Source organism: Solidesulfovibrio carbinolicus (assembly GCF_004135975.1).
Classification (GTDB): domain Bacteria; phylum Desulfobacterota; class Desulfovibrionia; order Desulfovibrionales; family Desulfovibrionaceae; genus Solidesulfovibrio; species Solidesulfovibrio carbinolicus.
This window is the reverse complement of record NZ_CP026538.1, coordinates 790,102-1,020,227: the sequence shown is the minus strand read 5'-3', so window position 1 is coordinate 1,020,227 and position 230,126 is coordinate 790,102. Positions and strand designations below refer to the sequence as shown.

The window sequence follows — 230,126 nt, the reverse complement described above, 5'->3', positions numbered from 1 at the left end:
ATCTGGCCGCCGCCTGCGGGGCGCGGGCGACCATCCTCACCCATGGCGACGCCGCCCTGCGCCGCTTCGACGCCGACCTCGTGGCCCGGCTGGTGGCCGCCACCGAAGCCATGGGCATCGCCGTACGCTTAAACTCCCCGGTGGCGCGCATCGACCAGGAGTCCCAGGGACTTTGCGTGAGCGGCCCGGGCTTCTCCCTGGCCGCCGACATGGCGGTCAACGCCGCCGGCCGGCCGCCCCAACTGGCCGGCCTTGGCCTCGAAGCGGCCGGCGTGGCCGCCACCAGGGCCGGAATCACGGTCAACGACCAGCTGCAAAGCGTCACCAACCCCGACGTCCATGCCGCCGGCGACTGCCTGGACGCGCCCTATGCCCTGACCCCCACGGCCGATCTGGAAAGCCGGGTCGTGGCCGCCAATCTCCTGGGCACGCCCACGGCCATCGACCGCACGGGCACGCCAAGCGCCCTTTTCACCCAGCCGCCGCTCGCCATGTGCGGGCTGACCGAAGCCGACTGCCAGGCGCGTGGCCTGGCCTACGTGAAAAAGGAATACGACCTGGCCGACAGCTTCCCCTGGCAACGTCTGGGCGAGACCGTGGGCTGGTCCAAAACGCTGGTGTCGCCGGATGACGACCGCATCCTCGGCGCGCATATCCTGGGACATGCCGCCGAGGAATTGATAAACGTCGTGGCCCTGGCCATGCGCCAGAACCTTCCGGCCTCGGCCCTGCGCCAAGGCATCTGGACCTATCCGACCTGCGGCTATTATTTGCGGTATATGTTCTGAGGAGGAAGAGAAGATCGGGGCGCTGCCCCGAACCCCGCCGGGGGGCCTAAGGCCCCCGGCCCCCCCATCCTGTATGGAGCGGCGCGTCAGCGGGCGACGGTGACGCCGGCGAGTTTTTCGAAGTGGCGGATGATGCTGCCGTGGTCGTCCTCGCCGCAGCCGTCGGCCATCATGGCCTGCATCACTTCCATCACTGCGGCGGTAAAGGGCAGCGGCACATGCAGCTCATGGGCCGTGTTCATGACGTTGTTCAAATCCTTGGCGTGCAGCTTGATGCGAAAGCCGGGATCGAACTTGCGGTCCATGACCAGCGGCGCCTTGGCGTCCAGCACCGTGCTGCCGGCCAGCCCGCCGCGAATGGCCTGATAGACGAGATCCGGCTCCACCCCGGCCTTGGCCGCCAGGACCAGGGCCTCGGACATGGCCGCGATATTAAGCGCCACCACGATCTGGTTGGCCAGCTTGGCCACGTTGCCGGCCCCGACCTCGCCCACCCGCGTCACGGACCCGGCCATGGCCGACAGCACGGGCTTGACCGCCTCGAAATCCGCCGCCTCGCCGCCAACCATCACCGACAACGTGCCGTCAATGGCCTTGGGTTCGCCGCCGCTGACCGGCGCGTCGAGAAACCGCACGCCCTTTGCGGCCAGCTCGGCCGCCACTTCCCGGCTGGTCAGCGGCGCAATCGAGCTCATGTCCACGACGTACGTGCCGGGCTTGGCCCCACAGATGACGCCGGCCTCGCCCAGGATCACCTCGCGCACCTGCGGCGAATCCGGCACCATGGTGATGACCAGCTCGCTGGCCTCGGCCACGGCGGCCGGCGACGGAGCGTAGACTGCGCCATGGGTTGTCACCGCTTCGACGTTGGCGGCGGTACGGCTGAAAACCGTGACCTCGTAGCCGGCCTGCAGCAAATTACGGCACATGGGCTTGCCCATGATGCCAAGGCCGATAAATCCGATCTTTTTCATTTGTTTCTCCAGTACGGCCGTTGGGAAGCCGGGACGGCCATGGGCCTGCAGCCCCACGGCCGACGCCGCCTCCCGGATGATTACCCGACGCGAACGGCGGGCGTTACAGCGAATAGCCCATGTCCTTGATCCAGCCCAGGGACGACAGCGTGTCCGGCGCGGGCACGTACTCCAGGCCCACGTAGCCGTCGTAGCCCAGGCGGTCGAGCTCGGAAAAGATAAAAGGAAAATTGATCTCGCCCGTACCCGGCTGATGCCGCCCCGGGTTGTCGGCGATCTGCACGTGGCCGATGCGCTTGATGTTGGCGGAAAGCGTCGCGGCAATCTCCCCTTCCTGGCGCTGGGCGTGGTAGACGTCGTACTGCATGGACACGTTCTCCCGGCCGATGGCGTCCAAAAGGGCCATGACCTGGCTCGTGCGGCAGACCACGAAATCCGGGATGTCGTAGCGGTTGATGGCCTCGACCACCAGTTCCATGTCGTCGCGGCGCAGCACGTCGGCGGCATAGACCACATTGGCGGCCAGCATGTCGAAGGCGTCGGCCTCGGTCTGGCCCGCCACCAGCTTGCCGGCCAGGCAGTTGAGCCGGGTCACGCCCAGCTTTCGGGCATAGTCCACGGCCCTATGCACGCCGTCGCGAAACTCCTCCACCCGCGCGGGGTCGGCGGCAATGCCCCGATCCCCGGCGGCCCAGTCGCCGCTGGGCAGATTAAAAAGCACCTGGGTCAGGTTGTTGACGTCCAAATGCCAGCGCAAATCCTTGGCCTCGTAGTCATAAGGAAACAGGTACTCTACCTGCCTGAACCCGGCCTTGGCCGCGGCGGCAAAGCGGTCCAGAAACGGCAGTTCGGTGAAAAGCATCGACAAATTGGCGGCAAAACGCGGCATGGCGGCTCCTTGCGGTGTTGCGATGGGATTTTGCCTCCGGCGGCCAGGAGAGGCTCTGCCTCTCCTGGACCTCTCCGCCGGGGGGCTCAGCCCCCCGGACCCCCGACATGGGGTTGCGGGGCGGCGGCGGGACGGCGACAGGTCAGGACGCTTCCTGGGCGGGCTGGTCGCCGAAGGTCGCCGGATCGAAACACGGCGCGCCGGACAGGAAGCAGGCCACCATGGCGTCCATGCTGGCGTCGCTGACCATGAGCATGTCCGTCTGGCGGGTGAATTGCAAAAGCCGCCCCATATGCCCGAGCTGCTCGGCGATGACCTCCCGGGAAAACTTCTGGAAACGCCCCGACACCCGGTCGGACACGGATTCCACGGCAAACCCCAGCGCCGTCAGGATGCGGCCGATGGCCGTGGCCCGCCGGGCGCGCTTGACGTCGTCGGCCGCGCCGCCGGAAAACGAAAACGTGATGTAGTTCTTGTTGACCGTATGCCCGCAGTAACAGTCGAGCACACCGTAGTGGTAGCCCACCCGGGAACTGAAATTGAGGTATTTGTCGGAAATAATCGCGTAGGATTTCTCGCCGAAACGGTCGGCCCCGGCCTTGGGCTGGGCAATGAGCTGCTCGGACATGACCGAGAGAAACCCGCCCAGGTTGACGGGCCGCAGCGCCTTGGCCTGCTCGCTGAGCACCAGTCCCGTCAACAGCGCGGCAAAGGGCTTGGAAGCGATGTCCTGCGGACGCACCCGCGTTTTGTCCGCCGCCTCGGGCTGAATGCCGCCGCCCAGGTCGATGATGTGCAGATCCAGGCCGGTGGTGGCGTCGAGGACGTACGTGCCCCCGCCCTGGCCGGCCACGAGGTCGCTGACGGCGAACATGCAGCCGTAAGACCACTCGTGCAGAAGCCGCGTGACGTCATGCAGGCTCGTGCAGGACTCCGGACGGAACTCCGGGGCCTTGGGATTGAGCAGTGTGAGCGGCACGACGCGCCTGGCCGCCTCGGCCAAAATGGCGTGGACTTGCGTGCCGGCCATAAACGCCGGGGCCTCGGCGGCCGCATCGAGCAGGCTCTCCACCCGCCCCCGGTAGATGCGGCAGCCCGAGGCGTCCACGGTGACGATCTCGCCGTCCGCAAGCATCTTGGTGGCCTGGCCAAGCCCCAGGAGCGTGGGCACGCCGAACTCCCGCGACAGCGAGGCCATATGGCCGGTGACGCTGCCGTGGTCGGCCACGATGGCCGCCGCCCGTTTCATGGCCACCATGAACCCCGGCGAGCTGTGGGGAGCCACCAGCACCCCGCCGTCCGGGAAGTCGTCCAGATCCTCGTCGCGGGCCACCAGCCGCACCGGCCCGCAGGCCGCGCCGACGCAGGCCGTCTGGCCGCCGGAAAGCGCCACCTCATAGCCCGGAACCGGCGGCGCGGCCTCGGCCCCGGCCTCGGTGAGGGCGGTGAGTTGCCGCGATTGCAGCACACAAAGCGCCCCGTCCTCGGCCAGCGCCCACTCCATGTCCTGGGGCAGGCCGAAATGGCGCTCCAGGGCCATGCCCCAGCCGGCCAGGGTATGGGCCTGCTCCGGGGTCAGACAGGGCTGGCGGCGCAACGCCTCGGCCACGGGCACGTCGGTGAGGCCGCCGGTCGGCGATGCCACCAGCATTCGGGGCTTGTCGGCGATGTCGGTGGCCGTCGGCTCCAGGCTGCGGCGGTCCAGGCGGTAGGCGTCGGGGGTGATGACCCCGTCCACGGCGTAGGGGCCAAGGCCCCAGACGGCGTTGATGAGCAGTTCGTCGCGGCCCGGAGCCTCGGGCAGCCGGGTGTAGAGCACGCCGGCGGCCTTGGAAGGAATAAGGGCCAGACAGGCGGCGGCCATGGCCACGTCGTCGTCGGGAATGCCCTTGAGCAGCCGGTAGGACATGGCCCGGGGCGTAAAAAGGCTGGCCAGGACGAATTTATAGGAGGCGGCCAAACGGTCCCGGGAGACGTTTAACATGGTGAGGTACTGGCCGGCGAAGGAGAGCTCGCCGTCCTCGCCGATGGCGCTGGAACGCACGGCCAGCCGCATTCCCGGGCCGAGGGTTTCTTCCAGCCGGGCGGCGGCGGCGTCGATTTCCCGGGCCACGGCCTGGGGCAGGGGGGCGCGCAGAATGGCGGCCTGGATGTCCTCGGCGGCGGCGGCCATGGAGGCCGGATCGTCCGGGGCGATGCCCAGGCGGATGCTGGCGATGGTTTCGTAGAGGCCGGCTTCCTCGAAAAAGGCCTGGAAGGCGGCGGTGGTGACGGCAAAGCCCGGCGGCACGGGCAGCCCGACCCGGCCGGCGATTTCGCCCAGGTTGGCGCATTTGCCCCCGGCCTGGTCCACCATCTCGGCGGTGATCTCGCCCAGGTCGAGGACGAGGCGGCCGCGCGCCGGGTTGACCCGGGTCTCGATGAGCCCCTTGATTTCGGCCGAAAGCCGCTCCACCAGGGCGATCAACACCGGCTGGGGCCGGCCCGAGAGGCCCTCGTAGCTCTTGATCATGCGGATGGCGTGGAAGATGGCCCGGCTGGTGCGCGAGCGGATAAAGGCCATGCCGAACACCGTGCGCCCGCGCAGCATCTCCTCGATTTCCGAGCAGATTTTGAGCAGCTCGGTGTTGGATTCGAGCAGCGACTGGAACCGGTTGTATTTTTCCCGGAACACCGCCGCCGACTGGTCGCGGTCAACCGGGACTTTGCGCCGGGTGAAGCTGGCGGCCAGGTTTTTCAGCCCGGCAAGGACCGTGCCCATGGGCGTTCTCCGGCAGCGACCGGGGATCATGCCCGGCGCGGGTTGCGGCGCTTTGGCTTTTGCGCCCGGCGGCCTTCCCGGCTATACGAGAGGTTACCGCCCACAGGCGGACCCCCGGGAGGCAGCCATGGAAGCCAATTACGCCATCATCGCCATTGTCATCGCCTTGTCCCTGGTCATCGGCGTCTACATCGGCGGCAAGCTGCGCCGCAAACGCTAACGCCCCACAACCCACGGAAATACCCTTTCCCCATGCAGGGAGGGGCCGGGAGGGGGTTACCCCCTCCCGGCCGCCGGAGGCATCACCCGTCTCCCGCCACCCTGAATCTCCAGCCCCAAAGCCTCGGCCAGCCGGTCGAGAATCACGGCGGCGGCGGTGAAATCGTAGCGGTCCACGGCCTCGCCCAGTTCGGCCAGTTGCGGCGGCGCGACCCGGCCAATAAACGCCTCGCGCACCACGGCCATGTCCTCGTCGGCCCGGATGTTGCCCTCGGCCAGATGTCCGGCCAGACGCCGCAGCGCCGGAGCCAGCCCGGCTGGGTTTGTTCCAGCCGGATGGGGCGTCCGGACCTCATGGCCGGCGGGTTCCCGGCCGTCCATGAGGCCTTGGAGAATGGCCAAAAGCTCGCCCTGCTCGAACACCTTGTGCAGGCAGGCGTCCATGCCGGCCTCCAGACAGCGCGCCGCCTCGTCCTTGCAGTCGTGGGAGGTCAAGGCCACGATGGGCACGCCCGGGGCGCACGGCGGAGCGACGCTGGCGGCCAGCAGCCGGCGGATGGTGCGGGCGGCGGTGGGGCCGTCCATCTCGGGCATCTCGATGTCCATGAGGATGAGGTCGAAGGGCCGTCCGTCGGGCTTTTGGCCAAACAGCCGGCGGCAGGCGTCCTTGCCGTTTTCGGCCGTGACCACCTCATGGCCGCCGCTGCGCAGGATCTGGGAAAAAATCGCCCGGTTAAGCTTGGCGTCGTCCACCAGCAGCACCCGCCAGCAGGGGCCAAGGGAACAAGCCGGCTCGGCTTCCCTGGGCGGGGCCAGGGTGGCGGCGCTGGCCACGGCCGCCTCCAGGCTTCGGGTGAAAGCGCGCAGGACGCCCGGGCCGGGCCGGCCGCCCACGGCCAGCACGGTTTCCAGCTCCCGGGCGGCTTCGGCCAGGGGCAAGGCGGCCAGGGTGCCGGCCACGCCCTTGACGGTATGAGCCAGCCGCCGGGCCGCCTCCAACTCCCCGTCGGCGACAAGCCCTTCCAGGGCGGCGGCGGCGGCGGCGTAGTCCCGGACGAACTCGGCGGCCACGCTGGCCAGCAGACGTTCGTTGCCGCCAAGCCTGCGGCGGGCGGCGGCGAGGTCCATGCCCTCGGCCACGGGAGTTCCAGCCGTGCCGTCGGCAGGGGCGGCCACCACAAGGCTGGCGGTAACGGCGGCGCGACCACGCACGGCGGCGGCGGCCGGGGCGATCCACTGGCCCAGGGAGGCCAGAAGCCGGTCCACCTCCAGGGGCTTGGTCAGATAGTCGTTCATGCCGGCTTCCAGGCAGCGTTCGCGGTCCTCGGCCAGGGCATGGGCGGTCAAGGCCACAATGGGCAGCTCGGCCGTGCCGGGAAGCTGGCGGATGGCCCGGGTGGCGGCCAGGCCGTCCATGACCGGCATCTGCACGTCCATAAGCACGACGTCGTAGAGCGACGACCGGACCATTTCCACGGCTTCCCGGCCGTTTAGGGCCACGTCCACGGCCGCGCCCAGGGTCTCCAGGGTTTCCCGGGCCACCTGTTGGTTGATGGCGTTGTCCTCGACCAAAAGCACCAACGTCCCGGACAGGGGACGCATGGCCGGCGAGGCGGCCTCCCGGGGGCGTGGGGCTGGTTTTGGCGCAGCCGGGGCCGTTCGCTCGCGGCCGGCCTCGGCCGCCCGGGCGAAGGGCACGACAAACCGAAACCGGGTTCCCTGCCCGGCCAGGCTCTCCACTTCGAGCACCCCGCCAAGCAGGGCCACGCCCCGGCTGGCCAGGGCCAGCCCCAGGCCGGTGCCGCCGTAGGGCCGCGACAAGGAGCCGTCGGCCTGGGTGAAGGAGTCGAACATTTCCGGGACGGCGGCCTTGTCCATGCCGATGCCGGTGTCGGTGACGGCAAAGGCGACGAGGGCCTTCTGCGCGTCGCCGCCGTCCAGATCGGCCTCCAGGCGCAGGCCGCCGCGTTCGGTGAATTTGACGGCGTTGCCGGCCAGATGCCCGAGCACGGCTTCCAGGCGGGCGCTGTCGCCGACCAGGACGGCCGGCACGGCCGGGTCCAGACGCACGGCCAGGGTCAGGCCTTTTTCCCGGGCCGCCTCGGCGATGCGCCCGGCCACCCGTTCCAGGGCCTCGGCCGGCTTGAAGGGCGCGATAGTAAGATCGGCCTGGCCTTTTTCCAAACGCGAAAAATCGGTGATGTCGTCCACCACCTCCAAAAGTCCCCGGGCGGCCTGGGCGATCTTCACCAGATAATCGGCCAGTTTAGCGTCGGCAGCCAAGGGCTTGGCCAAATTGGACAGGCCGATGATGGCCGAAAGAGGGGTGCGCATTTCATGGGTCATGCGGGCCATGAAATCGGCCTTGGCCTGGCTGCCGGCCTGGGCTTCGGCCCGCAAGCGCTCGATAATGCCCCCGGCTTCGGCCAGGGTCAGGCGCAAGCGGTCCCGTTCGGCGACGACATCTGCCACAGGGGCCTCGGGGGCCTTTGCGCGCGACTGCTCCATGTATGCTCCGACGACAGAAACGGGCGGTCGCAACAGCCCGGCTCGTTTCTCTATATTCGCTGTTTCTCGCCGGTTTGCGCTGATACGTCAAGGCCGGCGGCCGGCGTTGGACATCGCGCCCGTTTGCCGCTACACCCGGAAAAATCGGAGGCTTCATGGATCTGCCCACGCCGACCCTCGCCCTCTTTGCCGTGGTCGCCGCCGCCGTCGTGGCCGGCGCGGCCGTGGACGTGGCCACCCGCCGCATCCCCAACCGGATCACTTTCCCGGCCGCCGTGCTCATCCTGGGCATTCAGGCCTGGTTTCACGGCCTTTCGGGTCTTGGCGACAGCCTGCTCGGCCTGGCCGGGGCATTGATCATCTTCCTCATCCCCTACGCGTTTCGGGTGCTTGGCGCGGGCGACGTGAAGCTTCTGGCCGTGGTCGGGGCCGGCCTTGGCCCCTCGGCTCTGGTCAGTCTGGCGCTTTTCACCAGTCTGGCCGGCGGCGTGCAGATTGCCTTATGGCTGGCGGCCATGCGTCTGTCCCACGGCCGCATCCAGCCCGGCAAGCGGCTGTGCTACGGCCCGGCCATCGCCGCCGGAGCCCTGGCCGCCATGGCCCTGCCCTTAAACGGCCAGCCCTATCTTTCCATCGCCTTCCCCCAATTCTAGGCCGGGGATTGTGAGCCGTCCGGGTTTGGCCTAAGGATGGTCCCAGACCCCATCCCACGTCGGAGGCCAGCCGCCATGTCCCGCCCGCCCCATTCCGCAAGCCACATAAGCCGCCGCGCCGTCCTGGCCGGGGCGGCCTATGCGCTGGCCTTGGCCGGGGCCATGTGGCTCGTGGCCGCCAGCTGCCTCACGCCCGAGCGTGGCTCCCGGCTGTTCGACCAGGGGCATTACGCCGAGGCGTTGCCGCTGCTGGAAGCCGCCGCCGGGCGCGGCTCGGTGGCCGCCTCGCGCCGGCTGGGCACGCTTTTGGCCGCCGGCCGGCAAACGCCCCGCGACGAGGCCCGCTCGCTCACCCTTTTCACCTACGCCGCCGGCAAGGGCGACGTGGCCGCCATGGTCGCGGCCGGCGACCTGACCCGAAGCCTCAGCCACGACGATGCGGCCGCCGCCGGCCTCTACGAAAAAGCCGTGGCCCGGGGCGACGTCAAGGCCATGGCCCGCCTTGGCGTCATGCGGGCCTCCGGGGCCGGCGGTCCCATGGACGTCGATGCGGCCCTGACCCTCCTTGGCCGGGCAGCCGCAGCCGGCGATCCCCAGGCCGCCACGGCCCTGGGCCAGACTCTGCTGGCCCTGTCCGAGGCCGGCGACCGGCGCGGCGGCACGCCGGCCGAGGCGGCGGCCTGGTTCGAGAAAGCGGCGGCCGCCGGCGAGGCCGAGGCGCTCACCCGGCTGGCCGAGCTGTGCGCCGACGGCCGGGGCGTGCCGGCCGATCCGGCCAAGGCGGCGGCCCTGCGACGCAAAGCGGCTGAGCTTGGCCACGCCCCGGCCGCCTACGATCTGGGGCTTATGTATCTGTCCGGCCAGGGCGTGACGGCCTATCCCCTGGAGGCGGCACGGCTTTTCGAGCGCGCGGCCCAGGCCGGCCACGTGCCGGCCATGCTCCAGCTCGGCGACATGTACTTTGCCGGAGAAGGCGTCTTTCGCGACAAAACCCGGGCCGTGGCCCTTTACGACGCCGCCGCCGAGGCCGACGACCGGGCGGCTGGCGTGGCTTGCCGCGTCTTTGCCGCCGGCCCGCAGGAGCGACGCGACGCGGCCCGGGCGGCCCGTTTCTGTGCCAAGGCGGCAGCGGCCGGCGACGGCGCTTCAGCCACCCTGCTTGGCCTTGGCATGGTGCGCGGCCGGCTGCCGGGCGATCCGTCCGCCGGGGCGGCGCTTTTATCCCAGGCCGCCTGGGCCGGCCAGCCCCAGGCCATGTACGCCATGGCCCTGCTCCACCTGTCCGGCCAGGGCGTGTCCGGCAATCCGGCCGAAGCCTTCCGCTGGTGCGCCAAGGCGGCCGAGGCCGGCGTGCCCGAAGCCAAGGGCCTGCTCGCCGCCCTGTCCGAAGAGGAATTTCCCAGCGCCGCCAATCTGGCCAAGGCCGTGACCTACTACCGCGAAGCGGCCAATGCCGGCGACCTGGAAGCCGGATTCGCCCTGGGATCGCTGCTCTCCAAGGGGCTGGCCGGGGAACCGGATTTCGCCGAGGCGCGCAAATGGTACAAACAGGCCGCCGCCCAAGGCGACGCCAGGGCCCAGTTCAACCTGGGGCTCATGTACCTGACGGGCAAAGGCGGGCCGGCAAACGACGCCGAAGCCCTGCGCTGGATGCTCGAAGCAGCCAAGGGCGGCGACGCCCACGCCCGCAGCAACGTGGCCACCATGACCCTGACCGGCCGGGGCACGCCGTCCGATCCCCAGGAAGCCTTCCGCTGGTACCGTCTGGCCGCCGGCCAGGGCTACGCCCAGGCCCAGGCCATGCTGGCCGGGTTTTACTACGAAGGCCGGGTGGTGCCGCGCGATTTCGAAAGCGCGCTTGTCTGGCTGACGCTGGCCAGCCGCGCCCCGGGCGGCGACGCCCTGCTCCAGCGGGCGGCCCGGGCCAAGGCCGTGCTCGAAAAACGCCTCACCCCGGACCAACTCGAACGCGTGGCCGCGAGGCTGGCCGCGTTCAAGCCGGCCCCCTTCGATCCCGAAGCGGAAAAAGACGTGCTGGCGGCCATCAAATTCCTGCCGCCAAGCGCCCGCGGCCCAGGCTACCCCACGGCCACGGCCCAGGCCGGCGCGCCGCCGCCGCAATTGACGCCGGCTGATCCGAAGGCGTTGTTTTAGGAGAGAAAGGCGGAAGATGCCTTGGCGGCCGGGGGCCTGAGGCCCCCGGACCCCCAAATTGTTGGACGGGGGTTAGGGGACGGGAACGGCGTTTAGGACGGCGGCGATGACCGCGTCGGGCGTGAGGCCCTCGGCCAAGCCCTCGTAGGTGAGCAGGATGCGGTGGCGCATGACGTCGGCCGCCATGGCCTTGACGTCGGCCGGACCGGCGAAATCCCGGCCGGACAACAGGGCCAGCGCCCGGGCCGTGCGGGCCAGGGCAATGGACGCCCGGGGAGAGGCGCCGTAGGCCACCTTGTCGGCGAATTCGGGCAGCCCGGCCCCGGCCGGATCGCGCGTGGCCGCGACCACGGCCACGATATATTCCGTCAGCCGGGCATCCAACCGCACCCGGCCGCACAGCCGCGACAAGGCCAGCACCCCGGCTCCGTCCAGGACCGGACCAGGCTCGGGTTCCTCCTCCAGACAGGCCCGGCGCACGATCTCCGCCTCTTCCCCGGCCCCGGGATAGCCCAGGGTCAGATGCAGCAAAAACCGGTCGGCCATGGCCTCGGGCAAGGGATACGTCCCTTCCTGCTCAATGGGATTTTGCGTGGCCAAAACCAGAAACGGGCGCGGCAGATCGAAGGTTTCGCCGCCGATGGTCACCTTGCCCTCGGCCATGGCGTCCAAAAGCGCCGACTGCACCTTGGCCGGCGCGCGGTTGATCTCGTCGGCCAGCACGATGTTGGCGAATATCGGCCCCTTGCGCACGGTAAAAGTGCCCGTGGCCGGTTGGTAGACCTCGGCGCCCCGGATGTCGGCGGGCAACAGATCGGGCGTGAACTGCACCCGGCTGTACGCGGCCGTGACCACCCGGGCCAGGGTCGTCACGGCCAGGGTCTTGGCCAGCCCCGGCACGCCTTCGAGAAGCACATGGCCCCGACACAATAGCCCGACCAGAAGCCGCTCGATGAGCGCCTCGCGGCCAACCAGCACCTTTCCCATCTCGGCGCGCAAGGCCTGGGCGACGCGCGCCGCCCCGGCCGTTTCCTCGGCAGTCAGCATGGCAACCCCTCCGCCAAGCGGTATGCCCGCCCCGGGCGCGCCCGGCAAGGGGGGTTATTTCAAATCCATGACCAGGGGCGCGGCAGAGACCGGTTCCCCCGGCCGGGCCACGGCCACGGGCGGCGGCGCGCAGGCCGCCGCGTCCGGCACGGCCAGCACGCAGCCAACCGGCAGCCGTTTGGCGTCCAGACCGGGATTGGCCCTCTCCAACACCTCCAGCGGGATGCCGAAGCGCTCGGCAATGACCGCCGGACAGTCGCCCGGCGCAACCACGTACTTGCGCCCGGCCGCCTCCTCGTCAGGCAGCAGGGCCGGGCCGGCCTTGGCCCCGGTCGGGTTTTCCGCTGTGGCCGGCGCGGCCGGGGCAGGTCCGGGAGCCGTCTTGGCGGACGGCGCGGGAACGGACGTGGACGGCGCGGCAAGCTCCGCCGCGTCGGGAATGACGATGGCGTCGCCGACCATGATGCGGCAGGGATCAAGGCCGGGATTGCGGGCCAGAATGGCGGCCAGGGTCACATGATAGCGTTTGGCCAGGGCGGCGGGATGATCGCCGGGCCGGGCCTGATGGACGGTTTCGCCGGCCAGGGCCGGCAGAGCCTGAACCAGAAGGCAAAGCGCCAAGAGGATACGCCAGGGCATGGCAGGCCTCCGGTTTAAGGGGAGGGATGCTATCCGCCTATCAGGCGGCCGGCAATTTGACAATCCGGCCGGGCTTTGGGATAGCCAGGACATCCAAGACCGCTTTTTTCGGAGGTTCCCTCATGTCGATACGCCGCTTTGCCGCGCCCGTGGCCCTGGCCGCCCTGCTCGCCGTGCTGCCCGGCTGCGGCTCCATGAAGTTTTCCTCGTCCGAACCGGCCGCCGACCCCGCCGCCGGCAACGCCGCCGCCGGCAACGCCGCGTTCGAGAAAAAGGATTACGCCGCCGCCTGCCGCGAACTGTCCCAGGCCGGGCCCTCGGCCGGAGCCGAAACCCTGGCCCGGGGCGGCACGGCCTGCGCCAAGGACGGCCAGGACAAGGCCGAGGTGGCCTTCCGCGCCGCCCTGGCCGCCAGCCCCACCTCCGCACCGGCCATGGAAGGGCTTGGCATGACGCTTTTGGCCGGCGGCGACGCCGCCCGCGCCCGCGACATGCTCGAAGCCGCCGCCAAGGCCGGCGGCAAGGACCCCCGGGCCGCCGTGGCCCTGGGCGACGCCTCGCTGCTGACGGGCCAGTGCGACAAGGCCCAGGCCGCCTACCAGGAAGCGCTGCGCCGCGAGGCCGGCAACGCCCAGGCCCGGTCGCGCCTGGAAGGCGTGCGGCTCGTGTGCGGCGCCAAACGCGCCGCCCCGGCCGCGTCCTCCGCTCCCGCCGCCGCGTCCAGCCCGTCCTACAGCGGCTCCAACCTGTCCGCCCCCAGCCAGCCCAGCGCGCCGGCCGGCGCCAAAGACCCGGCCAAGCCCGCCAAACCCGCGCCCAAGACCATCGATTTGAACGATATTTGAGGCAAAAGAGGCCTCCGGCGGCCGGCGGCCTGAGGCCCCCGGCCCCCCCAATTGGTCTGCGACCTCCGCTCCTTTTCCCCAGGGGCCTTCCTGTTTGGAGAGCGCTTTTTCGTCAAGCGGAGCTTGGCGAAAAAGCGCTCTCCAAGTAGGGAGGGTCCGGGAGGGGGTTACCCCCTCCCGGCCGCCGGAGGCACTCTTCCCCCCTGCTATGACGGCAACGGCTCGGCGTTGGGGCGGGTTGCAGGCGAGGTCGGGGCTGCGGGCGACGCGGCGGCCGGCGGCAGCTCCACCACGAAGCTTGTGCCGTGGGGAGTGCGCCCTTCGGCCCGGATGGAGCCGTCGTAGCGTTCCACGATGTGTTTGCAGATGGCCAGCCCCAGGCCCGAGCCCCGGACCTTTTCCGGCCGGGTGTCGCCCCGGCGGGCTTGATAGAATTTGTCGAAAATGCGTTCCCGGTCCTTTTCGTCGATGCCCGGGCCGGTGTCGTCCACCCGCAGTTCCAGCCGCCCCGAGGGCAGCTGGCGCGCGCCCAGCGTCACCACCCCTTCCCGGGTGTGGCGCGCGGCGTTGGTGAGCAGGTTGACCAGCACCTGCACCAGCCGGTCCGGGTCCAGGCGCAGGGGCGGCAAGGGGCCGACCACGTCCACCACCAGGGCCAGACGTTCGTTTTGCTCGAACTCGCCGCCCACGGCCTCGGCGGCCAGCCGCAGCACCTCGCCCGGGTCCACGTCGCGGTCGTTCCAGGGCAGCCGGCCGGATTCGATGCGCGAAAGATCGAGAAAATCGTTGACCAGCCGGGTGAGCCGTTCGCCTTCGTTTTCGATGATGCGCAGGTTATCGGCAATCCGCGTCCCTTTGCGGCGAAGCTTCTCGCTCACATCGGAAAACGGCATGAATTCCTTGAGAAAATCCCGGCGTACGAGCTTGGCGAAGCCCAACACCGAGGTCAGGGGTGTGCGCAGATCGTGGGTGACCGTGGCCAGGAAACCGGATTTGAGGGCATCGAGTTCGACGAGGCGGTTGTTCGCTTCGGCCAGTTCCTCGGTCTGACGGGCCAGCACGTCGGTGCGTTCGCTCACCCGCCGTTCCAGGTCGCGGTTGAGGGATTTGAGGCGGGCGACGGCCATGTTGCGTTCGGTGACGTCGGTTAAAAGCGTCAGCATGAGCGTCTCCTGGCAGGACAGGACCAGGGGCGCGCAGGTCATGGCGAAATATCGGCCGTCCAAGGGGCTTTGGATCTCCATGGCCGCCACTCGGCCGGCCAGGACCTCGTCGGCCGGGCACCAGGGGCAGGGTTCGCCCCGGCCGTGCAGGGCGGCATGGCAGGTCATGCCGGCCGGATCGGCCCCGGCCCGGTGCGTCAGGGGGGCGTTGCCGCGCACCACCCGCCGCCGGCTGTCGCAGACCACGACCAGACCGGAAAAACCGCTTAGAAACGTGCGTTTCCAGGCCAGATTTTCCTGGGAGCGACAAGAAGCCTCGTCACGTTCGGCCAGCAGGGTGAGGACCGTATCGATGCCGGCGGCGGCCAGTCCCGGCAGCAGGCGTAGGCCCTCGGACGGAGCCGCGAACCCGGCGTCGGCCACAAACACGGCCGCAGCCGCCACGCCGTGAAGCAGCGTCAGCAGTTCCGGCAACGGTTCGGGGCCGTCCTGGCCAAAAAGCGGGATGATGAGCACATCCGCCGCAGCGGCGGAAAGGACGTCGGGCAAGAACGCGGGCAAGACCGCGCGACAGACCCGGCCGGGCCGGCCGAGGGCGGCGGCCAGGGCGGCGGCGTCCCGGTCCGGCCCGCCGGCCACGAGCAGCCTCGCGCCGCTCATGGGCGCGTCCGCCCGGGCGGACAGCCGCGAACCAGCGGCTCGCATGGCAGGGCGATTACGGGCACGGCGCTTGCTCCGTTCGGGTTCGAAAACCACCAAACCCTTGGCCAACTGGGGAAGAAATACCATAGGGTGGTTACGGACACAACCGTTGCCCCTGGGAATGGTCCCGCCTGGGGGCTTCCCATTCGGGCGCGTCGGCGTTAGGAAGCCCGTCTTCGCGTCAAGGAGCATCCCGTCCCCATGATCAGCTTTTCCGACATTGCCGGCCGCCTCGGCCGTTTCGCCAGACGTTTCGGCTTGCGCCACGCCCTGCGCACGGCCGTGGCCGTGGTGGCCACCCAACTGCTTGTCGCCTTTCTCGCCCTGCCCCAGGGCTACTGGGCCGTGGTCACGGCCGTCATCGTCATGCAGGCCAATCTCGGCGGCTCCATCCGGGCCGCCTGGACCCGGCTGGCCGGCACGGCCGTGGGCGCGGCCTTGGGCGCGGCGGCCTCCCACTTCGGCGGCCAGACCGTGACCGCCGCCGGCCTTGCCGTCTTCGCCACCCTGGCCGTGTGCGCCGCCATCCCCAAACTGCGGGAAAGCTCGCGCGTGGCCGGCATCACCGCCGTTATCGTCATTTTGGCCGGCCATCCCGACATGCCGGCCCTGGAACTGGGCTTCGACCGGTTCCTGGAAATCGCCGTGGGCATCGTCACGGCGCTGGTGACCTCGGTGGTCGTGTTCCCCTCCCGGGCCAGCCGGGCGCTGTCCCATGGCCTGGCCAAGCTCTTCGAGGACGTGGCCTCTCTTTTCGCCGTGGTGGTGGAAGGCCGCATCCGCGAGGACTACCCCGAACGCCATGTGTTCGCCTTAAAGGACCGAATCCTGCGCACCCTGGCCCGCTGCCGGGAACTGCGCCTGGAAGCCGACGCCGAAAGCCGCGACCGGGGCGAAAGCGCCCTGCGGGCCATGCTGCTTTTTCGCGGCGAACGGCTCTTCGAACACGTGCTGGGCATGGACCACGTGGCCGCCGAATGGCGCGGCAAGGGGCTGCACCGCCATTTGCCCGAGGAAATGGCCGATCTGGAACACGCCGGAGCCGAGGTGCTGACGAAGCTCGCCGCCCACCTGCGCGGCGACGCGCCCCTGCCCGACGTGGACGCCCTGGACGCCGCCGTGGCCAAGGCCCGGGATAAACTCGCCGACATGCGCCGCGACCGCGCCCCGGCCGCCTACGATTTAAGCGAAGTCATGCACTTCTTCAGCTTCATGCACGGCATGCTCGCCTGCGCCGCCGACGCCCGCGAAACCGTCGCCCGCATCCGGGCCATGGAATAAGCGAAAGGCAGTGCCGGCGGCCGGGAGGGGGTAACCCCCTCCCGGACCCTCCCTGGTTGGGGGGCGCTTTTCCCTTCAGGCAAGGCCTGAAGGGAAAAGCGCCCCCCAACCAGGGAGAATCCAAGAAAGAATAAACGCGCACCGCAGACCAATTGGGGGGTCCGGGGGCCTCAGGCCCCCGGCCGCCGGAGCATCTTCCACTTTCTCTTCTCCTCTCTCCCCTCCACCTCGCATCAGTAGACGACGCCCGCCTGCCCGGTTAAGAGTGTCGCCGTGACGTCGGCGGCTGGGGCCGCTGTTGACCGCTTTCCAAGGAGATTTCGCCATGCTGCTTATTGACGGCAAGAAAGTCGCGGCCGAATTGCGCCAGCGCGTGAAAAACGACGTGGACGCCCTGGTGCGCCAGCATGGGCGGCCGCCGCATCTGGCCGTCATCCTGGTTGGCGAGGACCCGGCTTCCCAGATTTACGTCCGCTACAAGGAAAAGGCCTGCGAGGAAGTGGGCTTCGTGTCCCGCATCTGGCGGCTCGACGGCGGCATCACCCAGTGCGCCCTGGAGAAGCTCATCACCGAGCTTTCCAGCAGCGAGGACATCGACGGCATCCTGCTCCAGCTGCCCCTGCCCAAGGGCTTGGACGCCCAGCGCTGCCTGGCCCTGGTCGATCCCAAGAAAGACGTGGACGGCTTCCATCCCGAAAACGTCGGCCGGCTGTCCATCGGGCTGCCCTGCCTCAAGCCGTGCACGCCATACGGTGTCATCAAGCTTCTGGAATATTACGGTCTTTCCCCGGCCGGCAAGCGGGCGGTGGTCATCGGGCGCAGCAACATCGTGGGCAAGCCCATGGCCATGCTGCTTTCGGCCGCTTCGCCTTTCGGCAACGCCACGGTGACGGTGTGCCATTCGCGCACGCCGGATCTGGCCGCCGTGGTGCGTGAGGCCGATTTCATCGTGCCGGCCATCGGCAAACCGAAACTCATCACCCGCGACATGGTCAAGCCCGGCGCAGTCATCGTGGACGTGGGCATGAACCGCCTGCCTGACGGCAAGCTTTGCGGCGATGTGGACTACGACAACCTCACCGACGTGGCCTCGGCCATGACGCCGGTGCCCGGCGGCGTCGGCCCCATGACCATCGCCACGCTCATGAGCAACACCGTGGAGGCCTACCGCTGGCGTCGCCAGCCCCCGGATTGCCCGATCTAGGCCCCAAGGGCGCGCGTGATATACCACCGGCCGTCCATCCCCCCTTTCAGGGAGGGTCCGGGAGGGGGTTACCCCCTCCCGGCCGCCGGAGGCATTCTTCTCTTCCTCCTTGGCCTCTCCGCCCCAGACCCTCGCGCCGCGTCCACGAGAAGCAACAGCGTAAAACCAGTAATTTTTCTTAAAAAATACTCTCGTATTTTTTAAGGGACGCGCCGCCATGCTGTCACTCGCCTCGATACCGCATTTCGCCAGAAACGCCCGCAGATTCCGGGAAATCGCCGGGGTGCTGGCGCGTTACGGTCTGGCCGAGTTTCTGGCCGCCACGGACCCGGCGTTTTTAAAAGACCTGCTGGTCAGCCCGTCGGGGGCCAGTCTGGCGACGCTGAAGCGTGAGGAACGGCTGCGGCTGGCCCTGACCGAGCTTGGGGGCACGGCCATCAAGCTTGGCCAGATACTCAGCACCCGGGCCGACCTCGTGGGGCCGGAGGTGGCGGCGGAACTGTCCAGGCTGCGGGCCGACACCGAACCCGATGCGCCCGAGGCGGTGGAGCGCACGATCCGCGAGGCGCTGGGCGCGCCGGTGGAAGAACTCTTCGAGGGTTTTGATCCCGTGCCCATGGCCAGCGCCTCCATCGGCCAGGTGCATCGGGCCAGGCTGCCGGACGGCACGGCGGTGGTGGTCAAGGTGCGCCATGCCGGCATCGAGGAGCGGGTACGGGCCGATCTCGACATCCTCATGGGCCTGGCCGAGCTGGCCGAGCGGGGGGTGGTGGAGCTGCGGCTCTATCAGCCCCTGGCCGTGGCCGCCGAGATGCGCCGCACCATCCTTCGCGAACTCGATTTCGTACGCGAGGAGCGCAACCTGCGCCATTTCGCGGCCAATTTCGCTTCCGAGCCGGGCGTGGCCTTTCCGCGCCCCTATCCCGAGCGCTGCGCCCGGGAAGTGCTGACCATGGAAGAACTGGTCGGGGAGCCGCTGTCGCGTCTGGCCGGGGAGCTTTCGCCCGAGGCCGCGGCCCGGCGCACGGCCATGGCGAAGCTTGCCGCCGACGTGTTCCTGGAGATGATTTTCCGCGACAACTTCTTCCATGCCGATCCACACCCCGGCAATCTGCTGGTGCTGCCCGGCGACAGGCTGGGCATCCTGGACTGCGGCATGGTCGGGCGCATCGACGAGCGCACCCGCCGGGCCATGGAGGACGCGCTGTTGGCCGTGGCCGAGGGCGACGCCGAGGGGCTCACCGAACAGGTCATGCGCATCGGGCGGCTGCCGCCGGGCCTGGACCGGGCGGCGCTTCGGGCCGACATCGAGGATTTCGTGGCCGATTACGCCAGCCAGGAGCTCGGCGCGTTCGACCTGGGCGGGGCCATGGGCGACGTGGCCGCCATCGTGCGCCGCCACGGCATCCTGCTGCCGCCGGTGGTGGCCCATCTCATCAAGGTTTTCGTGGTGCTCGAAGGCGCGTCGCGAACCCTCTCCCCGGGCTTTTCGCTTATCGACGTCATCGCGCCCTACGCCGGCAAGATCATCGCCCGCCGGCTTTCGCCCGGGGCGCTTTTCACCCGCGCCCGGCGCAGCTGGCGCGACTGGAACGCCCTGGTCGAGAGCTTCCCCCGCGACGCCGCCGAGATCCTGCGCCGCGCCCGCGAGGGCCGGCTCGACGTGCACCTCGTCCACCGGGGCCTGGACGCCACCATAAACCGCCTCGTCTACGGCATCGTCACGGCGGCGCTGTTTCTCGGCTCCTGCCAGGTGCTGGCCAGCCGGGTGCCGCCGCTGGTCTTCGACATCTCGCTCTTCGGGGCGCTGGGCTGCGCCGCCGCCGTGCTGCTGGGCCTACGGCTCCTTCGCGCCGTCAAACGCTCCGGCGAACTTGGCCCCGACTCCTGACAACCACCAGCCGCAAAGGACCTGCCGTGCGCGCCATTTTGCTTGAGACCACCGATCCGGCCGTGAATCTCGCCACCGAGGAGTGGCTGCTCAAAAACGCCACTACCGACGTGTTCATGCTGTGGCGCAACGCCCCGGCCGTCATTGTCGGGCGCAACCAAAACACCCGCGCCCAGATCGACGAAGCCTTCGTGCGGGAGCGGGGCATCCCGGTGGTGCGCCGTTTAAGCGGCGGCGGCGCGGTCTTCCATGATCTGGGCAACGTCAATTTCACGTTTATCAGCCTCGGCGGCGGAGCCATGGACTTTAGGGGCTTCACCGCCCCGATTCTGGCGGCGGTGGCGGCCCTGGGCGTAGCGTGCGCTTTCGAGGGCCGAAACGACCTGACCATCGAGGGCCAAAAATTCTCCGGCAACGCCCAGCACGTCTGGCGCGACCGGGTGCTGCACCACGGCACGCTGCTCTTTGACGCCGACGTCTCCCATCTGGCCGGAGCGCTTCGGGTCGATCCCGAAAAATACCGCGACAAGGCCGTCAAAAGCGTGGCCAAGCGCGTCACCAACATCGCCGCCCACCTGCCCGCACCCATGGCCGTGACCGACTTCATGGGCCACGTCATGGGGCATGTCTGCCCGGGCGCGGCCCCGGGCGACTTGGCGCTGGCCCCGGACGAGGCCGCCGGCGCGGCCTCCCTGGCCGAGAGCCGCTACCGGACCTACGACTGGAATTTCGGGGCCTCGCCGGCCTACGGCTTCACCCGGACGCGCCGCACGCCCGGCGGGCTCATCGAGGCCCATCTGGACGTCAAAGGCGGCGTCATCCTTGCGGCGCGGCTTCTGGGCGACTATTTCGGCCGGCGCGACGTGGCCGAGCTGGAAGCGGCGCTGGCCGGCTGCCGCCACGACCGCGACGCCCTGGCCGAGTGCTTGGGCGGGGTGGAGCTGGGCGAGTATCTGCTGGGCGTGGGCGTGGAGGAGTTGGTGGAGTGTTTGTTTTAGGGGACGGAGAGAGGGGAAAGAGGGAAGAAGGAAGAATGCCTCCGGCGGCTGGGGGCCTGATGCCCCCAGACCCCCCAAATGGGAAAAGGATAAAGGGGGTTGCGGGGCCGGTCAGGCGTCTTGCGCGAGCGGGGACGCAGCCCCAGGCGTAGCGTCGCCGACAGCTGCCGTGGCCGCCTGGCGGCGGGCCGCCTTGGCCAGCTTGGCCGCGATGAGAAAACCGGGATTGATGGCCAGACAGCGCTCGGCCGCCTCCACCGCGCCGTCGTACTCCTCCAACTCGTAGAGCACCCGGCCGAGATTAAACAGCAGGTTTTCGTCGTTTTCGCTGACGGCCAGGGCTTTCTCGTAATACGACTTGGCCAGGGCCAACAGCCCGGCCTTGCGCATCCGGATGCCGAATTCGTTGAAAAGAAACTTGTTTTCCGGGCCAAAGGCCAGCTCGATGCCCATGATCTTGTCGAAGATGTCGCGGGCGTCGTCGAGCTTGCCGCCGGACAGATAGGCGTTGCCCAGGCCGAAGATGGCGCGCAGGTTCTCGGCGTCGTAGGCCAGGGCTTTCTGAAAGGATTCCTCGGCCCGCTCCAGCCGGCCGGCCTCCAGGTGCTTCTCGCCGCGATCCAGCTCGGCCTGCATGGCTTCCATGCGCGGCTTGACCAGATTGTAGTACATGAGCGGCTCGGGTTTGAACTTCTGGAGGAATTCCTCATCGCTCACCGGCGTGACCTCGCCGCTGGGCACGCTGTTGCCGTTTAAGGCCTGGATGCTGATGCCCGCCTCGGGCGTTTTTTCGGCGTAATAGTAAAGCACCCGCTCGCCTTCGCGGGTCGTGCCGCTAAAGCCCATTTTATAGGTTTCGCGTACCGACACGGCCACGGCGAAACGCTCGGCCCCGATTTTTCCCGTCATGGCGTCGTACAGCCCTCCCTGACGTTGGCGCGCCGGACGCGTGCCCGAGCACATAGGGACAGGATAGTGCATTTCACGACTGAAAGCATCCTCTTTTCGTCGGAATAAACACCCTCAAGACGGGTTTGGAACAACGCAAACCGGAAAAATTTCAGGATGTAAGGGGAAAAAGGAACAATTTTTCTTGCCAGCCATTGACCGGTTCGGTATCGTTTTCCATGTTCGCTCAAACCCGTGACGACTTCGCGTGTGGTGCGTGACCGTCCTCCCCGTGTTTGCGCGGCGAGACTCTAACGGAGTCTGGAATACGAGTGCGCAACGCCTGCCATATCTTCCTTCGCCGTCCCGACGGACAGGCGCACTCCAACTGTCAGGCCTTCACGGCCCAAGGGCCGATGGGTTTGTCCCGGGGAGGAGCGTAGCCGGCGGGTAGCCCTCCTCCGTCCACGCTTCGCGTTCGCTGACGTCAACCGTTTTGGGAGTCCGTGTCTCATGTCCAAAAACATCTATGTTGGCAACCTGCCCTTCCGCACCACCGAGGAAAGCGTCCGTGACCTGTTTGGCCGTTACGGCCCCGTCCAGTCCGTCAAACTGATTTCCGACCGCGAGACCGGCAAACCGCGCGGCTTCGGATTCGTGGAGATGGACGACGACGCCGCCGCTGACGAAGCCATCCGGGCCCTGGACGGCGCCGAGTTCGAAGGCCGTAGCCTCAAGGTCAACGAGGCCAAGCCCCGCGCTCCGCGTCCCCCCCGCCGCCCGGCCTGGTAAACGCCCGGCGCAACATCTTTCCTCCCGGGACCGGCTCGTCCGGCCCCGGGAGTTTTATTGTCCACTCCCGGCTGGCCCTGTTGTTGCTCGCCTGCCCCCATCCCCCAGGAGGCAACCATGCGCGTCAAATATCTGATCATCGGAGCCGGCCCCACGGGCCTTGGCGCGGCCAACCGCCTGGCCGAACTCGGCGAAAACGATTTTCTCGTCCTGGAACGCCATCCCTATCCCGGCGGCCTGGCCGCCAGCTTCACCGACGCCGCCGGCTACACCTGGGACGTGGGCGGACACGTCGTTTTCTCCCACTACAAAGCCTTCGACAAGCTCCTCGACGAACTGCTTGGCGACGAGGTCCTGCGCCACCAGCGCGAATCCTGGATTCGCCTGGCCGGAACCTTCGTTCCCTACCCCTTCCAGAACAACATCCGCCGACTGCCCCCGGACCTCGTCTGGGAATGCGTCGAAGGGCTGCTGGCCGCCGGCCGCGACGCCGCCGCCGGGGTCCACCCCGATGCGCCGGCCAACTTCCGGGAGTGGATCGACCGGGTGTTCGGCCCGGGCATCGCGCGCCTTTTTATGGTCCCCTACAATTTCAAGGTCTGGGCCCATCCGGCCACGGCCATGTCCCACCGCTGGATCGGCGAGCGCGTCTCGGTGGTGGACGCCGGACGGGTGGTCAAAAACATCATCTACGGCGCCGACGACGTGGCCTGGGGCCCCAACAACACCTTCAGCTTTCCCCTGCGCGGCGGCACGGGCGAGATCTTTCGCCGTCTGGCCGCCCGCTTTGCCGACCGGCTACGCCTGGGCGAGGCCTGCCGCCGGGTCGATGCGGCCGAAAAGACCGTGCTCACCGCCTCCGGCGACATCATCCTCTACGACCATCTGCTGACCACCGGCCCCCTGGACCGTTTCGTCGCCGACCAGCTGGAAGGGGCCAGCCCGGCCATGATCGAGGCGGCCGGACGGCTCAAGCACAGCGGCTCGGTCATCCACGGCCTGGGCTTTGCCGGCGCGCCCCCGGACCCGCGCTGCTGGATGTATTTCCCGGAAGCCGACTGCCCGTTTTATCGGGTCACCAATTTCCACAACTATTCGCCCTTAAACACCCCCGACCCCGACGGCATGATCCCGCGCAGCCGGGCGTTCATGACCGAGACCAGCTTTTCCGCCCACAAGCCGGCCGACTTCGCCGGCCTGGAGCGGGCCACCGTGGACGGCTTGGTCGCCACAACGCTTTTGGCCCCGGCCGACGTCGCCGGCCAGAACGCCTCCTGGGAAATGCGGGTGGACTACGCCTACCCCATCCCCTGCCTGGAGCGCGACGCCGCCCTGGCCGTGCTCCAGCCGGCCCTGGAGCGCCTGGGCATCCAGTCCCGGGGACGCTTCGGCGGCTGGAAATACGAGGTCGGCAACATGGACCACTCCATCATGCAGGGCATCGAGTGGGCCCAGCGGCACGTCCTGGGACAACCGGAAACCGTCTACGCGCTTTAACAACCTGCCTCCGACGCGTCGGCCAGCCGAGGGCGCAGGCGTTTCCTCGCGCCATATCCCGTCCGACCGCCGGCCGGTTGACGTCGCCGGCCCGATCTGAAACACCTTCGCGGGCGGGCGCGTCCCGCCTGAAGGAGATGCCATGACCGCCACCGCCACAAGCGGCTGCCCCGTTTTCGCCGGCCGCCGCGACCGCTTGCGCGCCGCCCTGGCCGCCATGGGCCACGACGCCCTGCTCGTGTCCCACGCCGCCAACCGTTTCTATTTAAGCGGCTTCGAACTCCACGACCCCCAGTGCAACGAGAGCGCCGGCTATGTCGTTGTCACGGCCGACGGCGACGACTATCTCTTCACCGACGCCCGCTACCGCGACGCCGCCCTGCGCCTGTGGCCGGAAAAAAACCTCTGCATCTACGGGGCCGGGCGCTACGCCGCCATCGCCGATTTCCTCAAGGCCCGAGGGGTGACGCGCCTGGGGTTCGAGCCGGCCGGCCTGTCCTTCGACGTCCACGGCCGGCTGTCCGCGCTTCTGCCCCTAACGCCCGTGGCCCTGGCCGTGGAGCCGCTGCGCCTGCGCAAGGACGCCGCCGAGATCGCCCGGATGCGCCGCTCGGCCGCCATCAACCACGGCGTCATGGCCAGCCTGCCGGACATTCTCCTGCCCGGGCGCACCGAGGCCCAGGCCGCCTGGGAGATCGAAAAACGCTTCCGCGAGCTCGGGGCCTCCGAACTGGCCTTTGCCCCCATCGTGGCCGTTGACGCCAACGCCGCCCTGCCCCACGCCATTCCCGGGGAGACCGTCATCGCCGACGGCTGCCTGGTCCTGGTGGACGTGGGCGGCCGGGCCGACGACTACTGCTCGGACCAGACCCGCACCGTCTGGGTGGGAAGCAAGCCCCCGGCGCGCTTCACCGAGATGCTCGCCCGCGTCCAGGCCGCCCAGGCCGCCGTGCTGGAGCGCATCGGCCCGGGCATGGCCTGCCGCGAGGCCTACGCCCTGGCCCGGGAGGTCTTTGCCCGGGAAGGCGTGGCCGAACGCTTCACCCATTCCCTGGGCCACGGCATCGGCCTGGAGACCCACGAAGGCCCAAGCCTCAACCCCTCGGCCGAGAGCGTGCTGGAACCGGGCATGGTCGTCACCGTGGAGCCGGGCCTGTACTATCCCGAATGGGGCGGCGCGCGTTGGGAACACATGGCCCTTATCACCGAAACCGGACGCGACATCCTGTGAGCCGGCGCAGAAGGCCGCCCCGGCGGCGTCGCCATCCCGTGCCGACCGGTTCGGCCCGGCTGTATGTGCGCCTGGCCTCGGCCAACGTGTCGCTGTTGACGTTTTTTCTCCAGGCCGAGGACAATCTGGCCCTGCCCACGGTGGTGGACCGGTTCGCCGCCGTGGTGCGCCTGATCTACAGCCCGGACGAGGCCGGCCGGGTGGAAACGTTTTTGCGCGACTTCACCGCCGTCTGCCCCGAAACGGTCGTGTGTCTGCGGCCTTGACACGCCTTTCCCCCTTGCGCTTTTCCGCCCAACGGCTATCTTCCTTAAGCTAGAGATTGCACACTTACGGCCCCTGTCCCCGGATACGCCATGGAACCAGCCACCGCCCCCCTCGCCTGCTGCTTGTCGACGACAATCGCGACAATCTGACCCTGATCCGCCTCTACCTGGAAAGCGACCACTATAGCATCGACGAGGCCGAAAACGGGGACGAGGCCGTGGCACGTTTCGCCGCCGCGCCCTACGATCTGATCCTCATGGATCTGGAAATGCCCGTGGTGGACGGCTACGAAGCCACCCGGCGCATCCGGGAACTGGAACGGCAGCGCGGGGCAGGTCCCACGCCCATTTTGGCGCTGACCGCCCACGCCCTGGATGAGCACCGGCTGCGCTGCCAGCAGGCCGGATTCACCGATTTTCTGGCCAAGCCCGTACGCAAGGCGGCCGTGCTGCGCACCCTGCTCCACTATCTCGGGCCGGAAGGCGAGTCCGCCGAACCGACCACGCCCCGGCCCCACGACGCCGACGCCCCAAACCCTGGCCGACTGGCCGCCCTGCTGCCCCTCTTTTTCGACCTGGCCAGCCAGACCCTGGACGCGGCCCACGCCGCCCTGGACCAGGGCGACCTGGATCAGGCCCGCCGCCAGGGCCACAAGCTCAAGGGGTCGGCCGGCTCTTACGGCTTCCCCGAACTGGCCAAGGCCGCCGCCGCCCTGGAACGAGCGGCCGACGCCGGCAACACCAACGCCGCCGCCGCCGCCCGGGACTGGGCCGCCGCCCTTTTGGCCAAGGCCCGCCTGGACTGGCCGGTGTAAGCGAAGGGAAAGAGGAAGATATGCCTCCGGCGGCCGGGGGCCTGAGGCCCCCGGACCCCCCATATGGAGGAAAGGTTTCAAGGGGGACGGCGAGGATGCGTGCGCAGCCGGTTGGGGAGCCAAAGAGGCTTTGGGCAGAGCTTGACGGAAAACACCATTGCTCCGGCGAAACGGGAAGACGCCCTACATGGCAGTCGAGGAAGCCCGAGGACAGGCCTGGGACAAAAAACGGGCGGCGCGTGGAAAAAAAAACGATCAGTCGGCGGCGGGGCCGATAAGGGCGGTCACCTTATCCAGCAGGGTGGCTTCGCCAAAGGGTTTTTCGAGCACCGCGTCGGCCCCGAAAATGGTGGCGTGGCCCAGCAAATCCATGCCGATCTTGGCCGAACCGCCGGAAATGGCCATCACCCGGCAGGTCTGGCAGTGGCCCCGCAACACCTGCAACACTTCCAGCCCGTCCATCTCCGGCATGAAGATGTCGAGAATCACCAGATCCACCGGCTGCCCGTCCAGGGCGGCCATGGCCCGCTTGCCGTCGGCCGCCTCAATGACGGCATAACCGGCGCTCTCCAGATAGAGCCGGATCAGGGCACGAATGCTGGGATCGTCGTCCACGACCAATACGGATTTCACGTCTGCCTCCGCAGCGGTTGACGCGGCGTTATCGCGGGAATCGTCACAGTGTAGGTTATAGGAGGGTTGGCCCGGGGCGTCAAGAAAAGACGCCCCGGACCCTGAAGCCAGACGTCGGACGACGGTCCAGGCTGCCGTCCGGGCGGCGCATTGGCCAAGCCCGAATCAGGCGAAGTCGTACATGTCCAGCAGCTTGCCGTCGCGGCCAATCAGCAGGGGATCGACCATGCTCTTGCCCCGGGATTCGCCGGTCTCCATGCTCATGACCCGGCCGTCGTAGCGCATCCCGGTGACCACGGCTTCCTCGCAGTAGAGGTCGGAAAACCGCTCCACTTCGATGACCAGCTTGTCGGCGTCAAAGGTTCCGTCGAAATCGGCCAGAGTGAACAGCATCTCGCCCTTGTCCACGGCCCCGAGCACGGCCAGCACCTCGTCGTCGCCAAGGCCTTCCAGGAAGCCGTCGAGCCGGGGCCGCTGCTCGGCCACGGCCAGCCCCAGGGCCGAGGTTTCGCGCTGGCCGGCGGCGTCGCGCACGGAGAGCGAAAGTCCGTGCAGGCTGGCTCCGGTGCGGTGGTGGAACTTGGGGGTCGACAGCCAGCCGCGCCAGGGAAAGCCCACGTCGTCGGCGTACTTGATGGCCAGGCGCTCATCGAAATAGAGCACGCCCTTGAAGCAGTTGCCGGCGAAATAGGGGGTGTTGTTCTTGCCCCAGCAGTGGCGGTAGATTTTCTGGACAAAGGCGCGGGACAGCGAGGATACGACGATCTGATCGATGTCGCCCTGGGTCGCGATTTCAAGGGTCATGGCGGCAGGTCTCCCGGTTGTGCGTCAGACTTCACGGCCGACCTTACCGCGCCGGCCGGCTTTGGGCAAGACGGCCGGCCAACGGACGGGCTCGAAAAGGAGAGCCTACAGCCGAAAAAACGCCCGGGCGTTGTCGCCGGTGGTTTGCCACAGCTCGGCCGGCTCCAGGCCCAGCAGCCCGGCCACGCGCACGGCCGTGAAGGCCAGCAGGGCCGGTTCGTTGCGCTTGCCGCGCCAGGGCTCGGGCGCGAGATAGGGGGCGTCGGTTTCCAGCAAAAGCCGCGAGGGGTCGCAGCCGGCCACGGCCTCGGCCAGAGCCGTGTTCTTGGCGTAGGTCACCGGTCCGGGCACGGAGAGATGAAAGCCGCGCCGGGATATCTCGGCGGCCAGGGCGGCGTCGCCGCCGAAGCAGTGCCAGACCAGCGGCCGGCCGGCAAAGCCCAGGTCGTCGAGGATGGCCAGGGTGTCGGCGGCGGCGTCGCGGCTGTGAACGGCCACGGGCAGGTCGAGCTGCCGGGCCAGGGCCAGCTGGTCGCGAAAAAGCGCCTTTTGAACTTCGGCCGTGCCGGCGTCCCAGTAGTAGTCCAGGCCGATCTCGCCCACGGCCCTCAGGCCCGCATCAGCCCGGAAGGCCGTTTCCATGGCGGCCACGTCCCCGGGCGCGGCCTTGGCCGCGTCGCAAGGATGGATGCCGAGCAGGAAAAAGACCTCGCCCCGGCCGGCGAACAGCTCCCGCCCGGCGGCGTGGGCGGCCGGCCCCAGGAACACGTGGCCGACTTGGGCCACTCCGGCCGCCGCCGCCCGGTCGAGCACCGCCCCCATGGCCTCGGGCGTGGCCATGGCCCGATCCTCGCCCGCGCCGTCGAGATGGGCATGGCTGTCCACCCCGACCCGCGGCAGCCCCAGGCTCGACGGGTCCGGCCGCTCGGTTTTCCTTTTTGCCATCGCTCTATACTCCTTGAAAAAAGTCGGCGCGTTGACGCCGCCCGGCCGGACACGTAGGACGGTTGCGCCTTGCCGTCACAAAAACGCCACAGGAGCCCCGCCCTTGATCCAGGGACCCCTTGCCTTCATCAGCAGCGCCACCGGCTTGTCCGCGTCCGCCGTTGACGTGGGGGCGCGCCTCGCCCTTGGGCTGGCGATTTTCGCGGCCGTGTCCCTGGCCCTGTCCCTGCTCGCCCGCCGGGGGGCCATTAGCCGTCCCTTGGGGGGCCTCGTCAAGTGGCTGTGCGGCCTGGGGCTTGTCTGGGGTCTGGCCGCCACCCTGCCGCCGGCCGACGCCGCCGCCGGGGACAAGGCCGTGTCCCTGGCCAGCCTGGTCGCCTTGTGGATGGTGGCCCGCTATGCCGTGGACTTCTTTTTCCAGAAGTTTTCCCCGAGCCGGGGCGACGTGCGGCCCACGCGCCATATCCTCCAGGACCTGAGCAAATTCCTCATCCTGGCCGTGCTGGCCGGCTGGGGGCTGCGCGACATCCTGGACATCCAGCTCGGGCCGCTTTTAACCTCCTCGGCCATCCTCACCGCCGTCATCGGCCTGTCCATGCAGGACACCATCGGCAGTCTGTTTTCGGGCCTGCTGCTGCAGATCGAAAAGCCTTTCAGCGAAGGCGACTGGATCAAGGTGGGCGACGTGGAGGGGCAGGTGACGGAAGTCACCTGGCGCTACACCAAGGTGGTGACCATCGAGGCCAACGCCGTGCTTCTCCCCAATAACCTCGTGGCCAAGGAACGGCTGGTCAACTATGACCGGCCGGCCTCCCACCTGCGCCAGATCGTCAACGTGCCGGCTCCGGTCCACGCGCCGCCCGTGGCCGTGCGTTCGGCCATCCTGGCCGCCCTGCGCCGGGCCGAGGGGGTGCTGGCCGACCCGGCCCCGGCGGCGCGGCTCATGGACATCCAGGGCGACCGCATCGTCTACGCCGCCGTCTATTACATCGCCGCCTTCAACAGCCGGCTGGCCGTGGCCGATGCCGTGCTGGCGGCCATCTGGTACCAGTTCATGGAACAGGGCGTGAGCCTGCCTCCGCCTGGCCGGCGCATCGTCATGGCCGAGGAATCGGCCCAGGCCGGGGCCACGCCCGAGCAGCTCGCCTCCCTGGCCGGGGTGGCGCTTCTGGCCGGCCTGGGCCAGGCCGACCTTGATCTGCTGGTGCGGGCCTCGACCCGGCGGACCTTCGCCCCGGGCCAGGTGATCATGGCCAAGGGCGAGACCGGCAGCACCATGAACGTCATTTTGTCCGGCCTCACGGCCGTGACCGTGGGCGACCGGGAGGTGGCCCGGCTGGGGGCCGGCCAGATCGTCGGCGAGATGGCCCTTTTGACCGGCGAACCGCGGCAGGCCGACGTGCGCGCCGTGGAACCCACCGAGTGTCTGGTGGTTGACCGCGAAGGCTTCCGGCTGGTGCTGTCGCGCCACCCGGCCGTGGTCGAGCGGGTGCGGGCCATCTTCGAGGCCCGGGCCGCCGCCAACCACGCCGCTTCCAAACCCGATGCCCAGGCCGAGGCCTTAAGCCTTTTTGCCCGGTTCAGGAGTCTTTTCACATGACCGAAGTCCGTCCCGTCCACGGTCGCCCCTTGGCCGCCGCCGCCGCCCTGGCCTTTTCCGGCGCGGCCCTTGTCCTGCTCGTCGGCCGCGAGGCCCTGGCCGCCGCCCCCCTGGCTGCCGTCACCGCCGTTGCCGCCGCAACCCTGCTCGTTCTGGCAGCCCTTGGCGCGCGTCTGATCCGGCCGTACCTTTCCAACAACCCTCCGGCTTCACTGACGGCTCCGGCCATGGGGGCCATGGCCGTGTGCCTGCCGACGGCTCTTTTGGCCGAACGGCTGACGACATTCCTGGCCGGCGGACTGGCCGGGCTGGGGCTGGCTGCGGGGCTGACGGGCCTGGTCGGCGGCGCGGGACTGGCCGTGGCCCGGGCCGCCGGAAGGGAAGCCGGGGTCTCGCCGGGCCGACTCCTGTGGGCCATGGCCGGCGGCGCTGCGGCCGGGGCGCTTTTCGTGCCGCTTATTGCCGTGCCCAAGCTGTCGCCCTTAAACGCCTGCCTCGACGTCGGCATCGGCTGCGCCGCCGTGGGCATCATCTGCGCCTCGGCCGCGCCTCACGGCAAGCGTTCCCTGGAAACCTGGCTGTCGGTGCTGGCGCTGGTCTTCGTGCTGTTGCTGCCGCTGTCGAGCCTCATCGACGCCCGCAGCAGCGCCTGGTGCGACCCGGCCGCCGCTCCCGTGGCCGCCAAGCCGGCCCCGTAAGCACGCCCTACCCTCACCCCGCAACCGCAATCCCCTTAAAACTGTTTTTCATTCGGGGGGTCTGGGGGCCTCAGGCCCCCAGCCGCCGGAGGCATCTTCCTCTTTCTCTCTCCTTCCCTCATCTCTCCCCTCACCCCCGTCCACTCCCGATACGCCCCGGGCGGCACGCCCAGGCGGCGTTTGCATTGGCGGGTGAAGTGGCTTTGGTCGCAAAACCCGGCGTTTAGGGCGGCCTGGGCCAGCCCCTCGCCGGCGGCGGCTTGCCCTACCCCGTGGGCCACCCGCCGGGCGAGCAGGTATTGGCCCACGGCCATGCCGGTTTCGCGCACGAAAAGGCGCTGCAGGTAGGTCGGGCCGACCCCGGCCAGGGCGGCCAGGGAGGCCAGGTCATGGGGTACTGCGGGATCGGCCTCAATGGCCGCCCGGACCAGGGCCACGGCCGGATGACGGGGCTTTGGGGGGCCGGGGCGCAGCCGCAGGACATGGGCCAGAGCGCAAAGGGCCTCCAGGGCCGTGTCGGCGTCCTGGCCCAGGGCTTCGGCCAGGGCCAGCAGCCGGGCCGAGGCCTCGGCGTCGCGCCAGGGCCGCACCCAGTCCTCGGGCGCGGCGTCGGTCCGGCCGACCTCGGCCAGCAGTGGCGGGGCCACGGTCACGACGACATAGCTGTGGCCGTTCCGGGACAGGGGCGCGCAGCTGTGGCGCACACCGTCGGGCACGATAAAGCCCTCCCCGGCCTCAAGGCGCAGCTTTCCGCCGCCACAGCGCAGTTCGCGACCGCCCTCCAGGAGCAGCCCGACAATCACCGCGCCGTGGGCATGGGGGGCGATTTCAGCGGCCACGTCCCAGCCCTTAACGACGGCAAGGCCCGGCAGGTCGGGGCGGCGGAGCACATCGAGTCGGGGCGCTTGGGACATGGCCGCTTCCTTGGAAACCAGCGTTACAGCAAGGCCGGGAAAAATTTGGCGAGCAAGCACAAGCCCTGGTCGCCGGCTGTGACGGCGTGGGGCGTGCCCCGGGGGATGACGGCCGTGACGCCCGGCGCGTAGTCGGTTTGCCGGCCGGCCAGATCGGCCGTGCCCGATCCGCAGACGACCTCGTGAAGCTCCCATTGCCTGTCATGGACATGGCCGGCCAGGCTGGCCCCAGGGTCCAGACGCACGATGTGGCAACTGAGCCGGCCTTCGGTGTCGGCGGCGGTGACCAGATGGCGCAGACGCACGCCGGCAAAGGCCGGATGGTCCTGCCAGGGCAGGGCTTCGGCGTCGCGGACGTTGGTCAGGGTATGGACGGCGCGGCCCTTGGTCAGGATGGAAGCAGCAGTGTCTTGCATGGCGGTTCACTCCGTTTTTTCGGGTGATGCCGGAAAACCCCGCGACCATCTTGGACGATCCTGCCCCAAAGGCCAAGCGATCCCTTTACGGGCCGGGTTCGGGCTGATACAAGTTAAGTACTTTTTTTCACAATCCACGTCCGAGGCTTCCATGCAGATCGCCGACATCATGCGCACCACGGTCATCAAGGTACGGCCCGAAGCGCCGGTCGGGCACGTGCTCATCTGGTACGGCGGCATGAACAACACCTTTCGCAACACGTACGTAGTGGACCACTGCGACCGGTTGCTCGGGGTGGTGACCATCCACAGGTTTCTCTCGCTTATCGTCTCGCCCGAGGTGTCGTCCCAGGCCCGGGCCGGCCATCTCGACGGCCGGGAGGCGCTTTTGGACGCGCTGCGCCGCAACATGGCCGCCAGTTCGGACACGCCGGTGGGCGAACTCATGGACACCGACTATCCTTTTGCCCATCCCGAGGATCTCTTCGTCATGGCCGGGGAACTCATTGTGGAGCGCGGCATTCCGGCCGTGCCGGTCATCGATCCCAACGGGGTGCTGATGGGCGAGATCAGCCGGCGCATGATTTTGCAATTTCTGGTGAAAAATCTTTAGGCTCGCGCTCCCAAGCAAGACGAGAGCATTGCTGGGACAACACAAGGCTTCACGCTGTTGCCTGCCAATCGCCCAGGCGCGTTTGGCGGACGCGACACGAGACCCGGCCAAAAAGCAGGCCCCTGCCCGGAAACCGGGAAGGGGCCTGAAGGACTCGCCTGTTCCCAATCCGTCGCCCGGCAGGCGCGGAGGGCGGCAAGGCCGGCGCGTCGAGACGCCGGTTCGCCAAACTACTTCACGGCGTCCTTGAGGGTCTTGCCCGGGGTGAAGCGCACGGCCTTGGAAGCGGGGATGTCGATGGGGTTGCCGGTACGGGGGTCGCGCCCGGTGCGCGCCGCCCGCTCCGACACCTTGAAGGTGCCAAAACCCGTCAGGGTCAGGGCCTCGCCGCCGACCAGGGACTCTTGGATGGCGCCCAGAACGGCGTCGAGGACCTTGCCGGCCTCGGCCTTGGTGGCAATGCCGGCATTGGCCTGGATCTTGGCGATGATGTCTGTTTTAGCCATGTGCGTGCGATCTCCTTATCGTTGGGAACCGCCCGGTTTTCCCAGGGGCGGCGAGCCGCCCGCGAAAACCCCGCGGCCATTTCCCGAAATGGTACCTTCCTATAGCGAAATCGCCCGCCTTAGGCCACTATTTTCACCTTCTTCTCCCACAGGCGCATATCCTTCATCTTTTTGCGGCGTTCCCGCTGCAAGCCCTTGCACACCAAGGGCATGGTCTTCTTGTAGCCGTGCTTGACCTTGTACTCCTCGGGGGTAAGCCCGTGGGTGGCCAGATGCTTGCGGGTGATCACCTTGAAGGATTTGCCGCACTCCAGGCAGGTGATGGATTTCTCTTTGACCGCCTTTTTAGGCTCCATCTCCACGGCGTCCTCGTCGTTCTGGGGGCACAGGCCGAGACTGATTTCGAGGATGCCGGCGGCCAACCGGCGCACCATGGAGGAAATCTCCTCATCGCTCATGCTGCGCACCGAGGCCTGGGCTTTGACGATCTCCAGGGCGCTCTTCACATGGTCTTCCATGGTTTCTCCTTGTAGTGAAATCGGCATGACGCCAGACATTGCATAGAGTTTCTTCGCCCTGTCAACGGAAATGACGATTGTTTCTATTTTGAAGCATTGATAACCCTCCTGAAAACCTTCTTCTAGGCCTTGCCATACGGTCTATTACATTTTTGAAATATTCCGAACTTCTGCCAACTCCCTTTTTCTATGCACCCAGGCCGTTCCCAAACGCCTCTGACCACCCCTGCGGCTCCTTCTTCCCAAGGCCAGGCGAAACACCAAAAAAGCCGGGACGCCTGTTCGCGTCCCGGCTTGTTCGCCCTGCGTCCGGCCAACCGGCCGGTCTGCCGATTAGCCGGCCTGAATCTCGATCTTGCGAGGCTGGGCCTTTTCCTGGCGGGGCAGATGCAGTTCCAGCACGCCGTCACGCAGCGACGCCTTGATGCGTTCCTTGTCCACGATGTGCGACACGGTGAAGCTGCGGAAGTATTCGCCGCCGCCGAACTCCACATGGCCAAGCTTCTGGCCCTCGGCCAGGGCGTATTCGGCCTTGCCCGAAACCTTGAGCTCGTCCTCGTTGAGGTCGATGACGAGGTGCTCCTTGGACACGCCGGGCATGTCCAGATAGATGTAGAAGCCGTCTTCCTTTTCGATGATGTCCGTGGCCGGCTTGACCCTGGGCAGCCGGCGTTCTTCTGCCTTGGCGACGGTATCGGCCATGGCTTCGTCCTCCTTTGCCGGGGGGCTCCCGGGTTAGACCGTCACGATGCTGATCTTTTTGGGTTTGCTCTCGTCCGACTTGGGCAGCACGACTTCGAGCAGGCCGTCGCGCATGGTGGCCGTGACCTTGTCGCGACTGACCCCGCCCGAAATGTTGACCACCCGCTGGAACACGCCGGTGGGGCGTTCCTGCCGGTAATACTTGCCGCGCTCCGCCTTGCGCTCGCCCTTGATGACCAGACTGGAGTCGGTCAGCGTCAGGTCGAGGTCGGCAATGGCCATGCCCGGAATCTCGCACCGGACGTAGAGGTTCTCGTCGTCCTCGCCGATGTTGACGGGCGGATAGGCCGTGCCGCGCTGACTAATGGCCATGGAAGGCCAAAGCGTCTCGAAAAGCCGGTCAAACGGGGTCGTTGCGCCATAAAAAGGGCTTAAATCAATGACCATGGGTGCTCCTCCTGACATTTGGACACTTCTGAGCGAAAAATAAGCCAATGACCGGCACTGTCAATGGCTGACGGACAACACATGCGGCCTTGACAGTCCGCCCGGCCGGCTTATCTGTTTTCCCGACAGATTTCCCGAGGATGCGACAGCGCGCGGCTGTGCCCGAACAGACGGAGCCGGCCGCTTTTGCCGCTTCCCACGACATCACGGAGAAAGGAGACCGCCCATGTCCGCCAGCCACGGCGAAACCCATGAATTTCGCGCCGAGATCCGCAAGCTCCTCGATATCATCACCCACTCCATCTACACCAATCGCGAGATTTTTCTGCGCGAACTGGTGTCCAACGCTTCCGACGCCCTGGACAAGCTGCGCTTCGAGCAAAGCCGGGGCAGGGCTGTGGTCGATCCCGACGAGGCGCTCGAAATCCGCATCACCGCCGACAAGGACGCCGGCCGCCTGACCATCGCCGACACCGGCTGCGGCATGACCCGCGACGAACTTGTCGACCACCTCGGCACCATCGCCAAATCCGGCACCGAGGCTTTCATGAAGTCGGTGTCCGAAAACAAGGACGCCGCCTCCAACCTGATCGGCCGGTTCGGCGTGGGCTTTTATTCCGTGTTCATGGTGGCCGACCAGGTGGTGGTCACCTCCCGCTCGGCCGCCCCGGAGGCCGCCCCGGCCCGCTGGATCTCCGACGGCTCGGGCAGCTTCACCATCGAGGACGTGGACGGCGAGGTTTCGCGCGGCACGGTGATTGAGATCACCCTCAAGGAAGAGGCCAAGGAATACGCCGACCCGGCCCGCATCAAGGACGTGCTGCGCAAGCACTCCAATTTCATCGCCTTCCCCATTCTCTTGGACGGCGAGAAGACCAACACCACCCCGGCCCTGTGGCGCGAATCCAAGTTCTCGGTGACCCCGGAGCAGTACAAGGAATTCTACCAGTTCCTCACCTACGATTCCGACGACCCCCTGGCCACCATCCACGTCAGCGTGGACGCGCCGGTGCAGTTCACGGCTTTGCTCTTTATCCCCAAGCACGGCCTGGGCCCCATGCCCATGCGCGATCAGCTCCACCACGGGCTGGACCTGTACGTGCGCCGGGTGCTCATCTCCAAGGAAACCAAAGAGCTCATCCCGGAATTTCTGGGCTTCGTGCGCGGCGTGGTGGACACCGAGGACCTGCCGCTCAACATCTCCCGCGAGACGCTTCAGGAAAACGTGGTCCTGCGCAAGATCCAGTCCGTGCTGGTCAAGCAGATTTTGGACAAGCTCAAGGCCATGGCCAAGGAAGACCCCGAGAAGTACAACGCCTTTTTCGCCGCCCACGGCCAAGGCTTCAAGCTCGGCTACGGCGACTACGCCCACCGCGAGGCCTTTGCCGAGCTGGTGCGCTTCGACTCCTCGGCGCTGGCGGCCAAGGACGGCGACGACGAGGAGGCCGAAAAGGTCCGGCTCACCTCGCTGGCCGATTACGTCACCCGGGCCAGGGACGGCCAGAAGGCCATCTACTATCTGTCCGGCCCGTCCCGGGCGGCGCTCGACCTCAATCCGCACCTGGAAGTCTTCCGGGCCAAGGGCCTGGAAGTGCTCTACCTCTATGAGCCCATCGACGAATTCATCATGGATTCCATCGGCACGTTCAAGGACTTGAAGCTCAAGTCGGCGGAGCTGGCCGACGCGGCCGAACTGGACCCCTTCGAGGGCCAGCCAGCCGAGAACAAGGCCCCGGAACTGACCCCGGAAGAGTCCGGCTCCCTGGACGATTTCCTGAAGGCCATCAAGGACCTGCTCGGCGAGCGCATCACCGACGTGCGCCTGTCCACCCGCCTGACCCAGAGCCCCTCGTGTCTGGTCTCGCCCGACGAACACATGACCTCGAGCATGCAGAAGATCATCCGGCTCATGAGCAAGGACGCCACGCCTCCCAAGAAGGCGCTGGAGCTCAACCGCGACCATGCGCTCATCCGCAATCTGCTTTCCATCTACCGCCGCGACGCCGCCGATCCCTTCATCGGCAAGGCCGTCGAGCAGCTCTACGACTCGGCCCTGCTGCTGGACGGCTACCTGTCCGACCCGCACCAGATGGTGGCCCGCATCAACGATCTGCTGGCCGACGCCAGCGCCCTGCACGCCAAATAGGCGGGCACTCGCCAAAACCACGTCAACGGGCCGGGGAGCGATCCCCGGCCCGCTTTGTTTCCTGTCCCGGACGACGCACTGGACAAGGATTCATTCTTCCCTTGCGCGGCGCATGTGGTGTAGGCTGGGATTCCATCCCTGTCGTCACGGGATCTGGAGCAACGGCATCCATACAGACGTCCCGGCCGCGAGGCGGTTGATGGATCGGATGCGGAAACGCGCGGGGCAGCCATGTTCCAACACATCACCATCGGCGACGCGGCCATCCCCCTGGCCCGGCTGTTCGCGGCCATGCCCGTGGCCATGGCCCTGATCGACCGTGAGGGCCGTCATGTGGCCCTGAACCAAGCCTTGGCTTCCATCAGCGGCCTGAAGGCGGAACAGCTCATCGGCCGTCGGGTGGCCGAGCTGAGCCCGGAAAGCGGGGAAAACATCCAAAACGATTTTCGCCGCATCGACGCCGGCCTCGACGTCCCGGACCACGAGATCACCATCGAAGACCGCGTGTTTTACGTGTCGGTCAAGCCGCTATTTGATGGCGACGGCCAGGCCATCGCCATCATGGTGGCCCTGACCGACATCACCCGCCACAAGGAAACCGAGGGCCAACTGGCCAAGGCCAACGCGCGGCTGGAAGCCATGGCCGCCATGGACTACCTGACGCGCCTGGGCAACCGGCGTGTCTTCGACGAGGCTTTGGCCGCCGCCGTGCGGCAGGGGCGCGAGTCGTCCAAGCCCGCTTCCCTCATCCTGTTCGACGTGGACCACTTCAAGCGTTTCAATGACGCCTACGGCCACATCGCCGGCGACGGATGCCTGCGCCGCATCGCTGAGGCAACCCGGGAGGTCGGCTGCCGCCAGGGCGTGGAGGCCTACCGCTACGGCGGCGAGGAGTTCGCCGTGGTGCTGCCGGGCCGGTCCAGCCGCGACGCCGCCGCCCTGGCCCAGAACCTGTGCGACGCGGTATGGGACTTGGGCATCCCCCACGAGGCCAGCCCGTTTTGCCGGGTCACGGTGAGCCTGGGCGCTTCGGGCTACGACCGCTGGCCGGACGAGCGCCGCGACCTGGACGCCCGGCTCCTGCGCGCCGCCGACAAGGCCCTCTATTTAGCCAAGGCCTCGGGCCGAAACACCGTGGCCGTGGCCGCCGTGGAAACCGGAGCCGGAGCCGCCGAAGGCTCCTCCGTCCTGGTGACGCAGCCCTGATCCCCCGGGGGGCTGTGGATGCCGATGTCGATGCCGCTCTCCGGGCTGACCCGCCGGCTTTGCCCATGGCGGCCGGGCGCGAAACCGCCGGTCCGCCTATCTTGGCCGAGAGGCCCAATGTTCTGGCCTGTCACGCCTGGCCGACAACCATGACGACGGATCGTTTCCGTTGTCCCCGGCCAAGCCTTCGCGCCTTCCCAGCCCGGGCGTTCTCCCTGGACGCGCCGTCCATGAAACCGTAGTTGATCAGCCATGGAAACCCTTGCCGCTCTATTCGCCCTGCTCGCCGGTCTCGACGCCGCCCTGATCCAGGCCGTGGCCGACCACGGCGACCTTGTCTACGCCCTGATCTGGCTGACCATCTATGCCGAAACGGCCTTTGTGGTGACGGTGTTTTTGCCGGGGGGAACGCTGGTTTTCGCGGCCGCCGCCCTGGCCGCCCGGGGGACGCTTGACGTCTGGCCGGTGGCCCTGGGCTGCTACGCCGCCGCGACGCTGGGCGACATGACCAACTTCGCCATCGGCCGGGCCTTGCGCCGAGGAACCGCCCGGGGAGCCGGCGGGGGACTCGCCGGGACGCTTCGCAAACGCCTGTTGCCGCAGCAGCAGCTGGAAGCGGCCCGCCGGGCCTTTGCCCGGCACGGCGCGGCCACGGTGTTGCTGTCGCGGTTCGTGCCCATCCTGCGGGCGGCTTTTCCCATGGCCGTAGCCATGGCCGGGATGTCCTGGAAACGGTTTGGTTGGCTCAACGCCCTGGGCAAGATCGTCTGGGCGCTGGTCTTTGTGGGCGGCGGCTACGGGCTGGGGGCCATCCCCTGGTTCGCCCGCCATTTCGGCGCGGTGGTGGTGGCGGCGGCGCTTTTTCCCTTACTCATCGCCGCAGCACGCCACTTGCTCATGCATCTGCTGGACCGGCGCGGCCGGCCAGAGAACCAATCCAGCCCCAAAACCCCGTAAAACCTTTCTCCATGCAAGGGGTCCGGGGGGCTTAGCCCCCCGGCCGCCGGAGGCCTCTTCTCTTCCTCTCTTCCCCTCTGCCCCTCTGCCCTCCCCTCACAAAAACAGCAGCAACGACAAGGCCATGACGGCCATGCCGGCGACCAAGCCGAAGATGCTGTGGTGGTGTTCGCCGTATTCCTCGGCCGCCGGCAGCAGCTGGTCCAGGGAAATGAACACCATGATGCCGGCCACGGCGGCCATGAGGATGCCGAAGGTGGCGGGGGTGAAAAAGGGCATAAGGAGCAGGTAGCCGACCAGCGCCCCCACCGGTTCGGACAGGCCGGACAGGAAGGAATAGAGAAAGGCTTTTTTGCGGTTGCCGGTGGCGTAGTAGAGCGGAATGGAGACGGCTATGCCTTCGGGGATGTTGTGAATGGCGATGGCCACGGCGATGGCCAGCCCGAGTTTGGGATCGGCCAGGGCGGCGGTGAAGGTGGCCAGCCCTTCGGGGAAATTGTGGATGGCGATGGCCAGGGCGGCGAAGATGCCGGTGCGGCGCAGCTTGGCGAAGTCGTGGGCCTCGTTTTTGGGAAGTGTGGCCTCGCCGGCGTCCATCTCTTCGATGGAGTGCATTTCGTGGGGGTTTTCGTAGTCCGGCACGAACTTGTCGATGAGGGCGATAAAGGCGATGCCGCCGAAAAAGGCGGCCGCCGCCGCCCAGGAACCGCCGGCCTCGCCCAGAGCCTCGGTCAGGGAATGGCGGGCCTCGGCGAAGATCTCCACAAAGGACACGTAGACCATCACGCCGGCGGAAAAACCGAGCACGACGGACAGGAACTTGGTGTTGGTTTGGCGAGCCACGAAGGCCAGGGCCGAACCCAGGCCCGTGGCCAGGCCGGCGAAAAGGGTCAGGCCGAAGGCGTACCAGACGGCTGAGGCGGTGATGTCCATGGGGTGTCGGTCCTTGGCGCGCCGTTAGAAGAGGTAGCCGTAGGTGGAGGCCAGCTTGTCGGTGCGGCCCAGCAGCGCCTCGGCCGTCTGGTCCACGCCGGAAGCGTCCACGATGCCGGCCTCGGAGGCCAGGAAGTACTTGAGCGCCCCCTCGCGGGAGGAAAAGAGCCACGAGACCGAATAGATGGAACACAGATTGGGCCGGCCCGGGAACTCTTCCTTGGTCTTCAGCACGATGACCAGCTTTTTTTCGTCCTTGTTGGTGGGCGTCATGAGGGAGGAACGGCCCAGCAGCTCCTTGAGGCGGTAGGCCAGGCGCGCCCCCACCGGATCGGCGTCGTCGTGGTCCACGGCCACGGGCGTTTTTTTGACCGCCGCCTCGTCGCCCTTTTTGGCGGCCGGCTCCGGGGCCGGCGCGGCCTGGGCCGGGGCCGGTTTGGGCTTGGCGTCCTGGGCGGAAGATGGGCCGGGCGTTTGGGCCAGGGCCAGGGACGCGGACAGGATCAGCAGGCAAAATGCCGCAACAGCGGCGCGGCAAAGGGCGGGCATGGCGCACTCCTTGAGTTCGACATTTCACGTTCTTGCCCATCCCATACAAAGCCGCGCCTGCCGAGGCAAGCCGCCGGCTCCGAAGCGGCCCCGCCAAGGGACCGGCCTTCCCGACTTTTTGCGCAAAATGCTCCGCCTAGAGACCCCAAAACGACGTTTTTGCGGATTTGCGCACGAAAGTCGCCCGAACCACACCGATAAAAGACGCAACCACCCCCGCAATGCTTCGCGACTGCATCTTCTTCGGCCGAACAAAAAGTTAAAAATAAAAATAGTTATCATGACCTAATTGCCAAAAACCCGCCTCGCCGGTATGGAAGTGGCCCAATAGCCGAAGATTCGTTGCCCCATAGCAGCCTGGAGGTTCCATGCGCCTTGCATCCTTGACGATTCTCCTTCTTGCCGCCCTGTCCGTCACTCTGCCGGCCCAGGCCGCCGACCCCATCCGCATCGGCGCGGTGGTCTCCGCCACCGGCCCGGCCTCGTTTTTGGGCGAACCCGAGAAAAACACCCTGCAGATGCAGGCCGACGCCATTAACGCCGCCGGCGGTCTGCTCGGCCGGCCGGTGGAAGTCATTATCCTCGACGACGAGACCGACGTGAACAAGGGCGTGCTGGCCGTGGACAGGCTGCTCAAAAAGGAAAACGTCGTGGCCGTGGTCGGCCCCACGGTTTCCGGCAACTCCCTGGCCGTGGCCCCCAAGGTCGAGGCCGCCAAGACGCCCATGGTGTCCATGGCCGCTGCCGAAAAGATCGTCAAGCCGGTCAACCCCTTCGTCTTCAAGACCGCCCAGTCCGACCGGCTGGCCGTGGCCCGCATCCTGGCCCACGCCAAGAAGCAGGGTTACAAAAAGCTCGCCATCCTCACCGTGTCCGACGGCTACGGCCAGGCCGGGCGCGAGGTGCTGAAAGAACTGATCCCGGCCGGCGGCTTCGAACTCGTCGGCGACGAGGTCTACGGCCCCAAGGACACGGACATGACCGCCCAGCTGACCAAGCTCAAGGGAACCAGCCCCGACGCCGTCATCTGCTGGGGCACCAACCCCGGCCCGGCCGTGGTGGCCAAAAACCGTGTCCAGCTCGGCATCGCCACCCCGCTCTACATGAGCCACGGCGTGGCCTCCAAGAAATTCATCGAACTGGCCGGCGACGCGGCCGAAGGCCTGCTCTTGCCGGCCGGCAAGCTCACCGTGGCCGGCCAGCTGCCCGACGGCGATCCCCAGAAAGCGCCCCTGGCCGCCTACGCCAAGGCCTACGAGGACCGCTTCAAGACCCCGGCTTCGGCCTTTGGCGGCTACGCCTACGACGGCCTCATGCTCGTGGCCGAAGCCATCAAGGCCGGCGGCGACGCCAGCCCGGCCGGCATCCGGGCCACCCTGGAAAAGATCAACGGCTTCCCCGGCATCACCGGCGTGTTCCGCTTCTCGCCCGAGGACCACAACGGCCTTGACGAAACCGCCTTTGTCATGGTCACCATCGCCGGCGGCGATTTCAAGCTGCTGGCCGACTAGACCGTCATACAGCAGGCTTTCCCGGTTTCCTTCCCGCCCGATTCCGTCTACAAGGACGGAACGCGAATCGACACAGCCGACGCCGCCGCGCCGTAGGGAATTCCCTGCGGCGCGGCAGCGCGCTTGAAGGAGCGAACCATGCGAGTCAAAGCGATCCTCACCGCCCTATGCGCCCTGTGCGCCGCGACCTGCGCCTTTGCCGCCGAACCCGTGCGCCTGGGCGCGGTGCTGTCCGTCACCGGCCCGGCCTCGTTTCTCGGCGAACCCGAGAAAAACACCATCCTCATGGAAGTCGATAAAATTAACGCCGCCGGCGGCGTGCTCGGCCGGCCGGTGGAAGTGGTCATCCTCGACGACGAGACCGACGTCAACAAGGCCGTGCTGGCCGTGGATCGCCTGATCAAGAAGGAAAACGTGGCCGCCATCCTCGGCCCCACCACCTCGGGCAATTCGCTGGCCGTCATGGGCAAGGCCGCCGCCGCCAAAATCCCGCTCATCTCCTGCTCGGCCGCCGAGAAGATCACCAAGCCGGTGAGTCCGTATATTTTCAAGGTCGCCCCGTCCGACCGCCTGGCCGTGGCCCGCATCCTCACCCACGCCAAGGCCAAGGGCTACAAAAAGCTCGCCATCCTCACCGTGTCCGACGGCTTCGGCCAGGCCGGCCGCGAGGTGCTGAAAGAACTCGTCCCGGCCGAGGGCTTCGAGCTGGTGGCCGACGAGGTTTTTGGTCCCAAGGACACGGACATGACCGCCCAGCTGACCAAGATCCAGGGCGCGTCCCCGGACGCCGTCATCTGCTGGGGCACCAACCCCGGACCGGCCGTTGTCGCCAAGAACCGCGTCCAGCTCGGCATCAAGACCCCGCTGTACATGAGCCACGGCGTGGCCTCCAAGAAGTTCATCGAGCTGGCCGGCGAGGCCGCCGAGGGCCTGCTGCTGCCGGCCGGCAAGATCACCGCCGCCGACAAGCTGCCCGACACGGACAAAGAAAAGGCCCTGCTCGTGGGCTACGCCAAGGCCTATGACGAGCGCTTCAAGGCCCCGGTATCCACCTTTGGCGGGCATGGCTACGATTCGCTGCATCTGGCCGTCAAAGCCATCGCCAACGCCGGCTCCGACAAACCCGAGGCCATCCGCGACGCCCTGGAGAAGATCCAAAACTTCCCCGGCATCGGCGGCATTTTCAGCTTCACCCCCGAGGACCATGCCGGTCTTGGCCCCGACGCCTTCATCATGCTCGGCATCGACAAGGGCGACTGGGTTATTGTCGGTCAGTAACGATGTTTGCCGGCGCGCCCCAATACCTCGTTTCCGGACTCACCCAGGGGGCCGCCTATGGCCTGATCGGGCTCGGGTTTACGATGATCTTCAACACCACCGGCATCATCAACTTCGCCCAGGGCGAGTTCGTGATGCTCGGCGGAATGCTCTCGGTGTGTTTGCTGGGGGTGGGGCTGCCCCTGCCCCTGGCCATCGTGCTGGCCTGTCTGGCCACGGCCGCCATCGGCGGCCTCATGGAACGCCTGGCCATCCGGCCCATCGCCGGCGCGCCGGCCATTAACGCCGTCATCATCACCATCGGCGTCTCCATCCTGCTGCGCGGCGGGGCCATGCTGGCCTTTGGCAAGGACACCCACGCCCTGCCGGCCTTTAGCGGCACGGCCCCCATCCTGGCCCTGGGCGCGGCCATCCAGCCCCAGAGCCTGTGGGTGCTGGCCGTGACCCTGGCCCTGCTCGCGGCGCTCAAGCTCTTTTTCACCGCCACCATCCAGGGCAAGGCCATGCTGGCCTGCTCCTGCCAGAAAAAGGCCGCCAGCTTAGTGGGCATCTCCGTGGCCCGCATGGCGCTCCTCTCCTTTGCCATAAGCGGACTCATCGGGGCCACGGCCGGGGCCATCCTGGCCCCCATCACCATGACCGCCTATGACGTCGGCATGATGCTTGGCCTCAAGGGCTTTGCCGCCTGCATCCTGGGCGGCCTGGGCAATCCCTTTGGCGCGGCCGCCGGCGGGCTGGTGCTGGGCGTGCTCGAATCCTTTGGCGCGGGCTACATCGCCTCGGGCTACAAGGACGCGTTCGCCTTCGTGGTGTTGCTGCTGCTCCTTTTCGTGCGGCCTTCGGGACTTTTCGGCAAGGCCGGCGTGGAGCGCGTATGAAGCTGCCCGTCCTTGGCCAAAACGCCGCCCAGGCGGCCCTTTTCCTGTTGCTGCTCCTGGCCCTGCCCTACACGCTGCCCAACGAATACTACTTGAGCATCTGCATCCTGGGGGCGCTTAACGCCGTCATCGCCGTGGGCCTCAATCTCCTTATGGGGTATGCCGGCCAGGTGTCCCTGGGCCACGCCGCCTTTTATGGCCTGGGGGCCTACGCCACGGCCATCGCCACCTCCCGCTTCGGCCTGCCCATCCCGGCCGGCATGGCCATCGGCGTGTCCCTGGCCACCGTCGTGGCCTGGATCGTGGCCGCGCCAACCCTCAAGCTCAAGGGCCATTACCTGGCCATGGCCACCCTGGGCTTTGGCATCATCGTCTCCATCGTCTTCAACGAAGCCGTGGACGCCACCGGCGGCCCGTCGGGCTATGTCGGCATCCCGCGTCTGGCGCTTTTCGGCTACGAATTCACCTCCGACCACAGCTACTACAACCTCATGGCCGTGGTGCTGACCTTTGTGGTGCTGCTCTCGCTTAACCTCATGAAATCCCGCACCGGCCGGGCGCTTCGGGCCTTGCACGTGTCTGAGAAAGCGGCCGCGAGCCTGGGCGTGGACATCGCCGCCCACAAACGCTTCGTCTTTGTCCTGTCCGCCGCCCTGGCCGGACTGGCCGGCGTGCTCTACGCCCACTACTTAAGCTTCATCGCCCCTGCCTCGTTTGGTTTCGGCTTTTCCGTGCAGCTTGTGGTCATGGTGGTGCTCGGCGGCATGGCCAGCGTCTGGGGCTCGGTTGCCGGCGCGCTCTTTTTGACCGCCCTGCCCGAGGCGCTGCGGGAATTCGAGGACATCGACATCCTTGTTTACGGAGCCATTTTGGTGCTCACCATCATGTTTTTGCCCGACGGCCTGGCCGGGGGCCTGTCGCGCCTGACCAGACGGCTTCGCCGCAAGGCAGGCGCGTCATGACCGCCGCCCTGCTGGACGTTACGGCCGCCACCGTCCGTTTCGGCGGCATCCATGCCCTCACCGACGCCGACTTCGCCATCGCCCCGGGCACGGTGACGGCACTGATTGGCCCCAACGGCGCGGGCAAGACCACGCTTCTAAACGCCATCACCGGCATGGTGCCCCTGACCTCCGGCGCGGTGCTGCTCGGCGGAGCCGACATCTCGGGCCTGCCGCCCCACAAGCGGGCCGAAGCCGGCGTGGTGCGCACCTTCCAGAACCTCGAAGTCTTCACCTCCATGTCGGTGCTGGAAAACGTCATGGCCGGCCGGCATGCGCTCACGCGCTATTCCGTGGCCGCAAGCCTGTTGCGCACGCCCGGTTTCCGCCGGGCCGAGCGGGAATGCCGGGAGGCGGCCCTGGACTGCCTGGAGTTCGTCGGGCTGGCCGACCTCGCCAACGCCCCGGCCGGGGATCTGCCCTACGGCAAGCAGCGGCTGCTGGAAATGGCCCGGGCCTTGGCCGCCTCGCCCAAGCTCCTGCTTCTCGACGAACCGGCCGCCGGGCTCAATTCCAAGGAAACCGCCGAACTGGGCGTCCTCATCCGGGCCATCCGCGACCGCCGCGGCGTGGCCGTGGGCCTGGTCGAACACGACATGGAGCTGGTCATGAGCGTGAGCGACTATGTGACGGTGCTGCATTTCGGCCATCCCCTGGCCGCCGGCACGCCCGAGGAAATCCAGGCCAATCCCGAAGTCATCAAGGCCTACCTCGGCGAGGACGACTAGCGTCACCCCTGAAAAATACGATAGTATTTTTTTAGAAATTACTGGTTTCATCGCATTCCCCGCGAACAACGCACACGCTTTTCGCGGACGCGACAGGAAAACGACCCCCTGTCCTGGGCCATCCCCAGGCAGGACACCATACCCCATATCGGGGGTCCGGGGGCCTGAGGCCCCCGGCGGAGAGGTCCAGGAGAGGCAGCGCCTCTCCTGGCCGCCGGAGGCACTCTTCCTATGCTGACCCTGCGTAACGTTGATATTCACTATGGCCGGGTGCACGCCGTGCGTCGGGTGTCCTTGCACGTGGCCTCGGGCGAGATCGTCGCCCTTATCGGGGCCAACGGCGCGGGCAAAACCACGCTGCTCTCCGCCATTTCCGGCGTCGAGCGCGTCTCGGGCGGCGAGATCGAATTCGACGGCAAGCGCATCGAGGCTGAAAAACCCGAGCGCATCGTGCGCCTGGGCCTGTCCCATGTGCCCGAGCGCCGGCTCGTCTTTGGCCCCTTGTCCGTGGCCGACAATCTGCTTTTAGGGGCCTACACCAAGTTTCGCCACCGCGAGGTGGCCGCCGACCTTGACGAAATCTACGCCATGTTTCCGGTGTTGCGCGAACGCCGCGACCAGCAGGCCGCCGCCCTGTCCGGCGGCGAACAGCAGATGCTGGCCATCGGCCGCGCGCTCATGGCCCGGCCGCGCTGCCTGCTCCTGGACGAACCCGGCATGGGGCTGGCCCCGCAAGTCTGCAAGGAAATCTTCCGCCACGTCTCCACCCTGCGCCGCGACAAAGGGCTGACCGTGCTGCTCGTCGAGCAAAACGCCAAAAGCGCCCTGGCCGTGGCCGACCGGGGCTACGTCCTCGAAACCGGCCGCGTGCTGCTCTCCGGCACCTCCGAGGAGCTGCTCGCCAACCACGACGTCCGCCGCGCCTACCTTGGGCGCGAGAAGGATAATTAGAGAGATTAAGAGAAGATGCCTCCGGCGGCCGGGGGGCTAAGCCCCCCGGACCCCCTGAATGGGGGGTAAAGGGAGGCGAGGGATCGAGAACGTAACGGGGGCTATTGCCATGCGCGAGTGTTTTGAGCCGAAATTCGAGACCATGGACCGCAAGGATCTGGCCCAGCTTCAGCTGGAGCGGCTCCAGGAGACCCTTGCCCGCGTCGCCAGAAACGTGCCGCTCTACCGCAAACGCTTCGCCGAACAGGGCATCGATCCCGAAAGTTTCGCCGATCTGGCCGACGTGCGCCGACTGCCCTTTACCACCAAAGCCGACCTGCGCGAAGCCTACCCCTACGGGCTTTTCGCCGTGCCCTTGCGCGACGTGGTGCGCCTGCACGCCTCGTCGGGCACCTCGGGCAAGCCCGTGGTCGCCGGCTATACCCGAAACGACGTCCGGGCCTGGTCGCGCCTGGTCGCCCGGGTGATGGTGGCCGCCGGCGTCTCCCGCGACGACATCGTGCAGATCGCCCTTGGTTACGGGCTTTTCACCGGCGGCATGGGCTTCCACTACGGGGCCGAAACCGTGGGCGCGGCCGTCATCCCGGCCTCCAGCGGCGGCACCCGCCGCCAGGTCACCATCATGCAGGACTACCGCACCTCGGTTTTCGTGGCCACCCCAAGCTACGCCCTGCATGTGGCCGAGACGTTGGCCGCCATGGACGTCAACGTCAACGCCCTGTCCCTGCGCTACGGCCTGTTCGGGGCCGAGACCTGGACCGAGGCCATGCGCGAGGCCATTGAGGATCGCCTGAAGCTCACGGCCACGGACAACTATGGCTTAAGCGAAATCATGGGGCCGGGCGTGGCCGGCGAATGCCTGGAAAAAGCCGGCATGCACGTCAGCGAAGACTACTTCCTCATCGAGATCATCGACCCGGCCACGGGCGAACCCCTTGCCGACGGCGAGGAAGGGGAGCTCGTCATCACCACCCTGGCCAAGGAAGCCTTCCCCATGATCCGCTACCGCACCGGCGACCTCACCCGGATCATCCCCGAACCCTGCCCGTGCGGCCGCACCATGCGCCGCATCGGCCGCATCCTCGGGCGCTGCGACGACATGCTTATTATTAGAGGCGTCAACGTCTTCCCGTCCCGAGTGGAGTCGCTGCTGCTGGAAGTGGAAGGGGTCACGCCCAACTACCGCATCGTGCTCGACCGCAAGGGCGCGCTGGACGAGGCGCTGGTGGAGGTGGAACCCGCCGAGGAGCTGCTTTTCGACCGGGTGGGCGAGCATCAGGCGCTTTTGGACAAGCTGGAGCGCCGGCTGGGTTCGGAGCTTGGCGTGGGGTTCGGGGTGCGGCTGGTGGAACCGGGCAGCCTGGCCCGGGGCGAGGAAGGCAAGACCATCCGCGTGGCCGATCGCCGGGGGCTGACGCCGGCCAAGTAGACGGTCCCGTTCCTGCACTGCGCCGAGGGGACAGCCAAACCCTATTGAAAAAACGGCCCGGGAATCCGACGATTCCCGGGCCGTTTGTCGTTTTTGGCAAAAGCGGCGGGTGTTTTTCCGGCCACCGCCTGGGCATGGCCGGCCGGCTAGTGTCGCGTCCGCGAAAAGCGCATATGGTATTTTGTAGTCAACGAGCTAAAACCATTTGTTTTTCTTAAAAAATACTATCGCTTTTTTTCAAGGGATGCGACACTACCGGCCGAGGGTGATTTCGCCGGTCTTTTTGAGCTTTCGCAAGAGCTTGTCGTCAGTCGCGGCCAGGCGCGGCGCATCAGCCACGAAATTGGCCAGGATCATGCCGCAAAACTTCTCGCCCCGGTAGACTTCCACCCGGTAGACGAGGCCGGCCTTGTCCACGGAAAATTCCTTTTTCAGCTCCCCCCGGCCGATGACCGTATCGGCTTCGTCGGTCAGGCCCGGCTTGGAAAAGCCGATGACGTTGACCCGGTAGTCCGCGCCCTTGCCCACGGAAAAGCCCTGCCGCACGTCCACCACCCGGCCGAAGGGCACCTCCCGGCGCGCGCCGTCGATGTCCATGGGCACGGCGGCCAGGCTCGCGTCAAACTCCACGAACTGCGGGTCGAGTTCGGTGACGTTGGTGTTGCCGAAATACACCTTGAGGCTTTTGTCGGCAGAAACCAGGGCCAGGATGGGGCTGGACGGCCGGTACTCCACGGCGCTGTCCTTTTTGAGGGGAATAAAGCGCAGCCGCTCCCGGGCGTTTCGCAGATCGAGAAACACCTTGTCGCCAAAAAACGACACAGCCATGTTTTGTTGCAGGGCCTCGGCCACCTGCGGCGCGCCCAGTTCGAAGGTGCGTTCGAAATCCAGGCCAAAGGACTTGAAAAACGACTCGATGACCCGCAGATGGTAATACGACCGCATGGGCGGCGGCAGATTCTTGCTGCCTTCGATGCCAAAGGCCGGCTTGCCCTGGCCGATGGCGAAATAGGTCAGCGTCTTGGCCATTTCCTTGGCCGTCTCGCTGCTTAAGTCCTTGGTGTGGGTGTTTTTGACGTGGTAGGCATGCAACGGCTCGTAGAGATGTTCGTTGGCAGCGGCCACGGCCCGGCCGGCCAGCTCCAGGAGATTGCCGAAGCGCGGCGCGGCGGCGCTGTCCTGGTCGATGATGACCGACTGGCCCCAGCGCAGGGGATTTTGCCATTCGCTGACCACGGTCGGGCTGTAGTAGCCCCAGCCGTCGTGCAGATGCAGTACCGCATCGACCTTCTCGTCGCGGATGATGGCCTTGATCTTCTGTACGGCGGCGTATTCCGGGTCGCCCGGATCAAGGTCGGCGAACTTGCGGTTCATGTCGCCGTACACGCCGCGCGAACTGCGGATGATGCTTAAGAAATTGAGGTTGGGCACCACCCAGACCGCGCCGGAATTGATCTTATAATGGGAAACCAGCAGGGCCGCCGCCGAAAACCCGCCTGGCTCGTCGCCCTGGATGCCGCCGATGACCAGGATGGTCGGTCCGGGGCGGCCGGAGTCGAGCTTGTGCAGGGTAAAGTCGAGGTTGCCGCAGGGCGCGGCCGTGGCGGCGAAAAGTAGGACAAGCAGAGCCGTGAGCAAACGCATGGGACCTCGGCGCGGCGCGGTTAGAAGTGGCAGGACGGGGCCAGCCTATGCCAATCCAGCCCAAAAGTCACCTTGCCCACGCGCCGTGCCGGACGGGCTGCCCAGCACGCCCAGCACGCCCGACACGACGGCAAACGGCTGCCGCGACGCCCCGGCTGCCTTGCGGACCATCACCGCCCGCCGCTTTCGCGGACAGCTCTGCACAGCTGTCCCGGACACGGCCCTGCCCCGAGCCGCGCCTCCTGTCCCGGCACGCCGTGCAGGCGACACGCCCCGGCGCGCATGCCCTATGGCCAGTTTGCCGTCACACGGCCAAGCCGTCGCGAGCTTCCCGTCACTGGCTTTCCATAAAGTCACAAGCCGCTAATTTTACAGTAGATTATTTTTTTGCAAAGCCTCTTCCCAGGTCCGCTGGTTCCTGTATAGTTCCGCTGTCTCACCTTTTAAAGCTGGCTTTTTTGTCGCTTAAAAATCCCAAAAAACAGGACGTACCGATGACCAATCGCCGATTGTGGCTCATTGACGCTGGCTACATGTACCGGGGGCAATCCTATTTCAGTAGGGAATATAGTATTGACTATGTCAAACTGCGCAACAAACTGGAAGCCGAAACCCCCATCTGGCGCGCCTATTATCTCAATTCCATCCCCCATCCCACCCCGGAATCCCAGATCGCCTTCTACAACTGGATGCGCTCCGCCCCGCCCCAGGGACCGAAAATCATCACCAAGCTCTACGAACTGCGCACCAGCGAAATCAACGAACTCTACTGCGAGCAGTGCCGCCGCAAGGTGCCCGTCACCTGCCCCAACGACCGGGCCCACCGTTTGAGCCGCGAACAGCAAAAGGGCGTCGATGTGGGCCTGGCCACCCTGGCGCTGACCCATATCGAGAACTACGACACGCTCATTCTCTCTTCCGGCGACAGCGACCTCCTCGACGCCGTGGAGTACATCACCGAGAAAAACAAGCGCTTTGAGCTGCTCGTCTTTAAAAACGGCGTCTCCACCGACCTCCAGTGCCGGGCCGACCGCATCTGGTGGATCGACGAGTTTGCCCACGAAGTGGCCCGCGAAGCCCGGGTCATGTCCTAGTGGCGCGTCCGCGAAAAGCGCATAAGGCATTGCGTAGACAAGACATGAGAACCAGAGGTTTTTCTTCTAAATACTACCGTATTTGTTAAGGAACGCTACAGCCGCCCCGCTTCGGGCCTGCCAGTTTTGACGCCATGCGGCCGGGACAAATGTTCCGGCCGTTTGTTTTTCGGCCTTCGCCGGGTTGGTCAATAGCCCTCGGCGTTCAGGCTTTCCCGGTCCGAGCACCTGGGTGTCAGGCTGCCTGAGAGACGTGTTCCTTCCCGGCTCGCCCGGAACCTGGATAAGACGGCAGGCTGCGCCTCCCTCCCCTCGCGTCGGCGCAACCTGCCGTCGGCGCTTTTTTCGCCCGAAACCATGACCAAGAGCATATTTGATTACAGCATGTTACATCTAGTGTAGCCAACTGTCGCTTCACGAAATAGGCGAATTACAATCCCGTATTACACAATATGGGCTAATTATTCGCCAGAAAGCCCCCAGCTTCCTGGCCTCCGCTGATGTCTCGCCAGTAACCATCTAAAATAACAAACTTCTCATTTTCGGCACGGTTCCTGCCTCTGGCGCATCCAAGAGCACCGCCATGCCGCCAAAACCACGCCATCCCTTTCCCACGCCGCCCTGCCGGGTATGTCTGGCCTGCCACGGTCCCAGGCTCGCCACCCTGCTGGAGACGGCATCCACGTTTTGCTGCTTTGCCCTGGGCACGGACGGCGTGGCCGCCCTGGTCTCCTGGCCCATGCCGCCGGGCGGGCTGCCGGCTCTGGCCACCCTGCTCGCCGCCGCCGACGTCGGCCATCTGGTCTGCGGCGGGGCCACCTGCTGCTGCCTGGCCCCCTTTGCCCGGCGCGGCATCACCGTGTCCGCCTGGATAAACGGCGACGTGACCGACGTGCTGGCCGCCATCGCGCATAACCGCCTCGACGCCCTGCTCGCCCCTGGCGCTCGCCCGGGCCGGATCGCCTCCGGCCCGGGCCGTCCGGGCCGACCGGGCCGACGGGACAACCTGACGGAGTTGCTTCGCCATGAATGAACAAGGCCTTCGCGACCTCAACGAAGAAATCGGCGGCAAGCCCAAAGCCACCGGCCTGGACCAGGTCCGATCCGTCATTGTCGTGCTCTCGGGCAAGGGCGGCGTGGGCAAGTCCACCGTGGCCGCCAATCTGGCCGCCGGATTGGCCATGGAGGGCCTGCGCACGGGATTGCTCGACGTGGACGTCCACGGCCCGAGCATCCCGCGCCTGCTCAAGCTCACCGGTTTCAAGCCCGGCATGTCCGCGCGCGGCATGTTGCCCGTGGAGTGGCACTGGAACCTCGGCGTCATGTCCATCGGCCTGCTTCTGCCCAGCCGCGACGACGCCGTCATCTGGCGCGGGCCGGCCAAGGCCGGGGTCATCGCCCAGCTGGCCGAGCAGGTTGACTGGGGCACGCGCGACGTGCTGGTGGTTGACTGCCCCCCGGGCACCGGGGACGAACCCCTGTCCGTGCTCCAGATTTTCGGCCAAAAGGCCCTGGGACTCATCGTCACCTCGCCCCAGGACGTGGCCGTGGACGACGTGCGCCGCTCCATCACCTTCTGCCGCCAGCTCGGCAACCCCATCCTCGGCATTGTCGAAAACTTGAGCGGGTTTGTCTGCCCGGACTGCGGCGCGACCCACCATATCTTCAGCACCGGCGGCGGCGAGCGCCTGGCCGAAGAAGCCGGCGTGCCGTTTTTGGGCCGGCTGCCCATCGACCCGGAAGTGGCCCGCTCCGGCGACGACGGCGACGTCTACCTAGCCGTGGCCGGCCAGGGACCGGCGGCCGCCGCCTTTAAGCCCATCCTGGCCGCCGCCGTCCAGGCCGTGGGACCGGCCGCCGCCCCGCAGGCCAAGGACGCCCAGGAGGCCGCCCATGCCGGCTAGCCCCGACAAGGACACCCTCGACATGCTGCTCGACGTCTTCGAGCAGGAGCAGCGCGACGACCTCATCGCCCGCTTCGGCGAAAAAGGCTTTGCCGTCTGGCGCGACGCGCCAAACCGGGCGCGCCTGGAAGCGCCGACCACTTTCGGCACGGTCAAGGGCTCCTGCGGCGACACCATCACCATCGCCCTGCTCGTTTCCGGCGAGCGCGTCACGGCCACCGACTTCGACACCGACGGCTGCGCCTCAAGCCTCATCGCCGCCGCCACCGCCGCGTCCCTGGCCGTGGGCAAGACCCTGGACGAAGCCGTGGACATTGATGAAGCGGCCGTGGTCGCGGCTGTCGGCCGGTTTCCCGACGACGACCGCCACTGCGCCTATCTGGCCGCCGCCGCCGTGCGCGAGGCCGTCCACCGCTGGATGATCGCCGGCGGCGCGTTGGCTGCGGCCCAGAGCCAGGAAACCGGCCAAAACGCCCAGGCCTGAACCATGGAGAACAATATGCACACCATCATCGCCGTCAGCAGCGAAGGCCCCACCCTGGCCGACGCCGTGGACCCGCGCTTCGGCCGGGCCGCCGGCTTCGTCCTCGTGGACCCCGCCGGCAACGTCACCTATCTCGACAACGGCTCCTCCCAGGCCATGGCCCACGGGGCCGGGCTGGAAGCCGCCCGCCGCCTGGCCGACGCCGGAGCCTCCGTCGTGCTCTCGGGCGTGGTCGGCCCCAAGGCCGCCGCCGCCCTCAAGGCCGCCGGGCTGACGGCCGTCGAAGGCTTCGACGGCCGCACCGTGGGCGAAGCCGTGGCCGCCTACCGCGCCGGCCAGGCGGGCTAAGGCCGTGAAAGCAACGAACATGCTGCCCCCATGGCCAAAGGACCGGCCATGGTCATAACGCGTGCCGGGAAAAAAGGCCTGCGTCTGGCCATTGCCAGCGGCAAGGGCGGCACAGGCAAGACCACCGTCACGGCCGCCCTGGCCAGCATCTGGAGCCAGGCCCTGTGCCGGCCGGTGTTGGCCGTGGACTGCGACGTCGAGGAACCCAACCTCCACCTGTTTTTGCGCCCGGTCATCCGCCGGGCCGAGACGGCCAAGCTCGAAGTCCCCATGGTGGCCGAGGCCGCCCTGTGCGCCGACTGCGGGGCCTGCCGGGAGCTATGCCAGTTCGGCGCGGTCACGGTCATGGCCGGCAAGCCGCTGGTTTTCCCAGAGATGTGCCACGGCTGCGGGGGCTGTCTGGCCGTGTGCCCCACTGGCGCGCTGGTCGCCGGCTCCCGCGAGCTTGGCCGCATTGAGGAAGGCGCCACCGAGACGGCCGGTTATCTGGCCGGGCGGCTGCGCATCGGCGAGGCCCAAAGCCCGCCGCTCATTCGCGCTGTGTTGGCCCGGCTGGCCCGGATCGCCGAGCCAGCCGCCGACGTGCTCATCGACGCCCCGCCCGGGGTGAGCTGCCCGGCCGTGACCACCGTGTCCGGGGCCGACGCCGTGCTGCTGGTGGCCGAACCCACGCCCTTTGGCATCCACGATTTCGAACTGGCCGTGGAGGCGTTCACGCCGCTGGGCAAACCCATGGCCGTGGCCATCAACCGCTCCGGACCGGGTACGCCCGAACTGCTGGCCCTGTGCCGGGGGCACAACCTGCCCGTTCTGGCCGAGATCGCCAACGACCGCGTCGTGGCCGAAACCTACGCCCGGGGCGGCCTGCTCCACGAAGCCGGAGCCCACTACCGGGCCGCGTGCTTCGCCCTGGCTCGATCCCTGGCCGAGCTGCCCCAAACCGCCCGGGAGGCCGCCCATGCCTGAGATCGTGGTCTTAAGCGGCAAGGGAGGGGCCGGCAAAACGTCCGTGACGGCCGCCTTTGCCGCCATGAGCCGCAATGCCGTCCTGTGCGACCTCGACGTGGACGCCCCGGACCTGCACATCCTGCTGGCCCCGCGTAATTCCCGGCGCGAACCCTTCGTGGCCGGCCATCTGGCCGCCATCGACCCGGCGCGCTGCGACGGCTGCGGCGAATGCGCCGCCCGCTGCCGCTACGGGGCCGTGTCCGCCGCCGATCGGGACCGGTTCGTCATAAACCCGGCCCACTGCGAAGGCTGCAAGGTCTGCGTCGTTCTGTGCCCACGCCAGGCCATCCTGTTCACCCCCCGCACCTGCGGCGTCTCGGCCGTGTCCGACACCCGCTTTGGCCCCTTTGTCCACGCCAGGCTCGATCCCGGCGCGGAGAATTCCGGCCGCCTGGTCGCCCTGCTGCGCCAAAAGGCCAAGGCCCTGGCCAAGGAGCAAGGCCGCGACCTCATCCTGGCCGACGGCGCGCCGGGCATTGCCTGCCCCGTAGTCAGTTCCATCACCGGCGCGAGCCTGGCCGTGCTGGTCACCGAGCCCACGCCCTCGGGCAGCCACGACCTCGGCCGGGTGGCCACGCTTTGCGACCACTTCAAGCTGCCAACGGCCGTGCTCCTCAACAAGGCCGACCTCAACGCCGACGAGGCCGCCCGCATCGAGGACGCCTGCCGCGACGCCGGCCGGCCCATCGTCGGCCGGCTGCCCTACAGCCCGGACGTGACCGCCGCCATGGCCGCCCGGCAAACGCTCCCGGAATACGGCGGCCCCTTGGCCGAAGCCCTGGCCGAAGCCTGGGCCAATGTCCTTAATCTGGCCGCCGCCCCCAAACCCCAACGAAACCCCTTCTAACCCAAAGGAACAGCCCTCATGGAAACCATCCGCCTCGCCATCCCCTCCGCCGCCCCCGGCGGCCTCGACTGCGAACTCGGCGCGCATTTCGGCCACTGCGACTGCTACACCGTGGTGGACGTGGCCGACGGCCGCGTGGCCGCCGTCAATACCCTGCCCAATGTCCCCCACGTCCACGGCGGCTGCATGGCCCCGGTGGAGCATCTGGCCGGCCATGGCGTGGGCGCCCTGGTCGCTGGCGGCATGGGGCTGCGGCCGCTCATGGGCTTTGCCCAGGTCGGCATCACCGTCTACCACGGGGGCACGGCCGCCTCGGTGGGCCAGGCCGTGGAAGCCTTCCTGGCCGGCTCGCTCACCCCCTTTAGCCGCAACCAAACCTGCGGCGGCGGTTGCGAGAATTAGGAATGCCTCCGGCGGCCAGGAGAGGCGCTGCCTCTCCTGGACCTCTCCGCCGGGGGCCTTAGGCCCCCGGACCCCCAAAATGGTGTATGGGAAGGCATGTTACAGCGTCGGCGGGTGCGTGGAAAAACACGGCCGGCGGCTGTTCCTGGAGAAAAAAATGCCGATTTATGAGATTGTTTGCGACGCTTGTTCCTATGCCGGCGAAACCATCGCGCCGGGGGCCACCGATACGCCGACCTGCCCCGTCTGCGGCGCGCCGGCCCGAAAGCTCATGGCGGCCACCAGCAGCCTGACCGGCAAGGCCGGTCCGTCCCTGCCCGGTCCTTCGGATCACGGCTGCTGCGGCTCACGGCCCGGCCAGGCCAGCGGTTGCGCCGGTCCCGGCTCCTGCTGCGGCAAGGCGGGAGCATGATGCGCCATATCTGCGTGGCTTCCGCCGATCCCGAGACCCTGGCCCCGTTCATCGCCGCCCTTGCCCAGGCCGGCTGCGCCGTGGACTGCCTGCCCACGGCCGCCGCCACTGCCTCGGCCGTGCGGGAGAAAGCCCCGGACCTGTGCGTGGTCGACAGCGACCTGCCCGACAGCGACGCCTTTGCCCTGGTGGCCGCACTGCTGGAGATCGACGCCCGGGTCACCTCGGCCGTGATCTCGTCCCTGTCCGACGAAGCCTTTCACGACATCGGCGAGGGCCTGGGCATCCTCCTGCGCCTGCCCCCGGCCCCGGGACCGGCCGAAGCCGCCCGACTGCTGGCGGCCCTGGACGCCATCGGCTAGGGCCGCGTCACTTAATAATACGAGCGTATTGGTTAAGATCACTTTATGGCCTTAGCCTGTCGTCCACGAAAATCGCATGCGTTTCCGTGGACGCGACACTCGGGCCGCCAGCCGCCAAAGGACGTTGCCATGGCCGTGTTGCGCATCCTCGTGGACAATCAAAGCGCCCGGGCCGACATGCCTTTCGAGCACGGCTGGTCGGTCTGGGTGGAGCTTGGCCGCCAACAGGCTTGGTTATGGGACGCCGGCCAAACCGAATTGTTCGCCCAAAACGCCGGGGTTCTGGGCATCGACCCGACCCGGGCCATCGGCGTGGCCCTGAGCCACGGCCATCATGACCATGCCGGCGGACTGCCGACGCTGCTGTCCCTGGGCTACGCCGGCCCGGTTGTCGGCCATCCGGGCATATTGACCCGACGCTACAGCCGGCGCGGCGGCACGACCTTCCGCTCCGTGGGCATGGGCGACGGCCGGCTGCCCGACCCCCTGCCCGGCTTCGTCCCGGAAACCGGCGTCCGCGTCCTGGCCCCGGGCCTGACCTTCGTCGCCGGCATCCCGCGCCGGCCCGGCAATTACCAGGCCACGGAGCACCTGTTTCGCGACACGGCCGGCCAGCAGCCCGACGCCGTGCCCGACGACGCCTGCCTGGTCATCGAGGGTAAAAAAGGGCCGGCGGTGCTGCTGGGCTGCTGCCATGCCGGCCTGGCCAACACCCTGGCCCATGTGCGCCAGGTCCTTGAACTCGACACCATTGCGACCGTGATTGGCGGCCTGCATTTGGCCGGAGCGCCGCAAGAGGCCGTGGCCGAAACGGCCGCCGCCCTGGCGACGGCCGGCGTCAGCGCCGTCCACCCCGGCCACTGCACCGGGCAGGACGCCCTCAAGGCCCTGGCCGACCGGTTTCCCGGCAGGCTCGCCCCCACGGGCTGCGGTCAAAGCCTGACCGTCTAGCTTCGGGCCCTGGAAACGCCCGAGGCTTTCAAGCGCAAGCAGCATACGAGGCAAACGCGGACGTTGGCAGGGCGAGAGGCTCCATGCCCGCCCCAACCCTGAAAGCGGTCCCGGCAAACGGGCCAAGGAGACGACAGATGGCCGGTTTCATGATGCTTGTTAAACTGCTGACCGGCGCGGCCGCCGGGGGCGCCGGCATGGGCTCGGGTCTGGGACGCATGGCCGGGCAGGGCCTGGCCAAGGGACTTATGGGTTCGGCCGCCCGAGGGCTTGCCGGCGGCAAAGGCGGCATGGGCGGCGGCAAAGGACGCGGCCAGAGCGGCGGACAAGGCGGCGGACAGGGCCGTTGCGGTTGCGGCCAGGGCGGCGGACAAGGGGAGACCAGCGAACAGCTGGTGAAGATTGTGGAGCTGGTGGCCAAACGCCTGGCCGAACGCAACGCCGGCCAAAGCGCGCCGGCCCTGGCGGCCGAGGAACAACCCGCCCTGGAAACGTCCCCACCCACGACCTTGAGCCTGCAGGCCGCCCAGCCCGAGAACGTCGTCGAGACCATCGAAGTGCGGGCCGTGGCCATGGCCGCCTATGCCTGCCGGATGTGCGGCCGACGCATTTCCGTGGCCGCCGACGATCCCATTGCCGATCCCCGTTGCCCCCAGTGCGGCGGCCCCATGGACGCGGCCCCCGAGGCGTAAACATGAACACGCCGGGAGGGGGTTCCCTCCCGGCGTGTTGCACGAAATCCGTTCCATCCTCTTCTCGACTTTTCCCATGCCCATTCCCAGGGCCGACGACGGCGGCGGTCAACCCGCCGGCCGGGAGACGGCCGCGTCCCGTTTTTCCCCGGGAGGCCTAGGGCACGATCCAGGCTTCGATAAACGGCCGGGCCTTGTCGGCCGGGGCCGGACGGCTGGGCTGGGACAGACGGTCGGCGTTGACCGCCAGCATGTCCACGTAGGGCGCGGGATTGGTCAGTTGCGGGGCCAGCCCGGCGGCGCGCAGGTATTCGCGGCCCATGAAGGCCATGCCCCAGGGGCTGGGATGGATGCCTTCGGGCATGATGGCCTCGCCGCCAAGCGCCGCGGTCAAGGCGGCCTTGAAGGCGTCCATGCGCGGGCGCAGGTCGAGCAGCGTCACCTTGCCCTTGCTGTTCGGCAAGGCGGCCAGCTTGGCGGCGGCGGCGCGCAGGGCCTGGTTATGGCTGCGCTTTCCCTCGGGAACCTTCGAGGGGAAAAGCGCCTCGAAACGAAACGCCTCGGCCGGCACGCCCATGATGGAGCCGTCCGGGATGGCGTCGAACATGTCGCACAGGATGACGGCGGCCCCGACGTTTTCCAGCACCGCCCGGCCAAGGGCCAGCCAGTTGGCTTCGTAGACGTCAGGGTCCTGGCCGTGGAAACCGGCGTCTTCGAGGATGACCACATCGCCGTCGCGAATGACGCCGTCCTTGGCCAGCGCGGCCAGTTTGGCGGCCCGGGCTTCCACTTCCTTGGGAAAAGGCTGCCCCAGCGCCCCGCCGTAGGCGGCGACCAGCCGGGCGGCGGGCACGGTGTCGCCGCCGTCGGGCGTGTCGAGCAGGCCGGCGGCCGCGAACTGGAAATTCATGGACGAGGCCAGGGAATGCATGGGCCACAGCGGATCGCTCCCCTTGCCCTTGATTTTTTCCTGGTCGCGCATGAGGTCGGCCATGGCCGAGACCATGTAGGCCTGATCGTTGGCGTTTTCCTTGATGGCTGAGAAATCGACCTCGGTGAGGTTGCACAGCATGACCACCGAGTCGCCGAAGATAAAAACCACTTGGCCATAGGCGTCGCGGTTGGCGGCGATTTGCTGAAACACCGGATCGGGTGGAAATTCCTCGGCCCGGCCGCTGGCCGTCCCCAACAACAGGGCGGCCAGCCCCAGCAGGAGAAGGCGCGGCAAAGATCGGATGGACTGGAGCATGGGGCACCCCCCCTAGCGCAGACGGCTTTTGAAAAAGTTGTGCAACGCCAGATCCAACCGGGCAAAAAACCACCCGCCGACCGCCACCGCGCCCAAACCCAAAAACGCCCGGGCATTATCCAGGGGCCAGCCCAGGGTGTAGACCATGATGGAAAAGACCGCCGAAAGGATGACGGCGTGGATCAAATAATAGGCATAGGCATAGTCGCCGAAATTGGACACGGCGATGAAGAAGGGATGGCGCACATAGTCTTCAAGCTTGACCACGGCGAACAGGGTCGCCGCCGTGCACAGGCTCCAGGGGCCGATTTCGCTTAGGGACTTGATGACGCCCAGGGGCCGGTTCCAGCCCCAGGCCACGGTAAAGACGGAGCAGGCCACGAGAATGCCCACGGCCAGGGCCGGATGCATCGGGCCGGTACGCTTTTGCAGATAATAGACCAGGGCGCCGGTGATGAAATAGAGGTTGTAGCCGGCGAAAAGCACCGTGCGCCAGGTGTTGAAGACATAGCCCTCGCGCAGGCCGAAAGCCAGATAGGCGACGATCACGGCCAAGCCCCATATAACGAGGAAAGCCGGGAAATAGCGTCGCAGCCGGGGCGTGGCAAAGGGCGCGATGACGATATAATAGACGATCTCATAAATGAGGGTCCACTCCACCCGAAGCGGCAGATCGGCCGGCCCCACCGGCAGCAGGGAGGCGGCGGCGAAAAGCTCCTTGCCGGGCAGCTTGCCCCACAGGAGATAGCCGACAATGACCGATATGGCCACGCCGCACCAGTAAGTCGGATAGACGCGCAACAACCGCCGAGGCAGAAAGTTGCGGTAGCCGATGTCGATGAGGAAGGCCATGATGAAGCCGGAGATGCTGAAAAACGGCAAGGCAACAGCCATAAACGCGTCTGGGACCAGGTTGAAAAAGGTGTCCGTCTGCCCGCCATAAATGAAGAGATACGCCCTCACATGCAGATAGAGGACCATGGACATGAAAACAATGCGGAGAATCTGAATGGAATAGTAGCGCATGCCGGTTCTGTTATCTCCCAGTGCGAGGTAAAGGGGCGAGCCAGGGCACGACGTGGAGGCGTCCCGGCACGATGCTATCCGTAAGGGCTTTTTTGCGAGAAGGCCACTAAAATCAACTCTGGCAAGCCGCTTGGCGGTCGGGGCCGTGGCGCGCCGGAGAGCCGGCCAGGGCCGACCCAAGGATGCGGCGCACAGGGAGACGTCGCGCGTTGGCGCGGGAAGGATACGCCGGCCAGGCGAAAATGGGCGGGCAGGGTCAGGACGCAACGCCCTGCGTGGGCCGCGCGGCGTTACGGCCAGCGACGTCATGCCCCTCAACCTCGCAACGTCGTGCGCGCATTCGCCGCAAGCGCAAGCTCGGCGAATCTCGTGTCGCGTCCCTTTAAAAAATACGACCGTATTGCGGACGCGACACTAGACGCCTTCGGCCCGGGCGGCGGCGTCGCGGGCTTCCTCGTGGCGGCCCTGGGCGGCCAGGGCCCGGGACAGCTCCACCCAGAATTCCCGGCGTTCGGGCCGCAGGGCCACGGCCTGCCGGGCCATGGCCTCGGCAATGGCCGGGTCCTCGCCCTCGGTCAGGTAGACCCGGGCCATGAGCTGCAAGGCAAAGGCGTCCTTGGGATCGCGCAAAAGGGCCTGATGCAGGTGTTCCCGGGCCTCGTCGAGCTGGCCGCGAGCAAATGCCAGCCGGGCCAGATGGCGCAGGGTCGGGGCGGCCGGGCCGCCAGCGGCCAAGGCCCGGCGGTAATATTTGAGGGCCTCGGCAAAACGTCGGTTCTCCTCGGCCATGCGGCCCAGGCGCAGCAGACTCGACACATGGGCCGGGTCAGCCCGCAGGCACTTCTGAAACGCGGCCCGGGCGGCGGCGGCCTCGCCCTGGCGCATCAGCACGCAGCCAAGGTTATACAGGGCCATGGCGTTTTTGGGTTCGCCCCGGATGACCCCCTCGAATTCGGCCCGGGCCTGGGGCAGCCGGCCCAGCCGGGCCAGGCAGATGCCCAGCGAATTGCGGGCCAGGGCGTTTTTTTCGTCAGCGAGTAAGGCCTGCTTGTATTCTTCCATGGCGGCGTAGACGTCGCCGATGGCGAAATGGCGGTCGCCGCTGACGGTGAGCGACAGGGAGTCGAACACGGCCAGACGCGGGCCGGTCGGCAACAACAGGGCATGGTCCAGGGCCTTGCGGCAGTTCTCGGCCACATCGCTTCGGGCATGGTCCAGGCAGGGATGGCCGGCCACGCCCACGGCGGCGTCGAGCTCCAGCTCGGCCCGCAGGGCCGCCAGGAGCCGGCCGGCCGGTTCGGCCAGGGCGGCGGGGTCGATCCCGGGCACGAAAAAGACCAGTTTGGAAGCGCTAAAGCGCCCGCCTACGGCCTCGTGGCCAAACACCCGGCGGCACAGCCCGGCCGCTTCGGCCATGTCTGCCTCGGCCGGCCGGCCGGCCCGACGCCTGGCCGGCGGATCGGCCAATTGTACGAGAACTTGCGAAAAAACGGGATTTTTCTCCCGTGCCTGGGCGATGGCGCGTTGAAAATCACGGAAGGGATACAGGCCCGAGGCCGGATCGCGCCGGGGCGCGCCGGTGGCGGCGGCATCGCCGCCCTCCTCGGCCTCGGGAATAAGGGCCAGTCGGTCGCCGGGCTCCAGGGGCAGATGAGGGTCGGCCAGATGGAGGACCTCGGCAAAGGCCATGTCCTCCACCACCTCGGCCAGGACGATCTCGCCCTTGACCGCCGCCGGGCTGCGGCCGCTGAGGCGTCCGCCGTCAGCCCCGCGCACGTCCACCTCGCGCTCCAGGCGCGGCGACCAGACCAGAAACCGCTGGCCCGGCTCGGCGTCCACCCAGCGGCCAAGGCTCACGGCCGCCCGGGCGAGCGGCAGGGTTTCGAGCACCACCCCGCCCTCGGCCAGGATGCGGCTGTAGGCCATGGCCTGGTCGCGGCCCAGGTCCTTGGCCACGGCCAGACCCTTTTTGGCCTTGTGGACAAGCAGCCTGGCCTGCTCGGCCGGCGAGGCCGCGAACTGGCCGCCGCGCACGTCCTGGGGATAGCTCACGCAGCCGGCGCTGGCGGTCAGCGACAGCGATTCGCCCGTGGCCGGAATGGGAAACGGCGTGCGCCCCAGTTCGGCCAGCAAGGCCTCGGCCGCTTCCCGGCAGCGCGCGGCCGAAGCACCCGGCAAAAAGACCGCGAAAAGATCGTCGTGGAGCCGGGCGGCCAGCCCGCCTTCCGGCGTAGCCCCGGTCACGGCCGCCCCGGCCCGGGCCAGCACGTCCTCGGCCATGAGAAACCCGTACCGGCCGGCCACCCGGCTGAACCGGTCGAGGTCGGCCACGATGAGGCCGAAACCGCCCCGGCAGGCGGACAGGGGCAAATCGCCCAGACTGTCGCCGCCAGGCAGGATGCGCTGCTGCACGGCCTCGATCTCCCGGGAAAGCGTCGCCAACAGCGCCTCCCCGGTGGCCAGCCCGGTGACCGGGTCGGACGCGGCGGCCAGACGCAGGTGCAACTGGTCGAGCGCCATGGCGGCGATGCGGGGGAGCAGGGATAAAAGCGCCCGCCGCCCGCCAAGGCTGGCCCCACGGGCCACGAAGACGCCCAGCAGCCGGCCGTCCTCGGCCAGGGGGATCATGATCTTGCGCTCGGTCGGCAAATGCGCCGCCAGCCCCAGGTCCGGCCCGAAGGCCTCGGCCAGGGCGTCGCCGGGCTTGGGAAAATAGAGGCTGTGGGTTTTAAAGGCCAGAAACCGGGAGAACACGTCGCGCAGGGCGTGCTCGTGGGCGATAAGCTCTCGTTGGGTCAAGGCAGGCGCGGCCATGGCGTTCTCCCGTATATGAAATAGGCCGGCCACCTGTAGCGCCCCCGGCCCGGGAAAACAAGGCCGGCCGGCCCCTTGACGGCAGCCGCCGGGCGCGGCATCCCCAAGGGCGGGCCAAACCCGCCAAGCGCCACCGGAGGCTTCCCATGGATATTCTCGCCTTTCCCCTCGGTCCCCTGGAAACCAACTGCTATCTGGCCATGGCCGGCACGGCCGCCCTGGCCGTGGACCCGGGCGGCAATCCCGGCGTCGTTCTAAACGAGATCGAACAACGCGGCCTGACCCTCGAAGCCATCTGCCTGACCCACCTGCACTGCGACCACCTCTACGGCGTGGCCGCCCTGGCAAGGGCCACCGGGGCCAAGGTCTGGGCCGGGGCCGAGGACGCCATGCTCATGGAAACCGAACTGGGCCGGGGCGGGCTTATGGGCCTGCCCATGGTCGACGGCTTCGACTGGGCGCCGGTTGCGCCCGGCGAGGCGACCATCGCCGGGGAGCCCTGCCGGGTGCTGGCCACCCCGGGCCATTCCCCGGGCAGCCGGTCGTTTTATTTCCCCGGAGCCGGGGCGGTTTTCGTCGGCGACCTGCTCTTTTACCGCTCCATTGGCCGCACCGACTTTGCCGGCGGCGACTACGACGTGCTCATCAAGTCCGTGGTCACCGAGATCTTTGCCCTGCCCGAAAAGACCCTGGTCTACCCCGGCCACGGCCCGGCCACCACGGTCGGCGACGAAAAGCGCCACAACCCGTTTTTCTCGGAGTTCGCCCGGTGACGGCCGGACCGCCGGTGGTCTTTCTGTGCGGCCCCCGGGCCGGCGGCAATTCCGACGCCGCCGGCCGGGCCTTTGCCGCCGGTCTGGCCCGGGCCGGGTACGCGCCCCGGATTATCGCCCTGCGCGACCACGCCTTCGCCCCCTGCCGGGGCTGCGGGGCCTGCGCCGGGCCGGGCCATCGCTGCGTTCTGGACCGGCCCGGCGACGCCGCAGCCGGGCTGTTCGCCGCCCTGGACGCCGCGCCCGTGGCCGCCTTTGCCGCGCCCATCTACTTTTACCATGTGCCGGCGCTGTTTAAAGCCTTCATCGACCGGGCCCAGCGCCGCTATGAGGTCCGGCAGGCCCAGGGCGCGGGCGAGGTCCCGGACCGGCTGGCCTATCCCCTGCTTGTGGCCGGCCGGCCGCGCGGCGAGCGGCTTTTCGAGGGCGCGCTTCTTACGCTCAAATACTTCCTGTGGCCCTTTGGCTTTCTGCCCGGCCCGGCCACCCTGCTGCGGGGCCTGGACGCCCCGGGCGATCTGGCCGGCGACGCCCAGGCCCTGGCCGCCATCGAGGCCGCCGGCGAAGCGGCCGGCGAAGCAGCGGCCGTTTTCCTGGGCGACCAGCCGTGACCGACGGGACCGGCCCGTTGCCCGGCCTGGCCGCCCTGCTGCGTCGCTTCGGCCGGTGTCTCCTGGCCGCCTGCGACCGCTGCCAGGCCTGCCAGGGGCTGTTGCCCGCCCACACCGCCCTGCCCCTGTGCCCGGCCTGCCGGGACCGCCTGGCCCCGCGCCTGGGCGGATTTTGCCCGCGCTGCGGGGCCATGGGCCAGGACGCCGACGCCGCGCCCGGACTGTGCCTGGACTGCCGGCAGGGCGGCCGGCCCTGGGACGGGTTCGCCTTCCACGGCCGCTACGAGGGGCTCCTGCGCCAACTCGTGCTGGGGTTCAAATTCCACGGCCGCCTGGGCCAGGGCCGGCTGCTGGCCGGTTTCCTGGCCGTTGCCTGGCGGCGGGCCGCCGCCAGCAATGGTCCAGGCAGCCCGGACGCGACGCCCGACCTCCTCGTGCCCACGCCCCTGCATCCCCGCCGCCTGGCCTGGCGCGGCTTCAACCAGAGCCTGGAGCTGGCCCGGCTGCTTGGCCGGGAAATCGGCGCGCCGCTGGCTCCCCAGGCCCTGGTCCGCCTGCGCGACACCGTGCCCCAAAGCTCGCTGCCGGGCCGGGAGCGGCGCACCAACCTGACCGGCGCCTTCGCCGCCGACCCGGCCCAGGTGGCCGGACGCCGCGTGCTGCTCATCGACGACGTCATGACCACCGGAGCAACGGTGGAAACCGCCGCCCAGGCCCTGCGCCGGGCCGGCGCGGTGCGGGTGGACGTGGCCGTGGCGGCGCGGTGAGGGGTAAGGGAAAGAAGAAGAATGCCTCCGGCGGCCGGGGGGATAATCCCCCCGGTCCCCCTGAAGGGAAGGCTTAAACCAGGTCCGCCGGCAGGGTCAGGGGCAGGCGCACCCTGAAGATCGTGCCGTCCTCGCGGGTGGAGACAAAATCCGCCCGGCCGCCCAGGTAGCGCTCGGTCAAGAGCTTGATGGAGTAGGTGCCAAGGCCCCGGCCCACGCCCTTGGTGGAAAACGAGCGGCTAAATATCCGCATCTGCACGCTGCGGGGAATGACCCCGGCGTTTTGCACGGAAAATTCCACGGCGTCAGCCAGGGCGCGGCTGCCCAGACGGATCTCGCCGCCGGCCGGCGTGGCCTCCAGGGCGTTTTTCACCATGTTGCCGACCACCCGCCGCAACAGCACCGGGTCGGAATGGAACACCACCTCGGAACAGGCGTTTTCCACCACGATGCGCCGGTCCCGGGCCTGCTCGCCGCCCTGGAAGGTGGCCGCCACCACGTCGAGAATGTCGTCGCTGCGAAGCGGCGTGCAATTGGTCTCCAGCTCGTTGGTTTCGGCGGCCAGCAGCTGTTTTTGGTAGATGATCTCGTCGGTGAGCTGGGACACGGCCCGGTGGATCAGCCTGGCGTCGGACTGCAACTCTTCCGGAACCTCCTCGGCCAGAAACTCCAAAAGCCCCTGAACGCCGCCCACGGTGTTGAGCATGTCGTGAAAAAACAGGCGCTCCAGGGTGCGGCGGCGCTTTTCGTGGCTCACGTCGTTGATGGAAAAGATGAGGTAGGGTTCGGCGTCGAGGTGGACCGAGGCCGAGGAAACGCGCAGGTCCAGCGCCTCAATGCCCGAGCCGGTGTCGCGGTTGATGGCGCACTCCTGGACGTTGTCCGTGCCGGCCAGGCCAAGCAGTATGGAACGCACCGCGCCGCAGTGGGCGCAAAATTCGCTGGTGCCGCAGCCGCCCGGATGCTCGTCGGCGTGGACGCAGCGAAAGGCCTCGCCCGGCCGCTTGCCCAGGGCCTCCCGGATGTCGGCGATGCCCAGCACGTCGGCGAACTTGCGGTTGCCGTGCACCACCTGGCGCTGGCGGTTGAGCACCATGGCGATGATGGGCATGGCGTTTAAGACCAGAGGGATGGCGTGCTGGGACAGCACCGCGAACTGCCGGTCGATATCTTCCGGGCAGGCCCGCTCGGACGGCGCGAAGCAGGTGGGGTCTTTGGCATCAGCCATGGGACGGCTCCTGACGATGGGACGGTGGGACTGGTGCGCCCTGCATCATTCAGAAGTCCGACCCGAATGTAAAGCCCCAAGCGGTGCGGGGCCGCCCCGGCCCCGAATGCATCAGGAACTGTCGGTGGTCGTGGCCTGGCTGGCCACGAGATAGCCGATGAGCGCCGAGTTGAGGATGCTTCCCGGCGTGCCGTTGGCGGCGGCCGTGGCCGAGCCGGCGGCAAAGGCCGAGGTCGGCGTGGTCGAAACGGTGGGCGCGGTGACGCCCGAGGTGTCCAGCCCAAGCGAGGCCATGAGGGTCTTCATGGAGTCGGTGAGGCTGGCCGCCTGGGCATTGAGGGCGTTGGCTCCGCTGGTGATGGCCGACATCCAGGCGGCCGAGGCGTTGGAGGCCATCTTGGCGGCGCTGGCAAGCATGGATTTGATATTGGCGGCAGCATTGGAGATATTGGTCTTCTGTGCGGCCAGGGTGTCCGAAGCCAGACTGTCGAGGGTGGTCGAGGTGGCTGTGGGCAAGGTCAGCCCGGACAGTTCGCTGTAAAGGCCCTCCAGGGCCTCCTGGCGTTCCGTTTCCGTGGTCGCCCCGGCCAGGGCCGTATTGTAATTGGTATAGGCGTCGAAATACTGGAACTGCACGCTCGACTGAACCTCTTCCGGCACAAGGCTCTTCATGGTCGCGTTAAAGCTCGCCTGGGCCTCGGCGATGTCCTTGCTGCGCGTGGCTGAGGAACTGGCGTTGGCCTGGGCGGAACTCAGCTTGGCGCTGGCCAGGCTGTACTGGTAGGCCCAATTGACGACGTCGTTGGTGGCGGCTGATGTGGCCATGGGGAAGCCTCCGGGCGGCAAGTTCGGCCCTTCTCCACCGGGAGAGGACCCTTTGTCCCTTCATTGAGCAATTCCCCTGCCATCCGATTTATTCTCACAAGGCCTTAATATCTCTCGTGAAGTCTCTTTTGGCTGGCGGCAGATTTTGCCGGCCGTCCGGCCGGTCGGCCGCCGGCGTCACCGAGTCTCCACACGGCCGACACGCCGCTTTCAAATGTCCCGGGCAAAAGGCGACCATGCGGTTCCCGGGAGCGTCCCGGGAAACTCCACCAACCGACGCCAACGGAGCGACGCCATGGGACATCTCGACGTGGACCGGATCAGTGAAGTGCTGCGCGACATGCTGGAAACCCTCAAAGGCAAGTCCCGGGACTCCCTGGGACTCATGGCCCGGGAAGAAACGGCCTGCCCCGACGCCGTGGACCGGGCGGCGGCCGAGTCCGACCGCCACATGGCGCTGATCATGGGCGAGCGCGACCGCCAGCTCATCAGCGAAATCCATGAAGCCCTGGCCCGGGTCAAGGACGGGGAATACGGCATCTGCCAGGAGTGCGGCGAGGAGATCGGCCTGGCCCGGCTTCGCGTCCAGCCCACGGCCACCCTGTGCGTCCACTGCAAGTCGCTGCTCGAAGACATGGGCCGGCCCTACATGCAGGGCGGGCGGGCCGACTCCGCGTTTCTCGAAGAATAGGCCGGCCTTTGCCGGCCGCTTCATTTCCGGCCGGGGAGCGTAAGGCGGGCCAGCCCGCCGCCGTCCGGGCCGCGTTCCAAGGTGAGCGCGCCGCCCATCTCTTCGGCCCGCCGCCGGGCGATGGTCAGCCCCATGCCCACGCCCACGGCCTTGGTGGTGAAAAAGGGGTCAAAAGCGTAGGGCAGCACGTCGTCGGCCGGCCCGGGGCCGTTGTCGGCAACCGTCAGCCTTACGTTTTCGCCCTGGCGGGCGCAGGCCAGGGTCACCCGCGCCCCGCCTTGCGGGGCGGCTTCCAGGGCATTGGCGCATAGCGCCGCCAGAATGGCGGTCAGCATGGCCGCGTCGGCCCGGACGTGCCCATCCGGCCCGTCCAGGCCCGCCGTTTCCAGCCGGCCCGCGCCGCCCGTAGCCGCCAGGGCCTCGGCAAAGGCCTGGTCGGCCAGCCCGGCCAGGTCGCACGGGGCCATGACCGGCTCCTCCCGCCGGGCATAGTCCGCAACCGCCCGCACCACGGCTTCCAGCCGCCTGGCCCCGTCCAGGATCATGGACAACGCCTCGGCCTCGGGATCGCCCTCCCCTTTGCCACGCAACAGCCGGCCCGTGAAGCCGCCGATGACCATGAGCGGATTACGGATCTGGTGGGCCACGGCCAGGGAAAACCGGATCAGTCCCTCGATGCGTTCCTTCTGGGCGGCCTGGACGCCAAGGAGCCGGTCGCGGTCGCGTTCGTGGAGACGGTAGATTTCAGTGACGTCGGTGATCTCGATGAGGATGCCGAAGATTTTCTCGTTTTCAAGCAGAAGCGACCCCGACAGGCGATAGCGCCGCAACTGGCCGTCGGGATGGGTGTAGGCGATGGACAGCGGCTCGGGCTTTTGGCCGTGCTTGATGGCCGCGGCCAGGAACCGGGCCAGTTGCCGGGGCGCGTCGGCCCGGGCAATGAGGGCGGCCGAACGGGCCGGATCGGCCAGTTCGCGGCGGCTGACCCCGAGCAGCCGGCAGGCGGCTTCGTTGGCGGCGTAGACCAGCCCCCGGATGTTGCAGATGACCACGCCGGCCGAGAAACTCTCCAGGAGGTCGTGGAAATAGGTCGAGTGGGCAAAGGTGAGCATGGCGGCCCCGGCTGGCAAGGGTGGAACGTGCCCCCACCATGGCCCGGCGGCGTTACGGCCGTATGACGCGTCCCCACCGACGCTTTTGTCGCCCGCAGCCACGCTTTTGTCGGCCCGGTTCACCCTGGCGGCGACAACAGACCGACAATCTTGACAAAACAAAATGGACCGGTATTTGCTATTTCCCGGGCATGGACACCATCGACACCCGCTACGGTCCCCTGCCCATCGAAGGCCTCGTGGAACGCCGCCCGGACGGCGGCGCGCGCGCGGCCTTTCTCGCCGCCCCGGCCTCCCTGGCCACCTCCCTCGGCCGACTCGTGCCCCAGCACACCATCGACGACGCCCGGCGCATGACCAAGCCGCCCGTCACCTTCCACGACAACGGCCATCTCCGAAGCCTGCCGCTGGAAACCCGCACCGTGGTGGAAACCCCGGCCGGGCCGCTGCCGGCGGAACTGGTCACCTTCCATGACAACGGGGCCGTGGCCCGGGTGTTCCCCCTAAACGGCAAGCTCTCCGGCTACTGGACCGAGGCCGACGAGGCCGGGCTGGCCGAAGTCATTCCCCTGGCCACGCCCGTGGGGAGGCTTAGCGCCAAATGGCTGGCCGTAGCCTTCGACCCCGAGGGCCGCCTGCGAAGCCTGACCCTGTGGCCCGGCGAGGAACTGCTCGTGCCCACCCCCTGCGGCCAGTTGCCCGTTCGCCTGGGGCTCAGTTTCCATCCAGGCGGTGCCTTGCGTTCTGTCGAACCGGCCCGGCCCGTGGAAGCGCCGACCCCGGTCGGCCCGGTCTGGGCCTTTGATCCCGACGCCGTGGGCATCGCTGGCGACGACAACTCCCTGGCCTTCACCCCGGACGGGGAAACCGCCCGTCTGGCCACGGTGCGCACGGCCGTGGCGGTGCGCCTGCCCGACGGCTCGCGCCGTGAGCTCGCCCCCAAGGTGCGCGACAGCATCTGCGGCGACGGCGACCACGAACTCACCCCCCTGGTCCTGACCTTCTCCCCGGACGCCGTGACCGCCGCCCACGGCTGCGCCAAACCCTTCGCGGTCATTGCCAAAGCCGGCGCCCTCTTCACGGCCCGGCCCTTTGTCTCGGCCTTTGCCGTGTCCTTTGTTCCTAAACAATGTTCCATGTAGACCGGTTTTCCTTGACGAGACCCCCTTTGCGACTGATATAAGAGACCATCAAGAACCGACGCTCCCGGTCGCCGCTGTTGGACGGCCGGGCTGGCGCGCTGGCCCTTGCTTCCATCCGGGCGTGCACGGCCCCTTGCCGTCACGCCGTGGAGTGCAGTCGGGCCTGACACAGTGTCCGGCCAAAATGCCGCGACACGTAACAAGGAGGTCTTTCGTGGGTCGTACCGCATGTGTCTTGCTGGCTGTTTTTGCTTTGCTTTTTGCAAGCGTGGAGCTGGGCCTGGCCAAACGGCTGGGCGGCGGCGGTTCCATGGGCAACCGGCAGTCCTTCAGCACGTCCACCACCCCCCGGCCCGATGCGGGTTCCCCTTCAGGCAGTTTTTCCTCGCAGCAGGCCCGACCCAATCCCACGGCGGCCGCTCCCGGCGGCGGCATGTTCTCGCGCCCGGGCCTCGGCGGGATGCTCGGCGGCTTGCTTGTCGGCGGCCTGGTCGGCTCCATGCTTTTTGGCGGCGGCCATGGCTGGGGCGGTCCCAGCCTGATCGACATGCTGCTGATCGGCGGCGGGTTGTTCCTGCTTTTCCGGTTCATGCGCTCGCGCCGCGCGGCCACCGCCCAGGGGCCGGACTACGGCCAGCCCATGTCCCGCACTTACGAAGCCGAACCCCAGGCCCAGGCCAAGCAAGCGGCGGCCGGCGGCTGGAGCAACCTCGGCGCGGCGGACCAGCCGGCCGCGCCCGCCGGATCGGACCTGCCGCCGGGCTTTGACGCCGCCGACTTCCTGGCCGGAGCCAAGGCCCTGTTTGCCCGGATGCAGCAGTCCTGGAGCAAGCGCGATCTGGCCGACATCGAGGCCTTTGCCACCCCGGCGTTCATGGCCGACGTGCGCAAGCAGGCCGCCGAGGACCCGACTCCGTCGCCCACCGACGTGCTTCTGGTTGACGCCAAGCTCCTGGAAGTGCGCAGCCAAAACGGCGCAACCATCGCCTCGGCCTACTTCGACGTGCTCATGCGCGAAGACCCCAAGGCCGGGCAGCCCGAACAGGTGCGCGAAGTCTGGCACTTCACGCGCAAGGAAACCGTGCCCGGCGACGCCTGGAAGCTCGACGCCATCCAGCAACTGGACGCTTAGCCTTCCGGAGCCGTCCCCGGCTCAAGCCACCCTCCTCTTGTCCCGGACAAGCCGGCGGGCCGCCCTGGACGAAACCCGCCCCTGCGTCTTGCCAGACGCCAAACGGCCCGGCCCTCATCAGGAGGGCCGGGCCGTTTGCCATCGGCGGATTCACGAGAAAACACAATGGACGGCCATGTTTCCCCCTGGGCCAAGGCGTCCCCGGGAGCGCCTGCCCTCCGGCCTGCCCTTCCAGCTCTCTAGGCAATCCTGTTTTGGCCCTTTTCCCAAGCCTCCATGACCCGGCCGATGGCCTGCTTGAGGGTGTCGTATTCCAGGGGCTTGACCAGGCATTCGTTCATGCCGGCGGCCAGGAAATCATCGCATTGGCTGTTCATGGAATAGGCCGTGGTCGCCACAATGGGCATATCCGGCCGGCCGCCCCAGCCTTCCCGGACGGCCTTGGCCACTTCCACCCCGTTCATGACCGGCATCTGCACATCGAGCAGCACGATGTCGAAGGGCTGGGCGTCAAGCAGGAGCAGCGCCTCGCGGCCATTTTGCGCCACCGTGACCTGATGTCCAAGCTTGTTCAACATGCCGACGGCGACCATGCGGTTGATGGCGTCGTCCTCCGCCAGCAGGATGCGATACCGCCGGGGCGGGGCGCCCTCGGCTGTGGCGAGGGGAGGGCTGGTTTCCTTGGAAACCGGGCGGGTCACCGGCACGCTGAGATAGACAGTCGTGCCCTCGCCCTCGGCCGATTCCAGGCATATGGCCCCGCCCATGAGGCAGACCAGCCGGTTGACGATGGAAAGCCCCAGCCCGGTCCCGGCATATTGCTTCTTGTACGAGCTGTCGCCCTGGGTGAACGGTTGGAATATCTCGGGCATAAGCTCCGCCGAGATGCCCTTGCCCGTGTCGGTTATGGTCGCCGCCAGCGTCGCCCTGTCGGGGAAGACCGGCGAGCGGGCGTAGGTGAGGGTTAGCCGGACCTCGCCGTCTTGGGTGAACTTCACGGCGTTGCCGACGAGATTGAACAGCACTTGGCGGATTTTCGGGGCGTCGCCCGTCACCAGCTCGGGCACGCCGTCGTCTGCGGAAAAGTGCATCGTCACGTTCTTGGCCTTGGCCATCCCTTGGAAAAGCAACACCGGCTCCTGCAGCAATTCGACGGGCGAAAACGGCTCCTGGACCATGACCGTGCGCCCGGCTTCAATGCGGGAAATATCCAGAATATTGTTGAGGAGCTGCAAGAGGCGTTCGGAGCTGTCGTAAGCGAGCTTGATGAAGTCGTTGCGTTCTTTTTCGCAGCCCGTCAGCTTCAGGAGTTGGAGCATGCCCATGACGCCGTTGAGGGGCGTGCGGATTTCGTGGCTCATGTTGGCCAAGAATTCGCTCTTGGCCCTGGCGGCGGCCTCCGCCGCCTCCTTGGCGCTGGCCAGGGCGGCCGTGGCCTTGACCCGTTCGGTGACGTTCTCGTGGGCCACCACGGCCCGGGCCGGCCCCTGCCCGGGAAAACGCGTGACGCGCACCTGGAACCACCGCTTCTCGGTGGGCGAGTGGCAGGGATACTCCAGGCTGAAAAACGGCAACCGGCCGGCCAGGACCTCACGGATGGCCTGGGCGATCCGCCCGGCCGTGTCGGCCTCGTCGCCGGTCGCCCCTTGGCAGGCGAGGAAATAGTTGGCGCCCTCGCTCACCGCGCCCGGCGTGCAGGAGGCGTGGTCGGCAAAGGCGCGCCAGGCGGAGTTGACGGCCAGGATGTCCCCGGCCTCGTCCACGATGGCGATGTGGGCGGAAAGTCCGTCGAGGGTGCCCCGGGCGAAGCGCTCGGATTCCATCAGGGCTTCCTCAGCCTTGCGGCGGGCCGAGATATCGCTGACGGCGAGAAAAAGCTGGGGCACCGGCTCCGGTTTTTCCCGACCGGCCGGCTGTTCATGGACGCAGGCCTCCAGCAGCACGGGTTTGTCGATGCCCCCGTGGACATGCAGGACCGTCTCCACCTTCTTGCCCTCGGGGCTTTTGAAAAGCGCCCGGTAGCGGGCCACGAAAACGGGCAACGCCTGCGGGGCGAGGCACTCGAAAAACGGCCGTCCCACGGGTTTGCGGCCCTTCCAGCCGATCATGTCCAGAAACGTGTGGTTGACTTCCTGGATCATCGCGTCCTTGTCCAGGACCACGTAGCCGACCGGGGCCTTGTGGAAGAGGATGGAGAAACGCTCCAGGGCCAGGGCCAGTTCCAGCTGGGAACGCTGGAGTTCCTCGTTTTGAAGCTCCAGTTCGATCTGGTGGACCTGGAGTTCATGGATGACGGCCTGGTTCTCTTCCGGGGAAAGCGTCTGGCCGGCGATGCCGTGCTTTTGCAGCAACTGTTCGGCGCGTTCCCGGAGTCCCTGGGCGGCGGGAAGTTTGTCGGAAGTCATCTGACGTTACCCCTGTGCGGTATAGGCGGTTTCCGGGCGGTTTGGGCGTTGGGCCGTCGCGCGAGCCGTTTCAGGGCTGTTTGTCCTGGCTGTCCGGCTTGGCCGGGGCTGATGCTTGGGGCGTTTCGACGGCGGCCGCCGCGTCGCCTGGGAGCGCGCCCCCCCTGCCCAGGCGTTCCTCGGCGGCTTTCAGCACGGTGATGTTTTCGTGCACCAACAGCACCCTTCGGCCCTTGGGCGTGTCAAAGGGCTGGATGCGGACCAGAAACCAGCGTTGCCGGCCTTCCTCATGGCAGGGGTACTCGATCGCCGCAGGCTCGTCGCGGCCGTCCAGGGCCGCCCGCACGGCCTGGGCCGTACGCAGCGCTTCCTCGTGGCACGGGGGGGTGGCCGCCTCGCAGATACGCAGATAATTGGCTCCCACAGCGTCGGCCGGCAGGCGCAGGCCGTTGTCGCGGCCAAAGGTCCGCCAGGCCGCGTTGACGTATTCGATCACGCCGTCCTGGTCCAAAATGACCAGGTGGGCCGGCAGGGCGTCGATGACGCTGCGCAGATAGGTCTGAGACAGGCGCAGGGCGTCGCGGACGGTGACGAGGTCGGTGACGTCGAGCACCATGCCCATGGAGATCGTGGCTTGTCCGGCTTCGTTGCGCGTCTCCACGGATTTCTCCTGGACGATGCGCACCTCGCCTCCCGGCCGCACGATGCGGTGGACGACCTCGTAGGGGACGCCGTCCCGCAGGGCGCGCTGGTAGGTCTTATCGACGGTTTCCCGGTCCTCGGGGTGCACCAGTTCCATGAAGGTCTCGTAGGTAGGAGAGAACGTCTCCGGATCGGTGCCGAAAATGCGGTGGACTTCGGCCGACCAATCCAGGCGTCTGGTCCCAAGGTCCAGCTGCCAACTGCCGACGCGGGCCATTTCCTGGGTCTTGATCAGGAGTTCCTGATGCATGGCCAGGGCGTCCCGGCTTTGCTTGAGCGGTCCGGTGTCCATGAAGGTGATGAGCATCCCGGACGAGGTCGAGGACCCGATGGCGTAAGGCAGCACGCGCATGAGGTAGCATTCGCCTTCAAGGGTGCAGGCTTCCTGGGACACGGGTTGCCCTTGACGCTCCACCTGGTGCAGCGCCTCCATGACGTCCACCCCGTGCAGCCGGTGGGTCAGATGGGAGATGGGGCGCCCGACGTCGCTTTGCAGGATGCGGAAGATGTTGGCTGCAGCCGGGGTGAATTTCCGAATTTCCAGATTCTCGTCCAGAAACACCGTGGCGATCTGGGTGGCGGAGATGAGGTTGTCCAGGTCGTTGGTCATCTCGGTGAGTTCCAATATCTTGTTTTGGTACTCCGCGTTGACCGTGTGCAGTTCCTCGTTGACCGACTGGAGCTCCTCGTTGGTGCTTTGCAGCTCCTCGTTGCTGGCCAGGAGCTCCTCATTGGTGGCCTGGAGTTCCTCGTTGGAGGTTTCCAGCTCCTCGATGGTGGCCTGCAGGTTTTCCTTGGTGAATTGGAGGTCCTGTTCCAGATCGAGAATACGCTGTTCGGCTTCGCGGCTGATGTCGAGTACCTGGGCCGCGCCGGGCTGGGCTTCCGACTTGCTGGGCGCGGACTCCTGGAGGATGACCGCGGCCAGCGGCAACTGCCCTTTTTTCTCGGCCAGGGGCCGGATGCGCATGACGATGGTCCTGACCCCGTCGCGGGCAGGAAGGCGGATGTTGGCGTAGCTGATTTCCTGGCCCGAATGGAAGACCTTCTGCAGGCCCGTGGCCAGGGGGATGGCCAGCTCTTTGACCGCCATGCGGGTGATGTCGTTGCTCTGCTTGCCCGACGGCAGGCGCAGGAGCCCCTCGGATTCGCCCACCAGATGCAACAGCTCGTGGTGTTCGTTGACCACGGCCACCAGGGGCACGTAATCCCCGGCCAGGGATTGGAGGAGCCTGTCCTGGATGCGTTCCTCCTCGCGCTGGCCCAGGGCGTACTCGTTGCGGAAAAACCGCGAGGCGTACTGACGCGAAAGTCGGTCCCCCGTGCCTTGGAACAGCGGTTTTTCAACGGGGTGACGACGTTTGCCGCGCGAGCGGAAAATCTTGAACCGGTGATGCAGGGGTTCGAAGTACTCCCCCATTTCCCCCGGCGTCTCGCTGGTGCCAAGCAGCAGCAGGCCCTGGGGATTGAGGGAGAAATTCATGAACTCCAAGACCTTTTGCTGCAGCACCGGCTGCAGGTAGATGAGCATGTTGCGGCAGCTCAGCATATCGATGTTGGTGAAGGGCGGGTCCTTGGTCAGGTTGTGCTGGGCAAACACCACCATCTCCCGGAGATGGCGATTCACCTGATAGTGGTCGTCGCGGCGCACAAAATGCTTGGCCAACATGCCCGGCGGCAGGTCGGCGGCGATGGATTCGGCGTAAAGGCCGTTGCCCGCATGGAGGATGGCGTCCCGGTCGATGTCGGTGGCGAAGATTTTCACCGAAAGCGGCCGGTCCAGGCGCTCGATGCACTCCAGAGCCAGGATGCCCAGGGTGTAGGCCTCTTCCCCGGTGGAACAGCCCGCCACCCAGAAACGGACCTCGCGCTGTTCGCTGGCCTTGAGCAGGGCGGGCAGATAGACGTTGCCGAGCTCCGTGAAGACGTCGCGGTCGCGAAAGAAGCTGGTCACGCCGATGAGCAGTTCCCGGTACAGGGTCGTGACCTCGCCCGGGCTCGACTCCAGCAGGCGGACATATTCGCGCAGGTTGGCGGTCTGGCAGACGGTGATGCGCCGTTCGATGCGCCGCAGCACGGTGCTGGGCTTGTAGTAGGTGAAGTCCACCTTGGTCTGCTCGCGCAGCAAGGCGAAGATGCGGGTCAGGCCGTCCTCGTCGGACAGCAGGGCCTGGGGATGGCCGGGGGCGGAGGTGAAGGGGTGTTTGGCGAAGGAGATGAGCTTGCCGGGCATGGCGTCGGCGGCAAGGATCATGTCGGCCAGCCCCGTGGCGATGGCGGCGCGGGGCATGCCGTCGAACTTGGCCGAATCCTCGCTTTGCACCATGATCATGCCGCCGGCCTCCTTGATGGCCCGGATGCCGCGAACCCCGTCGCTGCCAGTGCCCGAGAGGATGATGCCGATGGCCTTGTCCCCCTGGTCCTCGGCCAGGGAACGGAAGAAGATGTCGATGGGCAAATTGATGCCCTTGGCGTGGTCGATGTCGCTTAAAAGGAGTTTGCCGTGGAAGATGGTGAGCTGCTTCCTGGGCGGAATGAGGTAGACGGTGTTGGCCGTAACGGCCATGCCTTCCTCGGCGCGGCGCACGTTCATGGCCGTGCGCTTGGACAGCAACTCCACCATGAGGCTTTTATAATCCGGTGAAAGATGCTGGATGACGATAAACGCCATATCGCTGTCCACCGCCATTTGGGAAAAAAACGCGTCCAGGGCTTCGAGCCCGCCGGCAGATGCGCCTATCCCTACGTAATACTTTGGTTCTCTGTCAGCGGTATCCATAAACTCCCCAGCGTACATCGCGTTGCAAAACGGCCGGCCACAACGCCGCGTACGCGGCCCTGGCCTGCCGGCCGCCTGTCACGGCTCGGCCACTGTCTCCAATATACTTTGAAGCCAGCGACATGCAAGCGCAGGCCACCACGAGAACGGCCCAAGGCAAGCCGTTCTACAAATAATGTACCGCCGTATTGGTTTGTCATGCCCGAAAAATATTAGACTCAATAACTGTTGCATTTTTTCAATAAACGACGCCTGCCCGCGCGACATCGCCAGCCGCGCCGCGGACAACAGCGCTGCCGATCTCCGCCAACGCCCGCACCTGGCCTTGCACCAACGGCAGAAACCAGCTGTCCGTGGTCACCTGCAATTTCGTCTTCACAGAAGGCATCGCCTTGACCCTCCGGCCGTCGTGGACGGCGGCTACCCCTGCGTCACGAGCCCGGCCGCGTCTGGGCCTCCACGAAGAGTTGGAACACCACCAGACACAGACTCATGGACACCGGACCGTAAATCAGCCCCAGGGGGCCAAAGAGCAACACGCCGCCGACGATGGCCACGAAAATCAGCAGCAGCGGCAACTGCGCGCCCTCGCGGATGAAAAACGGACGCACCAAGTTGTCCACCGTGCTCACCACCACAAGCCACCACAGCGTCAAAAAAATCGCCTTGCCCATCGCGCCAAGGGACAACAAATAGACAATGGCCGGCACATGAATAAGCGTCGTGCCCACCACCGGGATCAACGACGCCAGCAAGGCCACGAAGCCCCAGAACAAGGGATCGATGCCCACCAGCCACAAGCCGAGCATGGTGGCCAGTCCCTGGGACAACCCGGCGGCCGCGCCGCCGACCAGAATCGAACGGGTCACGGTCTTGAGCCGTTCCGTGAGCTCCTGCTCCTGGCTGCGCCGCAACGGCGACAACAGCCGCAAGCCCCGCACCACCTGGTCGGCCTGGGCCAGGAAATAAAACAAAAACAGCACCAGCATCACCGTCTGGGCGGCAAAGCCGGCCATCTGGCCGGCCAACCCGCGCCCCATGGCCAACAGTTGCCGCCCGGCCGCGCCGGCCGCGCCAAGCAGGCTGCCCTTGAGGCCCTGGGAATCAATGGGAATCATGTCCAGCAGCCCCTGCACCCAGTCGGGCAGGGCCACGGCCTGGAGCCGGTCCAGGAGATTGGCCACGCCCCCCTCGCTCCACCACTGCACGCCCTCGACCAGCAGCGCCCCGGCCTTGCTGGTCAAGACGGCCGCCAGGACGGCCGCGGGCAAAACGATGAAAACCAGGGTGGCCGCCGTCAACAGGGCCGCGGTCAGATAGCGGGAACCCTTGAGCGCGGCCTCCATGCGCCGCCGTAGCGGCGAAAGCAAAATCGCCAGGATGGCGGCCAGGATGACGGCATGGCGAAACGGCCATAAAAGCCCTCCCACCGTGGCCACCGCCGCCAGAAAAACCAGCAGCAAAAATGGGCGGTAATACCGCGCATGAAGCGGGCCGTGCTCGTCGCCGTCCGCATCAGCCGGGTCGGCCGGCAACGCCGGCTGCGGTCGCTCCGCAACGGCGGGCGAGGGGGAAAGGCGTTCGTCTTGTTTGGGCATAATCCTCTTCCTGGTTGCCGTGTCCGCCGCTGCGGGCGTCTTCAGGATGTTTCCAGTTCCAGGTCGAAATCCGTCAAGATGGACGCGTCGCCCAGGGGCTTGCCTCGGACGTAATTGTAGACGTTGCGCGCATGGACGTTTTGCATAAACATGGGCCGGGTCTCGATCTGGGCCACCGGAGCCTTGTCGTAGATGGCCGGATGGTCCACCCAGAAAACCGTATGCGGCGGGCGGTTGCGTTCAAGCAGGCTCACGAAGGCGTTGGTGGCGTCAAAAAAGTCGTAGATCGTGCCGTCCTTGTATTGCAGGCCGTTGGGGAAGTTGATGTAGAGTTCGCCCTGGGGCAGGCGGCCGCCGGCCTCCAGGTCCGTCACGACCTTGTGCAGCCGGGCCACGAAGTGGCGTGACAGGGCGTCGTCGTTGTCCAGGCGCGTGGTCAAAAGCCACGGCGCGTCCGGGAAGGCCTCGGCCACGGCCTGGCGCGCCCGGGGCAGGACCGTTTCGAACGCGCCGCAGTAGACCGGCCGGAAGTTGGCGTAGCCTTCCAAAGCGGCGATCAGCCGGCGAAACGGCGGCGGCGTGGCCTCGTCAAAGAGCACGAACCACAGAAAATCCTGGCAGGTCTGCCCCCGCACCGAGGGCAGGCAGAAACGGCGGAAAAGCTCGAAACGCTCGACCAGCCAGGTGGAGCCGAGGCGGAAATCGTAGGCGATCGCGTTGATGTGCACGTTAAAGCGCGTGATGATGGCATGGGCAAAGGGCATGACGGCTCCTTGGGGCGGCCTGGCCGCCTGGCCAAGGCGATGATGCCCGCCGCCGCAAGCGGCGTCAAACAGCGCCGGCCGCCCCCTCAAACGCCCTTGTCGCCAAACGTCCCGGCCGCGGTTTTGCACAGGTCTGTCCTGCCCAGACAACGCATCATCGGTTTCGATTGGCCGCCGCAAGAGTTCCTTGGCCTCCTCGGTGCGGGTTTCGGTTTTCCTGCACCCTACAGCGTTCGTCCGTTGACAGGACTCCCTGGTTTTGAAAATACAGGTGAACCATTTCGATGCAGATGATCATTTTCAGACCGTGTTCACCTACAACTGAAGAAGCTTTCAAACCGCAGAAAACTCGGGGAGACGCCATGCACTTGCTGAAAAAAATCTGTCTATTGCTGTCACTGTTTCTGCTTGTTGGCTGCGGAAAATCCATGCAACAAGCTCGCGACCTGGCGGCTCCCAACATGTATCAGGATGCGACTTACGAAAATGCGGCCCAAGCAGGGCCGAGCGTCATTGTCGTCGGCGGCACGCTCACCTCCAAGACCTACGAGTTCCTATCCCAGATAAAGGCGGACAATTTGCGGGAGTACGGCGAACTGGAACTGGGCAAGGCAAACTTCAAAGTCATGGAGAAAAACTCGCTTTCCAATATTTACCAGGAAATTTCCATTGCCGCCAACCTCGGCGACGGCTCCGTGGCCAAACGCTTCAGCAAGCACAAGATCACCCCGCCCCAGTGGTTCGTGGTCTTCGACATCGCCGACGTCTCGGCCCAGACGCTGAATTTCAGCTACACCGACAAGAATTCGGCCATGTTCGCCGGCGCGCTCATGGGCAGTTTCCTGGGCAGCGCCTCGCTTGGCCAGGGCGTCATCGGCTCCATCAACAACGCCAAGGAGCAACGCGCCTGGAACGTCACCCTGCGCTACCGCATCCTCGACGGCGTGTCCGGGCGGCAGCTCCACGAAGGCCAGTTCACCGAACAAGCCACCATCAACCGCGAACTGACCGGGTTTCTCGGCGTGGACGCGGCCCAGGCCGGCGGCCTGACCCTGGGCACCGTGACCCAGCGCCTGGTGCAAAGAGCCGTGGCCGACATCGACAAGCAGCACAAGCTCGCCGCCGCCGCCGAGCCCGAGCCCTCGCCCAAGGCCAAGGGCGGCAAACCGGCCAAGCCCGAACGCGCCGGCAAACGCGCCGCCGTCGAGGACGCGCCCGCCCCGGCCGCGCCCGAGGTGGCCTGCGCCCAGCAGGCCGTGGGCGGCTTCGTGTGCCAGATGCCGGTGGCCTGGTCCACGGGCGCGCCGCCCCGGGCCGTGGAAGTGGCCGTGGCCGAGAAACCGGAACTGGGCCGGCTCCTGGAAGCCAGCAAACGCAACGGCGGCAAGCAGGGCTTTATCGACTCCGTGGTGGCCTTTGACATCCTGCGCACGGCCGGCCCCCTGGTCACCCTGACCGAACCGCAGTCCCCCCTGTCGGGCATGGGTAAGACCCTGGCCCTGACCGGCGAGGGCGTCGAAGGGCGCATTTTCGTGCTGCAAGGGGCGGCAGGCAAATTTTCGGCCGACAAGCTGGCCGAGGCCATCCTCGGGCACATGCGCAACGCCGTGGTCGTGGAACCCCTGGGCGTTGAGGCCGTGGCCGCCAAGGACGGCCAGCGCAATATCGGAGTCTTCAAATACATCAAGGTGGAGCGGCGCAAGGAACTCCAGGAAAAGCCCGATTACGACCGCGACAAAAAGGACGAGTACAAGATCACCTCGATCCCCCACTACCACAACATGGCCATGGCCGTGGTCCCCAAGGGCAACGATCTGCTGCTCGTCATCGTCATCGCGCCTGAGGAGAAATTCCTGCCCCACCTCGAAGGCGTCAAAAAGCTCGTGGCCTCGGCGGCGTAAGGCTGGCAGAGAAAGACATGCCGGCGGCCGGGGGGGGCCGCCGGCCCCCCTGATCGGGGAGCGGCGTTTTGCCGGCGGCAGGGAAGACCCTGCCGCCGGCAAAACGCCGCTCCCAAGTCAAGGGTTCAGGAAGGATGTCGGGGCGATCGGACCAATCCGATAAAGGTTTTGCCAAAAAAAGGGGGGAGGTCCTCCCCACAAACGCGTATGCTCAAAAATCTCACTATCGTCCTGTTTCGCCCGAAATTCTCCGAAAACGTCGGAGCCGCCGCCCGAGCCTGCGCCAACATGGGCGTGGGCCGGCTCGTGCTGGTCGATCCCCCGGCGTTTGACCTGGAGCGCGCCAAGCCCATGGCCACCAGCAAGGGCGGGCTGGTGCTGGAAAGAATGGAAATATGCGGCACATTGGCCGAGGCCGTGGCCGGGGCCGAAGCCGTCTACGGCACAACAGCCAGGCTCGGCGGCTGGCGCAAAAGCGTGCTGACGCCGGGCCAGGCCGCCGGCGGCGCGGTCAAAACGCTGCAAGGCGGCGGCGGCGTGGCCGTGGTTTTCGGCCCCGAGGACGCCGGCCTGTCCAACCAGGAAACCCAGCTGTGCTCCCGGCTGGTCAACATCCCCACCGCCGACGAGGCCACGTCGCTGAACCTGGCCCAGGCCGTGCTCGTGGTGTGCTACGAGATCTTCAAGGCGTCCAAGGGATTGGAAGAAGAGGTCGATCAGCCTTCGCCGTCCCGGGCAGCCACCCATGCCGAACGCGAGTCGCTTTTCGCGGCCCTGCGCGAATCCCTGCTGGCCATCGATTTTTTGAAGGCCGACAACCCGGACTACTGGATGCTGCCGGTACGCCGCTTCATCGACCGGGTGGGCCTTAAACGCCACGAGTTCAACCTGCTCATGGGCGTGTGCCGCCAGATCAAATGGGCCCTGGGGCCGGGCCGGGACAAGCCCCGGGCCGACTGACGCCGGCCCCATGGACAGGGGCCGGGCAAATCCGTATCAGGGCGGATATGCCCATGAAAAGCATTCTGGTTGCCGTCTGGCTGCTGCTGGCCGTCCCGGCCGGGGCTTTTGCCGCCGTCCCGGCGGTTTCCGGCGACTCCGACCAATCCTGGAGTCTGGTCCTCGAAGCCCTGGACCGCCAGGACAAGATCGTGCGCGGCCGGCTGGCCGCCTTCAACGCCCGCCGGGCCGCCGAGGCCGCCAGCTTCGCGGCCGAGCAGGAACGCCTCCTGCGCGACCGGGCTAGGCTCGCCCTGTGGCAGGCCACGGCCACGGACCCCTGGGAGATACGGACCGTGCTGGCCGGCATCGCCCGCCTGCGCCAGGACGTTGACCACCTGGCCCAACGGCCCCAGCAAACCTGGGCCTCCCTGGAACAGAACGTCGCCCTGCTCGAATCGTATCGCGGCAAGCTGGCCGAAATCACCCGCCACGAAATCCCCGAGCGTTTTCGCGACGCCCTGGCCCCGATCCAGGAATCCATCGCCGAGCTCAGTCAGCAAGTCCTCGCCCTGCGCGACGGCCTGGCCGCCGAAACCGCCCCCCTGCGCGACCTGAGCGAGCAGCTCGACGCCGCCGAAAACGAACTTCAGACCGCCCTGGCCCCGGCCTGGAAGACCTATTACACCGACGCCAACCCGACGATTTTTTCCTCCTCCTATCCGCGCTACGTCGAAGAGGATGTGGAGGACTGGAAGCTCTGGGCCGGCCTGTGTCTGGAGCTTCTGGACACCCCGGGGATGCCGGCCGCGCTCCTGCACGGCGCGGCCATGGGCCTTTTGGCCGCCGTCCTGGTGTTCGGCGCGTTTCTGGCCGTGCGGCGCTACGCCGGCCAGCACGGCTTGTCGGCCACGGGCCGGCAGTATGTGACCCGGGGCGGGGCCTGCGCCGCCGGCGGGGCGTTTTTCATGGTGCTGGCCCAGTATGCGCCGTTTTTCCTTTTCACCCAGCTTATTTCCGTGGGCGAGATCCTCTACGCCGCCGCCTTGGTCTGCCTCTCGCGTCTGGCCCTGCGCGACCGGGACCTGCGCCGGCCGGCCGTGTTGTGGCCCACCTGGCGGCTTTTCGCCCTGGGGCTGATGCTGGAGGCCGGCCGCTACCCCGAGACCCTCACCGGCCCGATCATGGCCGTGGTGCTGCTTCTCTCCGCCCGGGCCTTCTGGCGGCGCTGCCGGGATACGCCCAAGGACATGCCCCTGGAACGGGCCATTCCCCGCATCCTGGCCCTGGCCCTGCCGCCCCTGGCCGTCTGCTCCCTGCTGGGTCTGCCCCAGACGGCCATCCTGTGCGCCTCGGGGCTTTTCTACGTGGCCCTGGCCCTGCGCAGCGCCGCCCTGCTGACCCGGTTTCTCGGCATCCTGGAAATGCGCCACAGCCATGGCCGGCCGCCCATCTATCTCGGCATTCTCACCGGCGCGGGCTTTCCCTTCTTTTTCATGGCCAGCCTGTTTTTGTTCCTGTGGCTGCTCTCCAACCAGTACGGCGGCGAAAACGTGTTCCTGGAAGTCCTCAACACCGAGGCCCGGATCGAATCCGTGGGCATCAGCCTGCAAAAGCTCGTGCTGTTGCTGCTGGGCTTCTACGTGGCCCGGGCCGCCATCGCCCTGTCGGCGGCCTTTGTCGCCGAAATCGCCGGCCGGCGGCGGGCCGTGGAGCGCGGGGCCAAGGCCACGCTTTTGACCATCAACACGTATCTGTGGTGGGGACTCTATCTCGTCTTCGCCCTGTCGGTGCTGGGGCTGTCGCTGACCAGCATCGCCGTGGTGGCCGGCGGCCTGTCGGTGGGCATCGGCTTTGGCCTGCAAACCACGGTCAACAACTTCGTCAGCGGCCTGATCCTGCTCTTTGGCCGTTCCATCCAGGCCGGAGACACCATCCAGATCGGCGAGGGCGAGGGCGTGGTCAAGGAGGTCAACATCCGCAACACCGAGGTGCTCACCCGGGAAAACGCCACGGTGTTCGTGCCCAATTCCGAGCTGGTGTCCGGGCGCATCGTCAACTGGAGCCACAAGGACCCGACCGTGCGCCGCGACGTCAACATCGGCGTGGCCTACGGCTCGGACACGGACAAAGTGCGCGAGCTGCTTCTGGCCGCCGCCGGGCAGTGTCCGGCCGTGCTGCAAAATCCCCCGCCCGCCGTGCTCCACTGGGACTTCGGGGCCAGCACCCTGGACTTCAAGCTGCGGGTCTGGCTGGCCGACGTCAACAGCGCCGTCAGCTCCCTGTCCACGATCCGCACGGCCATCGACCGGCTGTTCCGGGAAGCCGGCATCGAGATCGCCTTTCCCCAGGCCGACCTGCATCTGCGCACGGCCCCGGCCCTGGAGAATCTCGCCGCGCCCCACTTCGCCGAGACCGCCCGGCTGCTGGCCGCCGTAAACGAGCGCTTAAGCGCCCTGGAACAACGCCTGGCCGGCCGCCCGGCCCGGACGGGCGACGAACCCGACAAAGGAACCACGCCATGACCCAAGACGAAGCCCCCCAGCCGGCCAAGGTCTATTTCGCCGACCTGCGCGCCCGGGCCGCCGGCCGCAACCGCACCGCCAAGATCCAGAAACTCTTCGAGGCCGCCGGCTTTGGCGACGTGGTCCAGAAAGGCGACCTCACGGCCATAAAGCTCCACTTCGGCGAGCGCGGCTGCGACACCCACATCAGCCCCACCTACGCCCGGGCCGTGGTGGAGCTGGTCAAGGCCCAAGGCGGGCGGCCCTTTGTCACCGACACCAACACCCTCTATTCCGGCAGCCGCCACAACGCCGTGGACCATCTGCTCACGGCCGTGGAACACGGCTTCGACTACGCCGTGCTCGGCGCGCCGGTCATCATCGCCGACGGCCTGGACAGCACCAACGTCCTGGAAGTGCCCATTAGCGGCAAGCATTTCCAGAAGGTCAAGATCGCCGGCGACATCGTGCGGGCCGACTCCCTGCTGGTTCTGTCCCACTTCAAGGGCCACGAGCTGGCCGGATTTGGCGGCGCGGTCAAAAACCTGGCCATGGGCTGCGCCCCCCGGGCCGGCAAGCAGGACCAGCATTGCGTACGGTTTGTGGTGGAACCCAAGAAGTGCATCGGCTGCGCCGAGTGCGTGGCCGTCTGCCCGGTGGGCGCAGCCGCAATGAAAGGGAAAAAGGCGGTCATCGACAAGGCGGCCTGCATCGGCTGCGGCGAATGCCTGACCGTGTGCCCCAAAAAGGCCATGAGCATCGACTGGGGCACCGAGATCGTGCCCTTCATGGAGCGCATGGTGGAATACGCCCTGGGCGCGGTGACCGGCAAAACCGGCCGGGTGGGCTATGTCAACTTCCTGGTCAACGTCACCCCGGACTGCGACTGCGTGCCCTGGTCCGACGCGCCCATAGTGCCGGACATCGGCTTTCTGGCCTCGTCCGATCCGGTGGCCCTGGACAAGGCCTGCCTGGATCTGGTCAACGAGCAGGCGGCCTGTCCCGAGTGCAAGCTCGAACACGGCATCCACTCGGGCGAGGACAAGTTCACCGCCCTGTGGCAGTGGACGCGCGGCGACATGACCTTTGTCCACGGCGCGGCCGTGGGCCTGGGCCGGCCGGAATACGAACTGGTGCGCGTCTAGTGTGGCGTTCCTGACAAAATACGATAGTATTTGCTAAGAAAAAGATCATAATTTGAGCACATTGCCGACGGAATGCCCTCTGCGCTTTCGTGGACGCGACACCAGCCTCGCGGCGTTTGCAGGATGCGGCGGGTTACTTCAAGAAAAAGGGCGTGCCCGGACGCACTGGCAAGCGGACTGCAAAACAAACGGAGCCGACGGTCTCAGCCGAAGGCTCCGTTTCGTTTATATGAAGCTCGAAGGTCTTGCAGGACTATTTTATTGCTCGGCGCTTCAAGCGCCCCATCGAGGATGGCGTAGCCGATGCCGGCGTCGGTGAGCTTTTGCAACCGGACCTGGCGGTATTCGGCCACGGTCCTGTCGCCGGGAAACGCGTCGCTCCAGGCCTGGCCAAAAGGCAATGGCGTGATCGCGTCCATGAAAATCACGACGCGAATCCCGTCCACCCTCCAGATCGCCTCCTGAAGTTCGTTGGCTGTCATGCACCTTCCTCTCGGAAGGAGATATACATAAACTGATCTACCGTATCAATGGAATTTTTCCCCACGAAACGCCGACGACAAGAACACCTTATTTTTTGATCTGCCGGCTGGATTTGATGCAGCCGCCCGTGGCCGAGGCCACTTTGCGCTGCATGTCCTCGGGCATGGCCCCATGGGTCAGGATGTGGCTGACGGTCTGGGAATTGAGCAAGGCGGACGTCTGCTGGGCGGCGCAGCGGCAAATGGCCGCCACCTGGGCCTTGGAATAGCCCTGCCGCGTGAACTCCGCCTCTTTTTTGAGACAGTCCTGTTCGATGCTGCCCTGCATGGCCCGGCGCATTTCCGGGGTCACGGCCACCCCGCCGGCCGCCCGGGCCGGCTCGGCCTGAGACGCCGTCAACAGGGCCAACGCCGCCGCCAGCATCATGGCGCGCGTCTTCATGCCCGCTCCTCCTCTCGCGTTCCTCCTGGCGTCCACGGGCGGCGGAACCGCCCCGGAGCCGGGAACGGCCCCGCCGCCCGACTTCGGACGGGCGACGGGGCGCGGCCGCTACTTGCTCATGTTGGGATGGTGGACGTCGCCGTCCATCTCGATGGTGTGGCAGACGTCGCAGCGCTTGCCCGAGGCCACCACCCCGGGCGCGCCCACATATTGCATAGGCGCTATGTTGTTGACGTCAAGCCCGTAGTCGTTGACCGCGACATAGGTCGCATGGGGCGGTCCGTGGCAGGCGGCGCAGGGGATGTTGCCGGTGTCCTCGGTGCGGTTGCGGAAAAGCCCGGCCGCGTCCTTGGTCCAGGTGTTAAAGGCCGAGGCGTCCTTGGCCGGACGGGTGAAGTCCTTGTGGCAGGTCAGGCAATCGGGCAGCTGGGTCCAGGCGGCCCGGGGCTGGACAGCGGCGCTTGTCGCCACGAGCCTTGGGGCCAGGGGGGCCAGCAGGCGCGACGCGGCGGCCTTGCCGGCGGCTTTTTCGAAGTTCAGAAGCGAGATGGCGTGGTCTTCCATATAGCCGTGGCAACGCGGGCAGCCGATGCCGGCGGCGGCATGGTTGTCGCGCTGGGCCTGGGTGACGCCGGTCGGCGCGGTCGGATGGCAGCGGTTGCAGGCCTCCTCGCCAAGCCCGGTCATGTACGACGCGTGAAAGCCGTGGACAGCGGCGGACAAGGACAGCAGCTCCTTGCGTCCGGCCAGGCCGGCGGCGCCCGGTCCGGCGTCGGGATGGCAGCCGAAGCAGGCCACGGGAGAGCCTGAGGCGGCCTGGGCGGCCAGGGTGGTGCCGTTTCGCTTGTCGTGGACGGCCAGGATCGCTGCGGCCGTGGGCTTGGCGACGCCGGTTTCGCCCCCCTCGCGCCAGTCCCCGCCATGGCAGGTCTTGCAGCCCATTTCCGTGGACACGGCCAGGGGGACCTTGGTTTCGGCCACGGTCGCGCCCGAGGCGTCGGCGGCCGTCACCGTGAAGACCGGATAGGGGTTCACCTTGCCCGAGGCCCCGTAGGGCGAGACCGGGATGCCGGCGGCGGCGAAAAGCTTGCCCGAAGCGGCCAGGGTCCCGTCCGGGGACAGGCCCGTGACCGAGACATTGGGCGCGAGTTCCTTGCCCACAAGCGCCTTGGCGTATTTCCAAAAGTCCAGCCGGCCGGCCGGGTCCTTGGCTCCGTCCGGGGCGGCGTAGCGCACGGTCAGGCCCTCGGTGGCCGCTTCCGGCAGCACGTCGCGCTTGACCACCACGGCTCGCAAGCCATTGCCCGGCACGGCCAGGGAAAACGAGCCGTCGCAGCCGGCCATGGCCACCACGCCGAGTTCGCCAACGGCCAGCACCAGGTGGGTGGCCTTTTCCGGGTCAAAGGCCGGGATGGCCACCTCGGCCGGGGTCACCTCGGCCGGCGTGTCCTTGGCCGGGGGCATCTTATTGATGTCCTGGGCGATGTAGGCAGCCAGGGCGGCCCGCTCGGCCGGGCTGCCGAGGAATGGCGGCATGTGGGTGAACAGCTTGCCCTGGCCCGTGAGGTAGGCTTCCAGGCCCACGGCCCCCACATGGCGGGTGAACTTGCGGATGTCGCGCACCGGCCCGTCGATGCTGTGGCAGCTCAGGCACTGAAGCGTATAGAGGTCCGCGCCGGCGGCGAGCGTGTTGTCCGGGGTGGCCTCATGGGCCCCGGCCCACTTGGCCCGGGGCAGGATGGGCGCTTCGTAGGGCGCGGCCTGGCTCGGGCGAATGTCCGTGGACCAGAGCATCCCTTCGATGAGCCAGGGCTTGCGGGCGGCCTCGCGCATGGTTTCGAAGGCCCCGACGATGCCAAGCCCGACCAGCAGCAGACACACGGCCAACACCCGGCGAAGGGCCAGCGGCAGCCGGGAAACCAGGGCCAACGAGCCCACGGCCACGGCCAGCAGCATGGCCGGCCAGGCGGCCCGGTAGGCGGCCATCTCGCTGGCCCGGCGCAGGAAGAAGTCGCGCACGGACTCGGGCAGCACGTCGACGTACCACCAGCCGGACACCAGCAGCACCGGCGCGGCGGCCACGGCCCAGCGGCTTGAGGCCCGCAGCATGGTCTCCCGGGCCTCCTCGTCGCCGATGCCCAGGGCCGTGGCAAAGCCGAACAGTCCGGCCAGCATCAACCCCAAAGCGAAACGCAGCACCAAAGACGGCCAGAAGGTCGGATTGAAAAAGCCGTCCCAGAAATCGCGGGTGGCCGGCCAGTCGCCCGGGGTGAGCATGAAGCCGATAATGCCGTTAATGGTGAACAGCGACAGGAAGGCAAAGGCGAAATAGAGCCAGCCGACCAGCATGTGGCGCTTGGGGTCCAGCCGGTCATAGCCGTAGTAGTAAATCAGAAGCGCCCCGATCTCGCCGGCGAAAAAGGCCCATTCGGCCGCCCAGCCCCAGGCGAAGGAACGCACCAGGATAAGCGTGGCCTGGGGGGAGAGTAGCGAGATCGTCAGCCAAATGCCGACCCCGGACAGGCCGCCGAAAACCATGGTGAGCAGCAGGAAAAACCGGGTGTGGCGATGCAGGTAGGTCAGCAGCGGCCGCGAGCCGGTCCGCCGGGCCATGGCTTCGGTGAGGACCAGAAACAGCCCGCCGCCCACGGCGAAATGGGCCACGTACACATGCAACACGGCGATAAGAATGATCCAGAAGCCGCCGCCGAAGGCTCCGAGTTGCCAGACGGGAAAATCCATGTCCTAACCCCTTTTGGCCGTGCGGCGGTAGGCGGCCACGGCCCAGACGGTCGCCACGGCCGCAACCGCCGTGCTCCCGACGAAAAAGACGAACGGCCCGACCTGAAAATCCATGGGCAAGGCGGCCGGATCAAACTGCGGAGCCAGATAGCCCAGCCGCGCCACCGACCGCACCACCGCCATGCAGACCACGGCCAGGGCCGTGAAAAAAGCCGCCCGGCCGGGCCGGCCCCGAAAGGCGGCCAAAAGCGCCGCCGTTGCCAGCCCCAGCCCGGCCACAAAGGCCAGGGAGCCGCCGGTATGCAGCCCGAAAAACCGCTCCATCACCGGACGCGGCAGGGAAAGCAGATACCACAGTCCGACGGGAATCTGGGCCAGGGTCGCGCCGATAAACCAGCGCAGGCCCGTGCGGCTGCGCTCGCCGGCGCCGGCGTCGGCCGCCTTGCGCGAAAAAAGCGCCACATAAAGCCCGCCCACGGCCAGGGAAGCGGCCAGAAAATGCAGCCAGCGCGGCAGGAAGGTAGGATCAGAAAGCGCCGTCACCAGGCCGGCCGGGGCGGTGAAATAGCCCGTCCACAGGTCCGGCCGCACGGCCAGGGTCGAGACGTTGACCAAAATGAGGCTGGCCCCCAGCAGCAGCCCGGCCGAGGCGGCCGGCAACAGCCCCGCCCCCGGCGCGCCGGCCCGGGGCTGGTAGACGTAGAGCAGGGCGTAGGCGATCATGACGACCATGAAAAGCGACAGCCAGGGCACGGCCGAGACGATGGCGGCGGTATAGAGGTAGTGGCCGTAGAGCACCGAGGCAAAAAGCAAGGGCGGCACGGCCAGGTTGACGCCGATGGCCACGGCCGACGGCAGGCGCTTGGCCAGCCCCACGGCCGTCTCGCGGCCTGCCCCGGGGGCGAAAAGGGTCAGCAGCGTACCGCCCAGGGCCACGTTGACCACCAGGATGTGCGCGGCGAACGTCAGTACGAGCAGCGCCTCGAAAAGGCCCCACGGGCCGGGGATGGCCTCGCCCGGGGCCAGGGTCATGACTGGGGACATGGAAACGTCTCTCCCTTCCCGGCCAGGGTGGCGCGGAAGCTTTCGCAGGCCTTGCGGCGGCCCATTCTCCAGAGTTCCCCCGTTCTATACGAAAATATGGGAGCCATCACAACGAAAAAGGCTCGCAACCACACTCCACGACACGTTCGGGCCTGCCGCCAAGCTCGACCGCCAAGCTCGACCGCCAAGCGGCATTGGCCTCGACCGACGTCGCGGCCCGGACGTTCGGCCAAGGGCCAGCCAGCCCCGAGCGGCCGTCGCCGCAGCCCCCTGCCCCGCCCCTCGACGCGCCGGCCGCGCCGTGCTAGGGCCAGCGCAAAAAAGGGGAGTGCCTACCCTGGTTTTTCCCTTTTCCCGCCCGGCCCTTTGCCCTTGGACGGTCCAAGGCCATTTCCCCTTTAACCGGGCGGGTTTTTACGCCAGAAAACGGGAAGCTTCCCGTCACCATAGGCGGCAGGCCGGCAAGGCCGCCCCAAAGGACGACACCCCCATGGAAAAACGCGAGAACATGGCCCTGCAAGTGACCAAGGAAATCGTGGTCAAGTTCGTCGAGACCGGCCGCATCTCGCCCGGCAACTTCACCGAACACTTCGGCCCCATCTATGAGGAAGTGCTGCGGGTGATCAGCCGCAACGAAACGGCCGGGGAGACGCGCGAAAAAGTGCGGGTCATCGCCAAAGGCGGACAGGACAATGGCTGAGTTGCCCGTTCCCGGGGACAACCGCCGGGTGGCCGGCATGTTCGGCCGGGTGGCCGGCCGCTACGACCTGCTCAACCACCTGCTCTCGGCGGGCCTGGACATCGCCTGGCGTCGGGCCATGGTCCGGGCGCTTCTGGCCCCGGGACTGCCGCCTGGCCCCATCCTCGACCTGGCCGCCGGGACGCTGGACGTCTCCATCGCCATCGCCCGCCGAAGCGACCGCCCCATCCTCGCCGCCGACGTCTGCGAACCCATGCTGCGGGCGGGCCTGGGCAAGCTCGACACAGCCCTTGGCCGGCGCATCCACCCCACCGTGGCCGACGGCCGCGTGCTGCCGCTGCCCGATGCCTCGGTGGCCGGGGCCACCATCGCCTTTGGCATCCGCAACATCCGCCCGCGCCCCGAAGCCCTGGCCGAACTGGCCCGGGTCATCCGGCCCGGCGGCCGGCTGGCCATCCTCGAATTCGGCACCGGCAAACGCCGCATGTGGGGGGGACTCTACAATTTCTACCTGCGCAACATCCTGCCGCGCATCGGCAAACTCATCTCCGGCGACGACGAGGCCTACCGCTATCTGGCCGCCACCATCAGCGAATTCCCCGAGGAATCCGTGCTGGCCGAAGAAATGCGTCAGGCCGGCTTCGCCTCCGTGGACTACCGCGCCATGGCCGGCGGCATCGTGTTTTTACATGCTGGCGTGAAAGCGTAGAGGGAGAGGAAGAGAAGAATGCCTCCGGCGGCCGGGAGGGGGTAACCCCCTCCCGGACCCTCCCTGACTGGGGGGCGCTTTTTTGTCAGGCGAAGCCTGACAAAAAAGCGCCCCCCAAACAGTGATGAGCCAGGGAAACAACAACGCTCACCGCAGACCATATGGGGGGTCCGGGGGCCTCAGGCCCCCGGCCGCCGGAGGCATCTTCCCTCTTCCCGCTGTTCTATCCCCCGGTGCCACGCAAAAAGAACAACAGCGCCAGGCCGGACAGGATGGCGGTGAAGCCCAGTCCCCGCAGTTCGCTGGGTTTGCGTTCGGACAGGGCGCGCAGCACGGTGGGCATTTTTTCGGCGGCCAGGAAGTACGGCAGCCCTTCCAGGATGAAGGCGAGGCCAAGGCCGGTGAGGAAGAGTTTCCAGTCGAATTCCATCCGCCAAAGCTACGTTTTCGGCCGCGACATGTAAAGCCGTGCGTCTTGCCGGTTTCGGCGCTTTGCGCTATCGCGGCATTCGGCCCGTTGGGCCCTTCCCTAAAAAGGAGCAACCCCATTGATCAGTTTTGAGGATATTCGCGCCAAAAAGGCCCCGGTGGCCGTTATCGGCCTTGGGTATGTCGGCCTGCCCCTGGCCGTGTCCCTGGCCCGCCATTTCGAGGTGGTCGGTTTCGACGTCAAGGCCGCCCGGGTGGCCGAGCTGCTGTCCGGCCAAGACAGCACCCTGGAAGTCTCGCCCGAGGAAATGGCCGAGGTCAGCCTGCGCTACACCTGCGATCCGGCCGATCTGACCGCCTGCAAGGTGTTCATCGTGGCCGTGCCCACGCCCATTAACGCCAACCGCGTGCCCGACCTCGGGCCCCTGGTCGGCGCGTCGCGGCTTTTGGGCCAGCACATCGGCGAAGGGTCCATCGTGGTCTACGAGTCCACGGTCTACCCGGGACTGACCGAGGAAGTCTGCGTGCCGCTTTTGGAAAAGGGTTCGGGACTGGCCTGCGGCAAGGACTTTTTCGTGGGCTATTCGCCTGAGCGCATCAACCCCGGCGACAAGGTCCATACGCTTTCCACCGTGGTCAAGGTCGTGGCCGGCCAGACCCCGGAAGTGACCGATCTGCTGGCCGACCTGTACGGCGCGGTAGTCACGGCCGGCATCCACAAGGCCCCGTCCATCAAGGTGGCCGAGGCGGCCAAGGTCATCGAGAACACCCAGCGCGACATCAACATCGCGCTGATGAACGAGCTGTCGCTTATCTGCGAGCGCCTGGACATCGACACCGTTGACGTGCTTCGCGCCGCCGAAACCAAATGGAACTTCCTGCCGTTTCGCCCGGGACTGGTGGGCGGGCACTGCATCGGCGTCGATCCCTACTACCTGCTTTACAAGGCCCAGAGCCTCAACCTGCACCCCCAAGTGATTCCGGCCGGCCGGCGCATCAACGACTCCATGGGCAAGCACATCGCCGAAGTCGCCATCAAGATGCTCATCCGCTCCGAGTGCCGGGCCAGCTGCGCCCGCATCGGCGTGCTGGGGCTCACCTTCAAGGAAAACGTGCCCGATCTGCGCAACACCAAGGTCGTGGACATCATCCGTGAGCTTGGCGATTTCCGGATGCACGTCCTGGTTCACGACCCCATGGCCTCTTCCGAGGAAGCCCACGAGGAATACGGCCTGACCCTGGTCGGCCAGGAAGAGCTGCGCGATCTTGATGCGCTGATCATCGCCGTCAACCACGACGCCTTCAAGGCGTTGTCCCTCGAAGAGTTGGCGACCTGGTTTCGGCCCACGGTCACGCCCATCCTCATCGACGTCAAGGGCATCCACGAGCGCGCCGCAGCCGAGGCGGCCGGCTTCCGCTACTGGCGGCTGTAGGCCCCATGCCCGCATCCGTTTCGCCCCCCGGACCGCCGCGCGCCCCGGCCCCAGGCCGGGACCGCCACGGCGGTCCGGGGGGCGTTTCCCGTTTCCGGGCCGCGCCGGTGCTCCTGGCCCTGGCCACGGCCAAGGAATACCGCGCCGCGCTGTCGCCCCTGGGCGCGCCGGCCCCGCCCCTGCCCGGCCGCGCGACTCCCTGGCGTCGCGGCGGCCGGGATTTTCTCGTGCTGGTCACGGGCGTGGGCCCGGTGGCCGCGGCCATGGCCGTGGGCCGGGCCATTGGCGAGGCTCGGGGCGAACTGGCCGGGGTGGTCAACCTCGGCATCTGCGGCAGCTTTGACCTGGCCATGGCCCCCCTGGGGGCCGTGACGGCCACAACCGCCGCCATCTTTCCCGAATACGGTCTGCGCCGCGACGAAGAGGTCGATGCCCGGGGCATCGCCTTTCCCCAGGCCGTCATCGACGGCTGCGACGTGTACGACCGCCTGGCCCTCGACCCGGCCGGGGCCGCCACGGCCATGGGCCTGCCCCTGCCGGAGGGCGTCGTGACCGGGGCCGGCCTCACCGTGGCCGGGGTCACGGCCTCGTCGGCCCGGGAGGCCGCCCTGCGCGCCGCCTACGCGCCCCTCACCGAGGCCATGGAAGGCTTTGGCGCGGCCCTGGCCGCCGCGTCCGCCGGCCTGCCCTTTCTGGAGCTGCGAAGCGTGTCCAACCGCGTGGGCGCGCGCCCGCCAGACGGATGGGACCTGCCCGGAGCCTTCGCCGCCCTGGGCCGGACCGTTGCCATCCTCCTTGGCTAGTGTCGCGTCCCTGAAAAGTGCTTACGGCCTTTCTCGGACAACAGACTAACCCATTATTTTTCATAAAAATACTGTCATATTTTTACGGGAGGCACCGCGAGGCCGCCATGGACGCCGTCAGTTTCGCCATTTCCCCCTGCCCCAACGACGTGGTCATCTTCGGGGCCGTCATCCTCGGCCGGGCCGGGCTGCCCGACCGACGGGCGACCTTTGCCTTTGAGGACGTGGAGACCTTAAACGAGGCCGCCCTGGCCGGAACCTACGACGTGGTCAAGGTCTCCGCCGCCATGGCCGCGCCCCTGGCCGGCGACTACGACGTGCTGCCCTCGGGCGCGGCCTTCGGCTTCGGGGCCGGCCCCAAGCTCGTGACCGCCAAGGGGTTTGCCGGCCGGCCGAGGACCGTGGCCGTGCCCGGGCTTCGCACCACCGCCGCCACGCTGTTGCGGGCCGCCCTGGCCGAGGACCGTCCCGAACTGCCCGTGCCCGACGCCGCCTTCGTCCCGGTGCGCTACGACGCCGTCGTGGAGGCCGTGGCCGCCGGCCGGGCCGAGGCCGGGCTTCTCATCCACGAAACCGCCCTGGCCGCCGCCGGCCACGGCCTTGCCGTCGCCCTGGACCTCGGCGTCTGGTGGCAGGGGCAGATGCCCGACGTGCCGGTGCCCTTGGGCGTCATCCTGGCCAACAAACGCTTGGGGCGCGAGCGCGTGGCGGCCCTGGGCGCGCTGCTTCGCCAAAGCCTGCTTGCGGCCCGGAAAGAACCGGGCCTGGTCGCGCCCTTGGTGCGCCTTTTTGCCCGGGAAATCGACCAGCAGGTCATCGACGCCCACATCAAGGCCTATGTGGGGGAGCTCAGCCTGGACATGGGCGAGCTTGGCCGGGCCGCCCTGGCCCGTCTGGCCGGGCTGGCGAGTCGCACAAACAGGGCGTCGTGACGCCATTTCCCGGCCGCGACCCCCTTGCCAGCCCCGAAGGAATGCTGTTAAACCCCGGCGGATGAGCGATATCGCGGACATTGTCAGTCGGGAAGTCCCGGCCATCAACCGGTACCTGGAAAGCGCCACCGAGACGCTCAACCCCATGGTCCAGCCGGTCGTGCGCCATGTGTTGCTGGCCGGAGGCAAGCGCCTGCGTCCGCTGCTCACCATCCTTACCGCCCGGGCCATGGGCTATCGGGGCGACGACGTCTACCCGTTGGCCTGTTCCCTGGAGTTTCTCCACTCGGCCACCCTGCTGCACGACGACATCGTGGACGGCGCGAAACTGCGCCGGGGCCGCGAATCGGCCCATGTCCGGTTCGGCTCCACCCACACCATCCTGGCCGGCGACGTGCTGCTGGCCCTGGCCAACCGCCTGGTCGCCGAATACGACAATCCCGAGCTGACGAAACTCCTTTCCGAAGCCCTGCTCCAGACCGCCACCGGCGAGATCCTCGAAATCGCCCACCTGCGCGACGTCGATCTGCCGCTTTCCACCTATTTTTCCATCATCACCGGCAAGACCGCCTACCTGATCCAGGCCTCGTGCCAGTGCGGCGCGGTGCTGGCCGGCGCTTCGCCGGCGTTGATCCAGGCCGCCGCCGACCTCGGCCACCACATCGGCATCGCCTTCCAGCTCGTGGACGACGCCCTGGACTACACCTCCCCGGCCACGGTTTCGGGCAAGCCCACGGGCGGCGACCTCAAGGAAGGCAAGGTCACCCTGCCGCTTCTGCTCTACCTCCAGGGCCTGCCCTTCGAGGAACGACGCCGGCTGGCCGAGGACTTCCGCCAGGACCAGCTGTCGGCCGAGGACATCGAATATTTGCGCGGCAACGTCGTTGCCGGCGGACACGCCGAGAGGACCCGGGAAATGGCCGGCGAATACCTGGCCAAGGCCCAGGCCGCCCTGGCCAAGTTCCCGCCTTCCCCCGAAGCCGAACTGATCGGCGACGTCCTGGCCCCCATGCTCGCCCGGGACAAATAGGACCGCGTCCGCCGGCCTGTCCGCTCACCTTTGACCTCATAACGGAAGGAACGCCATGCTCAGTCGCGTCGCCGTGGGCCTGCGCCCAAGCGTCCGGGACGTGGTCGGCCAGCGCGTGGCCGGCAAGATCCAAAGCGAACTCCACCTGCCGGTCAGCGCCGTCTCCATCGTCAAGATTTTCACCATCGACGGCCTGGACCCCAGCGCCGTCGAGGCCGTCATCGCCGCTGGCGTGCTCCACGATCCCGTGGTCCAGACCGCCTCGGCCGCGCCCATCACCCCCGCCGTCCCGGCCGACTGGGTCATCGAGGTGAGCTTTCGCCCCGGCGTCACGGACAACGAAGCCCGCACGGCCAAGGAAGCCATCGCCCTGGCCCTGGGCCTGGACGAGGCCGGCCGCAAGGGACTTTCCGTCTACACCGGCGTGCAATACCACATCGCCGGACTGGCCGACCGGGCCGCCGCCGAACACGTGGCCCTGGATCTGCTGGCCAACGACCTGCTCCAGCGCCATGAGGTCAAATCCGCCGCCGAGTGGACCGCCGAACCGGGCTTTACGGCCCGCACGGCCAAGGTCACGGGCAAGGCCGACTCCACCGTGGAAGTGCCTGACCTGTTCAACATGACCGAGGAGCAGATGCTGGCCCTTGGCCGCGAGCGCACCCTGGCCCTGTCCCTGGACGAGTGGTGGGCCATCCGCGCCTATTTCGGCCTGCCCGGCTTCAAGGTCCGCCGCGTGTCCTGGGGACTCATCCACAATCCCACCGATGTGGAACTGGAATGCCTGGCCCAGACCTGGTCCGAGCACTGCAAGCACAAGATCTTTAGCGCCGACATCACCTACATCGACAACGAGACCGGCCGGACCGAAGCCATTTCGAGCCTGTACAAGAGCTACATCCAGCGTTCCACCGCCGACATCCGGGCGGCCCTGGGCGAAAACGACTTCTGCCTGTCCGTTTTTTCCGACAATGCCGGCGTGGTCAAATTCACCGACGACCTCAATTTGTGCATCAAGGTGGAGACCCACAACAGCCCCTCGGCCCTGGACCCCTACGGCGGCGCGCTCACCGGCATCGTCGGCGTCAACCGCGACCCCATGGGCACCGGCATCGGGGCCAATCTCCTGTGCAACACCGACGTCTTCTGCTTCGCCTCGCCCTTCCACGAGGGTACATTGCCCCCGCGCCTGCTCCATCCCCGCCGGGTGCTCGAAGGCGTGCGCGAGGGCGTGGAGCACGGCGGTAACAAGTCCGGCGTGCCCACGGTCAACGGCTCCATCGTCTTTGACGAGCGCTTCCTGGGCAAGCCGCTGGTCTTTTGCGGCACCGTCGGCATGTTGCCAGCGACCATCAACGGCAAGCCCAGCCACGTCAAAAAGGCCCTGCCCGGCGACTACATCGTCATGGTCGGCGGCCGCATCGGCAAGGACGGCATCCACGGCGCGACGTTTTCTTCCGAGGAACTCCACGAAGGCTCCCCGGCCACGGCCGTGCAGATCGGCGACCCCATCACCCAGCGCCGCATGTACGACTGCCTCATGCGCGCCCGGGACATGGGCCTTTATAACGCCATCACCGACAACGGGGCCGGCGGTTTGTCGAGTTCCGTGGGCGAAATGGCCCAGGACGCCGGCGGCTGCGAACTCTATCTCGACCGCGCCCCGCTCAAGTACGACGGCCTGGTTCCCTGGGAGATATTTACCTCCGAGGCCCAGGAACGCATGACCCTGGCCGTGCCGCCCGACAAGTTCGCCGACTTCATGCGGCTGGCCAAGGAAATGGGCGTCGAGGCCACGGAACTGGGCAACTTCACCAATTCCGGCTACCTGCGCGTCTACTACGGCCAGCGCACGGTGGCCTACATCGACATGGACTTTCTCCACGGCGGCACGCCGCGCATGGCGCTTAAAGCCGAATGGACACGTCCGGTCATCGCCCGCACCGAGCCGAAGCTGCCGGCCGAGGGCCACGGCGCGCTGCTCAAGCGGATGCTGGGGCGCCTCAATATCTGCAGCAAGGAATACGTGGTTCGCCAGTACGATCATGAGGTCAAGGGCGGCTCGGCCGTCAAGCCCATGGTCGGCGTACGCCGCGACGGCCCGTCCGACGCGGGCGTGCTGCGGCCGGTGCTGTCGCGCCCCGAGGGCGTGGCCCTGTCCCACGGCATCTGCCCGCGCTATTCCGACATCGACGCCTACTGGATGATGGCCGCGGCCATTGACGAGGCCGTGCGCGGGGCCGTGGCCGTCGGGGCCGACCCCGACCGGCTGGCCGGCGTGGACAACTTCTGCTGGTGCGATCCCGTCGAGTCCGAAAAGACCCCGGACGGCCGCTACAAGCTGGCCCAGCTGGTGCGGGCCAACAAGGCCCTGGCCCACTTCTGCCGGGCGTTTAGAACGCCCTGCGTGTCGGGCAAGGACTCCATGAAAAACGACTATTCCGGCGGCGGGGCCAAGATCTCCATTCCACCCACGGTGCTGTTCTCCGTCATGGGCTTCGTGCCTGACGTGAGCCGGGTGGTCACCTCCGACTTCAAGAACGCCGGCGATCTCGTCTATGTGCTGGGGGCGACCCTGGCCGAGTTGGGCGCTTCGGAGCTGGCCGGCGAGCTGGGATTTACTTCCCCCGACGTGCCGCAGGTCGAGGCCGTCTCGGCCCGGCGGCGCTACAAGACGCTGCACGACGCTATGATGACGGGTCTGGTCTCGGCCTGCCACGACTGCTCCGACGGCGGTCTGGCCGTGGCTCTGGCCGAAATGGCCATCGGCGGCCGGCTCGGGGCCGATCTTGATTGCGACGCCGCCCCGGGCGCGCGTGGCCTGACCGACCTGGAACTGCTCTACAGCGAATCCGCCAGCCGTCTGGTGGTCACCGTCGCGCCGGAAAACCAGGCCGCTTTCGAGGCCCTGTTCGCCGGCCAGCCTTGCGGACTGCTCGGGACCGTCACGAGCGCCCCGGAGCTGACCCTTCGCCGGGGCAAGGCCGTCCTTTGCGCCGAACCGGCCGAGGAGCTGGCCCGAGCCTTCAAGGCCACCCTGGACTGGTAGCCGGTCCCCATCCCTCTCATCACACGCCAAACGCCGGGAGAGCGGCTCTCCCGGCGTTTTTTCGTGGTCCGCCTAACATCATCCCGCCACCCGGGGACTTGCCACGCCAACGGCGGCCGGCGATCGCGCACAATCCGCCGCCAACCGCATTTGGTCTTTATGCCAACAAACACGATTCCCCGCCGGCCAAAGACTTCCCCGCCATTCTGAAAACCGTATTGCCTCTTTGCTGTTCATCTGTTATCTTAATCGGTAATCTTCCCACCTCAACACGAGGAGACCGCAATGGTCCGTTGGCGTGCCTGGACTCTGGCATTGCTCACGGCGGGTCTATGCGCCTGCCCAATCGGAACTGCAACGTTTGTCCCTCTCGCCGCCGCCCAGGCCCAGGCGACTTATGTCGGTTCCAAAGCCTGCATGGCCTGCCATCCCAAGGAATACGAGTCTTACTCCAAGTATTCCAAAAAAGCCCATTCCTCCCAGTCGGTCAAGATCATGGCCCCCAAGCTCACGCCCGAGGAATTAAACGGCTGCTTCGCCTGCCATGCCACAGGCTACGGCCAGCCCGGCGGTTTTGTGAGCTTCGAAAAAACCCCGGAACTGGCCGACGCCGGCTGCGAGGTCTGCCACGGCCCGGGTTCGGCCCATGCCGATTCCGGCGGTGACCCGGGGCTGATCCGGGCCAAGCTGGCCATGAGCGAGTGCGAGCGCTGCCACAACGCCGAGCGGGTGCGCTCGTTTAATTTCAAGCCCATGCTGTTCGCCGGGGCGCACTGATCCGGCCGGGCAGGCCCGCCAGGGCCGTCGCAACCGTTCCCGCCCCATCCCGCCGCCGGCCGCCGCCGGCCGGGACGCCACACAAGGAGTCCGGCAATGTTCGACGTGGTATCGCGCTCCCTGGGCCTTAAGGTGTTGCTCCTCGTCTCCGGTCTGACCATCGCCGCCTTTGCCGGCCTGTTTCTGGCCAACGCCCACTGGCAGCGCCAGGGGACCGTGGACATGATCGACCGTTCGGCCCGCAAGACCAGCGACATGCTGCGCATGGCCATCGAAGAGCCCATGCGCCTGGGCAAGAACGCCGAAACCGCCGCCCAATTCGCCAAGACCGCCAGCGCCCACGCCGACATCCGGGCCTTTCTCACCGATTATAAGGGCAACGTGACCTACGCAACCGACACGGCCGCCGCGCGCCAGGACATGGACCGCCTGGCCCCCGACGCCTCGGTGGCGGCCATGGTCAAAAAGGCCCTGACCGGCGACTACCATGGCGGCGAGATCATTCCCTGGGCCGGCAAGCCTTCCTTCGTGGCGGTAAGCTCCATCAAGAACGAACCCGCCTGCCACCACTGCCACGGCGCGTCCAAGCCCATCCTCGGGGCCATGGTGGTGGTCCAGGACGTCAGCCCGGAAATGGCCCGCCTAGCCGGCGACCAGTGGAAGGCGGCCGGTGTCTCCCTGGCCGGGCTGGTCTCCCTGCTGGCCGCCCTGCTCCTTTTCATTAAATTCGCCGTGGTCACCCGGGTCAAGCACATCGCCGGCCTGTCCTCGCAAATCGCCGCCGGCTCCCTGGACCTGACCTTCGCCGATCCGGGCAAGGACGAAATCGCCGCCCTGGCCGCCAATCTCTCGGCCATGGTCGGTTCCATGAAGGACCAGCTCGAATACAACCGGGGCATCTTAAACGGCGTCATCATTCCCATCTTCGTGGCTGACCGGGAGCGCCGCTTCGAGTTCGTCAACGCGCCGCTCACCGGCATCCTCGGCAAGGACGCCTCGGCCATGCTCGGCAACCCCGTCACCGACAGCTTCATGCGCGAGGACGGCCGTTCGGGCTGCGCCGCCGTGCTGGAAACCGGGGAATGCTCCAGCGGGTTCACCCGGTTTACCCGCTCCGACGGCCGGGCGTTTCCCCTGCACTACGAAATCTCGCCCCTCAAAAACGCCTCGGGCGCGGTGGTGGGCGTCATCGGCGTGCTTATTGACCTCACCCAGGAGGAGCGCGACAAGGACCACATCAAGGCCCAGCGCGAAAAGCTCCTGACCGTGGCCGACGAGGTCACCTCCGTCGCCCGGGAGCTGTCCGACGCCTCGGACGTCTTAAGCGCCCGCATGGAGGAGCTGACCACGGGCGTGGCCAATACCGCCCGGGAAACCGAGCGCGTGGCCACGGCCATGGAGGAGATGAACGCCACGGTCATGGAAGTGGCGAAAAACGCCGGCGACACGGCCCGGGCCTCGGACGAGGCCAGCCGTGAGGCCTCGGCCGGCGGGCGCGAAGTGGAGCAGACCGTGGAGGAAACCCGCAAGGTCTCCCGGCGCACAGCCGATCTGGCCGCCTCCCTGGGGCAGCTCGAAACCCGGGCGGAGAACATCGGCCAGGTGCTCTCGGTCATCGGCGACATCGCCGACCAGACCAATCTGCTGGCCTTGAATGCCGCCATCGAGGCGGCCCGGGCCGGCGACGCCGGACGCGGTTTTGCCGTGGTGGCCGACGAGGTCAGAAAGCTCGCCGAAAAGACCATGCACGCCACCACCGAGGTGGCCGCCGCCGTGGGCGAGATCCAGACCAGCACCCGGCAGGCCGTCTCGGGCATGGACGAAACCAAGGCCCGGGTGGAGCGCACCGCCGACATGGCCGAAGGCTCCGGCGCGGTGCTCGGGCGCATCGTGAACCAGGCCGGACGCATCGCCGACATGGTGCGCAACATCGCCACCGCCTCGGAACAGCAGTCGGCCACCAGCGAAGAAGTTTCCACCAGCGTGGCCCACATCAACGAACTTTCCCAGGACCTCACCAGCCGCATCGCCGAAGCCGGCGAGCGCATCCGCGAAGTCCGCTCCATGGCCAACCATCTGGCCAAACTGGTGGAACAGTTCCGGGAGGGCTAGGCCGCGCCGCGTCCACCAAGAGGATCATATTTTCAGGAAACACCGCGCCTTGCATCGGTTGTCCCCCAAACGGCTCCGCGCCTTGCCAGGACGCGGCACGAAGACAGGGACGGCGCGAGACAATATCCATGCCGTCAAAAGGCTGTCCTCCGGGCCGGCCGGCCTTGACAATTTGGGGTAAACTAAAGGATAGACTTGTCCGTGCGTGACCGCTATTTTCGGTCGCGCGTCCTGTCGGCAAGGCCGATTCCGTGACGCGATTCCGTGGCGTTTGGCCCCAAGGCTTCAGTCGCGCCGCCGGAAACATGACCTTGTTGCCGCTCAGGCAAGGGCGCCTTCACGGCGGACCCGGCGCTGAGGGCAAATAAGGATCGCCAAGCCGGCCAACCTCAATGACGGAGAACGAACATCATGGATAAATACGAGTGCACCATCTGCGGTTACGTGTATGATCCCGCCGCCGGCGACCCCGACAACGGCGTGGCCCCCGGCACCAAGTTCGAAGACGTCTCCGAAGACTGGGTCTGCCCGGTCTGCGGCGCGCCCAAAAGCGAATTCAACAAAGCCTAACACGCCCTGCGCCGCTGTTTTGAATGCGGCGATTCGAGGATGTACATGCGACCTGTCGCCATCTGTGAAGGCGTCTACTGGGTCGGAGCCGTCGATTGGGAATGCCGTGACTTCCACGGCTACATGACGGCCCCCACCGGGACGACCTACAACGCCTTTTTGGTCAAGGACGAGAAAATCGCCCTGTTTGATTCGGTCAAGGCCGGCCATGGCAATGAAATGCTCTGCCGCCTGGCCCATCTGGTCAAACCCGAGGACGTCGATTACCTCATCGTCAACCACGTGGAAATGGACCACTCGGGCGAGCTGCCCGAACTGGTGGCCCGCACCAAGCCGGAAAAAATCTTCACCTCGCCCATGGGCGAACGGGCGCTCAAGGCCCACTTCGACTGCGCCGACTGGCCCATCGAAGTGGTGAAGACCGGCTCCACGATCTCGCTTGGCAAGCGTACCCTGCAGTTCCTGGAAACCCGGATGCTCCACTGGCCCGACAACATGGCCACGTTCATCCCCGAAGACGGCGTGCTCATTTCCTCCGACGCCTTCGGCCAGAACTGGGCCACCTCCGAGCGTTTCGCCGACGAAGTGGACAAGCATCTGCTCCAAAAACAGCTCGACCGCTACTTCGCCAACATCGTCCTGCCCTTTAGCCCCATCGCCCAAAAGACCATCGAGACCATCGAGTCCATGGGCCTTAAGATCAACGCCATCTGCCCGGACCACGGCCTGATGTTCCGCACCCCCGAAGACGTCGCCTGGGTCGTCTCGCGCTACAAGGAACTGGCCGCCCAGAAGCAGAAGAAAAAGGCCGTGCTGGTCTTCGACACCATGTGGCACTCCACCGAGCGCATGGCCCACGCCATCGCCACCGGGCTGGCCGAGCACGGCGTGGCGTTCAAGCTCATGAACCTCCACGCCTTTGACCATTCCGACGTCATGGAAGAGGTCTGGGACGCGGCGGCGGTGTTCGTGGGGTCGGCCACCCACAACAACGGCATGTTGCCCAAGGTGGCGGACATGCTGACCTACATGAAGGGCCTCAAGCCCAAGGGCAAGATTGGCGCGGCCTTTGGCTCCTACGGCTGGAGCGGCGAAGCGGTGAAAGACATCGCCGGCTGGCTGGGCGAAATGGGCATGGAAATGCCCGTCGATCCCGTACGCCTGCTCTTCGTGCCCACCCACGAGCAGCTCGCCGTCTGCGTGGAAATGGGCCGCACCATCGGCAAGATGATCAACGAGCGCGTGGGCGAATAGCGCACGCTGGCGTTTCAAGAGAAATGGAAGGGGCCGTCCTATTGGGGCGGCCCCTTTTTTTGTTGCGAGATAGCGAATGATTGAAGCACCCTGCCTTAAAAAACAAAAAAATACATATTATATATCGACTACAAATCTCGTTTTTGTTATAAATACATTCCTAAATATTCGCAGGCAGAATTAAAAAAACCAACACGGCAGAGATCTGCCAACCACCCAAGGGAGAACAATAAATGCCTATTTTCCCAAGAAGCTCAGGGAAACGCTACATTCCAATGTTAAAAACGAAAGAGGGCGAACTGAAAAGCCTATATCACCTAACTACTCAGCAAAAAAACTTGATTACCCCGTTGCTAGAACTACACAGCAACGACAAGATAAAAGACAACACCACACTTCAGCAATATTGTACAAAAATCAGTCAATCCTGGCCAGGACATCAGCCGCTCTACTTTGACGGTAATAGTGTTGCATTCTTCACAAACACTAACATTGGTCCATCTCCAAGCCTAACATTATTTTCTCAACTTATTCATGCAGGCCTATCCATCATCCCCGTCACTGACCCTTGTCGACCCATCGAATATCAAACAGCTATATCAACTATCGTACAAAATCAAGGGAATGGAATATGCCTTAGAATTCCCGCAATCCTGCTTAACAATAGGGCTCAAGTAATCAGCGACATTCAAACCACACTAAGTTCTATAAGCGTTCAAACAACAGCCACAGACATACTTATCGATCTCGGCGACATACATCCTGCATCACCTAATGCCGTCTCAATGCATATCCCCTGGCTCATAACCGAAATAAATGCACTAAACGCTGCAGCCCCATGGAGGGAAATCATCCTGGCTGGCTCTTCATTCCCACAAATCATACCAGGAAACCCACAAACCCTCTCCAGAATAGACAGAATAGAGTGGATTATATGGGACAACCTACGTGTCTCACCACAATTACAAAGAGTACCTAACTTCTCAGACTACACCTGCCTCCCTGCGACCCCACTCCCTCCAGCACCATATATGGCGCCAGCTCCAAAAATTCGCTACACAGCAGACACCTATTGGCTAGTTGCAAAAGGTCAGTCTGTGAAGCAAGCTCCACCTACACAGTATTACAGACTCTCACAGATAGTCAGTGGACTACCTGAATTTTGCGGACCTCAATTCTCATTTGGCGATGACTACATATCACAGAGAGCATCGCAAGCACCGCCAAGCACTGGCTATTTCACACAATGGCTCACTGCAGACGTAAACCACCACATAGCCTACATAATAGCCCAAATATAGACCTATATTTGAGCTAAAATTTGTAAATTTTCAACACCGCGGGGAGTGACAAAAGACGACTCTTCGTCTCGCCACTCCCCGCGATTTTTTATCGCCTGCCGGACGAGCCAACATAATTCATTCAGTTTTATTTCTCTGGCCAAAATCTCCCAAAGAACATTCCGAGGCTTAGCTCTCAACCCTTTCGACAAAGAATGGGCCTCAAGGATAAGAAGCGCCTCTCGACGCCAGAGCAGTTGTGCAACAGAAAGTGGATCTAGAGAAGGATTATGACATGAGCGCCGCTCCCACTTTAAAATAGGCGTGTTGTTTTTGCTGCATGTAACGACAATTACCCCCCACCATCTTGGCAGCAAAGATCGCGCAGCATCAAGATGCGACTCTCCAACCACAAGAGTAGAAAAATCAAGGACTTTAGAATACAAACATACTTGCGAGGGGAGTCGAGACAAATTATCTTGATCGCTTTTAATTTCAAAACCATGGAGTGCACCATTAACGACAGCAACATCTACACGCGTTAAACCAGTGCATAACCCGAACTCATCAAAAACACGAGTCCTCGGGTCTGCGTGAAATTTACGAAGCACTTTTGCATGTAAAGTTTGTCTAATTTCTCTGTCCCGCACTGTCCCCACCCTTTTCTCTATTTTGTCGATAGTCATTAAAACTGAGCGAGGGAAGTGGCAAGCTCCAGAATGAACGATAATTATAATATTCTATACACAATAGCAACTTTATATAATTTATCCAACAATACCGGTAGATAGCAAATCAAGCCAAAACCATCCCCGCCCTTGCCCGCCGCCGGCCCCGGCGCTACAAATGCCCGTCGCCACCCACGGCGACCATCCGCACCCGCAAAGGAGCCGCCATGATCGTTTCCGAAGGCCGCCTCGGCCGCGTGTTCGTGCTGCGACTGGGCGACGGCGACCGACTGCCCGACGCCATCGAGGATTTCGCCCGCACCCGGGGCGTCGAAGCCGCCCTCGTCGCCGCCCTGGGCGGCCTGGAAAACGGCCGCCTCGTCACCGGCCCCGAAGACGGCCGCACCATGCCGCCCACCGCCATGCTCACCGCCATCGACGCCGTCCACGAAGCCGCCGCCGTCGGCACCCTCTTCCCCGGCCCGGACGGCACCCCGCGTCTGCACATGCACGCTGCCCTGGGCCGCGCCGGCGAAACCAAAACCGGCTGCGTGCGCCCCGGCCTCGATGTCTGGAAAATCTTCGAAGTCGTGGTCATCGAAATCACCGGCACCGACCTCGCCCGCGCCAAAGACCCCGAAACCGGCTTCGAACTGCTCGGCCGCAAACGGGGCTAAGGGAAAGAGAAGTAAGAGGAAGAGGCCTCCGGCGGCCGGGGGCCTCAGGCCCCCGGACCCCCCGATTGAAAAGTAGTAAAGGGGGTGCTTTGGCGAGTCTGTATGCAAAGGCTCGAAGCGCCCAGGAGAAAAAAATGCGCCTTGCCGCCTGCTGCGCCGCCCTGGCCCTGATGCTCACCGCGTCGCTGTTCGTCCTCTCACGGGCCATGCCCGCCGAAGCCTTCACCGCCTACAGCCAGGAACTCGCCGTCAATCCCCAAAGCTGCATCGGCTGCGGCTGCCCGGCCTGCCCGAGCTGCAGTTGCGTGCGGTGTGGATAATAAGCGAAGATATAAAGAAAAAGATGCCTCCGGCGGCTGGGGGCCTGAGGCCCCCAGCCCCCCCGTATGGAGACAACGGGGAAAGGGGGATTATTCGCCGCCGGGGGAGGTGGCGGCGGCTTCGACGGCAGGCATATCGGCCGAGGCGGACGCCTCAAGGGGACGGTCGGTCAGGATTTCCAGGCTCGGGCCGTGCTCCCGGCCGGGCCGCAACACGTAAACGCGCCGCGCCTCCAGGGCGAACAGATCGACCGGATGATGGCTGATGTAGAGCACCTGGATGCCCAGCCGGTCGGCAATGGCCGCCACCAGCCGCACAAAGCCCGGCACAAGGTCCGGCCGTAGCCAGCAGTCCTGCTCGTCCAGCACCAGAAACGGCCGATGCTCGTCCGGATCGAGCTGGGACAGCGCGATAAGCCGCAGCCCCACGGACAGGATGTTGCACACCGACCCGCCCTGCCCGGTCAAAATGTCCTCGGCCTGGCCGTCCTGCTCCATCTCGAATTCAATGGACAGCTTGCCCTTATTGAGCGACCGCCGGGCCTTGACCGTGCGGTTCTGGCCAAGAATCTCGCGCACGGCATGGGTGAGTTCGGTTTCGATCTCATCGAGCACCTGGCCGAAAAGCTCCTGGGTCAGCTCCTCCAGCCGCGCCGCCGCCTTGGGGGCGAGGTCGAGAAAGCCCTCGACGTCGAGCTGCTCCCGCCGCGCCTGCCCATGGGCCGCGACAATGGCCGCCGCCTGGCCGGACAGCCGGTCCAGCCGGCGCGTCAGCTCCCGGCGCTCGGCGGCCAGGGCGCCGATATCGGCGGTCGGGCCGTCCTCAGCCATTGCCGCCAAAATCCCGCTCCACGGCCTCAAGCTCGCGCCGCACCCCGGCCACATGCTCGCGGTACTCGGCCACCAGCCGGGCGTTGGCCGCCCGTTTCTCTTCCAAAAGCCGCGTGAGCTCCCCCGGATCGGCCGTGCCGTACTCGGCTGCGGCCTTGGCTTCCAGCTCGGCCAACTGATTTTGCAGGTGACTTAAGTCCTGTTCGGCGCGCACCTTGGCGTCGCGCAGGCGCTCGTATTCGCCCTTAAGCCCGGCCAATTCGTTTTGCAGTCGGGCGTCGGCGTCATGGGTGGGGGCGGGGGCGCTCCCCCGACGATCAAGAGGCGTCGCCATGATCGGTGACCTCGCGGTACAGCTCCCAGACAAGGGCCGTCTCGGGATGCTCGGGGTTGAGGTTGGCGGATAAAAAGTCCTTGAGTCCCGCCCCTTCCCGGGTGCGCTTCCAGGCCAGCCGGGCCAGGCCCTCCAGGAAGTTCGAGCGGACCTCGGCCGGGCCGGCCGCCTCCTCGGGCGGCAGCTCCTGGTCCGGGAAAACCTCGGCAAAGGGCCGGTGCGGGATGGGCCATTTTTCCAGATCGTCCAGCCCCGGCCGCCAGATGGCGGCCTCGGGAATGCGCGCCATGGAACGGCGGGAGAACTTCAGCCGCGTGACGTTGCCGGGGTTGGCCCAGCGCGTGCCCCCGGCGGCCACCGTCGGCTGGGGCCGATGGATGTGGCCGTTAATGAGCCAATCCAGGCCGGGGATCTCCCGAATCTTGATCTGCTTTTCCTCGAAATCCGGGAACCCGACGTTGTGGTGGGTGAGCCACACGCTGGTCTCGTCCGGTTCCTTGGCAACAGACGTCGGCAGGGGCGAACCGTCGGGCGAGGCCCCGACCACAGCCTTGCCCGTGGGCGTGTCCAGGCGCAGGAAAAGCCCGGGTTCGTCGAGCACGTCGCACACGCCGGCCGCCCGCAGCACGGCCAGGGAGGTGTCGGCCGTGAACCGGGCCTGGTATTTGTCGTGGTTGCCGACCAGCACGTAGGGATGGTGGCCGCGAAAAAGCTCGATGAGCGCCACCATGACGACGTTGGGATTCTCGCGCGGCCAGTGAAAAAGATCGCCGAGAACGACCGGAACCAAGTCGCTGGCGGCGGCCTGCTCCAGACAGGCGGCCAGCTTGGCCAAAACGTCGTCCATGTAGGAATCCAGCCGCTGCATGGGCGGCGTGGCGGCCACATGGGGATCGGGGATGCAAAAAAGCCCCCGGCAGCGGCGCACGGGCAGGCTCACGACGCGCCTCCGTCGTCCCCGGCCGCGTCATGGACGTGGCCGCCGGCGAAAAAGGCCTCGGCCGTCAGCGACGCCCCGCACAGGGGGCAGGCCCCCAGGGCAACCAGCCGGTCGGCGGCCCGGGCGGAAAAGGCGGTCAGCGCACCCTGCCGGTCGGCCAGCTCGGCCTGTTTGGCGGCGAGCGTTTGGCGTGCGGCCAGCAGGCTGGCGGCGGTCCGCCCCAGCCCGGACAGCGCGGCCGCGTCGGTGGTTTCCGGCGGCGGCAGGATGCGGGCCAGGGTTTCGCCCCGGCGGGCCAGGGCGGCGGCCCGGCCGCGCAGCGCGGCCACGGCGGCGGCCAGCCGGGCCAGCTCGTCCGTGGCCGCCGGCGACGGCGGTTCGGCCAGCGTTTCAAGCGCCCGCCGCCGGCCGGTCACCCGGGCCAGGGCCGGCAGGCAGGCGGCCAGACGCCCGGCCAGCTCGGCCAGGGCGGCCGTGTCGGCCGTCTGGGGCGGCGCGGCCAGCCCGGCCAGGGCGGCGGCCCGGCGGGTCTGCCGGCCAAGGGCCAAACGCCCCTCGGCCACGGCCCGGGCCAGCCCGGCCAGTTCCGCCGTGGGCGCCAGGGGCAACGGCGCGCCAAGCGGCGACAGCGCGGCCACCCGGGCGGCGAACCGGGCCACGGCCCGGCCAAGGGTCTGCTGCCGGGCAACCGTCTCGGCCAGGGGGGCGGCGGCGGCCAGGGCCGGCGGCGGCGACAGCCGGGACAGCCGCCGGGCGCGCTCGCCAAGGACGGCCGCCCGCCCGGCCAGACGCTCCCGTTCGGCCAGAATTCCGGCCAGCCGGTCGGCCTCGGCCTGGCCGGCGGCCAGGGCCGCTTCCAGCTCGGCGGCCCGGTCCAGGGCCAGTTCGATGGCCGGCAGCGGGGAAAGTTTATCAAGCGCCAGGGCGTGGCCGCCAAGCGCCTTGTCCAGGCGCTTTTTCTCGGCTTTCTTTTGGGTAGTGCGTTTGGACAGGGCGGCCTGCATGGCGATGAGGTGAGCGGCTTCCGAGGCGGCGGCGAAAAAGGCGGCCAGCTTCGGCCCGGACTTGTCCGAGAGCAGAAAGACCGGCTCGCGCTGGTTGCCCAGGTGCACGTCCACGGTCTCGCCGCCGTCCACGGCCACCGGCCCCAGGCGAAGGAGCTTGCGCACGTCCTCGGGCACGACCCCACGCCCCATCTTGGCGTAGGTTTCCGGTTCCTCGGCTCCGGGTCGGCGCACTTCGTACAGGGCGTACTTGGGCCGGCGCACCCAGGCGATGACCGTGCCGTCGGCAAGTTCCGCCTCGACCCGGGCCTCGGCCGCGCCGTGGCGGATGCAGTGCTTGGGCGGCGGATTTTCGGTCAGACAGCGCAGGGCCTCCACCACCGCCGACTTGCCGGAGTTGTTGGGGCCGGTGAGCGCCGTCAGCCCCGGCGGCAGGTCGATGACCGTGCGGCCGTGGGCCATGAAATCCACAAGCGTCAGCCGGCGGATCACGCCTCGCCCGCTCCCGGCTCGGCCGTGCCCAGGGAGGACCCCAGGTCGTCGTTGACGGCCTGGCGCTTGACGTCGATGACCGAATCGAGCTTTCGCAGCCGTTCGATGGTGCGGTAAAGGTGGCTGGCGTCGCGCACCTCGATGCGGAAAACCAGGGCCGTGGTGCCGTCCACATTGGAGTGGATGGCCCCGGAGTCGATGTTGACGCCTTCGTCGGCCAGAATGTTGGAGATCTTGCCCAATACGCCCTTCTGGTTCTTGGCCAGGATGGACAGGCCGGCCGGATAGGGCTGCTCTTTTTCGCCCTCCCAGTTCACCTGCATGAGGCGTTCGGACTCCAGGTTGCGCACGTTGGGGCAATCGTGTGTGTGCACCACCACCCCGCGTCCGCGCGAAATGTAGCCCACGATGGCGTCGCCGGGCACCGGGTTGCAGCACTGGGCCAGACGCACCAGCACGTTGTCCACGCCCTGGATGCGCACGCCCTCGCCGGGCTTGCCCTTGGGGCCGGCCCCGGTTTCCGGCGCGGCGTGGGCCTCGGCCTTGGCTTGGGCGGCTTCGGCCTCCTCGCCCTCGCGCTTGGGCATGAGCCGGCCGATGATCTTTTTGGGCGTGATGCGCGAATAGCCCACGGCCGAAAGAATGTCGTCCACCCCGACCAGGGACATGTCGTGGGCCAGGGCCAGCAACGAGCCGTCTTTTATGGCCTTGTTGATGTTGACGCCGTCTTTTCGGCCCTGCTTTTCGAGCATCTCCCGGCCAAGGACGATGGAGCGCTCGCGCTCCTCGGTGCGGATGAAGTGCTTGACCCGGGTGCGGGCCTTGGCCGTCTTGACGAACTTGAGCCAGTCACGGTTGGGCCGGCGGTTCTTGTCGGTGATGATCTCGACGGTGTCGCCGTTTTTGAGCGGCGTCTCCAGGGGCACGAGCTTGCCGTTGACCTTGGCTCCGGCGCAGTGCTCGCCCACGGCCGTGTGGATGAGGAAGGCCAGATCCACGGCCGTGGCCCCTTCGGGCAGTTCCTTGACGTCGCCCTTGGGCGTGAAGACGTAGACCTCGTCCTGGAACAGGTCGAAACGCAGGTTGGTGACGAACTCCCGGGAGTCCTTGAGCTCGCGCTGCCAGTCCATGATCTGGCGCAGCCACTGGAAGCGCTCCACGTCCTTGGGGTTGAATTTCCCCCGCTCGCGCTCCTTGTACTTCCAGTGGGCGGCAACGCCCTCCTCGGCCAGCCGGTGCATCTCCTCGGTGCGGATCTGGATCTCGATGCGCTCGCCCCCAGGGCCCACCACCGTGGTGTGCAGGCTCTGGTACATATTGGCCTTGGGCATGGAGATGTAGTCCTTGAAGCGCCCCGGCACGGGCTTCCACAAGGAGTGGACCAGCCCCAGCACGTGGTAGCACTCGCGGATGGTCTCCACGATGACCCGGAAAGCGACCAGATCGTGGACCTGGTCGATGGTCAGCCCCTGGACGCGCATCTTGTTGTGCACGCTCCACAGGTGCTTGCGCCGCCCCACGATGCGGGCCTTGATGTTGTTGGGGCCAAGCAGCTCGTTTAAGTGGCCGATGACCCGTTCGATGAAGGTCTCGTCCACGGTGTGGTGGGTGGCCACCCCTTCCACGAGCTGGGCGTAGATGTCGGGCTTGAGATAGCGGAAACTCCAGTCCTCCAGCTCGGTCTTGATGCGGTGCAGCCCCAGACGGTTGGCCAGGGGCGCGTAGATGTCCATGGTCTCCTGGGCGATAAGCGCCTGCTTGTGGGGCTTTTGGAACTCCAGGGTACGCATGTTGTGCAGCCGGTCGGCCAGCTTGACCAGGACCACCCGGATGTCCTCGGCCATGGCCAGGATCATCTTGCGGATGTTTTCGGCCTGGGCCTCTTCCTTGGTCTCGAAGGGGATGAGGCTTATTTTGGTGACCCCGTCCACGATGTCGGCCACTTCCTCGCCAAAAAGCTCTTCGATCTCGTCCACGGTGGCCTTGGTGTCTTCCACGGTGTCGTGGAGCAGGCCCGAGGCGATGGAGGCGGCGTCCAGGCGCATGTCGGCCAGGATGCCGGCGGCTTCCAGGGGATGGGACAGGTAGGGTTCGCCGGACAGGCGCACCTGTCCGGCGTGGGCGGCGGCGGAAAAGACGTAGGCCTTGGTGATGATCGCCTGTTCTTGTTCATTCAAGTAGGCGCTGGTCTTGTCGAGTATTTCGTTGATGCGGATCATGCTGGTTGCGGCCTCGCGCGCGGGCGGCGGTGATGACGGGTGATGTCGGGCGCGCCGGCGTCGCCGCCGCGCCCGGAAGAACTACTGTTCCAGACGAAAGGTCTGCTTGTCGCGGGGAATCCACCACTTGGTGAAGTTGTAGCTGATGCCGGCCGGGGCCGGAACCACGCCCTGAATGCGGGCGGTGAGGATGGGCAGGCTGTAGGGCGTGTAGAGGAACATGTAGGGCTGGTCGTCGTGGAGGATCTTTTGGAAGGCGTCATAGGCCTTCTTGCGCTCGGCCTGGTCCAGGGTGCGCCGGCCGCGTTCCAGGAGCGCATCGACTTCGGGATTCTTGTAGCCGATGAAGTTGAGTCCCCCGGGCACGGCGCTGCTGGAGTGCCAGACGCTGTAATTGTCCGGGTCCTGGGCGATGGACCAGGCCAGCACGACGGCGTCGAAATTGCCCTTGTCCACGAATTCCTTGAGAAACGAGGCCCATTCCACGGTGCGGATGCCGACCTTTATGCCGATGGCTCCCAGTTCGCTTTGCAGGATGGTGGCGGCCTTGATGCGCTGTTCGTTGCCCTGGTTGGTGAGGATGGTGAAGGAAAAGGGCCGCCCCGTAACGTCTTCCAGCACGCCGTCGCCGTTGCGGTCGCTCCAGCCGGCCTCGGCCAGAAGCGCCTTGGCCTTGGCCGGGTCGTAGGCGTAGTCGGTGATGGTGGTGTCGTAGACCCAGGAACCGGGCTTGTAGGGGCCGATGGTGGGCACGCCAAGGCCGAGCAGCGCGCCCTTGATGATGCTTTCCTTGTTGACGGCCTGGGCCAGGGCCCGACGCACCCGGGCATCGGTGAAATACGGGCTTTTAAGGTTGTAGGCCAGATAGGTGTAGCCAAAGGACAGATACTTGTACTTGCGCCAGTCGGCGTCCCAGGCCTGCCCCGTGGTCTGGTAGAGGTACTGCTGGGGGGTCAGGCCCATCATGTCCAGGTTGCCGGCCTTGAGCTCCAGAAACATGGTCGAGGTGTCCGGGATGATGCGGTAGACCACCTGATCGATGTTGGGCCGGCCTTCGAAGTAGTCGGGATTGTAGCGCAGGGTCAGGCTCTTGCCCGGCTCCCACTTGTCCAGGATGTAGGGGCCGCAGCCGATGGGCTCCCGGGCGTACTTGGTGGTCATCATGTCCTGGCCGGACAGCACGTGCTTGGGCAGGATGGAGCCGGCCCAGGTGACCAGCGCCCGGGCAAAGGGCTCGTTGTAGCGGACTTCGAAGGAGTACTTTCCGGTGACCGTGAAGCTCGAAATGACCTTGTAGTCCTCGGCATAGGCCGTGGGCGTTTTGGGGTCGATCATGAGCTTGTAGGTGAATTCCACATCCTCGGCCGTGACTTCCACGCCGTCGGTCCAGCGGATGCCCGGGCGCAGCCAGAACTTGAGGAGCTTGCCGTCCTCGGCGACCTCATAGCGCTCGGCGGCGAAGCATTCGAGCTGGATGTCCTTGTCGTAGCGCAACGGCGACACGTAGAGCAGATCGGCCACCTCGTGGGAGGCCGAATCGGAGGATAGGTAGGGGATGAGGTTGGACGGCTCGCCGATGGTGGCCATGACGATGCGCCCGCCGGTCTCGGGCTGGCCGACCGGCGCGGCCGGGGGCTGAGGCGCGGTGGTCTGGGCCGGAGCCGAGGCCGGCGTGGCCGCCTTGTCTTCCGGCTTGGACGGGCCGTCACAGCCGCAAAGCAGGAGCAATCCCAGGACCAGGACGAAAAATGCCGCGTGCGCCGGACGCATAGTTCTCCTTTTTGCTTGCTACGACCGCCCAAAACACCGTATTGGTGCGGATGCGCAAGGCCTCGTGCACCTAATGCATATACGGAGCCACCCAAAAACAAAAGCGCTTTTTCCCGCGCCCCACGATCCTGCCCGGCCCTTGGGGCGTCGGCAACATTTCCGTTCCAAAACGGTCTGAAATCGGGTAATCGGCCCGAACCCGTCCGCCCCGCGCCGGCCTGCACGGCAGCCGACGCGAGATGCGGCGCGGCAAGTCGCACCAAGGAGTCCAAGGCCCATGGCCAACGGAAACGACGAAACCAAAATCAAAGCGTTGCTCGGGGAATTCGTTCGCGAAACCGTCCCCGAGTATATCCTGGACGGCGCCCACGCCATCGTGGCCGGCGGCGGCATCCAAAAGCTCACCGTCAACCGCCACGACCACTTCTGGGATGTGGAAGGCCAGGTCCAAGGCGACGATTTCCAGGTCTACGCCTCGGAACTTTCGGTCAACCTGCGTGAAGGCAACATCAACTTTTTCTGCAACTGCCCGGATTCCTTCTCCGGCGTATGTCGCCATGTCGGGGCCACGGCGCTCAAATGCCTGCGTACCCTGGACGAGGCCTCCGGCGACGGCGAGACGTCCGACAGCGCCGCCCACGCCTCACGCGGGGAATGGCGGCAGACCTTCCGCACCTATTTCTCCACCGAGCCCGAGCCCGAACCCGGCCGCCACTACCTCATCTTCCGCTTCCACCCCGAGCCCGGCCGGCTCCAGGTGGCCTTTTTCCGGGCCAGGCAAAACAAGTCCGGCATCTCCCAGGTGCATTCCGAAATCACCCTGGAGCAGATCATCAAAAACCCGGACTGGTCCGAGCTGTCCCCCACCCTGCCGGTGGTGGCCGAAATGCTCGAGCACCACCTCGACTACGCCGGCCACCGGGTGGAAATTCCGCCCGGGCTTCTGGCCTGGTTTTTCTGGGCCATCGGCAAGGAATACTACCTCTACTGGCGCGACACCGAACAGCCCGTGCGCATCGAGTCCAAGACCATGCGCCTGCAGCTCGCCCCCAGGCTCCAGGAAGACGGCCTGTCCTTTGACATCCTGCTTGGCAGCCCGGGCAAGTCGCCCTTTTCCATCCTCGGCCAGGAGGTCTATTTCTACGGCCAGATGCCCATCTGGGTGTGCTGGAAAAACGCCTTCTATCCGGTCCAGACCGGCCTGCCGCCCCAGCTCGTGTCGGACATGACGCAAAACCCGCCCTTTATCCCCACCGCCGACGTGTCGGAATTCCTCGACCGGGTGTGGACCCATCTGCCCATGACCGACCTGTACGGCCAGGAAGAGTTCCTGGTCAAAATGCAGCCGTTTTTCGTGCCGGCCAACTTCGATCCCAAGATCTTCCTCGACGAGGAAGGCAGCCTGCTGACCCTGCAAATCCAAAACGTTTACCAGACCGAGCACGGCGAGATCACGGTCCCCGGCCCCAACCCCGATCTCATGACCGCCTCGTATCTCCACGACGGCAAATCCTATCTCATCGCCCGCGACTGCGACCAGGAGCAGGCGCTTATCTCCATGCTGGCGGAAATGCGCTTCCAGGCCCGCAACAACGCCAACTGGTTCCTGGAGACCGAGGAAGCCATCGTCTTTTTGCTCGACGCCTACCCCAAGCTCATCGAGAAGTACCGGGTCTTTGGCGAAAAAAACCTGACCCGCTACAAGGTGCGCCTGTCCACCCCGGTCATCGTGGCCGAGGTGGAGTCCAAGGAAGAGGAGAAGTGGTTCAACCTCGACTTGCAGGTGCAGTACGACGACCAGCGGGTGCCCATCGAGAAGATCTGGAAGGCCTGGACCCAGGGCAAGCGCTATGTCCAGCTCAAGGACGGCTCCTATACGAGCCTGCCCGAATCGTGGCTGGAAAAGCTCGCCCACAAGCTGCGGGCCCTGGGCTACGACACGGACAAGCCGCCCCAGACCAAGTTCAAGCAGTTCGAGGCTCCGGTCCTGGACAAGCTCCTGGAAGACATGCCCGAGGCCCGCACCGACTCGTTTTGGAACAACCTGCGCCAAAAGATCCACAGTTTCCGCGAGATCGTCCAGGTGCGGCCGCCCAAGGGCCTAAACGCCACCTTGCGCCCCTATCAGGTCCAGGGGCTTTCCTACCTCAATTTCCTGCGCGAATACGGTTTCGGCGGCATCCTGGCCGACGAAATGGGCCTGGGCAAGACCGTCCAGACCCTGTCGTTTATCCAGCACAACGTCGAACGCGGGGCCATTGGCCCCAACCTCATCGTCGTGCCGACCTCGGTTTTGCCCAACTGGGAGCGCGAAGCCCAGAAATTCGTGCCCGACCTCAAACAACTCATCATCTACGGGGCGCGGCGCGAAAACATGTTTAAGCGCATCGCCGAATCCGACCTCGTCATCACCACCTACGCGCTCCTGCGCCGGGACCTCGACGAGCTGCTCAAGTACGAATTCGCCTCCATCATTTTGGACGAAGCCCAAAACATCAAAAACCCCAATACCATCACCGCCCGGGCCGTGCGGCGTCTGGCCGGCAAGACCCGCCTTTGCCTGTCCGGCACGCCCATCGAGAACAACCTCTTCGAGCTGTGGTCGCTGTTCGAGTTCCTTATGCCGGGCTTCCTCGGCGGCCAGAACGCCTTCCAGCGCGGCATCGTCAAGCCCATCAAGGACGGCGACGAGGAGACGCTGGATTACCTGCGCGGCCGGGTCAAACCCTTCATCCTGCGGCGCACCAAGAACGAGGTGGCCAAGGATCTGCCGCCCAAGGTGGAAAACACCTACTACTGCAACCTCCTCGACGAGCAGCTGGAGCTTTACGCTGCCCTGGCCAAAAAGCTCAAGGAACAGGTGCTGGCCACCGTTGATGAAAAGGGCATGGCCAAGTCGCAGATGTCGATTCTCGACGCGCTGCTGAAGCTGCGCCAGATTTGCTGCCACCCGCGCCTGCTCAAGCTCGACCTGCCCGGCGTCAACACCAATCTGCCCTCGGGCAAGTTCGACGCCTTCAAGGATCTCATCACGGACTGCATCGAGGAAGGCCACAAGGTGCTGGTCTTTTCCCAGTTCGTGCAGATGCTCCACATCATCCGCTCCTGGATGAGCATCAGCCAGATGCCGTTTTGCTACCTCGACGGCTCCAGCAAGGACCGCTTCGATCAGGTGGACAAGTTCAATCAGACCGAAGACATCAAGGTGTTCCTCATTTCCCTCAAGGCCGGCGGCACGGGGCTAAACCTCACCAGCGCCGACTACGTCATCCACTACGACCCGTGGTGGAACCCGGCCGTGGAGAACCAGGCCACCGACCGTACCCACCGCATCGGCCAGTTGCGGCAGGTCTTCTCCTACAAGCTCATCTGCCAGAACACGGTGGAAGAAAAGATCCTCAAGCTCCAGGAACAGAAACGGGATGTGGCCGAGGCCGTCATCCCCGGCCAGGACGCCTTCAAGTCCCTCACGCGTACCGACCTGGAATCGCTGTTCGACGTCTAGCTCGGCGAGAGTTGCATACAAAGTAACCGATAAAAGGGGGGGCCGGCGTGCCCCCCCCTTTTCGTGTCTTTTGGACTGACGACCGCGATGGTTGCCGGCCAAGGCGACTTCCCATAGGCTTTCCCGATCAAACAGCCAGCAATCGAGAACCCCATCCGATGCAATCCGTATTTCCCGCCGTCTCACCCGAGGACCGAGTCCGCATCCGCCAGGCCGTCCTCGCCAAATACGAACAGGTGGCCGTCACCGCCCAGGGCCAGTTCCGTTACCCCGTGGGCAGCCAAGGCTTGGCCGGCCTGGGTTACGATGCGGCCCTGACGGCACAGCTGCCGGTCGAAGTCCTGGCCGGCTTCGTCGGCGTGGGCAATCCCCTGGCTGCCGGAAGACCCGAACCCGGGGAACGGATTCTCGACATCGGCTGCGGTGCCGGGGTCGATGCGCTGCTCGCCGCCCTCCCGGCCGGGCCGGAGGGTTTTGTGGCCGGCCTGGAATATTCCCCGGCCCTGGCCCGACGGGCCGAGGCCAACCGGTCTCGCGCCGGCCTGGGCAACGTCGCCTTTTGCCTGGGATCGGCCGAAGCCCTCCCCTACGGCGACGCCGCTTTCGATCTGGCGCTCTCCAATGGCGTGTTCAATCTGGTGGTGGATAAGCAAACGGCCCTGGCTGAAGCCTTCCGGGTCCTGCGCCCGGGCGGGCGGCTGGCCGTGTCCGACCAGATCCGCCTGGGGCCGCCGCCCCAAGACCATGCGGCCATGGTCGCCTCCTGGTTCACCTGACAGGGGGGCGCTGTGTCGCAAACGGCGTTTGCGGTTCTTCTTCGGCAAAGCGGCTTTACCGACGTGGCCTGCCTGGGCCCCTCGGGCTACGCCAGTTCGCCGGCCACCATGGGCATGACGTTTCTGGCGCGAAAACCCGCTCCCTCCCGTTGCATTCCGGCTCCGCTCGGGTAGTATGGTTCCGTGGCCCCAGGCCGCGCCCACATCCCCAACCCCGAAGGAGTCCGTCATGCTTATGCGCCGTGCCCTGCTCGTCCTTGTTGCGTTGCTGCTGGCCGTCCCGGCCGTTTCCGCCCAGGCCCAGAGCCAGGGCATCCCGCAACTCGTCGGCACCTGGGAAGCCGCCGGCTTCGCCCTGCACGACACGAAAAACGGCTTCGTCACCGGTGACAAACAGTCCGCCACCCTGGTCGTCAAGGAACAACACGGCCGGGTGTTTTCCGGCGAGGTCAGCTGGACCGGCAAGGTCACGGGCAAGGACACCTTCTCCGGCGTCATCGACAAGAACGGCGAGGAATTCTACTTCGTCGGCCACAAGGACGCCCTGCGCCTGGGCAAGCTCGAAGGCCCCGACGCCATGGTTTTCTATTATCTGTCCTCGGGCGGCGACAACCCCCGGGCCGGCTACGTGGAGTATAAGCGCAAGCAAAAGTAGAAAGAGGCGGGGAGGAAAAGAGGCCCCCAGCCCCCCATCCGAAGAAAGGGGTTAAGGGGGCCGGCGTCCAGCCGCTGCAATTCGGCGATGGCGTCGCGGGCGGCCCAGGCGGCGTCGGACACGGCAACCACCTCGGAACCTAGCTCAAAACGGCGTAGCCGATGAGCACGGCCACGAGGCTGGCCGCCCGCAGGGCCTGGTTGTGGACGATGAGCCGGGCCGCGACCTTGGGCTTGAAGATGCCGGCATAGTAGGGAAACTGGTGGCGAAAGGCCCGCATGGGCGTGGACAGGATGTTGCCGACCAAAAGGGCCAGCACCACTTGGCGATGGTCGAGGTCGCCGGCCCCGAGCATGGCGCCGGCGGCGGCCAGCCCGGCCGAGGTCTCGGCCGCGATCTGAAACACCACGATGCTGACCGCCTGGGGCGTCATCCAGGACAGAAAGCCCAGATGGGCGGCCAAAAAACGCTCCATGGCCTCAAAGGCCCCCCACACGGCCAGATAATGAAAAAGCACGTAAACCGGCACGGTAAAAAGCACCATGGAACGCAGCCGGCGCTTGAAGCGTTTCCAGGCCTTGGCCAGGGCTTTTTTCCAGGAAAAGGCGTCGTCGGTTAGATGGCAGACCACACAGCCGTCGGGCAGCGGCGGCAGGACGAGCCGGCCGTAGACGAGGATGGCGGCCGAGCGGGCCACGGCGGCAGCGAGCGTCAGGCCGACGTAGGTCGCGGCGGCGCGTGGGCCGATAAAGGGCACGGTGATGAAAAACATTTGCGGCAAATGCAGGAAATAGGTGGGCAGGCTGTTGAAAAGGTTGGCCAGAACCAGTTCGCGGTCGGTGAGCTTGCCCTGGCCGTAAGCTTCGGCCAAAAGCGAATTGGCGGCCACGCCCGAGAAAAAGGCCATGGAAAAGCTTGCGCCGATGACGTCCTTGAGATGGCCGACGCGGATTATGGGCGCGGCCAGCCTTGCCAGGAACCGGGTCCAGTTGAGGGCCTCGATGAGGTTGGCGACAAAAAGCCCCAGAGCCAGGGAACCGAGCAAACGCAGGAGCGGCCAGCCAAGGGCCTGCCAGATGTGGGCGATATCCATGGGACGTGAGGTATAGTCCGGCCGGGGCGGTTTGGGAAGCGGGCTGGCGCAACAGGGCTTTTTTGTCGGCAAGGCGACTTTTTTCCCGGATTGGAAAGATGTCGCTTGACAGAACCGGCCCATGGGCATAGAGACATTCTTCCCGTGTGGGCCGTTAACTCAGTCGGTAGAGTATCTGCCTTTTAAGCAGAGAGTCGCTGGTTCGAGCCCAGCACGGCCCACCAGCCTCGCATTAGGTCCCCATCGTCTAGTGGCCTAGGACGGCGGCCTCTCACGCCGCTAACAGGGGTTCAAATCCCCTTGGGGACGCCAAGCTAATTCAAGGGCTTACAGCTAAAACGGCTGTAGGCCCTTTTTCTTACCCAACACTATTCCCAACACGTGACGCCGTTTTTGGCGGCTTCCCATCGATGACCGGCTTGCGGCCGCCGAGAAACGTGCGGGCCATGTAAAAAGAGGTGGCGTCCAGGCCGTGGGGTTCGCTGCCCACCATGCAGCTCCTCATCGAAGCGCTACGCATAAGCCAGCCAATTTTCATCGGCAAACACAAAGAAGCCCATTTATAAACATGTAAAAATACCTACCGACGCCATCGCCCAGCACCTCGAACCTGCCGAGGACAGCACGCAACATAAAGCTTTAACATACTGATTTTAAGTATCATATTTACATATCCGTGTAATTTTCCAGTATAATAAGCTCCTTCCACTGAACATCGGTTTTTTTTATCAAAACAGCCCATATTTCTCTTGACGAAATAAACCCACAGAGGAATATAGGGCCAGCGAAAAATGGTCTGGCAATCACTTGGCACTACGCCCTTGAGACCAGAATTACCTCTATAAAATATGTACAAATGGAATAATTTTCCCTAAATTCACTAGAAAACCGCAGAGACATTTCTCATTGCCCAAATTCCGATGCAGCTTGCTGACTGTCAGAACATTTGTCTTATCGCAGAATTGCGGACGCCATGGCCGAAGCACATCCTCTTGTTAACGGATGGAAAGTTTCCTGGCCCTCATGATTGCTTCGTGTTCTGAGTTCTCCACTTCTTCGTCCTGGGGCAACAATTCTCTTCCGGCTTTTGCGTGATCAGGGCGAGTTCCCTGTGACGACAATCCAAAATGGAGGGTGTCATGCGAGAGTTTAAGAGCCTGATGCCGATGGAGGCGTCGGAAGATCAGGATGCCGAGATCCTTGGCGTGGAGCCTGTGGTGACGCTAGAGGAGACACAGGGAAAAATCATCATCAGCTACAAGTTCCCCGGATTTTTCCTGACAGAACAGCCCCCGGACGCCGGGGTGGGACTCTCGTTTGTGGGAATCGACATCGCCAAGGCGGGCTACCTGGCCGAAAGCGGCAAACCCCTGCTGCCGTCGTTTGGGCGTTACGTACAAATCCCTTATGACTGCGACTACACGGTCACGACTGCTGCCGACGATCCCGTCGCATTCGAGGATGTGCTCGTGTTTCCGTCACAAAACAGAGCCACGGACTCGCCAAGCCAGGAACCGGAGTTCGAATTTGAAGCCGGTTTCTACAGCCAGGATCAGTGGTATCCATCGGAACTCGTACAGGTTGACGGCCCTTACGAGATGGACGCGTACAACACGCTGCTCGTTCACGTACGGCCGGTGCAGCATAATGCCGCGCTAAAACGCCTGCGGGCTCATGCGAAGATCACGGTGACCATCTCTCTCACGCCCAACGAGGCGCGTACGACTCCCGAGTCCAGCATCCAAGCGGCAGACAGCCGGGAGGCTTTCGGGAACCTGCTGCTCAATCCCAGGCGCTACGCCGAGGCCAGCCCCAGGGAGGGCGAACCCCTTGCTCCTGACCAAACACGGGCCGTAGGGCCGGAACTGCTGCTCGTCCATCCCAAGTCCCTGGCGGCGGCTGCAGCCAAGCTGGCCCTGTGGAAGCAGAAACTGGGATTACGCGTGGAGACGGCGGCCATGGAGACAATCGGCGGGACCGCAAGCGCGCTCAAGGCCGCTTTGCGCCAACGTCGAGGGCAAAGACAGGCGCGGCTGCGTTACGTCCTGCTTCTTGGCGACGTGGACGCGATCCCCGTGGAAACCATCCCGGCCTCCGCGTTCGGGCCAAATGCCACCGACTATTACTATGCGACTTCCCGCGACGCCGCCGGTCCAGGCGAACTCGTTTTCCCCTGGCTGGCCATCGGCCGGATTCCCGTATCCTCGCCGACAACGGCCGATGTCGTGGTCCGACAAATTATCGAATACGAGAGCGCCCCCCCTGCGGACGACGACTATTACCGGCGCATGACGTTCGCCGCGTACTTCCAGGATAAGAATTATGACGGGAGAACCGAGCGCAACTACGTCAAAACGCTAGAGACAATTCGTGACCATCTGTTGCCATTGGGCTTTGACATTCAACGAGTCTACGTATCCGATCATCCAACTCCACGGTTTTACAACGACGGCACGCCAGTCCCGCCGGATGTCCAGGCGGCCATGCTTTCACAAGGCGCCGCGACCAAAATGCTCATCGACAAGGCCAACAGCGGTCAATTGATCATGGCCCATCGTGATCACGGCATGCAAAACGGCTGGCATCAACCGGCGTTTACCACTGCGGAATTGAACTCCGTTACGAGCACAAAGCCATCGCTGTTTTATAGCGTGAACTGCTTGACAGGCCAGTTCTGCATGCCCGGCACCCAGCAATGCTTTGCGGAAAAGGTGCTGACCATGCCCGGGACCGCGCCTTCGCTCATCGCCGCCACCGAAGTGTCCAATACTTGGCTCAACGACGCCCTGATGCGGGCGCTTTTCGACGCGCTCTGGGCCGGGGTGATTCCCACCTTCCCGGGATCGACGGCCAGCTATCCAATTTACGGCCACCGCCTCGGCGACATCCTCAACTACGCCAAATCCTACCTGCCCCTTTGTTCGAGCGGCTCCAAGGACGAGATCAAGGACCATTTCGAGATCTATCACGTGGTTGGCGACCCCACCCTGGCCCTTTGGACCAAGCCGCCCCGTGACCTCAGCATCGATCTCGCGGTGAACGGCCAAGACCTGTACGTCACCTTGTCCGACTGTCCCACGGGGGCCGTGGTCACGCTGTGGCGTGACGATGATCTGGTTTTACGCCTTGAACCGCAATCCACGCAGTTCAAGGTTTCACTCAAGAGTTTTGGGGAAGCCTTGGACGCACTCAAGGCGCGCCGCCTGTCCGTGTGTGTTTTCGCGCCGGAGTATCGGTTCGTGCAGCAACCCCTGTCCTTGGTGTGACACGGCGACGCGGTCTTGGGGGCGCGCCTGTCCGTTTGCTTCAAGACGGCGATGGGCATCGCAATCGGGGTATAAACCATCAGCTTGCGAGGTAGGCCATGCTCAAGGTCACGGTGGACATTTTTTCAGGTTGTCCGAACCCCACGTGGATTGTGGACAACGACAAATCCCGCGAGGTATTGGATGCCGTCGCGGCCAATCCCGGCGCAGTCGCCGACATTGGCGCAGGCTTTTCCGGTCTTGGCTATCGCGGCATTCTCGTGGAACAATTGCAGGATCACTCAGCCCCGGGCTACGACATGCCCTCCATCTTCAAGGTCGCGTCAGGGGGCGCGGTCGATGAGGCGAACGGCGCGGACTTGGCCATGCGCCTGCTGGCAACAGCGCCCTCGGACAAGGCTGACCAGCCCTCACCGCTTGATGAGGAACTCAAAAAGTATATCGTTGATCGGCTCTCCGCGTTGCCTGACCTGGTCACGCCTCTTGATGCTCAATGCATTACGCTGGACGATCCGCTGATGGAGGTCGTTACCGCTGACGTCTCCTGCCAGATCGAATTCAGTGCCTTCAATCCAAACTTCTGGAACCAGGATCCTGGCGTGCTTCGAAGCAACAATTGCTACAATTACGCCACCAACCGCAAGACAGGCACCTTTGCCCAGCCCGGCCGGGCCTCCGGTCGCTACCCTACCCCGCTCACTTGCGATGGCGTGGTTGGCGGCGCGCTGTCAGACGGAGCACATCGACGCTTCAACTGTTTCCCGGACACGGAAAAACCCCGCTACATCATTGCCATGGTCATCTGGCCTGGGCGAGATTACCACTGGTACCGCAAACACTCCGAGGGGTTCTGGGGCCATAAGCCCGGATCGACGCCAGCGAAGAATACCGACAACAGTCAACGGGTCATCCTAGACCCGGAAAAATGCGACCGGGGAGCGTACACCCAGTTTTGCGGTTACCTTTACACGTGCAAGAGCATGCGGGTCAGCTGAACGTCTCAGAGAAGCCGGCCAACCGTATCGCCGGTTTCGAGAGGACTGTCTCCAAACCTGATAGGTCGTTATGCGCGTAGAGCTGGATATCTTCAGCGGCAGGCCCAATCCCGCATGGCCGCTTGACGCGAAGCAGGCCAGGGCCTTGTTGCTTCTGCTGCGCGACCCGCCTTCCCCTCCTCCGGAACCACGAGGAGGGGAAGGCCTGGGGTATCGCGGGCTGCTTGTGACCACCCAGCCTGACCAGGATGCTGTCGAGGGATCCCTGACAATCCGCGACGGCTGGGTGGTTCTCACAGGGCCTCAAGGTTCCTGGGGATACCGCGACGACGATCGGACGATTGAACGGTGGTTGCTGGAAACCGGGAGACCGTGGCTGGATGCGGACCTGCTCAAGGAAGCTCTGACCGCCGTCGGCGGTTGCGGTTCACCTCCTCCATGAGGCCGGTGCGGCGTCCGCAGCCGCCCCCCCCGAGGCGACCTCGCCGCCAAGGAGGCCCCCAGATCGCGCCCCCGGAACTCCGTCAGCGTTTTTAATAACAAATCAGCATAGTTCGTCTATCCTCGGCAAAATACCTTCTGCGCTTTTTAGGGACGCGACACTAGCCATGGGCACGGCGAAACGCCAACCGGGTCGCGGGCACGTAGCGTCCCAGAAACACCGACCGGCCCAAGGCAAAGAGCAAAAAGGCGAACAGCAGGCCGTGGTTGTCGAAAAGCGGCGTCAGACAGACTTGGGCCACGACATAGAAGGCCAAGGCCTGGAGCATGGAGTTGCGCACCGGCGCGGTCTGCATGGAGCCGGAGAAGATGCCGTAAAAGACCAGCCCCACGCTGGCGCAAAACGGGAACACCGTCATCCAGTGGGCAAAATCCCTGCCCGCCTCCAACACTTCCGGGATGGAGGTAAAAAGCCGGAACACGCCGTCCCAGGTCAGCCCGTAGGCCACGGACACCAGGATGGAGCCGTACAGGCACCACTGCCAGGACAGCGACACGCAACGGTCAAACAGCGCCGGGTCCTTTTTCCCCACGGCCTTGCCGGCCACCACGCTGGACGCGTTGGCCAGGCCGTCGAAGAAGTAGGCCATGAGATACTGGATCTGCAGGATGATGGCGTTGCCGGCCAGGATGTCCTTGCCGTAGCTCGCCCCCTTGGCCACGAACATGTTGGTGACGACGAGCAGACACAGGGTGCGGATAAACAGGTCGCCGTTGACCCGCACGATTTCGGCCACGACCTGCCGGTTGAAGAGTTCGCCCCAGGGCACTTCATCCAGCCGGACGGCGAAGTGCCGCCAGATGAGCCACACGCCCAGGGCCACGGCCCCGGTCTGGGCCAGCAGCGTGGCGGCGGCCACCCCGGGCACGCCCCAGCCAAAGCCCAGGACAAACAGCACCGACAACACGATGTTCAGGGCGTTGGTGGATATTTGCAGGACAAGGGAAGCCCGCAGCTTGATCTGGCCCATGAGCCAGCCCAGCATGACGTAGTTGGCGAGCACGCACGGCGCGCCCCAGACCAGGATGGAGAAATAGGTTTCCACCAGCCTGGCCACGTCCGGTTCGGGCCGCATGAAATACAGGGAAAAGGCCAGGATGGGCTTTTGCAGGAGGATGATGGCCGTCCCCACGGCCAGGGCGATGGCCAGGGGGCGCATAAGCGCCAGCAGGCACAGCTTGCGGTCGGCCGCGCCCAGGGCCTGGGAGGACATGCCGGTGGTGCTCACCCGCAAGAATCCGAACAGCCAGTAGATGGTGTTGAAGATGACCACGCCGATGGACACGCCGCCGATGTAGGCCGGGTCCGGCAGCCGGCCCATGACGCCCATGTCCACGGCCCCGAGCAGGGGCGTGGTGATGGTGGCCAGGATAAAGGGCACGGCAATGGACAGATAGGCTTTATGGGTCATGGAACCCTCCGCAAGGCTCATGATGAGCCCAAGGCCGGGCCTTGGGCGAAGAAAGAAATGCTAGGCCAAAACGGCGGCGATGAGCTGTCTGGAATAGCAGTCCTTGACGTTGACCAGGTCGGCCAGGGAATCGACCTGCTCGACCACCCGGCCGTCGTTGAAAAACAGGATGCGGTCACACAGGTGGGTGACGGCGGCCAGATCGTGGGAGATGAAGAGGTAGGACAGGCCGCTTTGTTCCTTGAGGGTTTTAAGCAGCTCCAACACCTGGAACTGCACCGAGACGTCCAGGGAGCTGACGGCCTCGTCGAGCAGCACCAGGGCCGGCTTGGCGGCCAGGGCCCGGGCGATGCACACCCGCTGGAGTTCGCCGCCGCTGAGTTCAAAGGACTTGCGGCCAAGGTAATCGCCAGGCAGGCGCACCTGGGCCAGCAGGGCTTTCAAGTAGGACACGTCCCCGGCCAGCTTGGTGCCGCGCAGCGGCTCGGCCAGAATGTCGCGCACCGGAAAACGCGGGTTGACCGAGGTGTTGTAGTCCTGAAAGACGATGCTCACCACGCCGCCAAGGCCCGTCCTGGCCCGGCCCCGGCCGAAAAGCCCGGCCGTGTCCATATGATAGATGTCTTCGCCCATAAGGCGCGCCAGACCGCGCTGGGGCCGCAGCGTGCCGGTGATGACCCGGCCCAGGGTGCTCTTGCCGCTGCCCGAAGCGCCGATAAGCCCCAGGCACTCGCCCTGGCGCATGTGAAAGGTCACGCCCTTGAGGATGGGTTTATACCCGGCGCGCCAGAACGTGCCTTTCTTTTTGAAGCTCAGGTGGACGTTTTCAACCTGCAACACGGCAGCACCCCCTTTCCCGGTCCAGACCGGCGCGTCGGCCGGCGTATGCCAGAAAACGGCTGGTCAGGGCGTTTCGGGTTTCGATGAGATAGCGGGCATGGTCGCTTTGGGGGGTATTGAATACGGCATCGGCCGGCCCGTATTCCACCTGCCGGCCCTGGTGCATGACCAGGGCCGTGTCCACGAGCATCCGCATGGCGCCGAGGTCGTGGGAGATGAAGATGAGGCTGGTGCGGCCGGACTCCCGGATGCGCACGAGCTCCTTCATGATCTCGAACTGCGTTACGCTGTCCAGGGCCGTGGTCGGCTCGTCGGCAATGATCAGCGCCGGCTGCAGGGCCAGGGTCAGCCCGATCATCACCCGCTGCAACATGCCGCCGCTCAACTGGTGGGGATACAGCGTGAGGATGTGGCCGGGATCCTGGATGCGCATGGCGGCCAGAGCGTCCCGGGCGATCTCCAGGGCGGCCTGCCGGCCGGTCCCCAGATGGAACCGGAAGGTTTCGGCCATCTGGTCGCCCACGGGACACAGCGGATCAAAGGAGGTCAGGGGGTGCTGCATGATCATGGCGATTTCCCGGCCGCACAGCGCCCGCATGGCCTTTGGCGGCAGGGAGAGCAGCTCCCGGCCCTGGAACTCGGCCCGGCCCGAAACCGCGAAGCCCTCGCCCAAAAGGCCCATGAGCGCCCGGCAGGTGACGCTCTTGCCGCTGCCGCTCTCGCCCAGGATGCCCATGGCCCCGCCGCGCTCCAGGCTGAAATCCACGCCGGAAACCAGGGGCCGCGCGCCTTGTTTCGTCTTCAGGGCCACGTCCAGGCCGCGTACCGTCAAAAGCGCGCTCATCGGCCGCTCCCTTTGATTTCCAGGGCGTCGCGCAGGCTGTCGCCCAGCATGTTGAAGGCCGCCACCAGGGTGAGCACGGCCAATCCCGGGGCCAGCATCTGGCCGGGGTGGGCGACGATGACCTGGCGCGCCTCGTTGAGCATGGCCCCCCACTCCGGGGCCGGGGCCTGCACGCCAAGCCCCAGAAAGGACAGGGTGGAGATGTTGAGGATGACCCAGCCCGTGTCCAGGGAGGCCAGGACCACGATTTCCGGCAGCACGGCCGGCAGCATGTGGCGCGACAGGATGAACCATGAACCGCTGCCGGTGGTGCGGGAGAAGACCACATAGTTGCGGTTGCGGTAGCCAAGCACCGAGCCCCGGATCATGCGGGCGTAAAAGGCCCACTTGATGAGGATGTTGGCGATGATCACGTTTTCCATGCCCACGCCCAGCATCCCGACCACGGCCAGGATCATGACCTGGCTTGGGAAAGACAGCATGACGTCGCAAAAGCGCATGAGCGCCTCGTCGATCATCCCCCCGGCCGAGCCGGACACAAGTCCGTAGGCCGCGCCCAACGTGATGGTGGCGGCCATGGTGAGCAGGGACAGCAAAATGGTGGGCTTGATGCCGTAGATCAGACGCGAGAACACACAGCGCCCCTGCTGATCCGTACCCAGGGGATAGTTCCAGGACATGGATTTGAACTTGTACAGGATATTGCCGGCCAGGGGGTCGTGGGGCGCGACATAGGGGGCGAAAAGCCCGGCCAGGACGGTGAGGCCGATGACGGCCAGACAGAGCAGGGCCACCCTGTCCTCCAACAGATTGCGCAGCATGTTACCGTTCCGCCTGTCGCCGTGGATCGATCATGGCGCTTATGATGTCCACGAGGAGGTTGCACACGATGAAAAGCACCCCCATCATGAGCACATAGGCCTGGATGACGGGATAGTCGCGGTTGAAGATGGCCGAGACGCATAGCCGCCCCACTCCGGGCCAGGCAAAGATGTTTTCCACCACGAAACTGCCGGCGATGAGCTGGGGCACGCTCATGCCCAGGGCCGTCACGCTTGATTGCAGGGAGTTTTTGAGCACATGGCGGACCACGGCCGCTTCGGGCAGGCCGCGCGCCCGGGCGTAGAGGACAAAAGGCTCCTGCATGACGGCCAGCATGGTGTTGCGGATAAGGCGCACATAGGTCGAAATGTAGGTCATGGACAGGGTGAAGGCCGGCAGCAGATAGGACCGCCAGCCCTCGTCGCCGCCGGTGGGCAGCAGATCGAAATGCACGGCGAAAAGCCAGATGGCCAAAAAGGCCACCCAATAGTTGGGCATGGCCGTGCCGAAAAAGACCAGGGTCCGCACCAGCCGGTCAAACAGCGAGTCCCGGGTCATGGCGCTGGCCACGGCCAGCGGGATGCTTGCGCCCACGACAAAAAGCAGGGACACGCCGGCCAGGGCCAAAGTGGCCGGCAGGCAGCGGCCAAGCTCCCCGGCCACGGTGCGGTGGTGGTTGGTGTAGGAGTGGCCGAAATCCAGGCGCAGGCTGTTGCCGAGCCAACGAACATAGCGCTCCCAGAAAGGCTGATCGAGCCCCAGCTCCTTGCGATGGAGCTCGATCAGTTCCTGCGACGGGATGATCTCGTTGACCCGCAGCGCCACCTCGGCCGGATCGGCAGGGATGAGCGTCACCAGGACGAAGGCCAGAAACGAGACGCCCAGGAGCAAGGGCACGGCGGCCAGCAGTCGCGAGAGAACATACCGTCGCATGATGCTAAAACGCCATCTTTTCCAAGGGGATCTCGAACTGGGACGGATTGAAGGTCACGTTCTTGAGGTCCTTGGTGAAAACGGCCCGGTTGCGCTGGTAGGTCAAGGGCAGATAGACGGCCTCGTCATGCAGCGTCGTCAGCAGCCATGTGAACATCTCCTGGCGCTTGGCCGGGTCGGTGCTGACGAGGATGGCCCGGATGGTTTCGTCGATTTTCTGCTTGTCCGGCAGGCCGAGCTGGGCCTTGTAGTCGCCGTAGACGACGCGCACCATGCCGCCGATGAACGACTGGGGATCATACGGCGTTCCCCAGGAGATGTTGTGGACGATGTCGAAGTCGCCGGCCTTCATGCGGTCGCGGTAGGCCTGCTCTTCCTCGCCGTGGAGATTGAGCTGCACGCCGGATTTGAGGAACTCCGCCTGGAGATACTCGGAGATGTCTTTTTCCGTGACGCTGTTGCTGTTGTAGTAGAGTTCCAGCGCCAGGGGCTTGCCGTCCTTTTCGCGGGGTTTGCCCGGGGCGGGCTGTTTCCAGCCAGCGGCGTCCAGCAGCGCGTCGGCCTTGGCGTGGCTGAAGGCGTAGGGGGTCAGGCCCACGTTGCAGTACGGGACGGTGGGAGCCAGCACAAAATCGGCCGGGCTTTCGATGCCGTTGAAAATGCCTTCCGACACGGCCTTGCGGTCGGTGAGGTGCTGCAGGGCCTGGCGCACCCGCTTGTCGCCGAGGTTGGGGCGCGAGGAGTTGATGAGGATGTTGCGGGTGGAAAGCGGCTTGGACAGGGCCGTGCCGAATTCCTTGCTCGTTTCCATCTGGCGCATGGTTTCGGCGTCGAGCAGGTTGGTGCCGTAGATCAGGTCGATCTCGCCTTTTTTGAGCGCCAGCAGCCGGGCCTGGTTGTCCGGGATGACCCGGGCCTTGAGGGTTTTGATGGCCGGCTTTTTGCCCCAGTACTTGTCGTTGGCCGTAAAGGTGGCCACCTGATCGACTTTGTTGTCGCTAAGGACGTAAGGGCCGGTGCCGACGTAGCTCGTCACGCCGTCCTTGGTGGAGCCGTCCTTCATGGACTTGGGCGAAATGAAGCGGAAGGGCCGCGTAACGCCGATTTCGATGAGGAAAGGATAGTACGGCTCCTTGAGGGTGATGCGCAGGGTGTGGTCGTCGACGGCCTCGACCTTGTCCATGAGCTTGATCATCTCCAGCCACGTGTGGCGCTCGCCATTGGCCAGGATGGCGTCGAAGTTGAGCTTGGCCGCCTTGGCGTCAAACTTCTCGCCGTCGGAGAAGAGCACGTCCTTGCGCAGGAAAAAGGTGTAGACCTTGCCGTCGTCGGACACGGTCCAACCCTCGGCCAGCCAGGGTTCGACGCCCTTTTCGGTGTTGATGACCAGGGATTCGAAAATGAGGTTCTGGGCGAAGATCTCGCCGGAATACAGGTGCGGATTGAGATTGCGGATGTCGCGGTAGTTGGCCACGACCAGCTCGCGGTCAGCCGCCTTGGCCTGGGCCGCCTGGGCGCTGCCTGCGCCACAACACAGCGCCATTCCTATAAAAGCCGCACAAAACCGACGCGTCCAACGCATGACGTCTCCTTGGGGTTAGTGTTGATATTGATTCTGGATTTCGCTATCATTTCTGTAATCCAGGGTTCATTACCAGCCGCCCCGGACGCGGGCAACAGCCTCCGCCGCAACGCAGCGTTTCACAAAGGACAGGCATGGATTACAACGATCTGTTTTACTTCACGATCATTGTCGAGGAGCAAGGGTTTAGCGCGGCCGAGCGCCGGCTTGGGGTATCAAAATCCACGCTGAGCCGACGCATCGCGGCCCTGGAACAACAAGTGGGCGTCCCCCTGCTCCATCGCAATTCCCGCCGGCTGGCCCTGACCCGGGCCGGGACGCAGTTCTTCGAGCACTGCAAGTCCATCGAGCGCGACATCCGCGAGGCCGTGTCGTCCCTGGCCGCCCTGCGGGAAAAGCCGTCGGGCCATGTGCGGGTGAGCGGCCGCACGCTTATTGCCCAGTATTATCTGTCGGTGACCCTGGCCAAGTTCATCGCCGCCCATCCGCAGGTCCGGGTGGAGCTTTTGGCCACCGACAGCGACCTGCATCCGGTGGACGCCCAGATCGACGTGGCCGTGACCACCCGGCCCATGGACGCCCTGCCCCAGGATGTCGTCGTGCGCCGGCTGGTGGAAGACGTCTACAGCCTCGTGGCCAGCCCGGCCTATATCGAGCGCTGCGGCCAGCCCCGGACTCCCGAGGAGCTTGGACGCTTCCAGACCATCGGCGAAGGCGGCGACGCGGCCGGCCGGCCCCAGGTCTGGGAGCTGTCGTGCGGCGACGGCCTGGACCGCCTGGCCCGGCACGAACCGGCCTTTTTATGCAACGATCTGCGGGCGCGCTACCACGCCGCCGTCCACGGGGCGGGCATCGCTCTTTTGCCGTCGGGCTTTTTGCGCGACGCCTTCCATTTCGGCTGGCTGCAGCCCGTGCTGCCGGACTGGCGGGGGCCTGCGGAAACCGTTTACGCCATCTTCCCGTCGAGCAAGGGCATGTTGCCGTCGGTGCGGGCGCTCATCGACTATCTGGGCGACAACCTGCCCGCCGTCATGGGGCTTTGCCGGACCCTGCCGGGCCGGGCCGCCTGAGGTTTTTGTCCTCCCGGCCAACACCCCACCTTCCCTTGGGGCCGCGGCGTCGCAAAAAAGGCCGGAGCCTTGCGGCCCCGGCCTTTGGCCGGCAACAGCTTCGGATGTTTAGAACTTGTAGGTCAGGCCGAAGGCCACCTTCCACGAATCGCCGTCGCGGGACTTGCTGGCCAGCCGGCTGCCCCAGACGCTCTCCTGGAATTCGCCGTGGGCCCAGCCGGTCTCGACCACGGCGGCCAGGTTTTCGTAGATCATGTACTTGTGGTCGAAGTTGACGGCCAGGATGTACTCGTTTTGGGTCAGGTCGCGGCCCATGACGAAGTAGGGGTTGGAGCCGAGCAGGGCATTGAGGTTGCGGATGGCCGAGGGGGCGTTGGTGCCGCGCACGTAGGTGAAGGTCAGGCGGTGGGTCAGCTTCTCAATGAAGGTGACGTTGTTGAGCGATGCCCCAAAGCCCCAGTTGCCGATGGGGGACACGCCCATGTTCGATTCCTTGCCGAGCATCTGGGAATCGTCGAACAGGAACGTGTTGCCCGCGCCCCAGTTGGGGGAGAGGGTCGGCATGCGCTCGGAGCCGTTGGCCGTGGAGCCGTCCTCGCCGGTGGACCACCAGCCAAAGAGCTGGGGCGTGAGCACGTCCCAGCCGGTGTACTCCACGCCGGCGTCGATGAACCAGCCGCTGCGCTTGCTTTTCTTGCGGTCGGACATGGCCCCGGCGCCGTAGATCACGTCAGCGTAGAACTTCACCGGGTCCAGGACGGTGATTTCAAAGGCGCCGCCGGCCCACCAGTAGGCGTTCTGGTCGTTTTTCCACATGGAAGGCGACACCAGGGTTCCGGCCGAGACGAGGTTGGCGGCAAAGCCGGTGGTCCAGTAGTTGGCGTTGTCGCCAGCCACGGCCACGGCGGCCCAAGGCGTAGCCTTAAAGCCGTCCAGGGTGACGGGCAGGACCAGGTAGTACATGTCCATTTCGTCGGCCACCTGGGTGGTGTCGGTGTCGTAAGTCCGGTTGGTGTCGATCAGGCGGGCAAAACCGGCCACCACGTCCAGGGTCTTGTCGATGAGGGGGGCCTTGACGTTGAAGGCAGCCAGGCGGTTGCCGCCAAAGACCACCGAGGTGTTGAACATCGACGACTGGGGCAGGTCGAATTCCTGCAAGCCGGCCGTGACTTCCACGCCTTCGCAGCCCGGGACGAAGAACTGCAGATAGGCCTGGTAGACGTAGATGGAAACCTCGGGGTTGGCGGCGGTCAGGGTGCCCTTGCCCCAGGCGTCCTCCACCCGGATGCCCAGGCGGAACTTCACGGCTTCGTTGGCCACGAAGTCGGAGCGCAGGCGAAAGCGCTCCCACAGCTGGAAGCGGTCCTCGGTCTTGGTCCCGGACTTGTTGTAGGCCGAGGGGCTGGCCCCGGTCCAGGACGAGGTGTTCCAGCCGGTGAAATTGTGGTTGGCGAAAAAGACGCCGTACACGCGGGCGTCGCCGGTCATCTTGACTTCCGAGGCAGCCTCGGCCCGGGCGAAAGCGCCCAGCACGAGCATTGCGGCGAACGTCCAAACGGCCAATCGTCTCATGAATCCTTCCTCCTTGGGGTAACAACGAGCATTGCCGGCACGAAGTGCTGTCCATCCCTCCCCGCAGCGTCCTGGACCTGCGCCAAAACCGCCGGGAAAACGGACTGGCCAGGCAAGCGGCGAAACATCGGCCCGGTCGGAACCGTCCGCCCAGAATCCTGGCCGGTCTGTTCCAAATAGTGCGTGGAAGGGAAGCGCTGGCGGATTGATTTCGAGAGTCATTACCGCCAGCTCAGGGCAGTTGATAACAGGCCGGCTTCGGCCGGACAACGCCACAAGGCGCAACGCTGCGTTGCAAGCAGGACACAGCAAGGGACAAAGGCCGCTGCAAACAGGAAGTGGAGCGGGAGAAGCAGCGCAACGCTTGGCTGGAAAAGGCCAGAACCCGGGAACAGGCGACGAACTGCAACGGATTGTTTTTCAGGCCTCCGCACCAGGGAAGCTTGCCGCGTGCAGTCGTATCGCTCGCCCAGGCTTCCCGTTACGGCAGGATGGCAAACACCCGGGCCGGGAATCCCGATCCGCCACGGGGTTTGGGGAAGGCCGCCACCACCAGCGCCCCGGCTTCCGGCACGGCGTCGAGATGGGCCAGAAGCTCGATCTGGTAGTGGTTGCGGGAAAGAATGTAGGTTTCCAGGGAATAGTCGTCGCGAGAGACGGCCAAGCCGGGATCAGTGTCCGTGGTCTCGTGGCCCGAGGCCGTGACGCCGCGCTCTTCATAAAGGTATTTGAGCACCTCCAGGCTCCAGCCTGGATAGTGGGCGATGCCGGCCGCGTCCTTGTTCTGCATGGCCGCCTGATCGGGCCAGCGGCTGCCCCAGCCCGTGCGCAGGGCCACGAACGCGCCGGCCGGGATTTGGCCGTTGCGCGCTTCCCAGGCGCGCACATCGTCCATGGTGACGGTGTAGTCGGGGTTCCCGGCGACCTTGGCGGTCACGTCAAGGACCGCCAGCGGCAAGACCATCTCCTTGACGTCGATCTGATCCACGGTGCGCAGGCCTTTGACGAAATGGGCCGGCGGATCGACATGGGTGCCCCACTGGCCGACGTGGGTGTAAGTTTCGGCGAAAAAGCCGCTGCCGGCCGTGCCCTGCCCGGGCTCGTAGCCGTAGAGGGTTTCGCGCTTCTCGTCGGGAAAGCCTTTCCAATGGGGGATGCCGGGGGCGAAAGCGTGGGTGAGGTCCACGAAGCGTTTGGAGGCGATGACCCGCCAGGCGTCGTCCAGGGTCATGGCGTCGCCGGCCAGGGCGAAGGGGGCGAGGGATAAACTAAGCCAGACCGCCAGGAAACACCCCACCACCACCACCGTGGAATGGCACTTTTGCCGCATCGGATTCCTCCGTTTTGACGCGTTGGCAAGACTCTCCTTGTTGTCTGCCGCCATTCGTCGGTGGCGTCAAATAGGGCGTGAGCCGGGGCGGCGAATTCGCCAAGTGAACACCGCACCATGATTCCCACATCCCCCCGCCCCCAAGACCATAAAAAAAGCCCCCGATCATTTCTGATCAGGGGCTTTTGAAAAGTAGCCCTGGCGGCGACCTACTTTCCCACACAAGAATATGCAGTATCATCGGCGAAGGAGGGCTTAACTTCCGAGTTCGGAATGGGGTCGGGTGTACCCCCTCCTCTATGACCACCAGGACAAATATATAAGTTAAAATAAGGGATGGGATTCGAGTTGGCAAAAATCAAGTCGAACGGACTATTAGTACCGGTCTGCTCAAACATTGCTGCTTTTGCACATCCGGCCTATCAACCATGTAGTCTACATGGGTCCTTCAGGGAGAACTCGTCTTGAGGCAGGCTTCCCGCTTAGATGCTTTCAGCGGTTATCCTTTCCGAACATAGCTACCCTGCGATGCCGTTGGCACGACAACAGGTGCACCAGAGGTTCGTTCATCCCGGTCCTCTCGTACTAGGGACAACCCCTCTCAATTCTCCAGCGCCCACGGAAGATAGGGACCAAACTGTCTCACGACGTTTTAAACCCAGCTCGCGTACCACTTTAATCGGCGAACAGCCGAACCCTTGGGACCTGCTCCAGCCCCAGGATGTGATGAGCCGACATCGAGGTGCCAAACCGCATCGTCGATATGAACTCTTGGATGCGATCAGCCTGTTATCCCCGGCGTACCTTTTATCCATTGAGCGATGGCCCTTCCATTCGGGACCACCGGATCACTAAGGCCCACTTTCGTGCCTGGTCGAGATGTCTCTCTCGCAGTCAAGCTCCCTTATGCCTTTGCACTCGACGGCTGGTTTCCAATCAGCCTGAGGGAACCTTTGCATGCCTCCGTTACTCTTTGGGAGGCGACCGCCCCAGTCAAACTACCCGCCAGACAATGTCCTCGAACCGGATAACGGTCCGAGTTAGAAGCTTAAACAACCGAGGGTGGTATTTCAAGGATGGCTCCGCCGACGCTGGCGCGCCGGTTTCACAGCCTCCCACCTATCCTACACACGGTTGCCCAAGCTCCAATGTCAAGCTATAGTAAAGGTGCACAGGGTCTTTCCGTCTTTCCGCGGGTAGACGGCATTTTCACCGCCACATCAATTTCACTGAGTCTCTGGTCGAGACAGCGTGGAGATCGTTACGCCATTCGTGCAGGTCGGAACTTACCCGACAAGGAATTTCGCTACCTTAGGACCGTTATAGTTACGGCCGCCGTTTACCGGGGCTTCGGTTTAGAGCTTCGCTTGCGCTGACTCCACCCCTTAACCTTCCGGCACCGGGCAGGCGTCAGTCCGTATACGTCGTCTTACGACTTCGCACAGACCTGTGTTTTTAGTAAACAGTCGCCACCACCGTTTCACTGCGACCCCCCGCGGCTTATGCAGTAAATGCTTCACCATAGGGGGCACCCCTTATCCCGAAGTTACGGGGTCATTTTGCCGAGTTCCTTAACCAGAGTTCTCTCAAGCGCCTTGGGATACTCTCCCCGCCCACCTGAGTTGGTTTGCGGTACGGTCTGCTTGTGCTAAACTTAGAAGCTTTTCTCGGCAGCCTGGGATTAGTCACTTCAGTCGTAAGACACGGCATCACGTCTCGGCCTTGAAGGAGAACGGATTTGCCTGTTCTCCAAGCCTACACGCTTGCACCGGCACTTCCAACAGCCGGCTGACCTACCCTCCTGCGTCCCTCCGTCGCACACACAAACAGGTACAGGAATATTAACCTGTTTTCCATCAGCTACGCCTTTCGGCCTCGCCTTAGGGACCGACTCACCCTGGGAAGATTAACTTTACCCAGGAAACCTTGGGCTTACGGCGAACGGGTTTCACACCCGTTTTATCGTTACTTATGCCAGCATTATCACTTCCCGTTAGTCCAGCAGACTTTACAATCTGCCTTCATCCCGTCCGGGAACGCTCCCCTACCGCCTATCGTTAAGATAGGCCCGAGGCTTCGGTACCATGCTTAGCTCCGTTACATTTTCGGCGCAGGACCACTAGACCAGTGAGCTATTACGCTTTCTTTAAAGGATGGCTGCTTCTAAGCCAACCTCCTGGCTGTCAGAGCGGTCCCACTTCCTTTCCCACTGAGCATGGATTTGGGAACCTTAGCCGTCGATCTGGGCTCTTACCCTCTCGACCCTGGACCTTCGCACCCAGAGTCTGACTCCCAGACAATAAAAGAACGGCATTCGGAGTTTGATAGGGTTTGGTAATCTGGTGAGACCCCTAGCCCTTTCAGTGCTCTACCTCCGTCCTTCCTGCCTGAGGCTATACCTCAATATATTTCGGGGAGAACCAGCTATCACCGAGTTTGATTGGCCTTTCACCCCTATCCACAAGTCATCCCAATGGTTTTCAGCCCATATGGGTTCGGTCCTCCACTCGGTTTTACCCGAGCTTCAACCTGCTCATGGATAGATCACCCGGTTTCGGGTCTATCCCGCCGTACTGTTCGCCCTATTCAGACTCGCTTTCGCTACGGCTCCGGCATTTTAGCCTTAACCTCGCACGACAGGATAACTCGCTGGCTCATTATGCAAAAGGCACGCTCTCACCGGACAAGTCCGGCTCGAACCGCTTGTAGGCAATCGGTTTCAGGTTCTCGTTTCACTCCCCTCACAGGGGTTCTTTTCACCTTTCCCTCACGGTACTGGTACACTATCGGTCGCTGAGGAGTATTTAGCCTTGGAAGATGGTCCTCCCGGATTCCCACGAGATTTCACGTGTCTCGTGGTACTCAGGTACCTCCAGCGGCACGTTCGGTTTCAGGTACGGGGCTTTCACCCTCTATGGCGCGCCTTCCCAGACGCTTCCCCTGCCTAATGATGCATCGCTTGATGGAGGCCCTACAACCCCAGACGTCCGGAGACGCCTGGTTTGGGCTCTTCCCGGTTCGCTCGCCGCTACTACGGGAATCTCTTTTGATTTCTTCTCCTGCGGGTACTGAGATGTTTCACTTCCCCGCGTTCGCCTCCCAAGACCTATGTATTCGGTCAAGGGATAACAGGACATGACTCCTGCTGGGTTTCCCCATTCGGAAATCACCGGATCAAAGCACGTTTGGCTGCTCCCCGGTGCGTATCGCCGCCTACCGCGTCCTTCATCGCCTCTCAGCGCCAAAGGCATCCACCGATTGCCCTTAATTACTTGGCTTTTGCCTAAATCCCATCCCTTATTTAACTGTCAAAGATCAGTGTCGCGCACCCGTTTCTCCATTGGTGGAGGTGAACGGGATCGAACCGATGGCCTCCTGCGTGCAAGGCAGGCGCTCTCCCAGCTGAGCTACACCCCCGGTAAGCATGGTGGGCCTGGAAGGACTTGAACCTTCGACCTCACGCTTATCAGGCGTGCGCTCTAGCCACCTGAGCTACAGGCCCATCGTGTGCGCAACTTGCAAAGACGCGTGGTCCTTGCAATTAAATAGCGAGTTGGGTTTTCGTATCCATAAAAGGAGGTGATCCAGCCGCAGGTTCCCCTACGGCTACCTTGTTACGACTTCACCCCAATCATCGGCCCTACCGTAGACTCCTGCCTCCTTGCGGTTAGCCCGGAGCTTTCGGGTAGAACCAACTTTCGTGGGTGTGACGGGCGGTGTGTACAAGGCCCGGGAACGTATTCACCGGAGCATGCTGATCTCCGATTACTAGCGATTCCGACTTCACGGGGTCGAGTTGCAGACCCCGATCCGGACTGGGATGGGTTTTTTGGGATTGGCTCCACCTTGCGGTCTCGCAGCCCATTGTACCCACCATTGTAGTACGTGTGTAGCCCTGGGCGTAAGGGCCATGATGACTTGACGTCGTCCCCACCTTCCTCCCCGTTGACCGAGGCGGTCTCTCTAGAGTGCCCGACATTACTCGCTGGCAACTAAAGACAAGGGTTGCGCTCGTTGCGGGACTTAACCCAACACCTCACGGCACGAGCTGACGACAGCCATGCAGCACCTGTCACCGCGCTCCCCGAAGGGCACTCCTCCTTTTCGGGAGGATTCGCGGGATGTCAAACCCAGGTAAGGTTCTTCGCGTTGCATCGAATTAAACCACATACTCCACCGCTTGTGCGGGCCCCCGTCAATTCCTTTGAGTTTCAGCCTTGCGACCGTACTCCCCAGGCGGGATGCTTAATGCGTTAACTGCGGCACCGAAGATCGCTCCCCGACACCTAGCATCCATCGTTTACAGCGTGGACTACCAGGGTATCTAATCCTGTTTGCTCCCCACGCTTTCGCGCCTCAGCGTCAGTACCTGTCCAGGTGGCCGCCTTCGCCACCGGTGTTCCTCCGGATATCTACGGATTTCACTCCTACACCCGGAATTCCGCCACCCTCTCCAGGACTCAAGCCTCCCAGTTTCGAACGCAGTTCCTCGGTTGAGCCGAGGGCTTTCACGTCCGACTTAAAAGGCGGCCTACGCGCGCTTTACGCCCAGTGATTCCGATTAACGCTTGCACCCTCCGTATTACCGCGGCTGCTGGCACGGAGTTAGCCGGTGCTTCCTTTGGAGGTACCGTCAGTTCCAGGGCTTGTTCAGACCTGGAAGGTTCTTCCCTCCCGACAGAGGTTTACGACCCGAAAGCCTTCTTCCCTCACACGGCGTCGCTGCGTCAGGGTTTCCCCCATTGCGCAATATTCCCCACTGCTGCCTCCCGTAGGAGTCTGGACCGTGTTTCAGTTCCAGTGTGGCTGATCATCCTCTCAGACCAGCTACCCATCGTAGCCTTGGTGGGCCATTACCCCGCCAACAAGCTAATGGGACGCGGACTCATCCAGATACGACAGCTTGCAAGCAGAGGCCGCCTTTCCCCCAACCGAAATTGGAGCGTATCCGGTATTAGCGGCAGTTTCCCGCCGTTATCCCGAATATCTGGGTAGATAATCCACGCGTTACTCACCCGTGCGCCGCTCTACTCAGGGACCGAAGTCCCCTTTCTCGCACGACTTGCATGTGTTAAGCACGCCGCCAGCGTTCAATCTGAGCCAGGATCAAACTCTCCAGTTTAAATCCTTATGAGCTGAAACCTAAGTATGCGTTGCCGCATCTTAAGCATGGCTTACAGAAATCACCCAACTCGCTATTTAATTGTCAAAGACCGCGTTGCTTCGCCCGCCGTTGCCGGCGGTCAGCAGGAAGCGGCAACCTACGCTACCCTCAATCCCGCGTCAAGCACTTTTTTTCAAAACCCGCCGACTCGTTTGTCGGCGGCCGCTTTCAGGTTTCCCGAAGCGGAGGGCGTATCTACGCTTCCCCGTCCGGCCCGTCAAGCACTTTTTTTCAATCACCGTTTCGCCCGTTTGGCGACCCGGCCGCGTTGCCGTTTTTCGCAGCGCGGAGGGAGCTTCTACGCATCCCCGCGCGGCCCGTCAACACTTTTTTTTCACTCACCCCGAAGAACCGTTGCTCCTCGGTCCGCGTCGCCGGTTTCCGTCGGCGCGAAGGAGCGTGTCTACGCTCGCCCACCCGGCCCGTCAACGCTTTTTTTCAATCCCGCCCAGGTTTCTTGCGACCCCCGATCGGGCCCGGCGCGGTTTCCCGCAGCGGGAGGGGCTGTCTACGCGGGGCGCGGGCGGGCGTCAACGGTTTTCTGGCCCGGAACAGAAAACCCCTTGTCCTGGCCGCGCCGCCCTTATACGTTGTCGCCGCCCGACATTCCCCACTTCAGGAGGCCCCCATGACCACCATCGGCACGCCGCTCACCGCGTCCGCGACCAAGATATTGCTGCTCGGTTCCGGCGAACTCGGCAAGGAAGTGGCCATCGAAGCCCAACGCCTGGGCGTCGAGGTCATCGCCGTGGACCGCTACCCCAACGCCCCGGCCATGCAGGTGGCCCATCGCCGCCACGTGGTCAGCATGCTCGACGCGCCGGCCCTTCGCTCCATCATCGAAGCCGAAAAGCCCGACTACATCGTGCCCGAGATCGAAGCCATCGCCACCGAGGAGCTTATAAAACTCGAAGCCGAAGGCTATCCGGTGGTGCCCACGGCCCGGGCCGCGCGGCTGACCATGGACCGCGAGGGCATCCGCCGCCTGGCCGCCGAGGAACTGGGCCTTGTCACCTCGCCCTACCGTTTCGCCGACACCCGGGAAGAGTTCCTGGCCGCCTGCGACGCCGTGGGCTTTCCCTGCGTGGTCAAGCCCGTGATGTCGTCGTCGGGCAAGGGGCAAAGCGTGGCCCGGGACGCCGCCTCGGCCGAGGCTTCCTGGGACTACGCCCAGACAGCCGGCCGGACCGGGGCCGGGCGGGTCATTGTCGAGGGCTTTGTCGATTTCGACTACGAAATCACGCTGCTTACCGTCCGCCACGCCAGCGGCACCAGCTTTTGCGCCCCCATCGGCCACCGCCAGGAAAAAGGCGACTACCGCGAGTCCTGGCAGCCCCATCCCATGAGCGAGGCTGCCCTGGCCAAGGCCCAGGCCATGGCGGCCGCCGTCACCGAGGCCCTGGGCGGACGCGGCATCTTCGGCGTGGAGCTGTTCGTCAAAGGCGACGCGGTCATCTTCTCCGAAGTCTCGCCCCGGCCCCACGACACCGGCATGGTGACGCTCATTTCCCAGGACCTTTCGGAATTCGCCCTGCACGTGCGGGCCATCCTGGGGCTGCCCATCCCGGCCATCCGCCTCTACGGGCCGGCCGCCTCCCGGGTCATCCTGGGCGAAGGCGACTCCACCTCGCCGCGTTTCGCCATTGATCCGGCCGCCCTAGCCCAGCCTGACACGGCCATCAAGCTTTTCGGCAAGCCCGAGCTCCACGGCACGCGCCGCCTGGGCGTGGCCCTGGCCCTGGGCCGGGACGTGGAGGAGGCCAAGGCCAAGGCCATCGCCGCCGCCTCTCATGTGAAGGTGGAATTGTAGGCGCAGGAGAAAAAGCGGCGGCCGGGGAACGTTCCCCGGCCGCCGTCAAACGCCGCCGCGCACCGAAAAGCCGGGCTTTCCGACGCGTGGACGACGCGCACGTCATTTCCGCAGCCCTTGTTTCACGCTTTTGACCATCCGGCCAAAGGCCTTGTCCTTTTGCCGCCGTTGCCCCAGGGTCATGGCGTTAAAGGCCGCCTCCCGGCCAAGGCGGCCCCAGGCCTCCAGACGCGAGGCCTCAAGTTCGCCCGTTTCCACGGCCGCCCGCACGGCGCAGCCCGGCTCGCCTTGGTGGCGGCAGTCGGCGAACCGGCAGCCCCGGGCCAGGGCCTCGATGTCGCCGTAGCCGCCAAGGCGGCCCTCGTCGTCGCCAAGAAGGCCCAGCTCGCGCATCCCCGGCGTGTCGATGAGCAGCGCCCCGCCTTCCAGCCGGACCATCTGACGGCGGGTGGTCGTATGCACGCCCTCCCCCGTGCCGCTGGTCGCCCGCACGGCAAAGGCCTCCCGGCCAAGCAGCCGGTTGACCAGGGTGGTCTTGCCCACCCCGGACGAACCGAGCAGGCAGCAGGTCAGCCCCGGGACAAGCAGCCCGGCCAGGGCGTCGAGGCCCTCGCCGGTGGCGGCGCTGACGGACAGCACCGGAACCCGGGCCGTTTCCTCAAGCTTGGCCATCTGCACGGCCAATTCCCCGGGCGAGGCCAGATCGGCCTTGGTGAGCAGCACCGTGACCGCGACGCCGCCGGCCGAAGCCATGGCCAGGTAGCGTTCCAGCCGCCGGGGGTTGTAGTCGTAGCGGCTGGCCTGGACCACAAACGCCAGGTCCACGCCGGCGGCGATGAGCTGGCTGTCCGTGCCCGGGCCGGCGGCCTTGCGGCGCAGCACCGTGCGGCGCGGCAGCACGGCTTCGATGACCCGCAGGCCGTCCTGGCCGCGCACGGCCACGAAATCGCCGACGCAGGGCAGATCCTCGCCGCAGCCGGCCTCATGGGCCAGCCGGCCGGCCAGGACGGCCGATGTCTCGCCGGTCCGGTCCCAGACCCGATACAGGCCGCGATCCACGGCCGAGACCCGGGCGATGGCGTTTGTTTCCAGGCCCATGGACCGGGCTTTTTCCTCATGCCAGACCAAAAAACCAAGCTGTTGCATTGCCATGATCGTCTATCCCCAAGCGGAGCGGCCGACCGGCCGGCCCGCCGTTGTTGTGCCACGGCGCGGCAATCCCGCGCCCGATAACGTCGCCGTCCAGGGCGGCCGGCCGACGCCTGAAGACACGTCGACAAACCACCCTTGATCCCGTTTCCCGTCGAGGGGGTCCGGGGGGATCATCCCCCCGGCCGCCGGAGGCGTCCCTCTCCGACAAACAATCCATAACACCCTTGATTAATGAGCTAACAATTCACGACGCTGCCACGCCAAAGGCCGCGTGGGCCACGATGTCGCCCACGGGCCTGACCTGGCCGAAGCTGACGGCCAGGACGTAGCGCTCCGGCACGCCCGGCCAGCCCAGGCCGGGCACGGCGGCAAAGCCGAAACGGCCGTAGAAGCCGGGATCGCCGACAAGCACGCCCCCGGCCGGGCCAGTGCCGGCCAGACGGCCAAGGGCCTGCCGGACCAGGGCCGAGCCGATGCCCTGCCCTTGCCGGGCCGGCAGCACGCCCAGGGGGCCAAGCAGCAGCCAGCCCGGGCCGGATGCGCCGACGCGGGCCGGGCTCAGGGCCAGATGGCCGACGATGTCGCCGTCCGCCTCGGCCACAAGCGACAGGGCCAAAGCGGCATCGGCCCGCAGCCGGGCGACGATCTCGTGTTCGACGGGTTCGGCCCCGGGCGGATGCTGGGGATGGTTGTGGAAAGCGGCGTACAAAAGACGCGCGATGGGCGTTTCATCGCCCGGGCGTTCGGTGCGGATACCCATGGGACACTCCATAAACGGTCGAAGGTACGGCCGGGGCGCGACCGGACAGGCAGGAGCCAAGCCGGAAGACGCGACCGGCCCGGAAGGGCCGTCGTCAGGGAGTGGGTGTCGGGGAAAGCGACAAGAGTCCGGTCCGGCGAGGGAACAGGCTCAAGGCGGGCGCGGCGGGCCGCCCCAGGGGAATGAGCCGCCTTCGTGGAGGAAGGCGGAGCTGGTCCTTGGGGCGACTAGCGGGCGCGGCTTTCGCCGACAACCCGTGCCGCAAGGTCCGAAGTGGCGCTGGACAAAAAAGACCTCCTGGGAGAAGCGTTGCTCCCGGGCGATAGCCGGCCGCGGCGGCGGCGTCAAGCGGCCCCACGCCCCAAACCTCCTGTAGCGCGGAATCCCACGGTGAACACCATGCTTTTCGGCATCTCCGGCCTGCCCCGTGGCGACGGCAAACGCAAATTCACCTACGCCACGGCCATCCCCCACTTGCGGGGCCTGGGCCTGGACGCCATGGAACTGCCCTTTGTGCGCTCGGTCAACGTCACGGCCAAGAATCAGGCGGCCATCCTGGCGGCCAAGGCGGAGAACGATTTCCACCTCACGGCCCACGCCTCGTATTTCATCAATCTCAACGCCGCCGAGCCGGACAAGCTCGAAGCCTCCCTGGCCCGCATCCGCCAGGGAGCCGAAGCCCTCGCCCTGGTCGGCGGACGCGATCTGGTCTTCCACCCCGGCTACTACCTGGGCCAGCCGCCTGAGGTGGTTCGCCAGACCATCGCCGACAACCTGCGCCGCCTGCCGGACCTGGGCGTGAGCTACCGCCTGGAGACCACGGGCAAGGCCACCCAGTTCGGCACCGTGGCCGAACTGGCCGGCCTGTGCCGCGACATCCCTACCTGCAAGCCGTGCCTGGATTTTTCCCACATCCACGCCCGGGACAACGGCGCACTCAAGACCCGCGCCGACTTTGGCCGGGTGCTGCGCCAACTGGCCGACATCCTGGGCGAGGCGGCTTTGGCCGAGCTGCATATCCACATAAGCGGCATCGAATACGGCCCCAAGGGCGAAAAGCGCCATCTGCCGCTGGCCCAAGGCGACTTCGATTATACGGCCTGCCTGACGGCGCTGCGGGATTACGGCGCGGCCGGCTGCGTCATCTGCGAGTCGCCGGCCCTGGAGCACGACGCCATGCTGCTCAAAAAGACCTGGCTCGCCCTGTAGTCCGGCCCGCCTGCAACACGCCACGGCGGTTCCCGGAATGCGCGCCTGTCGTGGCGCGCCGCCGGCCACAGAGACCGGCCCTTCACCGTGCCCCGGCTCGGTTCAGGCACGGCCCGGCACACACCGGACGGTATGCGCCATACGGCTGGACGCCCTGCCGGCCGTGGGCTATCTTCGGCAGACTGGATGCCGCGTTTCAAGGCGACTGTTCGCCGCCCTCACCAACGACAAAGCGGGTGCGCCATGGTTTACCGTGTTGTGCTGGCCGGCTTGCTGTTCGTTTTTCTGGCCGCCGCTCCCCTGGGAGCCGGGGAACCGGTTCCCCCACTCATCTACAGCCAGCGCGACGCCGTGCTGCTGCGCATCGACGGCCAAACCCGCAAGCTCGGCCAGGGCAGACAACCCGCCCTGTCTCCAGGCGCGCGGCAAGCGGTCTGGTTGGAGCATGGCGACGACCCGGCCCGGGCGCAAATCACCTTGAGCGATCTGGCCACGGGCAAGACCAGTCTGCTGGCCAAGCCCGGCGGCTATCTCGGCAGCCCGCGATTCGCCCCGGACGGCGACGCCGTCCTTTTCACCCGCCGCACCGAGGCCGGCGCGTCCGAGCTGTGGACCGTGCGCCCGGGCGGGCAGCCCAAACGGCTGGCCCAGGCCGGCGGCCCCTACGGGGACGACTTCTTCGAGCCGATCTATGGCCCCGACGGGCACATCCTCTACCAGGACATGACCCATCTCTACCGGCTGGCCCCGGACGGCGTGGTCGTCTCGCGCCGGCCGCTCACCGACTTCTCCAAGGAACGCCAGGGCGCGTTTACCAGCGCCGACCGCTTCGTTGCCCGGCCCGGCACGGGCGCGCTGGCTTTTTCCAGACCCGTGGCCGGCACGGCGCTGTTTCGCAAAAAAGTGCCGGACCTCAGCTCGGCCCTATTTCTTCACGATCCGCAAACCGGCCAAGTTTCCCAGCTCACCCCGGAGGCGTTCACGGCCTTTGCCCCGGCCTGGACCCCGGACGGCTCGGCCCTGGTCTTTGCCGGCTACACCGACAAGCAGGCCGGGGCGGCCTGGCCGTTTCGGCTGTGGCTTATCCGACCGGGCGAGGCTCCGGTGGACCTGGGGCCGGGGGAAGACCCCATGCCGCCGGCCGGGCCATGACGCTTGATCCCGGCCTCGTCCGGCGTCGCCCGAGAACCGCCGCAACGATTGGCCGTCGTTGAGGACAGCCTGCCGTCACGTCCAGATGGGCGGCGTTGTGAAAAACCGCCCTGCCCCAGGCCGCAAGCGACGCCCGGTCGCCGGCGCAGGCCGCCGCCAACGGCAAAGGAGTGGGATATGCGCCATAAACGGCTGGCCGGCCTCGCCGCCCTGCTGCTGATCCTGTCCGTCGCGGGACAGGCCCCGGCCCGGGAGCCGGCCCCGGAAGTCCAGGCCCGCCTGGACAAGGTCTGTTCGCGCACGAGCGTTTACGGCTGCTACGCCAACCACAAGTACGGCTACGTCCTGGCCTGGCCCAGGCAGCTGCTGACACCCCAGGGCGAGTCCGACGCCGGAGACGGCCAGGTTTTCGCCGCCCCGGACGGCCGGGCCGAGCTGCGCTGCTGGGCCGGGTTCAACGACGTCCTGGAAACCACCATCCCCGCCGCCCTGGCCGAAGCACTGGCCGAGCCGGGCCGCCAGGCGACCTATCAGCATCGGGGCAAGGACTTCTTCGTGGTCTCGGGCCTGGACGGCGGCAAGATCTTTTACCGCAAGACCATGCTGGCCCACGGCGTCCTGGCCAGCTTCGAACTGCTCTACGACCCGGCCCAAAAGGCCTTGTTCGATCCCGTGGTCCGGGCTCTGGCCGCTTCCTTCAGCATTGATCCGGCCTTCGCCTATCGGTAGCGGCCCGTTTCAATGCCGCTCCCGCAGGTCAAGATCCAGGACCGGCGGGGCGGCGGTGGCGGCCAGTCCCAGGCCATCCCCACCGGCGGTCGCCAAAGCCGGCGCGGCGGGAAGCGACAGGCCGGAAAATCCGGTTCGGGCCAGATCGCACTCCATGACCAGACGCGTGTCCCCGGAGCTGAAAAGCCTTGCGCCGCCGCCGGACAGGACAAACCGCAGATAGAGGCGGTTGGCCGGCGCGGGCAGTCGCACCCGGGCAGCCTGGCGCATCGTTCCGGAATACAGGAAATAGTCGCCCCGGCTGCGCAGGCTGTCCAGGTCGTGATAGACGTTGCCGTCCACGGACCACTGGGCGAGAACGCGGTTATGTCCGACGCCGTCGGTCAGGACGGACGGGTACCAGGTGGCGCGAAAGCCGGTGATGGGCGTTTGGTTTCCGGGCGCGCTGAAGGCGTAGGTCAGGAAGCAAGGCGCGTCCCCGGCGCAGGTCAAGGCGTCCTGGCCGTCAACCTTGCGCACGGCATGGGAAAGCGTCGCCGCCTGCAGGATATCGAGCAACGGCGCGGCATAGTCCGGCGACAACCGGGCCAGCCCCCTTCCGTCATCGGCCAGGGCCAGGCTGGCCCCGGGCGGACAGGCCAGGGGCAGGGCCACGGCGGTCTCGCCGAGGATCACGGTCTGCCCGGCAACGTCGCCCGTGGCCCAAAGGCCTTTGGCCGGCCGCCCGTCCCAAGCCAGGCGAACGCCCGGACCGAGGGGGGCGTAGGGCCTGGCCAACAGCGGATCGTAATAGCGGGCGCGCTCCCGGCCGTTGGCGTCGGCCAATGTCAGGACCGGGACGTCGCCGGGAAACGCCGCGAGATAGGCGGCCTGGTCGGCCGGTCCGCCAAGGCCAAGCTCCGGCCGGGGCGTGTCGCCAAAGCCGTACAGGACGTCGCCGCCAAAGGGGCGGCCCTGGGGCAGGGCCGGCGCCACGGTCGTGTTGGCGGCCAGGGAGGCGGCCGAAATTTCCCAGGCGTCCGGGGTGTTGGCCGGAAGCGTCTGGACGGCCGGACGGGTTTCGAGGTGGGCAAGTTCCAAAAAGCCGTCCGTGAAGCCGGCCTGGCTTTCGAGGATGAGGTAGACCCGGCCCGAGGCGGCGTCCGGTTCGGGCAGTTCCAGGACGAGATCGTATTCCGAGCCCCCGGCCGGGAAATCCGCGCTTGTCACCGTGGCCAGGACAGGCGTGTTTTCCAGGGTTGTCCCGGCCCGCACGACAATGCGCCCCTCGGGCGGGGCGGCCTGCCCCTGGCGAAGGACAAAGCGCAGGGCCGTCCGCGTCGTGCCGGCCCGGCTTCCGGGGGCGGCGGCGAAGGCGAAGACGGCCCGGCCCGGCAGGCGGCAATCATAAAGGGCCAGGGTTCCGTAACCCAGGTCGGGCGTCATGTTCTCCAGCTCGTAGGCGTCGGCCAGGACCGAAAGATCCTTGAAACGGTTGCGGTAGGGCGCGGCCAGGGGCAACGGCGCCCGGTTAGGCAGGCCGATCTTGGCGATGTCGGCCCAAAAGGTCCGTCGCACGGGCAGGGAACCGGGCAACGGCGCGGCAGCGGGATCGTCGGCCGGCGAAAGAAAATAGGCCCGCTTGTAGCGCCGGTCAAAGGCGTCGCCGGCGGTCTGGAATGCGCCGCGCAGATACCAGTCGCCCACGATCTTGAGGTGCCGGGGCCGGTAGTAGCGGATGGCCTCGATGTTGACGCGCTGCGCCACGAGATCGGCCAGCACGCTTTTGATGCTCGGGCTGTCGCGTTTGGCGTAGAGATCAAAGCTCATCAACGTCGGCCCGCAGGCGGCCGCGCCCAACAGGACGCACAGCGCCGCGCCAGAGGCCCCCCGCCCCCACCGGCCGCAGGCGACGGCCAGGGCCTCGATGCCGCCCGCCGCCAGAAAGCAGAACAAATAGTAATTATTGACCAGATAGCGGATGGACACGTTGATGTTCGTGGGCAGCGCCACGGCCATGGCCAGGCCGGTCAAGGACCAAATGGCCAAAATCGCCAGGGACCGGCCCCGACCGATGGCCAGAAAACGGACAACCCCCAAGGCGGCCAGGGCCGTCAACATGGCGACCCACGGGATCTCGCCCTGATAGTGCCAGGCGGCAAAGCTTTTGAGGACCGACTCCAGGCTCACGCCCTCCAGACGCCGGGCCAGCGGCGCGACGCCGGCGATGGTGCGCATCTGGAACCAGTGGGCTTCCATCCACGGCGCGTAGGCCGCGAGCATGATCAGGACAGCCGCGCTCAAGCGCCCCAGAAGCCGGCCGGCCAAACGGCGCTCCCCTGCCCGGGCGGTCTCCACGATGCGCCAGCCGGCCACCAGCCCCAAGGCGGCCAAGGTGGCCGAAGCCAGGTAGGAGGCATAGAGCATCCCGACGCCGGCGGCGCCAAAGGCCGCGAAATCACGCCAGCGCCCCCGCTTAAGCGCCTGCAGCAGACAGGCCAAGGCCGTCAGGGCCAGCAGCAGATACAGGGCATAAGGCCGGGCTTCGCGGGAATAATGGACGGGAAACAGGGCCAGGGCGGCCATGGCGGCGGCGGCCAGGGCTACCCGGTCGGAAAAAAGACGCCGGCCGACCAGCCAGACCACCGGGATGGTCAACGTGCCGGCCGCCACGCTTGGCAGCTTGACGGCCACGTCCCCCGGCCCGAACACCGCCAGGCTGGCATGGACCAGCAGATGCAGCAGCGGCGGCGAGGAATCGAGGCTGACGTCGCTTGGCCCCTCGTGGGCCAGGGAACGCAGCAGATCCGGCACGGGCCAGGCCGCCCGGCCAAGGGTCACGAATTCGTCCCACCACAGGCCGACGACGTCGAGGGCGGCCAGGCGCAGGGCCAGACCGGCCAGGGTGAGCAGGACCAGCCAGGTCCAGACGACGCGGGGAGGCAAGGCCCCGGGTCGGGGCGACGCTTCGGGGACGCTCACGGCACGCTCCCGGGGTTGAGGCTGGCGTCCAGGGCCCGGCGTTCGTGGGGCTGCAAACGCGGCAACGCCGCGGCGGCCGTGGCGGCGGCCAGGGCCGCTTCCTCCGGGGAGAGCCCGCCTCCCAGCTCCGCCCGACGGCAAAACCAGTAGGCCCAGTACGGTTCGGCCGGCACGCCGTCCCCCCGGGCAAAGGCCAGCCCCATGGCCAGATAGCCCTGGGGCGACCCCCCGGCGGCCGACTGGCTGAAGGCGGCGGCGGCCCGGGTCCGGTCCACCGGTCCGTCAAGGCCGGCGGCGGCCAGATGCCCCAGGACGACCTGGGCCCCGGGGTCGCCAAGGGAGGCGGCGGCCTGCAGACACGAAACCGCCAAGGCGGCGTCGGGCGGCGTTTTGCCAAGGGCGGCAAAGGCCACGGCGGCCTGCCCGGCCGGATCGTCGGCGGCCGCTCCCGGGCAAGGCCCGGCAGCCCCAAACGCGCTCCCGGCCAGGATCGCCAGGAGACAGCACACTATCGATATCCGCAGCATCTGGGCAGCATACCGCACAACGGGCCCCAGGCAAAGCCGGTCCCCCGCCTCCTGGCGGCCGGTTATTTGGCCGGCGACCAGGGAGCCCTACCCGCGCCCGGGTCCGGAATCGGCAGCACGCCGGCCTGACGCATCTCGCGGATGGAAATGAAGTTCACGGCTTCTTCGTCATCGTCGTCCGTACTTTTGCCGGCTTTTTTTCGGGCGGCGGCCTTGCGGGCCTGCTCCAGGGCCTGGGCCACCTGCTCGCCGCCGGACTCGGCCGCCTCCTCAAAGGAGCCGTCGTCGAGCATGGTGGTTTCCAGATAGAGCGGCTGCCGCCCCTTGGGGTCGAGGTTCACGGCCACGAGCATGTGCTCGGGCAACGACACCAGGGAGGTGTCCAGGCCGATTTTATAGAATACGGAGGCCAGCAGGCAGCTGCCTTCCACGCAGTTGGCCTGCCGGGTGGCCAGGGCCTCGGCCAGAAGGCGCACATGCTGCACGCCCACCCCTTCGGGCTTGGCCGAGGGGCGGTTGATGGACGAATAGCGGATGCCGCGCCGCCGCAGGGCCTGCCATACGGCTTTTACCTGCTTGCGCACGCCCCGGGCGTCGGCCTGATAGCCGCTAAACGACGACACCTCGCCCGTGGCCAGGGCTTCCCGCAGGATCTGCTGCACCGCCGGATGGTTCTCGTTGACGTAGGCGGCGTAGAGCCAGTCGGTGTCGTAGTAGTCGTCGTCATCGTCGAAACTGTGCACGCAGTCGTTGACCGAGGCGATGACCACCCGGGCCGTGCGCTCGCCCTGGGCGACGCCGTCCAGCCACAGCCGGGCCGTCATGGTCGTGGGGATAGGCTGGTGATTGAGCAGGATCGCGTCGGCGTAGGTCAGGAAGGGATAGACCATGTATTTCTTGCCCTTGCGGGCCAGGACCACTTCCGCCCGCCCGGGGTTGACCAGGGGCGAGGTGGAAACCAGCTCCACCACGGCCTTGGCCCCGGCCCTGGGCGCGACGACCGAGACGCCGAAAAGCCCGTTGGGGTCGCCAAGCTCGTCGTCATTGTGCTGCATCTCCAGCTTCATCTTGGCGATGTTGAGCATCAGCGACGGATAGAGCGCGCCGCTTAAGCCGACCTTGGCGAACTCCCAGGAAGACGACGGCCCGGCCAGGGCGGCCGGCGCCGGCAGTCCGACCAGGAGCACGGCGACCAGAGCGCCATACAGGACGGTCAGAGCCCAAGCCGCGCGAGACGGCCCTCCACGGACGCAACAATTCTGGCGCGGCATACGACCACCCTCCCCTGTTATGGTTGTCTTACGGCTCGTTTAACGCTTCGTGCAGCCCCCGAATCACCGGATCGAGAATGTAGGTCGCCACCCGGCGCTTGCCCACGAGAATTTCCGCCGACACGGTCATGCCCGGCAGCAGGCGGAAATCCGGCCCCACGTCGCGCAGCGTCGTCTTGGTGAGCCGGATGCGCGCCTTGTAATGCACCCCGCCCGCGCCGTCCTGGCCGCCTTCGTGGCCCGGGGCCGCGCCCTCGGCCACAAAGGCGTCGGGGCTGACCATGCGCACCACGCCGTCGAGAAAGCCATGGCGCTGAAAGGGATAGGCGGCAAGCTTCAGGCGAGTCTCGTTGCCGACGCGGATATGGCCGATGTCCGCCGCCGCGATGGACACTTCGGCCTCCAGGGCTCCGTCGGCGTCGCCGATGGGCACCAGCACGCAAAAGGTCTCGGCCGCCTTGGCGATGGAACCCTCGGAGAGCGGCGCGACCTCCTTGACGATGGCGTCGGCCACGGCGGCAAGTTCCACCAGTTCGCTGCGCCGCGAGGCCTTGGCCAGGGAATGGTCCACCTCGTCGAGATTTTGCCGGGCTTCGAGCAACTGGGTGGCGGTCTGGGCCCGCCAGTTGCTCACAAAGGCCTGCCGCTCCATCCTGGCCCGGCTGAGCTGTTCCATGAGCTGTTCGCGTTTTTCCTCGGTCTTGGCGGCCAGATCGTCCACCCGCAGCTTTTCGCGCAGCGCACCCAGGTATTCCAGCCGGCTGGCCCCGCCGCCGGGCACGAGCTTGCCGAACATGCCCTCGATTTCCTTGGCCAGATTGGCCTGTTCGCCCAGGCGCGCCCGCTCGGCCGCGTTGGCGGCCACGGCGTCTTCAAGCAGGGCCACCTCGCGGTCGTTGGCCTCGACCTTGGCCCGAAACTCCTCCTTGCGCATGGCGAAAAGGGTGAGCCGCACCTTTTCCTCGCCGTCCATGGCGCTGTCGTCCAGGGCCGGCAAGGGCTTGCCGTCCAGTTCAGCGGCGAGCAGAACCACGAAGGCCGAAAGAAACCGCCGCTTGGCGGTCAACTGCCCCAGGTCGGCGCTGGCAAAGGTCGGGTCCAGGGTGGCCAGCACCGCCCCGCGCCGCACCACGTCGCCGGGGCGCACGTTGATCTGTCGCACCACGGCGGTTTCCAGGGGCTGCACCACGATGGGCGGCACCCGGGTGACGAGCATGCCGCCGGCCGAAACCACCCGGTCGAGCTCGGAAAACCAGGCCCACAGCCCGCCGAAGACCAGGCAGGCGAAGATGACGTAGACGGCGATCCTGGCCTGGACCGGCGGTTCGCCCTCGGACACGGCCACGGCGTCGGGTTGGAACTCCATGGCCTCGGGCCGGATGTTGCGCCTGGCCATCAGCGCATCCCCTTGGTCTGGCGCTCCCAGAGGGTGCGGTAGATGTCGCAGCGCTCCAGCAGTTCGGCGTGGGGGGCGATATCCACGATGCGGCCTTGATCCAGCACCATGATGCGATCGGCGTTACGCAGGGTGGAGAGCCGATGGGCCACGATGATGGTGGTGCGGCCCTTGGCGATGCCGTCGAGATTTTCCTGGATGCGGGCCTCGCTTTCCGGGTCCAGGGCGCTGGTGGCCTCGTCGAAGATCATGATGCGCGGGTCCTTGAGCAGCGCCCGGGCGATGGCCAGACGCTGCTTCTGGCCGCCGGAGAGGTTGGAGCCGTTTTCCTCCAGCACCGTGTCGTAGCCAGAAGCCAGGCGCTCGATGAATTCGTCGGCCCCGGCCAGTTTTGCGGCGCGGCGCACGTCGTCGAGATCGGCCGTGGGCCGGGTGACGGCGATGTTGTCGCGCACGGTGCCGCTGAAAATAAAATTCTCCTGGAGCACCACGCCGATGTTCTGGCGCAGGTGCACCACGTCGAGGTCGGTTATGGGCGTGCCGTCGAAGCTGATGCGCCCGCCGCCCAGGGGATACAGGCCCTGGATCAGGCGCGTGAGCGTGGTCTTGCCCGAACCACTGCGCCCGACCACCCCAAGCACCTCGCCCGGGGCCACGGTGAAGGACACGCCGTCCAGGGCCGGCGGTTCACCCGGCACATAAGCAAAGCGCGCCTGGCTGACCACGATTTCGCCGACGACGGGCGGCCGCGCCCCGCCGCGCACAAGCCCCGCCTCGGGCTTGCGGTTCATGACTTCGCCCAGCATCTCCACGGCCAGATGGACCTTTTGGTATTCGTGGACCAGCTCCACGATGCGGATAAGGGGCATGGTCACGGACTGGGACAACATCTGGAAGGCGATAAGTTCGCCCATGGTCAGCGACTCGTCGAAAACGCCCAAGGCCCCCACCCAGATGACGGCCACGGTCATGAGCCGCTCCAGGGTCTTTATGAGCGCGTTGCCCAGGGCCGACATGCGGCGCACGTCGAAGTTGCGGGAAACGGCCAGGGCCGAGCCTTCCTCCCAGCGGCGCTGGCGGCCGCCTTCCAGGGCCAGGCTCTTGATGGTGCCGATGCCGTGGATGGTTTCCACGAGCAGGGCCTGCCGCTCGCCCTCGGCGGCGTACAGGGCCATGAGCCGGCGGTGAAACGGCCCGACCATAAGCCCGATGGCCCCGGCCGTGACCACGGCAAAGGCCAGCACCAGCATGGTCAGGCGCGGGCTGTAGCAAAAAAGCACGGGCACGAAGACAATGAGCGAAGAGGCGTCGAGGAGCGTGTTCAGCAGATTGCCGGTCAGAAACTCGCGCACCTGATCGGTCTGCTGCATGTGCTTGATGATCACGCCCGCGAAGCTGCGCTCGAAAAAGGGCAGCGGCAGCTTGATCATGTGGGCAAACGTCTCCATGGCCAGGCGCAAGTCGATCTTGGTGGTGGCGAAACGCAGCAGAAATTCGCGCAGATAGCGCAGGGCGCCTTCGAAGAGGATGGCCCCGACCACGCCCAGGCCCAGGACGTTGAGGGTGGAAATGGTGTGGTGGGCCAGCACCTTGTCCACCACGGCCTGGAAATACAGCGGCACGACAAAGGCCAGGCCGTGCATGAAAAAGGCGATGCCGGCGATTTCGAGAAAGATGCGCTTTTCCCGGGCCACCTGGGGCCAGAACCAGGACAGGCTGAAGCGCTTGGCGTCGCCGGCTTCCACCCGGCGTTTTTTGAACAGCAGGACCTCGCCGGTCAGGCGCGCGGCGACCTCGGCCTCGGGCACAAAAACGAAGGCGGCCCCCTCGGCCGCGCCGGCGGCGTCGTAGAGCACCAGTTCGCGCCCGCCGTCCGGACCTTGGCGCGCCCCGGACAGGACCGCCGCGCCGCCGTCGCGGGCCAGCCCCAGGCAGGGGTAGGCCTCGCCGAGTTCGAGCAGCCCGGCCGGCGGCAGCCGGCGGCGCTTGGCGGCAAAGCCCAGGGCCTTGGCGATGCGCAAAAGCGTGGCCACGTGCAGGGGCCGGCCGGCCAGGCCGTGGCGGGCGATGAGATCGGCGCTGGTGGTGGATATCCCATGGTGGCGCAGGACCACGGCCAGGGCGTCCAGGGCGGCGCTAGTCGTCACGAAAACTTCCCGGCCGCAGGACCACGGCGGCCGCTGCGGCGTCCAGATCGTCGCCAGCCTCCGCCGCTTCGTCGCCTGCGGCCGGATAGAGCAGCTTGAGCTTGCGGCGCAGACTCTCGCGGCTGATGCCGAGCTTGCGGGCGGCCTGGGTGCGGTTGCCCGAGCATTCGGCCAGACAGGCCTCAATGGCCTCGCGCTCCAGGGCGCGCAGCCGGCCGACCTCGGCGGCCGGCCGGAAGGTCTCGGCGGCCGGTTGGGGCCGGCGGGCCTTGGCGTTACGCACGTCGCGGGAGAGGTCTTCAACGTGAATGGTTTCGGTGTAGGCCAGGGCCACGGCCCGCTCGACCTCGTTTTCCAGTTCGCGGATGTTGCCGGGCCAGGCGTATTCCATGAGGGCCTCGCGGGCGCGCTTGGAAAAGACCAGCTTGCCCCGGCCCATGTTGCGGGCGAAGGTGGCCAGGAAATTCTCGGCCAGAAGCGGAATGTCGTCGGCGCGCTCCCGAAGGGGCGGCAGCTCCAGGTGGACGACCTTGATCCGGTAGAACAGGTCGCGGCGAAACCGGCCGGTCTCGATGTCCTGGCGCAGATCGCGGTTGGTGGCCGAGACCAGGCGTAAATCCACGGATACCGGCCCCCGGCCGCCCACCGGCGTCACCTCGCCAAGCTCCAGCACACGCAGGATCTTGGCCTGGCTGGCCTCGCTCATGTCGCCGATCTCGTCGAGAAAAAGCGTCCCTCCAGAAGCCCCTTCGATGATGCCCCGGCGCTTTTCCACCCCCGTGGCCACGCCTTTTTCGATGCCGAAAAACTCGCTCTCAAAAAGCGTTTCCGGCACGGCCGTACAGTTGACGGCCATAAACGGGCCATGGCGGCGGCGGCCGGAATAATGCACCACCTTGGCCACCATTTCCTTGCCCGTGCCGGTCTCGCCGGTGATGAGCACGTTGACGGTGGTCTCGGCCACGCGCTGGGCCAGCTGAAGCACCCGGGCCATGCGCGGGCTGGCCCCGATGACCCGGGCCGGGGAAAAATTCTGGCGCAGCTGGCTTTTGAGCGCCGCGTTTTCGATCTTGAGCTGGCGGCCGATGCGGGCAAGTTCTTCGTGGGAGGTGTCGAGACGGTCCACGGCGTCTTCCAGGAGCTGCTCCCGGTCGCGCACGTAGCCGAGCATCCGGTCCATGCCCTCAATAAGATCGCCGGCGGCCTTGGGCCGGCCGGGCAGCTTGTCGCAGAGTTTGCGGCAGGCGGCCAGTTCCTCGGCGGCGGCCTCGTAAGCGGCGTCGGACACAAGCACGGCAAAACGCGTCAGGCGCGCGGACATCTCGGGCGTCAGGGCAAGCGGGGACGGCTGCATCAGACCTCCTGATCAGGTCGGCCAAGCCCCGGCCGCGGGTTGCGGCCGGCCGGGCGCTTACGCCTTTGCGCTTGATATTGTAACGGGTTTCGGATTCGTCGGCAATTCGAAGCTGGCGGCCGGCAACCGGTGAAACCGCCCTTGCCGGCCGCCCTTAGCCGCCAAGGAGCCCACGTCCCGGTTTGCGCCGGGTGTGGGCGCGCCGCCCTCCCCTTGCCCCGCGCCCTGCCCGGCCGCTGCCCCAAAACCCCCCAGCCCCTGCCTCGCTTCGTTGCGGCGCGAGGCAGTCCCTCCCCATGACGACCCTGTTAAATCAGCATGTTACCATCTGGCACGCTTCTGGCTCAAGGAGAGGCAAACACGGCACGGAAGCCAACAACAACGCATCAACCATGGGAGGGTGTCCAAATGAGCTTTAAGTCCTTTTTCTCCAAGGTGGCCTCGGCGGTGAAGACGGCGGTCGGCGCGACGTCCTCGGTGGGTACGCTGGTGTCCACGGTAGGTTCGGCGGTAAGCTGGGCGGCCACGACGGTGTCCACCGCCGCCAACTGGGTGGCGGACAAGGTGTCCACGGCGGTCAGCTACGTCCAGGAGACGGTCTCGACGGTGAAGAGCATGGTGGCCGACATCGCCAGCTCCACGGGATCGGCGGCCGCAGAGAAGATCAGCCAGGCGGTGAGCTACGTGACCGAACGGGCGACAACCGCCTACGAATGGACCAAGGACACGGTGGCCACGGCGAGCAACTACATCTCCAACACGGTAGCCACCGGCACGCAGTACGTGGAGACCATCGTGGACCAGGCCAAGGACGTGGCCGAAGCCGTGGACACGAAGAGCGATTCCGCCACCGTGGCGGGCACGGCCTCGACCACGGCGGCCGGCGCAACGACGGAAACTGCCGCAACGGCCGCCACCGGCGAATCCGTGGCCTACCGCGACCAGACCGGACTGGCCACGACCAGCACAAGCAGCGCCTCGGTGGCCCAGGCCAGCCAGGACAAGGCCCAGCTCCTGGCCGCCTAGCCGACCCAAGCAACAAGCCCCCGTCGTCCGCCGGACGACGGGGGCTTACCGTCTGGTCCAAGGCCCGCCGGTCACGGCCGGCCGGCGGCCGACGCCTTACCAGCGCGGCGGCGGCGGGGGCAGCGGATAGCCCGGCCCCACATAGACCGGCCCGGGATAGGCCGGCGCGACCACCACCGGCGGCGCGTAGGCCGGAGCCACATACACCGGCGGCGGCGGCGCGACATACACCGGAGCAGGCGCGGCATAAAGCGGCACGCTCACGGCAAACCCGGGGGTGACGATGGTGAAGGCTTCCGCCCGGGCCGCCGGCAAGGCGGTCAGCAAACATAATATGGCAAGTAGGATAAGCGTGCGTCGCATGGCGATGTTCCTCCCCGTTACGAGGCGTTTGGCCTCCCATCAGCCAGAAACGTGCCAAGCCGCCATGCGGCCCGCCGCCAGGGCTCCCGGGCCGCTTTCGCCCCGGCCAGGCCACTGCCAATTCGCCGAAATATCCCCAATTCCCTTGCCGGCCGCGCCCGGCCGCACTATCTTACGGACAAGCCGATCGGGAGTCAGCCATGTCCATCTCCGACCGCATGTGGGACCGCGCCCTGTTCCTCACCCGCTTCGACGGCTCCTCCACCGCCGACATGGTGGCCGCCCTTGGCGCGGACCACTACGCCATCGAGCGCCTGTCCCCGCGCATGGGTTCCAACGTGCCGGACACCTCCGACCCCAAGGCCATCACCACCCACTTCCTCGACACCGGCCTGGGGGCTATTGTGCGCACGTCTATTTAGTTGAAAAATAAGAAGAAAAGAGAAGAGAAGCGGCCTCCGGCGGCTGGGGGCCTGAGGCCCCCAGACCCCCCAAATGGGGAAAGGGTCAAAGGGGGCAACCCCCGGGAAAAAAGAAAAAAGGCGGCCCCGCGTTGGGGACCGCCTTTTTACTGCCGCGCGGGGCGGCAAAACTACGAATCGGCCTCGGCCGGGGCCTTGCCCTTCTTGAAGACGATCAGCGGACAGTTCTTGCAGATGTCGGCTCCGGGGAAAGGATGGCCGGTGCGGGTCAGGGCCGCGCCGCCCGTGGCTTCCTTGCGCGCCATGAGCTGGGCCACGACCTTGCCGATGTCCGCGCCCGGAATGCCCACGTTGATCTCGCCGCGCTCGGTCTTGCCGGCGTTGTAGCTGCCGCTGCAGGCCAGAAACACGTTGGCCTCGCCGGTGTTGAACACATGGACGTTGCCGGCGCAGGCCGCCGAGTTGATGGTCATGTTGGGACGCAGCGGATGCTTGTCCAGGGCCGCCATCCAGTCCACGACCAGATGGTAGGCCTGCATGTTGTCGCAGTAGAAATGCACCACGTCGGGCGCGAACATGGTGTCGGCCAGGGGCGAGACGGCCACGGCCAAAAGCTTGCCGGACAGGCGCGGCTTGCTGCGCACGAACTTCTCGGCCTGCTCCAGGTCGCGCACGTATTTGAGATGGCCCTTGATCTCGGCCGCGTCGATCTCCTTCCAGCCGAAACCGCACTTGGCGTTGGAACAGCCCAGCTGCTCCGGCCCCATAAGGACGGTGATGCCCTCCATGCGCGCGCCAAGCTCGGCCTGGCAAAAGGTCAAGGCCTTGGCCGGCAGGTAATACTCCTTCTCGGCCTTGAAGGCGTCCAGCTCGGCTTGGTCAAAAAAATACTTGATGGCGATAGGATAGTGCATGAGCCGCAGCTCATCCATCAACGCCTTCTGCATATCCCCGTACGACATCGCGTTCATGGCGACTCCTTGTTATGCTGACGCAAAAGGCCGACGGCAGACACGGCAAGGCCGCGCCTCGTCCCCGGCCCGGCGTCCTTTTGGTCGGTGAAAACGCCCGGAGGGTGAAGAAGGATCGGCCGAGTGTCAATACGGCCGATCCGGCAACCAAAAGTCACGAAACGCCTTTTATGGCGTGACGCCGGGTCCGCAAAGCCGCCGCCCGGCCTTTCGAAGCGCCACGTGCGCTTGGCTGCCCCCGACGCCCCGGCGGCAGGGAATATTTTTTTCACTGTTCCCGGCCGGCGCGCCTGCTTGCCCCACTGCCCAAAAAGGGTCATACTGTCACATTGTCAGGCCCCGTATCGCCAACGCCAGGAACGCCATGCCGCCCACGCCCAGCCCGGATACCCGCGAGCCGACCCTTGCCGGCCACACCGACATCCTGCTCGCCGCCGCCGGGGACTTCGCCGCAATTGTCGATCCAGACGGCCGTATCCAACGCATCGGGCCCCCGGGCGCGGCCCTGCTCGGCCCGGACCAAGCCCATCTGGTCGCCACGGACTGTTTTGAGCATTTCACCCCGGGGGGCGCCCGGAACCGGCTGCGCCAGGCATTTACGGCGGTCCTGGGCGGGGCTGTCCCGCCCAAGCCCATGGCGGCCGATCTGCAGACGGCCGGGGGCAGCATCCCCGTGCTGTGGACCTTGGCCGCCCTGCCCGGCCCGGACGGCCGGCCGGCGGCCGTCCTTGTCAGCGGCCGCCTGCCCGTGCCCTCCTCACCGCCGCCGGCCGAGGGAGCCTGCGAAAGCGAAGCCGATTACCGGGCGGTGTTTAACGCCGCAAGCGACGCCATCTTCATCCAGGACGCCGCCACCGGACAGTTCCTCGACGCCAATGACCGGGCCGTGTCGCTTTACGGCTACGCCCGGGACGAACTGCGCCGCCTCGACCCGGAACGGCTGAGTTCCGGGTATCCGCCCTACACCCTGGCCGAGGCCTTGGAAAACCTGGGACAGGCCGCCGCCGGCCAGCCGAGGCTCTTCGATTGGCTGGCCCGGGACAAGGCCGGCCGGCTTTTCTGGGTGGAGGTGAGCCTGCGGGGCATGGACACCGGCCGCTCCGGCCGGGTCATCGCCGTGGTGCGCGACATTTCCGAACGCAAGACCACCGAACGGGCCCTGCGGGAAAGCGAAACGAAATTCCGCCAGCTGGCCGAAGCCATCGGCGAGGTCTTTTGGCTCGGCTCGCCCGACTGGAAGCGCGTCTACTACATCAGCCCGGCCTACGAACGCCTGTGGGGCCAGACCACCAAAAGCTTGTACGACGCCCCCATGTCCTGGCTCGACGTCGTCCACCCCGACGACCGCGACCTCGTGCTCCAGTACCTCGCCGGTCTGGCCGGCCGGCCGCTTCGCCCAGGCCAGTTCCCGGAATACCGGATCGTGCGCCCCGACGGCAGTATGCGCTGGATCGCGGCCCGCATTTTTCCCGTGGCCGACGACGCCGGCGTGGTCTACCGGGTGGCCGGCATCGCCGAGGACATCACCGACAGGGTGCTGTCCCGGCAGGACCTGGAACGGGTCAACGAGCGCCTGGAAGACATGGTGCGCGAGCGCACCCGCACGCTCAACCGCATGAACCAGGAGCTCATCCACGAGGTCACCGAACGGCGCGAGGCCGAAGCGGCCATGGCCCAAGCCAAGGAGACGGCCGAAGCGGCCAGCCAGGCCAAGTCCGAATTCCTGGCCAACATGAGCCACGAGATCAGAACGCCCATGAACGGCATCCTGGGCATGGCCCAGGTGCTGGGCCAAACCGACCTCGACGCCGCCCAGGCTAGCTACTTGCGCGACATCGAGGACTCCGCCGCCTCGCTGTTAAAGCTCATCAACGACATCCTGGATTTCTCCAAGATCGAGGCCGACCGCCTGGAACTGGCCCAGGAACCCTTTTCCCTGCGCGGGCTGCTGTCGCTTATCGAGGCCAGCCTTGGCGTCCTGGCCCGGGAAAAGGGCCTTGGCCTGTCCGTGGAGGTGGCCCCCGAGTCCCCCGACGTCCTGATCGGCGACGCCGACCGCCTGCGCCAGGTGCTGGTCAATCTGGTCGGCAACGCCATCAAGTTCACCACGCGCGGCGGCATCGTCATCAGCGCCCGGCCGGACGAGCCGGCCCCTGGGGCCGCCCTTGCCGGCCAGGGGGAAACAGACGAGACGTCCCGGGAGATCCTTTTCTCCGTCAGCGACACCGGCATCGGCGTGCGTCCCGAGGATGCCGGACGCATCTTCGAGGCCTTCACCCAGGCCGACGGCTCCTACACCCGCCGCTTCGGCGGCACGGGCCTGGGCCTGGCCATCAGCCGCCGTCTGGCCCGGCTCATGGGCGGCGACATCAGCCTGGACAGCGAACCGGGCCGGGGCTCGGTCTTTACCTTTTCCGCCCGTTTCGGCCTGGACAACACCCCTGATGAGACCGCGGACGCCGTTCCCCGGCTCCGAGAGGGACACGACGAAGACTCGGTGGCCGCCATCCGCCAGGCCTGCCGCCTCCAAGACGACCTCCGGTTGCTGGTGGCCGACGACAACCGGGTCAACCGCGATGTCCTGGCCGCCCTGCTCGGCCGCCTGGGCTGCCGGATCGCCGTGGCCGAGGACGGCCGGCAAGCCCTGGCCGCCGCCGCCGCCGAGGACTTTGACCTCATCCTCATGGACGTGCAGATGCCGGGCCTCGACGGTCTGGCCGCTGCCCGGGCCATTCGCGCCCTGCCCGATCCCCGGCGCTCCCGGGTCTTCATCGCCGCCATCACCGCCCACGCCCTGCCCGGCGACCGCGAACGCTGCCTGGCCGCCGGCATGGACGATTATCTGGCCAAGCCCCTGGGGCAAGCCGATCTGGCCCGGGTCATCGCCGCCGCCGCCCTGGCCGCCCGGCGCAACCGGGCGGCCGAGGACTGACGCCCAAGGCCGGACGCGCCGGCCGTACCTGAACGCCTCCAGACCGGCCTTGGCCGGCGCGATGTTGGAGCCAGCGAGGCCTACGCTGGCGTTGCCGGCAGGCATTATTCTTGCTTTATTTCTTGCGCCGCGCCTGGGCGCGGCCGGGAAGGGACCATGGCCGACGCCGATCCGTTTGAACGCCTGGCGGCTTTTGCCGCCGCCTGCCTGCTGGTGCTCTGGGCTGTCGGCTCGCTGCTGGTGGCCCTGTTCAAGGTCGGCTGGCAGCAGCTCTACGGCGTCTGGCCGGACACCACGATCTATGGCATCCTGCCGGATTTCCTCAATTTCGATTTAAGCGCCATGCCCAGGGACGATCTGCCGACCGCAGTGTGGCGCTTTGTGCTCGGCTGCGATCTGCTCCATGTGCTGCTGGTCGTGCCGCCGGTGCTCTTGGTCGTGTGCCTACTCGTCCTGCGTCGGGGCCACGGCGGCGTGCTGCCGGCCCTGCGGCGCACGGCCAACCACTTCGGCCCGCCTCCGGCAAGGCCCCTGTCGCCGGGCCGGCCCCGGCGGGCGTAACCGCGTTTGCCTCCACGAAAGATGGAACCGGCCGCCATGCCTGGCCGTCAGACGTCCGAAGGCACGATGACTTTCACCGGATCGGTGATGCTGTCGTAGCGGGCGAGTTTGGTGATGTGGGCCAGGGCCACGTCGGAGAGTTCGTAGCCCTTGGGCAGCACCTTCATCACCTGGCCGCCCCGGGTCACGAAAATGTCCTCGGCCAGCACCATGCCCTCGCGCAGGTTCTTGATGGCCATCTTGACGATGACGTAGCGGCCTTCCTCACCAAGCACCTCGCCCAGGGCGGCCAGCACGTCGGGATCGTACAGGCCGGTTGTCTGCTTGAGGGATTTGTAGGCCTCTGCCTTGGCCAGCCCGGCCCCGGTCAGGCGGTCGAAGTCGAGCAACACCCGCAGGATGCGCGCCCCCAGCGGCAGCTCCTTGCCCGTCGGGCCGCCCTCGGGAAAGCCCGTGCCGTCAAAATTTTTTTCCTGATAGGCGATGGACTTGGCCACATGCCCCATGCGGGGGATGTTGGCCACGAGCTTGGCCGCCACCTCGGCGTGCTGACGGTAGACGGCGGCGTCGTCGGCCGAGAGCTGCCGGCCCCGCTCCACCTTGGAGACCACCCCCTCGGGCAGGACGATGTAGCCCATCAGGCACAGCATGGCCGCCACTTCCGTCTGCCAGGGGGCGGGATCGCCACACAGCTTGGCCAGGGGCCGCACGTAGGGCGCGATGCGGGCCGCCCGGCCGTAGACCTCCGGCCGCAACAGCGACAGCACTTCCGAGAGCATCTTGAGGCTGCCGCGAAGCGTGCCTTCGAGCAGCTCCCGCTCGGCCATGACCAGGCGGTATTGCTCCACGGCGGCGGTCAGCGCGCCGATGAGATAGCCGGTCTCGCAGGGCTTGGTCAGAAACCGGAAGATGTTGCCCTCGTTGACGGCCGCGATGGCCGCCTCCAGTTCAGCGAAACCGGTCAGCATCACGCGCACGGTGTCGGGCCGCAGCTCGCGCACCTTGGCCAGCACGGCGATGCCGTCCATGCCCGGCATCCGCAGGTCGGACACCACCACGGCATAGGGCGGATTGTCGCGCACCTTGGCAAGCCCTGCCTCGGGGCCCACGGCGACGTCCACCTCGAAATGGCTGTGGAGGTTGCGCCGGAAACCGGCCAGGATGCGTTCGTCGTCGTCGATGAAAAGCACCCGCTTGTTCAAGGCTGCGCTCCTTGGCTCAAGAGATCAAGGCCGGCCTCGCGCCAGGCCTGGAGCCGCCCGTCAAAGCCCAGGGCGGCCAGGGCCTCTTCGCTCACGACATGAGGAGCATAGTGGCTGTTTATGACCACCAGTTCGTGCTCCAGGGCGTTGGCGGCGTGGACGGCGGCCACGGCCAGCGAGGCGTCCGGTCCGGCCGCCTCGGGTTGATGATGGCGGGCCACGCCCAGGACCACCCGCTCCTCGAACCCCCAAAGCCCCAGCAAATACGCGCCGACGCCGGCATGAGACACCCCGAAGACTTCCATTTCCGCATCGAAAATGGGCATATTGCGCTCCCGGGACAGGGAAAGCGCCCGGAGGTATTCCGGCTCGAACAGCTCGGCCAGGATGAGCTTGCCCACATCATGGACCAGCCCGGCCATGAAACAGGCGTCGAGCATGTTTTTGGGCGCGCCTTCCTGGCGGGCGATGCCCTGGGCCAGCCGGGCCGTGCCCAGGCTGTGGTTCCACAGCCCCGACAAGGTGAACCCGGGATAGCGCCCGGCGTCGAACCGGGAAAAAAGGCCATGGGACAGGACCAGCGCCCGCACCGTGTCCAGGCCAAGCAGCGTGACGGCCTGCTCGGTGGAGGAGACCCGCCGGGCCAGGCCGAAAAAGGAGGAGTTGACGAGCTTGAGCAGCCCGGCGGCCAGTCCGGCGTCGCGGTCGAGGATGTCGCCAAGGCTGCGCGGCGAGGCATTGGGCGAGCGCAGTTCCTCGGTCAGTTCGGCGAAAGCCGCCGGCAGCACCGGCAGGGCGTCGAGGCGGGCCACGGCCTCGCACAGGCGCTTGTCGGTGAAAATGTCGCGAAGCCCCAGCACCCGTTCGATGGCCGCCCGCAGTTCCTGGGGCGTGCAAGGCTTGGACAAAAACTGGTGGGCGGGCTTGATGGCGCGCACCACGAAATCCCGGTCCGAGTGGCCCGACAGGATCATGCGCACCGTGGCCGGCCAGCGAAGCCGCACCTGCTCCAGGAGTTCCGGCCCGTCCATGCCCGGCATCCGCACATCGGACACGACCAGATCGGCCGGGGCCGCCTCCAGCATGGCCAGGGCCGCCGCCCCGCCCTCGGCGAAACGCATGTCCCAAACCTCGCGCCGATCCCACAGCATCCGCCGCAAGCCGCCGAGCAGTTGCGGATCATCGTCGACGAACAGTATTCGCTGCCGGGTCATGTGACCTCCCCGCCGCCGCCCTCCGGTTTCGGGCGCGCGACTTCCCGCGCCGACTTCACGCCTGTCACAAGCCTACACCATTGCGGTGCAAAGCAAAAGAACCGCGAGCACATCCCGCCACCACGAACCTGCCCTTCCTGTCGGACCGTCGGGAGCCGGCTGGCCGTGTCCGCCGGACAACGCGCCGGGCCTGGCCGCCCCTCCCACGCCTTGCCAAGACGCCCCGCTCCCCTGTATGTCCGTACCATCCCCCGCCGCGCGCGGGGTTTTTTGCGGAGGTTTCCCGTGTCCCAGTCCACGCGCACCGAATTCGACGTCATTGTGGTCGGCGGCGGCCCGGCCGGGCTTTTCGCGGCCCATTACCTGTGCAACCACTCCAACCTGTCCGTGCTGCTGCTGGAAAAAGGCAAGGCCCCGGCCAAGCGCCGCTGCCCCCTCAAGGGCCGGGCCGACTGCGTCAAATGCAAGCCCTGCAACATCCTCTCGGGCATCGGCGGGGCCGGGCTTTTTTCCGACGGCAAGCTCAATTTCATCCCCAAGCTCGGCAAGACCGACCTGACCCAGTTCATGCCCCTGTCGGCGGCCAATGCGCTGATTGAGGAGACCGAGGCCGTGTTCACGAGCCTGGGCATGGACGGCCAAGTCTATCCCACGGACATGGACCGGGCCAAGGCCATCCGCAAGGAAGCCCGCAAGCTCGGCATCGAGCTGCTGCTCATTCGCCAGAAGCATCTGGGCAGCGACCATCTGCCGGCCCACATCGGGGCCATGGCCAAGGGGCTGGAGGAAAAGGGCGTCGTCATCGCCACCGGCGAGACCGTGCGCGACATCGTGGTGGAAGGCGGCCGGCTGGCCGGCGTGGTCACGGACAAGGCGACCTACACGGCTCCGGCCGCCATCCTGGCTCCGGGCCGGGTGGGGGCGGAGTGGATGGGCCAGCTCGCCCGCCGCCACGGCCTGCCCTACAGCCAGCGCGGCATTGAGGTCGGGGTGCGGGTGGAGGTGCACAGCGAAATCCTGTCCGACATCACCGACGTGATCTACGATCCGACCTTTTTCGTGCGCACCCGCAAATACGACGACCAGACCCGGACCTTTTGCACCAACCAGGGCGGTTTCGTGGCCCTGGAGAACTACCAGGACTTCGTGTGCGTCAACGGCCACGCCTACATGGACGCCAAGTCGGACAGCTCCAACTTCGCCTTTCTCTCCAAGGTCGTCTTAAACGACCCGGTCTCGGACAACCAGGCATACGGCGAGGCCATCGGCCGGCTGGCCACCATGATCGGCGGCGGCAACCCCATCCTCCAGCGTTTCGGCGACCTCAAGCGCGGCCGCAGAAGCACCTGGAGCCGTATCCGCCGGGGCAGCGTCGAGCCGACCCTGACCTCGGTCACCTGCGGCGACATCGCCATGGCCCTGCCCGAGCGCATCGTGGCCAACATCGTGGACGGCCTGGAGCAGTTAAACGCCGTGGCCCCGGGCGTGGCCAACGACGAGACCTTGCTCTACGCGCCGGAGATCAAGTTCTTCGCCACCCAGATCGACACCACCAAGGACCTGGAAACGGCCATCGGCGGCATGTACGTGGCCGGCGACGGGCCGGGCGTGGCCGGCAACATCGTGTCGGCGGCGGCCACCGGCCTGATCCCGGCCAAGGCTATTATTCGGGATAGGGCGAGGTGAGGCCATATTAACACATAACGTCAGTTATGTGTTAATAATTCAACACTATCTTAGCATGGTATTTACAGCAGGAGGAATGCTCCGGCGGCCGGGGGCCTGAGGCCCCCGGACCCCCCAAATGGAGAGTGGTTTAAAGGGGGGGTGGGCGTGTATTGGATCTGTGGCGGTTGGAAAGCCCAAATGACCTTCGTTAGAACGGACTCGCGGCGAAGACCTGAACGTATGCCGGCTGCGGCGGGTTGCCGTCGGTCGGGCCGAAATTGGCGACAAGCCGTAACGAACCCATGTCGAGGATGTACGACTGATAGGTGGGATAGTCGTTGGTCGCACGGTAGATCGCGCCGGAATTCTTGGCGATGCCGTCGGTCCCGGCATAGGACACGATGTTTTGTATATCCTGCATGTCAAGCAGGCCATTTTCGGCGAATTCCGCCTCAAAAAGCGTCCGATAGCTTGCAAAACGCCGTTGATTCGCCGGATCATCCGTAAAGTTGTCCGTCGTGCCGGGCAACAAAAACGAGTTCACCGCCGCCACGGCCCCGGACACCTCCCAGACGGCCCCTTCGCGCAGCGGCGATTCGGCCGTGCGCAGCCCCCGCGACGCCGGATGTTCCAAATCGTTTTCCAGCACCACCGCCGTCTCCACGTCGGCCAAAAAGCCGATGTAGGAATGGGTGTTGGTTTGACTGAGCAGATACTGGCTCACGCCTTCCAGGGTGTCCTGCTGTTCAAAAGCGTAGCGAAAATCGGCCGGGTAGGATGTGGCCCCTTGCGTCGTGAAGTAGTCGCGGTGCATGTCGCTGTCGAGCAGCGCGCCCGAGAGGTGCTTCTCGCTGAAAACCGACGCTGGGAAGAGCTGTCCGAGCAGGCCTATGCCCACGATGTCGTTGGCCTCGTCGCCGTTGACGTAAAGCTGGACATTGTGCAGCGACGAGACGCCTGGCATGTCGTACCAGTCGAAGTTGCGCCCGACGATGGTCGCCCCCGTGGCGGAAGCCCCGGCAAACACCGCTCCGGCGGAACAACTGCCCGGGTCCACGACGTCATGCACGACTTGGAAAACCAGCAGTTCATTGGCGGACAAGACACCGTCGCCAAGACGGTCCACGGGAGAGGAAAAGACCGTCATCATGCCGGCCAGTTCGTCTTTATACGATGAGGGCATCCCGACGGCGAGGTCGTACGCCTTGGCGACGAGTTCCGGCAACTCCGGATGCGTCGGCGAGGAAACGGCCGAAAGGTACAGGAAGTTGTCGACTACGGCACCGTAGGCAGGAAAAATATCGACGATGGCTTGCGCGTAGGCCTGTCCGACCGCAAAATGCGACTGCGTGGTGAAATCCAACGTCGTTTTGTAATAGAGGTCATCAATACGCTCGATAGTGACGCCTGAAGAACTGCCAGCCATGACATCCTCCGTAAGCCGCGTGGGGTTCTCGGGAGAATATGCTGCGCGCCGACGCTGATGTCAAACCTCTTCAAGCGCGGCGGCCCCATATCCGCCGTCCTGCTGTCGCGACCACGAAAGAAACATGTGGCGTTTCGCGAACAACAACGCAAAACCAGTACTTGTTCTTCGAAAGATCCCTCGCCTTCATGAACGAGCGCGTCACTACCGCAGCCGCCGGCCGTAGCCGTGCCGGTTGTCGTCGCCGCCCATGATCCAGGCGGCCGCCGCCCATCCCCAGACCGCGTTGGCGACCACCACCACAAGCGGCGTCAGGTTGCCAAGCTCCAGCCCCCAGTAGCCCTTGCCGAGCTGGTTGGGGAACACGATCAGCAACTGGGCCAAGGTCGGCCCAATGCTCACCAGAAGCCCGCGCCACAAGCAGGAATTGGGCATGAAGCGCGGCGCAAAGACCAGCCCCCACAGCCCGCCCCAGACAAGGCGCTGATACAGCCACGGCAAGGTCCACTCCGGGGCGATGGCCACCCCCATGGCCGCTGTCCAGCCGTAAGCCCCGGCCATCCACACCAGCACGCTGTTGGCCAGCGCGCCGAACACGCCGCCGCAGAAACACAGGCTTATCCAGGCGAATAGATTACCCATCACGTCCTCCGCGGGCGCTATCAGTAGGGGCGGCTCAGGATGGAAAGGGAGCGCACCTTGTTGAGCAGAATATGGCTGGGCCCCACGGCCGGCACTTCCTCGCCGGCCCGCAGCGTGGTCACCACCGCCCGGCCCACCACCAGCCGGCCGTCGCGGCCGTTCTCGCCAAAAGTCCGAAAACCCCACATGTTGTGGAACATCACCGGATGGCCCTTGTACTGGCCGACATAGACCAGGATGTGGCCGGGCATGTAGGCCAGGGTGGCAAACGGAATGCCCTGGTGGATGATGGCCGCCTCTTTCTGGTCGCCGGGCAGGTCGCCAAGGGGCACCGAACCGCCATAAGCGGCCTGGCTGGCCGAGTTGCGGGGCAGGTAGATGCCAAAGGGCGTAAACAGGTCGTGGGTGAGGGCCGAACAGTCGCGCCGGTCGTCCAGGCCGCCCCAGCCGTAGGGCTGGCGCATCATCTGGTTGCCGACGCTGGCCACGTTGCGCGGGGTCATGACCATGGGCATGGGCACGGCCGTACCGGCCGGCAGGCGAACCTGTTTGAGCTCGGCCAGGCCCGACGCGCCGCGCACCGGCACGAGCACCGTGACGCCCCCGGACCCGGGAGGCCCGGCCAGGGGAAAGACCGCGCCGATGTCCACGCCCTGGCCGATCTCGGCGACCATGACGTTGTCGCGAATGACGGCGGCCAGACGCGGCGTGGTAAAGGCCCGCATGACGGCGTCGTCCACGTAGGCCATGTCCGCCGCCGGCATCCAGCCGTGGGTCAGGGCCGATTCGGTATAGACCCAGGAGCCGTCGCGGCTGGCGTGGATGACGTAAAGGGGCGTTCCCGGCGGCAGGGAGGTATGTTGCAGATAGTCGAAGGGATAGCCTTCGCCGGGCTTGCTTGGGTCGAGAAAGCGCGGCTCGTTGGTCGGCATCCCGCGCTGGTTGGTGTTTTTGACCGTGATGGCCTTGCGCACGTTGTTGGGGAAGTTGCCCAGGCCGGCGGCGGCCAGGAGCGCCCCGGCCGAACCCGGTTCGTGGCGCGCGCCCCGGGGGCCGAAGCCGGGATGCTTTTCATAAGCGCGGAAGATCTTTTCCACATCCTTGCGCTGGGGGCTGGGCTTGGTCAGGTACCAGGGCTTGGTCCATTCCTGGAGAAAGCCTTCCATGCGCAAGGCGGTCTGTTCCTGGGAGAAAAGCGGCTTGTCGGCGTCGGGGCCGAGGTAGGCGTTTAAGTCCTGGGGCAGGACGCGCAGGTCCTCGACCTCGCCCTGGCCCTTGACCACGGCCGGCGCGACGGGCGGCGCGACGGGCGTTTTCGGGGCGCAGCCAAAGGCAAGCAGCAAAGCCAACAACAAGGCATACGCGGCAAGGCGCAGGCGCGTGACAGGCATTAAAAGCTCCTTGGGCCAACCCTTGACGGCCGGCCGTGCGGCCGACTATGCGGCCCGCAGGAGGGTAGACGTTGACGCGCGCGAACACAACCCCCAAGCCGCATTCCGGGCCGGTTCGGGCCTGCCCGGCCAGACGCCGCCCGCCCTTTGACGCGGCCGGCGCGGCCGCCCTGGCCGCCGCCCGGCTGCCGCGCCCCATGCCGGTGGCGGTGCGGGAAAACGCCCGGGCCAAAAACGTGGTGCTGCGCCTGATCCCCGGCCAGGGGCTGGTCATCACCATGCCGGTCGGGCTGCCGCCCTCGCGTCTGGCCGAGGCGGTCGGGGCCAGAAGCGCCTGGATCGCCGCCGCCTGGGACCGGCTGGCCGCCGAGGGGACGCCCCCGCAGCCGGGAGCGGCCGCCCTGCGGCCGGAGAGGATCGTGCTCACGGCCTTTGACCGGCAGTGGGACGTGGCCTATGCCGCGCGCGCCCGCGACGGCTGTCTGTTGACGGTGCGCGGGCCGGAATCGCTGCTGGTCACCGGAGCGGTGGACGACATGGGCGCCGTGGCCGGCGTACTGACCATGTTTTGCCGCGACCGGGGCGGGATGCTCTTAAAGGACGCCCTGGCCCGGGTCAGCCAGGAGACGGGCCTGCCCTTCGCCGGCGCGACCATCCGCGCCCAGCGCACCCGCTGGGGCAGCTGCACGGCCCGGGGCCGCATCAGCCTCAATTTTACGCTGGCGTTTCTGCCGTGGGAGTTGTGCCGGCTGGTGCTGGTCCACGAGCTGTGCCACACCAGGGAGCTCAACCACTCGGCCCGGTTCTGGGCCCTTGTCGAGGAGCATGTCCCGGGCTGCCGGGTCCTTGACGCCAAGCTGGCCTCGGCGCGACACTATCTGCCGGGCTGGCTGGGGGCGACCGACTGACGGCTCATTCGGCCACCGAGCAGGTCGGCCGCTCCACCGACACCTCGTCCAGATTTTCGCCGCAAAAGTAGTAGACCGTAATCGGCTCGTCAGCCGACCGCATCACCACCACCCGGCCAAGGGGGCCGTCATCGACCAAGGGCAAGATCGCCTCGCACACCGCCGCGCCTTCTTCGGAAGAGCAGGCGTCGCAGGCCACTTCAAAGGTCAGCGACTCCGGACCCGGCGCGACTTCCACCCGCGCCACGCCCAAAGAAGCCAGCGCATCTTCCAAAACCGCCCCGATTTCCGTTTCAATGGCCGCCACCCGCTCGAAGGAATAGTCCTCGGGATAGCGAATCTCGCCCAACAACCGGCAGGCAAAAGGGACCATGACGCCTCCTTGGTTCGTCCTGGCTTCTGCTAGCATGACCGAAAAACGCCGGCAACGCCCCGCCATGCTTGTGCCCCGGGCCATGGGGATATACAGCATGGGGAGCGCGCAATGCCGGAGGAACCATGACGACCAAGAGAAAGAAAAAAGACGCCAAAAAAGCGCCGGGCACAGGCATCGACGCCGCCGCCGTGGCCCGGGTTTTCCGCGAAAGCGGCAAGCCCCTTGGCGAAAAGGATTTGCTGCGCCAGCTCGGCGCGCCGCGCGCCAAGATGCACGATGTCCTCGCCGCCCTCGACGAACTGCTCGAGGCCGGCAAGATCATACGCGTCCGCCGGGGTTTCGGCCTCGTCGAAAGCATGCACCTGGTGACCGGAACCCTGGAAATCAGCCGTTCGGGCGTGGGTTACGTCCTGCCCGAGGACAAACGGCGCAAGGACATCTTCATCCACCCCAAGGACCTGGGCGACGCCTGGCACGGCGACCGGGTCGTGGCCGCCGTCACCCGGGAACGCAAGGACAAGAACCACGAAGGCCGCATCGCCCGCGTCATCGAACACGGCGTGGTCACCCTGCCCTGCCGGGTGGTCAAGCGCATGGCCTCGGACCTGTACCTGTGCCGCCCCACCGACCCCCGCCACACCATGAGCTTCATGGTGGACTTCCTGCCGAAAGACGGCGGCCGTGACCCCATGGCCGACGACGTCATGCAGGTGCACATCGGCGAAAAGCTCGAATACAAGCTCTACTCCGGCCGTGGCCTGGAGCTGCTCGGGGCCCAGGGCGACGTGTCCGTGCAGGAACGGCTGGTCAAGCTCAACCACGACATCCCCGGCCCCTTCCCGCCCAAGGTGCTGCGCGAGGCCGAGGCCCTGCCCGAACAGCCCGGCGAGGCCGACTTCGCGGGGCGCAAGGATCTGCGCGCCCTGCCGTTCGTCACCATCGACGGAGCCAAGGCCCGGGACTTCGACGACGCCGTGTACGTCAAAAAGCGCGGCCGGGCCTTCACGCTGTTCGTGGCCATCGCCGACGTCTCCCACTACGTGCCCGAGGGCTCGGCCCTGGACAAGGAAGCCCTGGAGCGCGGCAACTCGTACTACTTCCCCCAGTCCGTGGAACCCATGCTGCCCGAGCGCATCTCCAACGGGCTGTGCAGCTTAAATCCCCACGTGCCGCGCCTGGCCGTGGTGGCCGAGATCGATTTCACGGCCAAGGGCGTGCCCGGGCGCACCGACTTCTATCCGGCCGTCATCGAAAGCAAGGCCCGGCTCACCTATTCCCAGGTCAACCGGGCGCTGTTTCTGGGCGACGAGGACGAGCGTAAAAACCTCGGCAAGATCCTGCCGCTGCTGGAGACGGCCGAGGTCCTGGCCCGGGCCATCCACGAGGTGCGCGCCGCCCGGGGCAACCTCGATTTCGACCTGCCCGAACCGGAAATCCTGTTCAATCTCCAGGGCGAGGCCGAGGACATCCGGCCCAAGGCCCACCACTTCGGCCACCAGCTCGTCGAGGAATTCATGGTCGCGGCCAACGAGGCCGTGGCCCGCTACCTCACCGAACGCGAAGCGCCTGTGCTCTACCGCGTCCACCCCGAACCGGACCCGGCCAAGCTGGAAGCGCTGTTCAAGCTCCTGGCCACCACCGACATGGCCACCAAGCTGCCGGTCAAGCCCGGCGCCGGCGACCTGTCGGCCGTGCTGCGCGACGCCTCGGGCTCCGACGTCGATTTCCTGGTCAGCCGACTGGCCCTGCGCACCATGATGCAGGCTTCCTATTCGCCCAAAAACGACGGCCACTTCGGCCTGGCCTCCACCTGCTACTGCCACTTCACTTCACCCATTCGCCGCTACGCCGATCTGGTCGTCCATAGGTCGCTCAAGGCCGTGGCCTCGGGCAAGGGCGCGCCGGCCAAGCTCGCCTCCAAACTGCCCAAGGTGGCCGAGCACATCAGCCGCCGCGAGCGGGTGGCCATGGAGGCCGAGCGCGAGATCTTAAAGCGCGTGACGGTGCTCTTTCTGGCCGACAAGGTGGGCCGGGAATTCACCGGCGTCATCGGCTCCATCGCCGACTTCGGCTTTTGGGTGGAACTCAAGGAAGTCATGGCCGAGGGCATGGTGCGCCTGTCGAGCCTGTCCGACGACTACTACCAGCACAACGCCGAGCGCCACGAACTGCTGGGCGAACGCACCGGCCGGCGCTTCCGCCTGGGCCAGCCGGTGTCGGTGGAACTCTCCGGCGTGGACCTCGGCCGGCTGGCCGTGGATCTGACGCTCATTGAAGGCGGCGAAGCGCCCCTGGCCGTGCCTTCGGTCAAGCGCAAGGGACGGCGGAGGCGGCGTTGAGTCCGGCTGTCCGCAAGCGCCTGTTCCTGCTGGCCGGGGCCGGCTGGTTCGTCGTGGCCCTGGCCACGGCCCGGGCCGACTGGCCGACCCCGGAGAAGCTGTCCGAACAGCGCTACCGGCTGGCGATATTGACCGTCAACGCCGCCGACAAGACGTTTCTGCCCGATCCCGCCGCCGCCGGCGGCGACTGGGACCGGGCCTACGAGCGCCTGGCCGTGGATTTCGCGGCCCGCCTCGGCCCCCGGTTCGATCTCTCGGCCGTGGCGGCCCGACACCGAGAAGCCCTAGCCGGCCTGACGTCGACGCGGGTGCGCCTGGCCGTGTTTACCCTGGCCGCCACAGCCGCCCTGTGGGGGCTGCTGGCGATCCTGTACGCCGCCTTGGACAAAGGATCCAGGCCGGCCTGACCCGGAGGAGCCATGGTTTGCGCCCCGTTTTCGCGCTTGGCGCGTTTCTTGTTCCTGGCCGTGCTGCCCACGTTGGCCGGCCTTAGCGGGCTTGCCGGGCTATGCCCGCCGATGGCCGGGGCCGCCGGAGAGACCGTCCTGACCATCCCGGGCACGGGCGACAGCCAGGACCTGCTGCGTCTTTTGGCCGAGCGCTTCAGGCGCGACAATCCCGACATCACGGTGGAGGTTCCCGACTCCGTGGGCACCACCGCCGGCCTGCGGCTGGTTATCGGCGGCAAGGCCGAACTGGCCCGCACGGCCCGGCCGCTGCGTGACGACGAAATCGCGGCGGGCCTCACCCAAATCGTTTTCGCCGCCCCCCCCGTGGTCTTCGCCGTCCATCCCTCGGTGACCGGCGTCAAGGACGTCACGAACGCCCAGGCCCAGGCGATCTTTGCCGGCCACGTCAAGAACTGGTCGGCACTGGGCGGCCCGGACTTGCCCGTGGCCCGGGTCTGCCGCGAAACCCCGGAAACCTCCCGGGAACTGATAAATGCCGCCATCCCCGGTTTCGAGGCCAACGGCTGCCGCGACCAGGCCGTGGCCTACACCACACCCGAGGCCGTGGCCCTGGTGGCCGGACATCCCGGAGCCATCGGCTATTTTTCCCTGGCGGCCATGACCGCCACCAACCTCGTGCCCTTGGCCCTGGACGGCGTCGCCCCGACCCTGGAAAACGTCGGCCGGGGCAGCTACCGACTCGTCATCCCCTTTGGCCTGGCCTACAAACCGCCGCTGTCCCCGGCCGCTGCCCGGTTTCTCCAATTCCTGTCCGGCCCCGACGCCCTGTCCCTCATGGCCCGCCTGGGCTGCCTGCCCAGCCCCGTCAAGCCCGCCGCGCCCTGATGATCCGCTCCATCAAGACACAGGTGCTCATGGGCCAGTTGGCCCTGGTGGCGCTTTTGACCTTGTTCCTTGGTGGCGGCATGTTTCATCTGGCCACGTCGATTTTGGAACGGGAAGAACAAGAAAAGATGCGCCTTGTGGCCGCCGGACTGGCCCGGGAAACGGCCTTGGCCATCACCCAGGGGGAAAACCGGCTGCGCTTGCTGGCCGGAGCCCGCGAGCTTGACCGCTTCGCCGCCGTGCGCGATTATCACATCCTGCAGGCGCTTTTCGGCCAGCACCGTTTTGCCTTTGCCACCATCGCCTTCATCAATGCCCACGGCGTACAGGAATATGCCGCCACCCGCACGGGCTTTACCGACGCGCTGTCGCCGGCCGGCGACACGGCCCTGGCGGCCGACGCCATGGCCGCTCCCGGCACGGTAGTCACGGCCCTGCGACTGTCCGCCGACGGCCGGGATGCCTGGCTGGCCCTTGCCCAAGCCCGCCTTGATGCGTTTGGCGTTCCCCTTGGCGTCTTCCTGGTCACGCTTCCCCTGTCCGAACTCACCGCCCCGCTCCGATCCTTGCACCTGGAACATGGCGGCGTGGCCGGACTGGCCCACGACGGCGGCCTGCTTCTGCCGTCCGATGGCGAGGACGGCGCACTGAGCCGGACACCCCTGCCCGAGACCGTGGCCAAGCTGCTGGTTCTGGGCGGGGAGCGGGCCGCAACCGGCGACTTCGCCGGGCAGCCGAACATCCTCGGCACGGCCTCGGTGGGGCTGCATGGACTGTCGGTGGTGGTGGCCGCACCCCTGCACCGGATAGTGGACGAAACGACGACCGAACTGGGCCTGTGGACCGCCGCCGTGGCGGCCGCGTCGGCGTTCCTGGCCTTTCTGGCCTCGTATTGGTGGACGCGCGGCCTGACCCGGCCCCTGGCCCGGCTGGGGCAGGCCGCGCGGGCCATTGCCCACGGCAACCTGTCGGTGCGCGCCCCGGTGGCCGGCCCGGCCGAAACCCGAGAACTGGCTGTAGCCTTTAACGCCATGGCCGAGGGGTTGATCGCTTCCCGGGAAGGCCTGGCCCAGGCCAAGCAGTCCCTGGAACGCATCCTGTCCCACGTCAACGAGGCCCTGTGGGTCATTGACCGGGAAGGCCGCGTGCGCCTGTGCAACCGGGCCGGCAGCGACATGCTCGGCTACGCCCCGGAGGAACTCGTCGGCCGGCCGGCCACCAGTCTTTTCCCCCCTGGCGACCCCTTGGGCACCTTCCTGACCACGGCCCCGGTGACGGAGCTGCTGGCCTCCGGCGGCATGACGGGCCTGGAAAAAACCCTGTGCGGCAAGGACGGCCGCACGCTTTCGGTGCTGGTGTCCCTGGCGCTCTTGCGCGGCCAGGAGGCCGGCGAGGAAGGCGTGGTCTGCCTGGCCATGGACGTCACCGAGCGCAAGCGGGCCGATGATCTGACCCGGGCCCGCAAGGCCGCCGAGGCCGTCAGCCGGGCCAAGACCGAATTTTTAGCCGTGCTGTCCCACGAGCTGCGGACCCCGCTGAACATCATGCTCGGGATGCTCGAACACGCCCAGGGCTGCGAACTGCCCGCCCCGACCCAGGCTGGGCTGGTCCAGGCCGTCAAGTCCGGCCAGACCATGCTTGAGGTCATCGCCGCCATGCTCGACTACGCCAGCCTGGAAGCCAACCGGGTGGTGCTGCGCCGCCAGCCGTTTTCTCCGGGGCTGGTCGCCATGGAGGTGGCCGGGCGGTTCACCGACGTGGCCAAGGCCAAGGGCGTCACCCTGGCGGTCGACATCTCGCCCGACCTGCCGGCGACGCTTATCGGCGACGCGGCGCGCCTCACCCAGGCCCTGGCCAATCTCATGAGCAATGCCGTGCGCTTCACCATGGGCGGCGAGGCCCGGCTGTTTTTGGGCGGCCGGCTGACGTCCGGGCCGGACGGCGAGCGTTGGGGGCTTTTGGCCATGGTCTCGGACACGGGCATGGGCGTGACCGACGCCAAGCTGGAGTATATTTTCGAACCGTTTACCCAGGAGGATGCCTCGGCCTCGCGCCGTTTCGGCGGCCTGGGACTGGGGCTGGCCATCGCCCGCCGGCTGGTCGGCCTCATGGGCGGCGGCATCTGCATGGACAGCCGCCCCGGCCAGGGCACCGACGTCTACCTGACCGTGCCGCTGGAGCTGGATGAATAGCCCGCCACGCAAAACGGCCCGTCCCGGTTCTCCCGGGGCGGGCCGTCGCATTTCATGAGCAGGGAGCCGGCTACTTCTTGCCCGAACTCAGGAACAGCTCCTTGGCCGTGCCCGGTTCGAACTGGTAACGGGCCGCTTTTTCCCAGAACGGCTTGCCGTTTTCCGTGCGCAACACCCAAAAATCGAAATCCCAGTCCTCGCGCCGGTCGCCGTGCTCATTGAGGGCCAGCCAGCCGGTGGCCCCGTACATGCGCTCGCAGGTCTGGACCAGCCCCTGCTTGAACCGGGCGAAATCCGACGTGCCGCCCACGGCCTGGGCCGTGAAAAAAGCCGCCCAGGCCGCGTCGTACGCGGCCACGCTCTCGGCGTCGGGGAAGGTGTCGGTCTTTTCCTGGATGCGCCGTTCGATGAGTCCGTAGACGTTGGCTCCGCCCTCGCCGTAGCGGGGACTGGCCAAACGCACCTTCATGGCCGCCGCCGCGCTCTCCGGGTCCTTGGCGATGGCGTCGAGCATGGCCGTGGCGCTGGAGCCGTACCAGCCCACGCTGACCAGCTCCGGCCGCTTGGCCGCCGCCTTGAGGATGGGCACGAGCTCCTCGCCGCCGGCGAAATAGATGGCCGCCTTGGCCGACGCGCCGGTCCGCTGGGCCTGGGCCAGCTGCTTGGCCAGATCGTCGAGGATGGGCGCGAAATCCTTGCGGTCGGCCGCATAGCGCGATCCGGGCAGGGCCGCGCCGCCAAGCTGCTTGAAGCGCGCCTTGACGTGCACCACCATGTCGTCGCCAAACCGGTCGGCCCGCCACAAGGGAACCACCGCCGTCACGCCTTCCTGGCGCATCAGCCCGGTGACCGCCTCGGCCTGATAGGTGTCCGAGGGCGAAAGGCGAAACAGGTTGTCGCCTTTTTTGGAGAGAAACGGGCCGGAGCTGCCCTGGCTTATGAGCACGATGTTGTTTTTGTCGGCGAATTCCAGGCAGGCCTCGGCCTCGTCGTCGGAATAGGGGCCAAGGACCGCCCGCACCCCGCGCCCGGCCAGGGACTTGAGCTTTTCCAGCGCCTGCTCCGGGCTGCCGCCGGTGTTCTCGATCAGAAACGTCGCTGTCCCGCCCTGGCCCGAAGCGGCCAGATAGGCGTTGATGTCGGCCTGGGCCAACTCCAGGGCGACCTTGGACGTCTTGCCGAATTCGGCCAGGGGGCCGGTAATCGGCAGCAGCACGCCAAAGGTCAACGGCCCGGCCTTCTGGGCCAGGGCCGCCGGAACCAGGGCGGCCGTCAGCCAAAACGCCGCCGCGACGGCCAGTCCCAGGCTTCGCATCGTCTTCCACAACCCCGCTTCACGACGGTCCATATCGGCTCCTTGGGCCCGGTCCGTGCCGGGCGACGTGTGCAGCATATACGAACCGGGACATACCCGCAAAGCGACCAAAAAGAAACCGCGCCCAGTGCCTCTTTCCAAGGCTCCCGCCTTGGCATATACCAACGCTGGACGCGGACGCCGCAACCCTTCGGTCGCCGTCCACCATGGGTGCCGTTTATGATCGACCCTGCCGACGACGACCTTGCCCCCGTACCGCCACGCCCGGCCGACGCGGCCCCGGCCCCGGACGGGGAAGACCTTTCCGACGCCGACATGGCCCGGCTCATCCTGGAAGCCAGCCCGGCCTACCTGATCCGCTACGCCGTCAAGGACGGCCGGCCCGGGCCGGTCGCCTACGTGTCCTCCAACATCGACCGGTTCGGCTTTTCCCGCGAGGAGTTGCTCTCGGGCCGACGCTCGCCCTGGGATCTCATCCATCCCGATGACCGGGACCGGGTCGAGGCGGCCCTGCTTGAGGCGGCCGACGCAGGGCGCGACGCCTTTGCCCTGGACTACCGCCAGCGCCCCCCCGACGGCCGTGTGCGCCACGTCACCGACCGCATCCAGCTACGCCGCGACGCCGCCGGCCGGGTCGTCGCCATCCAGGCTCTGGTCCTGGACGTCACCGAAAGCGTGCTGGCCCGCCGCGACCTGGAAATGGTCCTGGACAGCGCCCCCATCCCCATCGTCAAGGTGCGCCTGGGCGACGACGGTGACCGCCGCCTCGAATACCAAAATCCCGCCGCCGAACGGCTGTTCGGCAAGGACGCCACGGGCCTGTCCTGCAAGAATTCGCTGTGCAACAAGGAAACCTGCCCGGTCCTGGCCGACGAGTCCGGCCTGGTGCGCGAGCGCGAATGCCTCGTCAACACCCTGGCCGGCCAGCGCGTCATGTACAAGACCGCCCGCCGCCTGCCCGGCTCGCCGTCCATCATCGAGGCCATGATCGACGTCACCGAGCTCATGCGCACCCGGCAGCGCCTCACCCGGGCCATGGAGGCCGCCGAGGCCGCCAACCGCGCCAAGTCGCAGTTTTTGGCCACCATGAGCCATGAGATCCGCACCCCCATGAACGGCATCATGGGCATGATCGAACTGGCCATGGCCACCGAACTCACCCCCGAGCAGCGCGACTACCTCGACCTGGCCCGCCAGTCCGCCGTGCATCTGCTGGAAATCATCAACGACATCCTCGATTTCTCCCGCATCGAGGCCGGGCGCATGGAGCTTGCCCGCTCCCGGTTCTCCCTGGGCCAGGCCCTTGGCGTGTGCCTGCGCCTTTTTGAGGCCCCGGCCGCGCGCAGCGGCAACCGCTTGTCCCTGGACATCGCCCCGGACGTGCCGGGCGAGCTGCTAGGCGATCCCGGCCGCCTGGCCCAGATCGTGGCCAATCTCGTGTCCAACGGCCTCAAATTCACCAAAAACGGCTTCGTGCGCGTGGCCGTGGGCCTCGACCCGGACGCTCCCCGCAAGCCCGGCGCGCTGTCCCTGCGTTTCGACGTCTCCGACGACGGCATCGGCATCCCGACCGACAAGCAGGCCCGCATCTTCGAGTATTTCACCCAGCTCGACGCCAGCCTCAACCGGGGGGCCGGCGGCACGGGCCTGGGGCTGTCCATCAGCAAAAGCCTCGTGACCCTCATGGGCGGCCGCATCTGGGTCGCTTCCGACCCCGGCCGGGGAAGCACCTTTTCCTTCACCGCCGGCTTCGACCTGCCCGAGGCCCCGCTCCAGGCCGCCCCTTCGCCCCCGGCCACGGCCAGGCCAGGCGGACCGGTCACCCCCCTTCGCCTGCTGTTGGTCGAGGACAACAACATCAATCAGATCGTGGCCAAGCGGCTCCTGGAACGCCGGGGGCACATGGTCACCGCCGTGGACAACGGCCGCCAGGCCCTGGCCGTCCTGGCCCAAACCCCCTTCGACTGCGTGCTCCTGGACGTGGAAATGCCTGAACTCGACGGTCCCGACACCCTGGCCCTGCTGCGCGACCCGGCCCGCTTCGGACCGGCCGCCGCCACCCCGGCCGTGGCGCTCACCGCCCATGCCGTCAAAGGCTACCGCGAACGGATGCTCCAAGCCGGTTTCGACGACTACGTGGCCAAACCCATCGACATGCACGAACTCGACGCCGCTTTGGCCCGCGTCGCCGCCAGGCGCGGCAAGAATGAAAAGATGCCTCCGGCGGCCGGGGGGATGATCCCCCCGGACCCCCCAACGGGGTAAAGGAAAACAGCATGCGCGTACTCATCGTGGAAGACGACCTGGACGCCGCCGCCTATCTGGTCAAGGGACTCAAGGAATCAGGCTATGTGGTGGACCATGTGGCCGACGGCCGCGAGGCCCTCTACCGCGTGGCCGCCGAAACCTACGACGCCTGCGTGGTCGACCGGATGCTCCCCGGCGTCGACGGTCTGACCATCGTCAAGACCATGCGCTCGGCCGGCAACGCCGCCCCGGTGCTCATCCTCTCGGCCCTGGGCGACGTGGACGACCGGGTCAAGGGCCTCAAAGCCGGCGGCGACGACTATCTGGTCAAGCCCTACGCCTTTGCCGAACTCCTGGCCCGGCTGGAGGCCCTGCTGCGCCGGGGCCGCTCCGATGCCCCGGACACCATGCTCAAGGTGGCCGATCTGGAAATGGATCTGGTCGGCCGCACCGTGCGCCGGGCCGGCCGGCCCATCGAACTCAAGCCCAAGGAATTCGCCCTGCTGGAATACCTCATGCGCCACGCCGGCCATGTGGTCACCCGCACCATGCTGCTGGAAAACGTCTGGGACTATTCCTTCGATCCCCAGACCAACGTCATCGACGTCCATGTGAGCCGGCTGCGCCAGAAAATCGACAAGGGCCACGACAAGCCGCTTCTCTCCACCATCCGCGGCGCCGGGTACAGCCTGCGTGATAGCCACTAAGATCCTGCGTTCCTCCACCCTGCGCCTGTCCATCCTGCACATGGCCGCCTTCGGCCTGTCGGTGCTGGTGCTGTTGTGGTTCATCTATTCGTCCACGGCCGGCTTCATGGAACGCCAGACCGACGAGACCATCAACGCCGAGATCCAGGGGCTGGCCGAACAGTACAGCCAGCTCGGGCTGACCGGGCTTATCCGCGTCATCAAGTCCCGCGTGGCCAAGGACAAGGCCGGATCGAGCGTCTATCTCCTCACCGACTGGAAGTTCAATCCCCTGGCCGGCAACCTGCCCGACTGGCCCAAGTTCAAGGACACCGGCTCGGGCTGGTTCGACGCCACCCTGGAGGACACCGAGAACTTCGAACCGCGCCGGGTGCGCATGCGCTACTTCCTGCTGCCCGGCAACTTCCATCTGGTGGTCGGCCGCGACGTGTCCGAGCGGGTCAAGGTCGAGCGGCTCATCGTCGACGCGCTCATCTGGGGGATGCTCCTCACCGTCGTTCTCGGCGGAGCCGGCGGCGTGTTGACCAGCCGCTGGATGCTCAAGCGCATCGACGTCATCACCAAGGCCAGCCGGGAGATCATGAACGGCGACCTGACCCGCCGCATCCCCACCCGGGGGGCCGGCGACGAATTCGACCGCCTGGCCGAGAACTTAAACGCCATGCTCGACCAGATCGGCCGCCTCATGGACGGCGTCAAGCAAGTCTCCAACAACATCGCCCACGACCTGCGCGGCCCCTTAAACCGCATCCGCTCGGGGCTGGAGATCACCCTAACCCGCCCCCTGGAACCCGAGACCTGCCGCCAGGCCCTGGAACGGGCCATCACCGAGATCGACGGACTGCTGCAGACCTTCAACGCGCTTTTGACCATCGCCCAGGCCGAATCCGGGGCCCGCCGCCAGGATTTCACCGACATCGACCTGACGAGCCTGGCCGCCGACGCCGCCGAACTCTACGAACCCGTGGCCGAAGAGGCCGGCCTGCTCCTGGAAGTGGACCTCACCCCCCAGGTAACCGTGCCCGGCAACCGCCACCTGCTCTCCCAGGCCCTGGCCAACCTCCTGGACAACGCCGTCAAATATACCCCGGACGGCGGCCGGGTGACCCTGTCGCTCACGACCGGCCCGGCCGGCCCGGAACTCACCGTGGCCGACACCGGCCCGGGCATCCCCCCCGAACACCGCGAATTCGTCCTGGAGCGCTTCACCCGCCTGGAATCGAGCCGCAACACCCCGGGCAGCGGCCTGGGCCTGTCCCTGGTCGCCGCCGCCGCCGGCCTGCATCAGGCCGAGCTGCGCCTGGGCGACAACAGCCCCGGCCTGCGCGTCACCCTGGCCTTCCCGGCCGGGCGGACCAAAAGTTAAATTATCGTTCATCCTGCGGCCATTCCCACTTCACGTCCCCCTCCTATACAGTAGCCATCGAACGAGGCGGAAACGCCCGGACGAGACACCCAAGACAAAACCCTCAGCCTTGTTTCGCCATACCGGATGGCCCCTCCCATCCTCAGGCGGTCCCAAGGACGCTCTCCCCCTCCTTGAACGAAGCCCCCGCTCCCCGGCGGGGGCTTCCTTTTTGGGGCGGGGCGAAAAACGAATTCTAAGCTGGAATTCATGGAGCAGCCATGGCCGTTTCATGGGCGGGGATTATCTCTCTCATCAACGGCAGACGGCCACCCCCTCCGGCCCCTGCACTTGCCGCCAAACACACGGCCCCCGGGGCGGTCCCCTCCCGCAGCCGGAAGCCTGTTCTCCCCCTCCTCGACAGCGAAACCCCCGCTCCCCGGCGGGGGTTTCCTTTTGTCCAACCCGTCGCCGAATTCATCTCCCCTCCATGCCGTTTTCATGCTCCGGTCTTATCTTCGTCTTGACGGCCCAGGCCACCCCTCAGGCCCGGACGTCAACGCCGCCCCGGCAGGCAACCGGCAAACGGCGTGACCGTACATGCTCTCCTCCCTCCTTGAAAGGCCCCCGCTTCCCCGGCGGGGGCCGCCTTTTTAGAAATGCCAGGATCTCTTGTTCCCGGCCGCGCGTTGCCATGTCCTGGCCTTTCCCGTAGTGTTCCAGCCAGATTTACCCTTCTCCAACCTGCGACATCCCGCGTGCGGAGGCCTTTCGTGGCTGTACAACCTTCCGGTTCCGGCGGCGCGTTTGGCGTCTTGCGCCGTTTCTCCCTCTCCTGGCGCTTTGTCCTGCTGCTGGCGCTGTTCGCCCTGTTCACGGCCGGCATGATTCTCACGTTCTCCCGCGAGCTGCAGCGTCTTGAAGACCACACTGTCTCCGCCGCCCAGGCCATCATGCTGCAAGGCGAACGGCAAAAGCTGGCCGTTGCGTCCAACGGCATGGCCCAGGCCATTGCCGCAATCATCAAGGATGTGCCGGATAAGGATAAGCGCTACGACATCATCCGCAACATGGTCGATGCCTTCCGCTTCGAGGACGACAAATCCGGCTACTTCTTCGTCTACCAAGGCACGGTCAACATCGCCCTGCCCCCGGCCAAACAGAACCAGGGCAAGGATCTGGGCGACCTGAAAGACAAAAACAACGTGTATTTTGTTCGCGAACTCGCCAAGGCGGCCGCCGCCGGCGGCTTTGTGGAATACGTCTTCCCCAAGCCCGGGGCCGGCGACCAGCCCAAGCTCGCCTACGCCGTCGCCATCCCCGGCACCGACCTCTGGCTCGGCACGGGCGTGTACATCGACAACGTCGAGCGCACCAAGGCCGCCATCAAGGCCGACAACGCCGCCCGCATCCGCGACGCCCTGACCGCCATCGCCGTGGCCTGTGGTCTGGGGCTGGCCATCCTCATCGGCCTGTGCCTCGTCATCATGGCCTCCGTCACCGGCCCCATCCGCCAGACCACCCAGGCCGCCATGCAGTGCGCCGCCGGCGACCTGTCCGTACGCCTGGACGCCGTCGGCAACGACGAGGCCGCCCGGATGCAGGCCGCCCTCAACGCCATGGTGGCCACCCTGCGCGACAACATGGCCGCCATCGAAACCAAGACCAAGGAAGCCGAGGAAAAGGCCCGGGCCGCCGAGGCCGCCACCCGGCTGGCCGAGGACGCCACCCGCAAGGCCGAACAAGCCCGGGCCGAAGGCCTGGCCCACGCTGCCGCCCGCCTGGGCGGCGTGGTGTCCGTCGTCGATTCCACCTCGGCCGAGTTGGCCACCCGCATCGCCGAATCCAGCCAGGGAGCCGAAGACCAGTCCCGGCGCATGGCCGAAACCGCCACGGCCATGGAAGAAATGAACGCCACCGTCCTGGAGGTCGCCAGAAACGCCTCATCCGCTTCGCAGACCGCCGAGACGGCCCGCTCCAAGGCCGTGGACGGCTCGGGCGTGGTGAAAGAAGTGGTGGCCGCCATCGGCGCCGTGGAGCGCCAGGCCCAAAGCCTCAAGGCGGATATGGGGGCGCTGGGCAAGCAGGCTCAGGACATCGGGGCCATCATGAACGTCATCTCCGACATCGCCGATCAGACCAACCTCTTGGCGCTCAATGCCGCCATCGAGGCCGCCCGGGCCGGCGACGCCGGACGCGGCTTCGCCGTGGTGGCCGACGAGGTGCGCAAGCTCGCCGAAAAGACCATGACCGCCACCAAGGAAGTCGGCGACGCCATCCGCGGCATCCAGGACGGCGCCCGGCGCAACGTCGGCAACGTGGACGCCGCCGCCGGAGCCGTGGAAAAGGCCACCTCCCTGGCCGCCGCCGCCGGCGAGGCGCTTTCCAGCATCGTCACCCTGGTGGAAAACGCCTCCGACCAGGTGCGCTCCATCGCCACGGCGGCCGAACAACAATCCGCCACCAGCGAGGAAATCAACCGCTCGGTGGAAGCCGTCAGCGCCACGGCCGAAGCCAGCTCCCGCACCCTGGCCGACGCCTCCCGGGCCGTGGCCGAACTGGCCGGCCAAACCCAGGAGCTGGCCGCGCTCATGGAAGAACTCGAACGCGAAGGCCGCGCCGCCCCCCGGGCCCTGACGTAACAGGGCAGGGCGCTGCCCGGATCCGCACGGGCGCTGCCCGTGACCCGCCGGGGGGCTAATCCCCCCGGACCCCCTGGCCGTCTGTGACGGGCGGGGGAGCCACTAGCGGGTGGGTCAGGCGCGGATGCGTGGGATAAACGGAGCGGGGCAAGCGCGGTTGACGCCTTGCGCCGCCGCAAAAAAACGGGGCCGTTGGCGCTTCCGGCCAAAGCCGGGAGCGCCAACGGCCCCAAAGTTATCCTGCCCGGGTCGCTCGGGAAAAAGCTAGGATTGGATCTGTTCGCCGGTCAGGCCGAAACGGCGTGTGCGATTGCAGTAGTCGGCCAGGATGGCGTCAAGACAGGCCGGGGTGAAGTCCGGCCACAGCGTCTCGGGGAAGGCAAATTCGCTGTAGGCCGACTGCCACAGCAGATAGCCGGACAAACGCATCTCGCCGCTGGTGCGGATGATGAGGTCCGGGTCGGGCTGGCCGACGGTGTAGAGCTCGGCGGCCAGGGCTTCCTCGGTGACGGCCTCGGCAGCCAGTCCCTTGGCCAAAAGCCTGCGGCAGGCCCGCAAAATCTCCTCGCGGCCGGAATAGTTGAGGGCCAGATTGAGCGTCATGGCCTCGCAGTGGGCCGTCTTGGCGATGACCCGTGACAGCACCGTGCGCGCGGCCAGGGGCAACTCGTCCAGCTCGCCAAGTACCTTAAAGCGGATGGACTGGGCCAAAAGCGTGTCCAGTTCCTTGGTCAGGAAACGCACCAGCAGGTCGAAGAGGAATTTGACCTCGTCGGCCGGCCGGCCCCAGTTCTCCTTGGAGAAGGTATAGAGCGTCAGGTGTCCGATGCCGAGTTCCCGGCAGCGCGTGACGATGCCCCGGGCCGACTCCACGCCGGCCCGGTGTCCCTCGCTGCGCGGCAGCCCGCGCATGGTGGCCCAGCGGCCGTTGCCGTCCATGATGACGGCCACATGCCGGGGCAGCGGAAGCTTCTGGACGTCCAGGGCTAGATCTCCATGATTTCCTTTTCCTTCTTGGAAAAGGCCTCATCGGTTTTGACGATGTAGTTGTCGGTGAGCTTTTGCACGTCGTCCTGGCCCTTGCGCTGATCGTCTTCGCTGATGGCCTTGTCGTTCTTCTTTTTCTTGAGCAGCTCGTTGGCGTCGCGACGCACGTTGCGCATGGCCACCTTGGCTTCCTCGACGTACTTCTTGGCCACCTTGACCAGATCCTTGCGGCGGTCTTCGGTCAGCGGCGGAATGGAAATGCGGATGATCTTGCCGTCGTTGACCGGCGTCAGGCCCAGGCCCGACTTGAGGATGGCCTTCTCGATGTCGGCGAAAGCCTTGCGGTCCCAGGGCTGGATGGTGATGGTGCGGCTGTCGGGGGTGGCCACCGAGGCCAGCTGGTCGAGCTGGGTCGCGGTGCCGTAATAGTCCACGCGCACGCCGTCGAGGAGCGAAGTCGTGGCCCGTCCGGTACGCAGACGGGAAAACTCCTTGTCCAGGGCGGCCAGCGCCTTTTTCATCCGATCTTCAGCGTCCTTGAGCACGGTCTGCATGTTATTGGCCTCCTTTGACGACGGTGCCGACAGGTTCGCCGGCCAGCACCCGGCTCAGATTTCCAGCGGTAAACATATTAAAGACCACGATGGGCATGTTGTTGTCCATGGCCAGGCTGATGGCCGTGGTGTCCATGACCCGCAGCCGCTTTTCCAGCACGTCCATGTAGGTCAACTCGTCGAATTTCACGGCGTCGGCGTGTTTGGCCGGGTCCTTGTCGTACACGCCGTCGACCTTGGTGCCCTTGAGGATGGCCTCGCTTTTGAGTTCCATGGCCCGCAGCGCCGCGGCCGTGTCCGTGGTGAAATACGGATTGCCCGTGCCGGCGGCGCAGATCACCACCCGGCCCTTGTCCAGGTGGTGCAGGGCGCGGCGGCGGATGTAGGGCTCGCAGACCTCGCGCATGGTGATGGCCGACATGACGCGGGTGGACAATCCCTGCTTCTCCAGGCCCTCCTGCACGGCCAGGGCGTTTAACACCGTGGCCAGCATCCCCATGTAGTCGGCCGAGGACCGATCCATGCCCGCGGCCTGCTCCGAGACGCCGCGAAAAATGTTGCCGCCGCCGATGACCAGGGAGATCCTGGCCCCCTTTTCGGTTGCCGACACGATCTCCCGGCAAAAATTCGTGATGGTCTGGTTGTCGATGCCAAACGGCCGGCCGCCAGCCAACGCCTCGCCGCTGATCTTAAGCAAAACCTGGGAAAACCGCAATTTCGACATGGGACGTCTCCTGAAGGGGAAGGGTGTCGGTCCATGGCCGGCCAGGTCCGGAAGCGCGACGACGCGGACGATCCCCCGCCTGGCGCTCCGGTCGGCCGTAGGCCGCCTCCGGGCCGTCCGCCCCCTCCCGAACAGACGACAACCGTTGGCGGCGTGTCCGATGGGGCAAGGCGGCGTCCGCCCGGCAGGGCGGTTGCGCCATCTTGCCCGCATCGGGCCGCGATGCAAGCGAAACCCTGGCGGGTTCGCTCTGCGACTCAAAAAAAACGGGCCTTGCGGCCCGTTTGATCAGCGGTGCGTGGCCGCCTAGGCGTCCTCGCCCAGGGCCATGCGGCTAAAGCGCCCGATCTGGACGTTCTCGCCGATGACGCCGACGAGTTCGTTCATCAGGTCCTTGATGGTGACCTTGTCGTCTTTGATAAACGGCTGTTCCAACAGGCAGATTTCCTTGTAGAGCTTCTTGACCCGCCCGTCGACGATCTTCTCGGCGATGGCTTCGGGCTTGCCCTCTTCCATGGCCTGGTTTTTAAAGATCTCGCGTTCCTTGGCCAGCAGGTCCGCCGGCACTTCCTCGGGAGTCACGCACACCGGGTTGGCCGCGGCGATCTGCATGGCCACGTTTTTCGCGAACTCCAAAAAGCGCTCGGAGCGGGCGACAAAGTCGGTCTCGCACTTGATCTCGACCATGACGCCGAGCTTGCCGTTGGAGTGGATGTAGGAGCCAACCACCCCTTCCGAGGTGGCGCGGCCGGCGCGCTTCTGGGCCTTGGACAGCCCCTTCTCGCGCAGCCAGGCAACAGCCTTTTCTTCATCGCCGTTGCACTCGCCAAGAGCCTTCTTGCAATCCATCATGCCCGCGCCGGTTTTGTCGCGCAGGGCCTTCACGCTGGCAGCGGAAATAGCCGACATAGGGGAATCCTCCTACTCGCCGGTGGTTTCGGTAGCGGTTTCGGCTTCATCGACCGGGGCGGCTTCGGGCTTTTCGTCCTTGTCCGCGACCGGCTCGTCGTCCTTGTTCTGGGCAGCGCCTTCCATGCAGGCTTCGGCGATGCTGGCGGCAAAAAGCTTGATGGCCCGGATGGCGTCGTCGTTGCCCGGGATCACGTAGTCGATGACGTCGGGATCGCAGTTGGTGTCCACCACGGCCACGATGGGGATGCCGAGCTTGCGGCATTCCTGCACGGCGATCTCTTCGCGCTTGGGGTCGATGATGAACGCGGCCTGGGGCAGGCGATCCATGTGCTTGATGCCGCCCAGGTTATCGTTGAGCTTGCCCACTTCGCGGCCCATCATGACGATTTCCTTTTTGGGGAAGCGCTTGATGGAGCCGTCCTCGAACATGCGTTCGAGGGTCTTCATGCGGTCGATGCTCTTTTTGATGGTCTGGAAGTTGGTGAGCATGCCGCCCATCCAACGGTTGGTGACGGAAAACTGGCCGACGCGCTCGGCTTCCTTTTTCACCGACTCCTGGGCCTGGCGCTTGGTGCCCACAAAGATGACCCGGCCGCCGCCGGCGACGACGTTGGAAATGAAGTCGTGGGCCTTCTGGTACAGCTTGACGGTCTGCTGCAGGTCGATGATGTGGATGCCGTTTCTGGCCCCGAAGATGAACGGGCGCATCTTGGGATTCCAGCGACGGGTCTGGTGTCCGAAGTGGACGCCAGTCTCAAGCAGCTGCTTCATGGTAACGTAAGGCATGGGAACTCCTTGGGTTTTCCCTCCGCCCCGGAATTTGGGCCGGACCATCCGGCACCCAGGATTGGCTCGCGGGGCGTGCGTGTTTGGAGAACTGCGGCTTGTAGTCCGCTTTTCTCGAAAAGGCAAGCGCCCGGACGGACCGGACGCGAATTTCCTACTGCAGGGGCGCGGCCTCGCCTTCGGCCCGCACCGGATTGATGAGCACCCCCACCCCGTCAATCTCCACCCGGGCCTCGTCGCCCGGGGCCAGCGGACACGGCCGGGCCGGCGAACCGGCCAGGATCACGTCGCCGGGCAGAAGGGTCATCACCGAGGAGACGAAGCTCACCAGCTCGAAAGGCCCCACGGCCATGTCGGCGCAGGACCCCGTCTGCACGGTCTGGCCGTTTATCAGCAGGCGCAGGGTCAGGCTCGCCGGATCGCCGAGCTCGGTCTCGATCCAGGGCCCGATGGGAGCGAAGGTGTCGTAGCCCTTGGCCCGGCCCAGGGTTTCGTCGCGCTCGCGCAGGTCCACGGCCGTGACGTCGTTGGCGCAGCTGAGGCCAAAAAGATGCTTGGGCACGTCGGCCGGGGCCACGTTGCGGCAGGCCCGGCCCATGACCAGGGCCAGTTCGCATTCGGCCTCGACCCGGGCCGAGGCGCGCGGCAGCACGATGGCCTGGCCCGAACCGATGACGGCCGAGGGCGGCTTTAAAAAAAGCATGGGCCCATCGGACGGATCGCGGCCCATCTCGCGCAGCCGGTCGCGGAAGTTGCCGGCGGCGCAGATCACCTTCGAAGGCGTCACCGGGGCCAGCACCGCCACCTCGGCCAGGGGGATGGGCGCGTCCAGGCCAAGGGTCTTGTCCAGGCAGCGCACGGCGTTTTGCTCCATGAGCAGCTGGGCATAAAAGGCGGCGTCGCCATGGCGCACCCGCAAGACCTTCATGAACGGTTCTCCCGCGTCACAGGGTGATGACCAGGGGCACGACCACCGGGTCGCGTTCCAGGATCTTGCGGAAAAACCGCCGCAAGGCGGAGCGGATGCGCTCCTTGAGCAGATCGGACTGGCCGGGCGGCACGTTTTCGTAGATGTCCAGGACAATGCATTTGGCGTCTTCCAGCACATGGCTGTAGTGCTGCTCGAAAACGAACCCCTTGGACAGGATGTTGGGGCCGAAAGTCAGCTCGCCGGATTTCTCGTCCACCACCAGCACCACGATGACCAGCCCTTCGCCGGCCAAGAGCTGGCGTTCCTTGAGCACGGTGACGCCCACATCGCCCACGCCCTTGCCATCGACATAGATGTGCTCCACCGGGATGGCGTCCTCCAGACGGATGAGGCCCTCGGCGAAGGTCACGGGCTGGCCGTCTTCGATGACCAAGGCCCGTTCCGGGGCCACGCCGCAGGACACGGCGATGCGGGCGTGCTTGACCAGATGGCGGTATTCGCCGTGGATGGGGATGAAAAACTTGGGCGAAACGGTCTTGAGCATGAGCCGCAGCTCGTCGGCATGGGCATGGCCCGAGGCGTGGATGGCCTGGACCCGCTCGTAGAGCACCTCGGCCCCGAGCTTGTAGAGGCGGTTAATGAGCCGGGTGATGGCCCGGATGTTGCCCGGGATGAAGCGCGAGGACAAAATGACGGTGTCGCCCTTTTGGATCTTCACCTGCCGGTGTTCGCCGTAGGCCAGGCGGGACAGCGCCGAGAGCGGCTCGCCCTGGGAGCCGGTGACCAGCAGCACCACCTGTTCGTCGGGCAGACTGGCCAGTTCCTCAAGGCTCGCCTCGGTTCCGGGAGGGACTCGCAGGTGTTTCAGCTCCCGGGCGATCTCGATGTTGGTGAAAAGGCTCTTGCCCGAGACCGCCACCTTGCGGCCGGTGGCGTGGGCCAGATCGTAGATCTCCTGCATCCGCTGGATGTGGCTGGAAAAAAGCGTCACCACGATGCGGCCGGAACAGGTGGCGAAAATATCGCCCAGGGCAGCCTTGATCTCGCGCTCGGTCAGCGCGAAGCCCTCGCGCTCGGCGTTGGTGGAGTCGGACAGCAGCAGCATGGCCCCGTCCCCGGCAAACCGCTTGATGGCGTCGAGGTCGGTGGCGTGGCCGTCCAGGGGATTGCGGTCGATCTTGAAATCCCCGGTGTGGACGATGCGCCCGGCCGGGGTTTCGATGCCCAGGGCAAAGCCGTGGACGATGGAGTGGCACACCGGGAAAAAGGTGACCTTGAAGTCGCCAAGGGTCACGGTGTCGCCGGCCGAAACCGGCAGGCAGGTGGTGAATTCCTTAAGCCCATGCTCTTCGAGCTTCTTGCCGGCCAGGGCCAGGGTGAAGCTTGAGGCGTAAAGCGGCGCGTCGCAGCTGCGCATAAGCCACGGCAGGGCGCCGATGTGGTCCTCGTGGCCGTGGGTCAGCACGATGCCTTTGAGTTTGTCGCGGTTTTGCAAAATGAAATCGAAACGCGGAATAACCACGTCGATGCCGAAAAGGGAATCGTCGGGAAACATGAGCCCGCAGTCCACGACGATCATGGAATCGCCGGAAACCAGGGCCATGCAGTTGAGCCCGATTTCGCCGAGGCCGCCCAAGGGATAGAGGGTCACGGCGGGGGAGCCTGTCATGCGCGCATCTCCTGATAGGCCGCGTCCATGCGGTCCCAGAGGTCGTTTTTGAAATTTTCTCGTTCCTTGAGCGTATACAGGGCGGCGGCGTCAAAGGGCGGCAAGGCCCGCACCCGCACCACGCCCGGGGTCAACCGGCGGCCGTGCTTGGGCAGCACCCCCCCGGACCCCACGAGCACCAGCGGGGCCACCTGAGCCTGGCACTTGAGCGCCACGATCATGCCGCCGGTCTTGAATTCCTGAAGCTTCGAATAATCCATGGACCGGGTGCCTTCGGGAAAGACCAACAGGCCGATGCCCCGGGAAACGAGGTCCACGGCTTCCTGGATGGATTCCATGGCCTTGCGCCGGTTGCCCCGGTCGATGGCCACGTGGCCCATGCGGCGCATGGCCGGGCCGAAGACCGGAATTTTGAACAGGCTTTCCTTGGCCAGAAAGCGGAAATTCCAGCCGGGCAGCGCTGCGAACAGGATCGGGATGTCCATGTGGCTTTGGTGGTTGGCCATGAAAATATAGGTCTGGCCGGGATCAAGGGCCGACAGATCGACTTCGAGCCGGACGCCGGACGTCCAGACGAGGCACCTGGCCCACAGGCACTCCACGGCATGGGACAGCCGCCCGTCGCGGCCAAGGCGCGCGGTCAGCCAGCACAGGCTGGAGAAAAAAAACGTCAGCGGCACAACCGCCAATTTGAACAGCACAGCTCGCATAGTCGCATCCGTTTGCCAAGGGAAAAGGGCCGCCCCATGACGGGGCTGGCCGGGCCGCCTGTCATCCTAGTGCCCAGCGCCGAAAAAATCCAGCCTTGCGGTGCGCCCTCCGGGTATTGCCGGCCGGCCTTGCGTCGCCAACGCTTTTTTGGCATCACATGAAGCGGATTGCCTGCTTAGGCAGACCGATTGCAAGGGGGCGCCATGAAAATTCTCATCGTGGACGACGATCCGCTCTCCCAGCTCACCCTGAGGGCCACCCTGGCCCCGTTCGGCGAGTGCGTCTGCGCCGGCAACGGCCGCGAGGGCGTGGATCTTTTCACCCTGGCCTTGAACGACGGCAAGCCGTTTGGCGTCGTCTTCATGGACATCCAGATGCCGGTCATGGACGGCCACGCCGCCCTGGCCGCCATCCGCGAACTGGAACGCGCCCGCGCCGTGGCCCCGGGCCAGGAAGCCAAGGTTGTGATGATCACCTGTCATGACGACGTCAAAAATGTGGCCACTTCGTTTTTCCGGGGCAACGCCACCTGCTATTTCACCAAGCCCCTGCATCTGGCGGCCATGCTGGAAACGCTCAAAAAGGAATCCGTCCTATAAACCTGGCGGCGTGACGCGATCTTCCCAAAAAAGATTTTACTTCGCCGCCCGGAGGGGATACCTCCTGGCTATGCCTCCACATTGCGCCGTGCCGCCGGCCGTCCAGTCGGCTTGGAGCCGTCGCCCCAAGGAGAGAATATGTCGCTGAAAAAAAAGCCGCTCAAAAGCAAACCCGTGTGCAAGGTCACCTTCGCCTTGACCAAGGAACAGGCCAAAAACGCCTCCGGCGTCCATCTTGTCGGCGAATTCAACGACTGGGACGTGGCCGCCGCGCCCATGCGCCGCCAGAAGGACGGCTCGTTTTCCGCCACCCTCGATTTGCCCGCCGGCCGCGAATACCAGTTCCGTTATCTGATTGACGGGGAAGTCTGGATCAGCGACCCCGAGGCCGACAAGTACGCCTTCAGCCCCTTTGGCGACTGCGAAAATTCCGTGGTCGTGGTCTAGGCCGCGTCCCCTGGAAAATACGGCCGCCGGTTTCCGGGAAAGCCGCATGCTCGCGGCCAGGCAGCGCCAAGCGCCCGCTGTGGCGTAAGGACCTGACGGGCCTGTGGCGGGGAGAGCCGGAACCGAGGCCTTGGGGCCGCCAGGAACGGCGCCGGTGACACGAACCGGGGCCGGACACGGGCCGGGTGGATTTCCGACACAGGACGGCAACCGGCCAGGCCAGCCACGGCGGCCGGACGCCCAAACGGGCCAAACCGCTCAAACGTCTCGCCAAGGCCCGCCGGGCGCGGGACAAACCTCCCCCAGCCATGGCCGCCCGGATACGCAACGTCTGTCTCATCCACTCCTCCCTGGACTCGGCCTTTGCCGGGCTGGGCATCGCCGCAACCACTCTCGACCCGCCGGCCGGCGTCGTCAGCCTGCCGCAGCTCCTGGCCGGACTGCCCGAGCCGCCGGACTGCGTCATCCACCAGGAGCATCTGGGGAAACGGGTCATCCTGACCGATGTCGAGGCCGCCCCATGCCCGACCCTTTTTTGGGCCCGCGATCCGCACCTCAATGGCTTCTGGCAACGCCATTACGCCCGGCTTTTTGACGCCGTCGCCTCCACCCAGCCCCAGCAGGCCGTCCCCTTGGCCGAAGCCGGCTGGCCGCGCACGGCCTGGATCACCTGGCACGGCACAATTCGGCCCTTTGTGCCCTTTGCCGACCGCCGCCACGCCCTGGCCTTCGTGGGCCGCATCACCCCACACCGCCGCCGCCGGGCCTGGTTCGCCGAACACCTCGCCGCCGCCGGGCTTGTCCCCTGTCAGGACGCCCACGGCCCGGCCCTGGCCGCCGTCTACGACGACGCCCGGGCCTGCCCCAACGAGTGCATCGCCGGCGAGGTCAACCAGCGCCTGTTCGAAGCCGCCTCCAGCGGCTGCCTGCCGGTGACCGAACGCCAGCCGCCCGGCGTGGAGAGGCTGTTCGTCCCGGGGCGCGAGGCGCTTTACTACGACGACGTGCTGGAACTCGACGAGCAGATACGCTTCCTGGCCCGCCATCCCGAAGCAGCCGAGGCCATGGGCCGGGCCGCCCACGCCGCCGTGGCCGACCGCCACCTGCCCCGCCACCGGGCCCAGGCTCTGCTGGCGCTGGCCGAGGCGGCCGCCGCCTCGCCGGGCAGGCCGGCCACCGGTCCCCAGACCCGGGAGGCCCTGGCCCTGACCCTTTTCGCCCTGTGGCGGGCGGGGCATCTGCCCCTTGGCGCGCCGGAAATCTGGGAACGCCTGTCCGCCGCCCCGCCCACGCCCGCCGTGGCCGCCGCCCTGCTCCACACCGCCGCCGGGTTGGGCAGCCGGGATCTCTACGCCCACCTGGCCGGAGCCTGTCTGGCCCGGCCGGATCTGCGGGCAAACCCCCATGTGGCCGCCGTGGCCTGCCTGGCCGGCTACCGGCTTGGCGACCCCGAGGCCGCCCGCCGGGCCTACGCCGCCTTTGTGGGCGCGACCGGCAAGGCCCGGGCCGCCCGGCTGGACGACCCCTTCGACGCCCTGGTCTTTTTCGCCGCCGCCCTGGAAGGTGCCGTCCGCCACGCCGCCCCGGGCACGACCTTTGACCCCAAGCAGCTTGTGCCGGACAACGCCGCCGAATGCCTGATCGCAGCCAAGCTGCTGCGCCCCGAGGCCCTGGAGCCCGACCGCCGGCTGGCCGCCATCCTGCGCCGCCATCCCGGCACCCAGGCCGACCGGGTGGGCTTGCTCTCCAATCTCTCCCTTCACCGCCCCGGCGATTGGTCCCTGGGCCTGGAACTGGCCCTGGCCAATCTGGCCGCGTTTCGCCGCGAGCCAGGCGTCGAGGAAGCCCTGGTCGCCGCCCAGGCAGCCATGGCCCAAGGCCAGACGGCCCGGTTCGCCCGCCGGCTGGCCGCCGCCGATCCGGACGGACGCCTGGCCGCCGCCCTGGCTGAGCGGGGGATAGTCCTGCCCGCAAAAGAGACCGCGCCATGAGCTGTCCCCTGCGCGTGGTCCACTTCTCGGCCTCGCCCCTGGCCGGAATGCCCCTGCGGCTGGTTCGCGCCCAGGCCCGCCATGCCGGTCTGGACGCCCGGCTGATCGAACCTGTGGATTATGGCCTGTTCGGCCGCGACGTGGTTCTGGCCGACGACCCCGCCGCCGCCCTGGCCCTGGCCGAGACCGCCGACATCCTCCATCTGCACAATTACCTTGACCTGACCTCGACCACCTTTTCGCCCATCGACTTCGCCGCCCTGGCCAAACGTGGCGCGGCCGTGGTGCGGCAGTTCCACAGTACCCCGGCCCTGGTGGCCGGCACCATGGGCATTGCCGTCCAGGCGCTTTTGGCCGATCCCCTGCCCGCCCTGGTCATTGCCCAGTATCCCGAACGGCTCTACCCGCGCGCCCTTATCGTGCCCAACTTCGTGCCCGAGGACGAACCGGCCTATCAGCCGGCCGACGCGCCGCCGGCCGTGGACGTCTTTTTCAGCCACACCAAGGCGGTCGGGGCCTTCGAGGACCGCTGGAACACCAAGGCCGCCCCCGAGGTCCGGGCCTTGCTGGCCCGGCTGGCCCGGCAGCGCGGCGTCACGTCGGACCTGGTCACGGGCCTGCCCCTGGCCCAGGCCCTGGCCCGCAAACGCCGCGCACGCGTCGTCATCGACGATCTGGCCAGCGGCAGCTACCATCTGACGGGCCTGGAAGGGCTGGCCATGGCCAAGCCGGTCTTGTCCTTTCTCGACGGCCGCTGCCTGGAGCTTTTGGCCGCCTTTGCCGGCACGCCGCGCTGCCCCTTTTTAAACGTGCGTCTGGAAGAAGCCGGGCCGGTCATTGCCGGACTGCTGGACGATCCCGCCGCCGCCGAGGACCTGGGCCTGGCCGGCCGGGACTGGCTGATGCGCCATTTTTCCGCCAAGACCCGGGTGGAACACTATGTCGCGGCCTATGCGCGGCTGCTGGCCGATCCGGCTTCGGTGCGCCGCCAGCCGGAATTGTCCCTGGACGGGCCGGGCCGGCGTTTTGTCGCCGTCGCCCTGCCCGAAGCCGTCCAGGCCGGCCGCCGGGAGCGCCAGCTGGCGGCAACCGGCCACCCTTGGCCGCCCTTGGCCTCGGGCCGGGATTTTGCTCCCTGGCGGTATTCGAAAAAAAGTCATTTCGCGGCCTTCTCGCCGCCGCCGGAACTCGTTTTCCGCGATGCCGGCCTGGCCGATCTCAAATACTACCAGCACCAGCTCGCCTGGCAGGTGCTTTACGCCTCGTTGCCCGAGGGAGCGCGAGTGCTGGAGATCGGCGGCGGCGTCTCGCCCCTTGGCCAGGCCCTGGCCCGGCGCTTCGACTACACCAACCTCGATCCCCTGGCCGGGGCCGGCAATGGTCCGACCGCCGTGCCTGCCGACCATCCCGGCCGGCTGGTGCGGGCCGGACTGGGAGATTATTCCCCCCAATTGCCGGATGGCGCTTTCGACGCCGTGATCTCGGTCTCGGCCCTGGAACACGTGCCCGAGGCCCCGGACGCCTGGCGGGCCATGGCCGGGGATCTGGCCCGTCTGGGCAAGCCCGCAGGCTTTCACCTCCACCTCTTCGACGTGGTGGCCAAGCCGGGCGGCCACTGGACGAGCGGCTTTCTGCCCTACCTGCTGGCGCTTCTCGGGCGGCGCGACGAGCTGGCCGCCTTTGGCGACGCCCTGGCCGACCCGGATTGGCACTATCTTTCCCAGGCCGCCTACGAGCGCAACTGGCGGCCCATCACCGGCGTCCCCTTTGCCGCCTTCGGCCGGGCCTTTTCCTGGAACCTGTTCTTCACGGTCGAGGAACTGCCGCTCCAGCCCCCGGCGGCCGACGCCGCCGGCCACGCCCCGGCCGTCCAGGTCGCCCGCGACGCCGTAACCACCCTCGGGCTGCCGGAAATCCTCTCCCGCAGGCCGCTGCCGGCCATCGGGCTGGTCACGCCGTCCCTCAATCAGGCCCCGTTTCTGGAAGCGGCCCTGGACAGCGTGCTGTCGCAAAATTACCCCAACCTCGCCTACCTAGTCCTGGACGGCGGCAGCCGCGACGGGTCGCCGGCCCTCATCCGCCGCCAGGCCCGCCACCTGGCCGGCTGGCGCTCCCGACCCGACGCCGGCCACTATCCGGCCGTGGCCGAAGGCCTGGCCGGCAGCCACGCCGACATCCTGGGCTGGCTCAACGCCGACGACCTGCTCCATCCCCTGGCGCTTTTCAAGGTCGCCGACGCCTTCCTGTCCGACCCCGCCGCCCGCTGGATCACCGGCCGGCCCACCGCTTTCGACGCCGCGGGCAGACTCGACTGGGTGCGGCCCGACCTGCCCGAGTGGTCGCCGGACATCTTCTACGGCGGCGACTTCCGGGCCTTTATCCAGCAGGAGAGCACGTTTTTTTCGCGGGATTTGTGGCTTGCGGCCGGCGGCGGCTTCGATCCGGCCTTTCCCCTGGCCGGGGATTTCGAGCTGTGGCTGCGCTTTTTCGCCCGCGCCCCCCTGGTCGTCGTGGACAGGCTCCTTGGCGGCTACCGCCGCCACGGGGCCAATCGGGCCGTGATCGGTCACGAGCAATACCTGGGCGAGGCGCGGGCCGCCCTGGATAAGCACCGGGCCGCGCTTTGGCCCGACAAGGAAGGATGAGCGCCATGCGCATCGGCGCGTTGGTTCCGGCCCGCATGGGCTCCAAGCGGCTGCCCGGCAAGAACATCATCGAACTCGGCGGCGTGCCGCTGGTCTGCCGCACCCTGGACGTGCTGCTTTCTAGCGGCGTGTTCGCCGACGTCACGGTGTCCACGGAAAGCCCGGTCGTGGCCGAGATGGTGCGTTCGCGGTATCCGGCCGAGGCCGTTTCGGTGCTCATGCGCCCCGAGTCCCTGGCCGGGGACGATGCGCCCTTGCATCTGGTGGCCGAGCACTACGCCGAAAATCGGCCCGACCTCCAATGGCTTGGACTTTTCATGCCGACCTTCCCTTTTCGCACGGCCGACCGGCTGCGCGAAGCCGCCGCCGCCATCCACACCGGCCACGCCCTGCGCGTCCAGGCCGTGCGGCCCGAACAGCACTGGGACCGCGACTACTTCTACCCCGCGGCCAGCGGCTTTGCCCCGGTTTTTGCCGGCTTTCCCAATCTGCTGCGGTTTTCCTCCACAAGCTACATGCTCTGGCGGCGGGAAACCCCGAGATTTCAAGCCATGTACATGGGCTATCGCCTGGGCGAGCGGGAGTACCGCCTCGACGTCGGCCTGACCGAAACCCTGGACATCGACGACGCGGCCGATCTGGCCCTGGCTCGGCGCATCCTGGCCGGGGCGCGCTACGGCCTGACTCCGGCGACGACCACGGCGGTCGGGCCCTATTTCGTCCAAACCCCGGCCGGAGCCGACGTGGCCGCGTTTTTGCGCTGGCTGGGACCGGAGCTCCTGGCCGATCCGGCCAGTCCGCCGCTGCTTTTGCAAAAGCCCAGACCGCCGCTGTTCACGGCCCGACTGGTCAGCGATCTGCCGGAACTGCATTTTCTCAACCCCGAAGCCAAGGACCACACCTGGTCGCCGCGCTACATCCAAACGGCCAACACCGCTCACTGTCTGCCCATTTACCAACAAAGCCCGGTGTGGCGGATCATCCCGCGCGACGCCCCCCAGCATCAACCGCCCGAGCCGGTGGATCGAAGCAGTCTTGGCCAGCCGGCCGATGCCGCCGACCACCTTATCCCGGCTGCGCGCGTGCGTTTTGTCGCCGACATGGAAGGCGAGGCGTTTTATGAAGGGCCGTACCGGCTGGAGGATTGAAGGCGCAAGTCGCCTCGAATTCTAAACGCCGCCCGGAGCGATCCGAGGCGGCGTTGACGTTTGTTCGGGACAGGAAGAACAGCCGAGAACCATTTTTTATTATCGCTTGCCGCAGGGGCAGAGACGGCTGTGGAATGCCTTGTACGCACCCCCCTGGCCAGGTCTCCGGCTGTCTCGGCGACGCCGGCATCCGCCCCAGGCAAGGCCAGCGACCAGCCTGCCCCGGAGCGCAACCGGCCTCCCCGCCAGCCCCCTTTACCCTTTTCTCCAATCGGGGGGGCCGGGGGCATCCTCCTTCTTCCCTCTTCTCTCCCCCTACCCTTCGCTCACGCCGGCCGAGGCGAAGGTCGCCATATCGTTGTAGATATTGCAGGCCGAGCGCATGAGGAACAGGGCCAGGGCCGCGCCGGTGCCTTCGCCCAGGCGCAGGCCGAGGTCCAAAAGCGGCTTTTGGTCCAGGGCGGCCATGATCGGGGCGTAGCCCGGCTCGGCCGAGGCGTGGCTGATGACGGCGTAGTCGGCCACGGTGGGACAGATGGCCCGGGCGGCCACGTAGGCGGCGGTGGAAATGAAGCCGTCCACGGCGATGGGCAGCCGGCAGGCGGCCGCGCCGATGACCAGCCCGGCCAGGCAGGCGATTTCCAGGCCGCCCAGGCAGGCCAGGACGGCCACGGGGTCGCCGCCGGCCACGACGTCCGCGTGCAGGGCAAGCCCCTTGGCCACGATGGCCGCCTTGCGGCCCACGCCTCCGGCGTCCAGACCCGTGCCCGGGCCGGTGATCTCGGCCGGGGAAAGGCCGAGATAGGCGCAAAAAAGCGCGGTGGACGGCGTGGTGTTGGCGATGCCCATGTCGCCCGTGCCCAGGGCTCGCACACCTTCGGCGGCGGCGGCCTCGGCCAGGGACACGCCAAGCAAAAGCGCCCCCTCGCACTGCTCCCGGGTCATGGCCGGGGCCTCGGCCAGATTGGCCGTGCCCGAGGCCACCCGCGCGCCGGCGAACCGGGGATGAGGGGCGAAGGGTTCGCCCAGGCAGCCGGCGTCCACCACCCGCAGGTCGATGCCGGCGGTGGCGGCCAGGACGTTGATGCCCGCGCCGCCGGCCAGGAAATTGGCCACCATCTGGCGGGTGACTTCCTGCGGAAAAAGGCTCACGCCCTCGGCGGCCACGCCGTGGTCTCCGGCGCAGACGTAGATGCGGGCCGGGTCAACGGTCGGCTTGACGCCACCGCTGATGACGAACAGCCGGGCCGCCAGTTCTTCCAGGCGTCCCAGGCTGCCGCGCGGTTTGGTGAGGTTGTCGAGATGGACGGCGGCCACGGGAAAAAGCGACTGGTCCACGGGCCGCACGGCGGCCAGGACTTCAGACAAAACGCGGGACATGGAGACTCCTTTTGGGGATGCAAAACCGGGCGGCCGGAAGGATCGCCTTCCGGCCGCTGCTGGCGTAGCGCCGTTTGGATGCGGATTCAAGAGCCCTAAGCCGGGCATCAGCCCCCGGCCTGGGCAAAACGCGGCTGGCCCGTGGAATCGAGCACGGCCTGCCAATAGTCCGAGGCGATGTCCACGCGCTTGCGCTCGCCGGTGACGAGCGGCAACGGCACATGGACGAAGCGGTCGTTGACCGAGCCGATCATGAGCCCGGTCTTGCCGGCCATGCCGGCGTGGACGGCCAGACGCCCCAGAAAGCCGCAGTAGACGGCATCGGCGGTGTTGGCCGGCACGGAGCGGATGATGTAGCTGGGGTCGATGGCCTTGAGCGTGATGGGCAATCCGGCCGCCTTACAGTGGGCCTTGATGCGCGCGGCGAGCAGGCCGCAGAAATCGCCGAGCACCGGATTGCCCGAGGGGTCGAACCGGCCGGTGTCGTCCACGAGATGCTGCCCGCCGCCCTCGGCCGCCACGATGACGGCATGGCCCCGGGAACGCAGGCGCTTTTCCAGCACGTCCAGCACCCCGCCCGGCCCCTCCAGGGCAAACAGATCCTCGGGCACCAGCACCATGTTGACGTGCTTAAGCCCCATGCTGGCCTCGGCGGCGATAAATCCCGACTGCCGGCCCATGAGCTTGACCAGCCCGATGCCGTAGGGCGCGCCCGAAGCCTCGACATGGGCGCAGGCAATGGCTTCGGCGGCCTGCTCCACGGCGGTGGCGAAGCCGAAAGTGCGCGAGACGAAATGAATGTCGTTGTCCACGGTTTTGGGGATGCACACCACGCCCATGGGCAGTTCGCGGGCCGTGATCTCGGCCATGATGGCCGAGGCGGCGCGCATGGTGCCCACGCCGCCGATGAAGACGCAAAAGCCGATGCCCAGGCGCTCCATGGCGTCCACGATCTCGTCCACGGCCTGGGGGCCGCGCGAGGAGCCAAGGATCGTGCCGCCGAATTCGTGGATCTCGGCCACGGCGTCCGGGGTCAACTCCATGACGTCGTGGCGGCAGGCCGGGATGAAGCCGCGAAGGCCGTAGCGGATGCCAAGCACCGCGGCCACGCCGTAGTGGTGATGGGCCTCCATGACGATGGAGCGGATGACGTCGTTGATGCCCGGGCACACGCCGCCGCAGGTGACCACGGCCACCTTGGTCTTGTGGGGCGCAAAAAAGAGCTGGCGGCGCGGGCCGGCTTCCTCGAAAAAGACCGGCACGGCCTGGGGGTCGGCCAGATTATGGCGGCTGATGCCGACCAGCACTCCGGATTCGTCTTCGATAAAGGCCCCGGAACACTTGGGGCTGTCGCAGGCGGCCTGGCCGAGCTGGGGCACGGCCGCGTCGGCCGGGGTGAGGCGTTCGATCAGGGCGGCGTCCTGGGTGTTGCGCATGAGGACTCCTTGCGGCATCAGAAAAAGCGTTGGACGATCATTGGGGTCGTAGCCTTTTGCCCGGTTCCCGGCAACCGGCCTTGGGAGGCCTTTTGACGCGTACGTTTATTTTCCTGCCGCCGCTTAAAACGGTTTCCGGAGGGCTGGCCGTGCTGGCCGAGGTCGCGGCCGGGCTGGCCGGGCTGGGCCAGGACGTGGCCCTGGTCCTTCGCGATCCGTCCGCCCCGCCCCTGGCCCTGCCGCCGGGACTGCCGACGGTCGGGCTGGACGCCGCCGGCCTGACCCCGGACGACGTCTACGTCGTGCCCGAGGGCTGGCCCAACGCCCTGGCCCCGGGGCTGGCCGCCGGGGCGCGCTGTCTGGTCTACTGCCAGAACTGGGCCTACTTCCACAACGGCCTGCCGGGCGGCGTGACTTGGGACCGGCTGCCGGTTTCTTTTCTCGCCGTGTCCGACCCGGTGGCCCGCTATATCGAACTGGCGACCGGAACCCTGCCGCCGGTGCTGCGCCCGGCCATTGACCCGGCGCTCTTTTTCCCGCCCGCCCAAAAGCCGGCTCCTGACCCGGTACGCGTCGGTTACATGCCGCGCAAGAACAAGGCCCTGGCGGCCATGATCCGCCAGACCACCACGGCCCGGGCCGTCCGGACCGGGCTGGCCCTCGAATGGGCGGCCATCGAGGGGCTTACGCGCCAGGGCGTGGCCCAGGCCCTGCGCGGCTGCCACGTGTTTCTGGCTACGGGCTTTCCCGAGGGCTGCCCGCTGCCGCCCCTGGAGGCATTTGCCTGCGGCTGCGTCGTGGCCGGCTTTGCCGGCTTCGGCGGCTTCGACTACATGCGCCCCATCGGCCCGGGCGGCTACGTCCCGTCGGTTCACCTGCGCGACGTCCCCTGGGGCGGCAACGGCTTTTACGCCGCCGACAATGACGTTTTCGGGGCGACGCTGTGTCTGGAGGCGGCGGCGAAGCTTTGGAACGAAGGCGGCCCGGCCTTGACTGCGGCCCTGGAGAACGCGGCGGCCACGGCGGCGGCCTATGGGCCGCAGGCCCAGCAGGAGGCGCTGGCCGGTATTTGGCGTACCCTCGTCGGCTGAACGCGGCCCTTGCCTTTCGCGGCGAATTGTTGCTTACAATGGTAGGAAACAGTTCCCGCCCCAGGCAAGGAGTTCCCATGGCCGGTTTTTTCCACCGTCTCGCTTCCCGGCTGCCACGTCGCCCGGACACGCCCGACAACACGCCCGACGACGCGGCCGGCACGCGGCCGGCGCGCCGCCGCTTCCTCTCCCTGGCCGCCCTGGCCCCAATGCTGGCCGCCGCCCCGGCCCTGGCCAAGTCCGCTCCCCACGCCGGCCGTGCCATGCCGGCCGGACCGGCCGGTCCAGGCGGACATGGCGGCCACGGCGGCGTCATCTTTCCCTGGCGCGATCCGGCCGTGACCATCACCCCGCCCCCGCCGCTGACCGGCAAGGGCGAGGGCGAGGTCATCACACCCCATATCCCCAGCCTGGGCTTTGAGCGCGACGGCGAGGTCAAGGTCTTTCGCCTGACGGCCCAGCCCGTGACCCGGCTGCTGCTCGACGGGCCGCCGCGCCCAGGCTCGCTGTGGGACCGCTGGCACAAGGCCAAGGGGGCCATGCACGGCATGGACATCCCCAAGCCGGCCAAGCTCTGGGGATTCAACGGCTCCATGCCCGGCCCGGCCATCGAGGTCATCCAGGGCGACCGAGTGCGGATCATCGTCAAAAACGAGCTGCCCGAGGCCACCAGCGTCCACTGGCACGGCCTGGAGATCCCCAACGACCAGGACGGCGTCGGGGGACTGACCCAGCCGCCCATCCGCCCAGGCCAGAGCTTCGTTTACGAATTCACCGTCAACCAGGTCGGCACGTTCATGTACCACTCCTCGTTTAACGAGAAAAAGCAGGTGGGCATGGGCCTTGGCGGCTTTTTCATCAGCCATCCGGCCGACGGCACGCGCCGGGTGGACCGCGACTACGGCCTGCTCCTGCAGGAGTGGTTTTTCTATCCCGGCAACGAGCACGTGGACGTGACCTCCACCGACCCCAACTGGTTCACGATAAACGGCAAGGCCGCGCCGTCCACCGACGTGCTGACGGCCAGGGTCGGCCAGACCGTGCGCCTGCGGATCGCCAACCTGTCCAACATGCACGCCCATCCCATCCACCTCCACGGCGTCACCTGGCGCGTCACCGGCACCGAGGGCGGCCCCATCCCGGAATCGGCCCAATGGCCGGGCAACACCGTCAATGTGGCCCCCGGGACCGTGCGCGACGTGGAATTCACCTTCCATTATCCTGGTTACTGGCACCTGCACTGCCACAAGCTGCACCACACCGTGAACGCCCACGCCGCCGTGCCCATGGGTGTCATGCCCATGGGCGGCATGACCATGCTTTTCGAGGTGGCCGCTGCCGAGGGCGGGCATGACGCCGGACACGCCCCGGCCCAGGCCGGACACGGCGGGCATGACGCGAAAGCCCCGGCCCAGGCCGGACATGACAGCCACCAAGGCCACGGAGGCAACTAGCCATGGGACGCGCCTTCCTGCCCCTGCTGCTCGTTTTCCTGGCCGCCGGCTGCGCCAAGGTGGAGCCGGCGGCCGATTTCGCCAAAATGGCTGCCGTGGTGGCCGAACGCGAAGGGGTCCAGCCCCTGTGGCGGCGCACCCCCGAGGACGACGCGGCCGTGGCCGGGCAAGCCGCCGCCGTGGCCGCCCGGGGCATGACGCTCTCCGACGCCGTGCGTCTGGCCCTGGTCAACAACCCCGGCGTCCAGGCCCGGTTCGAGGACATCGGCGTGGCCCGATCCGAGGTGGTCCAGGCCGGGCTGCCCCAGAATCCGTCCCTGGCCGTGCTGTTCGGGTTCCCGCTATTCGCCGGCGGTCCCCTGGGCAGTCTGGCCGCCACGGCCATGACCTCGGTGTCCGATCTGGCCCAGGTGAAGGACCGCACGGCCAAGGCCCAGGCCGAACTCGAACGCGACATCCTGCTGGTGGGACTAAGGGCCTGCGAGACCGCCCGGGAAGCCCGGCTGGCCTGGCTGGAGGTGGCCTACGCCAAGCGCGCCCTGACCCTTGGCGGCGAGGTGGCCGGACAGGTGAAGAAACTGTCCGAGGCCGCCAAATACTACCGATCCTTTGGGCTGGCCGATGACGCCCGGGTGGCCGCTCTGGAAGCCGGCACGGCCAAGGCGGGCCTGGAAACCGCCGAACTGCGGGCCAGGCTCCAGGTGGCCAAGGCCCGGCTGGCCCGGCTGACCGGCCTCGACCCGGCCCAGCCCTTGGACATCGCCGGCGAGGTTCCGGCCAAGGCCGTGCCCCTGCCCCCGGCCGGCGAGGCCTCGGCCTATGCTAAGGCCCACAATCTGGCCGTCCAGGCCGCGACCTTCGCCGAAAAGGCCGCCCAAAGCGGCGTGGCCCTGGAAAACATCCGGTGGCTGCGGGACTTCGACATCGGCCTGGGCTACGACCTCGACATCGAAAGCAACCGGACCGTCGGCCCGGGCGCGTCGGTGCGGCTGCCGCTTTTCGACCAGAACCAGGCCCAAAAGGCCAAGGCCGACCACCTGCGACGGCAGGCCGCCCGGCTGGTGGAGGAGGCCAGGGGGCGGGCCGCCGAGGAGGCCCTGCGCGCCCTGGAGGAAGCCGGATTGGCCAGGGCCACGGCCGAGGCCCTGGAAACGGGCGTGCTGCCCCCGGCCGCCCGGGCGGCCAAGTGGGCCGGAACCTACGCCGGGGCCATGCAGCTTTCGGAGCTGACCGCCCTGGAGGCATCCTTGGAGCTTTTGCGCGAACGGCTGCGCCACAACCAGGCGCTCTTGGCCGAACAGCAAGCCCTGGTCCGGCTGGAGTTCGTTCTGGGCGGCCCCATCCCGGGAGCCTGATCCGGGACGCGGAAAAATCTTTCCTCGGGCAACCTTCCAGGCTATCATGGGGCGACCGGCCGCGTCTGGCGGCCTGTCGCCCGCCAGAACGTCGCGGCCCTCCAACAACCCAAGGAGGCTCACGCCGTGCCCGCTTTCGCCAAACGCATGTCCCAGGTGCGCCGCTCGTTTATCCGGGAAATCCTCAAGGTCACCGCCGATCCGTCCATCATCTCCTTTGCCGGCGGCCTGCCCAAGCCCGACCTCTTTCCCACCGGCCCCATCGCCGCCGCCGCCGCCCGGGTATTGGCCGAAAACGGCCCCGCTGCCCTGCAGTACTCCGTCACCGAAGGCGAACCGGCCCTGCGCCAATGGATAGCCGACCGCTACAAGACCAAGCGCGGCCTGGACATTGATCCGGCCACGATCCTTATCACCAACGGCTCCCAGCAAAGCCTGGATCTCTTGGGCAAGGTCTTCCTCGACCCCGGCGACGTGGTCGGCGTGGAGCTGCCCGGCTACATCGGGGCCATCCAGGCCTTCTCGGTCTTCGAGCCGACTTTTGCCGGCGTTCCCCTTGGTCCCGAAGGCCCGGACATCGACCGCCTCGTGGACGTGCTGACCCGCCAGCAGGCCAAGATGTTCTACGCCGTGCCCAATTTCCAAAATCCCTCGGGCCTGACCTATTCGCTCACCGCCCGCCGGGCCGTGGCCGAGGCCATGCGCGTGTCCGACGCCATTTTCGTCGAGGACGACCCCTACGGCGAACTGCGGTTTATGGGCGAGGCCCTGCCGCCGGTGTCGGCCTTCATGACCCAGGACCGCTATCTGCTCGGCACGTTTTCCAAGATCGCCGCCCCGGGCCTGCGCCTGGGCTGGGTGGTGGCCGATCCCGACTCCCTGCCCAAGCTCGTCACGGCCAAGCAGGCCTCGGACCTCCACTGTTCGACCCTGGTGCAGCGCATCCTCGTGCAGTACCTGGCCGACAACGACCTCGACGCCCACATCGCCACCATCAAGGCCGCCTACGGGACCCAGCGCGACCTCATGGTCGAACGCATCAAGGCCGAATTCCCCGAAGGTGTGCAATATACCGAACCCGAGGGCGGCATGTTCCTGTGGGTCACCCTGCCCGAGGGCTGCTCGGCCTTTGCCTTGTTCGACCTGTGCATCAAGGAAAAGGTCGCCTTCGTGCCCGGCGAGCCGTTTTTCGTGGACGGCTCGGGCCAGCGCACCATGCGGCTCAACTTCTCCAACGCCGAACCCGAGCGCATCGTGGAAGGCATCCGTCGCATGGGCCGGGCCATCGAAAAGCTCCTGGAAACGCCCGCCTGCCCGGCTGGACCGAGCGCCTAAGACCCCATGCGTCCTCAGCCTTCCGACACCATCGCCGCCGTCGCGACCCCACCGGGTCGCGGCGGCGTCGGCATTATTCGTGTGAGCGGCCCGGCCGCCCGGGACGTGGCCGAAAAGCTCTTTCGGTCGCCCCGGCCGGACTTTTCGGGCCTTAGGCCCTACCGACTGCACCACGGGACCTTTCACGCGCCCGGGGGCAGGCTCCTCGACGAAGGCATGGCCGCCTTCATGCCCGGCCCGGGCAGCTACACTGGCGAGGACACGGCCGAGCTTTTCTGCCACGGCTCCCCGGCCGTGCTCGCCGCCGTGCTTTCCGCCGCTTACGCCCTGGGCGCGCGGCCGGCCGAAGCCGGGGAATTCACCAAACGCGCCTTTTTAAACGGCCGACTGGACCTGTCCCAGGCCGAGGCCGTGGCCGAACTCATCGCCGCCCGGGGCGCGGTCCAGGCCGATCTGGCGCTAAATCGCCTGACCGGCGGCATGGGCGAGGCGGCCCGGGAACTGGGGCAAGCCCTGGCCGATCTCCTGGCCGGCATCTGTCTGGCCGTGGATTTTCCGGAAGAAGAAGTGGAATGCCTGCCGCGCGAGGCCTTTGCCGACGGCGTGGCGGCGGCTGTTGCCCGCATCGACGCCCTGCTCGAAGCCGAAGGGCGGGCCGCGCCCTACCGACAGGGCGCGACAGTGGCCCTTTTCGGCAAGGTCAACGCTGGCAAGTCGAGCCTTTTTAACGCGCTGCTCGGCACGGACCGGGCCATCGTGACGGAACTGCCCGGCACCACCCGCGATTATCTGGAAGAGAGCCTGGACCTCGACGGCCTGCCCGTGCGCCTGACCGACACGGCCGGGCTGCGGGCCACCGACGACGCCATTGAGGACATGGGCAAAAAGCGCGGCCTGGAAAAGGCCCGGCGGGCCACGCTGGGACTATACGTGGTGGACGGCTCGACGCCTTACGTGCCGGACGCCGAGGCCGAGGCCGTGCTGGCCGAGCTGGGGCCGGGCAAGGTGCTGCTCGTTGCCACCAAGGCCGATCTGCCGCCGGCCGAGCCCGCGCCGTTGGCCGCGCTTGCCGGGCGCGGCATCCAGGGCGTGGCCGTGTCCTCGCGCACCGGCCACGGCCTCACCGGCCTTGTGGCCGCCATCCGGGCCATGCTGACCGCCGAGGCCGGCCCGCCCGAACCGGACACGCCGGCCCCCAGCGACCGCGAGGCGGCAGCGCTCTCTGCCGCCCGGGCCGAGCTGGCCGCCCTGGCCGAGGACATCACCGCCGGCATCCCCTACGACCTCATGGGCGTGCGCCTGGAGACGGCCGCCGGGCTGGTCGCCGACATCACCGGCGAGACCACGCCCGACGACGTGTTAAACGCCGTCTTCGACCGGTTCTGCATCGGGAAATGACAAGCACGGCGTAAGAAACGCAACGGCCAAGGCCATCAGCAAGGCCCACTTCCACAAACAAAGGCCCTGGGCGACACGCTGACCGTTCGCGCCAGGATCATCCTCCCGCCCGTCCCCAGCGCGGAGCTCAAGAATCTGCCGCCCGATTTTCCGGGCATCCCCGACTGACCCTTTCCGCTGAAATCACTGTTGGCAAGCGCCGCGTCATTGAGTATTTCCTGTATCCAATCCTCGAAGGTTTGGACATGGGCAGGTCAAAACGAAACTCCATGGGCAACTGATGCCCGTGGAGACGCTTGGAATGTATGAGACATGGGACTGGCTCACCGGGGGGCTCAGGCAAAAATGGTCGCGCAACTCTATAATACTGCGGTAGACAATAACTTGCCGCAACGACGTTGGTAAGCATGTTACAGGGCAGTGATTTCGTAAGTTATATCTGGATGTATGCAGCGCTGCTGCATACCATCATTGGCCTTCACGCCCAGATTGCCATATCTATCTTTTCATTTATAGCAATGCTTTTGTTTTGGCGCGTCTCTTTGTTGCGATGGATTTTTCTGACAATCCTCATTCTCGTTGCCGGCCCGAGGTTGTTCGTATCGGGCGGAAAGATCGTGAGCGATGCGCTGACGACAACCGTTATAAAATACAAAATAATCGTCGAAGTTGAAACGCCAGAAGGATTAAAGACAGGATCGAATGTTGTCCAGGTGACTATTACGCCGAAGTTCGTTCATTGGAATCCCAGCTCTCCTCCGGTTTCAACGAGAGTTAAGGCAGAGGCGATCTTTATTGACCTTGGGCAGAAAAGGCATGTCGTTGTCACACTACGTTTTGGCGAAGCTGGAACGTCTGGTGATCTTGATTCTCTTGCACAATCCGTGTTCAAATGGCCTATAGAGAAAATTACTGGGAACACTAATGTAGCTGGGCAGAGACGGGAGCTTCATGGATATGACATCCCTCTAATGTTGGAGTTTTCTAATAGGAATGACCCTTCGACTGCACGAATTGTTCGTCCTAATGAGTTCGGCAAACATTTTGGGACTGGATATTCATTCAAAGGCGCCTGGATTGAATTGACACAAGACGATGTCTCTTTTGGGACTATTGTTCAGTATCTTCCATGGCTTAAAAATGCGGACTCGCTTCACGAGCTGGGCTTGTACAAACTGTATAGTCCTTCATTGAGTTTTGGCAGCGGCCTGTTTATTTTGACCCGATAGCCTTCCCAATGAACATAGCCCATCTTGTGCGACTTGATGCTTTCGCTAACGATAGAGAGTGATCTCGTACCGAGGAACCGACAGTCCAGGCATGCTTCAGGATGTTTTGAATGGTTGGCATACAGGTTTTGGCTGGACTAATTCACCGCAGGCGATGCTGGCGCTTGATCGCCTTCTCCAGACCGTACCGCTGCATGACGCTCTCTGCATTTTCAAAACCGAAAACCGTGGCGACTTCCGACTTGGGCGAGAAGTTCCTGCCACTCCCCGACCTCGCGAACCGCCCGGAGGCCTCTTCCTCTGCTCTTCTCCGCTCTTCTCTTCTCGCCCCGCTCCCCTCAACGATTCTCAATGGCGTCCTGGATAGCCTTGGCCTCCGCCAATGTGGCGTCCAGGTCCAGCGCGCGTTGGGCGTAGTCATAGGCGTCGTCTTTCTTGTGCCATTTCAGGTAGAACTTGGCGATGTTGAGGAAGGTCATGGGGTGGCCGCCGAAGGTTTTGACGGCGTCGAGGTAGAGGGCCTCGGCCTGTTTGAATTCGCCCAGGGCGTCCCAGGCGTCGATGGCCATGCGCCAGGCCTGCTGGTCGGAGGGGAAGCGTTCGATGGCCAGCATGAACATTTCCGAGGCTTCGGGCAACAGCCCGGCGTCGGCGAAAAGCTTGCCGACTTCGCGGATCATGCCCGGCTCATCGCCGTAGTTTTCCACCAGCCGGCGCAGGTAGACCTTGCCCTTGGGGAAGCTTTTCTGGTCCAGGCACTCCCGGCCCAGGGCCAGCCACTCCTCGCGCTGGGCGTTGCGGCGTTTTTCTTCCTTGGCGGCGGCATGCTCCTCCAGCTCTTCCATTTTGATGCGAAAAGCGGTGAGCTTTTTAATCAGCAGCGTCTCGTCACCGGACTTGTAGCGCAAAAATGGGCCGCCACTCACGCCGAGGCCTTCCAGGAAAGCGATCACGCGCGGGTGGCGGCTGAAATCGTCGCACATCTCGACGAAAAGCAGATCGACCTCGGACCGGCCCATGCCCAGGGCCGAGCTGGTGGATTTGAGCACCAGCGCGTCGTTGGCCGCCTCGATACAACGGTAGAAGTCGTCGCGCCGCAAATACCCCCGGGCGCGGCTGATGTTCTCCCGGATGGTGCGGGCATCAGCCAGCATCCGGTTGTGGTCGACCTTGCGTTGCGCCATGTGTCCGCCTCCGTGGGGGGCGACCTGCGCCTCGGGCCTGGAGGCGTTCCTGGCTGCGGGAAACGCCTAGAGGCCGGAGAGCGTGCGCAGGCTCGCTTCGTTGTCGCGGACCCAGTCAAAGAGGTCCGTCAGGACCGTCTCCGCGCTGCGCTTGGGCTTCCACCCATAGTCGGCCGTCACCCGGCGGTTGTCGCCGATGTAAATGGCCAAGTCGGCCGGCCGATTGACCGGATCGCGCCGTATCTCGATGGCGTTGCCGGTGAGCTGCTCGCAAAGGCGGGTGGTCTCCAGAAGCGACAGGCTGGTTTCCCTGCCGCCGCCGACATTATACACCTTTCCTTTCGCTTTCTCAAGGTCGGCCAGCTGCATATCCAGAAGATCGAACAGATCGTCAATATGCAGCAGATCGCGCACCTGTTTGCCCAGGCCGCCAAAGCCGATGTAGGAGAGCTTACGCTTGAAATAGTGGGCCTGGACCCACAGCGAGAACACGCCCTGATCCACCTTGCCGAACTGCCAGGGACCGGCGATGACGCCGCAGCGGTTGATGACGCTGCGCACGCCGTACATGGCTTCGTATTCGCGCAGCACGAATTCCGAACACAGCTTGGTCGCGCCGTACATGGACTTGGGGCCGTTCAAGTCAAAATCAATGTCCACCCCGGCCTCGCTCCAACCGCGCGGACCGTCCCCGGCCTGCCACACGAAGCGCGACTCTTCCTCGCGCAGGCCGATGGCGTTGATGGGATCGTAGGGATAGACCCGGCTGGTGGAGAGAAACACCACGTCGGCGGCATTCTTGCGGGCCACTTCCAGGCAGTTGATGGTGCCGGTCAGGTTGGTGTTGATGAGATATTTGGGCGAGCCGCCAAATCCGGCCAACACCGACGGTTCGGCCGAACATTCCAGCAGCACGTCGATCTTGTCGTCGAACTCCATGTCCTCGGGATTGCGGATGTCGCCGTGGACGAACCGGATGCCCTCGGCCACCAGCCGGGGCACGTTGAATTCCGAGCCGCGCCGCTTGAGGTTATCGAGCACGATGACCGTGCGCTCGGGGTACTTGCGCTTGAAGGCCACGGCCAGATTGCTGCCCACGAATCCGGCGCCGCCGGTCACCAACATGGTCTGCATATCAGCTCCTTAGGGTAACAAAGCGAAGACCGGAGGGAGGAAACCCCGGGCCAAGCGGCCCGCAGCAACAGGGGAAACCCTGGCTAGCTCCCCCGCCTTCTTCTCCCCAAAATATCAATTGGGGATACCGTACTTTCACTTCAGGAATCAACTGAAGAGGCGGGGTTGCGGCCGCTTCGGCCGCAACCCCGCCTCTAGAGAGGGGGTCCGGGGGGCATCATGCCCCCCGGCCGCCGGAGGCATCTTCGTTCTAAGCCGTCTCGACGACGTCTTTCTGGGTCTCGTAGATTTCCTTGAGGATGCGCGGCACGTCGTAGGTCATCTTCCAGTCGGGGTAGTGCTGCTCAAACTTCTTAAGCCCGCTGATCCACCAGATGTGGTCGCCGATGCGGTTGGTCTCATCGTATTCGCAGTTGAGCTTCTTGCCGGTGATCTCTTCGCACAGGTTGATGGCTTCGAGCATGGAGCAGTTGGAGTAGCGGCCGCCGCCCATGTTGTAGACCTCGCCGACGCGGGGCTTCTCGAAGAAATGCCACAGGCTGTTGACCAGATCGTAGGAGTGGATGTTGTCCCGGACCTGCTTGCCCTTGTAGCCGTAGATGAAATACTTGTTGCCGGTGATGCAGCAGCGCATGAGGTAGGAGAGAAACCCATGCAGGCGCGTGCCGGAGTGGGAGGGGCCGGTGAGGCAGCCGCCCCGGAAGATGCCGGTCTTGAAGCCGAAGTAGCGGCCGTATTCCTGGACCAGCACGTCGGCGGCGACCTTGGAAGCGCCAAACAGGCTGTGCTTGGTGTGGTCGATGGACATGGTCTCGTCGATGCCGTCGTTGTAGGCGTGGGACGGATCGATTTCCCAGCGGGTTTCGAGTTCCACCAGGGGCAGGTAGTTGGGCGTGTCGCCGTAGACCTTGTTGGTGGAGGTGAAGATGAACACGCTGTCCGGGCAATGGGCGCGGAAGTTTTCGAGCATCACCAGGGTGCCGTTGGCGTTGACGGTGAAGTCCATGTAGGGGTCGGAAGCGGCCCAGTCGTGGGAGGGTTGGGCGGCGCAGTGGATGACGGCCTTGATGTCCTTGCCGTAGCGACCATAAATCTTGGAAATGCCTTCGTGGTCGCGGATGTCGGCGTCGTAGTGGGTGTAATTTTTGTGGGAAGCTTCCAGGCGCTGGCGGTTCCACTCGGTGGAGGCGTCCTCGCCGAAGAAGGTCTTGCGGAAGTTGTTGTCGATGCCGACGACATCGAAGCCTTTGTCACAGAAAAACTTGACGGTTTCCGAACCGATGAGGCCGGCGGAGCCGGTAACGATGGCGACAGCCACGGGGGTCTCTCCTGTTGGCGATTGGGTGCGAGTTTCGGGGGCGGCTTACGCGCTTGGGGCCTGGCGTGATCTTCTGGCCAAAAACAGGGCGCCCACGAGGAAACGCAGGAAATACATGCCGCCGGCCTTGACCGGATGGGCCAGGAGCCGGCGGTAGCGGCCTTGTTCGACGAATACGCCAACGAACCGGTAGAACGCCCCATACTGGCGGGCGATGTCCGGGTCCTGCCGGGTCCATTTGGCGATGTAGGCTTCGGCGCTGCCTGTGTAATACGTCTTTTTCTTCAAGTAGCGGCCGAGGTGAAAGGCGGCTTCGTTGTGAAACAGCAGCGGCACGTCCTGTCCGCTTTTCGCTTCGAAGCCCACGAGCGCATCGGGAATGCCCGCGGCGGGCAACCCGGAAACATAGGCGTCCACCGCGTCGAAATCGTAGCGCGAAAGGAGCCCGATGGTCCCGATGCCTTTGAGTTTCTTGTCCAGGTCCCAGTCCTCGGGACCGGTCAGGGACGTGTCGAACCCGCCCACGGCGGCAAAGGCCTCGCGGCGCATGAACCGCGCGCCGTCGATGACCGTGCCGTCGTAGAAGCTGCGCTCGAAACGCCGCACCGAAGGAAAAAAGCCCGTGCCGAGCACGATCTCGGGCACGTGCAAGGCGACGTGGGGGCAACCGTCCAGGAGTTCCACGCAGCGCCGCACCACGGTGCGCGACAGGATCATGTCCGCGTCGAGGAACATGACGTACTCCCCGGCGGCCAGGTCGAGCATGCCGTAGTTGCGCTGGGCCGAACGTTCCGGCCCCTTGTCGAAGACGCGGTCGGTGAAGCGGCGGGCAATGGCCTTGGTGCTGTCCGTGGAAGCGTTGTCCACGACGATGATCTCCAGGGCTTCCCGGGGGAAGTCCTGGCCGGCAACCGAAGCCAGGCAATTGCCGATGTTGGCCGCCTCGTTTCGGGTGGTGACCACCACGGAAACGCGGATCATGCCGCGACTCCCGCCGCATGAATGTTGGCAAGCTTGCGGCCGTGACCGGTTGAACGTGTACGCGTCTTGTGCATGGCGGTCGTGGGAACGGCGGCTGCCTATTTGCAGCCGCAGGATTTGGCGCGGCTTTTGTTGAGCAGGTGCCCGACGAGCTTGGAAGCGGCCCTGGCCAGGAACTTGATGTCGTCAAGGTCCCGGATGCTCAGGATCTTGCGGATGATGAACGCCGGCGTGAGGGCGGCTTTATACAACTCGTCCTTGAATTGCAACACGTCGCTTGAGGAGATCGGGCTTTTCCAGACCGAATCGCGCATGTCGTAGTCATCCCAGTTCTCGGTGGTGAGCCAGCCGTTGGCCTTGGCTTCCTCGAACAGCGGTGTGCCGGGATAGGGCACGACGATGGTGGCCTGCAGGGTGTTGAGCAGGCCGCGCGAAAACAGCGACTTGGCAAAATCCACGGTGCGCCGGGCGTCTTCGCGGGTCTCCCAGGGGTAGCCCACCATGGTGGTGATGTGGGGCTCAAGTCCCGCCTTTTTGGCCATGCGCACGGTCTCCTCGATCTGGGAGACCTTGATGCCCTTTTTGAGACGATTGAGCGTATCCTGGGACATGGACTCCAGGCCGATGAGGATAAAACGGAAATTGGCCTTCTTGAGCAGATTCCACTGGGCCTGGGTCAGCTCGCCCACGCGCATGTTGCAGCCCATGACGACTTTCTTGTGCAGCCCCTTGGCAATCAGCAGGTTGCAGAACTCCTCCAGCCAGGCCCCGCGCGGGAAGCAGCCCGAGTCGTCGAAGATCTCGCGGATGCCGTAGTCATTGACCAGCCGCTCGATCTCGGCCACGTGGCGGGCCGGGGACACGGTGCGGTAGGTCGCGCCCGGGAAAAGGGTCGTCCAGCTGCAAAAGGTGCAACGCCCCCACCAGCAGTCGCGCCCGGCCATGACATAGGCCCCGGGGGTGTACTTGAAATTGCCGTTTTTAAAGGCGTATCGCTTCCACTTGATGAGTTCGCGGTCGATGTAGGGCAGCTCGTCCAGGTTGTGGGTGAGGTTCCCCAGGCCGCCATCGACGATTTCTCCGTTCTCGCGCCGCCAGACCCCGGCCGGCAGGGCCACGGGCCGGCCGTCGAGATGATCGACCAGGTCGGCTAAAATGAAATCGAAGTCGCCGCCGCGGATGACGTAATCCACCGGGCAGTTTTCCATGGTTTCCCGGGGCAGCGCGGTGACATGGTCGCCCATGAGCACGATGGTCGCGCCGGGCAGGGCCGCTTTGAGGTCGGCCACGATCTTCCAGTGCCGCGTCACCACCGGGGTCTTGGTCTCCATGGCGATGACGTCCGGGGCCTTGGCCACCAGATCGCGCTTGAAGGCCTCGTAGGTCATCTCGTCGGCGATGCCGTCGTCAAAGGTGACGGTATGCCCGCGCGAGGCCATGAGGCTGGCGGCATAGGCCGGCACCATGGGGTAGATGTAGGTGGGGTTGGTGAACCACTGGAACTGCCGGTTCTGGGACAGAAGCGGCGTGCCCTTGTCCGAGGACAGCGGCGGATAGGCCACGGAAACTTTCATATCACCTGCCAAGGGAGCTGGTCAGCGTTTTGCGGGAAAGGCCCACGAGGAAACGGACGCCGTACCAGATGTGGGTGAGCGCCACGTAGGGCAAGGCGGCCAGGGCCACAAGGGCCGGCTCGCGGCGAAGGACCGTGAGATCGAAAAAGACGGCGGCCAAAAAACAGCCGTAGGCGGCAAAGCCCAGGCTTAAAAGGCAGCCCATAAGCGGCCAGGGCGAGACGCCGTCGGCCACGTAAAAAAAGCCGTAGCCCAGGGCCAGGACCAAAAAGAGCACCCAGGCCGAGGGGATGAAATAGCACGGCCGGCGCGAGGTTTCGGGATGCACCCGCACGAAATGGCCCCGGTGCAGACCGTAGTTGCCGACCTGGCGCAAATGCTTGGCCAAGCCCGGCCGGCGATGGTGCCACACGAACAGCTCGGGCAGATAGAGGATGCGCCCGCCCTTTTTGTGGACCAGATCCAGGCAGAACTTGGTGTCCTCGCCGGGCCAGCAGGCGGTGTCGAAGCCGCCTACGTCATAAAAGGCGTCGCGCCGCACGATGAGGTTCACCGTGGGCCAATCGTCCACCTCCCGCCGGGGCGGGGTCGGGCGGTAGCGCTCGGGCACGCCGGTGAGGCGGCTTAAAAACACCGCGCCCGAAGCCCTGGCCCAAAAGGGATCGTCCGGGGGCGTGGCCGCCGGCCCGCCCACGGCGGACAGGGTCGGATCGCCCTCGAAGGCGGCCCGGGCGATGGAGAGCCAGCCGCGTTCGGGATAGGCGTCGTCGTCGATAAACGCGAGGTAGAGCCCCAGGGAGGCGGCCGCGCCGAGGTCGCGCTTGACGGCCGGCGACACCGGCCCCGAAGCGATGGCCCGCACCCGGGGGTCGGTTGTCAGGGCGGCCACGTCCATGGGGCCGTCGGGCACGAGGATGACCTCGAAATCCGCTTCGGCCAGGGCCAGCAGATGGGGCAGGCTCTCTTCGATGTAAGGGCCAGGGGCCTTAAACGGAATGATGATGGAAAACAGCGGCGGCGTCGGACTCACTGCGTCTCGTCCCAGGTTCCGGCGCGGGAGCGCACGATGTAAAGGGGCCTGTTGACCACCTCGGTGTGGATATGGCCGATATACAGCGACATCATGCCCAAAGCGCACAGCACGATGCCGATTAAAAGCGTATTAAAGACCGTGAAAAAGGCCAAGGCGGTGATGTTGGCCCCGAAAAACCAGTTGCTGACGACCATAAGGCCCAGCACGGGCACGGTGACGGCCATGATGCAAAGGCCCAGGTAACCGGTCAGGCGCAGGGGCACCAGGGAAAAGGAGGTGAAGCTGTTTATCGCCAAATCAAAAAGCTTCTTGACGGAATAGGCCGGCTCGCCCTGGCTGCGGGCCGGGGCGCAAAACGAGATGTAGGTCTTTTTGTAGCCCATCCAATCGATCAGGCCCCGGAACATGCGCGAGCCTTCGGTGAATTTCGAAAGCGTCTCCACCACTTTGCGGTCGAGCAGCCGGAAATCCGTGGAATTGGGCGGCAAATCGAGATCAGTAAACCGGCGCATGAACCAGTAAAAGGTCTTGGACCCCATCTTCTTGACCAGGGAGTAGTCGGCGACCTTTTCGCGGATGGTGGCCACGATGTCGTAGCCCTGCTCCCACTTGGCCAAAAGCTCGGGAATGATCTCGGGCGGATGCTGGAGGTCGGCGTCGAGGCAGATGACGGCGTCGGAGCCGATGGCGTGCTCCACACCGGCGGTCAGGGCCATCTCCTTGCCGAAGTTGCGCGAGAACATGAGGCCCTTGAAGCGGCCGTCGGCGGCGGACAGCTCTTCAATGACGGCCCAGGAGCGGTCGCGGCTGCCGTCATCGACCAGGATGCACTCCCAGTCGTAGGCCGTGGCCTCCATGACCGCCGTGACGCTGTCGCGCAGGGCATAAAGCCCCGGGCCTTCGTTGTAGACCGGGACCACAAGGGAAATCTTGCCGCCCCGCCGGGAGGCGGGGCGGCTGTCGGCGTCATACGTCATCCGGGATTCCGTTTCGCTCGCTTAGGCCTGGCGCAGGAAGGCATCGAAGTATTCGATGGTCTTTTTCAGGCCCTCGGGCAGGGCCACCTTGGGTTCCCAACCGAGCTTGGCCTTGGCCAGGGTGATGTCCGGGCGGCGCTGTTTGGGATCGTCCTGGGGCAGGGGCCGGTAGTCGATGACCGACTTGGAGCCGGTGTATTCGATGACCAGCTTGGCCAGTTCCAGAATGGTGAACTCGCCCGGGTTGCCGGTGTTGACCGGGCCGGTGAAGTCGTCGGGGGTATCCATGAGGCGCAGGAAGGCTTCGACGAGGTCGTCGACGTAGCAGAACGACCGGGTCTGCTGGCCCTGGCCGTAAACGGTCAGCGGCTCGCCGCGCAGGGCCTGGATGATGAAGTTGGAGACCACGCGGCCGTCGTTGGGATGCATTCTCGGCCCATAGGTATTGAAGATGCGGGCGACCTTGATGCGCAGGTTGTGCTGGCGGCGGTAGTCGAAGAACAGGGTTTCGGCGCAACGCTTGCCTTCGTCGTAGCAGGAGCGGAAGCCGATGGGGTTGACGTTGCCCCAGTAGGATTCGGGCTGGGGATGCACCGACGGGTCGCCGTAGACCTCGGACGTGGAGGCCTGCATGATCTTGGCCCGCAGGCGCTTGGCCAGGCCGAGCATGTTGATGGCGCCATGCACACTGGTCTTGGTGGTGGCCACCGGATCGTGCTGGTAGTGGATGGGCGAGGCCGGGCAGGCCAGGTTATAGATCTCGTCGACTTCCACGTAGAGGGGGAAGGTGACGTCGTGGCGCATCAGCTCGAAGTGCGGATCGTCGAGAAGATGCGCGACGTTTTGCTTGGAGCCGGTGAAATAGTTGTCCAGGCAGATGACGTCGCAACCCTGGGCGAGCAGGCGTTCGCACAGGTGCGAACCGAGAAAGCCGGCGCCGCCGGTGACGAGAACACGTTTTTTCAGGTGCATGGCTTGTGCCTTGAAGACGGTTTGAGGTGGATGATGCCAACGCGGAAAGCGTCCCCATAATCCCCTTTCGGGGGAATGTAAATCACTGCCAGGAAAGCGAGGCCCATTCCCCGGACACTCGACGCACGGGCTGACCGAGGCCAGTGGCCTGGTAGGCGGCGGCCACGTCGTCGGCCTGGGTTTCGAGGATGCCGGACAGCACCAGCATCCCGCCCTGGGCCACATGGCGCGTGAGCAGCTTCGCCATGGCCATGAGCGGCGCGGCCAGGATATTGGCGGCCACGACCTCGAAGCGGCTGTCCGGGGCCAGGCTCCCCACCCCGCCCACGGCCAGGGACATGGAACCTTCCACGCCGTTTAAGCGCAGGTTGTCGGCGGCGCACCACACGGCCTGGGGGTCGATGTCCAGCCCCACGCCGGTCAGCCCCAGGCGGCATAGCCCGATGCCCAGGATGCCCGAGCCGGTGCCGAGATCAAGAAAGCGCATTGACGGCTGCAGCCAGCCCGAGGTCTGGGCTTGGGCAAAGGCTTCCAGGCACAGGGCGGTGGTGGGGTGGTGGCCGGTGCCGAAGGCCATCTTGGGTTCTATGAGGATGGGCTTTTTGCCGCCGGTGTCATGGTCGGCCATCCAGGGCGGCAGGATCTCATAGACGCCGCCGACCTCAATGGGCGTGAAAAAGGCCATCCAGGCCGCTCCCCAGTCCTCTTCCTCCAGGGTGGAGACTTCCCGGGGCAGGTCCGGCCAGTCGGCCGCGACTTCCTCGGCAAAGGCCCGGGCCGGCGGGGCGTCTTCCATGTGGACGCGGAAGCGGACGGTCTCGCCGTCCTCAAGGACGGCCTCTTCCCAGCCCTGGGCGGCCCGGCCGGCCAGCCAGGCTTCCAGCAGTTCGGCGGTTTCGCCGCCGCCGGGCACGGTGATGTCGACGCGAAGCAGTTTGCGCACAGGTGCTCCTAAACGCAGAAACAGGGGCCAAGCCCCTGTCGTTGTTGTGGTATTTTACATATCAAAACACAAAACAGCAAAGACCGCCGGGCTTGCGCCCTTTGGTGCGCCATGTGTCGGCCTTGCCGGTCAACCACACCAGGGAAGGCCCAGGTTCCTCGACCGCAGGGCCGGCCGCAATCGCCCAGAGCCAAGGCCGCCATCCTGGAAGTGGAAGCGCCAAGCGCCGTTCCCAGGGCAACGCCGCCTCGCCCGGGCCTGCGCCCTGCGCAGCGCCCCACGACGGAATTTCCCCGCCGGCCGGCCTAGACGTCGGCGTCGGCCAGGGTGCCGATGCCCGAGGCGTAGGCCCCGAGCACGTCCTTGGAAAACTGGTAGGTCTGGCTCATGTCGTTTGAGGCGGTCGCCCCCGAGGAGCCGGAGTTCATGTAATCCAAAGTTTTTTCCACCACAGCCGCGCCAAAGGTCTGCTTGTCGAAGGGCGCGGCGTCGCCGGCCGAGGATGCGCCGGACGAGGAAGGCATGCTGTTGAAGGTGTCCAGTGTCTTGGTCACGATGCCGCCGGCGACCTCGGCGCTCAAGGGATTGGAAAACGTGATGGCGCTCATGGCGTTGCTCCCTGCCGCGTCGTCGGAGCAGGCCCCGGCGCACGGCGTGTTCGGTTCGTCGCCTCGTGTCGCGCTCCCGGCGTGCGCCTATGGCGCGGGCCGGGAATACTTTCTGCAGGAAAAGCCCGGTTGCCTGCCCTAAAAACCCAGGCTGTCGCCCAACCTCGCAAATCTTCGGGATTTCCACCAATGCGCCGGCCGCAGTGCTCACGTCAACTGCCGGAGCGCGCCGACCGGTCAGGTTTTTTTATCCGCCAGCGACCCCACGCCCGAAGCAAAGGCCTGGGCTTCGCCGCTCTGGGGCGTGCTTGGCCCTGTGTAGACAAGGTCGATGGCGTCGCCGCGTTCAAAAGCCGTGGAAGGCGCGACTTCGCGGATGTTGGCGAGGGTGTGCCGCAGCAGGGTATACCCGGCCTTGTTTCCCATGACATCCCAGTCCTGCCCGCCCATAGTCGCCGCTCCGTCCGCTGGCCTGTTTTTTCCTCTCTACCCGGCTTGATGCCGCCGGTCAAATACAGGCCGCCCCTAACGGGCGGCCATGGAAGCCACGCCCACGGGCAACTGCAACACCGTGCCCACCCGCAGACGCATGGGGTCCAGCCCGCTGTTTTCAGCCAGGATGCGCTGGACGCTCAGGCCATAGGCCCGGGAGAGCTTCCAAAGGTTGTCGCCCTCGGAAATGACATGCTGGCGGGCCGGGGCATGGGCCGGGCCGGCGGTCGGCGTCGGGCTGGCGGCCGGGCTCGTCCCGCCCTGGGCCTCGGCCGGCAGGATGGCCGGCGTGACGGCCGAGGCCGCCTTGGCCTGGGCTTCCTTGGCCGGCGCGCCGGAAGCGGCCACGGCAGCCAGGGACGACGGCACGCGCAAGGTCTGGCCCTCGCGCAGGCGCAACGGATCGACGCCGGGATTGGCGGCAGTCAAAGCCTCGACGCTGACGTCGAAACGCTTGGCGATGCTCCACAGGCTGTCGCCGGCCGAGACCGGGAACAGCAGCATTTCGGCGCTGGCCAGGCCGCCTTCCGCGGGCACGGTGACCAGCTGGCCCACGCGCAGCCGCGACGGATCGACCTCGCCGTTGACGGCCAGCATCTCTTCCAGGGAGACGCCGAACCGGCGCGACAGGCCCCACAGGGTGTCGCCCGGGGCCACGGGATACAGCCCGGCGTCGCTGACCGTCCGGGTTTCGGCGGCGGCCGGGGCGGGCGCGGCCAGGGCCTCGGCCCGGGCGTTGTCCGGCACGGCCAGAACCTGTCCGGGCTGCAGGCGCAGGGGATCGAGGCCGGCGTTTAAGCGGGTCAGGTCGTCGGCCGACACGCCCAGGCGCTTGGCGATGGACCAGAAGTTGTCGCCGTCGGCCACCACATAGCCGGCCCCGTCCAGGGCGGCGTGCTGCTTGCCGGCGGCCGGCCGAGCGGCCGTGGCCGTGGCGGCGGGCAGGGCCAGGGGCTGGCCGATGCGCAGCCGGGTGGGATCGACGCCGGGATTGGCTTCGGTGAGCGCGGCCACGGTGACGCCGTGCTGGCGGGCCACGGACCAGAAGTTGTCGCCGTCGGCCACGGTGTGGACCTTGGTCGCGGCGGCGGGAACGCTCGGGCGGATCTGGGCCTTGGTGACCTGGGCGAGGTCCACCCCGGCCGGCACGGCCAGGCGCTGGCCGATGCTCATGCGGCGGGGATCAATGTCGGGGTTGGCGGCGGCCAGGGCGTCGGCGGACACGCCCAGACGCTTGGCCACGGACCACAGGGTGTCGCCATCGGCCACGGCGTAGTTGACGCCGGGAGCCACGGCCGGCGCGGCCGGGCGGGCCACGGGATTGACGGTCGGTGCGGCGGCCTTGGCCGGAGCCTCGGCGACCTGGATCGGCGCGGGGGCCTTGGCGGCGGCGGCCGGGGCAGGCGTTGCCTGGGCGCCCGGAGCGGCGGCCTTGGGCGCGGCGGTCGCCTGGGCGACCTGCACGGCCGGGGCGGCGACGGGCTTGGCCGCCACGGCGGCGGCGGCATCGGCCACGGGCGCGGCCGGCTTCTCGGCGGTCAGGGCGGCCGGGGCCGCGGCCTGAACCGGCGCGGCAGCGACCGCCGTCACGGACGGGGTCGCCGGACGTCCGGGCCGGGCCAGGGGCGTCAAATCGCGGTTTTCGATGGCGGCCAGGAGTTCGCCCCGGGGCAGACCCGAGGGTTCGGCCACGGTTTCGATCAGCCGGGCGGCCAAAAGGCGCGAGCCGGCGGCGGAGATGTGCACACCGTCGTCAGCGCGCAGCTTGACGGTGGCGCCCAAAGCCGTGCGGGCCACCGGAGCGTAGGCCCCGGAGGCGTCGGCCAGGACGTCGCGGACGTTGATATAGGCGCAATCCGGCAGACTGGCTGCGGTCTTGGCCAGCACGCCGTTGACGTGGCCCATGCCGGCGTCGAAAGCGGCGTCGCCCATGATGGGCACGCCGATCAAGTACACGGCAGCGGCGGGGTTCTCGCTTTTGGCGATGGCGTGCAGCCGGGCCACGCGCCGGGCGTATTCGACGTCCCAGGACGCGGACTTGTACGGCGCGCTGCGCCCGGAGGGCGTGGGCAGGGGCTTGTCGTCATTGGCCCCGAGCATGATCATGACCACGTCGGGATGATGGGCCTTCACCTGGGCGTCAAGAGCGGCCTCCCAGTCAAAAAACGACGGATTGGCCAGACCGCTCGACACCTTGCCCAGGTGCGCGAAACGCACCGAAGGCTTGCCGGCAAAAGCGGTCTCCATCTGCTGGCCCAGGCCAATGGACAAGGAATCGCCCACCAGCAGGATACGCTTGGCTTTGGGCGTGCCGGGATCGACCTTGGCCGCGCCCGCCACGGGCAGTCCGGGAGGGAGAATCAAGGAGACGATCAGTACGGCCAGGAGGAGGACCTGACTCGGGCTTCGCATACACAACACCTCAGTGCCGGCCCGGCCCCGCGCCGCGCGACCCCCATCGCGCCCGCCAAGTCCCGGTAACGGCATGATAATGTAAGAAACGCGACCCTGGATGGTATGAGTTTCTCAAACAGCCGGCGTCCCATAAAGCCTCGTCCGGATGTGCGCCCAAGCCTCCTACGGACTTCGTTCCCCAACGATTTTGGGCGCTTACCTATGGACGACGCCGCCGAAGCTGCGTTCCCATCCTGAGTCTGCACACTAGCAGAACGCGACGTTCCCTACAAGATAAATACCAGATTCCTCCACTTATCGGAAAAAAAAGGAAAAAATGGCGAGAGAACGGATCGGGCGAATGCACCGGCCGCCGGGCGCGACGGCCGCAAACCGAGATGTGGCGGGGGTTGGCGGCCATGTCCCCGCCAAGCCACGCCAGACCGATGGCGGAAGAAAAAAATCAGAAGGCGAAGTAAATAAACGGCAGCACGCCGTCCGGGCCCAGCTTCAAGATGCAGGCCGCGGCCACGCCCAGGGCCGCGCCCTGGAGCGGAAACGGCATCCAGTCGAAACTTTTTCGAAAAACGTCGCGCCCGGTGAAATTGAGCAGCTGCACCCCCAGCACCAGGACCACCAGGACCAGGCAGGTCGGCCGGAAGCCCGCGCCGTCAGGATCCAGGGCCACGGCGCGCTTCAAGATGTCCACGGCCTTGCCGGCGTCCTCGGCCCCGAAAAACACCCAGGCCACGTTGACGTAGGCAAAGGTCGAAACCCAGCAGACCGCGTTCCACAGGCCGCCGAGAAAGCCCGGCCCCGACGGGACACTGGCGTCACCCTCCGCCCGAGCTGCCGGTTTGGCCGCCCGGGCCGGGCGCAGCGAACCCACGAAATGGGCGATGACCAGCCCGAAGCCGTGGATGAAGCCCCAGACCAGAAAATTGTAGGCCGCGCCGTGCCACAGCCCGCCCAGGGCCATGGTGGTCACCAGGTTGGCGTACTTGCGCACGGTGCCCTTGCGGTTGCCGCCCAGGGAAATATAGAGGTAGTCTCGAAGCCAGGTAGAAAAAGTGATATGCCAGCGCCGCCAGAAATCGCGCAGGCTTAAGCTCCTGTACGGGGCGTTGAAGTTATCCGGGATGTCAAAGCCCATGAGCAGCCCCACGCCCTGGGCCAGATCGGAATAGCCCGAAAAGTCGCAATAAATCTGGGCGGCATACGAAAGGATGCCGACAATGACCGCCGCCGAGCTGAAACCCTCGGGCGCGCCGAAGGTGGTGCGCACGATGTGTTCGGACAGGTAGCTCGAAATGATGATCTTTTTAATGAGGCCCCGAATCAGCAGATAAAAGGCCCGGGAAAAATCCGGCTGCCCCACCCGGGCCTTTTTGAGCTGGGGCAGGAAATTGCCGGCCCGCAGGATGGGACCGGACAAAATGGTCGGAAAAAAGGAAATAAAACAGAAGACTTCCACCAGACTGCGCTCGACCTTGGTCGGATCGCGGTAGACATCGATGGCATAGGACATGCCCTGGAAGGTGAAAAACGAAATGCCAATCGGCATGATGACGTCAAGCAACGGCACCGGGCTTTTGACCGACAGCACCCTAAACAGCCAGTCGGCTGAGATGTAGAGCATCTCGTAATATTTGAAGAACGCCAGCATGCCCAGGGCAAAGGCGACATAGAGCACGAGGCAAAAGCGCCGAAAACGCTGATCGGACGTCTCGGCGAAGACCACGGCGAAAAACCAGGTCAGGAAGCTGAAAACCAGCAGAATCAGCAGGAACTTGGCGTTAAACGAGGCGTAGAAGACGTAGGAGGCCAACAGCAGAAACAGGCGATACGCCCCGGCATGGGGCCGCAGCAGCCAGTTGAGCGGCAAGATGGCGGCAAAAAACAGGGCGAATTCAAAGCTCGTGATGTTCATAGGGCGTCGCCTCGGAACCTCCGGGAAATGTGGCGCAAGCTAGCTTCGCCGCCGCCAAAAGGCAACCGGCCAGCCGTCCCGAACCCGAACCGTCGGCGGTCTGACGCCGGCCAAGAACTACTTTATTCCATCATTACAGTGTGCTGCCTCATTGTGCATTTCGGCCCGGACCTTGCTTTGCCTGTCATGCCCCCCGAGCGGATGCCCCGCTTGGGGCAAACAGCCGGCAACCACCATGCAGCATATCCGCTCCGACCACCCGCGCCCGCGCCGCCCTGCCGCCGCCCTGGCCCTGGCCTTGGCCGCCCTGCTGGCCGCGCCGGCCCTTACCCACCCGGGCCTGGCCCCGCCCCACGGCCCGGATCGGCCGTCCCTGGCCGCCGTCTTCGACGCCCCGGACCAGGCCCCCAACGCCGCGTTGATCGCCGCCGTCACGCCACACTCCGTGCGCCTGACCGTGGACAAGGCCGCCCGCCATCCCCTGGACGGCCGGCTGGCCGTGCGTCCCGGCGAACCCCTCGGTTCCAGGGCCTTGGCCCTGCGCCTGGTGCGCCTGCCCGCCCCCGACACGGCCGCCCTGGCCGCCCTGGAGGCGTCGCCATCCGTCAAAACTCCGTCGCCTGCCGTCCCCGCTCCAACCGCCAAACCCGTCGCCATCCTGGCCGCCTCCTCGCCGGCCGCTCCCGCCGGCAAGGCCCCCCCGTCGGCAACGTTCCCCTCGCCGCCGCCGGCCGCCCCGCTCCGTACCGCCGCGCCAGCCCAGCAGACGCCCCCGGACCAAACAAACGTCGCCGCCAAAGCCGCCGCCCCGGCCCAACTCGCCGCCGCGCCCGGCAAACGCATCCTGGTGGCCGGCGATTCCCTGTCGCTGTTTTTAGCCGACGCCCTGCGCCCCATGCTGGCCGGCCGGCCCCAAACCGCCTTCGCCTCGCGCGGCAAGGTCTCCAGCGGCCTGGCCCGGCCCGATTTCTTCAACTGGGAACGCGAAATGGCCGCCCTGGCCGCCGCCCACGCCCCCGACACCGTCATCGTCATGATCGCCACCAACGACAACCAGACGCTCACCCGCCCCGACGGAACCAAGGTCGCCTTCGGCCGCCCGGGCTGGGACGCCGAATACGCCCGCCGGGTGCGCCGGCTGGTGGACATCACCCGCTCGACCAACCCCAGCGCCCGCATCTACTGGCTCGGCGCGCCGGTCATGGCCGATCCCAAGCTCAACGCCGACGTGGCTGTCATAAACGCCGTCATCGCTCGCGAACTGGCCGCCCTGCCCGGCTGCCGCTACATCGACGTCTCCCGCACCCTGGCCGACCCGGCCGGCCGCTACGCCCAGGCCAAAATCACCCCCGACGGCCCCAAGGCCACCCGCACCAAGGACGGCGTCCACCTCACCCCGTTCGGCGCCAAACTCCTGGCCAACGCCGCCCTGGCCTCTCTAGGCCCCAACATCGCCGCCTTGTCCAAACCCTAACCTCCAACCAGCACAGAATAAAAACAAGCCACCACATCTCCCGGGGCGGGCCGCTTTACCACCCCTTTCGCCCGTGCTAAGCCCGCCCCATGGAAACCATCCTGCTCAAAATCCTCGAAGTCCAAAACGAGATCCTCGCGGAAGTGCGGATGCTGCGCCAGGCCGTCACCCACGGCGCGCCCCTGCCCGCCCAGGCCGCCGCTCCCGCCAGCCAGCCCCACACCGCCGCCGCGCCGCCACCCGCGCCCGAACCCGAGCCGCAGGCCGCCTACACGCCCACCTTCGTGCCCGAGCCTGAACCCGAACCGCAGCCCTACCTCGCGCCGCCGCAACAACAGCCCGGCGGCCGGCTCACCGTCAACGAACTGGCCGACCTCGGCGGCCAATTCCTCGATCCCGGCCAGATACCGCGCGGCAAGGTCAAGGCCGTGGACGCCTCGGATTTGAGCCAC

At 66.3% G+C, this 230,126-nt stretch carries 191 protein-coding genes, 4 tRNA genes and 3 rRNA genes (2 of these 198 only partly in view); 101 read left to right on the top strand and 97 right to left on the bottom strand.

The window, feature by feature from the left end; translation table 11 throughout:
* Positions 1–788, top strand: partial view of a dihydrolipoyl dehydrogenase family protein gene (locus C3Y92_RS04545; RefSeq protein WP_129349901.1) — the 3' portion only. It extends 547 nt beyond the left edge of the window; the window shows 788 of its 1,335 coding nt (coding positions 548–1,335); its start codon lies beyond the left edge, outside the window; the stop codon is at positions 786–788.
* 86 nt (positions 789–874) lie between these two features.
* Here C3Y92_RS04545 and garR read toward each other — a convergent pair whose 3' ends face one another.
* The 4 genes from garR to C3Y92_RS04525 all read right to left on the bottom strand — a co-directional run bounded on the left by garR (position 875) and on the right by C3Y92_RS04525 (position 8,139).
* Positions 875–1,762, bottom strand: a complete 888-nt coding sequence (garR, locus tag C3Y92_RS04540) for a 2-hydroxy-3-oxopropionate reductase (RefSeq protein WP_129349899.1) — start codon at positions 1,760–1,762, stop codon at positions 875–877.
* A gap of 103 nt (positions 1,763–1,865) precedes the next feature.
* Positions 1,866–2,651: a hydroxypyruvate isomerase gene (hyi, locus tag C3Y92_RS04535; protein WP_129349897.1), complete on the bottom strand. Its 786-nt coding sequence runs from the start codon at positions 2,649–2,651 to the stop codon at positions 1,866–1,868.
* Positions 2,652–2,793: 142 nt separating this feature from the next.
* Positions 2,794–5,412 carry a PEP/pyruvate-binding domain-containing protein gene (locus C3Y92_RS04530; RefSeq protein ID WP_129349895.1) on the bottom strand — a complete coding sequence of 873 codons (2,619 nt, stop codon included), beginning with the start codon at positions 5,410–5,412 and terminating at the stop codon, positions 2,794–2,796.
* 276 nt (positions 5,413–5,688) lie between these two features.
* On the bottom strand, positions 5,689–8,139 hold the full coding sequence (locus tag C3Y92_RS04525) for a response regulator (RefSeq protein WP_129349893.1): 2,451 nt from the start codon (positions 8,137–8,139) through the stop codon (positions 5,689–5,691).
* A 155-nt stretch (positions 8,140–8,294) separates the two neighbouring features.
* On the opposite strand from C3Y92_RS04525, the gene C3Y92_RS04520 reads away from it, so the two are divergent.
* Together C3Y92_RS04520 and C3Y92_RS04515 are read left to right on the top strand one after the other, a co-directional pair.
* Positions 8,295–8,792, top strand: coding sequence for an A24 family peptidase (locus C3Y92_RS04520; RefSeq protein ID WP_129349891.1), 498 nt, complete (start codon positions 8,295–8,297; stop codon positions 8,790–8,792).
* Positions 8,793–8,867: 75 nt separating this feature from the next.
* Positions 8,868–10,946 (top strand): SEL1-like repeat protein, encoded by a 2,079-nt coding sequence (locus tag C3Y92_RS04515; RefSeq protein ID WP_235669615.1) that lies wholly within the window; start codon positions 8,868–8,870, stop codon positions 10,944–10,946.
* Between the two features lie 72 nt (positions 10,947–11,018).
* On the opposite strand, the gene C3Y92_RS04510 is transcribed toward C3Y92_RS04515, so the two are convergent.
* Positions 11,019–11,993: an AAA family ATPase gene (locus C3Y92_RS04510; RefSeq protein WP_129349887.1), complete on the bottom strand. Its 975-nt coding sequence runs from the start codon at positions 11,991–11,993 to the stop codon at positions 11,019–11,021.
* A 54-nt stretch (positions 11,994–12,047) separates the two neighbouring features.
* Positions 12,048–12,632: a LysM peptidoglycan-binding domain-containing protein gene (locus C3Y92_RS04505; protein WP_129349885.1), complete on the bottom strand. Its 585-nt coding sequence runs from the start codon at positions 12,630–12,632 to the stop codon at positions 12,048–12,050.
* A 122-nt stretch (positions 12,633–12,754) separates the two neighbouring features.
* Between C3Y92_RS04505 and C3Y92_RS04500 the strand changes: the two genes are divergently transcribed.
* Entirely contained in the window at positions 12,755–13,477 is a 723-nt protein-coding gene (locus tag C3Y92_RS04500) for a tetratricopeptide repeat protein (protein WP_129349883.1), read from the top strand.
* Positions 13,478–13,683: 206 nt separating this feature from the next.
* Here C3Y92_RS04500 and C3Y92_RS04495 read toward each other — a convergent pair whose 3' ends face one another.
* Complete coding sequence (locus C3Y92_RS04495; protein ID WP_129349881.1) at positions 13,684–15,300, bottom strand: sensor histidine kinase; 1,617 nt, start codon at positions 15,298–15,300, stop codon at positions 13,684–13,686.
* Positions 15,301–15,543: 243 nt separating this feature from the next.
* Here C3Y92_RS04495 and C3Y92_RS04490 point away from each other — a divergent pair, with 243 nt between their 5' ends.
* From C3Y92_RS04490 to C3Y92_RS04475, 4 genes are all read left to right on the top strand, one after another.
* A complete protein-coding gene (locus C3Y92_RS04490; protein WP_129349879.1) occupies positions 15,544–16,623 on the top strand; it encodes an FUSC family protein in 1,080 nt (359 codons plus the stop codon).
* Between the two features lie 325 nt (positions 16,624–16,948).
* Positions 16,949–17,827 (top strand): bifunctional methylenetetrahydrofolate dehydrogenase/methenyltetrahydrofolate cyclohydrolase FolD, encoded by an 879-nt coding sequence (folD, locus tag C3Y92_RS04485; protein WP_129349877.1) that lies wholly within the window; start codon positions 16,949–16,951, stop codon positions 17,825–17,827.
* 217 nt (positions 17,828–18,044) lie between these two features.
* Positions 18,045–19,718, top strand: a complete 1,674-nt coding sequence (locus C3Y92_RS04480; protein ID WP_129349875.1) for an ABC1 kinase family protein — start codon at positions 18,045–18,047, stop codon at positions 19,716–19,718.
* Between the two features lie 26 nt (positions 19,719–19,744).
* Complete coding sequence (locus C3Y92_RS04475) at positions 19,745–20,716, top strand: lipoate--protein ligase (RefSeq protein ID WP_129349873.1); 972 nt, start codon at positions 19,745–19,747, stop codon at positions 20,714–20,716.
* A 111-nt stretch (positions 20,717–20,827) separates the two neighbouring features.
* Here the strand turns inward: C3Y92_RS04475 and C3Y92_RS04470 are convergent, their stop codons facing one another.
* Positions 20,828–21,625 (bottom strand): tetratricopeptide repeat protein, encoded by a 798-nt coding sequence (locus C3Y92_RS04470; protein WP_129349871.1) that lies wholly within the window; start codon positions 21,623–21,625, stop codon positions 20,828–20,830.
* A 492-nt stretch (positions 21,626–22,117) separates the two neighbouring features.
* Here C3Y92_RS04470 and C3Y92_RS04465 point away from each other — a divergent pair, with 492 nt between their 5' ends.
* From C3Y92_RS04465 to C3Y92_RS21760, 5 genes are all read left to right on the top strand, one after another.
* On the top strand, positions 22,118–22,396 hold the full coding sequence (locus C3Y92_RS04465; RefSeq protein ID WP_006922107.1) for an RNA recognition motif domain-containing protein: 279 nt from the start codon (positions 22,118–22,120) through the stop codon (positions 22,394–22,396).
* Between the two features lie 117 nt (positions 22,397–22,513).
* On the top strand, positions 22,514–23,893 hold the full coding sequence (locus C3Y92_RS04460; protein WP_129349869.1) for a protoporphyrinogen/coproporphyrinogen oxidase: 1,380 nt from the start codon (positions 22,514–22,516) through the stop codon (positions 23,891–23,893).
* 142 nt (positions 23,894–24,035) lie between these two features.
* Entirely contained in the window at positions 24,036–25,124 is a 1,089-nt protein-coding gene (locus C3Y92_RS04455; RefSeq protein ID WP_129349867.1) for a M24 family metallopeptidase, read from the top strand.
* Positions 25,125–25,162: 38 nt separating this feature from the next.
* Complete coding sequence (locus C3Y92_RS04450) at positions 25,163–25,390, top strand: DUF4911 domain-containing protein (RefSeq protein WP_235669614.1); 228 nt, start codon at positions 25,163–25,165, stop codon at positions 25,388–25,390.
* Between the two features lie 56 nt (positions 25,391–25,446).
* Complete coding sequence (locus C3Y92_RS21760) at positions 25,447–26,205, top strand: response regulator (RefSeq protein WP_328591066.1); 759 nt, start codon at positions 25,447–25,449, stop codon at positions 26,203–26,205.
* A 255-nt stretch (positions 26,206–26,460) separates the two neighbouring features.
* Here the strand turns inward: C3Y92_RS21760 and C3Y92_RS04440 are convergent, their stop codons facing one another.
* The 3 genes from C3Y92_RS04440 to C3Y92_RS04430 all read right to left on the bottom strand — a co-directional run bounded on the left by C3Y92_RS04440 (position 26,461) and on the right by C3Y92_RS04430 (position 28,587).
* Complete coding sequence (locus C3Y92_RS04440) at positions 26,461–26,838, bottom strand: response regulator transcription factor (RefSeq protein WP_129349863.1); 378 nt, start codon at positions 26,836–26,838, stop codon at positions 26,461–26,463.
* Positions 26,839–27,003: 165 nt separating this feature from the next.
* Positions 27,004–27,642 carry a hypothetical protein gene (locus C3Y92_RS04435; RefSeq protein ID WP_129349861.1) on the bottom strand — a complete coding sequence of 213 codons (639 nt, stop codon included), beginning with the start codon at positions 27,640–27,642 and terminating at the stop codon, positions 27,004–27,006.
* Between the two features lie 105 nt (positions 27,643–27,747).
* On the bottom strand, positions 27,748–28,587 hold the full coding sequence (locus tag C3Y92_RS04430) for a TatD family hydrolase (protein ID WP_129349859.1): 840 nt from the start codon (positions 28,585–28,587) through the stop codon (positions 27,748–27,750).
* Positions 28,588–28,690: 103 nt separating this feature from the next.
* On the opposite strand from C3Y92_RS04430, the gene C3Y92_RS04425 reads away from it, so the two are divergent.
* Together C3Y92_RS04425 and C3Y92_RS04420 are read left to right on the top strand one after the other, a co-directional pair.
* Positions 28,691–30,187: a mechanosensitive ion channel family protein gene (locus tag C3Y92_RS04425; RefSeq protein ID WP_129349857.1), complete on the top strand. Its 1,497-nt coding sequence runs from the start codon at positions 28,691–28,693 to the stop codon at positions 30,185–30,187.
* Complete coding sequence (locus C3Y92_RS04420; RefSeq protein ID WP_129349855.1) at positions 30,184–30,885, top strand: hypothetical protein; 702 nt, start codon at positions 30,184–30,186, stop codon at positions 30,883–30,885. Before C3Y92_RS04425 ends, C3Y92_RS04420 begins: the two co-directional genes overlap by 4 nt.
* Positions 30,886–30,920: 35 nt before the next feature.
* Here C3Y92_RS04420 and C3Y92_RS04415 read toward each other — a convergent pair whose 3' ends face one another.
* Together C3Y92_RS04415 and C3Y92_RS04410 are read right to left on the bottom strand one after the other, a co-directional pair.
* Positions 30,921–31,799 (bottom strand): AraC family transcriptional regulator, encoded by an 879-nt coding sequence (locus C3Y92_RS04415; RefSeq protein ID WP_129349853.1) that lies wholly within the window; start codon positions 31,797–31,799, stop codon positions 30,921–30,923.
* 23 nt (positions 31,800–31,822) lie between these two features.
* Positions 31,823–32,215 (bottom strand): cupin domain-containing protein, encoded by a 393-nt coding sequence (locus C3Y92_RS04410; protein WP_129349851.1) that lies wholly within the window; start codon positions 32,213–32,215, stop codon positions 31,823–31,825.
* 151 nt (positions 32,216–32,366) lie between these two features.
* Between C3Y92_RS04410 and C3Y92_RS04405 the strand changes: the two genes are divergently transcribed.
* Positions 32,367–32,828 carry a CBS domain-containing protein gene (locus C3Y92_RS04405; protein WP_129349849.1) on the top strand — a complete coding sequence of 154 codons (462 nt, stop codon included), beginning with the start codon at positions 32,367–32,369 and terminating at the stop codon, positions 32,826–32,828.
* Positions 32,829–33,058: 230 nt separating this feature from the next.
* Here C3Y92_RS04405 and C3Y92_RS04400 read toward each other — a convergent pair whose 3' ends face one another.
* The 4 genes from C3Y92_RS04400 to C3Y92_RS04385 form a co-directional block, all read right to left on the bottom strand.
* Complete coding sequence (locus tag C3Y92_RS04400) at positions 33,059–33,334, bottom strand: HU family DNA-binding protein (protein ID WP_006920806.1); 276 nt, start codon at positions 33,332–33,334, stop codon at positions 33,059–33,061.
* A 119-nt stretch (positions 33,335–33,453) separates the two neighbouring features.
* A complete protein-coding gene (locus tag C3Y92_RS04395; protein WP_129349847.1) occupies positions 33,454–33,852 on the bottom strand; it encodes a MucR family transcriptional regulator in 399 nt (132 codons plus the stop codon).
* A gap of 333 nt (positions 33,853–34,185) precedes the next feature.
* Positions 34,186–34,554 carry an Hsp20/alpha crystallin family protein gene (locus tag C3Y92_RS04390; RefSeq protein WP_129349845.1) on the bottom strand — a complete coding sequence of 123 codons (369 nt, stop codon included), beginning with the start codon at positions 34,552–34,554 and terminating at the stop codon, positions 34,186–34,188.
* A gap of 33 nt (positions 34,555–34,587) precedes the next feature.
* On the bottom strand, positions 34,588–35,001 hold the full coding sequence (locus C3Y92_RS04385) for an Hsp20/alpha crystallin family protein (protein ID WP_015859862.1): 414 nt from the start codon (positions 34,999–35,001) through the stop codon (positions 34,588–34,590).
* A 226-nt stretch (positions 35,002–35,227) separates the two neighbouring features.
* On the opposite strand from C3Y92_RS04385, the gene htpG reads away from it, so the two are divergent.
* The 3 genes from htpG (at position 35,228) to C3Y92_RS04370 (ending at position 39,310) form a co-directional block, all read left to right on the top strand.
* Positions 35,228–37,147: a molecular chaperone HtpG gene (gene htpG, locus C3Y92_RS04380; RefSeq protein ID WP_129349843.1), complete on the top strand. Its 1,920-nt coding sequence runs from the start codon at positions 35,228–35,230 to the stop codon at positions 37,145–37,147.
* Positions 37,148–37,378: 231 nt separating this feature from the next.
* Entirely contained in the window at positions 37,379–38,353 is a 975-nt protein-coding gene (locus C3Y92_RS04375; protein ID WP_129349841.1) for a sensor domain-containing diguanylate cyclase, read from the top strand.
* A gap of 252 nt (positions 38,354–38,605) precedes the next feature.
* Complete coding sequence (locus C3Y92_RS04370; RefSeq protein ID WP_129349839.1) at positions 38,606–39,310, top strand: DedA family protein; 705 nt, start codon at positions 38,606–38,608, stop codon at positions 39,308–39,310.
* A 96-nt stretch (positions 39,311–39,406) separates the two neighbouring features.
* Here the strand turns inward: C3Y92_RS04370 and zupT are convergent, their stop codons facing one another.
* Positions 39,407–40,243, bottom strand: coding sequence for a zinc transporter ZupT (gene zupT / locus C3Y92_RS04365; RefSeq protein WP_129349837.1), 837 nt, complete (start codon positions 40,241–40,243; stop codon positions 39,407–39,409).
* Between the two features lie 24 nt (positions 40,244–40,267).
* The gene (locus tag C3Y92_RS04360) at positions 40,268–40,792 is read right to left on the bottom strand and encodes a hypothetical protein (RefSeq protein WP_129349835.1); all 525 of its coding nucleotides are present in this window, start codon (positions 40,790–40,792) and stop codon (positions 40,268–40,270) included.
* Between the two features lie 368 nt (positions 40,793–41,160).
* Here C3Y92_RS04360 and C3Y92_RS04355 point away from each other — a divergent pair, with 368 nt between their 5' ends.
* The 7 genes from C3Y92_RS04355 (at position 41,161) to C3Y92_RS04325 (ending at position 48,568) form a co-directional block, all read left to right on the top strand.
* Entirely contained in the window at positions 41,161–42,303 is a 1,143-nt protein-coding gene (locus tag C3Y92_RS04355; RefSeq protein ID WP_129349833.1) for an ABC transporter substrate-binding protein, read from the top strand.
* A 138-nt stretch (positions 42,304–42,441) separates the two neighbouring features.
* The gene (locus C3Y92_RS04350) at positions 42,442–43,581 is read left to right on the top strand and encodes an ABC transporter substrate-binding protein (RefSeq protein WP_129349831.1); all 1,140 of its coding nucleotides are present in this window, start codon (positions 42,442–42,444) and stop codon (positions 43,579–43,581) included.
* 2 nt (positions 43,582–43,583) lie between these two features.
* Positions 43,584–44,459 (top strand): branched-chain amino acid ABC transporter permease, encoded by an 876-nt coding sequence (locus tag C3Y92_RS04345; RefSeq protein ID WP_129349829.1) that lies wholly within the window; start codon positions 43,584–43,586, stop codon positions 44,457–44,459.
* Positions 44,456–45,421, top strand: a complete 966-nt coding sequence (locus tag C3Y92_RS04340) for a branched-chain amino acid ABC transporter permease (RefSeq protein WP_129349827.1) — start codon at positions 44,456–44,458, stop codon at positions 45,419–45,421. The genes C3Y92_RS04345 and C3Y92_RS04340 overlap by 4 nt, the downstream gene beginning before the upstream one ends.
* Positions 45,418–46,188 carry an ABC transporter ATP-binding protein gene (locus C3Y92_RS04335; RefSeq protein ID WP_129349825.1) on the top strand — a complete coding sequence of 257 codons (771 nt, stop codon included), beginning with the start codon at positions 45,418–45,420 and terminating at the stop codon, positions 46,186–46,188. Before C3Y92_RS04340 ends, C3Y92_RS04335 begins: the two co-directional genes overlap by 4 nt.
* Positions 46,189–46,419: 231 nt before the next feature.
* Entirely contained in the window at positions 46,420–47,139 is a 720-nt protein-coding gene (locus C3Y92_RS04330) for an ABC transporter ATP-binding protein (protein WP_129349823.1), read from the top strand.
* A gap of 109 nt (positions 47,140–47,248) precedes the next feature.
* Positions 47,249–48,568 carry a phenylacetate--CoA ligase family protein gene (locus C3Y92_RS04325; RefSeq protein ID WP_129349821.1) on the top strand — a complete coding sequence of 440 codons (1,320 nt, stop codon included), beginning with the start codon at positions 47,249–47,251 and terminating at the stop codon, positions 48,566–48,568.
* A gap of 252 nt (positions 48,569–48,820) precedes the next feature.
* Here the strand turns inward: C3Y92_RS04325 and C3Y92_RS04320 are convergent, their stop codons facing one another.
* On the bottom strand, positions 48,821–50,212 hold the full coding sequence (locus C3Y92_RS04320; protein ID WP_129349819.1) for a M14 family metallopeptidase: 1,392 nt from the start codon (positions 50,210–50,212) through the stop codon (positions 48,821–48,823).
* A gap of 494 nt (positions 50,213–50,706) precedes the next feature.
* Between C3Y92_RS04320 and C3Y92_RS04315 the strand changes: the two genes are divergently transcribed.
* From C3Y92_RS04315 to C3Y92_RS04260, 12 genes are all read left to right on the top strand, one after another.
* Positions 50,707–51,306: an NYN domain-containing protein gene (locus C3Y92_RS04315; RefSeq protein ID WP_015859848.1), complete on the top strand. Its 600-nt coding sequence runs from the start codon at positions 50,707–50,709 to the stop codon at positions 51,304–51,306.
* 583 nt (positions 51,307–51,889) lie between these two features.
* On the top strand, positions 51,890–52,339 hold the full coding sequence (locus C3Y92_RS04310; RefSeq protein WP_129349817.1) for a hypothetical protein: 450 nt from the start codon (positions 51,890–51,892) through the stop codon (positions 52,337–52,339).
* Entirely contained in the window at positions 52,332–53,210 is an 879-nt protein-coding gene (locus tag C3Y92_RS04305; RefSeq protein ID WP_129349815.1) for an Mrp/NBP35 family ATP-binding protein, read from the top strand. Before C3Y92_RS04310 ends, C3Y92_RS04305 begins: the two co-directional genes overlap by 8 nt.
* Positions 53,200–53,694 carry an iron-sulfur cluster assembly scaffold protein gene (locus C3Y92_RS04300; RefSeq protein WP_129349813.1) on the top strand — a complete coding sequence of 165 codons (495 nt, stop codon included), beginning with the start codon at positions 53,200–53,202 and terminating at the stop codon, positions 53,692–53,694. Before C3Y92_RS04305 ends, C3Y92_RS04300 begins: the two co-directional genes overlap by 11 nt.
* Positions 53,695–53,709: 15 nt before the next feature.
* Positions 53,710–54,042 carry a NifB/NifX family molybdenum-iron cluster-binding protein gene (locus C3Y92_RS04295; protein WP_129349811.1) on the top strand — a complete coding sequence of 111 codons (333 nt, stop codon included), beginning with the start codon at positions 53,710–53,712 and terminating at the stop codon, positions 54,040–54,042.
* 48 nt (positions 54,043–54,090) lie between these two features.
* On the top strand, positions 54,091–55,008 hold the full coding sequence (locus C3Y92_RS04290) for a nucleotide-binding protein (protein WP_129349809.1): 918 nt from the start codon (positions 54,091–54,093) through the stop codon (positions 55,006–55,008).
* On the top strand, positions 55,001–55,897 hold the full coding sequence (locus C3Y92_RS04285; RefSeq protein ID WP_129349807.1) for an ATP-binding protein: 897 nt from the start codon (positions 55,001–55,003) through the stop codon (positions 55,895–55,897). Before C3Y92_RS04290 ends, C3Y92_RS04285 begins: the two co-directional genes overlap by 8 nt.
* 18 nt (positions 55,898–55,915) lie before the next feature.
* Positions 55,916–56,299 carry a NifB/NifX family molybdenum-iron cluster-binding protein gene (locus tag C3Y92_RS04280; protein ID WP_129349805.1) on the top strand — a complete coding sequence of 128 codons (384 nt, stop codon included), beginning with the start codon at positions 55,916–55,918 and terminating at the stop codon, positions 56,297–56,299.
* Between the two features lie 157 nt (positions 56,300–56,456).
* Positions 56,457–56,711, top strand: coding sequence for an FmdB family zinc ribbon protein (locus C3Y92_RS04275; protein WP_129349803.1), 255 nt, complete (start codon positions 56,457–56,459; stop codon positions 56,709–56,711).
* Positions 56,708–57,073, top strand: coding sequence for an ANTAR domain-containing protein (locus C3Y92_RS04270; RefSeq protein WP_235669613.1), 366 nt, complete (start codon positions 56,708–56,710; stop codon positions 57,071–57,073). The genes C3Y92_RS04275 and C3Y92_RS04270 overlap by 4 nt, the downstream gene beginning before the upstream one ends.
* 129 nt (positions 57,074–57,202) lie before the next feature.
* The gene (locus C3Y92_RS04265) at positions 57,203–58,024 is read left to right on the top strand and encodes an MBL fold metallo-hydrolase (RefSeq protein ID WP_235669612.1); all 822 of its coding nucleotides are present in this window, start codon (positions 57,203–57,205) and stop codon (positions 58,022–58,024) included.
* Positions 58,025–58,161: 137 nt separating this feature from the next.
* Positions 58,162–58,716: a zinc-ribbon domain-containing protein gene (locus tag C3Y92_RS04260; protein WP_129349799.1), complete on the top strand. Its 555-nt coding sequence runs from the start codon at positions 58,162–58,164 to the stop codon at positions 58,714–58,716.
* A 157-nt stretch (positions 58,717–58,873) separates the two neighbouring features.
* Here C3Y92_RS04260 and C3Y92_RS04255 read toward each other — a convergent pair whose 3' ends face one another.
* The 3 genes from C3Y92_RS04255 to C3Y92_RS04245 all read right to left on the bottom strand — a co-directional run bounded on the left by C3Y92_RS04255 (position 58,874) and on the right by C3Y92_RS04245 (position 63,805).
* A complete protein-coding gene (locus tag C3Y92_RS04255) occupies positions 58,874–59,965 on the bottom strand; it encodes a hypothetical protein (RefSeq protein ID WP_129349797.1) in 1,092 nt (363 codons plus the stop codon).
* Positions 59,966–59,977: 12 nt separating this feature from the next.
* A complete protein-coding gene (locus C3Y92_RS04250) occupies positions 59,978–60,991 on the bottom strand; it encodes an acyltransferase family protein (protein ID WP_129349795.1) in 1,014 nt (337 codons plus the stop codon).
* Between the two features lie 414 nt (positions 60,992–61,405).
* A complete protein-coding gene (locus C3Y92_RS04245) occupies positions 61,406–63,805 on the bottom strand; it encodes a tetratricopeptide repeat-containing diguanylate cyclase (protein ID WP_129349793.1) in 2,400 nt (799 codons plus the stop codon).
* Between the two features lie 146 nt (positions 63,806–63,951).
* On the opposite strand from C3Y92_RS04245, the gene C3Y92_RS04240 reads away from it, so the two are divergent.
* The 3 genes from C3Y92_RS04240 to C3Y92_RS04230 are packed head-to-tail and all read left to right on the top strand — an operon-like array spanning position 63,952 to position 65,956.
* Entirely contained in the window at positions 63,952–64,578 is a 627-nt protein-coding gene (locus tag C3Y92_RS04240; protein ID WP_129349791.1) for an MBL fold metallo-hydrolase, read from the top strand.
* A complete protein-coding gene (locus C3Y92_RS04235) occupies positions 64,575–65,189 on the top strand; it encodes a flavodoxin family protein (protein WP_129349789.1) in 615 nt (204 codons plus the stop codon). Before C3Y92_RS04240 ends, C3Y92_RS04235 begins: the two co-directional genes overlap by 4 nt.
* Positions 65,186–65,956, top strand: coding sequence for a ComF family protein (locus tag C3Y92_RS04230; protein WP_268932629.1), 771 nt, complete (start codon positions 65,186–65,188; stop codon positions 65,954–65,956). Before C3Y92_RS04235 ends, C3Y92_RS04230 begins: the two co-directional genes overlap by 4 nt.
* A gap of 73 nt (positions 65,957–66,029) precedes the next feature.
* Here the strand turns inward: C3Y92_RS04230 and C3Y92_RS04225 are convergent, their stop codons facing one another.
* Together C3Y92_RS04225 and C3Y92_RS04220 are read right to left on the bottom strand one after the other, a co-directional pair.
* Positions 66,030–67,184, bottom strand: coding sequence for a sensor histidine kinase (locus tag C3Y92_RS04225; protein WP_129349787.1), 1,155 nt, complete (start codon positions 67,182–67,184; stop codon positions 66,030–66,032).
* 111 nt (positions 67,185–67,295) lie between these two features.
* Positions 67,296–68,009 (bottom strand): hypothetical protein, encoded by a 714-nt coding sequence (locus C3Y92_RS04220; protein WP_129349785.1) that lies wholly within the window; start codon positions 68,007–68,009, stop codon positions 67,296–67,298.
* Positions 68,010–68,304: 295 nt separating this feature from the next.
* Here C3Y92_RS04220 and C3Y92_RS04215 point away from each other — a divergent pair, with 295 nt between their 5' ends.
* Positions 68,305–68,700, top strand: coding sequence for a TraR/DksA family transcriptional regulator (locus tag C3Y92_RS04215; protein WP_129349783.1), 396 nt, complete (start codon positions 68,305–68,307; stop codon positions 68,698–68,700).
* Between the two features lie 20 nt (positions 68,701–68,720).
* Here the strand turns inward: C3Y92_RS04215 and C3Y92_RS04210 are convergent, their stop codons facing one another.
* Complete coding sequence (locus C3Y92_RS04210) at positions 68,721–69,812, bottom strand: two-component system sensor histidine kinase NtrB (protein WP_129349781.1); 1,092 nt, start codon at positions 69,810–69,812, stop codon at positions 68,721–68,723.
* A gap of 191 nt (positions 69,813–70,003) precedes the next feature.
* On the opposite strand from C3Y92_RS04210, the gene C3Y92_RS04205 reads away from it, so the two are divergent.
* Together C3Y92_RS04205 and C3Y92_RS04200 are read left to right on the top strand one after the other, a co-directional pair.
* A complete protein-coding gene (locus C3Y92_RS04205) occupies positions 70,004–70,954 on the top strand; it encodes a hypothetical protein (RefSeq protein ID WP_129349779.1) in 951 nt (316 codons plus the stop codon).
* A gap of 214 nt (positions 70,955–71,168) precedes the next feature.
* The gene (locus tag C3Y92_RS04200) at positions 71,169–72,086 is read left to right on the top strand and encodes a Tim44 domain-containing protein (RefSeq protein WP_235669611.1); all 918 of its coding nucleotides are present in this window, start codon (positions 71,169–71,171) and stop codon (positions 72,084–72,086) included.
* 239 nt (positions 72,087–72,325) lie between these two features.
* Here the strand turns inward: C3Y92_RS04200 and C3Y92_RS04195 are convergent, their stop codons facing one another.
* From C3Y92_RS04195 to C3Y92_RS04180, 5 genes are all read right to left on the bottom strand, one after another.
* Positions 72,326–74,491: a PAS domain-containing hybrid sensor histidine kinase/response regulator gene (locus C3Y92_RS04195; RefSeq protein WP_129349775.1), complete on the bottom strand. Its 2,166-nt coding sequence runs from the start codon at positions 74,489–74,491 to the stop codon at positions 72,326–72,328.
* 70 nt (positions 74,492–74,561) lie between these two features.
* A complete protein-coding gene (locus tag C3Y92_RS04190) occupies positions 74,562–77,972 on the bottom strand; it encodes a chemotaxis protein CheB (RefSeq protein ID WP_235669610.1) in 3,411 nt (1,136 codons plus the stop codon).
* A gap of 238 nt (positions 77,973–78,210) precedes the next feature.
* Positions 78,211–78,351: a hypothetical protein gene (locus C3Y92_RS21080; RefSeq protein ID WP_165352062.1), complete on the bottom strand. Its 141-nt coding sequence runs from the start codon at positions 78,349–78,351 to the stop codon at positions 78,211–78,213.
* 52 nt (positions 78,352–78,403) lie between these two features.
* Positions 78,404–79,570: an AI-2E family transporter gene (locus C3Y92_RS04185; protein WP_129349771.1), complete on the bottom strand. Its 1,167-nt coding sequence runs from the start codon at positions 79,568–79,570 to the stop codon at positions 78,404–78,406.
* 41 nt (positions 79,571–79,611) lie between these two features.
* Positions 79,612–80,334 (bottom strand): glycosyltransferase, encoded by a 723-nt coding sequence (locus tag C3Y92_RS04180; protein ID WP_129349769.1) that lies wholly within the window; start codon positions 80,332–80,334, stop codon positions 79,612–79,614.
* A 428-nt stretch (positions 80,335–80,762) separates the two neighbouring features.
* Between C3Y92_RS04180 and C3Y92_RS04175 the strand changes: the two genes are divergently transcribed.
* From C3Y92_RS04175 to C3Y92_RS04160, 4 genes are all read left to right on the top strand, one after another.
* Positions 80,763–82,235 (top strand): hypothetical protein, encoded by a 1,473-nt coding sequence (locus tag C3Y92_RS04175; RefSeq protein ID WP_235669609.1) that lies wholly within the window; start codon positions 80,763–80,765, stop codon positions 82,233–82,235.
* Between the two features lie 207 nt (positions 82,236–82,442).
* Positions 82,443–83,195 carry an RNA methyltransferase gene (locus C3Y92_RS04170; protein ID WP_129349765.1) on the top strand — a complete coding sequence of 251 codons (753 nt, stop codon included), beginning with the start codon at positions 82,443–82,445 and terminating at the stop codon, positions 83,193–83,195.
* 53 nt (positions 83,196–83,248) lie between these two features.
* Positions 83,249–85,699 carry a mechanosensitive ion channel domain-containing protein gene (locus C3Y92_RS04165; protein ID WP_235669608.1) on the top strand — a complete coding sequence of 817 codons (2,451 nt, stop codon included), beginning with the start codon at positions 83,249–83,251 and terminating at the stop codon, positions 85,697–85,699.
* Entirely contained in the window at positions 85,696–86,823 is a 1,128-nt protein-coding gene (locus tag C3Y92_RS04160) for a DUF362 domain-containing protein (protein ID WP_129349761.1), read from the top strand. Before C3Y92_RS04165 ends, C3Y92_RS04160 begins: the two co-directional genes overlap by 4 nt.
* Before the next feature lie 203 nt (positions 86,824–87,026).
* On the opposite strand, the gene C3Y92_RS04155 is transcribed toward C3Y92_RS04160, so the two are convergent.
* The 4 genes from C3Y92_RS04155 to C3Y92_RS04140 form a co-directional block, all read right to left on the bottom strand.
* The gene (locus tag C3Y92_RS04155; protein WP_129349759.1) at positions 87,027–87,305 is read right to left on the bottom strand and encodes a hypothetical protein; all 279 of its coding nucleotides are present in this window, start codon (positions 87,303–87,305) and stop codon (positions 87,027–87,029) included.
* An 88-nt stretch (positions 87,306–87,393) separates the two neighbouring features.
* The gene (locus tag C3Y92_RS04150) at positions 87,394–87,747 is read right to left on the bottom strand and encodes a hypothetical protein (protein ID WP_129349757.1); all 354 of its coding nucleotides are present in this window, start codon (positions 87,745–87,747) and stop codon (positions 87,394–87,396) included.
* 108 nt (positions 87,748–87,855) lie between these two features.
* Positions 87,856–90,489, bottom strand: a complete 2,634-nt coding sequence (locus C3Y92_RS04145) for a cytochrome ubiquinol oxidase subunit I (RefSeq protein ID WP_129349755.1) — start codon at positions 90,487–90,489, stop codon at positions 87,856–87,858.
* Positions 90,490–90,492: 3 nt separating this feature from the next.
* The gene (locus C3Y92_RS04140; protein WP_129349753.1) at positions 90,493–91,533 is read right to left on the bottom strand and encodes a hypothetical protein; all 1,041 of its coding nucleotides are present in this window, start codon (positions 91,531–91,533) and stop codon (positions 90,493–90,495) included.
* Between the two features lie 490 nt (positions 91,534–92,023).
* On the opposite strand from C3Y92_RS04140, the gene C3Y92_RS04135 reads away from it, so the two are divergent.
* Both C3Y92_RS04135 and C3Y92_RS04130 read left to right on the top strand, forming a co-directional pair.
* A complete protein-coding gene (locus C3Y92_RS04135; RefSeq protein ID WP_015862212.1) occupies positions 92,024–92,233 on the top strand; it encodes a hypothetical protein in 210 nt (69 codons plus the stop codon).
* Complete coding sequence (locus C3Y92_RS04130) at positions 92,226–92,942, top strand: ubiquinone/menaquinone biosynthesis methyltransferase (RefSeq protein WP_129349751.1); 717 nt, start codon at positions 92,226–92,228, stop codon at positions 92,940–92,942. Before C3Y92_RS04135 ends, C3Y92_RS04130 begins: the two co-directional genes overlap by 8 nt.
* A gap of 223 nt (positions 92,943–93,165) precedes the next feature.
* On the opposite strand, the gene C3Y92_RS04125 is transcribed toward C3Y92_RS04130, so the two are convergent.
* Entirely contained in the window at positions 93,166–93,372 is a 207-nt protein-coding gene (locus tag C3Y92_RS04125) for a DUF2065 domain-containing protein (protein ID WP_006920120.1), read from the bottom strand.
* Between the two features lie 118 nt (positions 93,373–93,490).
* Here C3Y92_RS04125 and C3Y92_RS04120 point away from each other — a divergent pair, with 118 nt between their 5' ends.
* The 10 genes from C3Y92_RS04120 (at position 93,491) to C3Y92_RS04075 (ending at position 106,632) form a co-directional block, all read left to right on the top strand.
* Entirely contained in the window at positions 93,491–94,804 is a 1,314-nt protein-coding gene (locus tag C3Y92_RS04120) for a nucleotide sugar dehydrogenase (protein WP_129349749.1), read from the top strand.
* A gap of 5 nt (positions 94,805–94,809) precedes the next feature.
* Positions 94,810–95,607: a futalosine hydrolase gene (gene mqnB, locus C3Y92_RS04115; RefSeq protein ID WP_129349747.1), complete on the top strand. Its 798-nt coding sequence runs from the start codon at positions 94,810–94,812 to the stop codon at positions 95,605–95,607.
* Between the two features lie 107 nt (positions 95,608–95,714).
* Positions 95,715–96,539, top strand: a complete 825-nt coding sequence (locus tag C3Y92_RS04110; RefSeq protein WP_129349745.1) for an MqnA/MqnD/SBP family protein — start codon at positions 95,715–95,717, stop codon at positions 96,537–96,539.
* A 61-nt stretch (positions 96,540–96,600) separates the two neighbouring features.
* Positions 96,601–97,569 (top strand): polyprenyl synthetase family protein, encoded by a 969-nt coding sequence (locus tag C3Y92_RS04105; protein ID WP_129349743.1) that lies wholly within the window; start codon positions 96,601–96,603, stop codon positions 97,567–97,569.
* A 55-nt stretch (positions 97,570–97,624) separates the two neighbouring features.
* Entirely contained in the window at positions 97,625–100,618 is a 2,994-nt protein-coding gene (locus C3Y92_RS04100) for an AIR synthase-related protein (protein ID WP_129349741.1), read from the top strand.
* A gap of 285 nt (positions 100,619–100,903) precedes the next feature.
* Positions 100,904–101,395 carry a cytochrome c family protein gene (locus C3Y92_RS04095; protein WP_129349739.1) on the top strand — a complete coding sequence of 164 codons (492 nt, stop codon included), beginning with the start codon at positions 100,904–100,906 and terminating at the stop codon, positions 101,393–101,395.
* A 96-nt stretch (positions 101,396–101,491) separates the two neighbouring features.
* The gene (locus C3Y92_RS04090) at positions 101,492–103,507 is read left to right on the top strand and encodes a methyl-accepting chemotaxis protein (RefSeq protein ID WP_129349737.1); all 2,016 of its coding nucleotides are present in this window, start codon (positions 101,492–101,494) and stop codon (positions 103,505–103,507) included.
* Positions 103,508–103,918: 411 nt separating this feature from the next.
* Entirely contained in the window at positions 103,919–104,077 is a 159-nt protein-coding gene (gene rd / locus C3Y92_RS04085) for a rubredoxin (protein ID WP_129349735.1), read from the top strand.
* Between the two features lie 45 nt (positions 104,078–104,122).
* Positions 104,123–105,331 (top strand): FprA family A-type flavoprotein, encoded by a 1,209-nt coding sequence (locus tag C3Y92_RS04080; RefSeq protein ID WP_129349733.1) that lies wholly within the window; start codon positions 104,123–104,125, stop codon positions 105,329–105,331.
* Between the two features lie 233 nt (positions 105,332–105,564).
* Positions 105,565–106,632 (top strand): beta family protein, encoded by a 1,068-nt coding sequence (locus C3Y92_RS04075; RefSeq protein WP_129349731.1) that lies wholly within the window; start codon positions 105,565–105,567, stop codon positions 106,630–106,632.
* 2 nt (positions 106,633–106,634) lie between these two features.
* Here the strand turns inward: C3Y92_RS04075 and C3Y92_RS04070 are convergent, their stop codons facing one another.
* On the bottom strand, positions 106,635–107,297 hold the full coding sequence (locus C3Y92_RS04070; RefSeq protein ID WP_129349729.1) for a sce7726 family protein: 663 nt from the start codon (positions 107,295–107,297) through the stop codon (positions 106,635–106,637).
* A 209-nt stretch (positions 107,298–107,506) separates the two neighbouring features.
* Here C3Y92_RS04070 and C3Y92_RS04065 point away from each other — a divergent pair, with 209 nt between their 5' ends.
* On the top strand, positions 107,507–107,956 hold the full coding sequence (locus C3Y92_RS04065) for a PPC domain-containing DNA-binding protein (protein WP_129349727.1): 450 nt from the start codon (positions 107,507–107,509) through the stop codon (positions 107,954–107,956).
* A 134-nt stretch (positions 107,957–108,090) separates the two neighbouring features.
* Complete coding sequence (locus C3Y92_RS04060) at positions 108,091–108,276, top strand: hypothetical protein (RefSeq protein WP_015862223.1); 186 nt, start codon at positions 108,091–108,093, stop codon at positions 108,274–108,276.
* A gap of 90 nt (positions 108,277–108,366) precedes the next feature.
* Here the strand turns inward: C3Y92_RS04060 and C3Y92_RS04055 are convergent, their stop codons facing one another.
* The 6 genes from C3Y92_RS04055 to C3Y92_RS04030 form a co-directional block, all read right to left on the bottom strand.
* Positions 108,367–109,107, bottom strand: coding sequence for an AAA family ATPase (locus C3Y92_RS04055; protein WP_129349725.1), 741 nt, complete (start codon positions 109,105–109,107; stop codon positions 108,367–108,369).
* A complete protein-coding gene (locus tag C3Y92_RS04050) occupies positions 109,100–109,441 on the bottom strand; it encodes a hypothetical protein (protein ID WP_129349723.1) in 342 nt (113 codons plus the stop codon). Before C3Y92_RS04050 ends, C3Y92_RS04055 begins: the two co-directional genes overlap by 8 nt.
* On the bottom strand, positions 109,425–110,381 hold the full coding sequence (locus C3Y92_RS04045) for a metallophosphoesterase (protein WP_129349721.1): 957 nt from the start codon (positions 110,379–110,381) through the stop codon (positions 109,425–109,427). The genes C3Y92_RS04050 and C3Y92_RS04045 overlap by 17 nt, the downstream gene beginning before the upstream one ends.
* Positions 110,378–111,877 carry an AAA family ATPase gene (locus tag C3Y92_RS04040; RefSeq protein WP_129349719.1) on the bottom strand — a complete coding sequence of 500 codons (1,500 nt, stop codon included), beginning with the start codon at positions 111,875–111,877 and terminating at the stop codon, positions 110,378–110,380. Before C3Y92_RS04040 ends, C3Y92_RS04045 begins: the two co-directional genes overlap by 4 nt.
* Positions 111,874–114,096, bottom strand: a complete 2,223-nt coding sequence (locus C3Y92_RS04035) for a RelA/SpoT family protein (RefSeq protein ID WP_129349717.1) — start codon at positions 114,094–114,096, stop codon at positions 111,874–111,876. Before C3Y92_RS04035 ends, C3Y92_RS04040 begins: the two co-directional genes overlap by 4 nt.
* 81 nt (positions 114,097–114,177) lie before the next feature.
* Positions 114,178–115,866 carry a peptide-binding protein gene (locus C3Y92_RS04030; RefSeq protein ID WP_129349715.1) on the bottom strand — a complete coding sequence of 563 codons (1,689 nt, stop codon included), beginning with the start codon at positions 115,864–115,866 and terminating at the stop codon, positions 114,178–114,180.
* A gap of 277 nt (positions 115,867–116,143) precedes the next feature.
* Between C3Y92_RS04030 and C3Y92_RS04025 the strand changes: the two genes are divergently transcribed.
* From C3Y92_RS04025 to C3Y92_RS04015, 3 genes are all read left to right on the top strand, one after another.
* Positions 116,144–119,371 (top strand): DEAD/DEAH box helicase, encoded by a 3,228-nt coding sequence (locus C3Y92_RS04025; RefSeq protein ID WP_129349714.1) that lies wholly within the window; start codon positions 116,144–116,146, stop codon positions 119,369–119,371.
* A gap of 158 nt (positions 119,372–119,529) precedes the next feature.
* Positions 119,530–120,321, top strand: a complete 792-nt coding sequence (locus tag C3Y92_RS04020; protein WP_391899691.1) for a methyltransferase domain-containing protein — start codon at positions 119,530–119,532, stop codon at positions 120,319–120,321.
* Between the two features lie 55 nt (positions 120,322–120,376).
* Positions 120,377–120,802 carry a hypothetical protein gene (locus tag C3Y92_RS04015; RefSeq protein ID WP_129349710.1) on the top strand — a complete coding sequence of 142 codons (426 nt, stop codon included), beginning with the start codon at positions 120,377–120,379 and terminating at the stop codon, positions 120,800–120,802.
* Positions 120,803–120,941: 139 nt separating this feature from the next.
* Here C3Y92_RS04015 and C3Y92_RS04010 read toward each other — a convergent pair whose 3' ends face one another.
* Positions 120,942–121,895, bottom strand: a complete 954-nt coding sequence (locus C3Y92_RS04010; RefSeq protein ID WP_129349708.1) for a hypothetical protein — start codon at positions 121,893–121,895, stop codon at positions 120,942–120,944.
* A 148-nt stretch (positions 121,896–122,043) separates the two neighbouring features.
* Between C3Y92_RS04010 and C3Y92_RS04005 the strand changes: the two genes are divergently transcribed.
* From C3Y92_RS04005 to C3Y92_RS03990, 4 genes are all read left to right on the top strand, one after another.
* Positions 122,044–122,119, top strand: a tRNA-Lys gene (locus C3Y92_RS04005).
* A gap of 12 nt (positions 122,120–122,131) precedes the next feature.
* Positions 122,132–122,207: transfer RNA gene (locus tag C3Y92_RS04000), tRNA-Glu, on the top strand.
* An 827-nt stretch (positions 122,208–123,034) separates the two neighbouring features.
* A complete protein-coding gene (locus C3Y92_RS03995) occupies positions 123,035–125,161 on the top strand; it encodes a C25 family cysteine peptidase (RefSeq protein WP_165352061.1) in 2,127 nt (708 codons plus the stop codon).
* Positions 125,162–125,259: 98 nt separating this feature from the next.
* A complete protein-coding gene (locus tag C3Y92_RS03990) occupies positions 125,260–126,156 on the top strand; it encodes a hypothetical protein (protein ID WP_129349704.1) in 897 nt (298 codons plus the stop codon).
* 602 nt (positions 126,157–126,758) lie between these two features.
* Here the strand turns inward: C3Y92_RS03990 and C3Y92_RS03985 are convergent.
* Genes C3Y92_RS03985 through nikA form a run of 6 tightly spaced genes read right to left on the bottom strand, consistent with a single transcriptional unit; the run spans position 126,759 to position 133,090 of the window.
* Positions 126,759–128,069: an MATE family efflux transporter gene (locus C3Y92_RS03985; RefSeq protein WP_129349702.1), complete on the bottom strand. Its 1,311-nt coding sequence runs from the start codon at positions 128,067–128,069 to the stop codon at positions 126,759–126,761.
* Positions 128,070–128,129: 60 nt separating this feature from the next.
* Entirely contained in the window at positions 128,130–128,909 is a 780-nt protein-coding gene (locus C3Y92_RS03980; protein WP_129349700.1) for an ABC transporter ATP-binding protein, read from the bottom strand.
* A complete protein-coding gene (locus tag C3Y92_RS03975; protein WP_129349698.1) occupies positions 128,896–129,753 on the bottom strand; it encodes an ABC transporter ATP-binding protein in 858 nt (285 codons plus the stop codon). Before C3Y92_RS03975 ends, C3Y92_RS03980 begins: the two co-directional genes overlap by 14 nt.
* Entirely contained in the window at positions 129,750–130,574 is an 825-nt protein-coding gene (opp1C, locus tag C3Y92_RS03970; RefSeq protein ID WP_129349696.1) for a nickel/cobalt ABC transporter permease, read from the bottom strand. Before opp1C ends, C3Y92_RS03975 begins: the two co-directional genes overlap by 4 nt.
* 1 nt (position 130,575) lies before the next feature.
* Positions 130,576–131,508 carry a nickel/cobalt ABC transporter permease gene (opp1B, locus tag C3Y92_RS03965; protein ID WP_129349694.1) on the bottom strand — a complete coding sequence of 311 codons (933 nt, stop codon included), beginning with the start codon at positions 131,506–131,508 and terminating at the stop codon, positions 130,576–130,578.
* Positions 131,509–131,512: 4 nt separating this feature from the next.
* Entirely contained in the window at positions 131,513–133,090 is a 1,578-nt protein-coding gene (nikA, locus tag C3Y92_RS03960) for a nickel ABC transporter substrate-binding protein (protein ID WP_129349692.1), read from the bottom strand.
* A gap of 134 nt (positions 133,091–133,224) precedes the next feature.
* Between nikA and C3Y92_RS03955 the strand changes: the two genes are divergently transcribed.
* A complete protein-coding gene (locus C3Y92_RS03955; RefSeq protein ID WP_129349690.1) occupies positions 133,225–134,160 on the top strand; it encodes a LysR substrate-binding domain-containing protein in 936 nt (311 codons plus the stop codon).
* A gap of 108 nt (positions 134,161–134,268) precedes the next feature.
* Here C3Y92_RS03955 and C3Y92_RS03950 read toward each other — a convergent pair whose 3' ends face one another.
* The 7 genes from C3Y92_RS03950 to C3Y92_RS03920 all read right to left on the bottom strand — a co-directional run bounded on the left by C3Y92_RS03950 (position 134,269) and on the right by C3Y92_RS03920 (position 142,184).
* Entirely contained in the window at positions 134,269–135,732 is a 1,464-nt protein-coding gene (locus tag C3Y92_RS03950) for an outer membrane homotrimeric porin (protein WP_129349688.1), read from the bottom strand.
* A gap of 481 nt (positions 135,733–136,213) precedes the next feature.
* On the bottom strand, positions 136,214–137,062 hold the full coding sequence (locus C3Y92_RS03945) for a cyclase family protein (protein WP_129349686.1): 849 nt from the start codon (positions 137,060–137,062) through the stop codon (positions 136,214–136,216).
* A 196-nt stretch (positions 137,063–137,258) separates the two neighbouring features.
* Positions 137,259–137,373, bottom strand: a 5S ribosomal RNA gene (gene rrf / locus C3Y92_RS03940).
* A gap of 43 nt (positions 137,374–137,416) precedes the next feature.
* Positions 137,417–140,340: ribosomal RNA gene (locus C3Y92_RS03935) — 23S ribosomal RNA — on the bottom strand.
* Between the two features lie 63 nt (positions 140,341–140,403).
* Positions 140,404–140,479, bottom strand: a tRNA-Ala gene (locus tag C3Y92_RS03930).
* An 8-nt stretch (positions 140,480–140,487) separates the two neighbouring features.
* Positions 140,488–140,564 (bottom strand) — tRNA-Ile (locus C3Y92_RS03925).
* A 70-nt stretch (positions 140,565–140,634) separates the two neighbouring features.
* Positions 140,635–142,184, bottom strand: a 16S ribosomal RNA gene (locus C3Y92_RS03920).
* Together the 16S, 23S and 5S rRNA genes with 2 tRNA genes alongside form the textbook arrangement of a ribosomal RNA operon.
* Positions 142,185–142,854: 670 nt before the next feature.
* Between C3Y92_RS03920 and purT the strand changes: the two genes are divergently transcribed.
* Positions 142,855–144,036 carry a formate-dependent phosphoribosylglycinamide formyltransferase gene (gene purT, locus C3Y92_RS03915; protein WP_129349684.1) on the top strand — a complete coding sequence of 394 codons (1,182 nt, stop codon included), beginning with the start codon at positions 142,855–142,857 and terminating at the stop codon, positions 144,034–144,036.
* A 102-nt stretch (positions 144,037–144,138) separates the two neighbouring features.
* On the opposite strand, the gene rsgA is transcribed toward purT, so the two are convergent.
* Both rsgA and C3Y92_RS03905 read right to left on the bottom strand, forming a co-directional pair.
* Positions 144,139–145,188, bottom strand: coding sequence for a ribosome small subunit-dependent GTPase A (rsgA, locus tag C3Y92_RS03910; RefSeq protein WP_129349682.1), 1,050 nt, complete (start codon positions 145,186–145,188; stop codon positions 144,139–144,141).
* A gap of 244 nt (positions 145,189–145,432) precedes the next feature.
* Positions 145,433–145,948 carry a GNAT family N-acetyltransferase gene (locus tag C3Y92_RS03905; protein WP_129349680.1) on the bottom strand — a complete coding sequence of 172 codons (516 nt, stop codon included), beginning with the start codon at positions 145,946–145,948 and terminating at the stop codon, positions 145,433–145,435.
* A 399-nt stretch (positions 145,949–146,347) separates the two neighbouring features.
* On the opposite strand from C3Y92_RS03905, the gene C3Y92_RS03900 reads away from it, so the two are divergent.
* The 3 genes from C3Y92_RS03900 (at position 146,348) to C3Y92_RS03890 (ending at position 149,038) form a co-directional block, all read left to right on the top strand.
* Positions 146,348–147,157 (top strand): TIM barrel protein, encoded by an 810-nt coding sequence (locus tag C3Y92_RS03900; RefSeq protein WP_235669687.1) that lies wholly within the window; start codon positions 146,348–146,350, stop codon positions 147,155–147,157.
* 243 nt (positions 147,158–147,400) lie between these two features.
* Positions 147,401–148,309 carry a TolB family protein gene (locus tag C3Y92_RS03895; protein ID WP_129349676.1) on the top strand — a complete coding sequence of 303 codons (909 nt, stop codon included), beginning with the start codon at positions 147,401–147,403 and terminating at the stop codon, positions 148,307–148,309.
* A 177-nt stretch (positions 148,310–148,486) separates the two neighbouring features.
* Positions 148,487–149,038, top strand: coding sequence for a hypothetical protein (locus C3Y92_RS03890; RefSeq protein WP_129349674.1), 552 nt, complete (start codon positions 148,487–148,489; stop codon positions 149,036–149,038).
* A 9-nt stretch (positions 149,039–149,047) separates the two neighbouring features.
* Here the strand turns inward: C3Y92_RS03890 and C3Y92_RS03885 are convergent, their stop codons facing one another.
* The 6 genes from C3Y92_RS03885 to C3Y92_RS03860 form a co-directional block, all read right to left on the bottom strand.
* Positions 149,048–151,999, bottom strand: coding sequence for a glycosyltransferase family 39 protein (locus tag C3Y92_RS03885; protein WP_129349672.1), 2,952 nt, complete (start codon positions 151,997–151,999; stop codon positions 149,048–149,050).
* Complete coding sequence (locus C3Y92_RS03880; protein ID WP_129349670.1) at positions 151,996–152,508, bottom strand: SEL1-like repeat protein; 513 nt, start codon at positions 152,506–152,508, stop codon at positions 151,996–151,998. The genes C3Y92_RS03885 and C3Y92_RS03880 overlap by 4 nt, the downstream gene beginning before the upstream one ends.
* An 80-nt stretch (positions 152,509–152,588) precedes the next feature.
* Complete coding sequence (locus C3Y92_RS03875) at positions 152,589–153,797, bottom strand: hypothetical protein (protein WP_129349668.1); 1,209 nt, start codon at positions 153,795–153,797, stop codon at positions 152,589–152,591.
* 28 nt (positions 153,798–153,825) lie between these two features.
* The gene (locus tag C3Y92_RS03870) at positions 153,826–155,193 is read right to left on the bottom strand and encodes an HlyD family type I secretion periplasmic adaptor subunit (RefSeq protein ID WP_129349666.1); all 1,368 of its coding nucleotides are present in this window, start codon (positions 155,191–155,193) and stop codon (positions 153,826–153,828) included.
* On the bottom strand, positions 155,193–157,340 hold the full coding sequence (locus tag C3Y92_RS03865) for a peptidase domain-containing ABC transporter (protein WP_235669607.1): 2,148 nt from the start codon (positions 157,338–157,340) through the stop codon (positions 155,193–155,195). The genes C3Y92_RS03870 and C3Y92_RS03865 overlap by 1 nt, the downstream gene beginning before the upstream one ends.
* On the bottom strand, positions 157,330–158,694 hold the full coding sequence (locus C3Y92_RS03860; protein ID WP_129349664.1) for a sigma-54 interaction domain-containing protein: 1,365 nt from the start codon (positions 158,692–158,694) through the stop codon (positions 157,330–157,332). The genes C3Y92_RS03865 and C3Y92_RS03860 overlap by 11 nt, the downstream gene beginning before the upstream one ends.
* Positions 158,695–159,102: 408 nt before the next feature.
* Here C3Y92_RS03860 and C3Y92_RS03855 point away from each other — a divergent pair, with 408 nt between their 5' ends.
* Complete coding sequence (locus tag C3Y92_RS03855; protein ID WP_129349662.1) at positions 159,103–159,720, top strand: hypothetical protein; 618 nt, start codon at positions 159,103–159,105, stop codon at positions 159,718–159,720.
* 96 nt (positions 159,721–159,816) lie between these two features.
* Here C3Y92_RS03855 and C3Y92_RS03850 read toward each other — a convergent pair whose 3' ends face one another.
* A complete protein-coding gene (locus tag C3Y92_RS03850; RefSeq protein ID WP_129349660.1) occupies positions 159,817–160,083 on the bottom strand; it encodes a hypothetical protein in 267 nt (88 codons plus the stop codon).
* 200 nt (positions 160,084–160,283) lie between these two features.
* On the opposite strand from C3Y92_RS03850, the gene C3Y92_RS03845 reads away from it, so the two are divergent.
* Positions 160,284–160,505, top strand: a complete 222-nt coding sequence (locus tag C3Y92_RS03845) for a hypothetical protein (protein WP_129349658.1) — start codon at positions 160,284–160,286, stop codon at positions 160,503–160,505.
* Positions 160,506–160,675: 170 nt separating this feature from the next.
* Here the strand turns inward: C3Y92_RS03845 and C3Y92_RS03840 are convergent, their stop codons facing one another.
* Complete coding sequence (locus C3Y92_RS03840) at positions 160,676–161,476, bottom strand: DUF169 domain-containing protein (protein WP_129349656.1); 801 nt, start codon at positions 161,474–161,476, stop codon at positions 160,676–160,678.
* Positions 161,477–161,840: 364 nt separating this feature from the next.
* Between C3Y92_RS03840 and C3Y92_RS03835 the strand changes: the two genes are divergently transcribed.
* Together C3Y92_RS03835 and C3Y92_RS03830 are read left to right on the top strand one after the other, a co-directional pair.
* Positions 161,841–164,408 (top strand): hybrid sensor histidine kinase/response regulator, encoded by a 2,568-nt coding sequence (locus tag C3Y92_RS03835; RefSeq protein WP_129349654.1) that lies wholly within the window; start codon positions 161,841–161,843, stop codon positions 164,406–164,408.
* A 156-nt stretch (positions 164,409–164,564) separates the two neighbouring features.
* Positions 164,565–164,969, top strand: coding sequence for a hypothetical protein (locus C3Y92_RS03830; RefSeq protein ID WP_129349652.1), 405 nt, complete (start codon positions 164,565–164,567; stop codon positions 164,967–164,969).
* 47 nt (positions 164,970–165,016) lie between these two features.
* Here C3Y92_RS03830 and C3Y92_RS03825 read toward each other — a convergent pair whose 3' ends face one another.
* Entirely contained in the window at positions 165,017–166,171 is a 1,155-nt protein-coding gene (locus C3Y92_RS03825; RefSeq protein WP_129349650.1) for an HD domain-containing phosphohydrolase, read from the bottom strand.
* Complete coding sequence (locus tag C3Y92_RS03820) at positions 166,168–167,385, bottom strand: response regulator (RefSeq protein WP_015862403.1); 1,218 nt, start codon at positions 167,383–167,385, stop codon at positions 166,168–166,170. Before C3Y92_RS03820 ends, C3Y92_RS03825 begins: the two co-directional genes overlap by 4 nt.
* Positions 167,386–167,670: 285 nt before the next feature.
* On the opposite strand from C3Y92_RS03820, the gene C3Y92_RS03815 reads away from it, so the two are divergent.
* On the top strand, positions 167,671–169,071 hold the full coding sequence (locus C3Y92_RS03815) for an NAD(P)/FAD-dependent oxidoreductase (RefSeq protein ID WP_129349648.1): 1,401 nt from the start codon (positions 167,671–167,673) through the stop codon (positions 169,069–169,071).
* A gap of 190 nt (positions 169,072–169,261) precedes the next feature.
* Here C3Y92_RS03815 and C3Y92_RS03810 read toward each other — a convergent pair whose 3' ends face one another.
* The 3 genes from C3Y92_RS03810 to C3Y92_RS03800 all read right to left on the bottom strand — a co-directional run bounded on the left by C3Y92_RS03810 (position 169,262) and on the right by C3Y92_RS03800 (position 172,512).
* Positions 169,262–170,479 (bottom strand): C45 family autoproteolytic acyltransferase/hydolase, encoded by a 1,218-nt coding sequence (locus C3Y92_RS03810; protein ID WP_129349646.1) that lies wholly within the window; start codon positions 170,477–170,479, stop codon positions 169,262–169,264.
* 204 nt (positions 170,480–170,683) lie between these two features.
* The gene (locus C3Y92_RS03805; protein ID WP_129349644.1) at positions 170,684–171,121 is read right to left on the bottom strand and encodes a hypothetical protein; all 438 of its coding nucleotides are present in this window, start codon (positions 171,119–171,121) and stop codon (positions 170,684–170,686) included.
* A gap of 20 nt (positions 171,122–171,141) precedes the next feature.
* Positions 171,142–172,512, bottom strand: coding sequence for a C40 family peptidase (locus C3Y92_RS03800; RefSeq protein ID WP_129349642.1), 1,371 nt, complete (start codon positions 172,510–172,512; stop codon positions 171,142–171,144).
* Positions 172,513–172,583: 71 nt separating this feature from the next.
* Here C3Y92_RS03800 and C3Y92_RS03795 point away from each other — a divergent pair, with 71 nt between their 5' ends.
* Positions 172,584–173,420, top strand: a complete 837-nt coding sequence (locus C3Y92_RS03795) for a M48 family metallopeptidase (protein ID WP_207214024.1) — start codon at positions 172,584–172,586, stop codon at positions 173,418–173,420.
* A 4-nt stretch (positions 173,421–173,424) separates the two neighbouring features.
* Here C3Y92_RS03795 and C3Y92_RS03790 read toward each other — a convergent pair whose 3' ends face one another.
* A complete protein-coding gene (locus C3Y92_RS03790) occupies positions 173,425–173,793 on the bottom strand; it encodes a hypothetical protein (protein ID WP_129349640.1) in 369 nt (122 codons plus the stop codon).
* Positions 173,794–173,918: 125 nt separating this feature from the next.
* Between C3Y92_RS03790 and rnr the strand changes: the two genes are divergently transcribed.
* Genes rnr through C3Y92_RS03770 form a run of 4 tightly spaced genes read left to right on the top strand, consistent with a single transcriptional unit; the run spans position 173,919 to position 179,622 of the window.
* A complete protein-coding gene (rnr, locus tag C3Y92_RS03785; RefSeq protein WP_129349638.1) occupies positions 173,919–176,135 on the top strand; it encodes a ribonuclease R in 2,217 nt (738 codons plus the stop codon).
* Positions 176,132–176,542: a hypothetical protein gene (locus C3Y92_RS03780; protein ID WP_129349636.1), complete on the top strand. Its 411-nt coding sequence runs from the start codon at positions 176,132–176,134 to the stop codon at positions 176,540–176,542. Before rnr ends, C3Y92_RS03780 begins: the two co-directional genes overlap by 4 nt.
* A 12-nt stretch (positions 176,543–176,554) precedes the next feature.
* On the top strand, positions 176,555–177,430 hold the full coding sequence (locus tag C3Y92_RS03775; protein ID WP_129349634.1) for a substrate-binding domain-containing protein: 876 nt from the start codon (positions 176,555–176,557) through the stop codon (positions 177,428–177,430).
* Complete coding sequence (locus C3Y92_RS03770) at positions 177,430–179,622, top strand: ATP-binding protein (protein ID WP_129349632.1); 2,193 nt, start codon at positions 177,430–177,432, stop codon at positions 179,620–179,622. Before C3Y92_RS03775 ends, C3Y92_RS03770 begins: the two co-directional genes overlap by 1 nt.
* Before the next feature lie 70 nt (positions 179,623–179,692).
* On the opposite strand, the gene C3Y92_RS03765 is transcribed toward C3Y92_RS03770, so the two are convergent.
* On the bottom strand, positions 179,693–180,970 hold the full coding sequence (locus C3Y92_RS03765; RefSeq protein ID WP_129349630.1) for an ABC transporter substrate-binding protein: 1,278 nt from the start codon (positions 180,968–180,970) through the stop codon (positions 179,693–179,695).
* 186 nt (positions 180,971–181,156) lie between these two features.
* Between C3Y92_RS03765 and C3Y92_RS03760 the strand changes: the two genes are divergently transcribed.
* The 4 genes from C3Y92_RS03760 (at position 181,157) to C3Y92_RS03745 (ending at position 187,878) form a co-directional block, all read left to right on the top strand.
* Positions 181,157–183,202, top strand: coding sequence for an ATP-binding protein (locus tag C3Y92_RS03760; protein ID WP_129349628.1), 2,046 nt, complete (start codon positions 181,157–181,159; stop codon positions 183,200–183,202).
* Positions 183,203–183,213: 11 nt separating this feature from the next.
* On the top strand, positions 183,214–183,891 hold the full coding sequence (locus C3Y92_RS03755; RefSeq protein WP_015862416.1) for a response regulator transcription factor: 678 nt from the start codon (positions 183,214–183,216) through the stop codon (positions 183,889–183,891).
* Positions 183,878–185,257 carry a sensor histidine kinase gene (locus C3Y92_RS03750; protein ID WP_129349626.1) on the top strand — a complete coding sequence of 460 codons (1,380 nt, stop codon included), beginning with the start codon at positions 183,878–183,880 and terminating at the stop codon, positions 185,255–185,257. Before C3Y92_RS03755 ends, C3Y92_RS03750 begins: the two co-directional genes overlap by 14 nt.
* 752 nt (positions 185,258–186,009) lie before the next feature.
* A complete protein-coding gene (locus C3Y92_RS03745) occupies positions 186,010–187,878 on the top strand; it encodes a methyl-accepting chemotaxis protein (RefSeq protein ID WP_235669606.1) in 1,869 nt (622 codons plus the stop codon).
* Positions 187,879–188,142: 264 nt separating this feature from the next.
* On the opposite strand, the gene uppS is transcribed toward C3Y92_RS03745, so the two are convergent.
* From uppS to C3Y92_RS03705, 8 genes are all read right to left on the bottom strand, one after another.
* The gene (uppS, locus tag C3Y92_RS03740) at positions 188,143–188,817 is read right to left on the bottom strand and encodes a polyprenyl diphosphate synthase (RefSeq protein WP_235669605.1); all 675 of its coding nucleotides are present in this window, start codon (positions 188,815–188,817) and stop codon (positions 188,143–188,145) included.
* A gap of 47 nt (positions 188,818–188,864) precedes the next feature.
* Positions 188,865–189,419 (bottom strand): ribosome recycling factor, encoded by a 555-nt coding sequence (gene frr / locus C3Y92_RS03735; RefSeq protein WP_015862423.1) that lies wholly within the window; start codon positions 189,417–189,419, stop codon positions 188,865–188,867.
* Position 189,420: 1 nt separating this feature from the next.
* Positions 189,421–190,143: a UMP kinase gene (gene pyrH / locus C3Y92_RS03730; RefSeq protein ID WP_006919013.1), complete on the bottom strand. Its 723-nt coding sequence runs from the start codon at positions 190,141–190,143 to the stop codon at positions 189,421–189,423.
* Between the two features lie 306 nt (positions 190,144–190,449).
* Positions 190,450–191,052 carry a translation elongation factor Ts gene (gene tsf, locus C3Y92_RS03725; RefSeq protein ID WP_129349620.1) on the bottom strand — a complete coding sequence of 201 codons (603 nt, stop codon included), beginning with the start codon at positions 191,050–191,052 and terminating at the stop codon, positions 190,450–190,452.
* Between the two features lie 12 nt (positions 191,053–191,064).
* On the bottom strand, positions 191,065–191,841 hold the full coding sequence (rpsB, locus tag C3Y92_RS03720; protein ID WP_129349618.1) for a 30S ribosomal protein S2: 777 nt from the start codon (positions 191,839–191,841) through the stop codon (positions 191,065–191,067).
* A 154-nt stretch (positions 191,842–191,995) separates the two neighbouring features.
* A complete protein-coding gene (locus C3Y92_RS03715; protein ID WP_129349616.1) occupies positions 191,996–192,769 on the bottom strand; it encodes a fumarylacetoacetate hydrolase family protein in 774 nt (257 codons plus the stop codon).
* Between the two features lie 16 nt (positions 192,770–192,785).
* Positions 192,786–194,441: a ribonuclease J gene (locus C3Y92_RS03710; RefSeq protein WP_129349614.1), complete on the bottom strand. Its 1,656-nt coding sequence runs from the start codon at positions 194,439–194,441 to the stop codon at positions 192,786–192,788.
* Complete coding sequence (locus C3Y92_RS03705; RefSeq protein ID WP_129349612.1) at positions 194,438–195,151, bottom strand: lysophospholipid acyltransferase family protein; 714 nt, start codon at positions 195,149–195,151, stop codon at positions 194,438–194,440. Before C3Y92_RS03705 ends, C3Y92_RS03710 begins: the two co-directional genes overlap by 4 nt.
* Positions 195,152–195,355: 204 nt before the next feature.
* On the opposite strand from C3Y92_RS03705, the gene C3Y92_RS03700 reads away from it, so the two are divergent.
* From C3Y92_RS03700 to C3Y92_RS03680, 5 genes are all read left to right on the top strand, one after another.
* Positions 195,356–195,751 (top strand): response regulator, encoded by a 396-nt coding sequence (locus C3Y92_RS03700; RefSeq protein ID WP_129349610.1) that lies wholly within the window; start codon positions 195,356–195,358, stop codon positions 195,749–195,751.
* A 138-nt stretch (positions 195,752–195,889) separates the two neighbouring features.
* Positions 195,890–196,198, top strand: a complete 309-nt coding sequence (locus C3Y92_RS03695; RefSeq protein WP_015862430.1) for an isoamylase early set domain-containing protein — start codon at positions 195,890–195,892, stop codon at positions 196,196–196,198.
* 185 nt (positions 196,199–196,383) lie between these two features.
* Entirely contained in the window at positions 196,384–198,189 is a 1,806-nt protein-coding gene (locus C3Y92_RS03690) for a glycosyltransferase (RefSeq protein WP_129349608.1), read from the top strand.
* Entirely contained in the window at positions 198,186–200,834 is a 2,649-nt protein-coding gene (locus C3Y92_RS03685) for a glycosyltransferase (RefSeq protein ID WP_129349606.1), read from the top strand. Before C3Y92_RS03690 ends, C3Y92_RS03685 begins: the two co-directional genes overlap by 4 nt.
* Positions 200,831–201,982: a cytidylyltransferase domain-containing protein gene (locus tag C3Y92_RS03680; RefSeq protein WP_235669604.1), complete on the top strand. Its 1,152-nt coding sequence runs from the start codon at positions 200,831–200,833 to the stop codon at positions 201,980–201,982. Before C3Y92_RS03685 ends, C3Y92_RS03680 begins: the two co-directional genes overlap by 4 nt.
* Before the next feature lie 315 nt (positions 201,983–202,297).
* Here C3Y92_RS03680 and cobT read toward each other — a convergent pair whose 3' ends face one another.
* Together cobT and C3Y92_RS03670 are read right to left on the bottom strand one after the other, a co-directional pair.
* Complete coding sequence (cobT, locus tag C3Y92_RS03675; RefSeq protein WP_129349602.1) at positions 202,298–203,362, bottom strand: nicotinate-nucleotide--dimethylbenzimidazole phosphoribosyltransferase; 1,065 nt, start codon at positions 203,360–203,362, stop codon at positions 202,298–202,300.
* Positions 203,363–203,469: 107 nt separating this feature from the next.
* On the bottom strand, positions 203,470–204,798 hold the full coding sequence (locus C3Y92_RS03670) for an ATP-dependent 6-phosphofructokinase (protein ID WP_129349600.1): 1,329 nt from the start codon (positions 204,796–204,798) through the stop codon (positions 203,470–203,472).
* A gap of 92 nt (positions 204,799–204,890) precedes the next feature.
* On the opposite strand from C3Y92_RS03670, the gene C3Y92_RS03665 reads away from it, so the two are divergent.
* From C3Y92_RS03665 to C3Y92_RS03640, 6 genes are all read left to right on the top strand, one after another.
* On the top strand, positions 204,891–205,889 hold the full coding sequence (locus tag C3Y92_RS03665; protein ID WP_129349598.1) for a glycosyltransferase family protein: 999 nt from the start codon (positions 204,891–204,893) through the stop codon (positions 205,887–205,889).
* A gap of 77 nt (positions 205,890–205,966) precedes the next feature.
* A complete protein-coding gene (locus C3Y92_RS03660) occupies positions 205,967–207,343 on the top strand; it encodes a multicopper oxidase family protein (protein ID WP_129349596.1) in 1,377 nt (458 codons plus the stop codon).
* 2 nt (positions 207,344–207,345) lie between these two features.
* Positions 207,346–208,698, top strand: a complete 1,353-nt coding sequence (locus C3Y92_RS03655; RefSeq protein WP_129349594.1) for a TolC family protein — start codon at positions 207,346–207,348, stop codon at positions 208,696–208,698.
* A 126-nt stretch (positions 208,699–208,824) separates the two neighbouring features.
* Positions 208,825–210,033, top strand: a complete 1,209-nt coding sequence (locus C3Y92_RS03650) for an aminotransferase-like domain-containing protein (RefSeq protein ID WP_129349592.1) — start codon at positions 208,825–208,827, stop codon at positions 210,031–210,033.
* A 6-nt stretch (positions 210,034–210,039) separates the two neighbouring features.
* On the top strand, positions 210,040–211,431 hold the full coding sequence (gene mnmE, locus C3Y92_RS03645) for a tRNA uridine-5-carboxymethylaminomethyl(34) synthesis GTPase MnmE (RefSeq protein WP_129349590.1): 1,392 nt from the start codon (positions 210,040–210,042) through the stop codon (positions 211,429–211,431).
* Positions 211,432–211,838: 407 nt separating this feature from the next.
* Positions 211,839–212,660 (top strand): hypothetical protein, encoded by an 822-nt coding sequence (locus tag C3Y92_RS03640; protein WP_129349588.1) that lies wholly within the window; start codon positions 211,839–211,841, stop codon positions 212,658–212,660.
* Between the two features lie 338 nt (positions 212,661–212,998).
* Here C3Y92_RS03640 and C3Y92_RS03635 read toward each other — a convergent pair whose 3' ends face one another.
* The 13 genes from C3Y92_RS03635 to C3Y92_RS03575 all read right to left on the bottom strand — a co-directional run bounded on the left by C3Y92_RS03635 (position 212,999) and on the right by C3Y92_RS03575 (position 228,200).
* A complete protein-coding gene (locus C3Y92_RS03635) occupies positions 212,999–213,844 on the bottom strand; it encodes a tetratricopeptide repeat protein (protein WP_129349586.1) in 846 nt (281 codons plus the stop codon).
* 66 nt (positions 213,845–213,910) lie between these two features.
* Positions 213,911–214,978, bottom strand: a complete 1,068-nt coding sequence (locus C3Y92_RS03630) for an NAD-dependent epimerase/dehydratase family protein (RefSeq protein ID WP_129349584.1) — start codon at positions 214,976–214,978, stop codon at positions 213,911–213,913.
* A gap of 250 nt (positions 214,979–215,228) precedes the next feature.
* Positions 215,229–216,296, bottom strand: coding sequence for an NAD-dependent epimerase/dehydratase family protein (locus C3Y92_RS03625; protein ID WP_129349583.1), 1,068 nt, complete (start codon positions 216,294–216,296; stop codon positions 215,229–215,231).
* A gap of 45 nt (positions 216,297–216,341) precedes the next feature.
* Positions 216,342–217,277 carry a glycosyltransferase gene (locus tag C3Y92_RS03620; RefSeq protein ID WP_129349581.1) on the bottom strand — a complete coding sequence of 312 codons (936 nt, stop codon included), beginning with the start codon at positions 217,275–217,277 and terminating at the stop codon, positions 216,342–216,344.
* A 98-nt stretch (positions 217,278–217,375) separates the two neighbouring features.
* A complete protein-coding gene (locus tag C3Y92_RS03615) occupies positions 217,376–218,851 on the bottom strand; it encodes a B12-binding domain-containing radical SAM protein (RefSeq protein ID WP_129349579.1) in 1,476 nt (491 codons plus the stop codon).
* A gap of 1 nt (position 218,852) precedes the next feature.
* On the bottom strand, positions 218,853–219,881 hold the full coding sequence (locus C3Y92_RS03610) for a glycosyltransferase (protein WP_129349577.1): 1,029 nt from the start codon (positions 219,879–219,881) through the stop codon (positions 218,853–218,855).
* Positions 219,878–220,861 carry a glycosyltransferase family 2 protein gene (locus C3Y92_RS03605; protein ID WP_129349575.1) on the bottom strand — a complete coding sequence of 328 codons (984 nt, stop codon included), beginning with the start codon at positions 220,859–220,861 and terminating at the stop codon, positions 219,878–219,880. Before C3Y92_RS03605 ends, C3Y92_RS03610 begins: the two co-directional genes overlap by 4 nt.
* 21 nt (positions 220,862–220,882) lie before the next feature.
* A complete protein-coding gene (locus tag C3Y92_RS03600) occupies positions 220,883–221,833 on the bottom strand; it encodes a UDP-glucuronic acid decarboxylase family protein (RefSeq protein WP_129349573.1) in 951 nt (316 codons plus the stop codon).
* A gap of 82 nt (positions 221,834–221,915) precedes the next feature.
* On the bottom strand, positions 221,916–222,776 hold the full coding sequence (locus tag C3Y92_RS03595; RefSeq protein ID WP_129349571.1) for a 50S ribosomal protein L11 methyltransferase: 861 nt from the start codon (positions 222,774–222,776) through the stop codon (positions 221,916–221,918).
* Between the two features lie 305 nt (positions 222,777–223,081).
* Positions 223,082–223,384, bottom strand: a complete 303-nt coding sequence (locus C3Y92_RS03590; RefSeq protein ID WP_015862452.1) for a hypothetical protein — start codon at positions 223,382–223,384, stop codon at positions 223,082–223,084.
* A 237-nt stretch (positions 223,385–223,621) separates the two neighbouring features.
* Positions 223,622–223,810 carry a hypothetical protein gene (locus C3Y92_RS03585; RefSeq protein ID WP_235669603.1) on the bottom strand — a complete coding sequence of 63 codons (189 nt, stop codon included), beginning with the start codon at positions 223,808–223,810 and terminating at the stop codon, positions 223,622–223,624.
* 99 nt (positions 223,811–223,909) lie between these two features.
* Positions 223,910–226,288: a DUF459 domain-containing protein gene (locus C3Y92_RS03580; protein WP_235669602.1), complete on the bottom strand. Its 2,379-nt coding sequence runs from the start codon at positions 226,286–226,288 to the stop codon at positions 223,910–223,912.
* A 445-nt stretch (positions 226,289–226,733) separates the two neighbouring features.
* Positions 226,734–228,200, bottom strand: coding sequence for an MBOAT family O-acyltransferase (locus tag C3Y92_RS03575; RefSeq protein ID WP_129349565.1), 1,467 nt, complete (start codon positions 228,198–228,200; stop codon positions 226,734–226,736).
* 235 nt (positions 228,201–228,435) lie between these two features.
* Here C3Y92_RS03575 and C3Y92_RS03570 point away from each other — a divergent pair, with 235 nt between their 5' ends.
* Together C3Y92_RS03570 and C3Y92_RS03565 are read left to right on the top strand one after the other, a co-directional pair.
* Positions 228,436–229,674 carry a DUF459 domain-containing protein gene (locus C3Y92_RS03570; protein WP_129349563.1) on the top strand — a complete coding sequence of 413 codons (1,239 nt, stop codon included), beginning with the start codon at positions 228,436–228,438 and terminating at the stop codon, positions 229,672–229,674.
* Between the two features lie 89 nt (positions 229,675–229,763).
* On the top strand, positions 229,764–230,126 hold the 5' portion of the coding sequence (locus C3Y92_RS03565) for a hypothetical protein (protein ID WP_129349561.1). It continues 84 nt past the right edge of the window; 363 of the gene's 447 nt are visible here — the first part of the coding sequence; the start codon lies at positions 229,764–229,766; the stop codon falls past the right edge of the window.

Bases quoted from the DNA above. Each gene is read 5' to 3' on its own strand.
- garR (WP_129349899.1), bottom strand. From the start codon at position 1,762: ATGAAAAAGATCGGATTTATCGGCCTTGGCATCATGGGCAAGCCCATG.
- hyi (WP_129349897.1), bottom strand. From the start codon at position 2,651: ATGCCGCGTTTTGCCGCCAATTTGTCGATGCTTTTCACCGAACTGCCG.
- C3Y92_RS04530 (WP_129349895.1), bottom strand. From the start codon at position 5,412: ATGGGCACGGTCCTTGCCGGGCTGAAAAACCTGGCCGCCAGCTTCACC.
- C3Y92_RS04525 (WP_129349893.1), bottom strand. From the start codon at position 8,139: ATGGAGCAGTCGCGCGCAAAGGCCCCCGAGGCCCCTGTGGCAGATGTC.
- C3Y92_RS04520 (WP_129349891.1), top strand. From the start codon at position 8,295: ATGGATCTGCCCACGCCGACCCTCGCCCTCTTTGCCGTGGTCGCCGCC.
- C3Y92_RS04515 (WP_235669615.1), top strand. From the start codon at position 8,868: ATGTCCCGCCCGCCCCATTCCGCAAGCCACATAAGCCGCCGCGCCGTC.
- C3Y92_RS04510 (WP_129349887.1), bottom strand. From the start codon at position 11,993: ATGCTGACTGCCGAGGAAACGGCCGGGGCGGCGCGCGTCGCCCAGGCC.
- C3Y92_RS04505 (WP_129349885.1), bottom strand. From the start codon at position 12,632: ATGCCCTGGCGTATCCTCTTGGCGCTTTGCCTTCTGGTTCAGGCTCTG.
- C3Y92_RS04500 (WP_129349883.1), top strand. From the start codon at position 12,755: ATGTCGATACGCCGCTTTGCCGCGCCCGTGGCCCTGGCCGCCCTGCTC.
- C3Y92_RS04495 (WP_129349881.1), bottom strand. From the start codon at position 15,300: ATGAGCGGCGCGAGGCTGCTCGTGGCCGGCGGGCCGGACCGGGACGCC.
- C3Y92_RS04490 (WP_129349879.1), top strand. From the start codon at position 15,544: ATGATCAGCTTTTCCGACATTGCCGGCCGCCTCGGCCGTTTCGCCAGA.
- folD (WP_129349877.1), top strand. From the start codon at position 16,949: ATGCTGCTTATTGACGGCAAGAAAGTCGCGGCCGAATTGCGCCAGCGC.
- C3Y92_RS04480 (WP_129349875.1), top strand. From the start codon at position 18,045: ATGCTGTCACTCGCCTCGATACCGCATTTCGCCAGAAACGCCCGCAGA.
- C3Y92_RS04470 (WP_129349871.1), bottom strand. From the start codon at position 21,625: ATGACGGGAAAAATCGGGGCCGAGCGTTTCGCCGTGGCCGTGTCGGTA.
- C3Y92_RS04465 (WP_006922107.1), top strand. From the start codon at position 22,118: ATGTCCAAAAACATCTATGTTGGCAACCTGCCCTTCCGCACCACCGAG.
- C3Y92_RS04460 (WP_129349869.1), top strand. From the start codon at position 22,514: ATGCGCGTCAAATATCTGATCATCGGAGCCGGCCCCACGGGCCTTGGC.
- C3Y92_RS04455 (WP_129349867.1), top strand. From the start codon at position 24,036: ATGACCGCCACCGCCACAAGCGGCTGCCCCGTTTTCGCCGGCCGCCGC.
- C3Y92_RS04435 (WP_129349861.1), bottom strand. From the start codon at position 27,642: ATGACCCTTGAAATCGCGACCCAGGGCGACATCGATCAGATCGTCGTA.
- C3Y92_RS04430 (WP_129349859.1), bottom strand. From the start codon at position 28,587: ATGGCAAAAAGGAAAACCGAGCGGCCGGACCCGTCGAGCCTGGGGCTG.
- C3Y92_RS04420 (WP_129349855.1), top strand. From the start codon at position 30,184: ATGACCGAAGTCCGTCCCGTCCACGGTCGCCCCTTGGCCGCCGCCGCC.
- C3Y92_RS04415 (WP_129349853.1), bottom strand. From the start codon at position 31,799: ATGTCCCAAGCGCCCCGACTCGATGTGCTCCGCCGCCCCGACCTGCCG.
- C3Y92_RS04410 (WP_129349851.1), bottom strand. From the start codon at position 32,215: ATGCAAGACACTGCTGCTTCCATCCTGACCAAGGGCCGCGCCGTCCAT.
- C3Y92_RS04405 (WP_129349849.1), top strand. From the start codon at position 32,367: ATGCAGATCGCCGACATCATGCGCACCACGGTCATCAAGGTACGGCCC.
- C3Y92_RS04400 (WP_006920806.1), bottom strand. From the start codon at position 33,334: ATGGCTAAAACAGACATCATCGCCAAGATCCAGGCCAATGCCGGCATT.
- C3Y92_RS04395 (WP_129349847.1), bottom strand. From the start codon at position 33,852: ATGGAAGACCATGTGAAGAGCGCCCTGGAGATCGTCAAAGCCCAGGCC.
- C3Y92_RS04390 (WP_129349845.1), bottom strand. From the start codon at position 34,554: ATGGCCGATACCGTCGCCAAGGCAGAAGAACGCCGGCTGCCCAGGGTC.
- C3Y92_RS04385 (WP_015859862.1), bottom strand. From the start codon at position 35,001: ATGGTCATTGATTTAAGCCCTTTTTATGGCGCAACGACCCCGTTTGAC.
- htpG (WP_129349843.1), top strand. From the start codon at position 35,228: ATGTCCGCCAGCCACGGCGAAACCCATGAATTTCGCGCCGAGATCCGC.
- C3Y92_RS04375 (WP_129349841.1), top strand. From the start codon at position 37,379: ATGTTCCAACACATCACCATCGGCGACGCGGCCATCCCCCTGGCCCGG.
- C3Y92_RS04370 (WP_129349839.1), top strand. From the start codon at position 38,606: ATGGAAACCCTTGCCGCTCTATTCGCCCTGCTCGCCGGTCTCGACGCC.
- zupT (WP_129349837.1), bottom strand. From the start codon at position 40,243: ATGGACATCACCGCCTCAGCCGTCTGGTACGCCTTCGGCCTGACCCTT.
- C3Y92_RS04360 (WP_129349835.1), bottom strand. From the start codon at position 40,792: ATGCCCGCCCTTTGCCGCGCCGCTGTTGCGGCATTTTGCCTGCTGATC.
- C3Y92_RS04355 (WP_129349833.1), top strand. From the start codon at position 41,161: ATGCGCCTTGCATCCTTGACGATTCTCCTTCTTGCCGCCCTGTCCGTC.
- C3Y92_RS04350 (WP_129349831.1), top strand. From the start codon at position 42,442: ATGCGAGTCAAAGCGATCCTCACCGCCCTATGCGCCCTGTGCGCCGCG.
- C3Y92_RS04345 (WP_129349829.1), top strand. From the start codon at position 43,584: ATGTTTGCCGGCGCGCCCCAATACCTCGTTTCCGGACTCACCCAGGGG.
- C3Y92_RS04340 (WP_129349827.1), top strand. From the start codon at position 44,456: ATGAAGCTGCCCGTCCTTGGCCAAAACGCCGCCCAGGCGGCCCTTTTC.
- C3Y92_RS04335 (WP_129349825.1), top strand. From the start codon at position 45,418: ATGACCGCCGCCCTGCTGGACGTTACGGCCGCCACCGTCCGTTTCGGC.
- C3Y92_RS04330 (WP_129349823.1), top strand. From the start codon at position 46,420: ATGCTGACCCTGCGTAACGTTGATATTCACTATGGCCGGGTGCACGCC.
- C3Y92_RS04325 (WP_129349821.1), top strand. From the start codon at position 47,249: ATGCGCGAGTGTTTTGAGCCGAAATTCGAGACCATGGACCGCAAGGAT.
- C3Y92_RS04320 (WP_129349819.1), bottom strand. From the start codon at position 50,212: ATGCGTTTGCTCACGGCTCTGCTTGTCCTACTTTTCGCCGCCACGGCC.
- C3Y92_RS04315 (WP_015859848.1), top strand. From the start codon at position 50,707: ATGACCAATCGCCGATTGTGGCTCATTGACGCTGGCTACATGTACCGG.
- C3Y92_RS04310 (WP_129349817.1), top strand. From the start codon at position 51,890: ATGCCGCCAAAACCACGCCATCCCTTTCCCACGCCGCCCTGCCGGGTA.
- C3Y92_RS04305 (WP_129349815.1), top strand. From the start codon at position 52,332: ATGAATGAACAAGGCCTTCGCGACCTCAACGAAGAAATCGGCGGCAAG.
- C3Y92_RS04300 (WP_129349813.1), top strand. From the start codon at position 53,200: ATGCCGGCTAGCCCCGACAAGGACACCCTCGACATGCTGCTCGACGTC.
- C3Y92_RS04295 (WP_129349811.1), top strand. From the start codon at position 53,710: ATGCACACCATCATCGCCGTCAGCAGCGAAGGCCCCACCCTGGCCGAC.
- C3Y92_RS04290 (WP_129349809.1), top strand. From the start codon at position 54,091: ATGGTCATAACGCGTGCCGGGAAAAAAGGCCTGCGTCTGGCCATTGCC.
- C3Y92_RS04285 (WP_129349807.1), top strand. From the start codon at position 55,001: ATGCCTGAGATCGTGGTCTTAAGCGGCAAGGGAGGGGCCGGCAAAACG.
- C3Y92_RS04280 (WP_129349805.1), top strand. From the start codon at position 55,916: ATGGAAACCATCCGCCTCGCCATCCCCTCCGCCGCCCCCGGCGGCCTC.
- C3Y92_RS04275 (WP_129349803.1), top strand. From the start codon at position 56,457: ATGCCGATTTATGAGATTGTTTGCGACGCTTGTTCCTATGCCGGCGAA.
- C3Y92_RS04270 (WP_235669613.1), top strand. From the start codon at position 56,708: ATGATGCGCCATATCTGCGTGGCTTCCGCCGATCCCGAGACCCTGGCC.
- C3Y92_RS04265 (WP_235669612.1), top strand. From the start codon at position 57,203: ATGGCCGTGTTGCGCATCCTCGTGGACAATCAAAGCGCCCGGGCCGAC.
- C3Y92_RS04260 (WP_129349799.1), top strand. From the start codon at position 58,162: ATGGCCGGTTTCATGATGCTTGTTAAACTGCTGACCGGCGCGGCCGCC.
- C3Y92_RS04255 (WP_129349797.1), bottom strand. From the start codon at position 59,965: ATGCTCCAGTCCATCCGATCTTTGCCGCGCCTTCTCCTGCTGGGGCTG.
- C3Y92_RS04250 (WP_129349795.1), bottom strand. From the start codon at position 60,991: ATGCGCTACTATTCCATTCAGATTCTCCGCATTGTTTTCATGTCCATG.
- C3Y92_RS04245 (WP_129349793.1), bottom strand. From the start codon at position 63,805: ATGGCCGCGCCTGCCTTGACCCAACGAGAGCTTATCGCCCACGAGCAC.
- C3Y92_RS04240 (WP_129349791.1), top strand. From the start codon at position 63,952: ATGGATATTCTCGCCTTTCCCCTCGGTCCCCTGGAAACCAACTGCTAT.
- C3Y92_RS04225 (WP_129349787.1), bottom strand. From the start codon at position 67,184: ATGGCTGATGCCAAAGACCCCACCTGCTTCGCGCCGTCCGAGCGGGCC.
- C3Y92_RS04220 (WP_129349785.1), bottom strand. From the start codon at position 68,009: ATGGCCACATCAGCCGCCACCAACGACGTCGTCAATTGGGCCTACCAG.
- C3Y92_RS04215 (WP_129349783.1), top strand. From the start codon at position 68,305: ATGGGACATCTCGACGTGGACCGGATCAGTGAAGTGCTGCGCGACATG.
- C3Y92_RS04210 (WP_129349781.1), bottom strand. From the start codon at position 69,812: ATGCTCACCTTTGCCCACTCGACCTATTTCCACGACCTCCTGGAGAGT.
- C3Y92_RS04205 (WP_129349779.1), top strand. From the start codon at position 70,004: ATGGACACCATCGACACCCGCTACGGTCCCCTGCCCATCGAAGGCCTC.
- C3Y92_RS04195 (WP_129349775.1), bottom strand. From the start codon at position 74,491: ATGACTTCCGACAAACTTCCCGCCGCCCAGGGACTCCGGGAACGCGCC.
- C3Y92_RS04190 (WP_235669610.1), bottom strand. From the start codon at position 77,972: ATGGATACCGCTGACAGAGAACCAAAGTATTACGTAGGGATAGGCGCA.
- C3Y92_RS04185 (WP_129349771.1), bottom strand. From the start codon at position 79,570: ATGCCCAAACAAGACGAACGCCTTTCCCCCTCGCCCGCCGTTGCGGAG.
- C3Y92_RS04180 (WP_129349769.1), bottom strand. From the start codon at position 80,334: ATGCCCTTTGCCCATGCCATCATCACGCGCTTTAACGTGCACATCAAC.
- C3Y92_RS04175 (WP_235669609.1), top strand. From the start codon at position 80,763: ATGCAACAAGCTCGCGACCTGGCGGCTCCCAACATGTATCAGGATGCG.
- C3Y92_RS04170 (WP_129349765.1), top strand. From the start codon at position 82,443: ATGCTCAAAAATCTCACTATCGTCCTGTTTCGCCCGAAATTCTCCGAA.
- C3Y92_RS04165 (WP_235669608.1), top strand. From the start codon at position 83,249: ATGAAAAGCATTCTGGTTGCCGTCTGGCTGCTGCTGGCCGTCCCGGCC.
- C3Y92_RS04160 (WP_129349761.1), top strand. From the start codon at position 85,696: ATGACCCAAGACGAAGCCCCCCAGCCGGCCAAGGTCTATTTCGCCGAC.
- C3Y92_RS04155 (WP_129349759.1), bottom strand. From the start codon at position 87,305: ATGACAGCCAACGAACTTCAGGAGGCGATCTGGAGGGTGGACGGGATT.
- C3Y92_RS04150 (WP_129349757.1), bottom strand. From the start codon at position 87,747: ATGAAGACGCGCGCCATGATGCTGGCGGCGGCGTTGGCCCTGTTGACG.
- C3Y92_RS04145 (WP_129349755.1), bottom strand. From the start codon at position 90,489: ATGGATTTTCCCGTCTGGCAACTCGGAGCCTTCGGCGGCGGCTTCTGG.
- C3Y92_RS04140 (WP_129349753.1), bottom strand. From the start codon at position 91,533: ATGTCCCCAGTCATGACCCTGGCCCCGGGCGAGGCCATCCCCGGCCCG.
- C3Y92_RS04135 (WP_015862212.1), top strand. From the start codon at position 92,024: ATGGAAAAACGCGAGAACATGGCCCTGCAAGTGACCAAGGAAATCGTG.
- C3Y92_RS04130 (WP_129349751.1), top strand. From the start codon at position 92,226: ATGGCTGAGTTGCCCGTTCCCGGGGACAACCGCCGGGTGGCCGGCATG.
- C3Y92_RS04125 (WP_006920120.1), bottom strand. From the start codon at position 93,372: ATGGAATTCGACTGGAAACTCTTCCTCACCGGCCTTGGCCTCGCCTTC.
- mqnB (WP_129349747.1), top strand. From the start codon at position 94,810: ATGCCCGCATCCGTTTCGCCCCCCGGACCGCCGCGCGCCCCGGCCCCA.
- C3Y92_RS04110 (WP_129349745.1), top strand. From the start codon at position 95,715: ATGGACGCCGTCAGTTTCGCCATTTCCCCCTGCCCCAACGACGTGGTC.
- C3Y92_RS04105 (WP_129349743.1), top strand. From the start codon at position 96,601: ATGAGCGATATCGCGGACATTGTCAGTCGGGAAGTCCCGGCCATCAAC.
- C3Y92_RS04100 (WP_129349741.1), top strand. From the start codon at position 97,625: ATGCTCAGTCGCGTCGCCGTGGGCCTGCGCCCAAGCGTCCGGGACGTG.
- C3Y92_RS04095 (WP_129349739.1), top strand. From the start codon at position 100,904: ATGGTCCGTTGGCGTGCCTGGACTCTGGCATTGCTCACGGCGGGTCTA.
- C3Y92_RS04090 (WP_129349737.1), top strand. From the start codon at position 101,492: ATGTTCGACGTGGTATCGCGCTCCCTGGGCCTTAAGGTGTTGCTCCTC.
- rd (WP_129349735.1), top strand. From the start codon at position 103,919: ATGGATAAATACGAGTGCACCATCTGCGGTTACGTGTATGATCCCGCC.
- C3Y92_RS04080 (WP_129349733.1), top strand. From the start codon at position 104,123: ATGCGACCTGTCGCCATCTGTGAAGGCGTCTACTGGGTCGGAGCCGTC.
- C3Y92_RS04075 (WP_129349731.1), top strand. From the start codon at position 105,565: ATGCCTATTTTCCCAAGAAGCTCAGGGAAACGCTACATTCCAATGTTA.
- C3Y92_RS04070 (WP_129349729.1), bottom strand. From the start codon at position 107,297: ATGACTATCGACAAAATAGAGAAAAGGGTGGGGACAGTGCGGGACAGA.
- C3Y92_RS04065 (WP_129349727.1), top strand. From the start codon at position 107,507: ATGATCGTTTCCGAAGGCCGCCTCGGCCGCGTGTTCGTGCTGCGACTG.
- C3Y92_RS04060 (WP_015862223.1), top strand. From the start codon at position 108,091: ATGCGCCTTGCCGCCTGCTGCGCCGCCCTGGCCCTGATGCTCACCGCG.
- C3Y92_RS04055 (WP_129349725.1), bottom strand. From the start codon at position 109,107: ATGGCTGAGGACGGCCCGACCGCCGATATCGGCGCCCTGGCCGCCGAG.
- C3Y92_RS04050 (WP_129349723.1), bottom strand. From the start codon at position 109,441: ATGGCGACGCCTCTTGATCGTCGGGGGAGCGCCCCCGCCCCCACCCAT.
- C3Y92_RS04035 (WP_129349717.1), bottom strand. From the start codon at position 114,096: ATGATCCGCATCAACGAAATACTCGACAAGACCAGCGCCTACTTGAAT.
- C3Y92_RS04030 (WP_129349715.1), bottom strand. From the start codon at position 115,866: ATGCGTCCGGCGCACGCGGCATTTTTCGTCCTGGTCCTGGGATTGCTC.
- C3Y92_RS04025 (WP_129349714.1), top strand. From the start codon at position 116,144: ATGGCCAACGGAAACGACGAAACCAAAATCAAAGCGTTGCTCGGGGAA.
- C3Y92_RS04015 (WP_129349710.1), top strand. From the start codon at position 120,377: ATGCTTATGCGCCGTGCCCTGCTCGTCCTTGTTGCGTTGCTGCTGGCC.
- C3Y92_RS04010 (WP_129349708.1), bottom strand. From the start codon at position 121,895: ATGGATATCGCCCACATCTGGCAGGCCCTTGGCTGGCCGCTCCTGCGT.
- C3Y92_RS03995 (WP_165352061.1), top strand. From the start codon at position 123,035: ATGCGAGAGTTTAAGAGCCTGATGCCGATGGAGGCGTCGGAAGATCAG.
- C3Y92_RS03990 (WP_129349704.1), top strand. From the start codon at position 125,260: ATGCTCAAGGTCACGGTGGACATTTTTTCAGGTTGTCCGAACCCCACG.
- C3Y92_RS03985 (WP_129349702.1), bottom strand. From the start codon at position 128,069: ATGACCCATAAAGCCTATCTGTCCATTGCCGTGCCCTTTATCCTGGCC.
- C3Y92_RS03975 (WP_129349698.1), bottom strand. From the start codon at position 129,753: ATGAGCGCGCTTTTGACGGTACGCGGCCTGGACGTGGCCCTGAAGACG.
- opp1C (WP_129349696.1), bottom strand. From the start codon at position 130,574: ATGCTGCGCAATCTGTTGGAGGACAGGGTGGCCCTGCTCTGTCTGGCC.
- opp1B (WP_129349694.1), bottom strand. From the start codon at position 131,508: ATGCGACGGTATGTTCTCTCGCGACTGCTGGCCGCCGTGCCCTTGCTC.
- nikA (WP_129349692.1), bottom strand. From the start codon at position 133,090: ATGCGTTGGACGCGTCGGTTTTGTGCGGCTTTTATAGGAATGGCGCTG.
- C3Y92_RS03955 (WP_129349690.1), top strand. From the start codon at position 133,225: ATGGATTACAACGATCTGTTTTACTTCACGATCATTGTCGAGGAGCAA.
- C3Y92_RS03950 (WP_129349688.1), bottom strand. From the start codon at position 135,732: ATGAGACGATTGGCCGTTTGGACGTTCGCCGCAATGCTCGTGCTGGGC.
- C3Y92_RS03945 (WP_129349686.1), bottom strand. From the start codon at position 137,062: ATGCGGCAAAAGTGCCATTCCACGGTGGTGGTGGTGGGGTGTTTCCTG.
- purT (WP_129349684.1), top strand. From the start codon at position 142,855: ATGACCACCATCGGCACGCCGCTCACCGCGTCCGCGACCAAGATATTG.
- rsgA (WP_129349682.1), bottom strand. From the start codon at position 145,188: ATGGCAATGCAACAGCTTGGTTTTTTGGTCTGGCATGAGGAAAAAGCC.
- C3Y92_RS03905 (WP_129349680.1), bottom strand. From the start codon at position 145,948: ATGGGTATCCGCACCGAACGCCCGGGCGATGAAACGCCCATCGCGCGT.
- C3Y92_RS03900 (WP_235669687.1), top strand. From the start codon at position 146,348: ATGCTTTTCGGCATCTCCGGCCTGCCCCGTGGCGACGGCAAACGCAAA.
- C3Y92_RS03895 (WP_129349676.1), top strand. From the start codon at position 147,401: ATGGTTTACCGTGTTGTGCTGGCCGGCTTGCTGTTCGTTTTTCTGGCC.
- C3Y92_RS03890 (WP_129349674.1), top strand. From the start codon at position 148,487: ATGCGCCATAAACGGCTGGCCGGCCTCGCCGCCCTGCTGCTGATCCTG.
- C3Y92_RS03875 (WP_129349668.1), bottom strand. From the start codon at position 153,797: ATGCCGCGCCAGAATTGTTGCGTCCGTGGAGGGCCGTCTCGCGCGGCT.
- C3Y92_RS03870 (WP_129349666.1), bottom strand. From the start codon at position 155,193: ATGGCCAGGCGCAACATCCGGCCCGAGGCCATGGAGTTCCAACCCGAC.
- C3Y92_RS03860 (WP_129349664.1), bottom strand. From the start codon at position 158,694: ATGCAGCCGTCCCCGCTTGCCCTGACGCCCGAGATGTCCGCGCGCCTG.
- C3Y92_RS03855 (WP_129349662.1), top strand. From the start codon at position 159,103: ATGAGCTTTAAGTCCTTTTTCTCCAAGGTGGCCTCGGCGGTGAAGACG.
- C3Y92_RS03850 (WP_129349660.1), bottom strand. From the start codon at position 160,083: ATGCGACGCACGCTTATCCTACTTGCCATATTATGTTTGCTGACCGCC.
- C3Y92_RS03845 (WP_129349658.1), top strand. From the start codon at position 160,284: ATGTCCATCTCCGACCGCATGTGGGACCGCGCCCTGTTCCTCACCCGC.
- C3Y92_RS03840 (WP_129349656.1), bottom strand. From the start codon at position 161,476: ATGAACGCGATGTCGTACGGGGATATGCAGAAGGCGTTGATGGATGAG.
- C3Y92_RS03835 (WP_129349654.1), top strand. From the start codon at position 161,841: ATGCCGCCCACGCCCAGCCCGGATACCCGCGAGCCGACCCTTGCCGGC.
- C3Y92_RS03830 (WP_129349652.1), top strand. From the start codon at position 164,565: ATGGCCGACGCCGATCCGTTTGAACGCCTGGCGGCTTTTGCCGCCGCC.
- C3Y92_RS03820 (WP_015862403.1), bottom strand. From the start codon at position 167,385: ATGACCCGGCAGCGAATACTGTTCGTCGACGATGATCCGCAACTGCTC.
- C3Y92_RS03810 (WP_129349646.1), bottom strand. From the start codon at position 170,479: ATGGCTGGCAGTTCTTCAGGCGTCACTATCGAGCGTATTGATGACCTC.
- C3Y92_RS03805 (WP_129349644.1), bottom strand. From the start codon at position 171,121: ATGGGTAATCTATTCGCCTGGATAAGCCTGTGTTTCTGCGGCGGCGTG.
- C3Y92_RS03800 (WP_129349642.1), bottom strand. From the start codon at position 172,512: ATGCCTGTCACGCGCCTGCGCCTTGCCGCGTATGCCTTGTTGTTGGCT.
- C3Y92_RS03790 (WP_129349640.1), bottom strand. From the start codon at position 173,793: ATGGTCCCTTTTGCCTGCCGGTTGTTGGGCGAGATTCGCTATCCCGAG.
- rnr (WP_129349638.1), top strand. From the start codon at position 173,919: ATGACGACCAAGAGAAAGAAAAAAGACGCCAAAAAAGCGCCGGGCACA.
- C3Y92_RS03775 (WP_129349634.1), top strand. From the start codon at position 176,555: ATGGTTTGCGCCCCGTTTTCGCGCTTGGCGCGTTTCTTGTTCCTGGCC.
- C3Y92_RS03770 (WP_129349632.1), top strand. From the start codon at position 177,430: ATGATCCGCTCCATCAAGACACAGGTGCTCATGGGCCAGTTGGCCCTG.
- C3Y92_RS03765 (WP_129349630.1), bottom strand. From the start codon at position 180,970: ATGGACCGTCGTGAAGCGGGGTTGTGGAAGACGATGCGAAGCCTGGGA.
- C3Y92_RS03760 (WP_129349628.1), top strand. From the start codon at position 181,157: ATGATCGACCCTGCCGACGACGACCTTGCCCCCGTACCGCCACGCCCG.
- C3Y92_RS03755 (WP_015862416.1), top strand. From the start codon at position 183,214: ATGCGCGTACTCATCGTGGAAGACGACCTGGACGCCGCCGCCTATCTG.
- uppS (WP_235669605.1), bottom strand. From the start codon at position 188,817: ATGGACGGCAACGGCCGCTGGGCCACCATGCGCGGGCTGCCGCGCAGC.
- frr (WP_015862423.1), bottom strand. From the start codon at position 189,419: ATGCAGACCGTGCTCAAGGACGCTGAAGATCGGATGAAAAAGGCGCTG.
- pyrH (WP_006919013.1), bottom strand. From the start codon at position 190,143: ATGTCGAAATTGCGGTTTTCCCAGGTTTTGCTTAAGATCAGCGGCGAG.
- tsf (WP_129349620.1), bottom strand. From the start codon at position 191,052: ATGTCGGCTATTTCCGCTGCCAGCGTGAAGGCCCTGCGCGACAAAACC.
- rpsB (WP_129349618.1), bottom strand. From the start codon at position 191,841: ATGCCTTACGTTACCATGAAGCAGCTGCTTGAGACTGGCGTCCACTTC.
- C3Y92_RS03715 (WP_129349616.1), bottom strand. From the start codon at position 192,769: ATGAAGGTCTTGCGGGTGCGCCATGGCGACGCCGCCTTTTATGCCCAG.
- C3Y92_RS03710 (WP_129349614.1), bottom strand. From the start codon at position 194,441: ATGACAGGCTCCCCCGCCGTGACCCTCTATCCCTTGGGCGGCCTCGGC.
- C3Y92_RS03705 (WP_129349612.1), bottom strand. From the start codon at position 195,151: ATGCGAGCTGTGCTGTTCAAATTGGCGGTTGTGCCGCTGACGTTTTTT.
- C3Y92_RS03700 (WP_129349610.1), top strand. From the start codon at position 195,356: ATGAAAATTCTCATCGTGGACGACGATCCGCTCTCCCAGCTCACCCTG.
- C3Y92_RS03695 (WP_015862430.1), top strand. From the start codon at position 195,890: ATGTCGCTGAAAAAAAAGCCGCTCAAAAGCAAACCCGTGTGCAAGGTC.
- C3Y92_RS03685 (WP_129349606.1), top strand. From the start codon at position 198,186: ATGAGCTGTCCCCTGCGCGTGGTCCACTTCTCGGCCTCGCCCCTGGCC.
- C3Y92_RS03680 (WP_235669604.1), top strand. From the start codon at position 200,831: ATGAGCGCCATGCGCATCGGCGCGTTGGTTCCGGCCCGCATGGGCTCC.
- cobT (WP_129349602.1), bottom strand. From the start codon at position 203,362: ATGTCCCGCGTTTTGTCTGAAGTCCTGGCCGCCGTGCGGCCCGTGGAC.
- C3Y92_RS03670 (WP_129349600.1), bottom strand. From the start codon at position 204,798: ATGCGCAACACCCAGGACGCCGCCCTGATCGAACGCCTCACCCCGGCC.
- C3Y92_RS03660 (WP_129349596.1), top strand. From the start codon at position 205,967: ATGGCCGGTTTTTTCCACCGTCTCGCTTCCCGGCTGCCACGTCGCCCG.
- C3Y92_RS03655 (WP_129349594.1), top strand. From the start codon at position 207,346: ATGGGACGCGCCTTCCTGCCCCTGCTGCTCGTTTTCCTGGCCGCCGGC.
- mnmE (WP_129349590.1), top strand. From the start codon at position 210,040: ATGCGTCCTCAGCCTTCCGACACCATCGCCGCCGTCGCGACCCCACCG.
- C3Y92_RS03640 (WP_129349588.1), top strand. From the start codon at position 211,839: ATGTTACAGGGCAGTGATTTCGTAAGTTATATCTGGATGTATGCAGCG.
- C3Y92_RS03635 (WP_129349586.1), bottom strand. From the start codon at position 213,844: ATGGCGCAACGCAAGGTCGACCACAACCGGATGCTGGCTGATGCCCGC.
- C3Y92_RS03630 (WP_129349584.1), bottom strand. From the start codon at position 214,978: ATGCAGACCATGTTGGTGACCGGCGGCGCCGGATTCGTGGGCAGCAAT.
- C3Y92_RS03620 (WP_129349581.1), bottom strand. From the start codon at position 217,277: ATGATCCGCGTTTCCGTGGTGGTCACCACCCGAAACGAGGCGGCCAAC.
- C3Y92_RS03615 (WP_129349579.1), bottom strand. From the start codon at position 218,851: ATGAAAGTTTCCGTGGCCTATCCGCCGCTGTCCTCGGACAAGGGCACG.
- C3Y92_RS03605 (WP_129349575.1), bottom strand. From the start codon at position 220,861: ATGACGTATGACGCCGACAGCCGCCCCGCCTCCCGGCGGGGCGGCAAG.
- C3Y92_RS03600 (WP_129349573.1), bottom strand. From the start codon at position 221,833: ATGCACCTGAAAAAACGTGTTCTCGTCACCGGCGGCGCCGGCTTTCTC.
- C3Y92_RS03590 (WP_015862452.1), bottom strand. From the start codon at position 223,384: ATGAGCGCCATCACGTTTTCCAATCCCTTGAGCGCCGAGGTCGCCGGC.
- C3Y92_RS03585 (WP_235669603.1), bottom strand. From the start codon at position 223,810: ATGGGAAACAAGGCCGGGTATACCCTGCTGCGGCACACCCTCGCCAAC.
- C3Y92_RS03580 (WP_235669602.1), bottom strand. From the start codon at position 226,288: ATGCGAAGCCCGAGTCAGGTCCTCCTCCTGGCCGTACTGATCGTCTCC.
- C3Y92_RS03575 (WP_129349565.1), bottom strand. From the start codon at position 228,200: ATGAACATCACGAGCTTTGAATTCGCCCTGTTTTTTGCCGCCATCTTG.
- C3Y92_RS03570 (WP_129349563.1), top strand. From the start codon at position 228,436: ATGCAGCATATCCGCTCCGACCACCCGCGCCCGCGCCGCCCTGCCGCC.